Raw genomic sequence first — 227,743 nt, 5'->3', positions numbered from 1 at the left:
CGGTCCCCACAGCAGATAGATCACGCCGAGGAATGCAGCGCAGGACCAGAGATACCAGACCCATTTTCCTGCTGCGGTTTCCGCCAGCGAGGAGACAAGACCGGTCACAATCATCATCACATCCAGCACGATAATAGCGGTCAGAAAGCCGCCCATCTCGCCTGGCTTGCCATGCTCATGAAAGGCCAGCATAACCAGCCCCGCCAGCAGAATCGGCGTGGTCACAGACCAGTCAGCATAACGCGCCATATAGACCGTCGTGCCGCTGTCCAGGGTGAGGTTGCCATAGCCAAACGCCATTGCCAGATACGCCGTAGCGGCAATAAAAGGCACTGATGCATGCATCAGGGTGTGGTGACGGGAGGGAAACGTTTTACTGCCGGTGGCATAAATCGCCAGTGATGCAAGCGCCATCACTGAAAATCCAATGAGAAATGCAGTCTGGTCCATGTTGATTGCTCCTGTACAGCGGCGTCATTATCACGCCCGCTGCGCTGCCATAGAAAATTAAAAGGTAATGTTATATTCCGGGAGAGAATACGCTTAAAGTATATGGCGCTATTTGTATTGTGCCATTATTCAAAACCATGATGGTCTTCAGGAGAAACAACTGGCAAAAAGTTTCGTCCTCAGCGGGACATTATTTGTTTTTAATCAGGCATAAAATGTAATTCTTTATGTAAAGAAGAGTATGCAAAATAGACATTTGCGGTCTAATGAAACAGAAAGTTAATTAATTTATTTTAAAATCAATAAGATAAATAGATGTTGCTGCACCAGCCTGATGTAGTGCACAAAAGGGATTGATGCAGGAAATTTATTTACCTGCATCTCTGATTTTCATTTTCTGCTATCAAAGCAATAACGCTGCTTTAGCGTGCAATAAACCTTTCTGGGAAATCGGGAGAGAGGTGCTTAACGTCGTCGTAACGGCCAAAGAGACGATAGCGGTTTCGGGCAATAAGATTATATATCGCGTTACTTACCGGGTCAGGAAAATAACGCAGCAGCGCAAAGATACGCCAGCGACTGTGAAGGCTTTTCATCACGCGACAGATTGCCTGAGCACGCAGCCAGTGTCCGCTTTCACCGATCAGTACGATCGTCCGGATATCGTCAACCGGCATCCTGACATGGCGCAGTAACGTTTTACCCTCCTCACTTTGCACGGTGGCAAAGCGTACCCGCCGGTCCAGTTGGTGCCGCAGCAGGAATGCCACCCAGCCGTTACAGAGTTTACACATGCCGTCGTAAAGTACTGCCTGTTCACCAGGCCTGAGATAAGGGATTGTCATGATCACGCTCAGAGAGTGAAGCGGCGGCGTCTTCCTGACGCCGCCAGCCTGCATTAATCGAGCAACTTCTCCAGGGAAAGCGGCAGATCGCGAATGCGCTTGCCGGTTGCGTGATAAACAGCATTACTGATAGCCGCAGCCATACCCACAATACCCAGCTCGCCCACGGCTTTTCCGCCCATCAGCGTGGCGTGGTGATCCGGCTCGCCCACGTCGATAGTGATAATCTCCGGTACGTCAGCGTTAACCGCAATCAGATAATCGGCGAGATTATTGTTCACGATGCGGGCGTTACGCGGATCAACCGCCCCGCCTTCCAGCAGCGCCTGACCGAGCCCCATCACCATTCCGCCAATCCACTGGCTGCGCGCCAGTTTCGGATTATAAAGCCGCCCGCTGTCAAAGGCGGACACCATACGCCTGACGCGCACCGTACCGAAATCTTCATCCACGCGCACTTCAACAAACTGCGCGCCCCAGCTGTGTGAAGAAAACTCTTCCGGTGTGGTCATCCGCGACATCGAGTGCACCGCTTTATCCCGCTCTTCTGCGCTTTCGCCCGGCTTAAAGGTGCCGTCCGTTACCGCCAGTGTCTCTTCACCGCTCAGCCGCACCAGATCGCCCAGCGACACCGCACGCTCCGGCTGACCTTTCAGGCACACGCCTCCCGCGCAGAGCGTCAGCTGTTCAGCGTCGGTCTGCGGGAACGGCGCATCTGAAGAAGCGCCTGCCAGCGCGTAGAGCCGGTCACGCAGCGCCACCGCCGTCTTATGCACGGCACCGGTCAGGTTGCCGGCCAGCTGCGAACCGCCCGCCACGCCGGCACGCGGCAGCCGGGTATCACCCAGTTCAACTTTAATGCGGGTAGAGTCAAGACAGAGCACTTCTGCCGCTGTCTGCGCCAGAATGGTGTAGGTTCCGGTGCCGATATCAGCACCTGCACTCTGCACCACCAGCTCACCCTGACTGTTGAGGATCAGGCGCGCCTCAGCCGGGGCTTTGTTTACCGGATAGGTTGCCGTTGCCATGCCCCAGCCAATCAGCTCACGGCCTTCGCGCATTGAGCGCGGTGCCATAGTGCGATCTTTCCAGCCAAACGCTTCAGCCGCCGCGCTGTAAGCCTCTTTCAGACGACGCGTACTCCACGGCAGGTTTTCCTGCGGATCCTGTTCTGCATAGTTGCGCAGGCGCAGCTCCAGCGGATCGATACCCAGCGCGTAGGCCATCTCATCCATCGCCACCTCCAGCCCGAACGCGCTCGGGTTCTCACCGGGTGCACGCATCCAGCCCGGCGTGACAGTATTGATAGCAGCAACGTAATGACGCGAATAGACATTCGGCACATCATAGATACGCCCGGTGACTTTGTTGGTGCCTTCGGCGAACGTGTCAATGAGTGAGGTATCGCTCAAACCTTCATGCAGGATGGCCAGTAGTTTCCCGTCCTGTGCGGCGCCCATCTCTATAGTCTGCTGCGTAGCCGGACGACCGCCAAGTCCGGTAAAGGTCTGCGGACGCGACAGCGCCACTTTCACCGGACGCGTCAGCGCGCGCGAGGCAACGCAGGCCAGCGCTACATGGGTGTAGGGCACGGGTTTAGATCCAAAGCCGCCGCCAACATAGGGTGAAATTACCCTAACCTGCTGCTGTTCGATACCCAGCCACTCGGCTATTTCAGTCTGTGCTCCCATGACCCACTGGCTTGGCTCCCATACCGTGAGCGCATTATCCTGCCATGATGCGATGCAGGCATGCGGTTCCATCGGCATGTTGTATTCACGCGGTGTGGCGTAGCAGCTTTTGATTTTCACTTCTGCCTGCGCCATCGCCTGGTGCGCATCGCCCATTTCAACAGTGGCGCTCTCCTGGCGCTCCGCTGCCGGATCATCCATCCAGACCAGCGGCTTCTCTTCCTCATAGCGCACTTTTACCAGGCTGGCAGCCCAGGTCGCCTGTTCAAACGTTTCTGCCACCACCAGCCCGATGTTCTGGCCGTTATGAATGATTTTGTCATCCTGCAGCGGTGTATAGGTGGACTGCGCCGCGCCGCCGTCAGCAATGGCGGTAGGCTTGTTGATCTTCAGCGGATTCAGATGGGTATAAATCGCGACAACGCCAGGCTGCCGTTCCGCTTCTGCGGTGTCAATATCTGTCATCCGGCCGCTGGCAATAGTGGACTGCACCACCACGCCATACAGCATATTCTCAGGCTGATATTCCGCTGCATAGCGGGCGGCGCCGGTGACTTTCACCACGCCATCGCCCCGATCGCGTCCGGCACCGAGTGCCTGATAGTTTTGTTCCTGCTTATCCATAAAATGTCCCCGGTTACGCCTTGCCGCCAGCCTGAAGTAGTGCACGTGCAATCACGCGCGGTGTCAGCACTTTTTTATGCTGATTCTGCGGCAGGGTTTTCGCATCCTGCACAATACGCTCTGCGGCACGACGCAGCGTTTGTTCATCAAATAGCTGTCCGCGCAGCGCCCCTTCCACCTGCTGTGCCCGCCAGGGCTTCGTCGCCACGCCGCCCACGGCAATGCGCACGTCGCGGATCCGGTCACCCTCCAGCTCAATGCCAACGGCGGCGCTGGCAGCCGCAAATTCATACGAGCTGCGATCGCGCACCTTCAGGTAATGCGAATGTTTCAGCGCGGCGGTAAGCGGCAGTTCCACCGCGATGATCATTTCATCGCTGGCGAGATCGTGCTCCAGATGGGGCGTATCACCGGGCAGGAGATAGAACTGGTCAATCGGAATGCGACGCTCGCGCTGCGCAGCATTGCGCACGATGACCACGGCATCAAAAGCGGTCAGTGCAACAGCCAGGTCGCCCGGATAAACCGCAATACAGCTGTCACTGGTACCCAGAATAGCGTGGTTGCCGTTGATGCCCTCGAGCGCGGCACAGCCCGATCCCGGATTGCGCTTGTTACAGGCGCTGAACGTATGCGGATCGCGGAAATAAACGCAGCGGGTACGCTGCAGCAGATTGCCGCCAATCGTAGCCATGTTCCGCAGCTGCGGCGACGCCGCCTGCCACAGACTGTGATAAATCGCCGGCGCATCACGCTGACACTCTGCATGATGCTCCAGTTCGCTCATGCGCGTCAGCGCGCCGATACGCAGGCTGTCATGGCTGAACGCAATTTCACGCATCTCCTGCAGGCCGCTGATATCCACCAGCGCGGCCGGCTGCTCAACGTCGCATTTCATTAAATCTATCTGCGTGGTGCCACCCGCCAGAAACCGGCTGCTGGCATCCTTCTTCTGCTGCAGCGCCTGTTCCGGGCTGCTCGCCGCAAGGTAGTCAAACGGATTCATCGCGCCTCCGAACTGAGATCGGCGGCGGCCTGCTGAATGGCGTCGACGATATTAGGGTAAGCTCCGCAGCGACAAAGATTACCGCTCATATATTCACGGATCTCATCGGCAGAACCGGCATGCCCCTCCGCAATGCAGGCGGCGGCAGACATGATCTGTCCCGGCGTGCAGTAGCCGCACTGGAAAGCATCATGTTCCAGAAAACGCGCCTGAACCGGATGAAGCGTGCCATCAGGACGCGCCAGTCCCTCAATAGTAGTGACCTGCTGTCCGTTAGCCTGAACGGCCAGCGTCAGGCAGCTCAGAACCCGCTTGCCATTAATATGAACGGTGCAGGCGCCACACTGGCCCTGGTCACAGCCCTTTTTTGTACCGGTCAGCGTCAGGTGTTCACGCAGCGCGTCCAGCAGCGTCACGCGCGGGTCTACGCTGAGTTCAATGGGCTGCCCATTGACCTCGAGATGCAGTTGTATGTTTTCTGACATAGCTCATTTCCAATAGTGAAAGAATCGATCGGGATGCGCGTTTAAGATGTCGTAGTAGAGTGCGCACCCGCTAAGTCTAGACGCTGAGGGCATTTCGGAAGGCGTTGTCAAAAAAAAGAACAAACTTTGTGGGGGATTACCGTAAAAAAGCCATAGCGCAACGGGCTATGGCTTCCGGAACGGGATTAACGGCGCGCTGCGAGACCGTTTTTGTGGCGCACAATGTCCGCCATAATTGATAGCGCGATTTCAGCCGGTGTTTTGCTGCCAATATCCAGCCCGACCGGCGCGTGAATGCGCGCCAGCTGCTCAGACGTCAGCCCGGCTATCTCCGCCAGACGCGATAGCCGCCGGCTGCTGTTGCGCTTCGATCCCATCGCGCCGAGATAAAATGCCGGCAGCAGCACGGCCTCCATCATCGTCAGGTCATCAATGCGCGGATCGTGGGTCAGGGACAGGATTGCCGTTGCATTGTGGCACCCTTCCCGTTCCAGATAGCGGGCCGGAAAACAGCGTATGATCCGCACGCCTGTCTGTAAGTCCGCGCCCATATTTTCCAGCACCTCATCGCGATGCTCGCAGACCAGCGTCTCAAACCCCAGCGCCTGCGCAAAGTTGGCGCAGTAAACGCCTACGCTGGAGAGACCGGCGATAATCAGACGCGGCGGCGCAGAGAGCGTCAGCGTAACCCGGTCGCCTGCGATCTGCGCGGCAGTCTGCTGCGTATAGGGCAGCGTCTCCACGCCGGCGCAGGCGTGCGGTAGCTGCAGCGTTTTACTGATGGCTTCGGCCCGTACCAGCGCATCGTGCATCTGACGCAGATAGTGAATGGATGCCGCGCCCTGCGGCAGCTTTTCTACCAGAATATCCAGCACGCCGCCGCACGGCAGTGCCCGATCGGGCGTCAGCCCGCCGTCACCGTAGCGCACCACGGCACTCGCCTCTCTGAAGGCGTTTTCCGCAATTCGCTGGCGGAAATCCTCCTCCACACAGCCGCCGGAGAGCGAACCGCAAAAATGCCCGTCGGCGCGGATCGCCATCATGGCGCCCGGCGGCCGCGGTGAAGAACCAAAAGTGCTCAGTACGGTACAAAGCCATACCGGATGTGCTTCTGCCCAGTGCTGCGCGGTTTCGAGAACCTGCACATCAAGGTGATACATGAATTGCTCCGTTGTAATGTCCCTTTTTTACTGGCAGGGATCTGAATCTCCCTATGAGTAAATGTCACATTTGGCGTTTCGTCTAATCGGCCCGGAATTTTCCCGCCCGTAACATTTACCGTCCCGGTTCGCTGCGTCACAATAGCGGGATCGTAAACGCAACCCTCACAGGAGTGATATGAAACCTCTGTTTGTCTACGGCACGCTGCAGCCCGGGCACGATAATGCTCATATTCTGGAGCAGATAGGTGGCGAGTGGCTGGCCGGCAGCGTTAATGGCACCTATTACGCGCGCGGCTGGGGCGCGGCCGCTGACTTTCCTGGCGTGGTGCTGTGCCAGGATGGCGCGCGCGTACCCGGCTATCTGTTTTTCTCGCCCCATCTCGACGTGCACTGGCCAATGCTCGATGCATTTGAAGAGGGCTATGATCGCGTGCCGGTCGCTGTGACCACCGATCGGGGTGAGCAGATCACCGCCTGGGTCTATCAGCTGCAGCCTGCAACAGAGTAGCTATCCTTATCCCGTCAGCTGATGAGGAGAAACCATGATTACGCTCTGTACTGCCTGCGGCACCTCTTATGCCGCGCCGGCCCCCCGGCACTGCCCCATCTGCGAAGATGAACGCCAGTTTATTCCGCCAGGCGGACAGCGGTGGATAACGCAGACTGATTTGCGCGCCGCGCACACCAACCGGTGGCAGCAGCATCTGCCCGGCCTGCTTTCACTGCAGAGTCTGCCGGCATTTGGCATCAATCAGCGCGCCTTTCTGCTTTGCACTCCGCACGGCAATATTCTCTGGGACTGCATCGCCCATCTGGATGACGCCACGGAAACGCTGATCCGCGCGCTGGGAGGATTGCAGGCGATAGCCATCTCTCATCCCCACTACTACACCACTATGCAGGACTGGGCCGCCGCATTCAGCGCACCGATCTGGCTGCACGCCAGCGACAAAGCGTGGATTATGCGCGACAGCCCGTGGATCCGTTTATGGCAGGAGGAGGAGCATGCCCTGCTGCCAGGCATCACGCTGCTGCGTCTTGGCGGCCATTTTGCCGGTGGCACGGTGCTGCACTGGCAGCGTGATTCGGGGGTAATGCTGAGTGGCGATATTTTGCAGGTAACGCCAGGCGCGGATGCCGTCTCGTTTATGTGGAGCTATCCCAACATGCTGCCGCTCTCCGCACAGGCGGTGCGCAACATGATGCAGCCGTTACGGGATCGCAGTTTCACGCAGCTCTACGGCGCTTTTGACGGACGCGAAATTCTGCAGGATGCCGATGCGATCGTGGCGCGCTCTGCGCAGCGCTATCTCAGCTGCCTGAAGTAGAGCATAAGTTATGCTGTAAAAGCATAAGCGCCCTGCCCAATATGGATGTACAGACGTCTGGACGTATATTATAGTCCGGGGCTGACAAGAATAAGGATGCTGCAAACATGAAAAAACGTTTACTGACCGCGCTGCTGGCCGCTTCTGTGACGCTGCTGAGCGCCTGCGATAACAATAACGACGAAAAAATCAAAGTTGCGATTAACAGTGGGCCGGATGAACAGCTCTGGCAGACAGTGAAGCAGGTCGCGCATGACAAATATAAGCTGGACGTTGAGGTGATTGCGTTTAACGATTACGTGCAGCCCAACGAAGCTCTTTACAATAAAGATGTGGATGCAAATGCCTTCCAGAGCCTGCCCTACCTTGAGATGCAGTCAAAAGAGCGCGGGTATAAATTTGCCGTCATCACCAATACCTTTGTGTTTCCGATTGCCGGCTATTCCCGCAAAATCAAAAGTTTGAATGAACTGCCGGATGGCGCGACGATCACCCTGTCAAATGAAGCCACCACGCTGGGTCGCAGCCTGCTGCTGCTGCAGGCGCAGGGGCTGATCACGGTTAAACCTGAAGCGGGTCTGCTGCCCACCACGCTGGATATCACCGCCAATCCGAAAAAGCTGAAGTTTGTTGAGGTGGATACACCGCAGCTGGCGCGTACGCTGGACGATCCGCAGGTTTATCTTTCGATTATTAATAATAATTTTGCGGCGCTGGTGAACCTCTCCGCGTCACGCGACGGCATGTTTATGGAAGGTAAAGCATCACCTTACGTGAATGCCATCGTGGCACGTGAAGATAATAAAGAGAGCGCGAACGTGCAAAAGCTGAAAGAGGCATTCCGCTCGCAGCCGGTGCTGGACAAAGCCAACGAGATCTACAAAGGCGATATTATCAAAGGCTGGTAAGCGTCCTGCACGCTCCGGACAGTGACCGGGTGTGCCGGAGGTGCAGCGGCATGCGCAATTACCCGGTCCATCCGTTATGTCTGCAGCGGCAACCTGTTCGGGTTACCGCTGCAGATTTTCCGGATTTAAGCATAAAAATGTATTACCGGCGTTGTGCATCATTTCACATTTATCCGCAATCATCTCTGCCGCATAAATTGATACCAATGACTTACAGCCGTTCCAGGCTTTAATTGAGTGCAGAAATTAAACTGCAGCTGAAACAGCGTGCTGGCCGGTTAACAATATCAACAGCAGGGTTATCGCGCTTAATTATCAACCTCTCTGTTTTTTTATTTGGCTAAATATTTACGATTGTAACTTTCGTTATCCGATTCACAACTGCTGTAAAACCCGCTAAGTTTGACTTAAGTGTGGCCATTCCTGACTTCTCTTGTCACAACCACGCACCCTTATTTTACATTTAAAACTATCCCAGACTGTGAGTTCTCATCCACTTAACACGGTGATCGCGTTGTGTCGCCGGGTACACTTTTACCGGAGGATGTATGCGATTCACCCTGAATCCCATTGCGTTAGGGATCGTGGCTGTACAGACCGCGCTCTCTGTTCCACTTGCCAGCCAGGCCGTTACGCTCACTCCTTACAATCCCCGCAACAACGATCAACAAACCGGCGCGCTGATTGTTAACAGCGGCAGTCAGACCCTGACCGGTAATCAGGCGTTTGAAGCAGGCACTGATGGCGCAACAAATACCACGCTCGGGCAGGTAAACATTGTCTCCGGTGCAGCGTTTATCGATCGGGCGAGACTGGATACCGGCCCGCAAAACGTTGCCATTACCGTGCCGGATCTCACCACCGGCGGCAATACGACCTTTCAGGTGTTTGATTCAGCCAGCCTTGTAGCACAGACGCCCGTTAGCAGCAGTACCGTGGTGCCGGATCTGCAAAACGTGAATAACAATCAATATATCAACGCGCGCGTAGCGGATGTGACCGGCAGCGGCAGCGTGCTGGATGTCAGCATCGGGCAACTCACTGCCAGCAGCAGTGCCAGTACCAATGCCTGGACCATGGCGGCAAAAAGCACCACGCTGTTTCAGGCGAGTAATGGCGGGGTCATTAACTGGAACAGCAACAACCGTGTCGCATTCACCGGTTCAGCGGCAGAGGTCGGCGGTGGTGGCGCAACTGACAGTCTGAGCGTGCAAAACCTCGCCACTTACACTGGCAGCTTCAGCGTACAAACGCTGGATGGCAAAACCACCTCTTTTAGCGTAACCAATGCCAGCCAGCTGCAGCGCTACAACACCTGGCTGGTGAGTCAGCTGCAGAGTGGCAACCTCGCCACCGCCCGTTACCTTAGCGAATTTAACAAAGCCGTTACCCTCACCGATGAGGAAATAGTTTACAGCGTCAGCGCCACGCCGCCGGATGAGGTCACGCAGCCCCTGGGTAACCGTGTCGTGATCAACGCTGAGGGTATTGGCTCACAAATTACTATTGCCGCAGACAAAACGCTGGAGGCGACCGGCGCGAACGGCGGTGCCGTGCGGGTTGCGTCCGGTGCCAGCGCCACCGTGGATGGCAAACTGGCCAGCCGGGGTACGGCGCTCGCGCTGGACGATGCCAGCGCGACTAACAGCAGCAGCGGAGTCATCAACGGCGGCTTTCTTAACCGGATCGACGGCACCGGCGTGGGCGCGGCCAGCAGCAACGCGACGGCGGTCACGGTGCAAAACAACGGCAACTTTATCAATAATGGCGTGCTGAACCTCGGCACCACCGGCAGCAATCTGACCAGTGGCGTGGCAGGTATCCGGCTGGATGCCAGCGCGCAGGCGAGTAACAGCGGGAATATTAACGTTGGCGTTAATGGTTCCGCCGCACGCGGCACCACCTCTGGCGTTCTGCTCACAGCCGATAGCAGCCGCTTTACCAACACCAGTGCGGGCACCCTTTACATCGGACGCGGCCCGCAAAACAGCCTGAGCGATAACGTAGCGGAAACCGCGATGAATCAGAGCGGTCTGACCAGCGGTATTGCCGTGCTGGCGAACGGCAGCGCGATCAGTGAAGGCCGCATCGTGCTCGGTTCACGCGTGCAGAATGCGGCCGGCATGTCAGTCAGCGGCGCGAACAACGCCACGCTCATCAACAGCGGCACCATTGATATTAACGGCAGCGCGGCGCGCGTGCCGCGCGAAAACACCGGCATGCTGGTCAGCAACAGCAGCGGCACGCTGGAGAATCGTGGCACCATCAATCTCAACGGGGTTAACGGCACCGGCCTTAAAGTACTGGCTGGCAATGGCAGTACGGCGGCGGCAAGCTCTGCCGGCACAATCAATGTGGCGGGCGGTGCCGATCCCGCCAGCGGCACACGCAATTTTGGCGTATGGGCAGAGGGACAGGGTAGCGGCACAGTACTGGCCAGCGTGGATGGTCGCATCAATCTGACAGGCAACGGGGCGATAGGCGTACACGCACGCGGTAATGCCACCATTAATGTTACGCAGGATGCGATCCCGGTATTCAGCACCGGCAGCCAGCAAATCGGCTTCTTTGCCTATGGTCCGAATGCGCTGATCAACGTAGCGGATAATAATGCTTTTGACGTCACCACCCGTAATTCCACCCTGTTTCGTATCGAACAGGGCGCCGGTTTTGATGGTTCAGATACCACGCTCACTGCTTCCGGCGCGGGAAGCGTGGCGATCAACGGCACCGGCGCTGATGGCACCACGGTTAACACCCGCAATGCCACGCTGAACGTCAGCGGTAGCGGTGCGGCTGGCGTAAACATCGAAGGCGGTGCCCTGGGCAATATCGATGCCGCAACCACCATCAATCTCATCGGCAGCAATGCTATCGGGGCGATCGCCGACGGACAAAAACATACGCTGACCGGTGCCAGCAGCCGCGCTCCGGTTGCCGGCACCCGGCTGATTTCAGCGGCAGAGCTGGATTCAGCGCAGGACACTATTACAGGCTATCTGGCGCGTAATCGCGCCCGGCTCACCAACAGTGGCAATATCACGTTCAGCGGCGCCAGCACCACAGGGATACGCGTGGAGAGCGGTGCCAGCGGCAGCAACAGCGGCAATATCAGTATCAGCGAAGGCGGCAGCGGCATTGTGGTCAACAGCGTGGGCAGCCCCTTTGCCACCACCGTCAGCAACAGCGGTAACATTGAGGTAAATGGCGGCAGCATCCGTAACCGTACGCGCGGCGTAACGGCCAGTGGCGCACAGGCTGTCGCAAATCTTGACGCCGGCACGCTTACTCTTAATGGTATTGGTGCAATGGGTGCCGAAGCGCTCAGCGGTGCGCAGGTTAATATCGCTGCGGGATCAACGCCGGTTTTCAATAACAGCAATCAGATCGCTTACCGCGCAGCGGGTAGCGGCTCCCGTATCAGTTCGGCAAGTCGTACGCTGGACATCACGACTGCGGGCTCCACCGGCTACCGCATTGACGACGGTGCTGCGCTCGGTTTCAGCGCCGCCAGTACGCTCACCGCCAGTGCGGCAAACGCCACCGGCGTCATTGTTTCCGGTAATGGCAGCAGCCTGAACAGCACTAACGCCAGTTTTACCGCCAGCGGCACGGGCAGCACGGCGGTTCGCGTTGAAGGGGGTGCGGCAGCCACGCTGGACAGCAGCAGCACGCTTAACCTGAGCGGTAATAATGCCGTCGGCATCCTGGTGAACACGATGCGCAGCGACCTCAGTAATGCGCTGGATGGCAGCGCTGCCGCGACCCGGGTAACCAGCAACGCCAGCATCCGTGGGGCCGGCAGCGGCGCTACCGGCGTCGACATTACCAACGGCGCGACCCTGATCAACAACGGTGCGCTTAGTCTGACCGGAAATAACAGCATCGGCATCCGCTCCCGTGCCGGCAGTACGTTAACCAATAACGGTGTGGTAACAGTGACCAGCGGCACCGGTCTGGATGTTTCCGGCCGCGGCAGCACGCTGGCGCAGGGCGGCGTCATCAATGTTGAAAACGGCGTGGCTGGCGTACGTATCAGCGAGGGCGCCCGGCTGGCGCTGAACGGTCGCACTACAGCGATTACCGCGCGCGGCACTGCACACGGGATTTTACTTGACCAGGGCGCCGCGGCACTCAGTGCCGCAGATGCCAGCATCAATGTCTCCGGCAGCGGCAACGGCATTGAGAACCGTGCAGAACTCAGCAATGTCAGCCTCAGCAACCTGACGCTTAACGTCGGCAACGGCAGCGGCATTCGCACCGGTGTGGCATTCGATCCCGCCTCCACCGTTACGGCAAACGTCAGGGGTAGCGGCAACGGCCTTAACATTGCTAACGCCGACGGCAGCACTACGCGCGGCGATCTGACGCTGGGTCCAGGCTACGTGTTTAACGTCAGCGGCGCAGGCGGTAGCGGTATTCGTGCCAATACCACGGGTGATATTTTCACCGCTGCCAGCGTAAACATTGATGATCCCGCTGGCGGATCGGCGCTGATCTCCGGTACGGCCGGCACCATTGTGAATACCGGGACGCTCCGCTCTGCCAGCCTGCGCGCGCCGGTAGTGGATCTCCGCGGGGGGAAAACGGTGTTTGAAAACGTCGGCACCATTATTACCGACACGCCACAAACTCAGGCAGTTGCCGGCAGCAACGCCGACGACGTCATCTTGCTGACAGAAGGCGACGTGCGCGGCGATATCAATCCCGGCGGCGGGTCCGACACGTTTCGCTGGAGCGGCGGCAGGCTTAACGGCAGTCTGACGATGGGCAATGGTAACAACAACCTGGCGGACATCAGCGGCGTCAGTCTCAGCACCACTTACCATCTCACCAGCGGCAGCGGAAGCGGTAACAGCCTGACATTCAGCCAGATTGACGGGCGTGGCGGTAGCTTTAGCGCCGACGATCGCCGCAAAGGGGTAAACCTTGGCACGGGCTGGAGCACGATCAACTTTGCAGATACGCGCTGGACGCTGACCGATAATCTGCAGCTGGCGCGCAGCACAATTAATATTGATAAGGCGTCCACCTTATATGCGGGTAACAATGTACACCCGCTGCTGGCAGGCGGTACGGCAGGGTCGCTGGTGGTTAATAACAGCGGCACGCTGGATCTTACTAACGGCGCTGGTTCACCGGGTAATACGCTGGCGATCAACGGATCGCTGGCGTCTGCGGGGGGTCAGGCGAACCTGATCACCCGACTGAACCGGGGTGGTGCGCTGAGTAACCAGTTTACCGATCGCATCAGCGTAACCGGCAATGCCAGCGGCACCACGCTGCTGAATGTACAGCCGGATGCTGCCAGCAGCGGTACGCTGACCGATCTTAATCGCAACGGTGGCGTAGAGGGCAATGAAGGTATTTCGCTGGCGCAGGTGGGCGGTAACGCGGCTGCCGGCAGTTTTGCACTGGCGGACGGCTATCTTGGGGCCGGGCCGTGGCAGTATCGGTTGTATACTTTCGCGCCGGGCAGCAGCGATCCGGCGCAACGCCTGGTCAGCGGCAGCGGGAATAACTACTGGGATTATCGCCTGGCAAACTATCTTGTGTGCGAGAACAGCAGCAGCTGCCAGCCTGCGCTGATTACCGATGCTTTTGGCAGCGAGCAAGCTTATAACGCACGTCCGGCCGTGGTACCACAGGTGCCTGCTTATGTATCGGCGCCCACCGGCCTCGCCTATTACACCACCGGCATTATCGATGACCTGCATAAACGTCTGGGTGAGCTGCGCCACGGACAGCAGCGCGCTGACGGCAATGGCGGCGAGATGTTTCTGCGCTATATCGGCTCAAACCTGAAATACCAGAGCGATCGCAGCTTCCGTGATTATGGTTATGATTTTGATCTCAATTACAGTGCGGTGCAGCTGGGTGGCAATGTGCTGCGGCTTGATGGCGCAAGCGACTCCCTGCGCGGCGGCGTGGCATATACGCGTGGCAATACGCGTCTGCGCCCCAAAGCGGCAGATGGCTATAGCAGCACCACTTTTGACAGTGATAGCCTGGCGCTCTACAGCACCTGGCAGCGTGATAACGGCTTCTATCTGGATGGCGTGCTGTCATTTGACTGGCACCGCGGTGAAACCGATATCGCGCGGCAAAAACAGGTGGCGAAGCTGAAAGGACGCGGCTGGACTGCCTCACTGGAGAGCGGCTATCCGTTTACGCTGGGTGACGGCTATCAGCTGGAACCGCAGGCGCAGCTGCTGTATATGCAGCTTAACATGAATGACTTCACCGATAAGGATGGCAGCAAGGTTCGCTACGGTGATTATGACCAGACGATTGGCCGGCTGGGTGCGCGTCTCAATCGCACCTGGAGTGATGACAATCATCGCCAGTATACGCCTTATCTGCGCGCAAATTATTACAAAGGCTGGGGCGGCGCAGCCACTACCTCGGTCGCTGCTGCAGATAATCCGGCGCTGGGGGCCACGTTTACCAGCGGGCATGTTGGCCAGATGTGGGAAGCGGGTGCAGGCGGCACGGTAACGCTGCACAACGACGTTTCGCTCTATGCTGAAGCCGATTACCGTAAAGCGATCGAGGGTAACGGCGCTAAAGGATGGCGCTACAACGCTGGCGTGCGCTGGGAGTTCTGAACCAGCCCTATATACGGGACGCCGGACAGTCCGTCCCGTGTAAGCACGCTCCGGCACCTGTTGTAATAAAAGAGATGACGTGCTCCGCCAGCGCTTCAGGCTGACGCAGTCTGAAGCCTGTTTTTCTGGCTGATAAACGCGCAGCGGTATAAAAATCGCGTAAAAATTTGCGCTCACGGCGTAAAAATGGTGTGTGAATAGTCGCCACCCTCTCCCTGCCTGTGCAGAAAACCGCTATCTTCGCCGGTATTACTCCGGCGCTGAAGAGATATAGCGCCCTTCTGTTAACCTGAGCAGGAACCCCATGAAACACCCGCACAAAGCCTCGCTGCCTGCCGGCATGCTGGCCGCTGCCGGTATCGTCTTTGGTGATATCGGCACCAGCCCGCTTTATACCCTGAAAGAGTGTCTGTCGATTCTGCCCGACGGCAGTGTCTCACCGGCTGCCGTCATGGGCTTTTTATCGCTGATCTTCTGGGCGCTGACGTTGATCGTTACGCTGAAGTATGTCTGTTTCGTTATGCGCGCGGATGATGACGGAGAGGGGGGCATCCTGACGCTGATGGCGCTGGCCCGACGCGGCGTCAGCAGCAAAGCGGGACACGTTGTCATACTGGCGGGCCTGATTGGCGGCGCGTTCTTTTATGGCGACGGCGTGATCACCCCGGCGATTTCGGTGCTTTCCGCCATTGAGGGCATAGAGGTCATCTCACCGGCGCTGAAACCGTTTATTGTACCGCTGGCGCTGGTTATTCTGACGCTGCTGTTTGTCATTCAGCGTCAGGGCACCGACAAGGTCAGCCGCATATTCGGGCCGGTGATGTTTATCTGGTTTGCCGCCATTGCGCTGCTCGGGGTGCGCGGCATTTTGCTTCATCCGCAGGTGCTCCAGGCGCTGAGCCCGCACTATGCGCTCGGTTTTCTGCTCAGCCACCCTGCGCTGGCGCTGGCGGCGCTTGGCATGGTAGTGCTGGCCGTCACCGGTGCCGAGGCGCTCTATGCTGACATGGGGCATCTGGGTAAAACCCCTATCCGCCTCGCCTGGCTGGTTGTCGCCATGCCCGCGCTGGTAATCAACTATTTTGGTCAGGGCGCACTGGTCATTGCGGATAGCACCGCGCTCAGCAATCCCTTTTATCTGCTGGCACCGGCGTGGGGGCAAATCCCGCTGATCGTGCTCTCTACGCTGGCAACGGTTATCGCCGCGCAGGCAGTTATCTCGGGTGTCTATACGCTGACGCATCAGGCGATACGGCAGGGTTTTCTGCCGCCGATGCGCATTATCTTCACGTCGCATACCGAGTCAGGTCAGATCTACATTCCGGTAGTGAACTGGCTGCTGTTTACCGCAGTGATGCTGATAGTAATAACCTTCCGTGAGTCGTCGGCGCTCTCCTCTGCTTATGGCATTGTCGTAACCGGAACGATGGTGATCACCGCCGGACTGGCAGGTGTGGTGGCGCGGCGCAACTGGCACTGGCCGCTGCCGCTGGCCGGGCTGTTCTTACTCATCATGCTGAGTATTGATGTGCCGCTGTTTATCGCCAACCTGATGAAGCTGCTCTCCGGCGGCTGGATCCCGGCGCTGCTGGCGCTGACCATGATGGCGCTGATGCTGACCTGGAGCAGCGAACGCAACCGGCTGATCCGGCGCCTCGACAGCAGTCAGGCCAGCCTGCTGGCGCTGGTCAGCTCGCTGGAAAAAAGCCCGCCCAGCCGCGTGGAGGGTACCGCCGTGTTTCTGGCGCGTAAAGAGTTTGAGATCCCGCAGGCGCTGCTGCATAACCTTAAGCATAACCGCGTGCTGCACCGGCGCGTTGTGCTGCTGCATATCCGCACTATCGATACGCCGCGCGTGCATAATCAGCAGCGTATTACGCTGACGCCGCTCTCTGCTTCCTTCTGGCAGGTGACTGCGGCCTATGGCTGGCGTGAAACGCCGTCGATGACAGAGATCCTGCATCTGTGCGGACTGGAGGGTTTTGGCTGCTCGGTTAATGAAGCGTCGTTTTTCACCTCCCACGATACGCTGGTGATGAAGCAGCGTCATGGTCTGGCGCGCCTGCGCGGCGGTATCTTTCACTTTTGCCAGCGTAACGCGCTGCGGGCGCATGAACAGTTTCATATTCCGCCAAACCGCGTCATTGAGCTGGGTGGACAGCGCGAGTTTTAACCCGTGAACGCATTAGCATGCGGCGTAAACCTGTAAGCAGATGCAACCAGGTTACTGCTGAAGTGACAAAGTTGTGGCAGAACTTTTCTTAACAAGATATTAGCAATTAAAGCTAAACCAGACGGCGCGGCAGGGTGTTTAGTCACCTTGTCGCCCGCGCTTTTTTAAACCGGGCAGAAAAATGCATAACGGATCCCCATCGTGCAATTATCTCAGGAGCAGGCTTATGAAAGCGTTAATCAATGATGTTATCTCAATCTTCACTCCGCAGGATGTCCAGCCGGTACTGGTTCGTGCCGATCTGACACCCCAGCAGATCGCTTCACTGCGCCCTACCAGCGTGACCAGCGTAAGCTGGGCAACCTCAATGGATGAGTTAACCGATGCGGTGGTCAAAAAGACGCTGGCAGCAGGCGCAGCGGGATATCACATCAGCGATGTGGAATCGCATGAACCGGCACATGACGGGCATCCGGTACTGGCAGCGAAAGCAACGCTCTATCATATCGGTGATGACATTGCGCTGAATGGCTAACGCTGACGTCTCTGCGCCTGCTGAATAACTGGCGGGCGCCTGACGCAAATTACCCGCAGTTTTATTTGCTTTACGTTCACCCTGTGGTTATAAAGAATAACCGCGCAACAGAAGCGGTTATCCTGCTGATATTTACCCTACTCTTCCCGCCTTATTTGCTGCTTATTTAGCCTGAATATTGTTATGTAACTTAATTAACCGGTGTAAATACTTAAATAACTAAAAACAGGTTAATCTTTCCGTAACAATATTTTAATTTGCCATCCGAATTTTTAACGTTCATCTGCACTGAATATAGAACAGGACTGGCATGAATCAGACCAAAAAAATTGTGTCCGCGCTTTCGCTGACCGCACTGCTTGTTTCTTCAGCGGTTCACGCTGAAAATGCACCAGAAAAAACCGACGTGCTGCTGATTGGCGGCGGGATCATGAGTGCCTCTCTGGGCACCTGGCTGCAGGAGCTGCAACCGGGCTGGAAACAGCTGATGGTTGAGCGTCTTGACGGCGTGGCGATGGAATCGTCCAATGGCTGGAACAATGCCGGTACCGGTCACTCTGCTAACATGGAGCTGAACTACACGCCAGAGCGTGCAGACGGTTCAATCGACGTTAGCAAAGCGCTGGAAATCAATGAGTCATTCATGATCACCCGCCAGTTCCTGACCAGCCAGGTTGAGCGCGGTGTGCTGCACGACCCGCGTTCCTTCATCAATTCTACGCCACATATGAGCTTCGTCTGGGGTGATAAAAACGTTGAGTATCTGACTAAACGCTATGCGGCGCTGCAGAAAACTACCCTGTTCCAGGGCATGAAATTCTCAACCGATCACAAGCAGATTGAGCAGTGGGCACCGCTGGTGATGGAAGGCCGCGATCCGGCGCAGAAAGTTGCTGCGACCTGGACGCCGGTCGGTACTGACGTCAACTACGGTGAAATTACCCGTCAGCTGATCGGCAGCCTGAAAAAAGATCAGAACTTCACGCTGGAGACCTCGTCTGAAGTCACCGACTTCAAACGTAACGGTGATAACTCCTGGCACGTCACGATTAAAGATGTGAAGAGCGGTAAAGATCGCAGCGTTGATGCGAAATATGTCTTTATCGGTGCCGGCGGCGCGGCCATCAAGCTGCTGCAGAAAACCGGCATTCCGGAAGCGGACAACTACGGCGGCTTCCCGGTAGGCGGCTCATTCCTGATGACCGAAAACCCGGCGATCACCAGCCGTCACCTGCAGAAAGTGTATGGTCAGGCTTCCGTGGGCGCACCGCCGATGTCGGTTCCGCATATCGATGCGCGTAACCTCGACGGTAAAAAAGTGGTGCTGTTCGGGCCGTTCGCGACCTTCTCAACCAAGTACCTGAAAAATGGTTCGCTGTTTGATCTGCTGAGCGCAACCACCACCAGCAACGTTATGCCGATGACGCACGTGGGTATCGATAACTTTGACCTGGTGAAATATCTGATTGGTCAGGTCATGCTGACGGATGATGATCGCTTTGCCGCGCTGAAAGAGTACTATCCGAACGCGCACAAAGAGGACTGGAAACTGATTCAGGCGGGTCAGCGCGTACAGATCATCAAGAAAGATGCGGATAAAGGCGGCGTGCTGAAACTCGGTACAGAAATTGTTACCGATCAGCAGAAAACCGTTGCGGCCCTGCTGGGTGCGTCACCGGGTGCGTCAACCGCTGCGCCTATCACCCTGAACGTGATGAAATCGCTGTTCCCGCAGCAGTTTGCTTCACCGGAGTGGCAGGAAAAAATCCGTTCTATCGTTCCGAGCTTTGGCCAGAAGCTGAATGGTAATACCGCGCTGACGCAGCAGGTATGGGATAACACCGCTTCTGTACTGCAGCTGACCAAACCACCGGTCATTACTATGAGCGAGCCGCAGGCCGCGCCGATGCAGGCGAAGCCGCGTGAAGAATCTGCTAAACAGGATATGGCGCTGTAATCGCGGGCAGCCCTGAACCTGCAAGCCGGACACTGTCCGGCTTTTTTTATGCCGGTAACCCGTCAGCAGAGCGCGCAAAATAGCTGTTCAGCAGCCGCCAGAGATAGTGTGCAGCAGGCGTCATGCGGTGATCGGCGCTGTGCAGCAGCTGACACTGGCTGTCGCGCGCGATGCGATGATCAAGCGGCACTGCAACCAGCCGATCGTGATCGAGAATACTTTTCAGCGTTTGCGGCGTCATAAACGCCACGCCCTGCCCGGCCAGCGCCAGTGAAATTGCGCTGGTAAACAGGTTACAGCTGCAGGCAGGCGTAAAAATCAGTCCTTCACTCCTGAACATGGCATTGAGGTAGCGCTGCAATCCAAACTGTTCATCCATACCAATAAGACGATGCGCGGCCAGCTGTGACAATGTCACCTTCTCCAGGGTGGCCAGGGGATGCGAGGGCGGGACGACCGCGCAGATAGGGCCGCGCCTGAAGCTGTTACAGCGCAGTCCGGGCGGACCTGAGGGGCCAAAACTGACCGCCATATCCACCTCCCCTTTGGCCAGCAGCGTCAGCGTGGTTTGCATATCTCCCGACTGAATATTGACGAACACCGCCGGATAAGCCTGCGAAAACTCGGCTATAACATGGCGGATCACTTCATCCGCCATTCCCTGGCCCACGCGCAGCGTGACGCTGCCACCGCGCATATGACGCATATCCTGCAGCTGCCGCTCCAGCTGCCGGCGGCGCTGGCTGGTCAGCGCATAATCCTCTGCCAGCAGTTTACCGGCGTCGGTCAGAACGACATTTCTGCCACGTCGTTCCAGCAGCGGCAGCTGCAGTGCGCGCTCAAGCTGCGCCAGCTGGCGGCTAATCGCAGAAGCGTTTACCCCCAGTGCGTCTGCAGCGCGGCGAATACCGCCATGCATCCCGACCTCATATAAGTAGCTTATCGATTTTTCCGGATAGCTGGATAACGTCATACTTTGCGCTTATCTGTTGACCTGAGAGCAACAATAATAGCCAGCGCGGCTTATTTTTCTACCGTGTTTTTTCTGCGCATACTGCCAGTGCAAACCCGACAGACAGGAAAAATATAAAATGAAAGCGATCGCCCTTTATCTGGAACAGCACGCCGCAGACATTCTGGCGGATATTAAAAAACTGGTAGCGGCTGAATCACCCTCTGACGATAAGTCTGCCGTCGACGCCTGCGGTGAGGTGCTGCAGCAGCTGTTTCAGCAGCGTCTCAACGTACGGGCTGAAATAACACCGCAGCAGCACTACGGCAATCACCTGAAATTTTCGCTGGGCGGACAAACGCCGCAGAGCACCATTATTGGTCATTTCGATACCGTCTGGGATAGAGGTGAACTTACGCTGCGTGAAGAAGCGGGACGCTTATACGGTCCCGGCATTCTTGATATGAAAGCGGGACTGGTACAGGCGATTTGGGCGGTACGCGCGCTGCAGCAGCTTAACCTGCCCGGCTGGCAGCAGGTGGTGTTTCTCTGCAACAGTGATGAAGAGCTGGGCAGCCCCAGCTCACAGCAGTGGATTGAAACGCATGCGCAGGGCTCCGCGCAGGTCTTTGTTGTGGAGCCCGCAGTGGCCGGCAGCGGCGCGCTGAAGGTTGCCCGCAAAGGCACCGGCCGCTATGACCTTACGCTGACCGGCCTGGCCGCGCACGCCGGCAATAATCCGGAAGAAGGCGCCAGCGCGGTTCAGGAGATGGCGCAGCAGATCCTGGCGCTGCACGCGCTTAACGCGCCTGACCGTGGCACTACGGTCAACGTCGGCGTTGCCAGCGGCGGCAGCCGGGCGAACGTTGTGGCGGATCGCGCCCGTCTTGAAGTGGATACGCGCGTCACCTCAGAAGAGGAAGCGGCGCGCCTGCATGCGGCGATCATGCAGCTACAGTCGCACGATCCGCGTGTGACCCTGCACATCAGCGGTGAACAAAGCCGTCCGCCTATGCGCCAGAGCGCGGCATCACGCGCCTTGTTTACCCGCGCGGTGCACATTGGTCATCAGCTGGGACTGACGCTGGAGGGTGCCTCCGTTGGCGGCGGCAGCGACGGCAACTTTACCGCGGCGCTCGGGCTGCCCACGCTGGATGGACTGGGGGCCACCGGTGCCGGGATCCATGCACGTCATGAGCATATTATTGTCGCGGAGGTGGTGCAGCGTACCGCGCTGCTGGCTGGCCTGCTGAGCGGAGAGACGCCATGACACAGATACCGCTGGAAAAACCGGACACCGCTGTGCGCCAGCGGGAGGGCCTCAGCCCCTACCTGCTGCTGTTCATTATTCTGGTGCTGGCCGCCGTGTCGACCTGGCTTATCCCGGCAGGCGTCTACGATTATGAAACGCGTGACGGCATTAAGTTTGCCGTCAAAGAGAGTCTGCATGCGGTGCCGCAGAGTGGCGTGCTGCCGCTGGAGATCTTTATGGCGATTGCCGCAGGCATGGTCAAACAGGCACCGATTATCTTTCTGATCCTGTTTACCGGCGGCGTACTGGCGGTGATTGAGAAAACCGGTGCGATAGCCACCGCTCTGCAGGCGCTGTCGCGCAGCAGCACGCTGAGCGATACGCGCATCATCATTATTTTCGCCGCGATTTTCTACCTGCTGGGCACCACCGGCGTGGTTGTTAATGCGGTGGTCGCCTTTGTGCCAATCGGACTGCTGGTGGGGCGTTCACTCGGACTCTCCCCTATGCTTGGGGCCTCACTGGTCTACCTGACCTGCGCCGCTGGCTACAATGTTGCCATTTTAAATCCGGCCACCACCGGGCTGACACAGCATCTGGCGCAGCTGCCGCTGTTCTCCGGCATGCTGCTGCGCGCCCTGACCTGCCTGCTGTTTGTGGTCAGCGCCGCGCTTTACCTGATCCACGCGGTGCGCCGGGCGCGTAAAAACGGTGAGTACCGGCCAGCGATGCGTGCCGAAGCAGAGAGTAGTGCACCGGTGACCGGGCGCCATAAGCTGATTCTGGCGACAACAGCGCTGGCGCTGCTGCTCTTTATTGCCGGTACGGTGCGCTATCACTGGGGCACCCGTGAGATGTCAGCGATGTTTATTCTGCTGACCATAGTGGTCGGGCTGCTGGGCCGCCTGTCCGGATCGGACATTGCCAATACCTTTCTGGCAGGCTGCGCCACGCTGGTTAAAGGGGCGTTTATCGTGGGTATGGCAGCCGCTATTTCGCTGGTGCTGCAGCAGGGTAATGTACTCGACCCCATTGTCGGGTTTCTTTCCGGCCTGCTGGAGCCGGTGCCCGCCTGGCTGGCCACCATTGGCATGTTTATCAGCGCAGCGCTGATCCACTTTGGTATCTCATCCGGTTCAGGGGAGTCTGCGCTTTTGATCCCGATTTTCTCACCGCTGGGCGATAACCTTGGCCTGACGCGTCAGGTAATGGTGCAGTCGGTGCTGCTGGGTGAAGGGATCGTTAACTGTATGAGCCCGACCTCCGGCGTGCTGATGGCGGTTCTGGCTACAGCTGGCGTCTCTTTCGGTCAGTGGCTGCGCTTTGTTGCCCCGGTCATCGCCATCTGGTTTGTGATCTGTGTAGTGATGCTGCTGATTGGTGTGGCTATCGACTGGGGTCCCTTCTGACCGTGCCCTGCTCAGGCAGCGCCCGCTTTATTCAGGGGCTGCCTCTTTCTTTCCCGGAGATGATCTGTTTATCGACTGCAGTACTATTTTTAACGGGTTCGTATTGTTCTGGATCAATATTTTTATTCTTATAAAACGTTGAATGTAAAAAAATTATAATCACTTCATAAAATACTACCCCGCTAACTAAATAATTACAGCAACGCTAAAAATAGCTATCAAGCTTCCGTTAGCCGTGACGATAGTAAATTGACGGCAGAGCATGAAGTCCGCACGGCTCTGGCCAGCATTTCAATATCTCACTAAAGGTGAATGTTATGGGCCTTGCTCACTCCCTCTCAAATATTAAAATCGGAAAGAAACTGGGAGCCGGTTTTATTATTGTGATTGCCGCCTCACTGGCAATAACTGTTATAGCATTTGATTGTTTTCGCAGTATTAAAGATAACTCAGCCCGGCGTACAGTCACGGTTGAGATGGTGAATACGCTCAGCAAAGCGCGGCTGAATCGCACCCTGTATCAGTACACAAAAGATGAGCAGTTTGCCGTGCGGAACGTTGAAGCGCTGAAAGAACTCGCTTCACTTTACCAGCGTCTGGGTACGTTCAGCTGGGACGCAGAGGGTCTGCAGAAAGTGAATCAGCTGGGCGAACTAATGCGCAGCTATCGGGACCAGCGCGAAAAATTTGTCGCTGCCGCCAAAGAGACCACCGGCACCTTCAGTGCAATTACGCCCGCCACGCTGATCAAGCTGGCGCATCAGCTGGAATCGCTGAACCGCGGCCTGACGCCAGAGACCGCGCCGCCGGTTATGCAGCTCACCGCCACGCTCTACGATACCGCGAATATTGAAGAGAACTTCCTGAAAAATCCGGGTGAAACCAGCAGAGATGCCATCACGGATAAATTTATTACCATCACCACCCTTACCGAGCTGCTCGGGAGTTTTAATCAGGGAGATATCACGACCGCAACCCAGGCTGTGCTGGCCACCATTAATCAGCAGCGCCCCGCCCTGATACCGTATATGAACGCCTTCAGCACCGAAAAAAGCGAATCCACGAGCCTGACAGCAGCGGCGGAACGACTGAACGCAGGCGTGGCTGAGATGTTCAGTTATCAGTCGCAGCTTTCTGCCTCGTTTATTAAAGGCGCCGAGTGGCGTATCGCTATTGCTGCCCTGATCTGTGTGGTGCTGAGCCTGCTGATTGCCTGGCGCATTACGCGCAACATTACCCACCCGCTGCGTGAAACGCTCAGCGCGGCACAGCGTATTGCCGCCGGCGATCTGACCATCTCACTGAATACCACCCGGGGTGACGAACTGGGCCAGCTGATGCAGGCGGTCGACACCATGAACCATAGCCTGCAGACCATTATTGCTAACGTGCGCAGTGGCGTCAGCAGCGTGGCGCGCGCCTCCGCAGAGATTGCTGCCGGAAATACCGATCTCTCGTCCCGTACCGAACAGCAGAGTGCCGCCGTGGTGCAGACTGCCGCGAGTATGGAACAGCTGACCTCAACCGTGAAGCAGAATGCTGAAAACGCCCATCACGCCAGCCAGCTGGCGACCGACGCTTCCGGCAATGCGGGCCGCGGCGGCGAGATTATCCGTGACGTGATCACCACCATGAGCGGCATCAGCCAGAGCTCCGGTAAAATTGGTGAAATCATCAATGTCATTAACAGCATCTCGTTCCAGACCAATATCCTGGCGCTGAACGCGGCGGTTGAGGCGGCGCGGGCCGGAGAACAGGGACGCGGCTTTGCGGTGGTGGCGGGCGAGGTCAGGAATCTGGCGCAGCGCAGCTCCGTGGCGGCAAAAGAGATTGAGACGCTGATCCGTGAATCACTGGATCGCGTTAACGACGGCTCCGCGCTGGTGGATCGCGCCGGCACCACAATGAACGATATTGTGCAGTCGGTGACGCAGGTCCGCGACATTATGGGTGAGATTGCGGCCGCGTCTGACGAACAAAACCGGGGCATTTCGCAGATTGCGCAGGCGATGTCGGAAATGGATACCACTACTCAGCAGAATGCTGCTCTGGTTGAAGAGTCCTCGGCCGCCGCGAGTTCGCTGGAATCTCAGGCGATTGAACTGGAGAAAACCGTGGCTATCTTCCGTTTGTCAGCAGAACAGGAAAATGCGGCGCGGGTTGCACCGAAGCCTGCCCTCGCACCATCAATGGTTAAACCCAAACCTGTCGCCACGGCCGACGCCAGCTGGGAAAGCTTTTAATCGGCTCTGCGCAGACAAAAGCCCGTAAGCGGATGAAAAGCTTACGGGCTTTATTTTTGGCCTGCGTCAGCCGGAACGCCGGCAGAATGTGATTAGATCAGAAATCGTAACCCACGGTCGCCACAATTGAGCGCTCGGCGCCCCAGTAGCAGTAGCCTGTACCGTAACAGGCGGAGACATATTCGCGATCGGTAAGGTTATTGGCATTGACCTGGACATAAGCGCCTTTCAGCTGACTGTTCCAGGCACCGAGATCGGCGCGTACCGAGGCGTCAAACAGGGTAACCGAAGGCAGCCGGCGGGTGTTTTCATTGTCAGCCCACTGCTTGCCGATATAGCGCACGCCGGCACCCACGCTCAGGCCGTAGTCAAACTGATATTTACTCCAGAGCGAAGCCATAGCGTTGGGGGTAACATACGGCGTATGGCCATCATTACCATCCACTGAATCTTTATACCGCACGTGGCTGAGCGTGTAGTTGGCGATGGTGCTGAGGCGCGGCGTCAGCTGAGTGTGCGCTTCCAGCTCCAGCCCCTGCGAATGCACCTTACCGGCAGGAACAAAGTAAGATCCCTGCACGATACGGTTGCCGACATCTTTCTGCGTAAGATCGTATACCGCAGCGGTGTAGAGATCGGATGTACCCGGCGGCTGGTATTTCACGCCCGCTTCATACTGCTCAGCGGTAGTGGGTTTCAGCAGGTTGCCGTTCTGGCCCGAGAGCGACTGCGGCGTAATAGCCTGGCTGTAACTCACATAAGGTGAGATGCCGTTATCGAAGGCATAAAGCAGTGCTGCACGCCCGCCCACGTGGTCATCCTGACGCCGGTTTTTGGTTGCCTGATCGTAGTTCTCGGTCTGCGACACAATGCGATCGTAGCGACCCGACAGATCAAGATGCCACTTATCCCAGAGCATCTCATCCTGCAGATAAACGCCGGTCTGATAGTAGTAGCGCTGCGAGCGCTCGAAGGTGTACACGTCGTTGGCGCCCACGGAGGCGCCGGTCCGCGCATTCAGCTGGCTGGCGTTACCGCTTGCATCATGCAGATCGTTTTTATACTGGTGATACTCCGCGCCCAGCACCACTTTATGCTCTACCGCGCCGGTGGCAAAATCCGCCTCCAGCTGATTATCAATGGCGTACGCTTTCAGCGATGAACGCGAACCGGAGTAGTAGCGGTTCAGCAGATCCGAATTATTCCCTGTCCAGCCGATTTGATACACCTGATCGAGATCGACGTTTGAGTGAGAGTAGCTGGCATTAGAGCGGAACGCCCAGGTGTCATTAAAGCGGTGCGCAAATTCGGCGCTGTAGATCTGCTCGCGGCGCTTGAACTGGTCGAGTGAACTCTGCCCGTCGTAGAAACCGTTGCTTAGCTTATAGCCGTTGTGTTCGGTGATGCTGCCCTCACCCGGCACCGCGCTGTGGTAGCCGCCTGAGGGATCTTTCTGCAGATACGCGCGCAGCAGCAGCGAAGTATCTTCCGACGGCTGCCAGAGCAGCGAGGGTGAAATCGCATATTTCTCTTCCCGCGTGTGATCGTACTGCGTATCGCTGTTGCGGGTAATACCGGTAAGGCGGAACGCCAGCTGATCGTTCAGCGCATCGGTGTAGTCAAACGCGGCTGAGCTGGTATTGTTGTTACCCGCCGAGAGACGGAAATGCCCTTCCTGCCGGAACTGCGGACGTTTTGACGTCTCCATCACCAGCCCGCCCGGCACCGTCTGACCATACAGGGCAGAAGAAGGGCCTTTAATCACATCAATGCGCTCAAGGAACCAGGGATCAACCTGCAGCACGTTATAGCTGCCGGGATCGCTCATCAGCCGCAGGCCATCCAGAAAAACATTATCAACATCGCCACCGTGGAAGCCGCGCAGCGAAACGGTGTCGTAACGCGACGCCGCACCGGCGAAGTTTGTAAAGGCACCCGCGGTGTAATTCAGCGCCTGATTAACGTTCATCGCGCCCTGATCTTCCATCTGCTGACGCGTAACCACTGATACTGCCTGCCCGGTGGTAACCAGCGGGCGATCGGTTTTAGTCGCGCCCTGGCTGGTTTTTGCCGTATAGCCTGAGGTGGGAGTGGTGGCCGTTTCAGCCGGCTGAGCGGTGACAACCAGGGTTTCAGCCGCATAAAGCAGCGGTGATGCAGTTAACGCGACGGAGCAAAGCAGTACAGAACGCTTCAGAGTAAAAGGCACTCGCATGGTTAATTCCCTTAAAAACACGCAGTTCTCTCCGGTACAGCCGGAGAGCCGATGGACGCCAGAGGCAATGGTAATGCTAATATTAATGAGAATTATTATCTTTTTGACGGGAACATTTCAAGATGTGTATGCGGTAAAATTTCTGCCTGAAACCAGCTGAAAAGTGAGGAATGGCTGGAAAGCGAGCCGCAGCTCGCGTCAGAGGTGAGGCTCAGGCCTGCTGCAGAGTCAGCTGCCGCCGCCGGTTTTCACGCAGGAATGCGCGGATCAGCCCCAGCCAGAGCAATCCGCAGATCAGATTAATCAGGCTAAAACCGGTACTGTAAAAACTGAAATAGGCGTATTTTGCGGCTTCAATGCCGAGTGCGAAAATCAGAATGGTCACCATGCCCACCATCGCTGCCACGCTGCCCTTGCCCGCCTGACTGGAAAACAGCGTCATACGATAAAGTCCGGCATTAACCAGCCCGGTGCCAAAGCCATACAGGCTCAGGCCAGCGGTCAGCCATAAATAGCTGTGCCGATCGGCCATGGTCGCTACGGCCGCCAGCGCCAGACCGGCGACCACCGGCCAGGCTCCCAGCTGCAGCGGTCGCTGGATCGGCAGCCGGCTGCTGAGGCGACCCAGCGTAACATTCCCCGCGATCATCGCCAGAAACACCGGCAGCTGCAGCAGCGCATAATCCATACGGCTGAGACCGGCATCATGCATCAGAATAACCGGCGACAGCGCTACCCAGGCGAGACAGGGAATAGTCACCAGGCCGATTGCCAGTGAACCGCGCATAACCTGGCGATCGCGCAGCAGCTGATAGTAGCCTCTGCCCAGCGCGCTGAGTGAAATCGAGCGGGTACGATCGCCTGCGGTTTCCGGCATGGTGCGCCACAAACCCAGCAGGGCCAGCGCCGTCACCCCGCCGAACAGCCAGAACAGGGTACGCCAGTCGCTGACGGTCAGAAAAGCGGCGCCGGCCAGCGGTCCCGCCAGGGGGGCCAGCAGAGCGACGTTTGCCATCAGCGCCATGATCTTTATGCTCAGCGCTTCACTGAACGCTTCCTGAATAGCGGCATAGCCTACCGAGCCGATGAAACAGAGACTGACCCCCTGCAGAAAACGCAGCAGCACAAACTGCTCAATGCTCTGAACCCAGTGGGTGGCAATGCAGGTCAGCATAAAAAAGGCTACGCCGCTGAGCAATACCGGACGCCGTCCGATACGATCGGAAAGCGGCCCCAGCAGCCACTGCAGCATCATGCCGCCGATAAGGTAGGCGGTCAGTGAGGCGGAGACCCATTCAGGCCCGGCTCCAAACTCTTCTGTGACCAGCAGCATACCGGGCTGGATCATGTCATGCGCGATATAGGTAGCGAATTCAAACAGTACCAGTGAGAGCGGAAAAATTATGCGGCGGCGCGTAAGCTGCGACACCGGTTCATACAGGGCCATTACCGATCCTTATCCGTTTCAAAATACTAAAAAACGCGGTCGCCGGCGCGACCGCGTCACTTATGTCAGTCAGTGAGCGCTCTGTCAGCGCCAGCGGGCAATCGGATTATCCAGCGTACCGGCAAACTTCAGATTTTCAGCCGGGTCGGTGAGGTTGATCATCTGCTGATTATTTGCCAGCTGCAGCCGGTTAAGGCAGGAGCGGGTAAACGCCGGGGTAAACATATCAAAACGTGCAAATTTAGCCGCCAGCTCCGGATGCGCCTGCTGATACTCTTTCACGCACTGCGCCACCGCCTGCCAGAACTGATCCTGCGACAGCGTGCCGGAATCGTGCAGAATGGCGCTGATAAAACGGAAAATGCAGTCAAAGACGTCAGTAAAAATCGACAGCAACTTGAGATCGTCCGGCACATCCACCGCCAGCCGGGTGACCTTTTCCGGCAGCTGCGCGTCCGGGTTCATGACGGCGATCTCTTCGCCAATGTCTTTCATATAGGCGCTGACCGGCACATTGTTTTCCAGCAGCATGATCAGGTTTTCGCCGTGTGGCATAAAGGCTAAATCGTACTGGTAGAAGCAGTGCAGCAGCGGACTGAGATAGCAGTCCAGGTATCGCGCCACCCACTCTTTTGCCGGCAGACCGGAGTCTGCAATCAGCGCCGGCAGCAGCGCCTGCTGGTGGTGATCGACGTGCAGAAAAGCGGCCATGGTCATCAGGCGCTGCCCCGGCTGCAGGCTGGCCGCCGGATTATCACGCCACAGGGCAGCAAACATCTTCTTATAAGCAGAATCACCGCTGATGGCCTGCTCGTAGTAGCGATTATGGTAGCCCACCGCCGCAACCTCCCGCAGAATGCGGAAATCGCAGCGCTGCAGCCACGCGTCGCCGCTGACCAGCTGTTCCAGCCATTCATTAATGGCGGGCGTGGTAGCCATATAATAGGGGGACAGGCCGCGCATAAAGCCCATGTTAAGTACCGACAGCGCGGTTTTGACGTAGCGCTTTGCGGGCTGACTGCGGTTAAAGAAGGTGCGAATCGATTGCTGCGCCTGATAGCGATCGTCGCCCTCGCCGAGCCAGACAATATCCTGATGAGCAATATCGGCCGCGAACACCGTCAGCAGTTTGTTTTGCCACTGCCACGGATGCACCGGCATCAGGATATACTCATCCGCATTCAGCCCGCGCGCGCTGAGCTGCTCTGTAAACCGGGCCAGGGTCTCTGCACCCAGCTCATCACGCATCAGCTGCTCGTAACTCAGCGTGCTCAGACTGGAAAAATGGGCGTTGCGCTGATGCACTGCCACCCAGATAAGCTGTACCGGGGCGGCAGCCTCTGGCGCAAAAGCGAGATAATCGCGGGCGTCGAAACCGATACGGCCATTATTGGCGACAAAACAGGGATGCCCCTCGGTCATTGCCGCTTCTGTGGTCTGAAAATCAGCGTGCACCAGGGCCTGCGCATCCGGGTTCTGCTTCTGCAGCTTATAGACGCTGCTGCTGAGCGTGCTGCTGATCTCTTCCATATAGGTCGCCAGCAGCGCCTGCGGAATGCCGATTTGCTGATTAAACTCCACGATAAACTGCAGCGCATCCAGCGTCAGCGGACGACCATTTTCCTGCTTCTGCAGTGACGCGGCGTCAATATTCCAGTGGTCCAGCGCCAGACGTTCTGCGCGGAACTGATAAGTTGCTTCGCCGCCCGGTACGGCCAGCGTATAGCAGCCGTCGCCGTTTTCAGCGGGCGTAACCAGCTTTTCGTGGGCAAACTCGCTGATCGCTTTGCGGATCAGCATCCGGTTTGCCTGTGCCCAGTTATCACCGGTAAGGTGGGATCCTGTCAGCAGCGCAGAGGGTGTGTTCATGGTCAAAATATCCTGCTCAAGAGCCTGTTGATAATCTTCGCGCTGGCAAAAGGCCAGCCAGGCGGTTTTATGTCCGAGATCGAGTGTGTGCTGATAGTGAAAGCCGGCCCGTTTGTTCAGCCGGTGAATTTTCTCATTGCGTACGTCAGGCTCCACCACCACGCGTCCGACCTGCGGCAGACTAAACAGGTAATCCATCGCGACGGTAAAGACCTGCCAGCTGAACTGCCGGATCGGCGTGCTGGCGGGCGCAATCAGAATATGCATCCCGTAATCATCGGGCGCGGCCGGATAAAACCGTCCGATTTCATCCTCGCTGGCGCGATAACACTCCATCAGAAACACCGGCGTTCCTTCGCAGCAGCCAATCAGGGCGGCATGCGGGTGAGTTGCGATCAACCCGTTATAAAAAGCAGCAACCTGTTCCGGCGTGTCATTCTGCATGCCCCAGAAGCGGGCGTAATCGCGCGTTACCCAGCTGTGGATCAGGACGGCATCGGCGGCCTGCATCGGGCGCAGGCTGAAGGTACCCGCCGGTCGCTGAACGCTGTAAATTATTTCTGTGCTCATGTCAGCGCTCCGTCTGTGCCGGGAAAGTCTGAAACGCGATCTGCTGCTCTACCGGATAGACTTCGCGTCCGGTAATTTCGCGCAAAATAACCGAGTTGCGGTAGCAGGCCATGCCGAGGTCCGGTGTCACAAACCCGTGCGTATGCAGCTCTGCGTTTTGTACAAAAATCTGGTTGTGATGATCGATGCTGTAATTACGCTGCACATCGTAACGACCCTGCTCGTCCCAGCGTAGCCGCTGACTGATGCCTTCAATAAACATCGGCGGCCGGTAGTGATAGCCGGTCGCCATCACCAGCCCTTCGGTACGGCGGGTGAAGGCGCACTCCTGCTCCTGCTGCCAGAGCGAAAGTTCAAACTCTCCTGCCGGCAGCCAGCGCAGATCGGTCAGCGCTGAGTGAGTAAAGAGATTGACGTTAAGCGGGCCATCGAGCTGTTTGACGTACATCAGATCATAGATATCGTTAATCAGGCTGCTGTTGATGCCTTTATAGAGATTTTTATGATTTGCATTGAGCCGGTCGCGCTTTGCCGGCGGCAGCGCATGGAAATAGTCGACCCACTCCGGCGACGTCATCTCCAGTGTCAGCTTGGTGTACTCCAGCGGATAGAAGCGCGGCGCCCGGGTGATCCAGTTCAGCTGATAATTAAACCGATCGATATCGCTGAGCAGGTCATAGTAAATTTCAGCCGCGCTTTGACCGCTGCCCAGCACGGTGATGGAGCGTTTCTGCTGCAGCTCTGCTTTATTTTTCAGGTAGTCGCTGGAGTGCGTAATACGCTGACGATGCGGCTGAGTGCACTCCGGCAGCCAGGCCACCGGGCCGGTGCCGAGGATCAGATGACGCGTCAGCCACTCTTCGGTTGCGCCGCTCTGACGATTCACCGCCTGTACGCGGTAAACCGCCTGCTCAGCATCGTAACTCACATACTCAACGTGACGATTCCAGCGCAGGTTACTGAGACGTTCACAGGCCCACTGGCAATACTGGTTATACTCTTTACGCATCAGGAAAAAGTCTTCCCGGATGTAAAATGAGTAGAGCTTTCCTCTCTCTTTCATATAGTTCAGCAAACTATAAGGGCTGGTAGGATCCGCCAGCGTCACCAGATCGGCCATAAACGGCGTCTGCAGGTGGGCGCTCTCCAGCATCATGCCGGTATGCCAGTCAAAGCCCGCATTCTGATCGAGAAATACGCCGTTGAGTCCCTCTACCGGTTCGCTAAGACAGGCCAGTCCGAGGTTGAACGGGCCAATTCCGATGCCTATAAAATCGTAAACGGTGTTATTCATAACAAAGCTCTCACTGATTAACCGCATGGAGCGCGGTCGTGCGCAGCTGCTCGCGCCCGTAATGCGCAATCAGGTTAATAACCTCTTCCAGATCTGCAGCGGTGGTCGCAGGATTTAATAAGGTGAACTTCAGATACTGGCGGCCATCGACTTTGGTGCCTGCCACAATGGCGTTGCCGGAACGGAACAGCGCTTTGCGGATCGCGGCGTTGATATCGTCGAGCTGCGGGCCGCTGAGCGACTGGCGCGGCACAAAGCGAAATATTTGCGTGGTGAGTTCAGGCGCGTGCAGCACTTCTATTGCCGGATGTTCGCGCAGAAGCTGATGCGCGAGCTGTGCAAGGTCAATCAGCGTATCAAAGGCTTCACCCAGTGCGGCCGGGCCCATGACGCGCAGCGTCAGCCACATCTTCAGCGCATCAAAGCGACGCGTGGTCTGAATACTTTTATTAACCAGGTTTGGCGTCCCTTCCTGCTGCGCGCTCAGCGGATTGAGATAGTCAGCATGGTGCGTAACATGCTTCAGATGATCTTTATTACGCACAAAGAATGCCCCACAGCTCACCGTCTGAAAGAACGATTTGTGGTAGTCAACGGTGACTGAATCTGCCTGTTCAATACCGCGCAGACGCTGGCGATGCTGTTCTGAAACCAGCAGACCGCAGCCATAAGCGGCATCAACGTGCATCCACAGTCCATTGCGCTGACACAGCGCGGCGATATCTTTTAGCGGATCGATGCTGCCAAAATCGGTCGTACCGCTGGTCGCCACCACTGCAATCGGGATCAGCCCCTCTTCACGGCAGCGCTGAATTTCCTGTTCCAGCAGATCGGCATCCATACGATAATCTGCGTCATGGTCAACCGGCACAACGGCATCGTAGCCCAGACCGAGGATCGCCATCGATTTCTGAATACTGAAATGGCTTAATTTGGAGGTAAATACGCGCCACTTTCCGGCGGTCTCAGGCAGGCCACGATATTTAATCAGATGCCCCGGATGATGCGTTTCGCACCAGCTGTCGCGGGCCAGCAGCATCGCCATCAAATTAGACTGTGTCCCGCCACTGGTAAAAATACCGTCAGCGGTAGCGGGCAGGCCAATACGTCCCAGCGTCCAGTCGATAACTTTTTGCTCAATCAGCGTGCCGCCAGCGCTCTGATCCCAGGTATCAACCGAGCTGTTCACTGCGGCCATTACCTGCTCTGCCATCAGTGACGGCAGGACAACCGGGCAATTCAGGTGCGCAACATATTTAGGATGATGAAACCAGACTGCATCGCGCAGATAAAGCTGAGCCAGCTCGGCCAGTGCAGCTTCGTTATTGCCCAGCGGCGAATCAAGATCCACACTGCGGAACTCGTTTGCCAGCTCGTGCGGCAGAATACCGCTGAACGGCTTTTCAACGCCCTGCACCGTATGAGTCAGGAGCTTAAGCACCTCCTGCGTCTGTCCGGCCCATGCATCAAGCTGACGATCGTTAAAAAGCCAGCTCTCCGGCGCGCCAGACTGCGGCTCAGAGGTAATGTTTGGTAATGATTGCGCAGATGAATGTGTAAACATAATCCTTTCCCGTTACTAAAATTCTTGAGTACCTGCTGATCAGTCAGTCAACAGGTGTCATAGGCTCTGCTGCTCCAGCGAAAATATAAAAAATATAAAGCATTAAAATCAGTCACATATGTCTTGCATCGACCTGTAACGACAGACTTCTATTCCTCTGCCTTAAAATTTGAATGAGATTATAAATAATAATTATTATCATTCAATAGCCTATTTTCAGTTAGTTTTACATCAGCGTTGCTGAAGATTGCATTTGTGATCTTCATCACAAATCATGATGATGCGTTAAGAGAAGAGCGAATGAAGCGTGGGTTTTAACCCGTTCCGGCTATGTCCGGACAGCGAAAACCAGTGCGGGCAGTGCTGAACGAGGTATTAAACGAGGTATTGAAGGCAATGTAATATAAGTGTTGCTAAACCGGATCAGGTGTGGCTTAATAGCGTCATCGGTTTGGAATACAGACCTTATGAAGCAGTTTTAGTAAAGCAGTCCTCAGTTCAAGTGTTATCCACAGATACCCCTTCTTCATGAGCCTCCTCCTAAGTGCCCAATAAGTAACGCTCTGATACAGGCCACCATCGCCATAGTTTATGGCTCATCAATTAAGGAAGTATCTATGTCTAACAAAATGACTGGTTTAGTAAAATGGTTCAACGCAGATAAAGGTTTCGGCTTTATCACTCCTGAAGATGGCAGCAAAGATGTATTCGTACACTTCTCTGCAATCCAGAGTGATAACTTCAAAACCCTGGACGAAGGCCAGAAGGTCTCTTTCACCATCGAGAATGGTGCTAAAGGTCCAGCTGCTGCTAACGTTACCGCACTGTAAGTTGCGCTGACGATCGGCAGCGCTTACGATAGCGATGAAGACAGTAGTCTGAGCAGTTAAATGCTGCTGATAAAAAAACCCGCCGCGTGCGGGTTTTTTTGTGCCCGTAACCGGGTGAAAAAAGAGCCCGACACCCGGCTGGGCGTATCGGGTTGGCATAAGCGCCAGTGAAATTCGCGACTTAGAAAAGTACGCGGATCCAGTATAACACAGCTTATCTGCCGCCTCGTTTTACTTACCTGTAACTGTATATGGCAGCCCGCTGCTACTTTTTCTTACTGATAAGCGATTTCAGATCGGCGAACGGATTATAGGTCGCTGCACCTACCTCATCCTGCGCATCTTCTCCAGCCACTACCCGCGTACCGTACTGATCGGCTTCGGTATATTTTGAGTGTTCATGGTCGTGACAGTAAAGGCAAAGCAGCTCCCAGTTACTGCCATCTTCCGGATTATTGGTGTGATCGTGATCGATATGGTGAACCGTCAACTCGCGCAAATTTGAGTAGACGAACTCCCGGGCGCAGCGCCCACATACCCACGGATAGATTTTAAGCGCTTTTTCACGGTAGCCGCTCTCCAGCCGTGAGTAATTTTTCGGAATAACTGCCATTAGCCTGTGCCTGTACGTAACGTGATTATTTCAACGATCAGCAGGCTAGCCCGATTGTCATTTGATAGCAAGCAGCAGGTTATCCGGTTGGGTCAGCTTAAATCATGCAGCGCTTTATCAACGGGCGGCCCCAGCCAGAAATCACTGAACGTCACCTCAAGCCCTCCCCGCTCCGGGGTACAGGCCATGATCCCTGCAAAACGCGAGGGTGCCGCAGGCCAGTGGCATAGACGCAGCAGCGGCCAGACATTGCCATCTGCTGAGTATTGAATGCGCAGCGCCTCATTGCGCAGCGTGACGCGCAGCCAGAAATTACGGGCATCGCCCGGAAAGAGACCGGTTGACCAGTCGGAAAATTGCCGTGTTACGACACAGCCGATAGCGGGACGCTCATCATTAAACTCAATGCCCGCTTTTACCCACTGCTGCTCATTTTCGCCTATAAAGATGCCTGCCTGATCGTAAAGCGTTGTGAAATCTGCCTCCACCCTCACCTGCAGCGTGAAATCCTCTGTGACGTCAAACCCAAAGGCGTGACCGCTATGGCGCTCAAAACCATACCAGGTGCGCTGCCAGAAATCGGTGCGGGCGGCAGTCGTCAGCTGTAATCTGTTTTGACTGAATAAACACGCCTGCGGTGGATTAAGCCAGCGTCCGTTTGCCGCTTCCTGTAACGTCATCGCGTTCATTATCGATACCTGCCACGTTATAAAGAGAATGGTTGTATAGCATCAGTCAGGCTGCCCTGGCCAGACGCCGCATGCCACTCTGTGACCAGCTCCCGGATCACATCTGCCGCCGGTAGTTCACGTGCCAGAGGCGCCCCTTCCCCCGCCCAGTAGGCACCAAATCCGGTTTCACCCTGCGCAAGCGCGGCCTTAGCCAGCGCTTTACTCATTGAATAGGCCAGCGGATAAGCAGGGATCTCTGTCCGGGGAATAGCGTGTGCGATCTTGCAGAATGTGTTGCGCAGACAGCGCGCCTCACGACCGGAAATCGCCGCAGTCATGGTGGTGCCCGTCACAGCCGCATCCTGGAGCGCCTGACGCCAGGCTGGCGTGGTAGCGGATTCAGGGCAGAGAAGAAAAGCGGTGCCGGATTGCACGCCGCTGGCCCCCAGGGCCAGCATCGCGCTGATTGCCGCACCGTTCATGATCCCGCCTGCTGCAATCACCGGCAACGCAACCCGCGCGTTTATTGCCTGTATCAGCGTCAGCGTAGAGAGCTGATGATCGTCTCCCTCCGCGGCAAAACTGCCGCGATGACCCCCGGCTTCATAACCCTGCGCCACAATCATATCGATCCCCTGCTGCGCTATCTCTTCCGCTTCCGCCACGCTGGTAGCCGTTGCCAGCGTAACAATCCGGCATGCTTTCAGCCGGCGCAGGGTATCCGCCGGCGGTAAACCAAAGTGAAAACTCACTACGGCCGGACGCGTTTCTTCAATCACCTGCAGCATCGCTTCATGGCCGCAGAAAGTGGGATAGATCTCCTCCAGGTGTACAGGCGCCTGCGCGCCCAGGGCAGCAAAACGATCGGCGAAACGTGCTATCCATGCCTGTTCGACCGCTTCATGGCGTATAGCGGGCGAATGGCAGAACAGATTGACGTTAAAAGGCTGGCGGGTAAGCGCCTGGGTCTGACGTATCAGACGCGCGGCCTCTTCCGGAGAGGAGGCGCCCAGACCCAGCGAACCAAGCGCACCGGCATTGCTGACTGCAGCCGCCAGTTCCGGTGTCGAAACGCCTGCCATAGGAGCCTGAATAATCGGATAGCGCAGAGGGAGTTTTTTACACAGCGGTGTCGTCATCACAAAGCTCTCCGTTGGTGGCAGCCAGTCTGGCTTATCCATTTTGTACAGCACAGGTAACCTATATTTAAATTACCCCTTTAACAAGAAGCCTGGCGTTTTTTGCGGCAGCGCTGGAGCACCTGACAGAGCGGCATACTCACTCTCCTCAGGCGTCTGCCGGTAAAATTACCTCAATGCATTTTAATTAGAATTTTTACTCATTTTTTGTTTTTTGCCGTCGATAACATAGATTCAGCATCACCTTAATTGCCAGCACCAGGAACCTGAACTGATTAAAAATGCCCCCTGACTGATGCCCGTTTTCGCTTAACGGCTGCCGGTGCTCAGGACAACATGGAAAGTGAGGGGAAAACATACAGCGCGACACACGCTCTTTGCTGGATGAAATTACGCGACCCTTTTTGAAGCAGTCGCGCTACTTAACTGCACACTATCTGACAGAGGTCATCTATGTTTGGGGTGAACACTTCACGCCTGACGCTGCCGTTCAGTCACAGCGCTGGCGTTCATCGTGATATCAATGCTATCAGACAGCATGTTGCCTGGATTGAATTTACGCCGGACGGTGAAATTGTTGATGCTAACGCGTTATTTCTGACACTGACGGGTTATCAGCTGCAGGAGATCCAGGGCCAGCATCATCGTCTCTTCTGTTCACCGGTTTACAGCCAGACAGCAAGCTATCGCCGTTTCTGGCAGACGCTGGCGCAGGGAGAGTCGATCACCGGCATTTTTGAGCGCTTTAATCGTCAGCAGCAGCGCTTTTATCTGAGCGCCACCTACTTTCCGGTCAGCGATGATAAAGGCCGGGTGTATAAAGTGATCAAAGTCGCCAGTGATATCACCGCGCGCCATCAGGAACTGGAACACAAAGAGGCGATCATCACTGCACTTGATCGCTCCATGGCGGTGATTGAGTTTACGCCTGAAGGTGAAATTCTCAGCGCCAACGCCAATTTTCTGCAGCATATGGGGTATGGCAGCGAAGAGATTATCGGCCAGCATCACCGCCTCTTCTGCTATGACGATTTTTATCATCTTCATCCCGATTTCTGGCAAAAAATTGCCCGCGGGCAACATTTTGTCGGCCGTTTTGAGCGTAAAACCGCCAGCGGTGAGCGCATCTGGCTGGAGGCGAGTTATAACCCGGTCGTGGATGCGGATGGCCGGGTCTACAAAGTGATCAAAATCGCTTCTGACATCACTGCGCGCGTGGAAGCAGCTAAGCGGGTAGCGGATATCGCCCTGACCACATCAGGCGAAACCTCACAGATCACCGACAATGCCAACGACGTGCTGGATGAAACGGTGCGCAATTCAGGTCTGGTGGCTCAGCGGGTTAATGCAGCAACCGAAATTGGCATGCAGCTTAATGCGTCTGCCAGAAACATTGGCGAGGTGGTTAACAGCATTAATCTTATCGCATCGCAAACGAATATTCTGGCGCTGAATGCTGCTATTGAGTCAGCGCGTGCAGGTGAAGCAGGCCGCGGCTTCAGCGTCGTTGCTGCTGAAGTGCGGCGGCTGGCCGCTTCCACTGCCAGCGCTACCCGGCAAATCACCGACGTTGTGCAACAGAACAGCTTGCTGATAAAAGAGATGTATCAGCAGCTGGATGAAGTGCGGGAATTTGTGATGGCGGAACAGGAGAAAATCGGCATGCTGTCACGCAGTCTGCGCGAGATTAACAGCGGCGTTCACGAATTTGTTAACGTTATTCACCGCCTTGATGTCTGAAACGGGCGGGAGGCTGTCGCTTCCCGCTCACTGTCAAACGTCGCTGCCCGTGGCCGGTGTGGCCGGCAGCCGTTTTTTCTGCAGCGCGCGGCGCAGCGCCGGCTCTGCGTACCGGGTGATCAGGTAAGCTACGCCCGACAGCACAATAACCATAACCGGCGGCAATATCATCATGACAGTGTCACTTTTAATAATGTGATTCACCTTAATCAGCATCGCTATCATCAAATTTTCATGGATCAGATAGAGGGCATAACTGATGAAACCTGTAGCGGTAAACAGTCGCAGTGACAGGACATGCTGGATCCGCGTCATTCTGAAGCTGGCAATAAAAAACAGCAGCACTGCTACCAGCGGTATCAGCGCAACTGCCCCGCTGTTCTTAACGTAGTAGCTAAAATTAATCAGCAGCGCGAGCGCAACCAGCAGATAGTGGTAGCGTCTGTCGCGCCCGTGCAAGCGTTCATAGACCAGGCAACCCACCATAAACCAGGCGTAATGAATAAATCCCAGTTTGGAGATAATGTCCACCAGCAGCGGATAACCGAGTGACTTAACCACTGAAGCAGCAGAGAGTAACAGCATCGGCAAAATCAGCGCCGGCAGACAAAATTTACGTCCCGCAGTGAAATAGACAGCGCCGATAATCAGATAAAACAGCGCTTCAACGTAGAGCGACCAGAATGAGCCCGCCATAGAGTGAAACGAAATGCCGGTTAACTGCGTCAGCGTCTCAGGATTAATAAACAGTAGCCCCGGCAGCAGGTTTTTCGCATAGGGGGTCATAAGCGACCATTCCGGAAAAAATCCTCCGGCTATATAGAGCAGCAGGCTGGCAATTAACATCGCCGGAAATAGCCGCAGCCAGCGCTTTTGCAGAAAGCTAATATAGCTCTCTGATTTATCAAGCGTCATAAAAATAACAAAGCCCGAGATCATAAAAAAGAGCTGCACACCAGCCCAGCCAAAAGAAAATAGCGGCAGATGCTGAGTAGCGGCGACATAAGGCAGCAGTTCTGGCCAGCGCGCCCAGGCGTGATAGGCGATAACCATCAGAATAGCTAAACCGCGCATCCCGTCGAGGTGAGTAATACGAGCCTGCATGATGTTCTCAGTAAAAGTAAGAGGTAGACATAAGTCAAATTATCACTTACGCAGATTTACAATCAATAAGGCTTATTCCTATTAAGATTAAAATTATCTTAATTAAAAAGAAAAGCGTTATAAAAATTTATGGCCACACATTTCAGTCATTTTGCTCCCCCGCCATGTCTGCGGAGCTGACTATACTTGTGCTGAAGAACCGGAACGCACGTTTATTCAGGGCCGGTTATTAACTATGCCCCGTCAGATTCAGTTTTACAGCCTGCATATTTTTCGCACTGGCTCTCAGGCAGGGTTATCACGGCGTAAAATCGCGCTTATGCATCAGGTTTTACTGACCTGTGCCGATAACCTGAACATACTTTTGTAATGTCATTTTACTCAGCGTATTAAGCCTATGATAGCGAAGACCTCTTTTGTCGACTCCCCCTCACGTGGGCAAATGCGTGGACTGATCCGTCAGCCAATGATGATGATGGTATTACTGATCCTGCTGGCCTTTACCGGTGCGTTTATCAGCCTGATGTTTATCGCCAGCGATTTAAATCAGCAATCGGATCGCCAGCAATCTTTGCTGCTGGATAAGGCGCTTCAGACGAGACAAGCGGTGATGCAGTTTCACCTCTCTGATAATGCCGGATGGGGTGAGGCATACCAGAACCTGCACCGCACGCTGAACCGCCGCTGGGCATGGGATAATCAGAATCTTGGCGCGTCGCTGTTTGATACCTTCGCCTATGAGGGGGTATTTGTGATCTCGCCGCAGGATGAAACGCGCTACAGTGTGATCCGTGGCCGGCCGGAAGCGCGCTCACTTGCCCTCTGGCTGGGCACCGATCCGCTGCGCCGCATTAAAGCACAGCTGCAGGCGAGCGCGGGCAATGCGATCAGTGACTACGTGCTGGCGGACGCGCAGCTTACGCTGTATAGCGCGGCATGGATTACGCCAGGTGGCGACCGCAGCGTAACAACGCTGCCTGGCCCGCCCTCGCTAATGGTTTTCACAGATCGCCTGACGCCACAGAAGTTGCTTAAGCTGGGTCAGGAGTATGGCATTCACAACCTTCATCTGGACGCATCACCTGCTGCCCGGCCTGCCTCTCCGCACCTGCTGATCGCTGTGGGTGATAAGCAGGTTGCGCTGATCTGGCGCAGCGCGAATCCCGGCGGTGCGCTGCTGACAGAATTACTGCCTCTGCTGGTGCTGATTATGCTGCTCTCGCTGTTTACCGCACTGATGCTGATGCGCAGCGCGCTGCGCAAAGCGCAGCTTAATGATGAAAGCACCTGGTTACTGGGACAGAGCCAGCTCGCCCTGAGCGCCAGCGAACGGCGCTTTCGCGACATCGCAGAAACCACTACGGACTGGATCTGGGAAATGGACAGTCAGCTGCGCCTGGTCTGGATTTCAGGACGTTTTCCGGTAGTAACCGGCTTCAGCAGCCAGGAGTGGATACAGCGGACGCTGGCGGATTTTCTGCTTGATTACGAGAAATATCGCAGCCGCCTGATGCTGTTTCAGCAGTCCGGCGGCCAGCTAACCCTGACCGGTTGCCGCTATCGCTCTGCGCAGGGACACATGCGCTACTGCAACCTGACGCTGAAAGAGGTGATGCTGACTCAGGGCGTCAGCGGTTTTCGCGGCAGCGCTACGGACATCACGCTGGAGTATGAGGCGCAGGCGCGGGCGCACTACCTCTCCCATTTTGATGAGCTGACCGGGCTGGCTAATCGGGTGCAGATGCAAGAATTCCTGACGGGAAAACTCAGTCTGCCATCCGATCCGCAACATCGCCTGGCGATTATCATGATCGATCTGGATAAGTTTAAACCGGTCAATGATATCTATGGTCACACTGCAGGCGACAAGGTTCTGCATGAAGTATCGGGCCGTATCCGCGCCTGCCTCGGCAGTCACGGACTGGTGGCGCGCCTGGGGGGCGATGAGTTTGTGGCAATCCTGCCTGAAATGAACAGCCGCGATCGTATTGTCGCGCTGTGTCAGCAGCTGATAGCGCGTATCAATGACGCGTTTGAGGTCTGTGACAACACGCTGCACATCGGGGCCAGTCTGGGCATTGCACTGGCGCCGCAGGATGCCGATAACGCCAGCGATCTGCTGCGTTATGCCGATATTGCTCTGTATAAGGCGAAAAATAGCGGACGCAATCAGTGGGTCTTTTTTGATCGCGATATGGAAGAAAAAATTGTGCAGCGCCGCGAGCTGGAGCATGAACTGCGCGATGCGATAAACAGTGAACAGCTGGCACTGGTTTACCAGGCACGTTATGCGCTGGCAGCCGGAGAGGTCACAGCAGTAGAAGCGCTGGTACGCTGGCAGCATCCGCGACTGGGTCTGCTGATGCCCGATCAGTTCATCCCGCTGGCGGAAGAGACCGGCCTGATCAGCGCGCTAAGCGATTGGGTGCTGCTGCGCGCCTGCAGCGATATTGTTCAGTTTGAGCCAGCGCTATCCGTATCAGTCAATATCTCAGCGACGGAACTCCAGAATGATGCGCTGCCGTCACGTATTGCGCAGGTGCTTCAGCTCAGCGGCCTGCCCAATCACCGGCTGGAGATAGAAGTCACAGAGAACGCACTGCTGAGCGATCCTGAAAAAACGCTGGCGACCATGCAGGCAGTTAAAGCTCTCGGCGTAAAATTTCTGATTGACGATTTTGGCACCGGTTACGCTTCGCTCTGTTATCTGCGCGCGTTTCCGTTTGATGGCCTTAAGATCGACAAATCGTTTATTTTCCCCCTGGGTGAGTCACCGCAGGCGCGTCAGGTCGTGGAGAATATGATTGGGCTGGGCAGAGCCTATTCGCTGTCAGTTACGGCTGAAGGGGTGGAAACCCCCGGACATATGGCGCAGCTGCAGGCGCTTGCCTGCGACGCGGTACAGGGTTACTACATTGGACGTCCGGGTCCGCTGGCACAAATTGTGATGACGGTGCCGGACGATAACCCGATGCGAAAAAATGCGGCGGTCCCTCGCCAGCGACATTCATAGTGGCTTGTGCGCAGTCTCTTTCGCTTTCCACAGGGCAAGCAGCGTGATCAGCAGCGCCAGGGACACATAAAGAGATACCCACAGAGTGCTACCCGACTCACGGTATAGCGAAGTGATAATCAGCGGCGCAAAGCCGCCGCCGATGATACCGGCCAGCGTGTAGGCGAGTGAGGAGCCGGCATAGCGCACATGACCGGGAAACTGCTCGGTCACAAAAGCTGCCTGCGGACCGTACATAATCGCATGGATCAGTAGCCCGACTATCACCGCCAGTACAATCAGCACCGGCTGAGAGCTGTCGAGCAGGACAAAAAAGACAAAGCTCCAGATCACGCCCAGCACTGCACCGCCAATATAGACCGGACGGCGGCCCAGACGATCGGATAAGGCGCCGAACATCGGTACCGTAATCGCATTGCCGATGGCACCAAGCATGGTGGCCAGCAGCGCTAACGGACGCGGCAGCTGCAGCACCGTGGTCACGTAGGTCAGCGTAAAGACCACCACCAGCGCATAGAGCACATCAGAGCCGATACGTGAACCACCGGCAATCAGCAGCGCACGTCGATGATGGGTAAACACCTCTTTAAGCGGGGCCTGAGTGGTTTTATCAGCCTGTTTCATTGCCCTGAAAGTCGGTGTCTCATCAACACCACGGCGCAGCCACAGCCCAAACATAACCAGCAGCAGGCTCAGCAAAAACGGTATGCGCCAGCCCCATTCCTGAAAGGCCTCGCCGCTCAGTGACAGGGTCACAAGCGTGATAAACCCGGTGCCAATCAGCGTGCCGCACGACGGCCCTACCTGCGCAAATGAGGCGTTACGCCCGCGCTTGGTGGCTTCACCGTGTTCCATCGAGAGCAGTACTGCGCCAGCCCATTCGCCGCCGAGTGCAATGCCCTGAATAAACCGCAGCGCGACCAGCAGCACCGGACTCCAGATCCCCCAGCTGGCGTAGCCGGGCAGCATCCCCATCAGAGCCGTCGTGACGCCCATAATCACCAGCGTCGTAACCAGCACCGCTTTACGCCCGGCCACGTCGCCAAGATGCCCAAAGATAAAGCCGCCTACCGGACGGGACACATAGCCAACGGCATACGTTGAGAACGCCAGAATGGTGCCGACCAGCGGATCGAAGCTGGGGAAAAAGACATGGTTAAACACCAGCGCCGCCATGATGTTGTAAACGGTAAAGTCGTACCATTCCAGCGCCGTACCGATGGAACTGGCAGCGGCCAGCCGCCGGGTTTTACTTGCGCCTGTAGCGGCAGAGTGCGTGACGTCAGGCTGTGATACCTGTGGCAGAGTGGAGTCGTTATTACTCATAGGAGATCTCCTGTCGGGTAAGCTGCCAGCTCAGCGCGTAGCGCTCGGCATCAGCATGAAATGCCTGGGCGGCCCGATCGGCCAGCGCGATGCAGGCGGTTTCATCAGCACAGTGCAGCAGCAGCATGGACTGCATCGGACGATGGGCATGGGTTTCGCGCGGCAACGGCGTGCTGAGTGACACATCCGGCGTCAGCAGGCAGGAGGAGATATAGCCCGGTACCTGCTGCAGATGCTGCTGCCACGCCTGCAGCGCCGCGCCGTCAGGACCTGCAGGCAGGGTCAACATGGCAAGGTGCGCGCCCTGACCCCGGCCATGCCGGTGCGTCACGGCGCAAACCCGCCGCATCGGATCAATCATCCGGTTAAGATTTGCGACTGACCATTCCGTCTGGCGCGTAAAGGCGGCGTGATAAGCGGCGCTGGTAAAAGTCTCCTGGGAGGCGGTTTCATAAAGGCCCAGATAGCGGCGCGCAGCGGCTACGGCACGATAGCGCGTGCCGCTGAGAAAGCCTTCAATGGCGACACGCTCTTCAACGTGTTCATGGTCATACCATTGGTTAAAATCAGCCTCATCTTCGGGTGCTACATTGGTGGCGACAAACAGCATACCGTGGGGATTACTCATGGGATAAACTCCGTTGCAGGGCAGATTCGGCAGCAGCGGCCCAGCTAAGCAGCGCTGCATCCTGGTTATGAACTGAGGCGATCGTCAGGCCGACAGGCGCATCGCCGGGCGTATGACAGGGCAGTGAAATGGCGCAGCCATCCAGCATGTTGATCACGCTGGTGTTGCGCAGCATCAGCAGATTGACTTCGCGGTAGCGCTCTTCATCCTCCAGTTCGGTAATGGTGGGGGCGATCAGCGGCACAGTGGGCATCAGCAGCGCGTCAAAAGGCAACAGGGCCGCGCTGACCTGCTGCTGCCACGCCCGGCGCTGCTGATAGAGCTGCGCGGCGTCCTGCTGTGTCAGCGCGCTGCCGCGCCGGATCCGCACCAACACCTGCGCATCGTACGCTGCCGGATAGCTCTCCACCCACGCCTGGTGCCATTGCCAGGCTTCATACGCGGTGATACCGCCGCGCGCGTTGAGGGTATCCAGCTCGTCCAGCAGAGGCATCGGCTGCTCTGTCAGCGTCGCACCCGCTTCGCGCAGTATTTTGAGCGCGCGCTGCCAGGCTACGCTGACGCTCTCATCCAGGCCGTCGAGCACGCGGGTTTGGGGGATCAGGAACCGGGCGTCAGCCAGACTGCGCGGCTCAGGCGTCAGCGGCGCGTCGGCAATAACGCTATCCAGCAGCCAGCAGCTCCGGACGTCATGAGCAATCGTGCCGATACTGTCGAGCGACGGTGCCAGCGGCAGCGTGCCCTGCTGATCGATACGGCTGGCGCTGGGCTTAAAGCCGGTCAGACCACAGAGTGCGGCCGGAATACGTACCGAGCCGCCGGTATCCGTGCCTGCGGAGCCGGCTGACATACCATCAGTAACGGCCACTGCCGCACCGGACGATGAGCCACCCGGAATGCGTTTTTCCTGCCGCCGCCACGGGTTGGCAGGCGTGCCGTAATGCGGATTAATACCCAGACCGGAAAACGCAAATTCCGTCATATTGGTTTTCCCTACGATCACGGCGCCCGCCTGCAGCAGACGCTGCACAACAGTGGCGTCTGCCGCCGCCGGAGAAAAACCGGGCAGCCGTGATCCGGCCAGCGTGGGCATACCTGCGACGTCAAACAGATCTTTAATACTGACCGGCACACCATCGAGCGGTGAGCGTGCTGCACCGCGCGCCCGGCGCGCATCGGCAGCGATCGCCTGCTGCTGCGCCTGTTCTGCCCACACCTGTGTAAACGCGCGCGTGCCCTCGCCCTGTTCCGCCTGAATTGCCGCCAGCGCCTGTGCTGTCAGCGCCACCGATGTGGTTTCGCCGGCCTGCAGCTGCTGGCTTGCCTGCCATAAGGTTGTCATAAGGCGCGTCTCCATCAGGCAATAACCGGCAGAGTGGACAGCGAATAGCTGTGTTCCAGCGTGCGATTCAGCACCGGGTCATGCAGCGCCATGCGAAACGCTGCAGCGGGACGAATTCCCCCGATTGCCGACAGCGTGCCGCAGGAGAGCGCAAATCCCTCCTCTTCACTCGCCTTACCGGAGAACCGCGTCATCAGCTCCTGCGGAGAGAGCAGTGCATCAAGCGTGCCGCACTGGTAAGTGACCCAGTCGCCGTTTTCCTTTATCCAGGCACGCAGCTCCAGCTGGTCCCAGTGTGCGGCAACCTCTGCCATGCGCCATGCCTGCTGCGCAACCGGTTTAACGCATACCTGTTTTGAAAGCGCCACGCTGAAGGTTTCCAGATGGCGATCGGTGTGGTCAGAGATAAGCGAAACCCAGCACTCCCCCTTGTGAAAAAAGACAAACGGCTCAGCTTCTCCTGACGTCTGCTCTCCCACCACATCCACGTTTGCCTGCTGGCTCAGCAGCGTCGGTGTAGCGCGATAGAACAGCGGCACTGCACCAGGAGCGGGCACACCCAGCGCCTCCAGTTCACGGATATGGTGCAATACGGCCTCACGATCGCGGCCGGCCCAGCCCGCGATAACCAGTCGGCTGATGGTAACGTCCAGCGCCAGAGGCGGGTTATCCTGCGTGGTGAAACGTAGCTGCATGGTTTTTCTCCTGGCTTGAAATGCCTGTGAAATTTCACTGTGATTTCAAAGTAGCCAATTTCATGCCAGGTTTTTGTGTAATATGTCTCAGTACCCAAAAAAGGATGTGCGTAATGAGTGACGTAATGGCTGAAAATGTGAACCCGCAGGCGGAGGGAAAAACGCTTTCACTGAATGAGCGAGCCTATCTGGCATTTAAACATCGCCTGATCACGCTGCGTTATAAACCCGGCGACTATCTGAATACGGCCCAGGTGATGGAAGATCTGCAGATGGGGCGCACGCCGGTCAACCAGGCGGTGCACCGGCTGGCTACAGAGGGTTTGCTGCAGATCATTCCCCGTAAAGGCGTCATGGTTTCGCCGCTCTCTATTGATGATGCACTTGAACTGATTGAAGTCAGGCTGGTAAATGAAGCGTTATGCGTCAGGCTGGCTGTGGCACGTATCAGTGACGCGCAGATTGCCGCCCTGCGACAGCTTAATCAGCAAATCGCACATGCCGGTGCGGCGCATGAAAGAGAGACGATGATGCTGCTGGATCGGGAATTTCATCAGGGACTGGCGGAGATCGCCGGAAACCGGCGTCTCACCGATATTCTGAGCATTATTCATGCCCAGGCACAGCGCTTCTGGGCCACCACGCTCTCCAGCGTCCGGCACATGGAAGAGGTGATCGCCGAGCATGAAGCGATTATTTCTGCGCTGGAACAGGGTGATGTACAACAGGCGGAAGCGGCTACGCGGGTGCATATTCTCTCCTTCCGGCAGGCGCTGCTTAATCACTGATCATCGCGGGAAAACCAGGGGCCTGCAGCCAGAGATTCGCGCCGGATAAGCGTGCCGGTGTACGGCGCACCGGGCCTCAGATCGCCGCCGTCAAGCATGGCAACCAGACGGGCAATGGTTTCATGGATCATCTCTGTCACCGGCATTTTTACGCTCGACAACGACGGAATGGTATACGGCGCGAGTGGAATATCATCAAACCCCACCACCGCCACTTGCTGCGGCACGGCAATTCCCTGAGCGGCCAGCGCCCTGAGCGCGCCGATTGCCATTTCATCATTGCCTGCCACCACTGCGCTGAAGCGGATCTGCTGCGCTACCAGCTGCTCAATAGCCCTGACGCCCTGTTCCGCCTGCCAGCGCCCTTCCACCACCCGTGCGGGATCAAACGCAATGCCATGCTTCGCCAGCGCCGCCTGATAACCCGCCAGGCGCTCGCGTCCGGTAGGCGAATCCAGCGATCCGGTAATAAACGCGATCTCGCGATGCCCCAGCAGGATAAGTTGCTCAACTGCTGCCGCGCTGGTGGCGTGCTGATCGGCAAAGATGCAGTAGCTGGTGTGCTGACGCAGGCGACGGTTGATCACCAGAATCGGATGGCGGTGCTGAGCGATGATGCTGTCCATCTCTTCAATGGAAAGAAAGCGTGGATAAATAATGACGCCATCGCAGCGCAGATCGAGCAGAAATTCAATGGCTGCCCGCTCTTCTGCCGCACTGTGTTTGCCGTCGACCAGCAACAGCTGGCGTCCCTGCTGCTCGAGCATGCGTGCTGAATGCTGCATCATCTCGGTAAAATAGCTGCCGCTGTAGAGGGTATTGGTAATGACCAGACCAATTGTCTGGCTGGAGCGCGTCGCCAGATTGCGCGCCAGCAGATTAGGCCGGAAGCCGGTTTCGGCAATGGCTGCATACACTTTTTCCCGCGTATCCTGGCTGACGTAGCCGTTGCCTGACAAGACGCGTGACACTGTCGCTTTTGATACACCCGCGCGTTTTGCTACTTCAGTAATGGTGGTCATAATCTGCCTGTTTAGGGTCTCCTGCTCTGAGTTTATCTAAGTATCAGGAAACGCATAGAAATTATGTTTTGCCCCGCCCGAAGGCATCTGATCTGCGTCACAATTGAGAACATTAAATTTTAAATACCTTGCCCGAACACATTACACGCCTCATGATTTTGTGAAACCGGTTTCTCATGAATAAAAAACAGGCAGCCTGCTGCCGGACACTCTTACCCTGAAAACTGAGACAGACATCATGGCGAATAAGTACGCTGATGCCGCCCGTTCTATTGTCGCTGCGCTTGGCGGTCTGGAGAACATTACGGCAGTGACCCACTGTATGACGCGACTGCGTTTTGTTGTGAGCGCACGTGAGAAGATCAATGACGCAGAGCTAAAAGCGATCCCGGGCGTCATGGGCGTGGTCTACACCGATACCCAGTGTCAGGTGATCATTGGCAATGACGTGAACCTCGCTTATCAGGCTGTGCAGCAGCTCGGCACGCCAGATGCTTCTGCCACGGCAGCCGCGCCGGCCCGTAAAATCACGCTGCGCCGTATCGGGGCCGGTATTCTTGATGCGCTGGTGGGCACCATGTCACCGCTGATCCCGGCTATCATCGGTGGCTCGATGGTTAAGCTGCTGGCGATGATGCTGGAGATGGGCGGCGTGCTGGAAAAAGGCAGCTCCACGCTGATTATTCTCAACGTCATTGGCGACGGCGCTTTCTTTTTCCTGCCGGTGATGGTCGCTGCATCAGCCGCTCTTAAATTCAGAACCAATATGTCGCTGGCGATCGCTATTGCCGGTGTGCTGGTGCACCCCAACTTCATCGATCTGATGGCGAAAGCCGCGCAGGGTCAGGCAGTGGAGTTCGCGTTTATTCCGGTAACCGCGGTGAAATATACTTATACGGTGATCCCCGCACTGGTGATGACCTGGCTCCTCTCCTGGATCGAACGCGGGGTTGATCGCATTACCCCTGCCGTCACCAAAAACTTTCTCAAGCCGATGCTGATTGTGCTGCTGGCCGCACCGGTAGCGATTCTGCTTGTCGGACCGCTGGGGATCTGGATTGGCAGCGGTATCTCTGCTCTGGTCTATACCATTCATGGCTATCTGGGCTGGCTTTCGGTCGCCATTATGGGTGCGCTATGGCCGCTGCTGGTAATGACCGGTATGCACCGCGTCTTTACTCCCACCATTATTCAGACCATCGCTGAAACCGGCAAAGAGGGCATGGTGATGCCGTCAGAGATCGGTGCCAACCTCTCGCTCGGCGGTGCGTCGCTGGCGGTCGCGTTTAAAACCAAAAATCCGGAGCTGCGACAGACCGCTTTTGCCGCCGCGGCTTCTGCAATTGTGGCCGGTATTTCCGAGCCAGCGCTGTACGGTGTGGCCGTACGGCTGCGCCGCCCGCTGATCGCCAGCCTGATCAGCGGCTTTATCTGCGGTGCAGTGGCCGGCATCGGCGGACTCGCCAGCCACTCTATGGCTTCACCGGGCCTGTTTACCAGCGTTCAGTTTTTTGATCCTGCTAATCCCATGAGCATTGTCTGGGTTGGCGGCGTCATGGTGCTGTCTGTAGTGGTTTCATTTGTGCTGACGCTGCTGCTCGGCTTTGAGGATATTCCTGTTGCCGCACCAGCAGAGAAGCCGCAGCCGGCAACCGGAAACGTTGCCATCCCTACCCGTTAATGATTGAGGTTTTTATGTCTGACACGCCATTTCCGTCCGGTTTTTTGTGGGGCGGTGCGTTAGCCGCCAACCAGTCTGAAGGAAGTTATCTGGCCGGTGGTAAAGGGCTGACCACGGTGGATATGATCCCGCATGGCGCTAACCGTATGGCGGTCAAGCTGGGGCTGGAAAAGCGATTTACGCTGCGCGAAGATGAATTCTATCCCAGCCACGACGCTATCGATTTCTATCATTGCTATAAAGAAGATATCGCGCTGATGGCAGAAATGGGCTTTACCGTCTTTCGCACGTCCATCGCCTGGAGCCGGCTATTTCCCGACGGTGACGAACTGACGCCGAATGCAGACGGCATCGCTTTTTATCGTCAGGTCTTTACCGAATGCCGCAAATACGGCATTGAGCCACTGGTTACGCTCTGTCATTTTGATGTGCCGATGCATCTGGTCATTGAATATGGCTCATGGCGCAATCGCAAAATGATCGATTTCTTTGCCCGGTACGCGCGTGCCTGCTTTGACGCGTTTGATGGTCTGGTAAAATACTGGCTGACGTTCAATGAAATTAATATCCTGCTGCACAGTCCCTTTTCAGGCGCAGGTCTGGTGTTTGAGCCTGGTGAAAATCATGAGCAGGTGAAATATCAGGCGGCGCACCATGAACTGGTGGCCAGCGCGCTGGTCACAAAGATCGCCCATGAGGTTAATCCGCAGAACCAGGTGGGCTGCATGCTGGCGGGCGGTAACTTCTATCCATGGTCGTGCAAGCCAGAGGATGTCTGGGCCGCCCTGCAGAAAGATCGTGAAAACCTGTTCTTTATTGATGTTCAGGCGCGCGGAGCCTATCCGGCCTACAGCGCACGGCTGTTCCGCGAAAAAGGGGTTACCCTTGAAATAACGGATGAAGATGCAGCCATTCTGCGTCACACGGTGGATTTTATTTCCTTCAGCTATTACGCCTCCCGCTGCGCCTCGGCAGAGATGAATGAGCAGAACAGCAGCGCCGCCAACGTTGTCAAATCGCTGAACAACCCGCACGTCGCGCGCAGCGCCTGGGGCTGGGGAATTGATCCGCTGGGCCTGCGCATCACCATGAATATGATGTATGACCGCTATCAGAAGCCGCTGTTTCTGGTGGAGAATGGCCTCGGCGCACGCGATGAGCTTACCGCCGCCGGTGAGATCCATGATGACTACCGCATCAGCTATCTGCAGCAGCATATTGAAGCTATGGCAGAGGCGATCGCCGACGGTATACCGGTTATGGGCTATACCACCTGGGGCTGTATCGATCTGGTCGCCGCTTCTACGGGTGAAATGAGTAAACGTTACGGCCTGGTCTACGTTGACCGGGACGACATGGGCAACGGCACCCTGCAGCGCACGCGTAAAAAATCATTCTGGTGGTATAAAAAAGTCATCGCCAGTAACGGACGCGATCTTGGTTTTGAGTAAAATTTTGCCGCTTCTGTAGCGACTGCAACGGGCCGCAGATGCGTATTGGTGCGGAAGAATGGTACTATCCCGGCTTTACCGACCCGGAACAGTGCCATGCAGATAAAAGGATTTCCTGCTCCCTATTCAAAAGGATCCTGCCTTTGGCTCTGCTGCGCACTGCCTGCGCTGCTGGTGCTGCTTAGCGGGCGGATGGCATACGCCGCCGATCATGCTGCTGACAATCGCGCTAACCGCATTGTCAGCGGCATCCTCAGTTTTACCCGCTGGCCACCGCCGGTGCAGGTTCCGCAGCTCTGTATCCTGACCTCCGCCCGCCATCTTACGCTTTCATCAGCCGACGCACCGCCTGCCACGCCGTTCAGCGTCGTGCGCGCTGACAGCACCGGCAGACTCTCCGCGCTGCATTGTGATGCAGTTTATTTCGGTACGGAAACCCCGGCTCAGCAGCACGCGGCTCTGGCAGCAATGCCTGATAAAGCAGTGCTTAGCATGGCGGAAAATAACCCTGACTGCGCAACCGGCGCCACTTTCTGTATGATTTTTGGTGAGGAACGTACCCGTTTTTCGGTGAATCTCGATTCACTGGCACGCAGCGGCGTCAAAGTCAGTCCCGATGTGCTGATGCTGTCGCGTAAAGAGAACCAATAAGATGAAATTTTTACTGAGAAAACGTCAGGGTTCATCACTGCGCGGTCGCCTGCGCCGCATCAGCACCATAAATGCAGCGGTGATCCTGCTGCTGTGCTGGCTGCTGATGACCTCGACCTCTCTCTACTTTATTAAACGTTATGAAAACCGCAATCTGGCGCTGACGGCCACCACGCTGAGCACCAGTCTTACTGCGGCAACGGTGTTTGAAGACAGCTATGATGCGCACAGTAAGATTGCCATGCTGGGTGATGAAGGGATGTTTGCGTCGGCGCAGCTGGTTACCGCCAGCCATACTGTACTGGTTGACTGGGTCAACCGCCGCGAGCACAGCGGCTTCTATGAAAAACAGCTGCGGCAGTGGATCTACGCCAGTCCGGTCACCGTGGATATACAGCACGCGGGTACCCGGGCCGGCAGCCTGTCGCTGGCCGGAACGGTGAATGGCGCCAGCGAGTTTATCCACTACTCCATCCTGATCCTGACCTGCGGCATGCTATGCGTGCTGGTGATCTCTTTTATGCTGAGCGAGTTTCTCCATCGCGGCATTCTGCTCTCCATGCGCACTATCACGCGCGCCATTCACTATGTGATCCGCACCGGTGATTTTACCCAGCGCGTGCCGCCTGAGCCAATCAATGAGTTTCAGCTGCTCTCCAGCGATCTGAACGCGCTGCTGAGTGAGATGCAGACGCTGAAAGCATCGCTGCTGCGTGATAACCGTTCGCTGGCAGAAAAAGCGCTGACGGATCCGCTTACGGGTCTGGCGAACCGTTCTGCTTTTGTGGCGCGGCTGGCGCAATTGCTCGATCGTCCGTTAACGCCGCCGCGCTTTGCGCTGCTGTTTCTGGATGGTGACCGCTTTAAATGCATTAACGACAGCTGGGGACACGCTGCCGGGGATGAAGTGCTGAAAGCCACCGCTGAACGCCTGGCTGGCCTGGTCTCAGAGGGCGATCTGGTCGCACGCATGGGGGGCGATGAGTTCGCAATGGTCCTGACCAGCCGCACCACCCCTGCCCGGCTGCAGGAACTTCAGGATGCCATACAGCACGCGGTGCGCCAGCCTATCGCGCTCAGCGAAGACCGCACTATTACCACCTCGGTCACCATCGGCTATGCCTGGGCGCAGTCTGGCGACAGCGTGGCCTCACTGCTGGAGAGGGCAGATTTGCATATGTATAAAAACAAAAAACTGAATAAGGATCGGCTGTGAAAATCTATGGTTGCCTGATGGCGCTGATACTCACCTGCGCGGGCTGCCAGTCCGGCGGGTTTACCCGTGCCCAGGTTGCGGCGCTGCAGCAGGAGGGGTTCAGTCAGAACAGCGAAGGCTGGGGGCTGGGGTTACCCAACCGTATTCTGTTTGGCATTAATGAGTCAGAACTTACCGCAGCCAGTAAACAGCGCATCGCCTCCACGGCCGGCACGCTGGCAGCCACCGGTATTACGCATCTGCGCATTGATGGTCATACCGATAACTACGGTGAAGCGGGTTATAATCAGCAGCTTTCACTCAGGCGGGCTGATGCTGTCGCACAGCAGTGGGCCGCCAGCAGCGGCGTCCCGCGCGAGAACATTGTGACGCGCGGGCTGGGCATGCGGGTACCGGTTGCCAGCAACAGTACCTCGCAGGGACGGGCGCAGAACCGCCGCGTCGCTATTGTGATCACGGCGCCGTAGCGTGGCCGCCGCGCTCCAGCGCATAGAAATAGAGCCGGTCGCGGGCAAGGTTTTTCATTTTGACTTCGCACATGATATCGAACTGGTCAAACGAGAGCACCCAGTCATTTAGCGTCTGATTGAAGAAGTAATCAGAATGCGCACGCAGCTTCATTTTAGAAGCCGCCAGCGCGTTCTGATCGGGGAAACCGTGATCGGGGATCAACCCTTCCTGCGCAATTGAGTAGTGCAGCACCGGGCGGACGCCGCGCCAGGAGTCGATGATGTGTGCGATCCGGCTATCATCAGGCTTGATAAAGGCATTCTCTTTTACCCAGTGGTGGTGAATATCCAGTACCACCGCACAAAGCTCCCGCGCCTGCAGCACATCATCCAGCGCGCAGGAAACCTCATCATTCTCCACCGTCAGCATATTACGCGCCTCAGGGCTGAGCCGCATAAACGCGTCTCGAAAGCCGGCAAAGCCATTTTTGCCATTCATATGAATATTGATTTTGAAATCCTGAAAATGCTGGCCATAGCCCATCAGGACGGCGCACATGGCGTGATATTCGACATCCTCAATTGCGCGTTCCACTACGCCCTCATTATCCGACGCCAGCACCGTATATTGCCCGGGGTGAAACGAGAGACGGACATTGCTGGCCCGCGCCAGTTCGCCGCAGCGGGCAAACAGCGGTGCCAGTTCCGACATCGCCTCGCGATAAATCGGCGTCGCCTGCGGTACGGTATAGAGCGGCAGCACATCGCTGCCGATACGCATCATGCGCAGCGCATCGGGCAGCGTGGCCAGCTGCCCGATCATCGCGTAAAGGTTGGTGAGATTGGTGCGGGCCAGCCCAATCAGCAGCGTAGCGGCGGCCTCACCCTCCATGCCCAGAAAGCGGGTGCGGGTGGTGCTTTTGAATGGGAAAGGCTGCTTCGCCTCATGATCGAAATACTTACACGCAAAACCCAGTTTCATAAAATTCCCCTTAACAGCAGCTAGTGAGTCTAGCTCTCTGACAGGAATGCGCGAGGCAGACGAGAAAGAAAACGGGCAGCCGCGTTGTCGCTGCTGCCCGTGGAGTTACATCTCAGGGAAGGTCAGATTACTGCCCGGTGCTTCACGATGCAGATGGATAAAGTTCAGGTGACGCTCATAGTGATCGAGAATATCGATAATCACCTGCTCCTTGTTGTAGTCCATCAAATCGTTGCCCTGACTTCCTTCCAGTAAAAAGGTCTCCAGCCGGTAGTAGTGCGATTTACCGCTGCGGGCGCGGTAGGTAAAGCCGGGAATTGAATATTGCTGTGGCCAGACCTGATACATAAAGCTCTGCTCTTCACCCAGATCAACGCGCAGTTCAAGGTGCCCCAGCGCCTGCCCCTCTTCAGCCGGCATTTTCTCCAGCATTACGTGCGCCCCGCGCAGCTCCAGCTCTTTCGCCACATCTTCCATCGCCGGATAGATAACCGTTTCCATCATCCGCTGCGTATAGCGCGTACCCGGATAGTTCATCAGGCGTGACAGCCGCTTCTTCCAGCTCAGGCGATCGCTGCTTGAGGGAATATAAGGCGCGGTTTCACGCACGGCACTTGCCCGGCGATGATCTTCCACCTTCAGCGATTTCCACAGGCCGGCCATCACAAAGAAGATCACAAAGCTAAACGGCAGCCCCATGATGACCGTGGTGTTCTGCAGTGCAGAAATTCCGTTAGTCATCAGCATGCCCATGGTCAGCACCCCAATCGCAATTGACCAGAAGATGCGCAGCCAGTTAGGCGCATCGCTGTTGATATCCTTGAGCTTTGAAGTGAAATTGCCCAGTACCAGTGAACCGGAATCTGCTGAGGTAACGTAGAACAGCATCCCGGTAATGGTGGCAACGGACGCGCTGAGTTTAAACGCCGGATATTGCGCCAGCAGACTGTAGAAACCGCGTTCGGCATGCGCCATCACTTCCTGCGCAAAGCCGGCATCGCCGTGAATGATTTCATACAGCGAGGCGTTACCGAATACAGAGAGCCACAGCAGCGTAAACGTAAAGGGAATGATCAGCGTGCCGAGCACAAACTGGCGAATGGTGCGGCCGCGTGAGATACGCGCCAGGAACAGGCCAACAAACGGCGACCAGGCGACCCACCATGCCCAGAAAAACAGCGTCCAGCTGTTCATCCACTGGGTCGGACGATCGAACGCAAAGGTATTCAGCGTCATCCCCATAAAGCGGTTGATATAGTCGCCAACGTTCAGCACCAGCGCGTTCAGCAGGAAGTCTGTCTTGCCCATAAACAGCACAAACAGGATCAGGCCGAGCGCCAGCGCCACGTTGAGCTCAGACAGGATCCGGATGCCCTTATCAACGCCCGATGTCACGGAGATAGTCGCAATGATCACTGACAGGACAATCAGCGCCATCTGCGCGGTCAGTCCTTCAGGAACGTCAAACAGCACCTTAAGGCCGTAATTCAGCTGCACCACGCCGATACCCAGCGTTGTGGCGATACCAAATATGGTGCCAATGACCGCAGCGATATCCACGGTATGCCCAATCGGCCCATTGATGCGTTTACCAAAAATCGGATAGAGCGCAGAGCGAATCGTGAGCGGCAGGTTATAGCGGTAGCTGAAGTAGCCGAGCGCAATCCCCATCAATGCGTACATTGACCAGCCGGTCAGCCCGTAGTGAAACAGCGTCCAGACCATCGCCTGACGCGCAGCCTCCATGGTTTGTCCGGCGCCCTCCGGCGGCTGCATATATTGTGATACCGGCTCCGCAACAGAGAAAAACATTAAGTCGATGCCAATACCGGCGGCAAACAGCATCGCCGACCAGCTTAGCAGGCTGAACTCCGGTTTAGACTGCTCCGGCCCGAGCTTAATTGCGCCATAGCGCGAGCAGGCCATATAGACCACAAAGACGATATAGAGCGTGGCAGCCAGCATGTAATACCAGCCAAACGTGGTTGAGACCCAGTTTACCGCTGTCTGGATCCAGGCGGCCGCAAGGTCGCTGTAGAGAATGGTGACAAGTGAAAATGTCAGAATCAGTCCGGCTGAGGTGAAGAACACCACGGGATTAATTCTGTCTTTTTCACTGGCAGGTGGATTAATCATCGATAACCTCTGGTTAATTTCCTGTAATTACTCAAAAATTTTATACGATCAGTGTGGCTGACCTTGTAGTTGTACTCCCTGCTTTTCCTCCATTAGTTGAGAACGGTGATAAATCGCTATCAGCGTAGCGTACCGTCTGGCTTTGTAACAAACGAAGCACACCATCCTAACAACTTTCTTTTTTATATTGAACGTGCAATCAAAAAAAGTTTTAATAGGGACTCAATTTGAGGTGGAGCGGTAGTGATGCCAAAGGTAGGAATGCAGCCGATACGTCGCCGGCAGCTGATTGATGCGACGCTGGATACCATTAATGACGTAGGCATAAACTACGCCACCATTGCGCAGATCGCCCGACGGGCTGGCGTCTCCACCGGCATCATCAGTCATTATTTCAAAGACAAAAATGGCCTGCTGGAAGCCACCATGCGCGATGTTACGCGTCAGCTGCGCGAAGCGGTTGCCATGCGGCTTAAGCCGCTGGCAGACGCCAGCACTGAAGCACGCCTGCTGGCCATTGTGGAAGGTAACTTTGATGATACCCAGCTCCATAGCGCTGCCATGAAAGCGTGGCTCGACTTCTGGGCAAGCAGCATGCATCAGCCGCAGCTGGGCCGGTTAGAGCGGGTCAGCAGTCGTCGTCTGTTCTCCAGCCTGGCCGCCGAATTTCGCCACGAAATGCCACGTGAGCAGGCCCGCCTGGCAGCTTACGGTCTGGCTTCTATGATTGATGGCTTGTGGCTGCGTGCCGCATTAAGCGGCAAGCCTTTTGATTTAGCCATTGCCAGAACGCTTACCACCCAATTCATTCGTCAGCAACTGGCTGGCTCACCGAATCACTGAGGAAGGAGAACCCATGTCCCGATTCACCGAACAGCACCTTTACATTGATGGCAAATTTGTCCCTTCAGCAGCGGGCAATACCTTCCAGAGTATCAACCCTGCGAATGGGGACGTGCTGGCAGATATCCATGAAGCTGAGCGCGCGGATGTTGATCGCGCCGTCGAAGCGGCAAAAAAAGGCCAGAAAATCTGGGCTGCGATGACGGCGATGGAGCGTTCACGCATTTTACGGCGTGCGGTGGAGATCCTGCGCGAACGTAACGATGAACTGGCTGAGCTGGAAACGCTGGACACCGGTAAACCTTTCAGCGAAACCCAGGCGGTGGATATTGTCACCGGTGCAGATGTGCTGGAGTACTATGCCGGTCTGATCCCTTCACTGGAGGGTCAGCAGATCCCGCTGCGCGACACCTCTTTTGTCTATACCCGCCGCGAACCGCTGGGCGTGGTGGCCGGGATCGGCGCATGGAATTACCCCATCCAGATCGCGCTGTGGAAATCGGCGCCGGCGCTGGCAGCAGGCAACGCCATGATTTTTAAACCCAGCGAAGTTACCCCGCTAACCGCGCTGAAGCTGGCTGAGATTTACACTGCTGCCGGCGTGCCGGATGGTGTTTTCAGCGTCCTGAACGGGCGTGGCGCGGTGACCGGCCAGCTGCTGACCGACCATCCTGGTATCGATAAAGTCTCTTTCACCGGCGGCGTAGCCAGCGGTAAGAAAGTGATGGCAAACGCCGCTGGCTCGACGCTGAAAGATGTCACGATGGAGCTGGGCGGAAAATCTCCGCTGATCATTTTTGAGGATGCCGATCTCGATCTCGCCGCCGACATCGCCATGATGGCGAATTTTTACAGCTCCGGTCAGGTCTGCACCAACGGCACCCGCGTCTTTATTCCTGCTGCAGTAAAAGCGGAATTTGAGGCCAGAATCAGCGAGCGGGTTGCGCGTATCAAAGCAGGCGATCTCACCGATCCGGCCACGAACTTTGGCCCGCTGGTGAGCTTTGCCCATCGTGACAACGTGATGCGCTATATCGAATCGGGCATCAGCGAAGGAGCCACGCTGCTGTGCGGCGGTAAGCGCATGAGCGGCGCTGATTTTGACAAAGGTGCATGGGTTGAGCCAACCGTCTTTACCGACTGCCGCGACGAGATGACTATCGTGCAGGAAGAAATTTTCGGTCCGGTCATGTCCATTCTTACCTATGAGAGCGAAGAAGAGGTCGTGCGCCGTGCGAATGCCACCGAATATGGTCTGGCTGCGGGCGTGGTCACGCAGGACCTTAATCGTGCACACCGCGTTATTCACCAGATTGAAGCCGGTATTTGCTGGATTAATACCTGGGGCGAATCCGCAGCTGAAATGCCGGTTGGCGGCTACAAGCACTCCGGGATCGGGCGTGAGAACGGCGTGATGACGCTGCAGAATTATACACAGGTTAAATCGGTGCAGATCGAAATGACCCGTTTTCAGTCAGTATTTTAATTAGGCTTACCTGAGGAGCGACTAATGGAATTTGATTACGTCATTATCGGAGCCGGATCCGCAGGAAACGTACTGGCTACCCGTCTGACCGAAGACAGCAATGTCAATGTACTGCTGCTGGAAGCGGGCGGTCCCGATTACCGCTTTGACTTCCGTACCCAGATGCCCGCGGCCCTGGCTTACCCGCTGCAGGGCAAGCGCTACAACTGGGCATATGAGACCGAGCCGGAACCCTATATGAATAACCGCCGCATGGAGTGCGGGCGCGGTAAAGGACTGGGCGGCTCTTCGCTGATCAACGGCATGTGCTATATCCGCGGCAACGCGATGGATCTCGACAACTGGGCCAAAGCGCCCGGTCTGGAGCAGTGGAGCTATCTTGACTGCCTGCCCTACTATCGCAAGTCAGAAACGCGCGATATTGGCGCAAATGACTATCACGGCGGCGAAGGTCCGGTCAGCATCACTACCTGTAAGCCGGACAACAACGTCCTGTTTGCGGCGATGATTGAAGCAGGCGTACAGGCGGGTTATCCGCGTACCGACGATCTGAACGGTTATCAGCAGGAAGGCTTTGGCCCGATGGACCGCTTTGTTACGCCAAAGGGCCGTCGTTCCAGCACGGCGCGCGGCTACCTTGATACTGCGAAAAAGCGTCCGAACCTGAAGATCATTACCCATGCGACCACCGATCGCATTCTGTTTGACGGCACGCGCGCGACCGGCGTCGAGTACCTTGAAGGCGGCAGCAATGCGCCGAAAACGGTCTATGCACGGCGTGAGGTACTGCTGTGCGCTGGCGCCATCGCCTCGCCGCAGATCCTCCAGCGTTCAGGTGTGGGTCCGGCAGAGCTGCTGCAGCAGTTTGATATTCCGGTCGTGCACGACCTGCCTGGCGTGGGTGAGAATCTGCAGGATCACCTGGAAATGTATCTGCAGTATGAGTGCAAAGAGCCGGTTTCGCTCTACCCGGCGCTGAAGTGGTGGAACCAGCCGAAAATTGGCGCCGAATGGCTGTTTAACGGTACCGGCGTGGGAGCCAGCAACCAGTTTGAAGGCGGCGGCTTTATTCGCAGCCGGGAAGAGTTTGACTGGCCTAACATTCAGTATCACTTCCTGCCGGTTGCCATTAACTACAACGGCTCTAACGCGGTTGAAGCGCACGGATTCCAGTGCCATGTTGGCTCTATGCGCTCGCCAAGCCGGGGTCACGTGCGGATTAAATCACGCGATCCACGCCGTCATCCGGCCATTCTGTTCAATTACATGTCACATGAACAGGACTGGCAGGAGTTTCGCGATGCGATCCGCATTACGCGTCAAATCATTAACCAGCCGGCGCTGGATAACTATCGCGGTCGCGAAATCAGTCCGGGTATCGACTGCCAGACCGATGAGCAGCTGGATGAGTTTGTGCGTAACCACGGTGAAACGGCTTACCACCCTTGCGGCACCTGTAAAATGGGCAGCGATGAGATGGCCGTGGTCGATGGTGAGGGCCGCGTGCATGGCCTGCAGGGTCTGCGCGTGGTCGATGCTTCTATCATGCCGCTGATCATCACCGGGAACCTGAATGCGACAACCATTATGATTGGCGAGAAGATTGCAGATAACATTCGCGGTCGCGATCCGCTGCCACGCAGCACCGCCGACTACTATGTTGCCGGCGAGCGCCCGGTGCGCGGTGAGCCTGTGCGGGCATAATCTCCTGTCTTTCTGCAGGGCAGCGTAAAGCTGCCCTGCCTCATGTGCTCCTCACACCGTTGTAAAACAAGCCTGATATGACTGCCTGATTGAACGGCCTGCACTATAGCTTAACAAGGTAGTTGATCAACTAAGAGTATGTTGTAATTATAGAGGCGCATCAGCCTCACTCTCTGCGCCCGTTGCCGTCAGAAAACGCTGCAGGATGGCGTTATTACGCTGCCCCTGTCGGGTCACAATCGCGATTTCGCTGCTGAAGCACAGCCGGGCAGGCGCAATCGCACGCATCTGCTCCAGCTCACACCAGCGTGCTGCATAGTGATCGGGCAGAAAGCCGATATAGCGTCCGGTCAGGATCAGAAAAGCAATCCCTTCCCGGTCAGAGGCCGTGGCCGTGCAGTTAAGTGACTGATGCAGCGCAGCGGCTTCCGCACTCAGACGGTAACCCGGTGCTATCGCCTCATGGCGAGCCAGCACCGACAGATCCGTTTCATGCGCCTGGCTGAAAAGCGGATGCGTGCTGCTGCAGTAAAGGCAGGAGATCTCTTCATAGAGCGGGGTATAAGCCAGGCCCGACACCGGCGCGGTATAGGGTAGCGCGCCCACGTGCAGGCGACCGTCGAGCAGGCCCTGTTCAATATCAGCGGCCGTGAGCATACTGATATTAATGCGGACGTCGGCCCCCTGTTCGCGTAATGCTTCCAGCGCCTGAGTAATCTGCATTCGCGGCTGCGTCACCAGATTATTGATAATGCCGATGTTCAGCTCGCCGCGCAGCTGCTTATGCATCTGGTTGATCTGCTGGCGGAAGTCCTCGACGGCTACCATCAGGCTGGCGCTGAGACGCAGGATTTCACGGCCCTCATCCGTCAGGGCAAATCCCGCCCTTCCGCGCTGACAGAGCCGCATCCCGAGACGCTTTTCCAGATCGCTCATATGCAGGCTGATTGCCGAGCGGGTAATGCCCAGCCTGCTTTCGGCGGCCGTAAAGCTGCCGCATTCGCTGACGGTTTTAAACAGCCGCAGCAGGCGCAGATCGAAATCAGTAACCTGCGCCAGCGTTTTAGGTTTCATTCAGGTGAGTTTTCCGCTGACTAAACTTAAGTTAATTAGCATTTAACTTAACCGATGCCTGATTGCAAACTCTGGCTATACACTCTGGAGAAACTGCTATGTCTGAACGTATTGATACCGCATCCCTGAACCTGCAGTCGCACTGGATGCCCTCCAGCGCCAACCGTAATTTCCAGCGCGACCCGCGCTTTATCGTGGCCGCGGAAGGGCGCTGGCTGACCGATGATAAAGGGCGGCGCATTTATGACAGTTTGTCAGGGCTGTGGACCTGCGGCGCAGGCCATACGCGCAGTGAGATCCAGCAGGCGGTCAGCCGGCAGCTCGGGGTACTGGATTACTCCCCCGGTTTTCAGTATGGCCATCCGCTCTCATTTCAGCTGGCAGAACGTATTGCGCAGCACATGCCGGGCGATCTCAATCATATCTTTTTTACCGGTTCCGGATCTGAAGCCGCAGACACCGCGGTTAAAATGGCGCGCGGCTACTGGCGGGCCAAAGGTCAGCCGGCCAAAACGAAACTGATTGGCCGCGCCCGCGGTTATCACGGGGTGAATATTGCCGGTACCAGCCTCGGCGGCATTGGCGGTAACCGCAAAATGTTTGGGCAGTTTATGGATGTGGATCACCTGCCGCATACGCTGCAAAGCGATCTCGCCTTTACGCCGGGCCAGGCTGAAACCGGCGGCGAGGCGCTGGCGAATGAGATGCTGAAGCTGATTGAGCTGCACGATGCGTCAAACATCGCCGCGCTGATTGTTGAGCCGCTTTCCGGCTCCGCCGGCGCCATTATTCCGCCGCGGGGCTATCTGCAGCGCCTGCGTGAGATCTGTACGCAGCACAATATCCTGCTGATTTTTGATGAAGTGATCACCGGCTTTGGCCGCATGGGACGCTGGACCGGCGCAGAGTATTTTGGTGTGACGCCGGATCTGCTCAACTTTGCCAAGCAGATCACCAACGGGGCCATTCCGCTGGGAGGCGTGGCGGCCAGCAGCGAGATCTACCACACCTATATGTCACAGCCGCTGCCAGAGCATGCGGTGGAGTTTGCACACGGCTATACCTACTCGGCGCATCCGGTCGCCTGCGCAGCGGCCATCGCGACGCTGGACCTGCTGGAAAAGGAGTCGCTGATCGCGCAGTCGGCTGAGCTGGCTCCGCTATTTGAACAGCAGCTGCACGCGCTGCGCGGCTGTCCGCACGTGGCAGACATTCGCAACTGCGGGCTGGTTGGCGCGATTCAGCTGGCCCCCCGCGAGGGCGATGCCACACTGCGGCCTTTTGAGGCGGGTATGCTGTTATGGAAGGCGGGATTCTATGTCCGCTTTGGCGGCGATACGCTGCAGTTTGGTCCGATGTTTGCTGCTCAGCCTGACGAACTCGACAGGCTGTTTAATGCGGTAAGTGATGCACTGCATCGTGTGGCTTAAGCGGTTACGTCAGCGCTTTCGCCTGCCGCAGCCGGTAATAGAGCAGCGACAGTAATATCAGCAGGCAGCCGAGCATCTGCCGTGCTGACATCGCCTCGCCATACCAGAGCGCCGCCGCCAGTACCGTCAGCAGCGGCTCTAAAATCATGATCAGTGCGGCATTCGCGGCGCTGGTCATGCTCTGTCCTTTCAGCTGCAGCCAGAAGCGCAGGCTGGTTGCCAGCAGCGCGCTGGCCGCCAGCCAGCTCCATGATGCCAGCGTAACCTCCTGCGGCCAGCTTTCAGTGAACAGCGACAGTACGCCTGCCACTGCGCCCGTGCAGGCGAGCTGTACCGTAGCCAGCGGACAGACGGGAACCGTAGCGGCAAAGCGGGTAGTGAAACAGAAGTAGACCGCCTGAATCAGCGCGGCGCCCAGAAACAGCAGCTGACTCAGTTCAAAATGCAGATCCTGCCTGAGCGTCAGCAGAGCCAGTCCCGCTATGCCCGCCGGCAGAGAGAGCCAGAACGCGCGTGCCGGGCGACTGCGCAGTATGAGCCAGGCGAAAAGCGGCACAAACAGCATGGAGAGGCTCATGATAAACGCCCCCTCACCCAGCGAACGCGTGGTGGCAACGGCATAGATCCACAGCAGCATATAAGCAGACTGCAGCAGACCACTCATCAGAACCGGCCTGATATTCCGCAGCGTATGGTGCAGTTCGGCGGCGCGGCAGAGCAGCAGCAGTATCGCGCTGGCAGAGAGAAAGCGCAGCGCGACAAATGCCAGTGCGGGAATACCGGCTATCGCCTCACGCGAGCAAATCCAGCCAAACGCCGCAATGAGCGTAGTACTCACCAGCAGGGCATCAGCCTGACGTTGTTTGGTTATCATTTATCTCTCCGCAGCGTGCGTGGTCACTATCAGCTCTGGGCGCTTACCAGCCGGACGGCAAAACCAAAGAACAGCATACCGGTCAGCATGTTGGCAAATTTAACCAGCCGCGTGCGGCTGCGCAAAAAGCGGACCATTACCGCGCCCGCCACCAGCAGCACGGAATAGTAGCTGAAGCTGATCAGCTGGATCAGCGCACCCAGCGTGGCGAATGCCGGTGCGGTATGCGTGACTTTCGGGTCGATAAACTGAATAAAGAAAGAGACGTAAAACAGGATAGCTTTAGGGTTAGTCACCCCCAGCAGTACCGCACGCAGAAAGTAGTTTTCCGCTTTGACCGGTTCAGCAGGCTGCGTGTCCGCGCGCTGGCGCAGCGCGCCCATAATAATTTTGATACCCAGATAGAGTAAAAACATCGCCCCCAGATAACGCACCATCATAAAAATATGCGGGCTGGTGCGTATCAGCGTGGCCACCCCCGCCCAGGCGAGAAAGATCAGGATCAGATCGCCTGCCATGACACCCGCAATCGCTTTAGAAGCCGCTTTGATGCCGCGCCCCATGCCGGTGCGTAAAACATACAGACTGTTCGGGCCAGGTAACAGAATAATCACCAGCGCACCTGCCAGAAATGTCCATAAATCAATAATGCCTAAATCTTGCAACATCAGTGCCATAGCTCCATTCGCCGCGCGTTATTTACACGACGTAATCATAGTATTTATACAGGGTTTACCAGACGACAACGCGCAGCTGCCGCGCGCTATGGTAGCAGGTATTCCATACAAATCGCACGCCTGCAGCGCGCTGTTTCACGGTTTGAAGAAGAGAGCAGACGTTAATAGCGGAAACGGAGGGTAACGTGTCGGGTAAACCGGCCGGGGCGTCCCTGCCCCGGTTTTTACACTTTGCTTTCAGGCAGTACGGTTAACCGCGGCTGATACTTTCGGTGAAACAGCGGATACGCAATGCTGGTGACAACCAGACTGATAATCCACGAGATATCCACACCGGGGATCAGTTTTGCATACGGACCGGAAAAAAACGCATTTTCAATAAAGGGGATCTGTACCAGAATGCCGGCAAAATAGACCAGCAGTGCCTGCAGATTAAGCCGCCCGTAGCGTCCTCCGTCGGCCTGAAATATAGCGTCCACATCGTAGTGCTGTTTGTTGACGTAGTAGAAATCGAGCAGGTTAATCACAATCCACGGGATCAGTACGGCAATCAGCGCCAGGATAAGGTTGATGAAAAAAGCCACAAAGTTCTGCGACGCCGCCAGGGCAATCAAAATGCTGCCTGTCAGCACCAGGGCCGACACCACCAGCCGTACTGCCGCCCCCGGCGTCCAGTGCGGACGAAAGGTTTGCACAGCCGTTATCAGCGATAGCACCGCACCATACAAATTCATCGAGTTATGGCAGATGATATTTACCAGAAACAGGATCATCAGCAGCGGTCCCAGCCAGCCGGTGGCGTGACGTACTGCTACCATGGCGTCATCCGCAGGAGCAATACTCACGGCCATCATGCCAAAGACAAATGCCAGAATCGTCCCGCCACAGGCGCCGAGATAAGTGGCCCAGAAAGGGCGGGCGATACCCACATCTGCAGGTAAATAGCGCGAATAATCTGAGGTGTACGGTGAAAAGCTGATTTGCCACACGGCCCCAATGCAAAAGGTGCCGAACCAGCCTGCTGCACTCATCGAGCCGCGCTGCCAGAAATCTGCCGGTAGCGGCTGCGATAACATCAGCGTCAGTCCAAGCAGCAGGGCTGCTCCCATAATCCATGCGCCAACTTTATTAATCCGGTGGATAAAGCGGTAGCCTATCACGCCGATCGCTGTTGCCAGCACGGCACCTAAAATCGTTGCGCTGGCTACCGGCAGTACCGGAATAACATTGTTAATTACCCGGCCAGAAAGCGAAATGTTGGAAATAAAAAAGCCAAGATAGATAACGGTAGTGAAGCTGATCACCAGCAGCGAGCCATAGCGCCCGAACTGCGCGCGACTCTGCACCATCTGCGGAATGCCGGTTTTAGGTCCCTGCGCTGAGGTCAGCGCAAGAAAAATGCCACCAAACAGATGACCGGCGACAATCGCAGAGAGCGCTGAAATCACATTGAGATGAAACGTTTCGGTTGCGATCGCCCCGCTGACCACTGCCAGCGGAGCAATATTGGTGCAGAACCAGAGCGTGAACAGGCTGTGCGGCTTGCCGTGTCGCTCAGACACCGGCACATAATCCACCGACTTGTTCTCGATAAACTGCCCCTGACGTGATGATTTTTCCACCTTACCCTCCGGTTGAGATGCAGAATTATTATGTGTTGCAGATACATCACTGGCGTTTAAATGCCATAGCCATCCCGACGATGTGCGTCTCGTCTTCTCTCAGGAGAAACTGCTGGCGGTAAGACGCCTGATACTTAACGATCCGGCGGGCAATGGTGTGGATGGCCAGCGCCGGAAGGGGAATTAACGCATGATAAAAGGATCGTCGATGGGTTCATCGCTGGTACGCAGCCAGACGGTTTTGGTTGTGGTGTACTCCAGCGCTGCGTCAACGCCGCCTTCGCGCCCAAAACCTGACTTGCCGTAGCCACCGAAGGGGGCCAGCGGTGAGACAACCCGATAGGTGTTCAGCCAGACCACGCCGCTGCGCAGCTGGCGTGTAATACGGTGTGCCCGCGTCAGATTTTGCGTAAAGACGCCTGCAGCAAGGCCATATTCAGTGCCGTTTGCCAGCCGCAGCGCCTCCGCCTCACCGCTAAAGGTCAGCACTGAGAGCACCGGACCAAACAGCTCCTGCACGACACTCTCTGCTTCCGGCACGCTGCTGCAATCAAGGATTGTAGGCGGATAATAAAAACCGGGCTGGCTGACCGGCTCATGCCCGATAATCAGCTGTGCGCCCTGCTCCAGCGAACGACTGACAACCTGCTCGATATTCTGTTTCTGACGCAGTGTGCAGAGCGGGCCAAACTGAGTATCGGTCTGCTGCGGGCAGCCAATGACAATGTCGCGCACTTTACTCACCAGCTTGTCAATAAACGCCTCTTTAATACTGGCCTCTACCAGAAGACGCGAGCCCGCGACGCAGCTCTGACCCGACGCTGAGAAGATCGCCGCCACCTGAGCGTTAGCCGCACTCTCCAGATCGGCATCGGCAAAAACGATGAACGGGGACTTGCCCCCCAGCTCCAGTGAGGTGCTGGCGAGATTCTCCGCGCTGCCGCGAATAATATGGCGCGCCGTTTCTGCTCCGCCGGTAAAGGCGATATGATCGATCAGCGGATGCGCAGTGAGCCGTGCCCCGCACTGCTCAGCAAATCCGGTGATAACGTTAATCACGCCGGGCGGAAAGCCCGCTTCATCAATCAGCTCTGCCAGCGCCAGAAGAGGAGCCGGTGCCACCTCTGCTGCCTTCACCACCAGCGTACAGCCAGCGGCAATCGCCGGGCCGATTTTAACCGCAGAGAGAAATAGCTGACTGTTCCAGGGAATGATTGCCGCGACCACACCCACCGGTTCGCGTCTGACCCACGTTTCCATATCGGGCTTGTCGATACTGAGCGTAGCCCCCTCCATTTTGTCAGCCAGCCCCGCGTAATAGCGGTAATACTCTGCGACGTAGGCAATCTGCGCCTGCGTTTCACGAATAATTTTGCCGGTATCCAGCGTTTCAATACGCGCCAGCCGCGCCGCATCCCGCTCAATCAGATCGGCCAGCCGCAGCAGCAGTTTACCGCGCGCGCTGGCGGTAAGAGCGCGCCACGCCTCTGACGTAAACGCGCGGGCAGCCGCCTCCACCGCGTGGTCAGTCTCCTGCTGCTCTGCGCCGGCGATCGTGGCCCAGGGTTCTGCTGTCGCCGGATTAAGGGATGTGAACGAGGCAGCGCCGGTTACAAACTGCCCGTCAATGTAGAGTTTAAACGCGTCCATCTCTCTCTCCGCTTAGTGGAATTCCGGAACGACCTGTTCAATAAAGCGCATCAGTGAGGCCTTTTTGCGTTCAAAGGTCATACCGCTGTCGAGCCACAGCGCATATTCGTCATAGCCCAGTGCTTCATAGTTTTTCAGCCGTGCGATCACTTCGTCCGCCGTACCGATAGCCAGGTTCTGGCGCATTTTTTCTGCGCTGTAATACGTGTTAGCGGCCATCTCTTCCTCACTCAGTGGGGCAATAAGCCCCTGCGTCACCGGTCGCTCGTTTTTAAACCAGGCGCCGAAATAGTGGTAGAAGCGGTTCAGCTCCTCTGCTGCCTGCTGTGCATCCGCCTCATCCGCCGCCACGAAACCGTGCTGCAGCAGCATAATTTTTAGCGGTTGCTCCGGAGCGTATTCCCGGCACGCCTCTTTAAACGTGGTGATCAGCCGGACAATCTCCTCGTCCCCCTGATGCAGCGGCGTGCACTGCACGTTACAACCCTGTTTAACGGCAAACTCATGGCTGTTGGGATCGCGGGCAGCAACCCAGATGGGAGGATGCGGCTGCTGTTTGGGTAACGGCGATGATGTGGTGGAAGGAAACTGCCAGAACTCGCCCTGATGAGTATAATCACCGCGCCAGAGCGCTTTTACTGCCGGGACCAGTTCCCGCATGCGCTGGCCGGCCCCCCAGGCATCAAGCCCTGGCAGCAGACGCTCATACTCATACGCATAGGCCCCGCGCGCAATACCCAGCTCCAGCCGTCCGTTAGTGATGATGTCGGTCATTGCCGCCTCACCGGCAAGGCGAATCGGATGGGTAAACGGCGCAATAATGGTGCCGGTGCCGAGGCGCACATGCTGTGTGCGGTGCGCAATATCCACCAGATTAATAAAAGGATTGGGGGCAATGGTAAAATTCATACCATGGTGTTCACCGGTCCAGATGGCGTGCAGACCACCGCGATCGGCGATTTCGCACAGCGTCATCATCTCTTCGTAGAGCTTATCCTGTGCATCATCAGCTGAGACGCGCTCCATATGCAGAAACAGAGAAAGCTTCATACCACCTCCTGATGGGCTGGCGTAACGAACTGGCGCACAGAGCCTTGCGCTTCATCACCGTAATAAAGGCCATAATTGCCCGCCGCGTATTCACGCATATAGCGCCCCAGCAGCGCCTGCAGCGCACTGTCTGCGACCGGCATGGTGGCCAGGTCCTGCAGATCCCGCCACTCTCCCTGATCCACAACGGGCAGCGTACTGCCCGTGGGCTGCGCACATAAGAAGACAATATGCTGCTGCTTTTTCTGCCTGTCTTCCCACATGGAATAGATAAAACCCGGACTGGCGGCAATCTGCAGCGTACTGAACACCTGCGTCAGCGTTTCATCAACACTGCGACCGCGCATGGTTTGTGCCGGCAGACTGTACCCTTCTGACTGCCGGACCAGCAGCACCTGACCAGCAGATTCGATAAGCGCACTCACCACGACATCCGGCCCGCTAATCAGCGACTCCGCCTGCTGGTAAGGTGTGAAATAGGCGCCGCGATAGTAGCCCAGACCCGCGGTGCCGCTGGAAGCGAATTGCAGCACATTACCGATCAGGATCGCGTGGTCGCCCGCGTCAATCACCTGATGCAGCGAACACTCAAACCAGGCCGAACTCTCATCAATCAGGGGTGTACCCTGCTCTCCGCGTCGCCAGCTGACGCGCGCAAAGCGATCGGCAATCTTCTGCGCAAACACGTTCGACGTCTCTTTCTGCTGTTCTGCCAGAATATTGACGGCAAAATGGCGGCACTGCGTAAAGTGCTCAAAGTTAGCCGACCGTTTGTCGATGCTCACCAGCAGCAGCGCCGGGTCCAGTGATACCGAGGAAAAAGAGTTAGCGGTAAAACCAATTGGCTCACCATTCGCATCGTGGGTCGTGACCACGGTTACGCCCGTCATAAAGGCACCAAAGGCGTCGCGCAATTGTCTGCGTTTATCTGCGTCCATAAGTTACTCCTGAATAGGCTCTTGTGACGTGACGTGGGCTGCAACCGGCTCGAGGAAAGAGAGCATCTCCCGTGTTACCCGTTCAGCATCGGTCAGATTCAACATGTGTCTGGCGTTATCGATAACGACCGCCTCACCGTAAAGCGCGGCGCTGGCCATCTGTCGGGTCATGTCCGGGCTGGAGTTGGCGTCCAGTTCCCCCGTCATTACCAGCACCGGACAGCGCATCTCTGCCCAGCGATCGGCATACAGCGAGTCGCCCTCAGCGAAAGCCTGATAGGCACGCGCATAGCCTGCCGGGCTGACCTGCTGCAGCCACTCACCGACTTTGTGTCGCAGCGGCTGCTCCTGAGGGGTAGCGCTGAACCAGCGCTCCAGTGGCGCATCCAGCTGTACGTTGCCGCTTGCCAGCTCGTGAGCGCGCTGCAGTACCGCCGCCCGGGCAGCAGCTGAGCGCCTGAATACGCCGCTCATCACGATTGCCCGGCTGACATAGTGCGGATAATCAATTGCCAGTCCGGCGGTAATCAGAGCGCCCATTGAGTGCCCGGCAACAGCGAAGCGTTGTTCTGGCTGGGTGGCGAGAAAGGCCGCCAGCCAGTCGACATAATCGGTCAGCGTCGCATGATGCCCGAAGCCTGTGCTCTCGCCATGTCCGGGCATATCCACTGCGATCACCCGGAAATGGCGGCTCAGTACCGCTATCTGGGGAAACCAGGCTTCAGCATTCATGCCCACACCGTGAATCAGTACCAGGGGGGTGCCTGTTCCCGCTTCGAGATAGCTGACCTGTGATAACGCCTCAGACAGCCGCTGGATTTTTCTGATCATGGCCAAGCTCTTTAAGATCAAGATAACGGTTACCGATACGGTGGTGCGGCCGTCCGCCCAGCGCAGCGCCCAGCGCAATCACGATCTCGTCACTGAATGGCGCATCGTTAATATTGAACTGCATGGTCAGGTAGTGTTCGCGCGAGCCCTCATCTTCTGTTCCCATCATCGGAACCAGAATCGGCGTGTTGGCCGGGCCGCGCGTATTATTGAATGCCAGATAGGTTTTGCCCTGCACTGCAGAACGGTAGTGATTACCAAAATGCAGCGTATGGATCAGCGCTGAGGCGTGCTCCAGCTCGCCGTTCAGTCCGGTAACGGCACATTTGCCATAGGCGACCACGCGATCGCCGCCTCCCGCCTCTTTAACGATGAGTCCGGTCAGCAATTCGCCCAATACCGGCGCCATCTCACGGATTTCCGGTGCCAGATCTTCAACAAAACCTCTGCCAGCCCACGGATTTTTGACCACGGCTGCAGCGGCAATCATCACCAGCGGCGTGCCTGCCGCTTTGCCGCCGTCGGTATACAGCGTTTCAGTTGTGACGATGGTTTTACGAATGTCCGGATGCATGTAATCCCCTTTCAAGTTAACGGTTTGTTAATTACTACTGGTGAAAGGGGTATAACATCGGCGCTTTTGGGATGTCAAAAGTTGGTATACCATCATACAGTCATACATTAATTAGCTGCTTTTTCCGCTTCAGCGTGCGCCAGCTGCGGTTCCGGCCATCTTTTGACTCTCTGTTCAGGTGCATCGCGTCGGATAACAATACTGCTGCCGGAGTGTGACTGGCCTCAAATAACTGATGCAGGCCTGTACGACAGGATAAATTTATGTTGCTGATAAGTAGGGGGTTTCAGGAAAAGGCGTGATGAGAACCGAAAAGCGTCAGCGATCGGTGATAAAAATGTGAGCAATGACAAATTACTGGCGCGACCGCATCAGGATAAACCGCAGCACCGTTTATCACTTTGTTGCTTCAGGCCCTGTTGCCCGTACTACCTGCAACGTTGCGTTCATTGCCATAACAGTGCTAATAGTAAAAAAGAGCGCGCGCAGGGCTGCGCGCAACGATTCTTAACGCAGGACAATAGGGAAGATCATGATTGCGATTCACTCCTTAAGGATTGAAAACACGCCGGTGACTCTCAGGGAACTGGCGCTGGTGAAAGTAAGACAGGCAATCATCTCGGGCTATTTTAAAGCGGGCGATCGTCTGGTTGAACGCTCACTGTGTGATGAGCTGGGTGTCAGTCGTACCGTGGTGCGGGAAGTGATCCGTTATCTGGAAGCGGAAGGCCTGATTGAAAATCTGCCCAAAAAAGGGCCTATCGTGGCGCGGCTCACCTGGGAGGTTGCGCAGCAGATCTACAGCATACGGCAGCTGCTTGAATCTGCAGCCGCAGAGGATTGCGCCCGTACAGCCACAGCGGAAGACAAGCAGGCGCTGCACACGCGGCTGATGCGGATTGCCAGCGCTTCTGAACATCATGACGATATTGAACGGGTTGAAGCGTCGCAGGCGTTTTACGAAACGCTGTTTTCGATTGCAGAGCATCATATCGCCTGGGAAATTGTGCAGCGGCTCAATAGCCGCATCAGCCGTCTGCGCGCCCTGACGCTGCGTAGTCCTGAGCGTCAGGTAGCCGGATTTGAACGTATGTCGCGTATTTACGCTGCGGTTGAAGCCAGCAATCCGCAGCAGGCCAGAGAAGCGGTGATTCAGCATCTGACGGAAGCGGCGCAGCTGGCGAAAACAATTCTGACGACGGAGGAGTAGCGATGACTGCTTACTGGATAGCTCACGTTACGGTGCATGATGCTGAGCGCTATCAGCGTTACCGGGATCTCGCACCGGCAGCTTTTGATAAATATCAGGCGACCTTTCTTGCACGCAGTGAGCACGCGCTGACGCTGGAAGGTAAAACCTATGCCCGCCATGTATTAATCGCGTTTCCCGATTATCAGACGGCCGTTGAGTGTTACCATTCGCCAGAATATCAGCAGGCGCGGGCAGCGCGGGCTGACATTGCTGAAGCGATGATCGTTATTACTCAGGGCGCAGACTAAACCAGGAACGCTACCGTAATCTTTAAATTATTTATCTGTTCAGCAAAATTAACTCATCGAACAAAATTCGTACGCCTGCGTAATCGTTGCTACTATAGTGACGCTAAACAGCAATGCGTTGCTGACGAGAAAGTTTACCGGTTATCGTTCGCCTGCCCGCCTCGCGGGCTTTTTTTTGCCTGCCGTTCAGCCTTTATCTGCCAGGCGCGGACGTTCCGGGCGAAATCCCAGTCCGATAAGGCGTCCAAACAGATGCCGCAGAAACGGGTAGCGGCTGATGAACTGTGGCACTTTGGATGGCGCGCTGCGCGTGCGTTTTTTACTGCTCATCTTGATCTGCAGAAACTGCGTGGCGACCGTGGGAAACTGACGCCGCCGCTGGACTTTCTGCAGCGTTTTAAGGTTTACCTCACCTTTCAGCAGCGCGGGCGTCAGCAGATTAGCGGTGGCCACTGCATCCTGAATCGCCAGATTGACCCCTACGCCCCCGATAGGCGACATTGCATGCGCTGCATCACCGATACAGAGGACGCCTGGCCGGCACCAGCTATCGAGACGATCGATTCGAATCGACAGCAGGTGAAACATCTCCCAGCCGGTCAGCGCCTGCATACGCGCTTCACTGAACGGTGCAACCTCAGCAAGCTGTGTAATAAACGCTGCGATATCGGTCTCTTTCAGTCGCTCAAACTCGCCTTTTTCGATGGTATAGCCACACTGCCAGTAGTCACCGCGATCGATCACGATAAAATTCTGTTTCGGCCCTTTATGACCCATTCCGAGCGCCGGATCGTCGGGCTGTTTAGCGAGTGAAAACCACAGCACATCACGCGGCGCGCCAAAATTCTGGCTGGTTAATCCCGCTTTAGCACGAACCTGCGAATGACGGCCATCTGCCCCGACCACAAGCGGCGCACGAATAGTGTGACCCTGTAACGTCGTCAGGCCAGTAATCCGATCTCCCTCTCTGATGAAGTCAGCAAAGCCGGTATCGTGCAGCAGGGTAAAATTATCAAAGGCACGGGCTTTACGGGCCAGAAAATCGAGAAAATCCCACTGCGGCATAAAAGCGATAAAACGGCAGCGCACCGGCAGGCGGGAAAAGTCCGCCATAGTGATCTCTTCGCCGCCAACTTCCGCCTGCAGTTTCTCAGCGCGCTGATGCGGCAGCGTTAACAGCTCATCCAGTAATCCAAGCTGGTACATGATCTCCAGCGTGGAAGGATGGATCGTGTCGCCACGAAAATCACGCAGAAAATCCGCATGTTTTTCAATAACAATAACGTTTACGCCGGCGCGCGCCAGCAGGTATCCCAGCATCAATCCTGCCGGGCCACCGCCTGCAATACAGCAGTCAGCATAGAGAGATTTATCGTTTTGCATTCTGTCAGTTCCGCATCAATTCACTGAGAATAATTATCATTTATATAGCATATTATTACCGCAGGACGATAATCAGAGGTGCTTTAACACGTTTTTAGCAATCGCAGCGCTGCAATATTCTGTAAACATTAAAATAGCGTGTTTCATATAGTTTCCTTGCGGACGCCGCAGCTTATTCCAGGCTTAAGAGATAATTTTTTACACGAGATAAGCAGCCATGAAAGAGCAGAACCGGGATGTCGGCATTAAACCTTATGGAGGCTCAGCGGGCGGCTGGGGAGCACTGAAAGCGGTAGCAGATGCGATCCGGCATCAGATGGCGGTAAAACAGGATGTTATCGCCTTATTCAAGGTCAACCAGCCTGAAGGGTTTGATTGTCCGGGCTGCGCCTGGCCCGATCCACGTCACGCCTCCTCATTTGAATTTTGTGAGAACGGTGCCAAAGCTGTTTCCTGGGAAGCGACCAGTAAACGCACTACGCCTGCCTTTTTCGCCGCGCATACCGTCAGCGAGCTCTGGGAGCGCAGCGCTTTTGAACTGGAAGGTGAAGGACGCCTGACCCATCCCATGAAATATGATGCAGCCAGCGACACTTATCAGCCTATTGAATGGGACACGGCGCTGCAGGAGATTGGCGCGCTGCTGCGCGGTTATGACGATCCTGATAGCGTTGAATTTTACACCTCCGGCCGCGCTTCAAATGAAGCGGCCTTTCTCTGGCAGCTGTTTGCCCGTGAATATGGCACAAACAACTTTCCCGACTGCTCAAATATGTGCCACGAACCCACCAGCGTAGGCCTGCCAGAGTCGATTGGCGTTGGCAAAGGTACAGTAGAGCTGGAGGATTTTGAACACGCCGATCTGGTGCTCTGCATTGGACACAACCCTGGCACCAACCATCCGCGTATGCTGGGAACACTGCGGGAAGTGTCAAAACGCGGCGCGAAGATTGTTGCCATCAATCCATTGCGCGAGCGCGGGCTGGAACGCTTTACCTCACCGCAAAGTCCGATTGAAATGCTCTCAATGGGGTCCACGCAGCTGGCTTCAACCTACTACAAGGTGCGCGTTGGCGGTGATGCAGCCATGCTTAAAGGCGTGATGAAAACGCTGCTGGCTATGCACGATAAGGCGCTGGCGGCCGGCGAACCGCCGGTTCTGGATGAAACCTTTATCAGTGAACATACTGAAGGTTTTGCGGCGCTGAAAGCCGATCTGGACGACACCAGCTGGGATCATATTCTGAAAGTTTCTGGGATGGATATCGCTGAGATCCAGAACATTGCCCACCTCTACGCCGCCGCAGAAAACACCATTATCTGCTACGGGATGGGTATTACGCAGCATCAGTACGGCACGCAGAATGTGCAGCAGATTGCGAATCTGCTGCTGCTGCGCGGCAATATCGGCCGCCGCGGCGCGGGCATTTGTCCGCTGCGCGGGCACTCAAATGTTCAGGGCGATCGCACGGTTGGCATCACAGAGATCCCCTCACAGACCCTGCTGGACAGTCTGCAGAAGGTCTTTGGCTTCACGCCCCCGCAGCAGCACGGGCACGGTGCGGTGGCGGCGATTCAGGCGATTCGCGACGGGCGCTCAAAAGCGCTGCTGTGCCTGGGCGGTAACCTCGCCGAAGCCATCTCCGATCCGCAAATCACCTTTGAGGCGATGCGCAAGCTCGATCTGGTGGTTCATATGGCGACGAAGCTCAACCGCTCTCACCTGCTGATGGCTAAGCACAGCTACCTGCTGCCGGTGCTGGGACGTACGGAAAGGGATCGCCAGGCTTCGGGCGATCAGAGCGTGACCGTGGAAGATTCTATGTCAATGGTTCACGCCTCGCGCGGCACGCTGGAGCCTGCATCCCCGCATCTTAAATCGGAACCGGCGCTGGTTGCCGGACTGGCCAAAGCGACGCTGCCGGCCTCCCGCGTAAACTGGGACAAAATGGTCAGCGACTACAGCAACATTCGTGATGCCATTGAAGCCGTGTTTCCCGCTTTTGAAAACTTTAATCAGCGCGTTATGCAGCCGGGTGGTTTCCGTCTGCATAATGCGGCGTCTGAACGTGTCTGGCTGACGCCGTCGAAACGCGCGCAGTTTAAAGTGATGCAGGGGATCAATGAGGATCCGCGCTCGCTGAAGTGTCACGATCTGGTGCTGACTACGCTGCGCAGTCATGATCAATACAACACCACGCTATACGGGCTAAACGATCGGTATCGGGGCATTACCGGGCGGCGCGATGTGCTGTTTATTTCCGCTGATGAAGCGGAGAGCCGGCAGCTGCGCTCCGGGGATACGGTCGATATGACCGCGCTCGATCCGCAGGGTAACCGCACCCATCGCCGTATGAAGAACCTGACAATCGTGATTTATGACATGGCCCCCGGATCGGTAGCCGCTTACTATCCGGAAGCGAATATTATGGTGCCACTCGACAGCCACGATACGCAAAGCGGTATTCCCGCCTATAAAAGTATCCCGGTGGTGATTGAGCCTTCCGTTGCCACACAGGCTGACAGCAGCGGCGTGCTGCGTTAAGGCTATGGCCCCGGATACGCACTATCACGCTATCCGGGGCCGCAACTCAGTGGCGTATAGCACAGCCGCATTGCGACATTTCGCCGGGAATATATTTCCCCTGATGGGAGTGCCGCACTTCCAGTTCACCCTGCTGCCAGCCACTGTTGTTGTCAGCGCCCTGCTCCAGTAACCGGTTTAACGTTTCTGTCACCCGCAAATCACTGCGCGGGACCCAGCGGGTAAGATGCCAGGTGGACATCGCCGCTTCAGCCACGTTACCGTATCCCGTTACCGCAACGTGTGCGCCCTGACCAAAATCACGCACAGCCTGCAGCGCGCCAAACGCCAGCTCATCGTTGCTGCACACCAGCGCGTTGATACGTTCGGCGGCACGGGTTTTCTTCAGATACGCCATCATCGATTGATACGCCTCTTCGCGCCGCTCACGGCCGGCTGTCAGCAAAAGCTGCACCTCTTTTTCCTGCGTCTGCAGGCCGGCATTGACGCCTGCCAGCTGACGAGCTATCTCCGGCGTTTCACCGGCATGCATAAAGCCCGTCCGCTGATGCCCCTGAGAAAGCAGTAGCAGCGCGAGCGCTTCGCCTGCGCTGTAGCGATCGCTGGCCAGCGTCTGTGCATCCGCATGAAGCTGCGCAACCGCAGGCAATATCTCTGCTGCCAGGCTCTGTTCATCGTCACAGACAGAAGAGAGAAACAGCAGATGCGTGACCGGCAACGCCGCGGCATTCTGCAGCGCCTGCTGCAGTTCACTGCGTGATTGCACATGAATCAGGATGCTGACCAGGCCACGTTTGGTGAGCTGAGCGCTGAATGCGCTGAGCTGACAGGCGGTTGCCGCATTTTCAGGTGTGCGGCAAACCAGCGCAACCAGTGAAGAAGAAACTGACATCGAAGAGGCTCCTGCCAGTCCTGACTGGCGTGATGAAGGTAATAGTCTCTATTCCACGTTACCCGAATAATTCATTATCGCCAATGACCGGCTGTACGCCCTGATGGATACTCATGCGCCGGACGAAGGTTCAGCCACCGTACAGGATAACGTGAGCCGCTGATGAACGATGTCCTTAAAATCAATTTGCGCCGGCAAATGGTACACTGTTGCCACTTATATTCTGTTTGCGGGATGTTTATGCACGTGACTATTGATCAGGCCGATCGGCCTTTTATCCACCGGCTGCTGGGCAGCGAGCCTGAAAGCATCGCAGCCAGCTCCGCTGACGCGCAGCGACTGCAGCAGGCTCTGGTTATTGCTCGTCAGCAGAAAAACCATGAAGCCGATCTCGACTGGAAACGTAACGCGCTCTACCTGGTGCTGTTTCTGTTTTTGTATGGCGTCCTCGGCGCATCGTTAACGCTTGATCTCACCGGTCTGGCGCAGGATTCGGTGCATAAAAGTATCGCTTATGCCCTGCAGGCGGTGCCGGTGCTGATCGCTTTCTCGGGCCTGTTTATCTCGCTGCTGTTTCTGTTTGTGACGCGCGGCAGCGCGCGTCGTCTGCGCAGCTGGGACCAGGGCATCTGGATACTTGAGAAATACACAGGCTGTAACCTCAGTATGCAAATCAACGAAATGGGCGCGCGCGCGACAAATTATTCACAATCCGCTATCAGCGTGGCGCTGGCGCTGTTTATCTGTGTGACCTGGGTGGTGATGTATAACTTCTTTACCTTTACCACCAGTGGCGTCATTGGCAGCGTGATTTCTCTGTTTATCACCACCATGACTTACGTCATGCTCGATATTCAGCTGCTGAAGTCAGGCAAGTCGATCGCCATTGATGAACCTTTAATTCCGTCGGACGACGAGAAAACGTCATAAGCCGGGCAGGTCAGATGCGCGGGTAAGGTGCACCCGCCCGCGCACGCCATACGTCCCGTCAATCCTTAACTATACTCAGCATGGAATTTTTATGATGTTGTGTAAGGAGTGACAATGAAGATTTGGCCTCTGGTTGCCGTCACCGCGCTTTCATTAACGCTGGTGGCCTGCAAATCGCCCACCCCGCCAAAAGGTGTCAAGCCGGTCTACGGTTTTGATGCAGAGCGCTACCTGGGTAAGTGGTATGAAATTGCCCGTCTCGATCACCGTTTTGAACGCGGTAAAGATCACGTCACCGCCACGTATAAAAAGCGCAGTGATGGCGGCCTGGTTGTGATCAATCGCGGCTACGATCCGGTGAAGAAAAGCTGGAGTGAAAGCGAGGGTAAAGCTTATTTCACCGGACGCACTGACGTCGCGGCCCTGAAGGTCTCGTTCTTTGGGCCTTTCTATGGCGGTTACAACGTTATCGCGCTGGATGATGATTATCAGTATGCGCTGGTCAGCGGCCCGAATCGGGGCTACTTGTGGATCCTGTCGCGTCAGCCGCAGATCCCGGAACAGGTTAAGCGTGATTACGTTAAGCTTGCCAGGGAGCTGGGGTTTGCTACCGATAAACTCATCTGGGTCGATCAATCCTGATAACCCCTTTTCACCGCGGGGTGGTTTGCGGTTACCGCAGGTTTACGGTAACCTTGGCGCCCCTTTTTGCCCGCGAGACGTAACCTGACATGCATTCAAATGATCCTCTGCACGGCGTAACGCTGGAAATGATAGTGACTGCACTGGTGGAGCGTTACGGCTGGGCAGAACTGGCTAAACAGATCAATATCAACTGCTTTAAAAGCGATCCCAGTATCAAGTCGAGCCTTAAATTTTTGCGGCGTACTCCCTGGGCACGTGCAGAAGTTGAAGCGCTCTATCGGGATATGTTGTCGGAACAGCCTGAGAAAGATTGCGCTGATGCCGGATTTAATCCGTGGACGCAGGGCAATAAACAGGATCATTAAGCATTATCAGGCAGGGCTCAATACCACCCTGCCGTGAATCTGTTACTGCGTATGTTTATCCGCTTCTTTCTCTTTTTTATTCGCCATGTGGTGACCTACTGCACATCCTGCTGCTGCACCGGCTACGCCGTGATGCTTAAGATGCCCTGCCACACCCCCTACCGCTGCCCCTTTCAGACAGCCTTTAGCCTGAACCTGCGCGGTGGCTGACAACAACACCCCTGCAGTGAATAAAGCAAATGCTATTTTACGCATATTCGTATCCCCGAAAATAAATGCAGATTGCATTCATGCTGAATATAGTAATGAAATTCCGGAATATCGAATTAGAGGCCTGAGATGGGTATTATTAATGTGTAACCAGAAATAAGTTACTAAAGGTTAAAATTAGCGAAAAGACGTGTCGCTGTTCTTATTCGATATTATTAAAAGTATCATCAAATAAAAAGATAATGGCCAGGTAGATAATGCAGAGAAGTGCAGTGATTTATATGCAGGGTCTGGCAGAAGCGACGGTGCAGGGTCACCTGGTTTATCCACATTCCGCGTGAAAAGAGCAGGCGCAAACCTGTGGATAACCTTCTGCAGCCCGCATGGCAGGTACGCCGCCAGCAACTGTTCATTTTTTGAGCAATTAAAGCAGCAAAGCCGCCCGCAGGCGGCCTTAACACTCATCACGCTGAATTATTTGTAGAGTTCAGCCGTCATATGCACACGGTTATTCGTATTGGCTTCAGTAATTTTATACTGTGCGCCCTGCTCCTGAGCCTGCGCTGCTATTTTAGCTTCTGCACCGTCCAGCGTACCGGAAGTGACAGAGATGCTCTGTGCAAAGCTTGCACCTGATACCAGCGTCAGGGCAGTTACGGCAGCAATTGAGAAAGCTTTCATGGTTTTCATACTTTTTTCCTTAATGTCTGTTTTAAGGCACACGCCTTCGATAAGAGATATAGTAACAAATGAAACTATACATATATTGATAATAAATGCGTTTATTGTGATCATGCTAATCAAAATTCGCAGCCTGTCACACAGTTTATTTCACTGAGATTGACGTGTGAAATCTAACTGGCTTAACGCTTCGGATGCGGACTCTGTTGCAATGAAGAGAGAATAAGCGTATTGACGCTAGTTTAAAAGCTAAGCATTTTGCCGTTTTTGTTCATATTTTTTGAATAAAATTCAGGCATAAAAAAACCGCCTGAAGGCGGTTTTCTCTGAGGAGGCTGGCGTTTCAGCGCTGGTTATCTCTGCTTCACAAAGGCTGATTATCTTCAGACTTTATTCTTATAGTTGAAACTGATCTGTGAGCTTTGTTCGCGCGGCAACCGGCGCGCCTGCAGATAAACAGATTTCCAGTAAGGATTATTGAGTGACGAACGCATCACGCCCTGACTGACTGACGCATGCAGGAACTGCCGGTCAGTGTCATAAAAGCCTACGTGCAGCTCATGCCTGATGCGGAAAAACACCAGATCGCCTGGCTGCAGATGGGCCTGATCCACCGGCTTGCCCATCGCAATAAGTTCTCGTGTTGTCACGCGTTCCATCGGAATGTTAAAGCGGTCTTTCAGCGTACGCCAGACAAAGCCTGAGCAGTCAACGCCGGAGAGTTGCGTGCCTCCCCACTGGTATTTTGTCCCCTGCCAGGAGTGCATTTGATCGTGCAGTGCAGCAATAACCGGGATCAGATCGGGCTGTTTATCACCAGAAAGCGCAACTTCAGCACTGTCAGGCGGAGGCGCTTCATGATGTTTTTTCGCACATCCAGCCAGTGTAAACAGCAGCAGAGTAGTGATAAGAGTACGGCTTGCGGTGATAGTCATGGGTTGTCATTTCGCCCGGCTTATTGGTGAAAGATTTATACCGTAAAAAAGCAGTACAGTTAAACCCGCAGCGGGAAAATCCTCACTCTCTCCCCGTTATTTACCTTAATTTACAAAAAGGTAACATCATGTTTATACGTAGAAAAACAGGATAAAAAGCGATTTTGACAGGTGCCGTGGGTCGCGCGTACTGAACGAGCTAATTTTAGCTGCTGTTTCAGGAAAGAGGAGCAGGGAAAAGAAAAATTTCAGGCAGTCATAAGAAGGGATAAAGAAGATGTCCCGGTTAACTCTGATAGCCAGCCGGGACCTGATGATTACTCTTCAGCAGCAATAGCAGTCAGCGACTCAATTTGCTGCCAGAAATTCTCGGACAGGGACCGCACCAGCGGAACGGGTTCGCTGACGGCCTGTTCTATGGCGACAAGAAGTTGCTGTGTATCACTGTTGTTGTTTTTTAGAAGTGTTGTCATAACGCAATAACCTGATGAAATGTATCAGCGGGTTATTGTAAGGATCTGGTACTAAAAATAAATAAACGGACCGCACAAATCTGCCGCTGATTTGAGGCTTTTGTGCGTTTTGCGCATAACTTCACAGGATGAAAACAGACCAGGTACATCAGTTTTACAGATTCAAAACAGAGCGGTAAAAAATAGCGTTTACACGTAACGTCTGCCGCTCGCCTGGGGCGGCGGCAGAACCAGAGCGCTTACTGCGGGATAATGTTTTCCGCTTTAAGACGATCAAACAGCTGAATGAAAGAGTCAACGGACGAACGATAACCGGTAAAACCGGCTTTGCGGCTTTTGCTCATGTCTGTAAACACCTCCATCGGACGACCAAGATCGGCATCGGTATGCCACCATGACGCCAGCTTACTGATATCCGCTTCCCGCAGCTGATAACGCGCGGCGATCTCCTGCCAGATTTCAGCCGCCTCCTGCATTCTCTCTTCCAGCGGCGACGTCTGAGCCGGTAATTCTGCAGGCTCAATCCCAAAATAAGCTGCCAGCTGCGGCCACATCCAGTTCCAGCGGAAAACGTCGCCGTTAACTGCATTGAAGTCCTGATTCGCTGCGCCTTCTGCTGTAGCCGCCCAGACCAGCTGTTCAGCCAGCAAACCGGCATCCGTCACATCCACCAGGCCATTCCACTGCTCAGGCGAGCCGGGGAAGACAAACGGCCAGCCTTTTTCACGACACAGGGTGGCATAGACGGCCAGCGTCTGACCCATATTCATCGCATTACCGAGTGCAAAGCCAACGATGGTGTGCGGACGGTGCACGCTCCAGCGATAGTCATATTTTTCGGCACCGGCAAACAGCTCATCCTCCTGCGCATAGTAGAAGTTATCCACCGGCTGACGACCCTGCTCTTCACGAAACGGCGTAACCGGCACGGCACCTTTACCGTAGGCTTCAAAAGGCCCCAGATAGTGCTTAAGGCCGGTGACCAGCGCCACGTGGGCACCCTGCAGCCGTTCGCCCAGCGCCTCAATGACGTTGCGTACCATGCCGCCATTAACGCGGATATTCTCTTTTTCATTTTCCTGACGTGCCCAGACGCTGAAAAACAGCGCATCGGGTTTTTCCTGCGCCAGCGCATCGCGTACTGCATCGCTGTCAGTAAGATCGGCTGTTAGGCTACGACAACCGTCCGGTACGGCACCGCGTCCGCGTGACAACCCGGTAACGTCCCAGCCCTCTTTCTGCAGCTGTTCTGCCAGTGCACGTCCGATAACGCCGCTGATCCCTACGATGAGTGCGTTTTTTTTCATCATGATTCTCCCGTTAGTTTATTAATATTCAGCCTAATAGAGAAATCAGTTCTTATCTCTGGTAAAAATTCACTTCATTTCTGAATTGAGTTCATGAATAGATGCACGATCACCGCCTGAAAGATATCGTTCCCTTTGTTGCCAGCGTGGAATGCGGCAGCTTTGCTGCGGCAGCGCAGCGGCTGCATCTGACCGGTTCAGCGATCAGTAAAAGTGTGACCCGGCTTGAAACGCGTCTCGGTTCGCGGCTGCTGGAGCGCACCACGCGCAGTCTGAAATTAACCGATGCCGGCAGCGCCTACTATCAGACCTGTCTGCGGGTGATGGAGGAGCTGGCCGAAGCGGAATCGGTTCTGGCCGCGCAGCGGACAATCCCATCCGGACGCCTGCGACTGGCCCTGCCCAGCACCTATGGGCGGCTGGCGGTGATGCCGCTGCTGATCGCTTTTTGCCAGCAGCATGCGGAGGTAGAGCTAAACCTGACGTTTTCCGATCGTTTTATCGATCTGTTTGAGGAAGGGATCGATCTGGCCGTACGCATTGGCGGTTCGCCGGATCTCCCTGCGTCGCTGGGCTATCGTCATCTCGGGCGCGAACGGATGGTATTTTGCGCGGCACCTGACTATCTGGCACGCCACGGCTACCCCGCAACGGAAAGCGAGCTGCTGCTGCATCCGGCGGTGATGTATGAACGGGTTGATGGCACGACGAAACCCTGGCTGCTGACCACGGCAGAAGGACACGCTTACTGGCGTAATGTATCGCACCGCATGGCGCTGGGCGATGTTGACGCACAGGTGCAGGCCGTCTGCGCCGGACTCGGCGTGGCGCAGATGCCCTCCTGGCTGATTGCCGGGCCACTGCAGCGTGGCGAGCTCGAAATCATTCTGCCGCAGCAGCAGCCAGACGGCTTTGCGCTTTCACTGATCTGGCCGCGCCGCAAGCAGCTGTTACCGAAAGTTGATGCGCTGCTGACGGCGCTTGAACAGTTACCTATCCGTTAGCCACTCAGCGTGCATCCGAATGTGCAGTGGTCACAAATTTGATATCAGTGGGCGTGGCAATTTTTACCGCCTCGCCTTTCGCCTCCAGCTCGCCACTCTCTTCATCGAAAGAAAACAGCGAAATAGCGTTAGTGAAGACATTGGTCACGTACAGATAGCGACCGGTGGCGTCGAAAGATATCGCCCGGGGTTCAATGCCGCCTGCCGGGTAACGTACGGGCGCTTCCGGTTTGCCGTCACGACCAATCCGGAATACCAGCAGATGGTTGTGCGAACCGCGGTTGGACACAATCAGAAATTTGCCCTGCGGGCTAAGCATGATTGCGCCGCCGCTTCTCTGATCCGCCGTAGCGTTATCAGGTGCTATGTCCGTACTCGCGATGCGTTCCGGTTTCTCTCCCGTAAACCGCCAGGTTTCGATCACAGCCGCCATTTCTGCAATGACCCAGGCGTAGTGACCATCGGCTGAAAATACCATATGGCGCGGCCCGGCACCGGGTGAAAAGGTCATGTCGCGTGCCGGATCCGGCTGCAGCGGCGTGGCTGAATGCGCATCGTAGCGATAAGCATAAAGCGTGTCGCCTCCCAGATCAGCGGCATAAAGCGTTTTTCCATCCGGCGTAAACGTGACTGAGTGAGCATGTCCGCTCTCCTGACGCTCATCCACCACGCCGCTGCCTTCAGCAAACGGAAAGTGCTGCACCGGCGCACCCAGCGACCCATCCTGGTTCACCGGTAGTACGGCAATGCCCGCACCGCCTTTATCACCCGAATAGTTGGCGACCAGCAGATAGCGGCCATCGGGGCTGAGCGTGGCGTGTGTTGGCTCATCACCGTGGCTGGTTATCGTGTTGATCACTTTCACGGTGCCATCAGCCGCAACCGACAGTGCGGTTACGCTGCCCGACTTCTCTTCGTTAGTGGTATACAGGAAGCGCCCGTCGGCAGACTTCACCAGCCATGACGGACTCTTCATCTTTACCACGTCCAGCGGGGTAAGCGTTCCGTCACTGTTCATCTTCAGCCGGTACAGGCCTTCGCTCGGCTGTGCCGGTTTTTCAGCGGCTGGTGCATCAGGCACGCTGGTCCAGGTGCCCACCAGAGCAATTTGATTTTCGCTGTTTTGTGCCATTACATTTCCCCCAAAAGTAAAAAGAGCCAGTGACAGTGCTACTGAAAGGCGCGTCAATGCACCAGGCGTAGCGGATTTCAACGGTATAAGCATCGTTATGGTTATCCTGCAGTCCAGAGGTGTGATACAGCGTAGTCAGGAAACGGGCAATCTGGCAACGATCCTGCAAGCCGTCTATAGGAGTTAGTCAACAATCTGATTCTGCGATTAACACTGCCTGCCAGAGATGATTTAATAGCTTTTTCTCTGCCTGGGACGGATCTATGTTGCCGTTTTCAAATGGATTTTTGCTTAGCCTCTCCTTATGCCTCGATATTGGTCTTGCTAATATCGCCATGCTGACCCTGGCGATGCAGCGCGGTTTTCTGCAGGGTTTCTGGCTGGGTGTCGGCACCTGCATTGGCGATTTGATCTATGCCCTGCTGGCGCTGGCGGGCATGGCTATGGTGCTGCAATTTGCGCCTGTGCGCTGGGCATTATGGATTGGCGGTGGCCTGTTATTAATCTGGTTTGCCGGGCGTATGCTTTACGCTGCGCTGATAAAGTCTGTTGCCATGCCGGCAGCTGAAGCCGCGCCCCCTCAGCCGCCGTCACGGGAATTCCGGCGCGGAGTGGTACTGGCGATGTCATCGCCAACCGCCATTCTCTGGTTTGCCAGCGTTGGCGGCGCGCTGATTGCGCGTATGGGTAACCAAGGTGCAGGCGCCACGGCGGAATTCCTGAGCGGCTTCTTTATTGCAGGTTTACTCTGGAGCGGTGTGATCTGCCTGACAGGCGCGCTGGGCGGCAAAATGCTGGGTGGGAAGCTGCTGAGGCTCTCTTATCTCGCCTCAGCGCTGATTTTCTGCTATTTCGCGGTGTACGTTATCTGGTCAGGCTATCAGGAATTTATCCTGATGTGAGCAGGCCTGCCCCTTTACACGCCGGCAATCTGCCTGAGTTCGGTTTCCGCACCGGGCGCCACTGCCAGCACCTGCGCGCCTTTCAGCAGGCGGTCGCCTTCGGTATTGAACGGGTGATACCAGCCCCCCGCCTCTTTCACCAGGCAATACCCCGCCAGACAATCCCAGGCGTGCATATAGGGTTCAAAATAGCCTACCACCCGCCCTGCGGCGACCCATGCCAGCATCAGAGCGCCTGAGCCAATACGAATAAAGTTGCCGCCCGCCGCCAGCAGCGACGCAAGCAGCCTGCCAACCTCTTCCGGACTGACGTGGCTGTTGGCACCAAAACCGGTGACATGGTTTTGCAGGGTGCGCGCGGGATCAACCTGCAGTAACGTGCCATTCAGGGTTGCGCCTGCGCCGAGAGAGGCGGCATAACACTCCTCGTAAACCGGCGCATAAATAACGCCAACCACCGGTATTCCCTCATGCAGCACGGCCACTGATACGCACCAGTTAGGCATCCCGTTAAGAAACGGGCTGGTGCCATCGATAGGATCCACCACCCAGGTATAACCAGATGAGCCGGGCTGCAGGCCATACTCTTCTCCCAGGAAACCATCCTGCGGAAACCGGTGGCGGATCTGGTCGGCTATCAGCTGCTCAACTTCACGATCGGCACGGGACACCACATCCTGCAGATCATATTTTGTTTCCACCACCAGCGATTCACGCTGCCGGAACCATGCCAGCGCACTTTCACCCCCCGCCCGCGCAACCTGTTCAGCCAGCTCCCGTCGCGCCTGTAGCGCACTGCTTGATGTCTCACTCATGACGCTTCCTCTTATCAGCCGGCAATCAGAGCCAGCCCCTGTGGTTTGAAATCGACGCCTACCCGTGCAGCCAGCGGCAGCTGCTGCTCCATCTGTGCATCGACGATAAACAAGGCGCCCAGCTCAGTACTCACTTCATATTCAATATGGTCCCCCAGCCAGGTGCAGTGCGTGACTTCACCCGCCAGCGCGCCGGTGCCGTGCGAGCTGAGCGTAATAAACTGCGGGCGAACGGAGAGGCGGGCAGTACCGGCACGTACGCCATTATCCGGCACGCGATAGCGCTGGTTTCCCAGCCGGATCAGTGCTTCACTGCCCGCTACCTGCTCAACTTCACACGGCAGGATATTGGCCTCCCCCATAAAATCGGCAATAAATTCTGAGGCCGGACAGCGGTAGAGCGTTTCCGGGGCGCCCTGCTGGGCAATGTCACCCTCTTTCATGACAATGATTTTATCGGACACCGCCAGCGCCTCTTCCTGATCGTGCGTGACATAAACCGCTGTAAAGCCAAGCCGTTGCTGTAAATCGCGGATATCGGTTCGCACCCGGCGACGCAGCCGTTCATCCAGGTTAGAAAGCGGTTCATCCAGCAGCAGTACCTGTGGCTCCAGTACCAGTGCGCGCGCCACCGCAATGCGCTGCTGCTGGCCGCCCGACAGCTCTGAAGGCAGACGCTGTCCCTGACTCTCCAGTCCCACCAGCTTCAGACCCTCACGCGCGCGATCCTGCGCCTCACGCTTCGCCATCCCGGACGACTGCAGCCCGTACATGATATTGTCCAGCGCACTCATATGGGGGAACAGCGCGTAACTTTGAAACACCATTGCAACGTCACGTTCATTGGCGGGGAGACGGGTAACATCTTTTCCGCCAATCAGGATCCGCCCGGAGGTAGGATGCTCCAGCCCCGCGAGCAGGCGCAGCGTGGTGGTTTTACCACAGCCGGAGGGGCCCAGCAGCGTCACCAGTGTACCCGGCTCTACGGTGAGCGAGAGATCCGGCAGCGCGTTAAAGCCGGCAAAGCGCTTAGTGACGTGTTCAAATACAACGGAACCTGCTTTGATGGCACTCATACAGCACTCTCCTGCGTTAAGGATGGGGTAATAGGTGGCGCGGCGACATCCACCGGGCGCGCTGCACGGCGCAGCCGGCGCTCACCCACCAGCCACTGGAACAGGCCGATAATCAGCAGCATGACAAAGATCAGTACGGTGGAGTACGCAATAGCCACGCCATACTCCCCGTTTTCCACCAGGCCCACGATGTAAGACGTCGCCATGTTGTACTGCGCGCTGACGAGGAAAATCACTGCACTGATGGAGGTGATAGCGCGCACGAAGGCGTAGACCAGCGCGGCGCTGATCGCCGGTTTCAGCAGCGGCAGGACCACTTTGCGCAGCGTGCGGAAGCTGCTGGCACCCAGCGTCAGTGATGCTTCATCCAGGCTTTTGTCGAGCTGGCTCATGGCGGCAATGCCGCCGCGCACGCCCACCGGCATATTACGGAAGACAAAACAGGCGATCAGGATCATGGCCGTACCGGTGATCTCCAGCGGCGGCAGGTTATAAGCCATGACATAGCTTACGCCGATAACCGTACCGGGAATGGCAAAGCTCAGCATGAGCAGAAACTCAAACGTCTGCCGGCCGGCGAACTTCTGGCGGACAATCAGCCAGGCGGTCAGCAGCCCGACGATAGCGGTGAGCGGCGCGGCGATCAGCGCAATTTCCAGCGTGGTCCAGAAGGAGTTCCACGCCACCCCGCTCCACAGCAGATGGCCATCGCTGATGCTGACGCGGAAAGCACGCACATAGTGCTCAACCGTCAGCGCACTGTTCAGGCCCCACGACTGCACGAAGCCTCCGACCAGAATCATGCCGTAGACCACCAGAGTAAAGAGGCCCCACGGGATCACCAGCCCATAGACGCCGCCGCGCAGCAGCGACGGCAGCTGGCTGTGCTGACCGCCATCCCCTTTGCCGGTCACGGTGGCAAAGTTTTTACCGCCCAGCCACAAACGCTGCAGCACAAAGGCCGCCAGCGTGAAGCAGAGCAGGATCATCGCCAGCACCGCCGCCCGGCTCGGATCGTTCTGCGCCCCCACGACCGAAAAGAAAATTTCTGTCGAGAGCACGCCGTGGCTGCCGCCCAGCACCATCGGGTTGCCGAAATCGGCCATGCTCTCGATAAAGCTGATCAGAAAGGCGTTTGCCAGGCCTGGCGCCATCAGCGGCAGCGAAACGCGGCTGAAGGTGCGCCAGCGATCGGCACGCAGCGTCTGCGACGCCTCTTCCAGCGAGGGGCTGACGCCTTCGGCCACGCCAATCAGCACCAGAAAGGCGATCGGCGTAAAGGAGAGCACCTGCGCGATCCAGATCCCGGTCAGGCCGTAGAGCCAGCGCCCTGGCTCTATGCCAAACAGCGCGGCCAGATGTTCCGTTACCACACCCGAACGACCAAACAGCAGGATCAGCGCCAGTCCGATCACAAACGGCGGCGTGATGATCGGCAGAATGGTCAGCATACGCAGCGCTTTTTTACAGGGCAGCGGGGTACGCGTGGCGGCGAGCGCAAAAGCGAGGCCCAGCAGCGTGGAGCCGGTCGCCGTCATCAGCGCCAGCCAGAGCGTGCGCCAGGCTGTCCCGCAGCTGCCGCCTGCCAGACAGGAGAGGCTCCAGATCGAGGGATCCTGCAGGTTAGCTAACAGGCCATCGGGTTGAAAGCTGCCGTCAACGTCCTGTACGGAGACCACAAACATACTCAGCACCGGATAAAGCACAAATACGCTGACCAGCGCGGTGATCAGCACCAGCGCCGCCACGACAAACGCATCCCCTCTCAGCACGCCGCGCTCCGCCAGCGCAAAGGCGAAAAGCAGCAGAAAGGTGGTCAGCAGTAGAATTGCGCCTGCTCCCATTGCAGGCTGCCCCTGTTCCAGCGTACCAAACTGATTCTCCAGCCACAGCCAGCTCCAGCCGCTGTAGCCAATGGCATGGCCCTCAATCACCAGAAACAGTACGCCCAGTGCGCTGAAAAGCAGCAGCAGCGCGCTGCGCTGTCTGCCCGGCAGCAGGCCGCTCAAACCGCACAGCAGCCAGAGTGCCAGCGCTCCCCCCAGCCACGGATGTGCCCCGAGCTGCCACAGCGCCGGCGCGCTGGCCTCATCGCGCCAGAGCGACAGGATCCAGCCGGTATCAAAAAAACCCGCTTCCAGGCTGTACCAGGGCAGCAGCGTCAGCGCTACGGCACCCAATAGCAGTGCGCCTGTCAGACGACGATTATGTGCATTCATATAACACCTCGAACGGGAGGGATCGGGCTGATGCAATCGGCACCAGCCCGGGATGTCTGTCTGCAGACGTGGATTTACTGCGCGCCAGAGCCGATCTCTTTATCCCAGCGACCAAGCAGCGCTTTACGTTTGGCCGTATCGCCATAGGTTTTGAAGTCATAATCGATCAGTTTGATGTTCTCAAAACGTGGCGCATATTCTGAGATTTCCGCTTTACGGTTAGAGGGCAGCTGGAATGATTTCGCCTCTTTCATATGCGACTGCGCTTCCGCGCTGAGCGCCCAGTCATACCAGACTTTGGCATTCGCCAGATTGCGGGCGCCTTTCACAATTGACATCGAGCCAATTTCGTAGCCGGTGCCTTCACACGGCGCGACGGTTTTTATCGGGAATCCATCAACCTGCATGGCGACTGCATCGTGCATAAACACAATGCCGACCGTCGCTTCACCTCGCGCTGCGGCTTTCACCGGTGCCGAACCCGACTTGGTATATTGTGAGATATTGGCATTAAGCTTTTTCAGATAATCAAAGGCCTTATCCTCACCCATGATCTGCACCAGCGTGGCCAGCGTGTTGTATGCCGTGCCGGATGAATTCGGGTTGGCGATCTGAATTTCGCCTTTAAACGCCGGATCAAGCAGGTCGGCCCAGCAGGTGGGTTCTTTCAGTTTTTTCTCTGCCAGCAATTTCGTGTTGTATCCCCAGCCCAGCGCACCCGCATAAATCCCCACGGTGCGATAACCGGCATTTTCCGCCTGTTTCTGCGCCCACGGCTGCTGCTGATCGAGCAGCTTTGATTTGTAGACCTGCGTCAGCCCTTCTGCCGCCGCCTGCATATGCGGATCGCCGGTGCCGGCCCACCAGATATCGGTACGCGGGTTACGTGCTTCGCTGCGCAGCCGGGCATAAGCCTCTCCGGCTGACAGCCGCACCATGCTGACTTTGATATCGGGATGACTCTGGCTGAAAATACGCGTCATCTGCTCGCATACCACGACGTCTGCTGAACAGATCATATTCAGGTTGCCCGCTGCTGAGGCGGTAAGCGGCAGGCCGGCCGCTGAGAGTGAAAGCGCAACGGCCAGGGGAATAATTCGCATAGTTGTCTCCTGTCGGGAAGAGGTGTGCTGATTCATTGTTATTTGCACGTGTGTGCAAATTAGTAACGGACAGAAAATAAGCTGTCAAACGCTGTAAGCTGCAATTGACTGCCTGTGTCACAAAATTGCAACATTTGAGTTCAGAGATAATTTGCACACCTTTGCAATTTGCGGCAGACTCCATTAAGCGACGGGAGTTGAGGAAGTGATCATGCAAAACGATAAAGCGGTTGTCAGCGCGCAGGATGTGGCAGCGCGGGCAGGTGTCTCACGGTCGGCGGTATCGCGTGCTTTTACCCCGGGTGCCAGCGTCTCTGCAGCAACGCGGGCCCGGGTGATGAAAGCCGCGGAGGAACTGGGCTATCACGTGAATCATCTGGCTCGCGGTCTGGTGCGTAACCGCAGCGGCATTGTCTGTCTGATCGTCTCAGAGATCGCCACGCCTTATCGCGCTACGCTGGTGAGATGGCTGACGCAGTTTCTGCAGGAGGCGGGCAAAGTGGCGATGGTGATCAACACCGATCGCTCCGACAACAGCGTGTCGGCAGCGCTGCTGCAGGCGATTAATTTTCGCGCCGACGCATCCATTATCCTTTCAGGCATGCCGGATCGTGCCATCACTGCCCAGTGCTACCGGCACGGACAGCGCATCATTCTGATTAACCGCGATGAAGCGCTGCCAGGCTCGCTCAGCATTCATCTGGACGCGCAAAGTGCTGCTGAAACCGCCGTTATGGCCTTTCAGCGCGCGGGCTGCCGCCACCTTGCATTCGCTAACTCACTGGCGGGCACGCCCAGCCTGCAGAAACGTGAAGCGGCGTTTCTGGCCGTTGCGGAGGCCGCTGGCCTGCACGTTACCGTAGAGAGGTTTGGTACTACTTCTTACGAAAGCGGACAGATTCTGGCGCATCGTCTGCTGACGCGCGCGCAGCGGCCCGATGCAATATTCTGCGTGACCGATCTTATCGCCTGCGGTGTGATGGATGAAGCGCGTCACCGTTTCCGGCTGCGGGTGCCGGACGATCTCTGCCTGTTCGGTTATGACAACATCGCGCAGGCGGGCTGGGCATCCTATAACCTGACGACCTTTGCACAGCCGGTAGAAAAGTTTGCCCGTGACGCCGTGGCCTGGCTTAGCGCCACGGAATCGGGCGAGAACGACGCATCCGGCGCTGATGAACAGCCGCCTGCGTCGCGTCTTTATCAGGCAGAAGTGATCTGGCGAGGCTCGGTGCGCGGCGGATGATATCGTGTCAGGCGCGCCGGTCACTCATGCAGCACCAGCCCTTTAATCGCTTTATCCACCGCTTTTTTCGGACCATACAGCGCAAGGCCAACCAGATTCATCTCTTCCGCATTTTCTGCCAGAAACACCTCGCGGTTAGCCGCGTCGTTTCCGGTAGAAAACATCGCTTCCACGTAGGGTATCAGCGTCAGTTCACGCTCCAGCCCCTGGCGATGCGCACGCTGCAGACCAGAGAGATTGCCGGAAAACACGCGCATCGGTTGTCCGGCGATCCGGCCATAGTGACGCCCCTGCGCATCGATATAGGGTTCTCCCAGCATCTCAGGCGCGCCTGCAGCCAGGCCGGTCGCGATAAACGCCACCACGTTCAGACGCTGCCAGGTGGCTAAATCATCGCGTACGATCAGGGCAATTTTGGTATCAGACATAGAACACAGCTCTCTTTCAGACGGAAAAGGCTATCATTCCTGACGTGGCGGGGCGCCGTATAGAAGATTTGTGCACGCGCGCTGATACGTTGCCGGCGTCATATGCCAGGCGCGCCGGAACCAGCGGCCGAGATGGCTCTGATCGGCAAACCCGGTCCGGGCGGCAACCTCCACCGGCGCGATGCCCTGCGCCAGCAGCGCACGCGCTGCACGCAGCCGCAGGCGCACCAGATAAGCGTGCGGCGACTGACCAAATGCCTGCCGAAACTGGCGCGTCAGGCGAAAACGATCGAGCCCGGCAAGACGCGAGAGTTCGTCGAGTCCGATATCCTGTGCCATAAAGTCATGCAGATAATCACGCAGCAGCAGCATCTGACGCTGTGCCGCCGTCTCAGGCCGGTCCGGGCGCACTTCAAGATGCCGGGACAGAAGGTTCATCAGCTGATCCAGCGTCTGATCGCGTGCCAGACGCCCTTCGCGCTGGTGAAGGGCATACCACGCCTCTTCCGTGGCGCGGGCAAGCTGCACGTCATCGGTCAGCGTATGCCGGAATGCACCGCCCATCCGGGCAATATCACCCTGCCCGCGCTGCTGCATCATGTCAGCCACCCACGGCTGTGGCAGATAAAGCATGACATAAGTAAAACCCGCAGCCTCCGGCGCGTGGCCATCATGCACTGCGCCCGGCTCAATAAGTATGACGCGGCCGGGCGTACTGGTATGCAAGGCACGGCGGCAGTTAAAGCGCTGCAGGCCCTGCCGGGTTACCCCGACCAGCAGCTCATCGTGATCGTGTGCATCGTAAGCGTGACCGCTAAAATGGGCATTGATACTCTCAATGCCGGTTTCCTGGTCGCGCCGCAGCTCAACCCAATCTTTACTGTCTGACATAGTCTGGTCCATTCCTGCAGCGCCTGAGATCATCTGACAACAGCGTGCGGATAAAATCAGGCGGCCGCAAGCGCAGTGAGCCACGCTATCAGCGCCCGGGCGTCGGGCTGCTGCAGCGTACGCTGCGGCCAGACAAGGTAGTAAGGTTTGCTGAGCGGCAGGCTGTAGCTGTCTGCGATAACCAGATCGCCCCGGGCCAGCTCAGCGGCAATCAGGCGTCGTTGTCCCAGCAGCAGCCCGGCGCCAGCCACCGCAGCATCTATCGCCAGCGAAGTCAGGTTAAAGGTAAAAGCGGGCTGCGGCGCGGGTTCGCCAGTGCCGCGCGCCTGCAGCCAGCTTCGCCAGTCCGGCAGAAAGCGCCCCTCATTACCCCAGTCGAGATGGATCAGCGGTGCCTGGTTAAATAACCGATCGCGCGGGTAGCGCTGCAGCAGTGCCGGGCTGGCTACCGGCAGCACTTCATCATGAAACAGGCGCTGTTTCTCCAGCTGCGGATAGCGATCCTCGCCGAACACGATGGCGAAATCAGCCGGCGTGGCGCTGAAATCGACCTGCGCATGGGTGCCATGCAGGCAGAGATCGCTCGCAGGGCAGCGCTCCCGCCAGTGATTCAGCTGCGGCATCAGCCACTTTGATGCCAGCGCCGGCAGCGCGTAGAGAGTCAGCGCGGGTCGGATGGCGGCCTGAAGCAGGTTGAGTTGGCCCATGCGCAGGATATCAAACGCTTCTGAGACGTAGCGCAGATAGGCTCTGCCACTTTCTGTCAGCATGACACCGCTTTGCGTACGCACAAACAGGGCGTGTCCCAGCAGCGCCTCCAGCTGGCGGATCTGCTGGCTGATCGCCGCCGGCGTCAGCGCCAGATGCGCGGCTGCTTTTGCAAGACTGCCCAGCTCCGCAGCAGCTTTGAACGCGAGAATAAGGTTGATTTTTGGCAGACGCGAAGCACTGACGGACATTAACGTTTCCTTAGCAGGGCAGTAATGATTTATCGCTACGCATTCCCGCCGCAGCATCGTAGAGTTTTCAGCATACTGTTGCTACCGGGAACCGCACTATGTCTGAATTAATACGTTTTGACCTGCATCCGCTGGCGGACGCTGACTGGCGCGCGCAGTGTCGCGCACAGCTGGAACAACACGGCGCACTGGTACTGCGGCAGTTTCTGCAGCCGGCAGCGCTGCAGGCCATCATTACAGAAGGTAACGCACAGCGCCATCTTGCCTGGCATACGCGCAGCAACCATAACGTCTATCTGCTGAAAACAGACGAGACATTAAGCGCAGATCATCCCCGTAACCGCGATGTTATCAGCACCAAAGGCTGTATTACTGATGAGGCGATCGCTCACGACTCACCGCTGCGTCAGCTGTACAACGACACGCTGTTTAAGCAGTTTCTCTGTGAAGTGCTGAACGAGAGCGCCCTCTATCCTTATGCCGATCCGCTCTCGTCAATCAACCTGCACTATGCCGCACAGGGGCAGGAGCTGGGCTGGCATTTCGACAACTCCTCCTTTGCCATTACTCTGCTGCTGCAGAAGCCGCAGGCGGGCGGTCTGTTTCAGTACGTGCGCGATCTGCGCGATGCTGACGCAGGCGAGATGAACTACGACGGCGTTGCCGCGGTGCTGGATCAAACCCACACACCTGATGCGCTGGCGATTGACGCGGGCGATCTGGTGCTGTTTCGCGGACGCAATTCGCTTCATCGCGTGACGCCGACCGAAGGTGATATCACCCGCATGCTGGCGGTACTGGCGTATAATACGCAGCCGGGGATCGCGCTGTCAGAGACCGCCCGCCTGACGTTTTATGGTCGTCTGTGACAGCAGCGCCTGCCAGCCGCGCCGGAAAATTTGCTGCGTACGGAAGGCCGTCAGCGCGCGCCAGTCGCTATCCTGTGGCCAGAACCCCTCAACCAGCTGCTGTTTGAGGGCCTGCCCGGCCGCGCTTTGCACATCACCCTGTAAGTGCAGCCAGTGATCGTCCCGCACCCGCCGGTGCATCTCTTCACCCGCATAAGTGCCACACTCGACGACCAGCGGCAGTATGACCCCGTCCGGCAGCTGATCCAGCAAAAACTGCGACACGTAACCGGTCGCGGTTGCCGTCACGCCGGTGTCGCTCTCCTGCCCGCTGCCGGTGCCGATTAGCGTCAGCCATTCACCATACAGTTCGCGTCCCCAGGCATGCGCAGGAACCCGCTGCTGCGCAATGCCCAGCAGCATCGGATGTCCCCAGGCCCCGGCGCCGGTATGCAGATCAAAGCTCAGGATCTGTTCTGCCTGCCGCAGATGGCCGTCCACAATCTTCTGCAGCGTCTGCTGCGACCAGGTGGCGTGCTGTCCGCCATAGAAGAGGCCATCGGCGTGCTGATACTGTCCGGCCTCTACCACCCGCTTGATCGCCGGCCAGCCGTCGCGCTGCAGCGCGGCAGCCAGCAGCCGATCCGCTTCTGCCCGTTCACCGTGATAGAACGCGTGATAGCGTGCATAGTCAGCGTTATCCGGCCCCGGCGCGCTGAACGTAATGAAATTGCGGTTCAGGTCGATATTGTCTTCATTCACGCGCCGCAGATGCGCTGCTCCCCACGGGTTCAACAGGTGTACCAGCATCACGGCACACTCTGCCGGTAAGCGGGCAGCATCGAGGCTGTTCAGCCACTCAATCTGATTATCTGACCCGTAATACCCCTCTACGCCATGCGTGCCGGAGATAACCAGCATGACGCGCGGGGCGTGCGGATTGCCGATGACGGCAAGATCGGTAAACAGTGCCTCACCGGCCGGACCGGTTAACGGATGTTGCCAGGTGTGCACCACGCCCTTTTTCTGCTCAACGGCAGCAAGAAACCGGGCGCGTTGTGCACGGTAATCGGTCAGGTTATGCATAATCCTCCAGCGGACAGATAGCGGGTTTACTGATATCGGTCAGGGATAGACTTTATATTTGAAATATTTCTGCGCCAGGCGGTCATATGTGCCGTTACGGTGCAGCTCTGCCAGAGCCGTGTTAATCAGCTTACGATTCACCTCGTCATCTTTACGCAGCCCGATCCCCACGCCATTCCCCAGCACCGCTTTATCCGTCAGGGTCACTTTATTCACATATTTTTTCCCTTCTGCGGTATTCAGAAAGCCCTGATCGGCAGATACCGCATTGGCCAGCGTACCATCCAGTCGCCCGGCAACCAGATCGGGGTAAATTTCCATCTGGTTAGGATAGGAAACCACGCTGACGCCTTTGGGTGCCCAGTAAGTCTGTGCGTAGGTTTCCTGAATAGTCCCCTGCGCCACGCCGATGTTTTTACCGCGCAGCGTGGCGATGTCATCCGTCAGCGCGCTGTCAGCCGGTGTGATGAGCGCGCTGGGCGTAACATAGAGCATATCGCTGAACGCAACCTGCTCGCGTCGTTTCTCCGTCATCGACATCGCCGATAAAATCGCGTCAAACTTCTTCGCCTGCAGCGCCGGAATAGAGCCATCAAAGCCAATCTGTACCCATTTGCAGGTCACTTTGGCCTGGGCACAAATGGCGTTACCGAGATCGATGTCAAACCCCTGCAGCGATCCATCGCTGGCTTTGGATTCAAAAGGTGGAAAAGTAGGATCGACGCCAAAGCGCAGCGTCTGTTGCGCTGCGGCTGACTGAATAGCGCAATATGAGAGCAGCAGAGCCAGTGAAATTCGCTTGTACATAATTCTCTCCGGAAGGCTGAAAGCACAGAGACCAGTCATATCATGAGCCGCCGGGTTCGGCCATAGCCGCAGACCAGATTTGCAGAGCAAATTCTTATAATAGTTAGAGGGTTAGAGAAAATTACGACGGACGTCAGATTATCTTAAGGTGGGTTATGATGGTTTCGGTCTGAAAACGGGCACGCAGCGTCTGCTCCGCACCCGGTAAAAACATTATCAGAAACCGCTTAGCACAAGCTTACCGCGCGCGCGTCCGCTTTCGATCAGCGCATGCGCTTTACGCAGGCTGGCAGCATTAATGGTGCCGAGGTGTTCACCGGCGGTGGTCTTCAGCGTGCCCTCATCAATCAGCTGGCTGATACGCTGCAGAATCTCATGCTGCCGCTGCATATCCGGCGTTTCAAACAGCGAACGCGTAAACATCAGTTCCCAGTGTAATGAGATCGCCTTGCGCTTAAGCGGCATGGCATCCAGCGTCTCCGGATCGTCAATCAGCGCCAGCTTGCCCTGCGGCGCCAGCACTTCAATCAGCTGCGTATAGTAGCTGTCAGTGTGCGTCAGCGACGCAACATACTTCACCGTGTCGATGCCGAGTGCGCGCAGTTGCTCCGCCAGCGGCTGGTGATGATTGATGACATGATGTGCGCCCTGCTGCTGCACCCACGCTTCGGTTTCCGGACGTGATGCCGTGCCGATAATCGTCAGACCGGTGAGCTTGCGTGCCAGCTGAGTAAGGATAGAACCGACGCCTCCGCCTGCGCCCACGATCAGCAGCGCCGCGTTCTCATCCGCCTGCACCTCAAGGCGATCAAACAGCAGCTCCCACGCGGTCAGTGACGTCAGCGGCAGCGCAGCCGCATCGGCATCGCTCAGCGAGCGCGGTTTATGGCCGGCAATGCGCTCATCCACCAGACCATACTCTGCGTAGCTGCCGGCCCGACTGATATCGCCGGCATAAAAGACTTCATCACCCGGCCGGAACAGCGTAACCGCTTCACCCACTGCTTCTACCACGCCAACGGCATCCCAGCCCAGAATACGCGGCTGCTCAGTGGCGGCACCTTTACGTACTTTGGTATCGACCGGATTCACCGCGATGGCATTGATTTTGACCAGCAGATCACGGGCGCCGGGCCGGGGTTTGTCAACCTCAGCGTCATACAGCGCATTTTCATCCGAAATGGGTAAGCCGTTCTGATTATAAACAATGGCTTTCATGCCTTATCTCCATGGTGATTGACAGGTTTTTTGTGTACCCATCAAGCATAGCGGGCAATAGCACCCGGAAAAATCAACGTTGCAGGGGAAGACTTTCACTCGTAGAGTGAAAATCCAGTTCATCAGGTAAAAACGCTATGGTTCGCCTCGAAGATATTACGCTGTTTGTCCGATCGGCTGCGCTGGGCAGCTTCTCCCGTGCCGCGCGCGAAGCAAACCTGCTGCCGGGTCAGGTCAGCGCAGCTATTCAGCGGCTGGAGCGCGATCTCGATCGCCGCCTGTTTGCGCGCTCAACGCGCAGTCTGCGATTGACCGCCGAGGGTGAACGCTATCTGCCTTTTGCACAGGAGATGCTGGCGCTGATGCAGGCAGGTGCAGAGAGTCTGCAGCGTCATGACGACGAACTGCGCGGTGAACTGAAAATTGCGATGCCATCTGATATCGGGCGGCATATTCTTCTGCCCTTGCTGACCCGTTTCTGCCGTCAGCATACCGGATTACAGCTGCGCCTTTCACTCTCCGACCAGGTCAGTAACGTCTTCCGCGATCCGGTAGATATTGCTATCCGCTACGGCAAATTAGAGGAGAGCAGCTACGTTGCGCTGCCGCTGGCTGAAAATAACCGCCGGGTACTGGTCGCGTCACCCGATTATCTCAACGAACATGGCCGGCCGGCCGCGCTGACCGACCTGACCCGCCACCACTGTCTGCCGTTTATGATGGGAGGCCACGTGTATGACAAATGGAGCTTCCCGCAGGGCGATGGCACGCAGCTCATCACGGTAAAAAGCCGCCTTCTGTGCGATGACGCTGAAGTCGCACGCCGCTGGGCGCTGGCGGGGATGGGTATCGCCTATAAATCCTGGCTGGATGTGGCTGAAGATGTGCGCCTGGGGAGGCTGGAGTGGATTCTGCCTGAAGTAACGGGCGAGCCGACCCCGCTGCACCTGATCTGTCCGCACCGCCGGCAGTTCTCGCCGGCGATCCGCGCTCTTCATCATTACTTACGTCAGCATCTGCAAAACAGCATCGCGATGCCGGGTAAAAATTAACAATCAGCCTGGTTTTTAACCGCAGGGCTCTGCTTATTAGCGCCAGCACTTCTGATAATCGGGTTCGGATTGCTCTCTATTCTCTGCTGCATGTATGCCGCAAATTGCATCCTGACAGCCTTTTCCGGGTGTGTAACCCGGGCACCCCTCCGGTTTAGCCTGGCCTGGCATGGTATTCTTATTCTGAATAGGTAATAGTAAGTGACAGTACATATTTGTCAGGCCAACTATTCAGGATGGGTAATGTCTTATTCCAGATCCCGGTCGCGCAGGCCGCTTACGCACATTGTGTTTTTTATTGTCGTCATCAATGTCATTGATGTCATTCATGCGCTGCTGAGCTGATGTCAGACGGCCACCTGAATAGTGCAGAGTGTCGCGTGATGGAGCGGTGCTGCAGCACCGCACTTTCTCAGGAGTTATCGGGAGGCGTACTGCTTTCGCTGAACTGCGGACGCTGACGGGTCACCGAATAAACCACATGTTTCGGGTTAGTCGCATCCGTGGTGATATCAACCCCGGGAATAGTGACTTTGCCAAAACCAAACAGCGTCTGGACGTAGCCGCCAATTTCATGCTTGCCTGCCGCAACGCGGATCTCTTTATTCTCACCTTTTTTCAGCATACCTGCGTCCTGACCGTCAACGGTGACATACACTGCCGATCCGTCATCAGTGCGCGTAACCAGGTGCGAAACGTTAATCACCGTGGGGCCGCTGGCAAAGGGCGTGTCGGTGTTGCTGTTCTCAATCGGCGCGGCAGCACTTACTTCTGCTGGCGTGCTGCTGGCAGCCTCACCGGAATGATGACGGGCGCAGCCGGTAAGCAGCAAGGCAGCGGCTAAAGAAGCCAGTGTAAAACGTGAAAACATTGTGACGAACACCCCTTAACAAAATGAGAAGCGTTTAGTTTAGCGTGGCTTCTCATGTGATAACAGTCACAGGATTCCAGTATTTTCCGAAAAACTGCCTGCCTCCGGGATGTTGTTTGCCGCCAGGATAGCCAGATCTGTATAGCCCCGCTCCGCCAGCTCGCTGGCCGCCTGCGCAGCGCGCAGGCCGCTGGCGCAAACCAGCACAATGCGCCGTCCGGCGGGGGGCTGCCAGGCAGACAGGTCTGCCGGTAAAATGCGTTCAGCCTGGCTGGCCACGCTGGCGGGCGCTTCATCCCGGCTGCGTAGTTCGACGACACAATCTGCCGGAGTAAGCAGCGAGCGATCGATAAAGGGCACGCCCGGTACAGCAGGTTCCTGCGCTTCATCAAAGCGAAACGCACGAAAGTGCCAGTTCACAAAATCGCAGTTAACCATCAATCCCAGCGGGGACGGCTGCAGCTCAAGCAGTACCGTCAGGGCCATCTGCGCCTGCATGGCACCCAGCACGGCCACAGCCGGTCCCATCACGCCTGCCGTGCTACAGCTGGCGGCCGTACGCGGCAGCCGGGGAAACAGCGCCCGGTAGCTGGGAGCACCAGCGCAAAATCCGCCCGCATAGCCCTGCCGGCCCAGCACTGAAGCGCTGATAAACGGCGTACCGGCCGCATAGCAGGCGTCTGAAAGTTGCCAGGTCACGGCAAAATTATCGGCCGCGTCGATGACCAGCGTGCAGCCAGCGATAGCCTGCGCGATGTTACTTGCCGTCAGCGCCTGCGCGCAGGTTTCGATATTGACCTCCGGATTACGCTGCGCCAGCGCCTGACGCGCACTGAGCACTTTTGACTGCCCGATATCCTGCTGCGTAAACAGCGTCTGGCGATGCAGATTATGCAACGCCACTTCATCGGCATCATAAATACGCAGCGTTCCCACACCTGCTCCCGCCAGCTGCGGCAGAAGCGTTGCGCTCAGCCCCCCCGCGCCTGCTATCAGCACGCGCGCCTGCATCAGTTTACGCTGTCCTGACTCACCAATTTCCGGCAACATCATTTGTCGCTGATAGCGTTCCATCCTGTTCTCCTCAGCTCAGCGTGGCCAGACCAAATATCGGCGTTGACGCCATCGCCATATCGCGCTTTTCCATCAGCCCCGCCTCACAGGCGCTGCGCCCCGCAGCAATCGCCTGGCTGAACGCCGCTGCCATGCGGATGGGATCGCCCGCTTTCGCGACGGCAGTGTTAAGCAGGATGCCATCAAAGCCCAGCTCCATCGCCTGCGCCGCCTGTGAAGGCGCACCGATGCCGGCATCGATAATCAGCGGTGTATCCGGGAACCACGCCCGCATGGCGCGCAGCCCGTCAATGTTACGCAGCCCCTGCCCGGAGCCAATCGGCGCCCCCCAGGGCATTAATAACTCACAGCCGGCAGCCAGCAGTTTCTCGCCAACAATCAGATCTTCTGTGGTATAGGGAAACACGCTGAAGCCTTCGGCGCACAGGATGCGTGCGGCTTCCACCAGCGCAAACGGATCGGGCTGCAGCGTATCAGCGTGCCCGATCACCTCAAGTTTGATCCAGGCAGTATTAAACAGTTCGCGCGCCATATGCGCCGTGGTGACCGCTTCTTTCACCGTGTGGCAGCCTGCAGTATTTGGCAGTACGCGGACGTTCAGGCTGGTCAGCAGTTCGCGAAACGCGGCACCCGCACTGCCTTCCCGCCGCAAGCTTACGGTGATAATTTCACTGCCTGCCGCCGCTATGGCCTGCTGCAGAATGGCCGGTGACGGATACCCGGCGGTCCCGAGCAGAAAGCGCGATGTGCCTGCAAAATCATAAAACATGCCTTACCCTCCCTGCATCGGCGACAACACTTCCAGCTGGCAGCCCGCCGCCAGCGACTGGTGCGGATAAGCGCTTCTGGGCACGAAGTTGCCATTCAGCGCCGTCGCCACACAGCTGGCATCAATCTGCTGCTCCTGCAGCAGTTCGCTCACTGTCTGCGCCTGCGTTTCAATGGTCTGTCCGTTAAGCTGGATTTGCATAAGGGGTCTCCTGAGTCAGTTGTTGCATCAGCTGCTCTGCCAGCATCGGCGCCAGCAGAAAGCCGTGGCGATACATGCCGTTAAGATAATGAATACCGTTTTGATAACGAATTTCGGGCAGGTTGTCCGGCCAGGCGGGCCGCAGGCCACTGGCGCTCTCAATGATGCGCGCTTCAGCCAGCGCCGGATGTATCGTCCACGCGGCGCTCAGCAGCTCCATCATGGCGCGGGCGCTGATCGCGCTGTCATCATCGCTCTCGATCATGGTGGCTCCCAGCATGAAACAGCCGTTGCGCCGCGGGACCAGATAGCAGGGAAAGCGCGGATGCAGCAGGCGAAGCGGTCGCGAAAAATGCAGTTCCTGACTCTGTAAAATAATCATTTCACCGCGCACCGCCCGTAATGATGGCAACGCAGCGCGGGCATGAATGCCGCGACAATCGATAATCTGGCCCGAAGGCGCAGCGTGATGGAACGTTGTACCCTGAGCTTCAAGGTTCTGACGCAGTTCGGTGAGTGCCAGCCGGGGATCAAGGTGTGCTTCGCCCGCAAACAGCAGCCCCCGTGCGAAACGATCTTCCAGCGCCGGCTCTACCTCTGCCGGATTGACCCACTGATGCGCGTGGGTGAGGCGCGCAAAACGGTTCAGTTCCTGACTGTCGCGTGGCGGAGCCAGCACCAGCGTACCCTGATGTTCAACGCCGCTGACGCGCTGCTGCCACCAGCGGGCGGCATGCTGGCCGAGCGAAATAACGTCGGCGGGCGCGCTTTCTGCTTCACACCAGGGTGCCAGCATGCCGCCGGCATACCACGAGGCAGGCGGACGCTGCGCGTCATCGATGACTTCAACGGATTCACCACGCTCCGCCAGCAGAGTGGCCACGCATAGTCCGCTGACGCCTGCGCCTAACACGCTCCAGCGGCTCATTGTCCGGTTTCCGGATAAAAAAGAAGGGTCACATCGGCCTCTCAGTGTTGACTGAGACCCGTAGATACAGGAAGGGAGATAGGGAGGTACAGCCGTTTGCTGCAACATCCAGGACGGCACCGGTCGGGCGCCCTCAGTCTTCCTACGCCAGTATCAACTGGGTCAGGTTCAAAGGGTCGCTGAACCGCGCGGTTGCGCTATCAGCCTCTCAGTCTCTGTGGCGAGACTCCCCCGACATCTTTAGTTTTATTCAAGCCGCATCACGCCGTCAAGGAGCGCCTGCCCGTACGCTCTGCATACGCTTATATTTTGTACTGAAAAGGAAGGCTCTTCTGAGTTCTTAAAATGACTAAAAATCAGAATATTACAATCTTTTCATGCTGTTTTTTCAGCGAAAGGATAGGTTTAGCTGATGGCTGAATAGATTGATATAGCAAAGTGCCGCAATACTTATGTGTCCGCAAGGATCAGAATATACAGTAAGCGTTCATTTTACATGTTGCTGTTTGTTTGAGCTGCATCGTTTAGATGTAATTTTTTTTCATCCTTTCGTGAAGCTTTTTTAACGTAAGTGTATTCAGCCAGCAGAGTATCAGTAATCATGCTGAGCAAATCAGGGTTTTCCTGCACACAGCGCCGAAAATCTGTCGGTGTGCAGTTGAGGTATTTTCGAAACAGTCGTGCCACCCCCTGCTGGCCTGGGAAGCCGTAATCATAGCAAATATGCGTGATTTTCAAATTTGACGTAGCCAGCACGCAGGCAATGCTGAGAATACGTGACAAACGAATGTATTCAGACAGCGTGTAACCTGTTACCTCGCGAAAAAGGCGCTGGAAATGCCAGTGCGTATAGCCACTTTGTTTTGTTACGTCTGCAGCATGAATGCCTCGCTGGACGTTTTCGTTAATCCATTGAGTCATTTCAGCTACCACAGAGAGACGAACATTAACTCTTTCCGGTTTCATTAAAGACCCTCATATTTAACTGTTAACTAATATATAAAATTATATTTGATATTTACTTTCCGGAAAGCCCTCAGAATATACGCAAGAAGCTTGTGTCATTGTTTGAATGTTTGCAAAGTCGAGCTTGCACACCGACAAAGTGTAAATCAAAAAAAAGAAAAACCACTCCTTAATATCAGAATTTGAAACATTCCTACATAATATATTTACAATAACGCTCACATTTCAGGCTGAAAAAAATCCATGCTTTTTAAGAAGCGCTCGCTTATGCATGAGGCTATTATAGAATGAGAGAGTGATAACAGACGCATTATTCAACAAAAGTCATAGCAACAACGAAAGCAGTAACATCTATGCCCTGAAGGTAATACAGCAAAAAATGACAGGCTTTAAAGACCAAAAAGAATATGCTAGATTTTCTGTCATCTCAGCTCTTGCCAGAACGGGAGAAATTGTATCCGTATTTAAGAACTGCTGTATGAATTGAAAGATTTATAAAAGCGCCTGATGATTTATGTGAATACTGTGACTGCTATTCCTGACGTTAAGCTGAACAAAAAAAAGCCATATTAATCATTACTTGTACACCTCCCTGTAGAAAATGAATTTTGTTAAATCGCCCTAAAGGCCACGATATTAAGTCAGATTTATGCAGAATCCCGGGTTAATTTAGCATCGAATGGAGTAATAAAGATGGTAACAATACAACAGCGTAACAGCGTGATGATCATTCAAGGCAGTAGCCATGCATAATATTCTAAACCGCTTTTCCTACGACGATTTAAAAGTTGTTCTGGCAGTAGGCGAGCATGGTAACTTATCACGCGCCTCTGATGCTCTTGACATGAATCACTCCACCTTATTCAGGCGCCTGGGTGCAATTGAAAATGTTCTGGGTCTGTCACTTTTCCTGCGGCGTCGCTCTCAGTATGTGCCCACAGCGGCAGGCGCGGAGCTCATTTTACTGGCTCACCGTGTTGAAGATGATGTTAACCATGTGCTCCGTAGCATCACAGAAGAAGTCCGCGGACTTTCTGGTGAAATTCGCATTACAACATCCGATGCGTTGCTCTACGATTACCTGGTTCCATTAATCGCTTCATTTACGGCTAAGAATCCAAAAATTTCATTTGCTGTATCAATTGGTAATGAATCAGCCAATCTTTCCGAGGGGCAGGCTGATATCGCTTTTCGCGCTACGTATAACGTGCCGGAGCATCTATCAGGCCGAAAAATAGGTTCAGCAACCTGGGCTGTTTATGGCAACCGCAAGGCCTGGGAAGGCAGACAAATCGATTATGAGCAACTCTGCAAGCTGGAGTGGTCCTCGTTCAGCCATAGCTTATCAAAGCTAAAAGCATTTATGTGGATTGATGCAAACATACCGAAAGAGAAAATTCGCTTTCGTGGCAATTCAGTTTTAAGCGTTGCAGCTGCTGTGTCTGGTGGAATTGGTATCGGGCTTTTACCGTGTATGCATGGCGATGAGAACGATAATCTTGTTCGAATAACGCCTGTATTTGCCGAAATAAAAGAAGATTTATGGTTTCTTGCGCATCCTGATGTCAGGAAATCGGCAAAAGTTCGTGAATTCATGAATCACTGCATCCAGCATTTAACAGACGAGCGAGAAAACATATTTGGTATAATTCCTTAGTCCATGATGATCAGCTTCTCAAATCAATTGCGTTAATACGTCAGCCCTACCAGACCAGGCGGGCAAATAAAAACCCTCATCATTTTCGGGCCTGCTCCAGGGTCAGGCTCTGTTTCTCCTGAAAGTCTACCGAGAGAATTCAAGCCTGTAAAAATACCAACTTCTTCTTCCAGGACAGAGAGTTTATCTTTTAATTTACAGACAATGCGCTTCTAAATTGCATACCTGAATATGTGATAAACCCTCAACATTCGCAACTTTTGTTTATGCAAAGTCAGCTTTCCAAATACGCACGGACGCAATGGAAATTATTTTTTATAGTTCCTGTCGCCGCTAAAAACGATACGTTTAATCAAAATTAATCGAGGATTAAAAGCATGACCATTAAAGCTGTCGCAGCCGAAGGTAAAAATCTGTTAAACCCGCACAACCACGGTTTGATACTGTTGGACCATCAGGCACAAATGGCATTTAATACTAAAAATATCGGCATCGGTGATTTGCGTGCAAATGTTGCTATTCTGGCTGAAACCGCTAAAGGCTTTAAAATACCGACTCTGATTTCTACCATTTCTCGCAGTGATTTTGCGGGTCCGGTTTTCCCTGAAATTTCCTCGGTATTCCCTGAATCAGAAAAACCATACATTAACCGCACCACCTCAAATGCATGGGAGGATCAAAACTTTATTGATGGCGTGAACGAGCTCCACCGTGATCGTCTGGTGTTTGCGGGTCTGTGGACCTCTGTTTGCCTGAACGGACCTGTTCAGAGCGCGTTAGAGCAAGGTTTCGAGGTTTACATCATTACCGATGCAAGCGGTGATATGACCGAAGAAGCGCATCAAATGGCAATCCAGCGTATGATTCAATCCGGCGCTCGTCCTATCACTGCTGTTAACTACCTGCTCGAACTACAGCGCGATTGGGAACGCAAAGAAACTTACGGCCTGACCAGTGAGATCAGCCAGAAACATGCTGGCGCGTTCGGTATCGGTATTCAGTATGCTTATGACATGGTTCACGGCCAAAAGTAAGTTTTAAAAATCTTCAATGCTTATGCTAATCATGTTGTCCATTAAGCAGTAAAGATTCCCCCGCTTAGGCGGGGTTTCCATCAATTTCTCCTTCTATCTCACGCCCGGCCAAATTTTTTGGCCTCCTTTCTCACGAATCGTTTAAAAGAAGCGTAACAATACGTCTGATGGCAACGTACTGCAGTGGATCGCACCACCAGGCTATGTTATACACACTCATGTTAATGAAAATGATGAAAATTTACGGATAATTATCCGCCTACTCTACTTTGGCCAATGACGGAAGACTTATGGAACAGATTAAAATCGCCTTTATCAAGGCTGGCTGGCATAAAGATATTGTGAACAATGCGCTGGCGGGTTTTGTCAGTGAATTCAATGAGCAGGGCGTCGACAGCGTGCTTAAAACCTATGATGTGCCCGGCGCTTTTGAGATGCCGCTGCTGGCAAAGCGCCTGGCCGAAACCGGACGTTTTGACGCTATCGTTTGTGCAGCACTGGTTGTAGATGGCGGAATTTATCGTCACGATTTTGTTGCGCAGGCGGTGGTTGATGGCCTGATGAGCGTGCAGCTCAGTACCAACGTACCGGTATTTTCCGTTTCACTGACGCCACATAATTTTCAGCCGGTCAATGAACTGGAATCTTTTTATACCGAACATTTTATTAAGAAGGGAAAAGAAGCTGCGCGAGCCGTGCTGGCTATTCATCAGCTTAATATTGATTAAGGCTGATAAAGCATTACGTTTGTTCCGCCTGTTTAATAATGGCGTGCAATGCAGAAATAAGCTTATTTACAGGACGCGCAATAATATCATCATGCGCGTCCTGTCATATTTACTGTTTAACGACTTGCTTCATGGCCAATCAATCCGCCAATAGCCGCCCCGCCCAGCGTACCGAAGGTACTGCCACCGGTCAGCACGGCACCGCCCAGTGCGCCGACGCCAGCGCCAATTGCGGTATTTTTACCACGGTGTGACATGCCGCTGCATGCGGTAACAGAAAAAGCCAGCACCAGCACGGCAACAATATTAAAGCTGCGTTTTAAAGTCATCAAAATCCTCATTACCATTTAAAAAATGGAATGCAATCAGGTTAACGTTGTTTGTTATTTGATCGCCCTTTGCCGAAAGATAGCATGGGTCTCAGGATGCAAATTTAAAGCGTGACTAAAATTAAAGAAAGGTAAAAATTCTTATTTTAGCGTGGCCCTGTACGGGTTCAGAATTGAGCGCTGAGAAAACAGTCAAACGTGAGGAAATAATGGAGAACAGTTCTGAATAAAGGGTAGCCCGCTGCGGCACGCTACCCTTTTTTACTATTAACGCTGAGGATGATTGACTTCAAGCGGGCGCAGATCGAACACCAGCACCTCTGCATCATTACCCTGCGCAAAGGTCAGCGCCGTTTCATTACGTACCCGCGCGCCGTCGCCTGCGTTGAAGCTCACACCATTAACGTTGATACTGCCGCGCGCCACGTGAATATAGGCGTAGCGATTGGCTGCCAGCGTCAGCGTTTGCTGCTCATCACCCGTGAACAAACCGGCATAGATGCGCATGTCCTGACGCACCTGCAGCGAACCGGCGTCACCCTGCGGAGAGACAATCAGGCGCAGTTTGCCGCGTTTTTCCTCTTCCGCCACCGAAACCTGCTGATAGCCGGGCGGGGTGTTACGCTCTGCCGGAACAATCCAGATCTGCAGAAAATGCACGTTGTCATTTTTCGAGTGGTTAAACTCGCTGTGCGTCACGCCGCTGCCGGCGCTCATCAGCTGCACGTCACCCGGTACGATAACGGAACCGGTGCCCATTGAATCTTTGTGCTCCAGGGCGCCTTCCAGTACATAAGAGATGATCTCCATATTGTTGTGCGGGTGAGCACCAAAGCCGCGCCCGGGCGCAACGCGGTCATCGTTGATCACCAGCAGGTCGGAGAAACCCACCTGCTGCGGGTCGCGGTAACCGGCAAACGAAAACGTATGACGGGAATGCAGCCAGCCGTGATCGCCGGTGCCGCGCTGATGTGAGAGGCGTTGTTCAATCATGATCTGCTCCTGAATAAGTAAGGAAAAGCGATTTTGCTTCCTGATGTGATTCAGTATACGTAAACTGATTTGCTCAACAATGTGCTGAAATGACAATCACTGTCACGATTTAGTGGACATTATGCAGATAGACGATCTCCGGATTTACGTTGCTGTTATCAATACCGGCAACTTCAGTGCAGCAGCTGAACAGCTGATGCTTTCCAAGCAGTATGTCAGCCGGCGCATGGCGGCGCTGGAAGCGGCGCTGGGCACCCGCCTGCTTAACCGCAATACCCGCAAGCTTTCGGTGACAGAAAATGGTCTGCTGTTTGCGCGTCATGCTCAGCGCATACTGGATGATGTGCAGGAGGCAGAACTGGCGGTATCCGGTCGTCATCAGGCTTTGCAGGGCAGCTTTCGCCTGAGCGTGCCGATGTCATTCGGCATCACGCATCTGTCCCCTTATATTGCCGAATTTCTCACGCTGCATCCGGGGCTGCAATTTCAGGTCGAGCTGGCCGACCGCTATGTGGATATGGTGGGAGAAGGATTTGATATGGCCATTCGTATTGGCACCCTGCCCGACTCCAGCCTGATTGCACGCCGGCTGGGAGAGTTCCGGCGGGTGATCTGCGGCAGTCCCGCCTATATTCAGGGCGCCGGTGCGCCGGAGACGCCTTCGGAGCTGTCGCAGCACCGCTGCCTGCGCTACGGCCGCGAAAGTCAGCAGGGTTGGGAGCTGTTCAGAGACGGGCAGCGCAGCGTCATTGCAGTGCAGGGGCCCATGGTCAGCAACAATGGTGAAATGCTGCGCGACGCGGCAATTGCCGGGCTTGGGCTGATCCTGCTGCCGGAATTCATTGTGGCGCCGGCGCTGGCCAGCGGTGAATTAATTCGCGTGCTGGATGCGTGGCAGCCCGCCTCACTGCATCTTAATGCGCTCTATCCGCAGCATCGCCAGCGCAGCGAGATCCACCGGCAGTTTATTGCGTTTTTGCAGCAAAAAATGGCGGCTCAGTGAGCCAGCGCCAGCAGCGCTGCGCCCAGCATGCCTCCCTGATGGGCATGCCGGCCGGGGATCACCAGCGGCTGCGGCGTACGTCGCAGTACCCGCTGCTGTACCGCCTCGTTAAGGGCGGCTATCAGCGGTTCAGTGGAGGCGAGTCCGCCCCCCACGGCGACGCAGCTGGCTCCGGTGATATTAACGGTATAGGCCAGCGGTTCACTCACGAGCTGGAGCCACGCCTGTAGCGTCTGCTGCGCCTGTTTTTCGTCTGCCTGCCAGCGCGAAACGATCGCTTTGCTGCTGAGCGCTTCATCATGCAGTACGCGATGCAGGGTTTCCAGACCGCGCGCGCCGCCATAGGTATCAAGACAGCCGACCTGACCGCACGGGCACGGCTGCCGCGGTATGGCGACCGTTTTGCCGTCAATATCAACTTCACGCAGAGTGATCGGGCCATGTCCCCATTCACCGGTTAAGCCATTCTGTCCGGTGATCAACCGGCCATCAGCGACCAGCCCGCCGCCCACGCCTGAGCCCAGAATAGCGCCCAGCACCACTTTATGCCCCTGTCCGGCCCCGGCCAGCGCCTCCGCAACGGCAAAGCAGTCAGCATCGTTATGGACCGTGACCGGACGCTGCAGATGTACGGCAAGTTCCTGCGCCATGTGCCGCCCGTGAAAAGCGGGTATGTTACTGGCAAACATTTCGCCACTCAGCGGCGCTACGATCCCGGCGGTGGACACCGCGACCGGGGAGTGCGCGCTGAAATGAGCCTGATGTCTGGCGATCGTGTCGCTGACGGTGGCGCAAAACGTTTCCCATGACCGGGCGGGCATCGGCTGCTGATCGAGCAGCTGAATTTGCTCAGGCTGTGTCATCACGCCGAGTTTGATAAATGAACCGCCAAGATCGAGGCAGATTACCGGTAAGGAAGAGCTGGTCATTGCAGAGTCCGCTGAGTCAGCAAAAAGGTGCTGGCAATGTAAATAAAATAACGCCGACAGGAAACGGGCCGGACAGGTTTTTTCGCATCGGCGCAATCTAAGGCTAAAGCGTGCGCAGCAGCCGCGCAGGATTACCGGCGTAAACGCCTTTTTCAGTAATATCGCGTGTGACCACGCTACCGGCGCCGATCACCGCGCCGCTGCAGATGGTGACCGCCAGAATAGTGGCACCACTCCCTACAGAGACGTCATCCCCCAGCACAATACGACCCCAGCTGGCGCGATCGGCGTCGGGTTTGCCCTCGCGAAACATATCATTGGCGAACATGACGCCATGACCAATAAAGCAGCGCGCGCCGATCGTGACATATTCACAAATAAAACTGTGCGACTGCACCCGCGTGCCGTGTCCGACGGTAGTATGCGCCTGTATTTCGGTGAACGGGCCGACAAATACCTCATCGTCCAGCCTGCATCCATAAAGATTAACCGGCTCAACCACCGTCACATTCTGTCCGGCGCGCACATTCACCACGCCAGCCTGACGCATCATCATACTCATTTCATTAATACCTGAAATTGCGGATTAAACTCATCAAACAGCGGCAGCGCCGCGGCACCCAGCGCGGCGGTATCACTGCCGCTCATTCCGGTACGTATGCGCGTGCCGGTCAGGTAGCGCCCGCGCACAGACTGATAGAGCGGCGGCAGGCGCGCAACAATCTTTTCCAGCAGGGCTGCAGGGATCATACCGCCAATAATCACGCTCTCCGCGTCAAAGATGCACTCCAGCATATTGATGGCCTGACGCAGCGGCGTCAGCGCAGTAGCGATCCACGCGTCAAATGTGTCCGCCGGCACCGCCAGCAAATCATCCGGCAGCGCGGTCATGGGATCAAGCCCGCAGAATTCATAAGCCGCCTGCAGCGAGACATAGCGCTCCAGACACCCCTGATTGCCGCAGTAGCAGGCGCGCCCGCCTGGATCCACCACCATATGGCCCACTTCGCCGGCGTTGTGTGCATCACCGCTACACACGTGACCATCAACAATAATGCCCGCGCCCAGCCCGGTACCAATGTAGAGATAGATAAACGAGTTAAGATGACGCGCCACGCCGTGAAAGCGTTCACCAATTGCCGCCACCGTGGCATCATTTTCCAGCGTTACCGGCAGCTGGCTGAGCGCTGCCAGCTCGCCTGCAATATCCACATCTTCCCAGCCGTGCAGCGTGGTAGGCCCCAGTGAAGAGAGCCCCTCAACGCCAAAGGGCCCTGGCATCACCACACCGATACCCAGCACTTTGCGCCAGCGGTTACCCAGCTGTGATTTAATCTCGTCCAGCACCGTGGCAATGCGCGCTAACGTGGCAGCTGGCTCCGGCTTTTGCACCATAATGAGACGGCGAAAATGGGTCTCGCCGGTTAAATCCACCAGCACAATCAGCAACGTCTGGTGATCAAGATGAATACCGATTGAGAACGCGCTGGCCGGATTAAGGGTTACCGGAATAGCAGGCTGCCCGCGTCCCTGACGTCGCGGTCCGTGGCTTATCAGCAATTCCGCCTGTTCAAGTTCAGCGACGATATTTGACACCGTCTGCGCGGTCAGCGCCGTGAGCCGCGCCAGTTCAGCACGTGTCAGCTCACCGTGCAGGCGAATGGCCTCAATGATTACGCGTCGGTTATGCGCCCGTGCGTGTTCGAGGTTAGTCCCTGATGTTCTCATCGTGCTGTTTTCCTTTTGGCGCCTGGCCGCTCTGCCACCGCCACAATATCTATGATCGCTGGCACATTTTACAACCTGTTTACCTGACAGCGGCGGGAAAACGTGCAAAGTAGAAGCAGGACCCGCAGCAGATCGTTTCTGGCACATCGCTTGCTTACCTTTCTGTGGCATGGCAACTGACGCACTCATTTTGCGCGCGTTATTAAATCAATCAAATTGATTTAATTAATCTCTCATAGCTTTCAGGCGGACATATCATGAAAAAATCGGTTCACGGTTGTTTGGCACTGTTTCTGCTCGCCAGCGCTGCCAGCGCCACGGCGGCGACCTCACTCAATGCGCTGTTTATGACTCAGGCGGCCTATAGCGAGAGCGATATTCGCGCCATGACGCAGGCGTTTGAAAAAGCGCATCCGGACGTAAAGGTCAACCTTGAGTTTGTGCCGTATGAAGCGTTGCACGACAAGATTGTCGCGGCGCGTGGCGCAGGCGGGAACGGCTACGACGTGGTGCTGTTTGATGCGATCTGGCCGGCGGAATTCACAAAATTTAACCTGCTGCAGGATGTCAGCAGCCGTATCAGCGCCGAAGACAAAGCGCAGATTTTCCCCGGCGCGCTGAAAACCGTGGTGTTCAACGGCAAAACACTCGGTATGCCGTGGATTCTGGATACCAAATACCTTTACTACAACAAAGCGATGCTGGAGAAAGCGGGTATTCGCGACCTGCCGCAAACCTGGCAGCAGGTAATGGATGACGCGCGCATTATTAAAGAGAAAAAGATCGTGAACTATCCGCTGGTGTGGAGCTGGTCTCAGGCGGAAGCGCTGGTATGCGACTACACCACCCTGGTCTCCGGCTTTGGCGGGCAGTTCTATCAGAACGGTAAGCTTAGCTTCTCCAGCCCCGCTTCACTGCAGGCGGTAAAACTGATGAAAAGCTCGCTTGATGACGGACTGACTAACCCCGCTTCACGTGAGTATCTGGAAGAAGATGTGCGCAAAGCGTTCTCTAACGGCGACGCTGCGTTCGCGCTGAACTGGACTTATATGTACAACATGGCCAACGATGCAAAACAGAGCAACGTTGCGGGTCAGGTCGGCATTATGCCTGCGCCCGGCGATGCACCGGGCAAAGCGGGCGCGGTTAATGGCTCAATGGGCCTCGGTATCGCCAGCGGCAGCACCCATACCGATCAGGCGTGGCAGTATATCCGTTACATGACGTCCCAGCCGGTGCAGAACAATTATGCGCGCCTGAGCCTGCCTATCTGGAAAAGCTCTTATCAGGATGCGGCGGTGATGAAAGATCAGGAGAGCCTGATTAAAGCCGCGAACACCTCACTGAGCGTCATGCTGTCACGTCCGGAAACCGCGGACTATTCGCGGCTGTCCAGCACGCTGCAGCAGCAGCTGCAGCAGGTGCTGACCGGCGGCGCGACCCCGGAAGCGGCCATGCAGGCGGTCGATAAAAGTGCTGCGCGGCTGCGCTAAGGAGCAGGCATGCTGAGTTTGCGTCAACGCGAGCGACGGCAGGCATGGGTGCTGCTGGCACCCATGCTGGTGGTCATGCTGCTGCTTACCGCCTGGCCACTGATGCGTACGATCTGGCTGAGTTTTACCGACGCAGCCCTGATCGGCAGCGGCGATGCGCCCGGCTGGACAGGACTGGAGAACTACCTGTACGCCTTAAGCGATCCCGATTTTCGGCTTTCACTGTGGCGCACGCTCTATTTTACGCTGGTGTCGGTTGCTTTCGAAGGCGTCATTGGCGTGCTGGTGGCGCTGCTGCTTAATCAGCGGTTTGCCGGCCGCAACGTGCTGCGTGTGCTGGTGATCCTGCCGTGGGCGCTGCCGACTATCGTGAATGCGATGATGTGGCGGCTGAATTTTAATCCGGACTACGGCAGCGTGAACGCGCTGCTGACGCAGCTGGGGATCCTGGATGGCTATCGCAGCTGGCTGGGTTCGCCCGACTCAGCGCTTAACGCTGTGATGTTTGCTGATGTATGGAAAAACTATCCGCTGGTCACGCTACTGGTGCTGGCAGCGCTGCAGTCGATTCCGGACGATCTCTTTGAGGCAGCGCGTCTGGATGGCGCCTCTGCCTGGCGACGGTTTCGCGCCATCACTTTTCCGGCCATTGTCGGGGCGCTCAGCGTGGCGCTGGTGCTGCGCACGATTGATGCATTCAAAATATTCGACATCATCTATGTCATGACCCGTGGCGGGCCGGTAGATAGCACCAAAACGCTCAGTTTCTACGTCTATCAGGAGTCCTTCAGCTATCTGCGCGCCGGCAGCGGAGCGGCTTACGCCATCCTGATGACGCTTTTATGTGCGGTGCTGATCGCGCTCTATATGCTGCTGCTATGGCGGCAGCGGCGCCGGGGGTCTGCGCATGAAGCATAAGGTGATGTCTGTTGCTAAATACGTGGCGGCGGCTGCCGTAGCGCTGTCGGTTCTGGCCCCGATGGGCTGGCTGTTTCTGATGAGCGTCAGCGCCACCAGCGACCTGACGCGCGTGCCGCTGGAGTGGATACCGCGCCAGTGGGATTTCAGCCGCTATGGCCGGCTTTTGTCACTGGCCCCGGGTGAACCGGGAACCCTGTTTCTGCACGCGCTGGGTAATAGCCTGCTGGTTGCCACGGGCGGAACTCTGGTCTGTCTGCTGCTGGCGATCCCTGCCGCTTTTAGCTTTTCCCGCTACCCCGGACGCGACGGCTGGCTGTTTGCGGCGCTGGCGATCTACATGGTGCCGCCGGTCGCTTTTGTACTGCCGCTCTACTTTCTGCTGCAGCAGCTGGATCTGCTGAACACCCGCCCGGGTCTGATGATTGTTTACTGCTCGCTGATCCTGCCGTTTCTGACCTGGATGCTCAAAAACCAGTTCGACACCCTGCCGCGTGATATTGAACAGGCTGCCCGGCTCGATGGTCTGCGGGTGTGGCAGGTGCTGCTGCGGATCACACTGCCGCTGGCAAAACCGGTTCTGGGCGCAGCGGCGCTGTTTGGCTGGCTGCTGGCGTGGGATGAGTTTTTCTACGCCCTGCTCTTCACCAGCAATATTACGGCGCAAACGCTGCCGGTGACCATTGCCGGCTTTACTGCCGGACGCGCAACCGATGATGGCCTGATTGCCGCGGTTGGCATTCTGGCTTCGGTTCCCCCTCTGTTAATTGCTGTCTGGCTGCAGAAAACGCTGGTAAGCGGGCTGGCCAGCGGCGGGAGTAAAGGATGACAACTGACTGCAACGCGACGCTCTACGTCGTCGGGAACGTTAACGCCGATTTAATTATGGGCACACTGGATAGCTGGCCGCAGCGCGGGACCGAAGTCCTGCTTCCTCAGAGTGAACTGCGTCCGGGCGGATCAGCGGGCAACTGTGCGCTGGCGCTGGAGGCGATGCAGGTCCGCCATCGCGCTGTCGCCAATCAGGGTGATGATGGCCTCAGCGCCTGGCTGGCGGGCTATTTTCCTCACAGCGCGGCGCACTGGACACGCTACGCCTGCGAAACCTCCATTACCGTTGGCATTACGCACAGCGATCACGAGCGCTCATTTCTGAGCAATTTTGGTCACGTGGCACAACTCAGCGCGGATGACGTACTGGATCAAATTCCGCTGCGTGCCGCACCGGGAGATATTGTTCTGCTGTGCGGTACCTTTCTCTGCCTGGCACTCAGTTCGCACTATGCCGCACTGCTGGAAGAACTGCAGCGGCGCGGCTTTATAACCGCCGTTGACACTGGCTGGCCTCCGCAGGGCTGGAGTACAGAAGTACGGCAGCAGGTTGCCCGGTGGCTGCCTTCCTGCGACTGGCTGCTGCTGAATGAAGCCGAAACGCAGGGTCTTGGCGCGGCGGTGACGCTGCCGGAGAGCGCCCGGCAGCTGGCGGGTGCGCTGAGCGGACGTGGCGGTTGTGTGGTGAAACGCGGTGCCGCAGGTGCCGCCTGCTGGCAGGGAGCACACTGGCTGGAACAGCCTGCCGCTGCCGTCACCGTCATGGATACCATAGGCGCCGGTGACAGTTTCAACGCCGGCTTTCTCACCGCGTTGTTGCATCATCAGCCGCTAAGCCGCGCGCTGCAATGGGGTATTGCCGTGGCATCACAGGCGATCAGCACCCAGCCACGCCGCTATCCCGGCTGGCAGCAGCTGCCATTTTCTGCAGAGGAGAAGTAATTTATGGCCAGTATTGAGCTCGTCAGCGTCGCCAGACGTTACGGCAAACAAACGGTACTGCACCCGCTGAATCTGAGCATACCCGATGGCAGCTTTACCGTGCTGGTTGGCCCGTCCGGCTGCGGTAAATCCACGCTGCTGAGGCTGCTGGCCGGACTGGATAGTTTGTCAGAGGGATCCATTCTGATGAACAACACGCCGATTGGCGATCGCGATCCGGCCGATCGCGACATGGCAATGGTGTTTCAGAGCTACGCGCTCTATCCGCACCTTACCGTGGCTGAAAACCTCGCTTTTCATATGCAGGTTAAAAAGGTGAAACGCGAGGAGCAGCAGAATAAAATTGCACGCGTTGCCGCCATTCTGGGTATCGATAAACTGCTGCAGCGCTACCCGCGAGCCCTTTCCGGCGGGCAGCGTCAGCGCGTGGCGATGGGCCGGGCAATGGTGCGAAATCCGCAGGTTTTCCTGTTTGATGAACCGCTTTCTAATCTTGATGCTCAGCTGCGCATGGAGCTGCGGGCTGAAATCAAAGCGCTGCACCAGCGGTTTAAAACCACCATGATTTACGTCACACACGATCAGGTTGAGGCGATGACGCTGGCTGACCAGATTGTGGTGATGCGTGAAGGTCAGATTATCCAGCAGGGTGCCCCGCTCAGCATTTACGATCGTCCGGCGGATCTGTTTGTGGCCCGCTTTATCGGATCGCCACCGATGAATCTGTTGCCGGCACGTCTGGTGACGCGGGAGGGCGTGCCGGGCATCGAATGTGAAGATCTCTGGCAGCCGCTTCCTCCGCGCTGGCACCATGCGGCACCGCAAGGGGCAGCGCTGACGATTGGCATCCGCCCTCACGATCTGATCCCTGCAACGCAGGGCAGTCTGGCGCAGGTTGCCGTTACGGAGATCACCGGAGAATCCACGCTGCTGCATCTGACATGGCATGGACACACGCTGCACATGCAGGTATCAGGACGTCACGCAGCCGGCAGCGGCGATCCGCTGACTATTGCGCTGCGCATGGAAAAAATCCATCTGTTCGATGCGCAGAGCGGCCAGCGTCTGCAGGAAGCGCCGCCCTCACCGTGAACGTTATCCCTCTGCGGGTGTTGTTGCCGCGTTGTCGTGCTGCATTAAGGCGATCGCCACCAGCAGCAGCATGGAGAGCAGCTCAGCCCCCAGCGTACCGCTGATGGCACTCAGCCAGGATCCGGCCTGGCTGAAATGGCTGAACACGCCGCCCAGCAGCATCGGTCCCAGCCCCATCGCCGACTGCTGCACGGTCGACAACATGGCGCTGCCGGCACCCGCCTGATGATGCGGAATATCGCGCATGCCAATACGGTAGAAAGTACTGACGATAAAAGACTGACCAAACCCGATGAGCGCCGTGGCAGGCGCCAGCGCAAGAATACCCGCCTGCGGCCACCGGAGCTGCAAGGTTGCCATCAGTGCCAGCAGGCCGGTGATCTGAATGGCACAGCCAGCCAGCAGCATGGTGCGCGTGCCAAAACGCGTGACCAGTGCGGTCGAACGCATAGCACCGATAAAATAGGCTACCCCCAGCGCTATGAAAGCGTTACCGGAGTCAAAGGCGCTGAAGCCAAGCCCGGACTGCAGCGTCAGAGCCATGACAAACATAAACCCGCTCCAGCAGGAGAAAAAAATAACGGCAAGCGTAAGGCTGAAACGCACAGCGGGCAAACGCAGCAGCGACGGGGGCAACAGCGGTAAACGACCTGCCGCTTCAGCACGCAGGGCCAGCGCCAGTTCAGCACCGGTCCCAGCGCCAGGCTCAGCATCAGCGCGCCGGTAGCCGCCCCCAGCAGCAGCGCACCGCTGATATCAACCGGTATGCGGCTGGCGTTACGGGTTTCCGGAATAAACCGGCGTGCCGCGATCAGTACGCCCAGGCAGATCGGCAGGTTGATCAGAAACACGCCGCGCCAGCCATATCCACCGGGGTCAGCTTTGATGAGAAAGCCGCCCAATACCTGACCAATCACAAACGCCAGCCCGCCCATCCCGCCATAGAGACCGATTGCCCGCGCATGCTCCCTGCCCTGTAACGTGACATGCAGCGTTGCCAGGATCTGCGGAACGATAAATGCCGCGCCCACCCCCTGCAGCGCGCGGGCAAACATCAGCATCCCGGTCCCGCCCGCCATACCGCACAACAGGGAAGCGAGGCCAAAGATCCCGACGCCGCTGATAAAAACCCTGCGCCGGCCATAGTTGTCCCCGAGCCGCCCTCCCATCGCGAGACAAACGGCAAAAGCGATGCCATAGACAGCAACAATCAGCGCCAGCTCTGTTGGCGTCGCCTGCAGGCTATGCGCCATCGCATCCAGCGCGACGTTAACGATAGAAAAGTCGATCATGGGCAGTAACAGCCCGGCCAGCAGTACCATCAGCCCTGCCTGACGGAGTTGCGGACTGTGCATCAGTTTCACCTTGTTTTCGTGTTCATTGCGGCATAGCATCTGCTGAAAAATAACCGGGTACCAGTTTTTGATTATCATGGTATTAAAACCACCCGTCTTGCCGGAGAGATCCCGCTGATGTTCATGCAACCTGCTGTAAACCTTTCTGAAAAAGATGTTCATACTAATCGCAAACTGCTGGGCGCCTTTTTGCGTTCCCGACGGGAAAACCTGGATCCTGTCAGGCTGGGGCTGCCGCGTATGCGTCAGCGGCGCACGCCCGGACTGCGCCGGGAAGAAGTCGCCCAGCTGGCTGATGTGGGTGTCACGTGGTACACCTGGCTGGAACAGGGCCGTGATATCAAAGCGTCGCTGAAAACGCTGACGGCGATTGCATCAGCACTTCAGTGCAACGACGTTGAAACGCAGCATCTTTTCTCACTCGCCGGGCATAAACTGCCTGCCCCTCAGGTTGCCGCCTGCTGCAAACTTGCTGAGCATAATCAGCAGATGCTGGATGCAATTCAGCTGCCGGCCATTATTGAGACGCCACGTTTTGACATCATTGGCTATAACGACTCATGGTGTGCGCTGATGGGCATCGATCTGGCGAACGTTGACGCTGAGGATCGCAACTGCATCTGGCTGGCGTTTAACCACCCTGGCTGGCGCGGCATGATACGCGACTGGGATGAGGTCATGCCGCAAATGGTAGCGATGTTTCGCGGTCAGATGGGAGAGCACATTGGCGATCCGCACTGGGAGAGTTTTCTTACCCGTCTGATTAACAGTTCTGATGAATTTGCACAGACCTGGCAGCGTTATGAACTGGGAAAAGTTGAGAATCGGGTCAAGCGCTTCTGGCGGGCAGAAACAGGAGAATTTACGCTGCGTCAGAATAACTGGTGGTCCGCGTCACGCAATGGCGACCGCTTGCTAGTTTACGTACCGGCCGACGAAACAAGCGCAGAAGCACTGCAAAAACTCATAGCCGGATATCCGGCGCTGCGCTCCACAAACGCGTTAATCTGACTATGCTTACTCCATGATAAATAATCAGGAGAAAGCATGAAATTTCTTTATTTCGTTGCGCTTATTGCGGCGGCGGGTTATTTGCTGGCATTTCTGCCTAAATTGCGTACCCGGCGTGAACCCGTTGCTTACTGGGGCTGCTGGGCATGGCTGGGTCTGAATGCGGTTTACTGGTCAGTCTATGCTGTACGCCACTATTTCCTGCACTGAAAATATTATTATTCAGGAGTAATTTATGTCTGAAATTGATCGCGACCAGATGCCATATCTGCTCTATTTTGCCCGCCAGCGTTTGTTACTGGAAAATATTGATGCCAAAGTGGTTGATATTGGCAGCGCAGAAATTGTAGGTAACCATTTTCGCTGGAAACTGGATGGCAAGGACGCTCAGGGTGAAACCGCAAAAGAGGTGGATGAGCTGCTGGAAGAGGTTGAGCGGCACCTGAGCTTTCTGTTTGTGGATGGTCAGTTCACCAGTCTGCCAGACGTCAGTGAAGATTACGGCGACAGGCTGGATAACATGCCGTTTGTTGAAGTTTCGCTTTCTGAACTGAGCGACCGTGATGAAGGCAGCGTCCGCTGAAGTGCTGCCCTGCAGGCTGCCACGCGGCAGCCTGCGTGACATTATGCGGTGGCAGTAGTGGATTTCATTCCTGGCACCAGAATAATTTTGCGGCAATCCTCTTTGCGTTTATCAAAAATCTCATAGCCCTCTGCAGCGGCTTCCAGCGGCATATGATGCGTAACGATCTCTTCCGGCGTTAATAATCCCTGTTCAATCAGCGACAGCAGTCGTGGCAAATAAGCATGCACGTGCGTTTGGCCCATTTTGAACGTCAGTCCTTTATCAAACGCATCGCCAAACAGGAAACCATGGATAAATCCGGCATAGACGCCCGGTACGCTGACCACCCCACCACGACGCACAGCTGCGATACACTGTCGTAGCGCTTTGCCGCTGCTGCCTTCAAGCTTCAGATTACTGAGCACGGTTTCGGTCAGGCTACCTTTGGCTTCAAAACCTACCGCATCGATCACTGCATCCACGCCGCGGTTCCCTTTGGTATGGTCAATGATCCAGGCTGCGGGATCGTCAATCTCATCAAAATTTATCGGCGTGACGCCGTAGCGCTGACGGGCAAACTCCAGACGATACGCGTTGTGATCAATCATGAAAATATCTTCGGCACCCATCAGTCTCGCACAGGCGGCACTGAGCAGACCGACCGGACCGGCACCGAAAATAGCCACGCTGGAGCCTTTATCCAGTCCGGCGTTCTGCACTGCCTGCCAGGCGGTCGGAAGAATATCAGACAGGAAAAGCACTTTGTCATCCGGCAGCGCCAGCGGCACTTTAAACGGGCCGGTATTGGCTTTCGGCACGCGGACATATTCTGCCTGTCCGCCAGGTATTCCGCCGTAAAGATGACTGAATCCAAACAGGGCGGCAGGCGGCGTAATATTTTTTTTGTTGAGTATCGCACCGCGACCGGGGTTAGTGGTTTCACAGGCAGCATACTGGTGTAAATGGCAGAAAAAGCAGTCACCGCAGGCCACGACAAACGGCACTACCACACGATCGCCTACGGCCACATTGGTCACGGCGCTGCCAGCTTCCACCACTTCCCCCATAAATTCATGACCAAATATATCGCCATGTTCGGTTTTTGGGATCTTGCCGCGATAGAGATGTAAATCAGATCCGCAAATAGCCGTTGCGGTGACGCGCAGAATAATATCATCCGGCGCCTGCAATATTGGATCGGGAACCGTTTCAACGCGTACTTTATGCGGGCCATGATAGGTTAACGCTTTCATTCTTAACTCCTCAGTAATAAGCGCAGCAAGTGCCTGACATTATTTAAGGCGAATCGGTTGAGCATGGCATTGATCGCTGATTAGGCAAGCGTATCGGCACTTCTTGCCGCGCCATGCAACCGGCTTCAGCCGCGCTGGAACGTGATACACAGTAATGGATAAATAACCCGATCGGTTAAAAAAAACACTGGATATAACCACAGTAAGTTGTATACTTATCCAGCAGTCCTGAAGACTGAATGACGTTTTAAGAGGTGATATGAATGATGATCTCAACGGAAATTCTTGCTGCTCAAACCGCGTCCCTGCTGATGAGCAGCCGTGACCTTGCCAGGCTGACTGGCATCACGCACGGCGAAGTGAAGCGCCTGATTAAAAGCCTGGAAACCGCACAGCGTCTTTCCCAGCCTGTTACGGTCGGTCTTTACGAGCATGAAGGTGAGAGCCGTCAGGAGTTTCTGCTCAATAAACGTGACTCGTTGCTCGCCGTGGCACGGCTTTCGCCCGGCTTTACCGCTGACCTGCTCGATCGCTGGCAGGAAAAGGAAAAGATCGCTCAGCTGCCTGACTTTACGAATCCGGCTGAAGCCGCCCGAGCCTGGGCAGAGCAATTTGAACAGCGGCGGCGGGCAGAGCAGCAGCTGGCGCTCTCTGCGCCCAAAGCGGAATTTTTTGACCGGTTTACTGAAGTCGATGAGGCACTGGGCTTTCGTCAGCTCTGTAAAATGCTGAAGGTCAAAGAGACGGACTTCCGGCAGTTTCTGCTTGAACGCAATATTATGTACCGGGAGAAAAATACGCTGGCACCACAAAAACATCATGTGCAGGCGGGCTACTTTGCTTTCCGCACCGGCACCGGAGAAAACCAGCACGCTTTCTCACAAGCCCGCTTTACCGCTAAAGGCGTGAAATGGGTTGCCAGCCTCTGGGCAGGCCATCTGGCTTCTCATCCTGCGGGCGTCGCAGCCTGATACAGCAGGGCCGATAAAGAGATATCGGCTCTGCCTGTTTCTCAATGCTGATGCCGCTGGCGCTGCAGCTGATGACGAAACTGCCTGACTTCCTGCGGTGACCAGCACCGGCGGGAAAGCGGCAGCTCTTCATCGATTGCCGGGGGGAGCGGCACTTTCTCCAGCGTGCCGCGGTTACAGATTGCGCGAATCAGCACATCGGGGGGAACCTCCAGATAACGCGCCATATCCGATAAACGCATCAGTGATTTGCTCATTGCTGCCTCCGGTTATTTCCTGATTCCCTCTATCTTCCGGCAACGCTGCATTCTGAAATTTGATCAGGATCGGTAAGTTCGTTTTTTTAGTTCAAAAAATAACCACACCCACACATCAGCACGGGCTTACGCGCTGCGGTTTCTGAAACGGCTGGCAGCAATCTATCCCGATTCACAGAGTCTGCTGCCATACCCGCCAGCCGGAACGGTAAATTAATATAAATAATTGGTTTCTGAGACTTAACGAGTCGTCACTGCTGGCATTCTTTCCCTGCGCAGTCTACGGTTAATAAAAAAAGCGCCACGTTTATTAACCATGGATAGCCGCTATGACCGCCCATGCCGAAATTGCAGCAAATCAGGAAAACGATCTTCGCCAGCTTTGCCATGCTCTGCAGGAGAATCTTGAACTGCTGTTACCAGCGGGTCAGCCCTCCGATCGCGTGCGGGCTGCGATGCGTGCCGGTACGCTGGCCAGCGGTAAACGCATCCGCCCCTTGCTGCTGTTGCTGGCTGCGCGTGACATGGGCTATGACCTGACAAAGCGCGGTATCCTTGATCTCGCCTGTGCGGTTGAGATGGTTCATGCGGCCTCACTGATACTGGATGATATCCCCTGTATGGACGATGCGCTGATGCGGCGTGGTCGTCCAACGGTGCATCGCGAATTTGGCGAAAATGTGGCTATCCTGGCGGCAGTCGCCCTGCTTAGTCGCGCTTATGAAGTGATTGCGCTCGCGCCGGATTTGCCGGCCCAGCATAAAACAGATGCCATTGCTGAACTTTCTGCGGCCGTGGGCCTGCAGGGGCTGGTTCAGGGACAGTTTCAGGATCTGCATGATGGTGGCCAGAGCCGCAGTCCGGAAGCGATTGCCATGACCAACGAGCTTAAAACCAGCGTGCTGTTTCGCGCCGCGCTGCAGATGGCAGCTATTGTGACCGATGCTGCACCCGTCATGCGTCAGAAACTCGGCGACTTTGCACAGGATCTGGGTCAGGCTTTTCAGCTGCTGGATGACCTTGCCGATGGCTGTAAACATACCGGAAAGGATATTCATAAAGATCAGGGTAAATCGACGCTGGTCCAGATGCTGGGTGCTGACAGCGCAGAGCGCCGTTTGCGTGAGCATCTGCGCAGCGCTGATGAACACCTTGCCTGCGCCTGCCATCGCGGCGTTGCAACCCGTCAATATATGCATGCCCTGTTTAACCAGCAGCTGGCAATGTTCAACTAACGCGGATCACTTATGGGGCATTTTGCCGTTATTGCGCCGCCACTCTATAGCCATTTCCACGCGCTGCAGTCACTGGCACAGACCCTTATCAGCCGCGGGCATCGCATTACCTTTATACAGCAGGCCGACGCACGTACGTTGCTGACGGATGAGCGCATCGCCTTCTATCCGGTGGGTGAGCGAACCCATCCGGCCGGATCTCTGGCTTCGGCTCTGCAGCGGCTGGCTGCACCGGGCGGCTTTTCTCTGTTCCGCGTAATCAATGATATGGCCGGCACCACCGATATGCTGTGTCGCGAATTACCGGCTATTTTGAGAAAGCTGCAGGTGGATGGTGTCATTGCCGATCAAATGGAGGCGGCCGGCGGGCTGGTGGCTGAGGCGTCAGGCCTGCCGTTTATTTCCGTTGCCTGCGCGCTGCCGGTGAACCGCGAAGCGGGTATCCCGCTGGCAGTGATGTCATTTCGCTATGGTCAGGATGAGAAAGCACTAAAGCGTTTTGCTGCCAGCAGCCGCATGTATGACCGGATCATGCGCCGTCATCGCCAGGTTATCGCCTACCATGCGCGCGCGTTCGGTTTGTCACCGCGTTCAGGCCTGCAGGATTGTCTCTCATCGCTGGCGCAGATCAGTCAGCTGGTACCCGCCTTTGATTTTCCGCGCCAGCAGCTGCCCGCCTGCTATCACGCCGTTGGACCGCTGCGTCAGCAGAGTATCACTACTCATCTGCCGCCACCGTGGCCGGCGCTGCGCCAGCCGGTGGTCTACGCGTCGCTGGGAACGCTTCAGGGACGCCGCTTCCGGCTGTTTCTGCGGCTGGCGCGCGCCTGCCGTAATCTCGGGTTATCGCTGGTCGTTGCTCATTGTGGCGGGCTGACAGCGCCTCAGGTACGTAAGCTGGAGCTGGCCGGCGCCGCATGGGTAACCGATTTTCTCGATCAGCACGCTGCGCTGCAGCATGCCCAGGTTTTTGTTACCCACGCCGGGCTGAATAGCGCGCTGGAAGCGCTGGCTCAGGGCATTCCGATGCTGGCGCTGCCCATTGCGTTTGACCAGCCCGGAGTAGCATCGCGCATCGAATGGCATGGCGTAGGGCGTCGCGCCTCACGGTTCAGCCGCACTCATCAGCTGGAGACCCACTTGCAACTGCTGTTGTCCGATTCTCATTACCGCCTGCGCATGTCAGCGATACAGGCGCAGATGCAGCGTGCCGGCGGTTGTCAGCGCGCGGCCGATATCGCTGAACAGGCGCTGTGCCAGCAACAAATTGTGCTGGCGGAGGCGACCTGATGTCAGAGAAGTGTGCAGACCTTATTCTGGTAGGGGCCGGGCTGGCAAACGGGCTGATCGCCCTGCGGCTGATGCAGCTGCAGCCGGCACCTGACATTCTGCTACTGGAGAGCGCCACTCAGCCGGCGGGCAATCACACCTGGTCATTTCACCGTGACGATGTCAGCGACGCGCAGTTTGCCTGGCTTGCGCCGCTGCTGTCCGCACGCTGGCCTGGTTATCAGGTCCGCTTTCCGGCGCTGCGGCGTAATCTGCACGGAGAGTATTGCTCCATCGCTTCACAGGATTTTGCCCGCCATCTGCGCGATACGCTGGGAGATCGGTTGCGTACCGCCTCGCCCGTGCGCGACGTTGCGCCACAGCGCGTAACGCTGGAAAACGGCGACGTACTGCATGCCCGGGCCGTGATTGACGGACGCGGCCTGCAGCCTACGCCGCATCTGCGTCTTGGTTATCAGTCATTTGTTGGTCAGGAGTGGCATCTGGCACGTCCGCACGGTCTGCAACAGCCGGTTCTGATGGATGCCACGGTGGATCAGCACAGCGGCTATCGCTTTGTCTATACGCTGCCGCTCAGCGCTGAACGTCTGCTGATTGAAGATACCCACTATATCAATCACGCCACGCTTGATAGCGTACAGGCGCGACAAAACATCCTGCACTACGCAGAGCAGCAGGGCTGGCAGCTGAGTCGTTTACTGCGTGAAGAACAGGGTTCCCTGCCCATTACGCTTGATGGCGATATCGGACGTTTCTGGCAGCAGCAGCAGGGTCAGCCCTGCAGCGGGCTGCGCGCCGGATTATTCCATGCGACCACGGGTTATTCACTGCCCTCTGCCGTTGCGCTGGCGGATGAAATTGCTGCTGCCCTGCCCTGTGAGGCAGAACAGCTCAGCCAGCGTATTGAACAGTTTGCCCGGCGTCAGTGGCGCGAGCAGCATTTTTTTCGCCTGCTTAATCGTATGCTGTTTCTGGCCGGACGACCGGAAAAACGCTGGCAGGTTATGCAACGCTTTTACCGGCTTGATGCCGGTCTTATCAGCCGTTTTTACGCCGGAGAACTCTTTCTCAGGGATAAAGCACGTATTTTATGCGGCAAACCACCGGTGCCGGTGGGAGAAGCGCTGCGTGCACTGTTGATGACTCCTTCGCTAACAGGGAAGAAAGAATGAAACGTACTTATGTGATTGGCGCAGGCTTTGGCGGCCTGGCTCTGGCTATTCGTCTGCAGGCGGCCGGTATTCCGACTACGCTGCTGGAGCAGCGCGATAAACCCGGCGGGCGTGCTTACGTCTGGCAGGATGAGGGCTTTACCTTTGATGCCGGTCCGACAGTCATCACCGATCCCAGCGCGGTTGAAGCGCTTTTTACGCTGGCCGGAAAAAAACTCAGCGACTACGTTGAGCTGATGCCGGTGACGCCTTTTTATCGTCTCTGCTGGGAAGATGGCAAGGTGCTTGATTATGACAATAATCAGACTCTGCTCGAACAGCAGATTGCCGCGTTTAATCCGCAGGATGTCGAAGGCTATCGCCGGTTTCTTGCCTATTCACAGGCGGTGTTTAAAGAGGGTTATCTCAAGCTGGGTACGGTGCCGTTCCTGAATTTCCGCGATATGCTGCGCGCCGGCCCTCAGCTGGGTCGTCTGCAGGCGTGGCGCAGCGTGTACGATATGGTAGCGAAATTTATTCAGGACGATCATCTGCGTCAGGCGTTTTCGTTCCATTCTTTACTGGTGGGCGGTAATCCGTTTGCAACATCCTCTATCTACACTCTGATTCATGCGCTGGAACGTGAATGGGGCGTCTGGTTTCCGCGTGGCGGGACCGGCGCGCTGGTCGACGGTATGGCGCGGCTGTTTCGCGACCTCGGGGGTGAACTGCTGCTCAACGCCGAAGTCAGCCAGCTGGAAACGCAGGGTAACCGCATCAGCGGCGTGCAGTTAAAGGATGGCCGTCGCTTTGACGCCACCGCAGTGGCCTCCAATGCTGACGTTGTGCATACCTATGACCGGCTGCTGCAGCACCATGCAACTGCCCGTAAGCGCGCCGCCACGCTGAAGCGCAAGCGCATGAGTAACTCGCTGTTTGTACTCTATTTTGGTCTCAATCAGCCGCACGCTCAGCTGGCGCACCACACGGTCTGCTTCGGCCCGCGTTATCGCGAACTGATTAATGAGATATTTAACAGCAATCAGCTGGCGGACGATTTTTCGCTCTACCTGCATGCACCCTGCACCACCGATCCGTCGCTGGCACCGGCAGGCTGCGGCAGCTTTTATGTGCTGGCGCCGGTTCCGCACCTCGGCACTGCCGCAATTGACTGGCAGCAGGAAGGGCCGCGCTTCCGCGACCGTATTTTTGCTTATCTTGAGGAGCACTACATGCCAGGCCTGCGCGATCAGATAGTGACACAGCGTATGTTCACGCCGGAAGATTTCCGCGACACGCTGCATGCACATCAGGGTTCAGCGTTTTCGCTGGAGCCGATCCTTACCCAGAGCGCCTGGTTCCGGCCGCATAACCGCGATGCCGACATCAGTAACCTCTATCTGGTCGGTGCGGGTACGCATCCCGGCGCTGGCGTGCCCGGTGTGATCGGTTCAGCAAAAGCCACCGCGCAGCTGATGGTGGAGGATCTTGCCGGATGAATCAGCCTCCCCTGATTGAGCAGGTCACGCAGACGATGGCCGCAGGCTCGAAAAGTTTTGCCACGGCAGCAAAGCTTTTCGATCCGGCTACGCGACGCAGCACGCTGATGCTCTACGCCTGGTGCCGTCACTGTGATGACGTGATTGACGGACAAACATTGGGCGAAGGTGGCACGCAACATCAGGTGGCAGATGCACAACTGCGCATGCAGCATCTGCAGATTGAAACCCGCCGCGCATACAGCGGTGCGCATATGGATGAACTCGCTTTTCGTGCGTTTCAGGAAGTGGCGCTGACGCATGAGCTTCCGCCCCAGCTGGCATTTGATCATCTGGAAGGGTTCGCTATGGACGCGCGCGAAGAGCACTACATCACGTTTGAAGACACGCTGCGTTACTGCTATCACGTAGCGGGCGTCGTGGGTCTGATGATGGCGCGCGTGATGGGCGTACGCGATGAAAACGTACTCGATCACGCCTGCGATCTCGGGCTGGCGTTTCAGCTGACCAATATTGCTCGTGATATTGTTGAAGATGCCCAAAACGGGCGCTGTTATCTGCCGGAAAGCTGGCTTACGGAAGCCGGGTTACGTGCCGATCAGCTGGCCGACCCACACTATCGTGCGGCGATAGCGCCGCTGGCTGCACGCCTGGTAGCAGCAGCGGAGCCTTACTACCATTCAGCCCGCAGCGGGCTGCCCGATCTGCCGCTGCGCTCGGCATGGGCTATCGCTACGGCTCACGGGGTGTATCGCGAAATCGGGGTAAAAGTGCAGGATGCAGGTATACGCGCCTGGGATGCCCGGCAGCGCACCAGCAAAGGAGAAAAGCTGGCGCTGCTGCTTAAAGGCGCGGGGATTGCGCTTACTTCTCGCGTGGCGCGTCCGCAGCCGCGTCCTGCTGGTCTGTGGCAGCGGCCGCGTTAGGTTTGCGGCCGTGACGTTCGCGCAGCGTGGCCTGCAGCTTATGCAGCGGCGGCGCATAGAGAAAGCCAAATGAGACACATCCCTCACGCCCGCGCACCGCATGGTGCATCCGGTGCGCCATATACAAACGCTTCAGATAACCTTTACGCGGAATATAGCGAAACGGCCAGCGCTGATGCACCAGCCCGTCATGCACCATAAAATAGAGCGCGCCGTAGGTGGTCATACCGGCACCGATCCACTGCAGGGGCCACATGCCCTGCACGCCATAGTAGATTAGCCCGACCGAGAGCACGGCAAACACGACGGCGTAAAGGTCATTGAGTTCAAACCGGCTGGTATGCGGTTCATGATGAGAGAGATGCCAGCCCCATCCCCAGCCGTGCATAATATATTTGTGCGAAAGCGCCGCCACTGCTTCCATCAGTGCAACGGTTGCCAGCAGAATAAGCGTGTTCCATAACCAGAGCATGGTGCGTCCATTTTAAAAGGTCAAAGAGTAAAGGTGGACTGCGATACAGGATGCCGCAAGTCAGCATAGGTGAAATAAGCGCGGGGGTCACGCTTATCCCGGCCACAGACGACTCAGTTAGCATGGCGGGATTGCGGTTCACTCAGCGGGGTCTTCGCCAGCGTACGCGCCAGCAGTGATGAGTAAAGCGGCTTGCCGCCAAAAAACTGTGCTGCCAGCGTGGCACCCAGACAGGTGATGATCATCGGCAGGATCAGCTGATAGTTATTTGTCATCTCCAGCACCAGCACAATCCCTGTCAGGGGCGCGCGTACCGATGCGGCAAACAGTGCGCCCATACCTGCCACTGCAAAAGTTACCGCTTCCAGATGCCACGCCGGAAACCAGGCTATACAGATCTGGCCGAAACAGGTGCCCAGCAGCGTCCCCAGCGTCAGCATGGGCGCGAAAATTCCGCCCGGTGCCCCGGAGGCAAAACAGCAAAGGGTCACCAGCGTGCGCAGAATAAAAAGTCCGAACAGCATAAACGCGCTATATTCGCCACCAGAGAACGCCGGGATCAGTGTTATTCCTCCACCCGCCGCCTGCGGCAGCACCATACTCAATACACCACAAAGTCCGGCCAGCACGCTACCCCATGCTACCCATACCATTGTGCGCCCCCGATGCAGACGCTGAAATCGATCCTGCGCTGCGAAGATCAGGCGGTTAAACGCGACGCCGACAGCGCCAAACAGAACCCCCAGCAGCAGATAGAGCCACAGCGTGTCAGTGGGCGCATCTCTGAGCTGGCCGATATCAATAATCGCGCCATTGTCCTCGCAGAGCCGGTAGACAATGCTCGCCATAATGACGCCAACAAATACCGCTTTGATTGAAACCAGACTGTAGCGAAACTGCGGACGCATCTCTTCAATGATAAACAGAATTCCCGCCAGCGGTGCGTTGAAGGCCGCTGAAAGACCGGCTGCTGCGCCGGTTGCCAGCAGCGTATGCCGCGATTCAGCACTGCGCAGGCGAAAAAGATCGCTGCACATACCGCCAATATTTCCGCCCAGCTGCACCGTGGGCCCTTCACGGCCCAGCACCATTCCTGATCCCAGCGCACCCATGCCGCCAAAAAATTTTACCGGCAGTACCCGCCACCAGCGCACCGGGCGCAGCTCTTCCAGCGCACCTTCAATTTCCGGAATGCCCGATCCGCCCGCCTCAGGCGCAAAGCGGCGTACCAGAAAATAGCCCACGCCCCCCATAATAGCGGAGGCGGCAAAAGCATAGATTAGCCCGGTCAGTAAACCGGTATGCTGCGCAGAGAGCGTGCTGATACGCAGCTGCAGCATCAGATTGACCGCCCGGTTAAATGCCACCCCTGCGAATCCGGTCAGCGTGCCAACCAGAGCCGCCAGCAGCAGCAGTCTCACCGGCGTGGTGTCCCGGCGCAGCAGCGCTTGCAGTCGCATAAACCGGCCAGGACGACGCGTATTCTCTTCAGCGCCAGAAGGTGTAACAGACATCAGTTTCCCCTTGTCAGAAATCCATGTGCATCGTCTCTGCGCGCTGCACCGATTCAGCATAGCCAAAAGCGGACAGCCCGTAACCTGGTCATTCGCAACAGAATTTTACGCTGGGGTTAAATGACCCCGGCCTGAGACAGTGCTGCTATCACGCACAACAGAATGTGTCACAGAATTGCGGCTGGCGGATTGACGCGGCGCCTGCAAATCACCATCATCCTGGCCATCGCCCTTGTGGCCAGATTCATTACTATCGGAGCGGGATGTGTCAGAACTCAGTAACGCATTGCTTGAAGAGATTATCAGCGAGGTCCGGCCGCTGACGCAGCAGGGAAAGGTGGCGGATTATATTCCGGCGCTGGCGGACGTGGAGCCTGACCAGCTGGGGATCGCAATCTGTACCCCGTCCGGCGAGTGCTATCAGGCAGGTGATGCCGCTACGCGCTTTTCAGTGCAATCCATCTCTAAGGTGCTGTCGCTGACGGTGGCCCTGACGCTGTATGAAGACGCTGAAATCTGGCAGCGCGTGGGTAAAGAGCCATCCGGACAGGCGTTTAATTCGCTGGTCCAGCTGGAGCTGGAACAGGGCAAACCGCGTAACCCCTTTATTAACGCCGGCGCGCTGGTGATGTGCGATTTGCTGGAGAGCCGCCTGACGGCTCCGCGCCAGCGCATGCTGGAATTTGTCCGTGGACTGGCGCAGCAGGAGGATATTCTGTATGACCGCGGCGTTGCGCGCTCTGAGTATGAGCACTCCGCCCGGAACGCTGCCATTGCCTGGCTGATGAAATCGTTTGGCAATTTTAATAACGATGTCAGCAAGGTGATGGAGACCTATTTTCACTACTGTTCGCTGGCCATGAGCTGCAACGAACTGGCGCGTACATTTCTCTATCTGGCCAACCAGGGACGCACACAGGATAATCGCCGGGCGGTGATCTCGCCGCGTCAGGCGCGTCAGGTGAATGCGCTGATGATGACCAGCGGCATGTATGATGGCGCCGGCGAATTTGCCTGGCGGGTGGGCATGCCGGCCAAATCCGGCGTGGGCGGCGGCATTATTGCGGTGATCCCGGGGGAGATGAGCATTGCCGTCTGGTCTCCGGCGCTGGATCGCTCAGGCAATTCACTGGCCGGCACCGCGCTGCTGGAGAAGCTGAGCGACCGCCTGGGCCGCTCGGTATTCTGACCCTTAGCTCACCTGATTACGCGGTTTATCCTGCGCAAACGCCTCCAGGTTGGCTTCAATACCGCGCAGCAGATTCGCCACGCCCTGCCGGGTTGCCCAGGCGATATGCGGCGTCAGCAGCAGCCGGGCAGGCCGGGTTGCAGCAGCGGATGCGTAGCGGGTGGCGGCTCGCTGCTCAGCACGTCCAGCGCCGCGCCGCCGAGGGTTCCCTGACGCAGCGCGGCCGCCAGATCCTCCTCTTCAATCAGTCCGCCGCGCGCGGTGTTGATCAGTAACGCTCCCGGTTTCATCGCGGCCAGCGTCTGCCGGTTGATCATCTGCTGCGTCTGCGGCGTCAGCGGGCAGTGCAGCGTCAGTACGTCGCTGCGCGCCAGCACCTCATCAAAGGCGGTATAGCCGGCGCGGACGGCTGCCGCCCCCGGCCGTTCAGCATAGAGCACCGTCATACCCAGCGCCTGCGCCATCTCACCCGCTGCGCTGCCAATATCGCCTTTGCCGACCACGCCCAGTACCGCACCCTGAATATCCTGCAGCGGCTCGCGATGGATACAAAAGTGCGGCGAGGCGGGCCACGCGTCGCGGCTGCTGATGGCGTAATCCATCAGATGTCGCCGCAGCGCGAACAGCGCAGCGATTACCCCCTCCGCCACGCTGCGGGTGGAGTAGCCGGGTACATTGCTGACCACAATGCCCTGCGCCCGGCAGGCGTCAAGGTCGATACAGTCATAGCCGGTAGCCGTGACGCAGATATAGCGCAGTTCAGGCAGCTGCCGCAGCGTGTCGGCGCGCAGCGGGACTTTATTTGTCATGGCTATCGTCGCCCCCTGCAGGGCTGACACAATATCCGCAGGCGCGGTTTGCCCGCGCCAGATCCAGTCACTGCACCAGGCAGGCTGTGCCGGGCGTTCGGGCAGCGTATCACCATCCAGCATCACTATTTTCATTTGCGCTCCGCTTTGTTGTTTCTGCACTGTTCTCATCAGGTTGCGTTAAGGTTAACAAAAACAGCGCCCGGGGTGAGCTTTTTCAAAAAATGCGAATTTTTTCTCTGCAGGGTGGCGTTTGTTTAACGCGGCAGCAGCAATCGCGGTACAATTCCGCCTCTTCTCTGACGTGACCTGCTATCTGTTATGACGGTTTTACCTGCACTTCACCAGCGCCTTACTGCCTGCCTCGCCATTCTGGCGGTGCTGCTGCTGTTTGTTGCGCCGGTGGTGTCGAAAAGCCTGATTCAGCAGCCGCACGTTTCGCAGCCTGCCCCGGCCATGATGGAGATGGATCATCATCAGATGATGGAGCACGCCATGCCGGGCATGATGCATCATAACGCGGAAGACGGTGAGTTTGCCTGCGGCTACTGCGATCTGCTGGTGCATGTGCCGCTCATGATCTGGGTATTTATTCCCTTTATCTGGCTGATGTTGCTTCACTCCCGTGCGCCGCCGCTCCCGCGGCTTGCCGCGCCAGTAGTGCGCACGCTGGCGGCCATTCCCCGTCCGCGCGGACCGCCTTGCCTGCTTCTTAACTGAATCTGCTTTAACGTGGTGCGGACGCAGCCTGCTGCCCGTCGCCCCGGTTATTTATCTTCAGAAGGAAGACGCTTTTGTCTGCTATTAATTCTGCAGCACCGCGCGGTGCGGTGCTTAATCTGCTTCGCCGTCTGCATTTTTATATCGGCCTGTTCGTAGCGCCGTTTATCTTTATTGCGGCGCTGAGCGGCACGCTTTATGTGCTGACGCCCCAGCTGGAACAGCTGGTCTATCACGATGCGCTGACGGTAAAGCCCGAAGGTGAACCACAGCCGCTGTCGGCTCAGATTGGCGCAGCACGCGCCAGGGCTGGCGCGCAGGCGCCTGTTTATGCGGTGCGACCGGCACCGGGTGCAGAGGATACCACCCGCGTGCAGTTCAGCGATCCGACGCTGGGCGCCTCCACCTCGCACGCGCTGTTTATCGATCCCTATACCCTGCAGATAAAGGGAGATATGCCGGTTTATGGCACCAGCGGCATACTGCCACTGCGCACCACGCTCGATCTGCTGCACAGCAGCCTGCTGCTGGGCGATGCAGGACGCAACTACAGCGAACTGGCGGCAAGCTGGCTCTGGGTAGCCGCGCTGGGCGGCGTGGTGCTGTGGCTGGCGACCCGGCCAAAGCGCCGGCTCAAACCGGCACGCAGCGGTTTCGCTTTCAGCCGCCACTGGCACGCCACTCTGGGATTGGTGTTGCTGCTCGGCCTGCTGTTCTTCTCTGCGACCGGCCTCACCTGGTCACAGTGGGCAGGTGCGAACATAGATAAAATGCGCAGCGAGCTGAACTGGCTGACGCCCCAGGTCAGAACGGTACTCGATCCGGATGCACCGGTCGCCCCCGCCGATCCGCACGCCGATCATCACAGTATGTCAGTGACCGATATGGCCGCGATGCGCAAGCCTGGTATGACGGCGATGAAACCGGTGCCTGCCAATATGCCCGATGCTGACTGGGACCAGGTGCTGAAGGCCGCGCGTGAGAACGGAATTGATGCAGCGAAAGTGGAGCTGCGCCAGCCGAAAAACAGCGGCAGCGCCTGGACCGTCACGGAAATCGATCGCCACTGGCCAACGCAGGTGGATGCGGTATCGGTAGATCCGCACAGTTTTGCGATTGTGGACCGCGCAGAATTTGCCCGCTTTCCGCTGGTGGCAAAACTGACCCGCTGGGGTGTGGATGCCCATATGGGCGTACTGTTCGGCCTGCCTAATCAGCTGCTGCTGGCTCTCTTTGGACTCGGCCTCTGCACCATGATAGTGCTGGGCTACCGTATGTGGTGGCTGCGCCGCCCCGCTTCTGCTGCCGCCAGTCCGCTTGAAACGCTGACGGCAAGCTGGCTGGCGCTGCCGCTGACGGCGCGTCTGCTGTGCCTGCTGCTGGCGCTGGCGCTGGGGTATGCGCTGCCGGTAATGGGTGTCAGTCTGCTGCTGTTTTTAGCCATCGACTATCTGCGCTGGCGCAGGCAGCAGCGCACGCCAATGACTGAAGCGGAGATCCTCGCAGCTCAGCAGTCGCCGCTGGGTATTATTCGCGCCCGCTTTACGGTCAAACGCAAAGAGATGCGCTATTTTCTGCGCGGCCTGTTCATCCTGGCGCTGATTGTCGGTACGGTAATGAGTAATGCGATTATCGGTGGCGTGATCGACCAGTATGGTATTCCGTTCAGCCACTGGTCGCTGACCATGTATCTGACCCAGGGCTTTATGATTACGCTCTACACGCTGGTATTTACCGGGCTGATGTCAATTCCCCTCTGGTATTTCTTCCTCGGCGAGCAGGACGATTCAGCAAACAAAGGGTAAAAAAAAGAGGTGGCTAAGCCACCTCTTTTCACCTCTGCATCAGAAGTCAGCTTTCAGCACAACGCGGTAGTTTGCTTTACCGGCACGCACATGTTCCAGCGCATCATTGATTTTTGACATCGGGAACTCTTCTACGTGCGGCGCGATATCGGCACGTGCGGCAAGACGCATCAGCGTACGCAGCTGGCCCGGTGAGCCGGTAGAGGAGCCGGTTACGGCGCGATCGCCCATGATCAGGGTAAATGCCGGTACCGGGAACGGTTTCATCACCGCACCCACGGTATGGAACTTACCGTGCGGGGCCAGCGCCTGGAAATAGGGCTGCCAGTCGAGATCGACCGCAACCGTACTGATAATCAAATCAAACTGGCCAGCCAGCGCCTTCAGCGCTTTTGGATCGCGGCTGTTCACTACACGATCGGCGCCCATCGCTTTGACAGATTCAGTTTTGCTGGCGTTAGAACTGAACGCGGTCACCTCTGCACCCATAGCACGCAGCAGTTTGATGGCCATATGACCCAGACCGCCAATACCGATCACGCCAACGCGGCTGTTAACGTTGATATTGTGCATCAGCAGCGGCTTGAATACGGTAATACCACCGCAGAGCAGCGGGCCGGCTGACGTGATATCAATTGATTCCGGTAGCGGGATCACCCACTGCCAGTCTGCACGCAGATGGCTGGCAAAGCCGCCCTTATTCATAATGGTAGGGACAGAGCCTTTTTCGCAGTTTACCTGCTCGCCGTTGATACAGGCGTCGCAGTGCTGACAGCTTTTCGCCGTCCAGCCGATGCCCACGCGCTGACCCACTTTCAGCCCTTTGTTTTGCGCTGCATCGCCCAGCTCGCTGATGCGGCCAATCACCTCATGTCCGGCAATAACCGGGAACGAGGAGATGCCCCACTCGTTATCAATCATGGAGAGATCGGAGTGGCAGACGCCACAGTAGTCAACTTCAACCATCACCTCTTCCGCGTTCAGCGGACCTGCTTCATATTCGTGCGGCACCAGCGCTTCGCCCGCTTTCATGGCGGCATAGCTTTTGATTTTCATTACAGTCCTCTGTTTTTTGGTTGCGACCCGGGAAGTTTAGCAGAGGCGCCGTGATGATTGAGGCGAGCAACCAGGCAACCAGGCAGATCGAAAACGCTGCGGGGCGCAAAAAGCATTAAGGGTTAAAGCGAACCGGGTGTGCAGCAGGAGTTTTACGCCTCTGTCCGCTTTCCACCCGGCTCAGGCTTAATATTCCGGCTCCTCACCCGGCAGAGATTCAGAGAGCGACTGCCCCTCCGCCCCGGCATAAAAAATGATCAGCTCAGTCGCCTGCTCAGCGGTATAGCCGCGATGCGCACTGTTAACTGTCTCATTCAGCGCTTCACCCGCATTGACATGCTGGCGCTGGCCGCTCTCTTTATCTTCAATGATCAGCTGGCCGGAGAGCACGTAAGCCGTGTTAGGCATGGGATGCGTATGCCACGGCAGTTCACTGTGGGCCGGCAGCGACATGCGCATCACTGTAATCTGTGGCTTGCCCGACGGATAACCGTCGTAAGCCTGACCGTTCCAGGCTGCGCCGCTCTGTGACACCAGTTCGTGGCTGATTTCGCTGTTTTTTGGGGTCGTCATCTTTTCTCCTCTTATTCTGTACTGTACCGGAGTGTAGAACATTGCTGCGCTTACAGACGTGTGCGCTGCACTTTGCTCAGTGTTCAAGCTGTTCCCGGCATGCGCTGAAGAGTTCGATAAGATGATCGGCCACCGCGCGTACGCGGCCTGACGTTGCCAGATCGGCGTGCATCACCAGCCACAGGGGCTGATCGGCACTGCTGTCACGCTGCAGGCAGTGTAAACCGCTGGCTCTGGCCATAAAATGCGGTAACACGCCCACGCCCAGCCCGGCCGCAACGGCTGCGACCTGTGCGGCAAGCGTATTGGCCTCCAGCCGGCAGGGCCTGCCGCGCAGTATCCGCTTCAGCCAGCGAGCGGCCGGCAGATGCTGATGCGATTCAGACCAGCCGATGCAGGGTGCCTCATTGAGCGTAAAAGGCGCTGAAGCCTGCAGTAAAGCCGGTGCCGTATACAAACCGAACCCCAGGGTGCCCAGCCGCCTGATAGTCAGGTTGCCCGCCTCAGGGCGAACCAGACGGATCGCCAGATCGGCCTCTCTGCGGTGCAGATTGACCGACTGTACTCCGCTCAGAACCTCCAGCCGGAGCGCCGGGTGCGTCTGCAGCAGAGACGGAAGTGAAGGTAGTATAAAATGGGTCGCCAGATTGTCCGACGTTGCCAGCCGTACCAGCCCGGCAACCGAACCCTGCAGCTGCGCTTTTTCCGTCACTGCCCGTCCTGCGTCTTCCAGCGCCTCCGCCCGTTCCAGCAGCGCTTCACCATCATCCGTCAGCCGGTATCCGCTCTGATGCCGGCTAAACAGCGGCAGCCCCAGCGACTGCTCCAGCCGATCCAGCTTTCTGGAGACGGTAGCGATGCCTGTGTCCAGCGTGCTGGCAGCGCCGCTCAGCGTTCCGGCGCGGGCAATTGCCAGAAAGATCCTGATGTCATCCCAGTAAAATTCACTTTTCATAGTTTCCATTTATGGAAAATAGCATTCCATTCTGCGCACTGTTTTCCCGGTTTCGATCAGATGATACTGCGCATCCCCGGGAAGTTAAACAGGTTAAGAATTCCGGAATCTGAACACAAGGAGACTGCACCATGAATGATACCGCTATCGCTCCGCACGCTGTGCCGGCGCGTCACTGGGTTGCTATTGCCGCGCTCGGCCTCAGTGCCTTTACCATTGTTACCAGCGAGCTGGCTCCGGTAGGCATGCTGAATGCCCTGGCAACAGATTTGCATCAGCCTGCTGCCAGTACCGGACTGGTTGTTACCGCCTATGGCTGGGTCGCTGCGCTGGCTGCACTCTGCGCCGGTATGATGCCGGCACGTACTCCGCGTAAGGCGTTACTGGTGGGTTTAATGGTGATTCTGGCCGGTTCCTGTCTGATGGCGATGCACGCTTACACTCTGTCCGCCCTGATGACCGCCCGTATTACCGGTGCGCTGGCCCATGGCGTGTTCTGGGCGCTGATTGGCACCGTCGCCGCACAGCTGGTTCCGGCCAGCAGACTGGGACTGGCGACGTCAGTCATTTTTGGCGGCGTATCAGCCGCCAGCGTACTCGGCGTGCCGCTTGCCAGCTTTATGGCTGCTGCTGCCGGCTGGCGCAGTGCGTTTAATGCCATTGCGCTGCTCGCACTGGCCGCCGCCGTGGTTCTCTGGCGCACGCTTCCGGTTCTGACGCCGCCTGTTCCATTGAAACTGAATGCCTATCTGGCGATTTTTCGTCATCGGACGCTGCTGACGCTGTTTGGCGCCACGGCCGCTGTCATTACCGCACACTTTGCCGCGTTTACCTATATCGACCCGCTGCTGACGTTAAAACAGGGCATTGCCCCTGCTGCGGTTTCCGCCCTGCTGCTGGTTGCCGGCATCGCTGGCGTAGCAGGCAATATCATTGCCGGAAAACTGATTGACCGCTATCTCAGGGGCCTTATTCTTTCAGCGCTGCTGCTGAGCGCGACGGCGCTGGGCGCGCTGAGTATTGCCGCTTTGCCACACGGCCTGACCGCGCTGCTGCTGGCACTCTGGAGCGCCGGGATCGCCGTGATATTCGTCGGGCTGCAGACCTGGCTGCTGCGCAGTGCCGGTCCTGCTGCACAGCCTGCTTCCGCGCTCTATGTTGCGATATTCAACGCGGCAATCGGCAGCGGTGCGCTGGCCGGTGGTCATCTGGCAGACGTTATCGGCCTGCAGGAAATGGTGTTACTGGCAGCCACTATGATGATTATCAGCAGCCTGTTTATACTGTGGCTGCGAAGTCCGCGTTAACCCCCTGCCCGGCATGCGCAGGTCACCGCTTTTCTTCACTGGAGACCGCCGCCGCAATGTAATCAATAAACGCCCTGACTTTGGCGCTCAGGGCTGAACGTTCGCTGACGCAGGCATAGAGGGTCATCGGCAGCGACCGGATCGTTTGCTTATCATCAGCAAACAGCGGTATCAGCTGGCCGCTGGCGATCAGCGGCCGGGCAATAAAGCTTGCCAGTCGTGCAATTCCGCCGCCGCTGACGGCAATCCGGGCAATAATATCAATATCATCACTGATAAACCGCGGGTTAAGCCGGGCGGTGATGATCTCTCCGCCGGCGCTAAAGCTCCAGGGAAGAAAGCGGCCGTCCGTGGGATAGCGGAATACCAGACAGGCGTGCTGGCTCAGCTCCTCTATCCGTTGCGGAATGCCTGCGCGGGAGAGGTAAGCGGGTGCCGCACAGAAAATAAACGGCAGGGAGGCAATTTTGCGTGCCACCAGCTGATCGTTCAGCTGCGCCTCAATGCGCAGGCTGACGTCAATGTTTTCCAGCCGGTGATCGACATCACGATCGGTGCTGATCAGTTCGATATCGATACCAGAGAACCTTTCATTGAAAGCCGGCATAAGAGGGGCAACCACGTAGCGGCCAAACGCAGCGGTGGTGGCGATGCGCAGCGGACCCTGCGGTTCGGTTTCCACTACAGCAGCCTGCGCAGCAAGGTCGATATCATACGGAATATGACGAACTTTTGCGTAATAGCGCTTGCCGCTTTCCGTCAGGACCATACTGCGGGTTGTCCGCGAAAGCAGGCGCACACCAAGGTGCGTTTCGAGCCGGGCCAGGCTCTGACTGACGGCTGCAGCACTCATTCCTCTGTTGCGGGCAGCGGCGGCAATGGTGCCGTTTTCCACTATGCGAACAAAATTGTCGATTAACCCCAGCATATCCATTAACGGCCCGCTCTTTTCGTAACTTTTGCTTAGCAATGATTAAAGCACAGCTGCTCTGTTTTTGTCCGGCACGGGCCCGTAAGGTAGCCGCTGTTTCTTAACTTATCGCTCAGGAGAGATTTTATGATTAAAGCTATTGCGTCGGCTGGCGTGCGCTTACGACTGCCCCATCGCGTGACTCCCTATATATTTTCTCTGTATATGGCGACGATTATGGCATTCCTGATGAGCCTCGTTATTACGCTGGCAGAGTCAGGTGCAGGCCCGCACTATATGACAAATGTGATGAATGCTTACCGGGTGGCAATGCCTGCTGCATTCATTTGTATTCTGCTTGTGCGTCCGGTGGTTATCCGGCTGGTGGCGTTAACCGTTCACGGCCATTAAGATCCTGCACAGCCGGCCGCGTGCTTATCGCGGCTTTTTCCGGCGCTTTTCGGCATACATGACGCTGTCGCTCTCGCTGATCATTTCCTCGAGCGAGGCATATCTGCCTGCCTCACTGCCGATCATGCCAAAGGAGTAATTGATGTTATAAGGTTTAGCCGCCTGCTGATTCCACACCGCTAACGTGTCGCGCAGCCGGCACAGGTAAGCTTTGGCATCGCTTTGATGAGCCAGCAATACAGCGAACTCATCTCCGCCAAGACGACCAGCAATGTCATCCGGACCGAGCTGCTGATAGAGCAGTGCCGCGAAGGTTTTCAGGACCTTATCGCCTTCCGCATGCCCCCATATATCGTTGATAGGTTTGAATTTGTCGAGGTCAAAATAGAGGATGGCAAAATCGTGATTCTGCTGCTGTAATAGCTGAAACCGCTTTTCTCCCATTGCATAAAATCCCCGACGGTTAGGAATATCCGTCAGGCTGTCCACCATTGCAATGTGCGTGACCTGGAATTCATCTTCGACAATCGCCGCCACATCTTTCATCGCAGCAATGTCATCACCGGTAAAGCTGCGCGGCTCACTATTAACCAGACACAACGTACCGGCAACGGCGCCGTCGGGCAGCCGCACCGGGTAGCCGGCATAAAAACGGATAAAGGGCGTGCCGGTAACCAGCGGGTTGTCACAAAACCGCGCATCTTCGCGCGCGTCTGTGATAATCAGCGGTTCATCCAGCATAATGGCATGCGCACATAATGAGATATCGCGCTTCATCTCACGGCCGTTGATCCCCTGACAGGCCAGCGTCCATTGACGATCGCGATCGATAAGATTGATCAGCGCGATCGGTACCTGAAACAGCCGGCGGGAAATGCGGGTCAGCCGTTCAAAGCGCTCATCGTCCTGCGTATCCAGCAGGCCAAGCTTGTGGAGCGACTTCAGCCGCGCGGCTTCATTTTCCGGCATTCCCGGCAGTTTCATATCAACCTCTTATCGTTTCGCGTTATCGTCCAGTACCCCCTGGTCTGCCGTGGATCCGACATTAACCGGTACGGCGTCTGCACTCACCGTACCCGGGCACCCTCAGGGTTAAGCTTACAGCGGCTACCGCAACGGCATAGCCTGCTTACGCTTATCTGCAATCAGACACCCTATTCTGACAGAAGAGGGAAAGAGATGCCCGGCGATCAATTTTAGTTTTGTATTCTGCCGAGACGCATGGCGATCGGCCAGACTATTTTTCTGCGCCTGTCAGGGCTACCCCATAGTGAAGTCAGCTCATTTTCAAACTGCGTAATAAGGTGCGCCTCACCTTTTTGTCTGGCCTGCCGTACAGCAGACCAGGTGGATATGTATCCCAGCAACGCCTGCAATTCCCACTCTGCTTCGATACTGAAAGGCGCAGTATTCAGCTCTTCAAACGGAAAAGGCAGATCGCGGTAACCTGCATCAACCAGCTGCCGCTCAGGAGGCCAGAAGCGGCCAATCTCTTCATAGTAGAATTGCCTGAACCGCTCTCCGGCCTGGCCTTCTATGTTCAGCACGCCGTAACTTATCAGAGCAATGACTGCCTGCGGCCTGGCCACACGGCGAACTTCACGATAAAAATCGTCTAACCGGAACCAGTGGGCGGCCTGCGCAACCGTAATCAGACTATAACCGCTGAAGTCTGCCGGCAGGCTTTCAGCGGCAGAGTGAAGGTAAGTAATGCCGGGTGTATGAGAAGCGTTGCACAGCTGATCTTCGCTGGGATCAACGCCGGTCACCGAGCTGAAATATGCAGAAAGAAGCTGAGTTAGCTGCCCGGTACCGCAACCTACGTCCAGTGCTTTCTGGTTATCCGGCGCCAGTTCTGCAAGATAGCCTGCTAACTCAGGGGGATATTCCGGGCGATATTGTGCATAATTCCGCCCACCTTCTGAAAACCAGTTTGTGCCGGCAGTGTCATCGCGCATCGTCTTTTTCCTCACATTGTTGTAACTCAGCCGTCGCTTCGCTTATCCGTGCTTCAGCGCTACGGTCGCTAAGCGCACTTATCGTTTTTTTAAGCGTCTCCATGAGCGGTGTTCCTGTTTCCGCTTCAAGTTTTGAGACTGCTAAAAAAATAGCCTGCCAGTGACATTCAAGCCTGCTCAGTACGGTATGCCCGTGCGCCGTCAGCTGCAGCGCATTTTTTCTGCCGTCAGTCAGGGGCTTCCGTTCAATAATGCCATCCTGCTCCATCAGGGCCACTGTCTGGCTGACTGCGCCCTGGGTCAGAAACGTGGTGGACTTTATATCGCTGACCGTCGTTGCCCCTGCAGCAATAGCCCGCATAACCGGTGTGTAGCGGGAGCGATAGTTAACGGGCAGCGCCGGATACGTTTTTTCAGAGCCGTTATCAATAAGCTCAGAGAGATGCCTCAGCATTTCGCCCAGACCATGGATATAAACCACATTCACCTCCTGAAATGCATTAGCGCTAATGCATTTTTATCGCATCTGCCGGCCCCGGTCAATCCGGCACAAAGCATGGAGATAGCGGAATCGTGAATACTTGCTAACTTGTGGTGCAGTGTTGAAAGCGTTTACGCTTGCTCCTGCAGTACAGCAAACAATGTAGCGTTTAAGGTAACGTCGTTTCGCTTAAACGGGTTTTAAGGGATAGCACTCTGTCCAGTTGTAGTTGGTTTTTACCAGCGTCAGTTCCCCGGCCACATTCCCGAACGTGGCGGCCTGATGCCTAAAGAAAAACGCACGCACATAATCCGGTAAGAAAGCCGCTCCATAGCGCAGAAGCGTGCTGTGCCAGAAGGGAGCCGGCAGCGCTCTGCCCGCATGCCGTATCAGTAGTTCATTTTTCCACTGAGAGCCCAGCACGTTTGCACAGAACTGCTCGCGCAGCGCCAGCGCAGGAGGTGCCGGGATCCCCGCCAGCAAAAGCTGATCGGGTAACGCGACCAGCCGGAGATGGGTAATAACTAATTTTTCCGCTGCAAATTCGCGCCAGATAGCCATCAACTGATCCACTTTCGCGGGTAATGGCTCATCTGCGTGATAGAGCGGCAGAGTCAGAGGTAAAAACGTAAAATGCAAACCACAGGCGGGCAGCGTGTCGGCAAGCCTGTCACCTTTGGTCAGTTGAGATAGTTGTTCAATAAGCCGCGAAATACCTGAGGTCACGGAGGGCCGTATGCCAGTTGCAAGAGCGAGTCTGGTCGGATCGTAGTAGTTTTCCTCTCTGATTTTTCCGATGCCTGCATTTTCCGCCCACAGTGCAGCGGTGTTATCGTTTACCGCGTGATACCTGTTTTGCAGACTTAATCCGTTCATGGCAACCCTTCAGGCATTAATTTAAGCACTGGCTTGTAGTCACATATTTAGCAGAGATTAATGACCCGGACCTGCTAATGAGCACCAGCCAGCTTCCGTTCATAAACAGAGTCATGCTTCAGAGAAACGAAGAGTCTATAAAACCACTCAGCTCCGCAGCATTTATGTTTGCCAGCGCTGAAGCTTTCAGATGCGGGGATGCTGCAAGATACCTGGAAATCAGCCTGAAACCTGCGGTATAGCCCAGCCACTTTGGCAACCCGCTGGTTCCGTAAAACCAGGCATTATGATCGTAATCAGCGCGATGCCAGCTGTCGTGCAGTTGCAGAGCATAAGAACGGACAATATCTGATTCGAGGCGTTCCCAGGGTTCAGGTTGGCCGCCCAAAAGTTCAAGAGAAAAATGCCCGGCAAGTCCCTCAGAAACGACAGCCTCCCCTAACGTTGAGCCGTATCCGGGCCCTGCCCATCTTGCAGCATGGTGCAGTTCATGAGCAAACATTCGCTCAAGCGACTGCGCGTCATTTTGACAGAATGCCGGACTCTCAGGATCGACCGTTAAATAAACAACGCCCGGTTCAGGACAAAAACCCGTATGCCCTTTTTCAGGGATAACAAACTTTCCGGCTTTAACCACCACATCCAGCGGAGGAACCGGCATCAGCTCCCGGGCTTTTTCATAAGTATCGATCAGAGTGGCCTGAAGCCATTCACGGTGAGCGGTAAGTTTTTGCTGAGCATTCAGAATATGGAGAGTTATGTCAGGCATATCAGCATTATCCAAAAGCAACCGTTGATCTCCGCATAGTAGCAAACCTATCGCGAGTGTGATGGTGCACGGTTGCAGATCACTCTGCTTATGATGTAAAGCTGCCTCTTACACGTTGACGGTTGATCAGAGAGTGGCAGAGGGTTTCGTGTAAAACTGGTTATCGCCGGGATGAAAACAGAGTTTTTTGTGGACACGACCTGCCGTGCAGCATCAGAACAGTGCTGATTGCGGATGCGCACACCACAATGGATAACAGCGGCTTGTCAGCCAAAGACATTATCAGCCATCACAATGTTACGCTGGCTGGCCCGTTTGTAACGCTATCCGCAGCCGCCCGCAGAGCGGCTGAACGCAGGACTCTTCACTTATACAGCAGCCTGATTTACCGGCTAACGTCCGCTATGAGCGAGTAACGGATCTTAAAACGGCTGTTAAGAATTTAAGGCAGGCAAGCAGTATGCAAGCCAGCCCACTGTTCGCCGTCAAAATCTGATAAAGGCTTAATACACCTCTAACATAAGTAAAACTTCATATTTTCAATTATCTGTTTTGCCAGAACAGCATGGTCCATTTCCCAGCGTGCCGGGCTGAAGAGTTCTGCTGACCACACGCCGTCAAAACCGGTGGCTTTGACCGCATTACTCCATGCATGAATATCAATATCCCCTTCGCCCGGCATATAAGCGCGCAACACTGTTTCATTCCACTCTTCACCCGGGTACGGCTTACGACCATCACAAAAGTGAACGCCGTAGATAAGGGCAGGATCAAGCTGTTTAATATCTTCCGGCGTAGTATGCCCGGTCGCAAAGAGATGCCAGAAATCGATGACTAAACCGATGTTAGGGGCGTTTATACGCTGAATCACCTCCAGTGCCTGACTGAGCGTGTTAAATCGGGTATGTGCGATAACCTCAATTTGATAGCGCACACCATATTGCTGACCAATACTGGCAATCTCAGAAATATTGTCGGTAATAATGTCGAGAATCTGCCCCTCGGGCAGATGATCAATGCCATGCTGCGCCAGTATCTGAATCGTCGGGCAGGCCAAATCAGCCGCAATCTGCGTCAGTCGCCTGGCTTCAGCCAGCATTTTCTGCTTTTCTGCCCCCTGATGGCGTTCAATATTTATCAGTGCATTAAGGCACAGAGTCTGCAATCCATGCCCCTGCACCAACTTGTTAAGTTCAGCAGTAGTGCCGCCGTGATCAAGATAACGCAGCAATTTGTCATGTAAAAATTCCAGACCATCATAGCCCGCTTCTGCAGCTATACGCGCTTCAGTAACGACATTGCAGTAATGTGTTGAAATGCCGTGCAGGGCCTTAAGCATAAGGATCCTCCGGATCAGGATGTTATATAGTGATAAAGGTCAGGAAACATAAAAATCACATACTGTTACGCAATACACCGAGCGCATGGCTCTTTGCGTGAAAAAAGTAAAACCGGATGGCAATTCGCAATGGAGTAGTGGCACGGCAATGATGCCGCACAGCATCCATGCGACTTAACTTTTTATCTGCCCGGTTATCCAGAATTTCTTATAACGAGCCGGCGGGATGCCGACAAGATTATGAAAGATTCGATGGAAATTGTTTACATTATCGTAGCCCACCGCACTTGCTACATCTATCACACCCAAATCGGTACTTAATAATAGGTTCTGGGCCTCACCAATACGGCGACGGGTCTGGTATTGTTTTGGAGAGTAACCCGAATAGGCTTTAAACACATGCGCCAGATAAAACTGATTCATATTCATTGCCGCAGTAATTGAATTCAGGGAGATATCTTCTTTATAATGGTTATCGATATAATCCTTCACACGCTGCCCTAATAACACGCTGGCTGTTTCTTGTTGCGGCTTACTTTCTATCCAGATATTTCTGCATATTAATAATAAAACGTTGAGTAAGCTATCGCCAATTTCTGTGCTGTACAGCCGTTTACTACTGACGTGCGACCACATTTGTTCAAACAGCTGGCAAATTTCATAGTAATAATTTCCGCTCGGCATGACCGCGGTTTGTGCACGTGGCGTAAGGACGTTGAGTGGCAAACCATCGACTTTTAGCTGTTCAACGCCACAGCTAAATATCAGTAAGTCATCTGTTGCTTCCGGACATTCATCATGAAGCACGCTGGCATTGAACAGCAATATATCGCCGGGTTTAACAACATAGTTACGGCCGTCAATATTATAAATACCTTTTCCTGCGCGGATAAACATTAACTCAAAGCGTTCATCATGCTTATGCATTACGCGAGGGATCGCTTCCTCTTTGCCTTCGGCCTTGCAAATGAAGCTCAAACGCGGTCGCAAGCCACTATCTAAGCCGCGTACGGAAGAATGCTCGTTAAGGCTGAAAGTGATCATAGTGTCTCCCTGTCGTGATGCCGCTATTCTGACATGACTTTAGGCAGTGGCAATCATCAACTTTGCTTTTTCTTCATGTCCAACCCACTGATATGTAAAGCCTCAAGAAAATTTCTTTATCTTTAACTCTCTGTAATTGTCATAAACACCCGGGGTACGAAAACAAATATGATCATCATCACATTCTTTTGAAAGAGGCCCGATGTGCTCATTCTGAGAAAGGAAGACAATAACTAACCCCATCTGACAGACATATTCTCTTTAAACGACCAATTATCATCAAAATGACTATTTTTTTATTTAGCAGCATGTAATAGCGGTGCCCGTTTAAGACGAATTTTTAAATCCTCTTCATTCTTGCTATGTCAACGCACTTATTGAGCGACGTGATGATTATCACTACTTTCCATGAATTTGATCGAATATTCTTGATCGCCAGCACGCTGACAAATAGTGCACTACGGAGTGTCTGGCTTTTGGTTTTCACTTTGATATAACGTTTCTGTAACGATTAAGGAGTACAGCAGCGCTTTCGCCCTGATATTAAGAAACCACACTGGCCTGGTCCTTGAGTTAAATGCTCTATTTCTGATTTTAAAAAACATAGCTTTATTCTGACTATAAACGGCTTGCATCGGTATTACCTTACAACCAGATGGAAAAACTATGTATAACAAAACTACCCTGCAGAATCCTAAGCGCATGCGTTTGATTACTCTTGTATCAACAATTGGTGGCTTATGCTTTGGTTATGACACCGGCGTTATTTCCGGCGCTCTGATATTCATGAAATATGATATGAATCTGACACCGGCTCAGGAAGGTTTTATTACTTCATTCCTGCTGTTTGGTGCCGCGTTAGGCTCGTTATTTGGCGGATATTTATCAGACAAGCAGGGGCGTCGTAAAAATTTGCTCTGGGTGGCAGCAATCTTCATGTTTGGCGCATTAGGTACGGCATTTGCCTGGGATGTGCCATCAATGATTGTGGCGCGCTTTATCCTGGGTTTAGCTGTGGGCTGTGCTTCTGTAACCGTACCCATTTATATTTCTGAACTGGCCCGCGCGGATCAGCGCGAGCGGTTAGTCACCGTCAACGAATTAATGATTGTTACCGGTCAGTTCCTTGCTTACTCCGTTAATGCGACGCTTGTGAATGCCTATCCCGAGTTGCAGCACAACTGGCGCATTATGTTAGCCATTCCAGCATTGCCTGGCGCGCTACTGTGGATTGGTATGCTTATGATGCCGGAATCACCGCGTTTCTTTATTCGCCGCGGTGAAACCGAAAAGGCCATAAAAGTATTGAAATCGCTCCGCCTGCCGGAAGAAGTTGACCGTGAAGTGAAAGATATCCAGCAAATCGTCAAAGCCGACCAGATGAAATTAAACCTGTTTGAAGAATTGAAAAAACGTTGGGTGATTCAACTGGTGTTAACGGGCTTAATGATCGTGCTGGCAACGCGCGTTACCGGGGTCAACACCATCATGTACTACGCGCCAACAGTATTGAAAGCTACTGGTCTGGGCGATGCGGCGGCTGTAACTGGTGCAGTAGCCAATGGCATTATTTCAGTACTGGCTACCCTGCTTGGCATGGCGTTAATTGGCAAACACTCACGCCGAAAAATGTTTTTTACCGGACAGGCCGGCGTCACTCTGAGCCTGCTACTGATTGGTTTAGCGTTTAAATTTTTGTTCCATACTGAAGTTGTTAACGGTGCAGAAATTCTGCACGCGAATTTTGCCAGCGCACCTTATGTGATACTTGGCTTAATGCTGGTTTTCCTGGTGTTTATGCAAGGCTGGATAGCGCCGGTATTTTGGCTGATGCTGGCAGAAATCTATCCTCTCAGAATGCGCGGTATTGGTATGGGCTTTGCGGTATTCGGTTTGTGGATATTCGATTTTATGATCCAGTCTATTTTTCCTTTCTTACTGAGCCATTACGGAGGCGGCTTGACCTTTGGCTTCTTCGGGGCAACCAACATCATTATGCTTATCTTGCTGGTGAAATATCTGCCGGAAACACGCGGTCTGACATTAGAGCAGATTGAAAAGAAATTTCGTTTTTAACGCTGTAGTTACTGAGGGTAAATAAATGACTGTCAAAATTGGCTTGATTGGTCTGGGTATGATTGGCCAGGACCACTTAAAACGTTTTAAAAATGTTATTACTGGTGCGCAGGTTACGGCTGTTTGCGATATAAACCACACGGCAGCTGATGTAGCTGCAAGAGAATTTAACGCTACAGCGTTTTATGATGCTGAAGAGATGATTAATTCAGATCTGGTCGATGCAGTATTTATTTGCTCAATAGGCCCGGTTCATAAAACGCAAATACTTGCGGCATTTAATGCTGGCAAACCGGTATTTTGCGAAAAGCCATTAACCCCAACTGCTGACGAATCAGCAGCAATCATTGATGCTGAAGTCAGGGCCGGTAAGCGTCTGCTTCAGCTTGGCTTTATGCGTCGTTTCGATCCAGGCTATCAGGCGCTGAAAAAGACAATTGATGACGGTAAAGCCGGCGATATTCTGCTTATCCATTGCGCACACAGAAACCCCTCTGTGCCTGAAAGCTATACGCTGGAAATGGCGGTGAATGATTCAGCCACTCACGAAATCGATATTATCCGCTATTTGCTTAATGAGAATATTACTTCGGTGCGGGTGGATAAACCCCGTAAGAAAACCCAGCGCGCGCTGCCGCATTTACAGGATCCTTTAATCATAATTTTTGAGACTGAATCAGGTGTGCGCATTGATGATGAGCTGTTTGTGAACTGCCATTACGGCTATGACATCCGCTGTGAGGTGATTGGCGAAAACGCGATTGTCGCGCTTACTGAACAGCAGCTGATCAGCACGCGTTCGCTGAACGGCAACGCACAGCATATCGCACAATCCTGCATGGAGCGTTTCGCTACGGCATACGATCGGGAAGTGCAGCATTTTGTCGATAACGTGCGTAAAGGGCGCGAAATGAGCGGCCCCTCCTCATGGGATGGTTACGTAGTAGCGCTGGTTTGTGATGCCGGTTTAGCATCGCTGAAAGATGGCCTGAAACACGATGTCATTATTCCGCCGCAGCCAGCGCTTTACCGTTAATTAATGCACTTTTGCGCCATCGGTGAGGAATGATTCATGCTGAGTTTAACTGAAGACGCGCTGCATTTGCAGTGCCGCGCAACGAATAAAAATGAGGCTATACATATTGCCGCCAGTGCTCTGGAAAAAGCAGGTTATGTTAAACCCGGCTTTGAACAAGGAATGCTGTCGCGAGAAAAAAGTGTCTCAACCTATATTGGAGCAGGTATTGCGCTTCCCCATTGCGCAAAGGAAAACCTTGATTTGGTCATCCAATCTGGCTTTCAGGTATTTCAATTTCCTGATGGCGTAAGCTGGGGAAAAGGAAAAGTTGTTTTTATTGTTGTCGCCGTGGCTGCAACTAAAAATGAACATATCCAGATTCTGGCAGATATTGCAGATTTATTAGGTGATGAAGTAAAAACCACCTTATTAGCAAATGCCAGAACTAAATCCGGTTTTATTGATCAGTTTGAAAGAGCATAACTCACGTGAAACATTGGGGATAAAAGAATGGAATTAGCATTATGTACTGACGTTCTGGCGGATTTACCTTTCCCGGCCATGCTGGATAAAGTGAAAAGTTATGGCATTCGTGGTGTTGAAATGACCGCAGGTGGCTGGTCATCCTGTCCACATGTCAACACCACAGAATTATTAAGTTCACCTGAAAAGCTTGAGCAATTTAAGCAGGAACTGGCTGAGCGGGAGATGCGTATTGTGGCGCTGAACTGTTCTGGCAACCCGTTAGCGCCAGGTGAACTGGGTGAAACCCATAGCAAAAGTAGCTACAGGGCGGTTGAGTTAGCAGGCAAACTGGGTGTTAAAAAGATTGTGATGATGAGCGGTTTACCTGGAGGCGGGCCAGACGATCGCGTACCGAACTGGATTACTTCAACTGTTTCATGGCCGGATTACATGCCGGGGGTAATCGACTATCAATGGAACGATGTCGCGATTCCATGGTGGAAAAAATTTGTACAGCACGCTAAGCACCATGGCGTAGAGCAAATTGCTATCGAAGAATTTCCGAGTCAGCTGGTTTATAACCCGTCTACCCTGCTGCGCCTGCGTCACGCGGTAGATAATATCATTGGCATTAACCTGGACCCCTCCCATCTGATAGCTATGGGTGCCGATCCTATTGCGGCAGCCCGTAAGCTGGAAGGCGCAGTATTTCATGTTCATGGTAAAGATGCGCGCATTGAACGAGGCCTTGCCGATATTGATGGACTGATGGAGTATCAGCCGGTCACCCATACTAAAACCCGTACATGGAATTATGTCGCCGTAGGTTGCGGGCAGGATCTCAAATGGTGGAAAGAGTTCTTTTCAGTATTGCGTATGACTGGCTATGACGGTGATGTTTCACTCGAGATGGAAGATCTTACGATGAGTGTTGAAGCCGGTCTGCAAACGTCAATTGATGCATTACTCGCTACACTGAGTCGCTAGAAGCGTAGTGCCTGTCATAAAAGGCAGGCACATGCCCGTAGCCATACAGTCTCGAACTGCATATAAACAGAACTCATATCTGTTTTGTCCGCTTTCAGTGCCTGGCTATCAGGCGAGAACACACAATCCGCTTTAAGTGAATAGCGGACTTTCTTGATGTTCGTAACTTTTTGGCATGTATGGAGTAGTATATAGGGAGATACTACGGGAGTATTTTAATGAAGGTAGAACTAAAGAGCGCTACCGGAGAAAGCCAGCCTTTGGAAGTGGCATCTCTGGTTATCACGCTGAGTAATGGTGAAACAATAGAAATCAGTGAAGAAAAACAAGGCCGACCTGCACATCTGGCTGAAGGCATAACTATATGGGGGGGCCGTATCCCCCAGGAAAACGCCAGCCTTGAAGAACTGAAGGCGTCAACCCGAATGCTGGGAATTTACCCCCTGGCTGCTAATACTCTGCATCTTTTTCCCTTAAAAAAATAATCTGGTTATGTTATAAGAACCTGCGCTGGATGATTACAAAGGATGATTAGTATTGAAAGGTCCGCTTCTGGCACAAAGCGTAAAGGAAAATGCCCGCCGCATGTGCCCCCTGATTAAAGTGCAACGACGTAATTAATAAGAGTGTGGAAGAAGCCTTACGCTGCAGAGTGGGCAGGAAAAATCATTTTACTTTAGGCACCTTCTGGGCGAAATGCGGCTGGTGATAAAATATTTTTGAAATGTACGGCTTAGTCATAACGAAAGGGGTTAATCTGTAGCCGTGTTTAAAACAGCGCCTGCACTTTACGGTAAGCAGCGGGTGGCATTCCGTAATGACGGCTGAATGCACGGGTAAATGATTGTTGCGATTCATATCCGTATTTTATCGCAATGTCTGAGATAGAGTTACTATTCGTAATAATATCTAATCTGGCTGATTCCATCTGAGCTTTCCTGATGTATAAACCCAGGGTTATACCGGTGTGCTTTTTAAAAATACGCTGAAGATACCAGAGTGAAAACCCTGATTTACTGGCAACTTCCTGCAGAAGTAACCTCTGCGTTATATTGCTCTTAATCCATACCATAAGTTCATCAAAAAAGAGTGAATCTGCCATGATTTAACCTGTTAATTAATTGAATTAAGGTCTGCATCTGCGAAGCACGCATGAAACAGCCGGAGTTATACTCCGGCTGTTTCATTAGAATGAATATGAAAAACCGCCCCAAAACGTCACAAGTGAATCCTCAGCGATCATTGGACTGTGTTTCACTTCGTCAGGCAGAAACGTGTAGCGTGCGCCTCCATACACATCCCAGTTAGCTGTCAGATTATAATTCAGACTGAGTTCAGCAAAAGGCGTCCAGCTGTCGCCTGGCGAGTACTCTTTTAGCCCACTCCGGGCTGATTCACCGGAACTGATACCAAAGTAGTAACGATTAAACTTACGGTCGTTCCAGTTAACGCCCAGTGCAGGCTCAATGCTGAATGCGCCTGACTGTAACGGATAACTCCAGGTGCTGCTCCAGTGCAGACCGTTACTGGTACCCAGCGCGTCTGTCGATAAAGCCGTTTCTAATTTACCCAGATCGTCAGACTGGTGCGAATAACTTAGTCCTGTCATGAGTGTGCTGCGGCGATCTTTCAGCTGACGCATCTGCCATGAATGACTGTCGCCAGCCCTGAAAGAGAGGGGCAAATAATAAGCCAGCACTGCGATTCTGTCGGACGGTGTGTGTAATAGATCATATCCCGTGCTCAGGCCGTGAAACCAGAACCGATCTGCTTCGTAATCTACGTTTGGAAAGAGCAGGTTATTTTTATTTTCATTTACCTGTTGGTAAAGCTTTGATGACCAGCTTGCCGTTAATCCCAGGGATAAATCATTAGCCTGAGCTGCCTGCAGGAAAGAGCCTGTCAGGAGCACTATTGCCACCCCTGATTTAATTGCGTTCTTCATATGCTACCTTGCCAAAAGAAAAAATTTCTGTTTTATTCTGAGCATGTTATATAAAATATATTTATCAGAACCATTCCGGTTACTGATATATGTCCAGCTGACTTTTAAGAAATGCTGCTGTGTGCGTCTGATATTCTTTTTCGCCAAAGTTCTCCATTCTGAGGTTATAAATACCATCCAGTCCACATGAGTAAGCGATACAGTCCCAGGCAACGGTTTCTGTCGGTCTTTTAACTGTAAACTCACCCTTTTTAATACCGGTTTCCAGCAGATAGACCAGCGCAGTATGCCACTGATTTAAAGCCGTACGGAAAGCGCTTCTCATCACGTCATCCTGGTAAGAAATCACTTCAGCCTCTTTCCAGAGTTTGCTGTAATGACGCGCCTCTTCCAGATTTTCAGTAAACAGGCACCAACTAATCATTTTTAGCGCACTGGCATCCTCCTGCACGCCTGACTTATTCATTAACGCCAGAGACTGGGTCACCGTTAGCAAAAAAGCCTCAGATTTTAGTTCTGACGCTGACGAAAAATGGCGATGAATCTGTCCTACAGCAATCTGTGCTTCCTGCGCAATTCTGCGCACTGTCATCGCTGTTAGCCCCTCAGAAAAAGCAATACTCACGGCTGTTTCCAGGATCATCTGATGTCTTTCATCGTGACTGAGATACGACATATCTGCTTTCCTTATTTTCATTCAGATGTGGACAAGTGTTCATCTTCACTATAAGTTTATCCTGAACGCTTGTCCATCTTTTTACTGTTCGGGTAAACAACAGTATGCGAACTAAATGGAATATACTGGTTGTCGTTATATTCATGTATTTACCGGTATCAATTGATGCAACTATTTTATATGTGGCTGCACCGCTTCTGAGCGTCCAGCTTCAGGCAACCCATAACCAGCTATTGTGGATACTGGATATTTATCCACTCTTCATGGCCGCGTTACTGCTCCCTATGGGCGCACTGGGAGACAGGATTGGTTATAGAAATCTGGCTTTTTATGGTAGCTCGCTGTTTGGTTTAGGATCTCTGGCAGCAGCGTTTGCCACCTCACCTTCGTTACTCATCGCTGCGCGCGCGCTGCTGGCCATGGGTGCGTCAATGATATTACCGGCGACGCTGGCTGCCCTCCGGCACAATTTTCCTGAAGAAAAAGACAGAAATCTTGCTCTGGGCATCTGGACCGCTATCGGTACGGGCGGTGCGCTGGCGGGGCCGCTGGTTGGAGGCGCTCTGCTGACCCACTTCTACTGGGGCTCAGTTTTTCTTATTAACGTACCTGTCGTAGTCATCGTCCTCATTCTGATCAGGCGAAGAGTTAGGGATGATAAGTCCTGTAGTCAGCCACCGGTTAATCTTAGCCAGGCTCTGTTGCTGATGAGCGCCATTCTGATGTTCATTTATTCTGCCAAGAGTCTGATAAAGCCAGAAGACCAGGGTGTATTACCGCTTTATCTCTTACTCGTCAGCCTTGTGTTACTTACCGGATTTATCGCCCTTCAGGTTTTTTCAGCTGAGCCTTTACTGGACAGAGGGCTGATTACGCAGCGCAATATCATTGCCGGCGTCATTCTTGCCATGACTTCCATGATCACCCTGGTCGGCTTCGAGCTGGTTATTTCTCAGGAGCTGCAGTTCGTGCACCGTTTCACGCCACTTGAGGCCGGAATGTACATGCTGCCGCTGATGCTGGCAGCCAGCGTAGCCGGGCCGCTTGCTGCGCCTTTGATTACCCGCTTCGGTATCAGACCCGTCGCAATTACCGGGTTAGCCGGGTCCGCGATGAGTCTTTATGCACTTTCCGGCATCGATTTTGTCAGCCAGCCTCACAAGGTTTGGGCATGGATGGTGTTACTCGGCGTGGGCGATACCTTAGCTCTGATGGCTTCCTCCTCAGCGATCATGACCGCTGCGCCAGCCAGCAAGGCGGCATCGGCCGGCTCGATTGAGGGTATGTCTTATGAACTGGGCACCGGTCTCGGCATTACTTTGTTTGGCTCGATGCTGGCTGCTGTGTACTCCACAAATATTCACCTGCCGGAAGGACTGCCGGACGCCGTATCTTCTTCCGCAGCGTCATCCTTTAGTGAGGCCGTTGAAGCCTCACGTCTGCTGGATAACTCAAGCCGGGAGCAGCTGCTTTCAGCCGCTTCGTCTGCGTTTATGCATTCTCACTCCATCACGCTGGAAGCGGCCTCAATCATGCTGGGGCTGCTGATGCTGCTGACCTTCGTGATTTTTAAACCGGAAAGTGCTCTTCGTCACGATTGAACGCTCACCGGCAAATTATTCGTTCACCCCTATTGGATATTTATTATGAAATTCAGGATGCTGGTATTAACCACTGCTCTCTGCCTCGGCGGCATTACCGGCTGCGACTCATCGGAGCAGGCCGATATGAATGCGTCTCCGGCTAAGCCAAACGTTGTTACACAAACGCTTAAGACGCAGGAAATTTATATATCACAGACCTTTCCGGCTCGAGTCTTAGCCGTCAGGACGGCACAAATTCGCCCTCAGGTGGGGGGAATTATACAAAAGCGACTGTTTACGCAGGGCTCTGAAATTCAGCAGGGACAACCTCTGTTCCAAATCGACCCCGCGCCTTTTGAAGCGGATGTCGAAATGGCTCGTGCTGCGGTTGCTAAAGCGAAAGCCACTTACCAGCAGATGAGTCAGCGTGCGTACCGTTTCTCCCGGTTGCAGCAAAGCGCAGCCATTAGCCAGCAGGATTTTGATGATGCGAAAGCCAGCAGCGCACAGGCTGCCGCCGATTTAGCAGAGGCAACAGCCTCACTTAATCGTAAGACACTGGATCTCAACTATGCCACCGTCCGTGCGCCCATCAGCGGCCGTATTGATCAGGAGCTGGTGACGGAGGGCGCTCTGGTCAGCCCGGGTGATTCGCAGGCTATGGCTACCATTCAGCAGCTGGCAAACGTCTATGTTGACGCACGGGTTCCGGCTCAGGCGCTTCGCGCTTTGATGAGTCAAGGTCAGCAGGAGGCTGCGCCTGTTGTCACCCTGCTTGATGATGCCGGTCAACCTTATGAACTGGCGGCAAAGCTTCTGTTCTCTGGTATCAGCGTCAGCGATGAAACCGGGGATGTTGTCCTGCGAGCTGAAGCTGAAAATCCACAGCGCACGTTACTGCCCGGCATGTTCGTCAAACTCCGTATTACCCGGCTGATTAATAAAGCAGGCATGGCCGTGCCCGAGCAGGCGCTTAACCGTAATAAAGACCAAACCACCGTGTGGATCATTGACAGTGCCAATAAAGCGCAGCGCATGGAAATCCAGACCGGTGAGCAGACTGCTGAAGGCGTGACGGTTACGCACGGCCTTAAGGCCGGTGAAAAAATTGTCGTTGAAGGGCAGGACAAGCTTCAGGAAGGGGCTGAAGTCTCTGTCCAGCCGGAAAATACAGCCAGTTAGTTCAGCACTGTTCATTAAACACGGGAATATCTGATGTCTCAGTTTTTTATCCGCAGACCCATCTTTGCGTGGGTTATAGCGCTTTTTATTATCCTTCTGGGTGTCATTGCGATCCCGCAGCTTCCGGTCGCACAATATCCTTCTGTGGCTCCGCCCAGCGTATCCATTACGGTTACCTATCCGGGCGCCACGCCAGAGACTATGAACGAATCGGTCATTTCACTGATCGAACGTGAGCTCTCGGGCGTTGACGACCTGCTTTACTACGAGTCAACCAGCGATACATCCGGTGTGGCGACGATTACCGTGACGTTTAAACCCGGCACGGATATCCGGCTGGCACAGGTCGATGTCCAGAACCAGATTAAAGTGGTTGAGCCGCGTCTGCCGCAGGCCGTACGCCAGAATGGCCTGAACGTTGAGGCCGCTTCGTCCGGCTTTCTGATGATGGTCGGCCTGAACTCGCCGAACGGTAAGTTTACCGAGGCTGACCTGAGCGATTACTTTGCGCGAAAGGTAACGGATGAACTCCGTCGTATTGACGGCGTAGGTAAACTTCAGGCGTTTGGTTCAGAAAAAGCCATGCGTATATGGGTCGATCCGGCCAGGATGATTTCCTACCGGCTGTCAGTCAGCGATATTACCACCGCCATCACCGAGCAGAATGCGCAGGTCTCGCCGGGCAAGCTGGGTGATTCACCGGCATTACCCCAGCAGCTCACGGCCTACCCGCTGGACGTTGATGGACAGCTTGGCACACCAGAGGCATTTCGACAGATTGTGCTACGGGCAAATGCGGATGGTTCGCGGGTAACGCTGGGTGACGTAGCCAAAGTCGAACTGGGTCTTCAGTCCTACGGCTTTGCCATTCGTGAAAACGGGCATAGTTCTACTGCCGCCGCCATCCAGCTTTCGCCAGGCGCAAATGCGGTGCGCACCTCGGAAGCTGTAAAGGCGCGTATGCAGGAGCTGGCAAAATCGTTCCCGGAAGGGATGACTTACTCCATTCCCTTTGACACCTCGCCGTTTGTTAAAATTTCTATCGAAAAGGTGGTACACACGTTCATAGAGGCAATGGTACTGGTGTTCCTGGTCATGTACCTCTTCCTGCAGAACGTTCGGTATACCTTTATTCCGGCTATCGTTGCGCCGGTGGCACTACTCGGCACCTTCACCATCATGATGCTGGCCGGGTTCTCTATCAACGTGCTGACCATGTATGGCATGGTGCTGGCTATCGGCATCATCGTGGATGACGCCATTGTTGTGGTGGAAAACGTTGAACGCCTGATGGCAGAAGAGGGGCTATCTCCCAGAGACGCAACGGTAAAAGCCATGAAGGAAATCACCGGCGCAGTGGTGGGGATTACGCTGGTGCTTACGGCTGTTTTCCTTCCAATGGGACTGGCTTCAGGTTCGGTTGGCGTTATCTATCGTCAGTTTACTCTGTCGATGGCCGTGTCGATCCTGTTCTCTGCGTTTCTGGCTTTAACGTTGACCCCAGCGTTATGCGCCACTCTGCTCAAACCGGTTACGGCAGATTCACATAAAAAGAACCCTTTTTTCAGCTGGTTCAACCGCACGTTTGATCGGATGACCGGGCGTTATGAAAATGGTGTGACGCGCGTAGTGCGCAAAACCGGGCGAATGTCGCTGATCTATGTGGTGCTGTGTGGCGTGCTCTGGCTGGGCTTTAAATATTTACCTTCGTCGTTTCTGCCTGATGAGGATCAGGGATACTTTATTACGTCAATTCAGCTACCTGCAGATGCCACGATGGCGCGCACGGAGCAGGTGGTTAAGAAGTATGAAAGCATGGTACTGGAACGCCCCGGCATTGAACGCAACGTATCCATTCTGGGTTTCAGCTTCTCCGGTTCCGGCACCAACTCTGCCATGGCCTTTACCACGCTGAAAGACTGGGATAAACGCAATGGTGCCACGGCGCAGGATGAGGTGAATAACGTCCAGAATGCCCTGGGCACGATCCCGGAAGCCACCATCACCAGCCTGATGCCGCCGGCCATTTCGGAGTTGAGTACGTCTTCCGGCTTTACGCTGCGCCTGGAAGATCGCTCAGGGCACGGCTATCCGGAACTGGTTAACGCGCTGAATACGCTTCTGGAAAAAGCCGGACAGAGCAAAGTGCTGTATGGCGTTTATATGGATGGCCTCCCGGATGGTATGGGCGTCAGCCTGAAGATTGACCGTCCGAAAGCCGAGGCGATGGGCGTATCATTCAGCGAAATCAATCAGACTTTATCAGGCGCACTGGGTTCAAGTTACGTCAACGACTTCCCCAATAATGGTCGTATACAGCAGGTCATTGTGCAGGCTGAGGCGTCGTCACGTATGCAGCTGAATGACATCCTTAAGCTGAACGTGCGCAATAAAAATGGCGGTATGGTGCAGCTTTCGGAGTTTGTTCGTCCCCTCTGGCAACAGTCGCCGGTTCAGCTTATCCGTTATCAGGGCTATCCGGCATTCCGCGTTACCGGCTGGCCAAACTGGGGTTATTCAAGCGGGGATGCGATGGCTGAAATGGAAAAAATCGCCTCCACGCTGCCTGCCGGATTTGCTATTGAATGGACCGGTCAGTCACTGCAGGAACAGCAGTCAGCTTCAGAAGCGCCGATGCTGATGATCCTTTCCATGCTGGTTATTTTCCTGGTACTTGCCGCGCTTTATGAAAGCTGGTCAATACCGGTCTCGGTCATGCTGGTTGTTCCACTGGGGCTGTTAGGTGCCCTGATTGCTGTCTACATGCGCGGAATGGCGAATGACGCCTTCTTTAAGGTGGGCATGATAACCATCATCGGGCTTTCGGCTAAAAACGCCATTCTGATCGTTGAGTTTGCGCGCCAGCTTCAACATGAGGGTGAAGGTCTGATTAGCGCAACGGTGAAGGCAGCCAGGATGCGTCTGAGGCCGATCATGATGACGTCACTGGCGTTTACACTGGGCGTAGTACCACTGATGCTGGCAAGCGGGGCAAGCGCAACCACACAGCAGGCGATTGGCACGGGTGTGTTTGGCGGTATGGTAACGGGTACGCTGCTGGCAATTTTCTTTGTCCCGGTGTTTTTCGTTGCGGTATTGAGTCTGCACGAAAGATTGCTCAAAAAGCATCGGGCCTGACAGAGCGGTTTTTCGTAATGGCGCTGCTGACAGGCATCAGCAGCGTTAGCACGACTATTTTTCAGCATGGAGAAGTTAGCCTGGTTACGTGACATGCGCCTCATTTCTGCCAGGCTTATACCTTACGTCAGCATTAAGGACAGATATAACAACTGGAGGGAAAATGACTATTCGCGGTATTGAGCATATTGGAATTACTGTTGCAGATATTGAACAGGCAAAACAATTTTTCATTGATGCACTTGGCGCTTCCGTTCTTTATCAGTTAGTGCCTCCAGAAGAAGCAGAGAAAAATATAGACGGCAAAACTATGCAGCCATTAAATGGTTTTCCCGGTGAGTTTAATCTGACCGGTCTGGCCATGTTACGTCTCGCTAATGGATGTAACGTGGAACTGTTTCAGACGCAACCGGTGGCAAAGGATCATCAGGCTAATCCATCCCAGCCCGGCATCAACCATTTTTCTCTCTACGTTGACGACATTCACCAGACCGGTGAAAAATTACGTGCGCATGGCGCAAAAATGTTTGATGGCCCCTCAGACTGTTTTGCTCAGGAGCAGGGTAAAGGCAATCAGACATGGTTTTGCATGACGCCATTTGGTCTTCTCATTGAGCTTATTTCTCTTCCGGATGCCCTGAGTTATGATCCTTCCGCGACCGCTACGCGATGGATCCCCGCCTCGACATCATCATCTGAATAAAGAAAGCCTATTGCACAGAGCATTGTTCAGCAGAGGCTGTTGTTAATGCTCTGTAGCACGCTTTTATAGTGATCGGTGTCGCTTAGGCAGGTTTCAGGAATGGGTATTAAAACAGAGCAGGCCGCTGACCAGCAGAGTAAATGCCTGGATGGCTTTTGGTAATGCCTGTTGCGGATTGCCGCTTGCGGCCACCCATTGTGCGGCATTCAGTGCTGCGCCATTTAACAGCCAGGCGGCGGCATCCACATCTACCGGTTTGATTAATCCACGTTCGATCAGATCTGACATGCTCTCACGAGTGGCGTTGAGGCAGTTATTCTGACTCGGCCATTTTGCAGGATCGCCAAGAAAAGCGGGACCATCAAGCAGAACAATGCGCCGGACTTCTTCATCCAGCGCCATTCTGATATAGGCTACCCCTTCAGCGAGGAGCGTTTGCTGATCGTTTTCGGCGTCTGCCGCTTCGCGTTTAGCGCGTTGCGCCATTTCAGAATCGATCTGCGCAACTACCGCAGCCAGTAACCCTTTTTTATCCCCAAAATTATGATAAAGCGCTCCGCGCGTCAGACCGACACTGGCAGTCAGATCGTCCATTGATGCAGCGGCAAACCCTTTTTCAGCAAACGCTTTGCGTGCAGCTGAAATCAACTTCTTCCGGTTTTCTTCCATCGTTTCTGTGCGGCGTTTAGTAACCATATGCTCTTCCTGCAGCTAACGCTGCGTATGCCATTTGACATACACGGCGTATGTGTGATTAATTTTACATACGCCGCGTATATTAATCCTTTTGTTTATGCCGCGCATCCCCTGACGCTAATCCCTGCAAAGGAATCACTATGACCCAGCCAACACCTGTTTTTCCTGCTCATCGTCACGCTCTTTATGAGCAGCATGGCTATTCTGCAGCAATCCGTTCTGGCGATTTATTATTTGTTTCCGGACAGGTGGGCAGCCGCGACGACGGCACCCCGGAGCCAGACTTTGCAACCCAGGTACAGCGCGCTTTTGAGAATCTCAAAGCCACGCTTGCTGCGGCAGGATGTACGTTTAAAGATTTGATTGATGTGACTACCTTTCATACCGACCCGGAGAACCAGTTTTCAACCATCATGCAGGTGAAACAAACTATTTTCCCGGCGCCTCCCTACCCTAACTGGACCGCCGTGGGCGTTAACTGGCTGGCGGGATTTGATTTTGAGATAAAGGTTATTGCCCGCATTCCTGAATCTCAGGCATAAAAACGTTGACGAGGTAGAACGATCGTTCTACCTTAGAGCCATGAACAAAACAACAGGCAATACCCGGGCAAAAATCCTCACGAGTGCTGAGCAGCTTATTTATCAGAACGGTATTCATGCTATGGGCATGGACCTTCTGGTGAAGACCTCAGGCGTCGCCAGAAAAAGTATTTATCGCCACTTCACCAGTAAAGAAGAGGTGGCATCAGCCGCGCTGAGCGCACGCGATGAGCAGTGGATGGCGTGGTTCAGAACCGCTTCTGATCAAGACAAAACGCCGCAGGATCGCATTCTGAATATGTTTACCGTGCTGAAAAGCTGGTTTGAGTCAGACGGTTTCCGCGGCTGCGCGTTTATTAACACCGCCGGTGAGACAGGCAATCCTGACGACGCAGTGCGCCAGATAGCGAAAATCCACAAACAGAAATTACTGGATTACGTACTTGAGCTCAGCAAACAGATGAATGTTGTGCATCCCGACGCGCTGGCGAGGCAGTTGCTGATTCTGATAGAGGGCGCCATTACCGCATCCTATGTCATGGGGAGCGGGAGCGCTGCCGACGACGCACGCGACGTGGCAAAAATTTTACTGGATCAGGTTTCTTAAAACTTTTTTCTCAGCACCCTGTTTTTACTCATCAACCGGAATTTACAGGAGTTTTACTATGTCTGATGCACATCTGCGCCCGCCGCTTCCCCCTTTTACCCGCGAAACGGCAATGGAAAAAGTGCGCCTGGCCGAAGATGGCTGGAACACCCGCGATGCCGCCAAAGTCGCACTGGCTTACTCAACGGACACGCAATGGCGCAACCGCACCGAATTTGCCCATATCCGTGAAGAAGCCGAAGCGTTTCTGGCCCGTAAATGGAAAAAAGAGCTTGAGTACCGCCTTATTAAGGAACTCTGGGCGTTTGATGGCAACCGCATTGCCGTTCGCTACGCGTATGAATGGCGCGATGATTCCGGTAACTGGTTCCGCTCTTACGGCAATGAAAACTGGGAGTTTGAGGGCGATGGCCTGATGAAACGTCGCTTTGCCTGTATCAACGATATGCCTATCAAAGAGAGCGAACGCAAATTTTTCTGGCCGCTGGGACGGCGTCCGGACGATCATCCGGGGCTGACTGCGCTGGGGTTGTAACGGCGGCCGGGCAGCTCGCGTGGCTGCCCTGCCCGTCAATTGTCGTGTCATTCGACCCGACTGACGACGTCACCGTCCCCTGCCAGGAGAGGATCCCTGCTGCTGCATGCGTTTATCAGCGCCTGGCTTTAGCGAGGTAGTGCTGCATTTCAGCGGCGGGGACCATGCCTCCGCCGGTTGCCCAGACAAGATGCGTGGCCTGCTGCAGCTGCTGCGGGGTGATCCCCCGCTGCGCCAGATAATCCGGGCTTGCCGCGACGCGCTGGGGTCCGGACATGCCCGCCAGCGCGGAGGGTTCAAGCTGAATGCCTTCCGTTTCATCCAGCATGACAAGCAGGTCATACAGAGTCCGATCGCTGATCGTACAGCAGCCGTCGATCAGCTGCTCCATCGCCCGCCCTACGAAGCCGGAAGCGCGCCCTACCGCCAGCCCATCCGCAGCGGTTTGATTATCAATGCCGATATCCTGTACCGCAATGCGATCGTGCAGACCGGTACTCATTCCCAGCAGCATACAGGGTGAATGCGTAGGTTCCGCAAAGAAGCAGTGGACGTTATCGCCAAAAGCCAGCTTCAGGCCAAAAGCGACGCCTCCCGGTCCGCCCCCCACGCCGCAGGGCAGATACACGAAAAGCGGATGGGACGCATCGACAGTAATGCCTTTTTCTTCCAGCTGTGCTGGCAGACGCAGCCCGGCCACGGCATAGCCCAGAAACAGCGTGCGTGAATTTTCATCATCAATGAAAAAGCAGGCGGGATCGGACTCAGCCGCTTTGCGGCCCTGCTTTACGGCAACGCCGTAATCCTGCTCATATTCAATCACGTCTGCCCCGTGCCCGCGCAGCATCTCTTTCTTCCACTGACGCGCATCCGCCGACATATGTACGGTAACGTGAAACCCGAGCCGGGCGCTCATTATGCCGATCGAAAGGCCCAGGTTGCCCGTTGAACCTGCGGCTATTTTATGCTGGCTGAAAAACTGACGATGCGCCGGCGAAAGCAGCAGGCTGTAGTCATCGTCTGGCGTGATGAGGCCCGCCTCCAGCGCCAGCTTCTCCGCATGTGCGAGAACTTCATAAATGCCGCCGCGCGCTTTGATTGACCCTGAAATGGGCAGGTGGCTATCTTTTTTCAGCCAGAGTCTGCCCGGCAGCGGCGCACTCTGTTCCAGCCGCGCCTGCATCGCGGGTACAGGCACCATATCTGACTCAATAATCCCGCCACTCCCGGCCGTTTCCGGAAAGGCAGCGGCGAGCAGCGGAGCGAACCGACGCAGACGAGCTTCGGCATCTTCAGCGTCTTTGCGCGTCAGTCCCGTATGCAGAAGTCCCCTTTCTGCCGTCGTCACCTTGTCGTTAAACCAGAGGGTTTCACGTAGCGCGATCAGATCGCTTACCACCGGCACAGACCGGAGTTTTTCAGTTAAATCAGTCATGGTCACTCTCAATCAGCATTGCGCATAAAAAGGAAATAGAGTGCTATTTAAATGCACCCGTTTGCAGGGTGACAAACGATAGTTCTTCAACTTAACATGAGCTCAGCTAACCCAAAATATAATCGCGCATTACGTGCTTTATCTGCCATGCACACACCGGTTTAACAAATTAGTCACTCTATCAACCTGTTAACTGACAAGGGTAAAAAATTGTCCTCTGCAATGCGTGAAATAAAGGGTGGCCAGCTGGGACGTCTTTTCACCTTTGAAGCGGCTGCCCGCCACGGCTCGTTTGCCGAAGCAGCGGCTGCACTGTCGCTGACGCCCAGTGCAGTCAGCCACCGTATCAGCCAGCTGGAAAAAGAACTCGGCATCGCCCTGTTCATTCGTTTACACCGCAGGGTACTGCTGACCGAAGAAGGTGAGCGCATTTTCAATGCAATGAGTACGTCACTCGACTATCTCAACCGGGAAATTCAGGGCATCAGGAATCAGGGTTTCAGCGGAAGACTTACGGTATACAGTCGCCCGTCGTTTGCGCACGCCTGGCTTGCACCGGCGGTGGCGTCCTTTCTGGAACACCATCCTGCTATCGATCTTGTGATCAATACCGGAAACGAACCGGTTGATCTGCATAAGATGGGTGCTGACCTGGCCATCTGTTTTGATGCTGACGTGCCGGACAGGTTTCATCTCGATCCGCTGATGGATGAACATATTATTCCGGTATGCAGCCCGCGCTACGCTGAACAATTCAGGCTGGCAGACTGCCCGGAGAATCTGCGGGCCTGTCGCCTGCTGCACGATCGTCAGGCGTGGGGGGTGGATTCCGGAGCAAATGAATGGCTGTTGTGGGCAGCGCACTTTAACGTGGATATCACGGCAGCACGCCGCGCCGAATTTGATCAGGCAGAGCTTGCGGTTGCGGCAGCGATAAACCATGCCGGCATCGCGATGGGACGTAAGACGCTGCTGAAACAGCGTATCGCCTCTGGCGAACTGATAACCCCTTTCCCCCGGCTGGCGCTGCTGTGCAAAGAACGGTATTACATCGCTACCCGCGCCGACAGACGCTGGCCAAAGACCGAAACCTTTATCCGCTGGCTGCAGGAAACCGTAGCGAAAGAGAGATAACTGCGCTCATAGCATTGTCGCCCTGGTCAACCTACCTGATGCGCAGTGATACAGCCTGCCCGGAGGCGGGTATTATCAAAGGCTCAGTTCTGGCAGTTGATCGGGCACTGACGCCGCGGCACGGTCAGATTATTGTGGCGGAATATGAGGGTGAACTGGTGCTGCACAGATTGCTGCTGAAACCCGTTCCGGCGCTGCAGTCGCTGGAGATGCCCGGGGCTGTCGTTCTGCTCGATGAGAACCAGCCGCTGCCGGTGTGGGGCGTGGTGGCTTATGCACTCAATGATATCGCGGGCCAGGGTTTCACCGGACCTGCAGGAGAATAGCGATGTTTGCGCTTGCTGATGCCAACAATTTTTACGCCTCCTGTGAAACCATTTTCAGGCCAGGTACGATAATCCGCACTAAGTAAGCTGTTTAAGCGCTGTGGCCTCTCGTGGTGCTCTCAGACCTGCTGCCATACTGCCATTCTCTATTACAGCTCATGACGAGCATGTCCTGCGCTGACTGCTGCTGATCCCGTCTCCAGCGCTGCAGTAGCAGTCTGGCAACGGCGAGCTTGTACTCTGATGGCAGATTTCGACCTTTCTTTCTGTGGCATAGTGACCTGTGCCTTACCGATTTGACCGGGCTGGGTTGCAACCATACGCTGCAGGAATAAAAGCCCGCATGCGGCGGGCTTCGGTTACTGCATTTGTATCCGTTTGGGCTCCGCTGCGCCTACCAGCGATGCCAGCGGTATATTAAACATTTCATGCAGGTTACGGATCATCGGAAGCGTCAGCGCACGCTTATTGTTCAGTACTTCATAAACCCGGTTTGGGCGTCCAATCGCAGGCACCAGGTCTTTCGCCGTCAGCCCCATCTGCTCCATGCGGAACTTAATCGCCTCTACTGGATCGGGTACTTCTATCGGATAGTGTTCCTGCTCGTACTTTTCAATAAGCAGGATCATTACTTCCAGAAAATCTCCGGCTGCGCTTCCTGGCTCCGGCTCATTGTCAAACAGCGGGGATACAGCGGCCAGAGCTGCCTCGTAATCTGCTTCGTTATGAATCGGTTTGATTTTGTAAGTCATCACATATCCACCGTATCTGCGTCTATTTTATCGTATTCAGCGTGCGTTCCAACAAACTTGATGTAGACCGCCTGAAACCTGTAAGCCACTGCAACAATCAGTCGATAATCATTGCCTTTGATATTAAATACCACCCGATTGTTACTCAGAAAATCTGCGGACCTGTATTTGTCCTTGATGTCCTGTGGCGTTTTCCACTGTGCCTTTTTGACTTCATCTACCCATGCTTTCAGGGGTTGCTCCGCCTGATTATGCGTCTCCCGGAATTGTTTGAGAGAGGCGATTGATATAATCCGCACTGGCTTTCCCTATAGTCCCAAATTGGGACCAGAATAACAATCCCAAAATGGGACGTCAACGGTTAAGACATATTTCTATTTTTAAATGTACTGTATGCATAAACAGTGATTGCTAAGAGAGTTTTTCTCTATTCGTGCTGGCAGACGCTAACAACTTTACACATCCTGCGAAACCGTATTCCGGCCCGATTTGCGTGGGAAACCTATCGCTGTGGTCTCAAACAATAATGGCTGCGTGATTGCCCGTTCAGCTGAAGCAAAGCGCATGGGTATAAAAATGGCGGCTCCCTGGTTTAAGCATGAACGCTATTTTCGCGATAACGGCGTACACGTTTTTAGTTCTAACTATGAACTCTATGGCGTTATGTGGAATACAGTTTCAACTGCTTAATTAATAATCGTCTCAGAGCACACGTGCTTTAGGAATGTCTGACCAGCGCGTGGTCCAGGCAGGGCTAAGCATTTCACGCTTCATTTTCCACTCAGTGTTAATTCCCTGTCCGGCAAACCACACATTTCCCAGTCCTGACTGATTAATGCCGTCCAGTACCTTCATCAGCTGTGCGCTTTTAGCCCGTGGCCGATTATCGTCAAACAGATTTAGCTGGCTTACGCCGTTCGGCGTAAAGTTATCAAGCATGATGCCTGCTTTCATGTATCTGCGCCCCTCAAGCCAGATACAATCGAGCGACCGCATCGCAGACTCAATGATGTCCCGCGTATCCTGTGTTGGTAGTGTCAGCTTCTCTCCGGCGCTGTTTCCGTAAAACACCTCACCGCTGGCGTGTGGCGACGTCCGGATAAACACGCCGATGTTGCGGCAGTACTGACGTTCCCCTCGCAGCTTTTCCGCTGCGCGTGCAGCGTACTGACACAGCGCCTGCTGCATGGCTGTTTTTGTTGTAATGCGCTCCCCGAAGCTGCGACTGCAGACTATCTGCTGTTTTGCCGGCGGCAGTTCTTCCAGCGGAATACATGACTCACCGTTCAGCTCGCGTACGGTGCGTTCCAGTACCACGGAAAAGTTATCGCGAATGAACTTTGGACGCGCGCGTGACAGCTGCAGGGCGGTTTCGATGCCCATCAGGCTGAGTCGCTTACCGATACGCCGTCCCACACCCCATATTTCCTCAACGGGCTGGTTAGCTAGCAGAGTTTCGGTACGTTTCAGATTACCCGGCGTCAGCGCCAGCACGCCGCGAAACTGCTTCCACTCCTTACTCGCCCACTGGGCCGATTTTGCCAGCGTTTTAGTGGGCCCCATGCCGACACCGACGGTAAGACCCGTTGTGGTAAATACATGCGCGCGCAGGCGACGACCAAAAGCTTCGAAGTCCTCACAGCCGTTAATACCGGTAATATCCAGGAACATTTCATCAATGCTGTACTGCTCGACGCGTGGCGTTATCTCCTCAAGCGCGGTCATTACTCTCTGGCTCAGGCTGTGATACAGCGCATAGTTTGAGCTGAACACGTGTATCTTTTCCGGATAGTCCTGCGTTTTTATCTGGAACCACGGTGCACCCATTTTTATACCCAGAGCTTTTGCGCCAGCAGAGCGCGCAATAACGCAGCCATCGTTGTTACTGAGCACGACTACCGGCCTGCCACGCAGGTCCGGGCGGAAAAGCGTCTCACAGCTGGCATAGAAAGAGTTGACGTCAGCCAGTCCGAACATGGGCATAATTATCTCCGACGGGCCCGGGTACTGTTAAAGAACCAGGTGACAACGCCGAGCAGCTGCAGCTCTTCCGGATAGATGGCGGCGTAAGCAGGGTTCATGGGCAGCAGTGCCACCCTCGGGAGCAGCTGCAGGCGCTTAACTGTGAACTCACCGCCAACCTCGGCAATGACGATGTCGCCGTGCGTGGGTGGCTCCGCGCGATCGACCACCATAACATCACCGTCATAAAGCCCCAGCTCCTGCATGCTGTTGCCACTGGCCCGTACGAAGAATGTGGACGCCCGTCTGCGAATACAAAGCTCATTCAGGTCCAGCTCTTTCTCTACATAATCCTGAGCAGGGGAGGGAAAGCCAGCTGAGCAGGGATCTGCGTACAGCGGCACCTTTACCGTTGGGGTAAAAATCGGCGGCCATAACAGCGTCAGGCCCTGAGCGTAACTGACCGCTTTCATAACGCGGCGTCCCGGACGTGCTGCTGTGTACGGATTAGGGAAAAAAATGTAAAGCGCATAAAAATCCTCCTTTAAATTATACTGGTTATATGAACAGTATTATTGAGCCTGGAATTTCTGGCAAGAGGAAGCGAAACGGTTATGGCTAAAGCTGTTGTCAGAGTGCTGGAATTTTACCGAAATGCTGAGCCATGGCCTTTTTATATGCTCTGCCACTGCAGCCGGATCAACAGGGTATAAAAGGCTTTCTTTTTGAGCGCAGCACTTTTATGGCGGGAAGAGGCTTGACCATTCCGTCCGCTTTAAATTATATTTCCATTATTCTGGAAATGTAGATTTGGTGATGATGTGGACATACAAAATGCTGCGGCTGCTCTCAGGGAACTGGGACACGTGACGCGACTGGGAATTTACCGTGAACTGGTGAAAGTCGGGCCTGAAGGACTGCCTGTGGGTGACATCCAGAAAAGACTGGCTATTCCGGCCTCCACGCTAAGTCATCACCTTTCTGCGCTGATGTCAGCTGGCCTCATAAGCCAGGAACGGCAGAGCCGTACCCTGTTCTGCAGGCCCTGCTATGCGCAGCTTGAGCAGCTGATGGCCTTTCTGACGGAAGAGTGCTGCGCCGCTGGCTGCTGCTGCAGCCTGTCGGCTACGATTACTCATAAAGAGACTCTATTGTGAATAACTTCAATGATGCCCTGAACAATATCGATCCGACGCACCTGGATGCACCGCTGACGGAAGAAAAATTAAAAGTCGAAGAGGTGGCGCATCCGCCCCGCATACTGATGCTCTACGGCTCGCTGCGGGAGCGCTCTTACAGCCGACTCACCACGGAAGAGGCCGCCCGGCTGCTGACGGCCATGGGCGCGGAGGTGAAGATATTCAATCCGTCTGGCCTGCCGCTGCCGGATGATGCACCTGAGACGCATCCGAAGGTCGCAGAGCTGCGCGAGCTGGTACTCTGGTCAGAAGGGATGGTCTGGTGCTCCCCTGAGCGTCACGGTGCCATGACCGGCATCATGAAGACGCAGATTGACTGGATTCCGCTGACGTCCGGGGCGGTCCGGCCCTCGCAGGGGAAAACCCTTGCGGTAATGCAGGTCAGCGGCGGCTCACAGTCGTTCAACGCCGTAAATCAGATGCGTATTCTCGGGCGCTGGATGCGGATGATCACTATCCCGAACCAGTCATCCGTGGCAAAAGCTTGGGCCGAGTTTGATGAGGCCGGCCGCATGAAGCCTTCTCCGTATTATGACCGCATAGTGGACGTCATGGAGGAACTGATGAAGTTCACTCTGCTGACGCGCGGTCGCAGTGGTTATCTCACCGACCGCTACAGCGAAAGGAAAGAGAGTGCCGCGCAGCTCTCTGAGCGTGTAAACCAGCGCAGCATATAAAAAAGCCGGCATCTGCCGGCTTTTTCAAATTTGCTATGCCCGCAGCCTGGTGAAACATCAGTGGCTGACGCGGTTTCCGTGCTCATCAATGACGGCTTCGCCGTCCTCTTTGGTAAACGCTCCCTTCTGCGGGTCCGGCAGTATGTCCAGAACCATTTCTGAGGGGCGACACAGCTTCGTTCCGAGCGGCGTAACCACAACCGGTCGATTAATGAGGATCGGATGAGCCAGCATGGCATCGAGCAGTTCGTTATCGCTGAACCGGTCCTCTGCCAGGCCGAGCTGCTCGTAAGGTTCGGTATTTTTACGCAGCAGGGCGCGCACGCTGATCTCCATATCCGCAATAAGCTTTTTCAGCTCATCACGCGCCGGCGGAGTTTCCAGATACAGAATCACCGTGGGCTCGGTGCCGCTGTTGCGGATAAGTGCCAGGGTATTGCGGGACGTCCCGCAGGCCGGATTGTGGTAAATGGTAATGTCAGTCATAAGCGGTACTCCGTAAAGGCGCTGCACAGGCGCAGCGCCGGGGTTTAGGTTAAACAGACAGGCGCAGGGCCAGTGCGGCCAGCGTCACAAACAGCACCGGCAGGGTCATCACGATGCCCACACGGAAGTAGTAGCCCCAGCTGACGGTAATGTTTTTCTGTGCCAGGACGTGCAGCCACAGCAGGGTAGCAAGGCTGCCGATGGGGGTGATTTTCGGACCGAGGTCGCAGCCGATGATGTTGGCGTAAATCATCGCCTCCTTCACCACGCCCTGCGCGGTGCTGCCGTCAATGGAGAGCGCGCCAACCAGCACGGTAGGCATGTTGTTCATGACTGATGAAAGCGCCGCCGTCAGAAAGCCGGTGCCGAGCGTTGCGCCCCAGACGCCATGCTCTGCAAACCGGTTTAGGGCGGCAGAAAGGTAATCAGTCAGCCCGGCATTGCGTAGTCCGTATACCACCAGGTACATGCCCAGCGAGAAGATAACGATCTGCCAGGGCGCACCTTTCAGTACCTTTCCGGTATCAATCACATTGCCTTTCCGGGCTACCAGCCAGAGAATAAACGCCGCCACCGCGGCCACAAGGCTGACCGGTACGCCGAGTGGTTCGAGGGCAAAGAAGCCGATCAGCAGCAGGATGAGAACAATCCAGCCGGTTTTAAAGGTACGCGCATCGCGAATGGCCTCACGCGGCGCCTTCAGCTTCGCCAGGTCGTAAGTGGCCGGGATGTCCCTGCGGAAAAACAGGTGCAGCATCACCAGCGTGGCGGCCACGGACGCGATATTCACCGGCACCATCACCGAGGCATACTCGCTGAAACCCAGTTTAAAGAAGTCTGCCGTGACAATGTTCACCAGGTTCGACACGATGAGCGGCAGGCTGGAGGTATCAGCGATGAAGCCTGCCGCCATCACAAACGCCAGCGTGGCGCCCGGGCTGAAGCCCAGCGCCAGCAGCATGGCGATAACGATCGGCGTCAGAATAAGCGCTGCCCCGTCATTGGCGAACAGGGCGGCTACCGCCGCACCCAGCAGAACGATATACGTGAACAGCAACCGGCCCCTGCCGCCGCCCCAGCGTGAAACGTGCAGCGCGGCCCACTCAAAAAAGCCGGACTCATCAAGCAGCAGGCTGATAATGATGACCGCAATAAACGTGGCCGTGGCGTTCCAGACAATCTGCCAGACCACAGGAATGTCCCCGATGTTTACCACGCCGGTCAGCAGCGCCAGTGCGGCGCCGATAACGGCACTCCAGCCAATGCTGAGCCCTTTCGGCTGCCAGATCACCAGTATCAGGGTCAGGATAAAAATCGCACCCGCCAGAAACATACTCTCTCCTTCTTAATTATACCTGCCCGTTAAAGCGGGCTGCTAAGTGTACCCTGTAAATATATTCGTTTAATCGAATGTGTTTAGATAAAATTTTTACATGCAGACAGCTTTGCCGTTGGTGGTTGCGTTATCACGCTCAGCCTGCTGACTGAGATGAAGAATTTCATCCCGCTGACACAGATATGCCTGCTCAATGACCGCTGCTGCCCACGCAGGCATGTGTGGCGATAACCGGTAATGGATCCACTTGCCGTCGCGCCTGTCGATAAGCAGTCCACTCTCTCTGAGCAGGGCCAGGTGCCGCGATATTTTTGGCTGTGTTTCTTTCAGGATAGATACAAGCTCGCAGACGCAGAGCTCCCCTTTTTCGCGCAACAACAGCACTAGGCTGAGCCGGGTTTCGTCAGAAAGATTCTTAAAAAGTTGCAGGGGCAAAAGTGACGGCATAATTTCTCCTTCGTGGCGGACAGCAACAAGTCTCGTCTTCTGCAGACGAAAGGTCAATTTTATATTGATAAATTCATATATGTTGTGACGTGATTACAGGCTTTTCTGTACAGCTTAATGAGGGAATAGCGGTTAAACGATGTCACACAGATTTTAACGGCAGCACACTTTCAGCTGCCTTAATAGACGGGCAAGACGAAGTCACATCACAAAAAAGCCTGTTTCTTTAGTGAACAGTTCTACTTACAGCAGAAAGCAGCATCAGTAAGAGTGGCTTCCGGCCAGATGACCTGCAGTGATAACCGGCACGATATCCTCAGACTCTTCTGTCTGCTCCAGTTCGCGCAGAATTCCGCAGTCCCGTGTTGCCCGGTTGGCATTGCAGTGGCTTTGGAGCTCAAAAAGTTGTTTTTCCAGCATATTCAGTTCACGAATACGGGCCTGAACGTGGTTCAGATGTTCATTTATCAGGGCATTAACCGTACCGCAGTCTGCGTCAGGCTGGCTGCGCGCCTGCAGCAACACCCGGATTTCTTCATGGGTCATATCGAGCGCCCGGCAGCGCCGGATAAACATAAGCCTTTCGAGATGTGCGCTGTCGTAATGGCGGTAGTTATTAGTCTGGTCCCGCAATGCGGCCTGCAAAAGCCCCTCTCGCTCATAATAACGTACCGTCTCTACAGGACATCCCGCCTGGCGGGCCAGTTCACCAATTTTCATATCACACCTCTTCTGAGCTTGACCCTGTAGTTACATCAGGGTCTTTAATGCCAGTATACGTTATGAACGGGATAAAAAAATGAGTGACTGCTGCAGTAATAAAAAATGTGGATCAGCCGCAACCGTAGAGGAGGCGTCTGTTAAAAATACCGCAACTGCCCCGACTGAGGCTTCCGAGAAGATGCCACCAAAAACGACTGAGACCACACCGGCTTGTTGCAGCACCGGGAGCTGCTGCTCAACGGACGGCCTGAGCCAGGTGTCCGAACTGGTTGCAGAGCATCCCCGCAACGATGACGTTCAGACGCGTCTGCGCATCATGCAGATGGACTGCCCGACGGAGGAGGCGCTCCTCCGAAAAAAACTGGCAAAATTATCTTCCGTCAGCAATCTCGAATTCAATCTTATACAGAGGGTGCTTACCGTGACCCATACGCCGCAGGCGCTGGAACCGGTTCTGCAGGCGGTGCGCTCGCTGGGTTTTGACCCGGAACCGATTGATAAAGCAATGCAGCCTGAAGGCAACTGTTGTACAGGCCGTGAGGCGGAAAGTACCGGCGGTTCCTGCTGCGCACCTGCCCCTGTCACATTCGGTGAGCTGCAGACGCAGCAGTTGACCGCTGACGGGGTGCGTACCAGTATCAGGATCATGCAGATGGACTGCCCTGTTGAAGAGGGCATGATTCGTAAAAAGCTGGATGGCATGTCAGCCGTCAAGGAACTGGATTTCAATCTTATGCAGCGCGTACTGACGGTGGTTCACGCACCGGATGCGCTGGAGCCAGTTCTGGCCGCCATTCGTTCGCTGGGCTTTGAACCTGAACTTCCTGACAGTAATGGCCGGCACGTGGTCACTGAGGAAAAGAAAAAACCCTGGTGGCCGCTCGCGCTTGCCGGTGTGGCGGCAAGCGCCGCCGAAGCCATGCATTGGGCGGGCATGCCGGAATGGCTGGAAGCGGCTCTTGCTCTTGCTGCCGTTGCGGCCTGTGGCCTGTCCACGTACAAAAAAGGCTGGATTGCTCTTCGCAACGGCAACCTGAACATCAACGCCCTGATGAGTATTGCCGTCACCGGGGCGCTGGCGCTCGGACAGTGGCCTGAAGCCGCCATGGTAATGGTCCTGTTCACGATTGCGGAACTGATTGAAGCAAAGTCTCTTGATCGCGCCCGCAATGCCATCGGCTCTCTGATGAAACTGACGCCTGAAACGGCCACAATTCAGCAGCCGGACGGCTCCTGGAAAGAAACTGAGGCCGTGTCTGTATCCCTTAACAGCGTGGTCAGGGTAAAACCGGGCGAGCGTATCGCCCTCGACGGCACGGTGGTTCGGGGAAGGACCGCCATTAATCAGGCACCTATTACCGGCGAAAGCCTGCCGGTGGATAAAGGGGAAGGCGACCCGGTCTTCGCCGGGACGGTCAACGGATCCGGTGGCTTTGAGTACCGGGTAACGGCGGCTGCCGGAAATACCACGCTTGCGCGTATCATTCATGCCGTGGAGGAAGCGCAGGGGGCAAAAGCCCCTACGCAGCGCTTTGTTGATCGCTTTGCGCAAATTTATACCCCTGTGGTGTTTGCTATTGCCGTCGCAGTTGCCGTTCTCCCGCCGCTGATTGCAGGTGAAAGCTGGCAGGCGTGGATATACAAGGCGCTGGTGATGCTGGTTATCGCCTGCCCCTGTGCGCTGGTCATTTCCACGCCAGTGACCCTTGTCAGCGGCCTGACGGCAGCAGCCCGCCGGGGGATATTGATCAAGGGCGGCGTTTATCTTGAAGAGGGTCGAAAGCTGAAGTGGCTGGCGCTCGACAAGACCGGCACCCTGACGCACGGTAAGCCGGTACAGACGGATGCGATTATCTATACCGGGGTGGCAGAAGACGAGGGGCGCAGGCTGGCTGTGAGCCTGGCAGGTTACTCCGATCATCCGGTTTCGCAGGCTGTATCGGCGGCATCAGATAGCATTCAGCGTTATGAAGTGGAAAACTTTGAGGCTCTGCCAGGCCGCGGCGTGCGTGGCGTCATCAACGGTCAAACCTACAGTCTGGGCAATCTGAGGCTGGCTGAAGAAACGGTGCGCTGCCCGGAAGCGGTCAGGGCTGCACTAACGGAACTGGAGACCGGGGGTAAAACGGTCATCATGCTCTGTGACACTCATCAGGTGCTTGGGCTGTTTGCGGTGGCTGATACGGTGAAGGAAAGCAGCCGCGAGGCGATAAGTCAGTTGCATAGTCTGGGTGTCAAAACGCTCATGCTGACCGGAGACAATGCGCACACTGCGCAGGCCATTGCCGGTCAGGTTGGTATCGATGAGGCGCGGGGGGATCAGCTGCCGGAAGATAAACTGCGTGCTGTAGAAACGTTTACGGCGCAGGGCACGACCGGCATGGTAGGCGACGGCATCAATGATGCACCGGCGCTGGCCCGCGCCGATATCGGCTTTGCCATGGGCGCAATGGGCACGGATACCGCCATCGAGACTGCCGATGTGGCCCTCATGGATGACGATTTGCGTAAAATCCCGGCTTTTGTCCGACTCTCCCGCCAGACGTATAACGTTCTGGTTCAGAATATCGTTATGGCTATTGGGATCAAGGCAGTGTTTCTGGCCCTGACCATTGCAGGTATGGGCACCATGTGGATGGCGGTATTCGCGGATGTGGGTGCAAGCCTGCTTGTCGTGGCAAATGGTCTGCGCCTGTTACGTAATAAGCAGCGGTTGCTGCCTATCAGATTATGATGGGCAGTGTCAGGAGAAGCCGTTGGCTTATATCTTCTGCGTTTTGTTGCCAATGCCGGCTCTGGAAAACTGAGTGACAGCATCACTGACACAGCACTTTTCATAATAGACGTAGTGCAGTTTCGATACCCATCCTGATATAAAGGCTCTCTCCGACAGAGGGCCTTAGAATGTCATGATACGTCTGTTTTATGCCTGCGCAGCCAGATTAATTTGTAGGCAGCAGGAATAATGAACAGTGAAAGAAGCGGAGCTGTTATCATCCCTCCAATCATGGGGGCCGCAATCCGACTCATGACTTCTGAGCCTGCTCCGGTTCCCCACAGAATGGGTAGCAGGCCCGCAATGATCACCGCTACAGTCATGGCTTTTGGCCGGACACGTAATACTGCTCCATGATAAAGAGCTTCATCAAGGCCTTCAGGTGTGAACGTCTCCCGGTGGGACAATTCCGGGTGTGCTTCAATGGCATGACGCAGATACATCAGCATGACCACACCAAATTCTGCCGCCACCCCGGCCAGGGCGATAAACCCGGTTCCGGTCGCCACAGACATGTGGAAGCCCTGCCAGTAGAGGAACCATATTCCCCCGACCAGCGCGAACGGCAGACTCATCAGGATCAGCAAGGCCTCATCCACACGACGGAATGCCAGATACAACAGGATGAAAATGATCACCACCGTCATCGGAACCATCAGTTTCAGTTTCTTGTTGGCATGCTCCAGTAATTCAAACTGACCGGAGAATGACACGCTGGTCCCCGGTCTCAGTTTCACTTTTTCGCTGATAGCCGTCCTGATATCGTTGACCACCGACACCATGTCCCTGCCGCGGGCATCAACATAAATCCAGCTGGCCGGTCGCGCGTTTTCCGTTTTCAGCATGGTAGGTCCGGATACAACGTTAATATCGGCAACGTCACCCAGCGTGATCTGCTGTTTCATGGGTGTCAGGATGGGCATTTCCCTCAGAGCTTGTGGACTGCTCCGGTAATCCTGCGGGTAACGGATATTAATCGGATACCGGGCCACGCCCTCAACCGTTTCCCCCACCGTCGCGCCGCCGATGGCTGAGGAGACAAACAGCTGGACATCACCCACCGTCATCCCGTAGCGGGAGGCTTTTTCACGGTTAATATCGATGTCAATGTAGCGCCCGCCCTCCAGTCGCTCGGCCAGAGCCGATATCACGCCCGGCACGGTTTTGGCTACCGCCTCAATGCTCTGCGCCGTTGCATCGATATCGGACAGAACAGTACCTGACACCTTGATACCTATCGGACTTTTTATCCCGGTTGAGAGCATATCAATACGGTTACGGATGGGGGGCACCCAGAGGTTAGCCAGACCGGGTAAACGGACCGTTTTATCGAGTTCGTCAATAATCTTGTCAATCGTCATGCCGGGCCGCCACTGATCCTCTGGTTTAAGCTGGATCGTGGTTTCCATCATTTCGAGCGGCGCGGAATCCGTCGCGGTCTCGGCCTTCCCGGTCTTGCCAAAAACAGAAGCTACTTCAGGTACGGTTTTAATGAGCTTATCCGTGGTCTGTAAGAGCGCAGCGGCCGCTGCCGGCGACACGCCCGGCAATGTTGAGGGCATATACAACAGGTCGCCCTCATTTATCTTCGGCAGAAACTCGCCGCCTACCTGACTCAGGGGCCAGATAACCGTGAAGATGGATAAGGTCGCAACCAGCAGGGTTATTTTTGGCCAGTGAAGTACCCGCAGCAACAAAGGATGATACGCTTTGATCAGCAGCCGGTTCAGGGGATTGCTGGTCTCGGCAGGAATTTTCCCGCGGATCCAGAATCCCATCAGAATCGGAATGACGATGATGGCCAGCGCGGCCGCGCCCGCCATGGAGTAGGTTTTCGTAAAGGCCAGCGGACCAAACAGACGACCTTCCTGTCCTTCCAGGGTAAAAATAGGAATAAAGGACAGGGTAATGATCAACAGACTGATAAACAGCGCGGGTCCCACTTCAACGGAGGCATCGGTGATAACCTTCCAGCGGGTTGCGTTATCAATCTGCTCACCCGGATGCTGATGATCCCACTCTTCCAGCCATTTATGCGCATTTTCAATCATCACGATGGCGGCATCCACCATCGCCCCTACGGCAATGGCGATCCCTCCCAGCGACATTATATTGGCGTTCAGCCCCTGGAAATGCATGACAATAAAGGCGATACACAGACCAAGAGGCAGAGAAATAATCGCCACCAGGGCCGAACGAACATGCCACAGGAACAGGGCGCAGACGATGGCCACCACGATAAACTCTTCCAGGAGTTTGTAGCTGAGGTTGTCAATGGCCCGGTCAATTAACTGGCTGCGATCGTAGGTAGTCACAATCTCAACGCCTTCAGGCAAACTTGCCTTCAGGGTCTCCAGTTTATCTTTCACTGCCGTGATAACGTCGCGCGCATTTTTACCCGACCGCAGGATCACGACGCCGCCGGCGACTTCTCCCTGACCGTTAAGTTCTGCTATACCACGCCGCATTTCAGGCCCGGTCTGCACGCGGGCCACGTCCCGCAGATAAATCGGTACACCGTTTTCTCCGGTTTTCAGGACGATGTTATTGAAATCGTCTATGGACTGGAGGTAACCGCTGGCCCGGACCATGTACTCCGCTTCGGCGATTTCAACGGATGAGCCACCGGCTTCCTGATTAGATGACTCAAGGGCCTGTTTTACTTCTGGCAGGCTGATGCCGTACTGGGCCAGTTTCTCCGGGTTAACCTGGATTTGGTACTGCTTGACCACGCCGCCTACTGATGCAACTTCCGCGACGTTAGGGATAGTTTTCAGTTCAAATTTCAGGAACCAGTCCTGCAGAGAGCGCAGTTCGGAAAGGTCGTGTTTTCCGCTGTGATCAACCAGAGCATATTCAAATATCCAGCCCACACCTGTGGCATCAGGCCCGATTTCCGAGCTTACACCGGAAGGCAGTTTTCCCTGAACCTGATTAAGGTATTCGAGCACACGCGAGCGGGCCCAGTACAGATCGGTCCCGTCCTCAAAAATGACATACACGTAGGAATCGCCGAACTGGGAAAAACCGCGCACGGTCTTGGCACCGGGTACCGACAGCATGGTGGTCGTGAGCGGATATGTAACCTGGTTTTCAACAATCTGCGGAGCCTGACCAGGATAGCTGGTCTTGATAATTACCTGTACATCGGACAGATCGGGTAGCGCATCCACAGGGGTGTTGATGATAGTCCAGGTGCCCCAGACACTAAGAAACAGAGCGGCCATCATAACGAGGAAACGGTTGGCAACCGATCGCCGTATAATCCATTCAATCATCATCGTCTCCTCAATGACCGGAATGTGTATTTGCAGACGGAGCGGACATTGGCGACATTGTGCCGTCCGTTGTTTCCGGATGACGCATACGTTCCAGTGCGCCCGTAATGTTGGCTTCGGAGTCAATCAGGAACATGCCGCTGACTACCACCATATCGCCTTCATTGAGGCCGGTGCCGATACCGGACTGTTGCTGAGATTCGTGGAGAACGTGGACCCTTTTTGGCACAAACCGACCTTCTGCATCGACAGTGATCACGCGCTGTTCTTTACCGGTGTCAATAACGGCCTGCGACGGGATCAGCAACATTTCCTGGCTCCGGGTATTCAGTTTCAGATAGGCATTCATGCCCGGTTTAAGACGTTCGTCCTTGTTTGATACCTGCAGACGTACCTGCAGGGTCCGGGTGGTTTGATCGACGCTGGGAAGAATGTTCCATTTTTCTACATGGAACAATTTATCCGGATAGGCCGGTACTGAAATTTCAAATTGAGAGGTGTCTTTCAGGAGATAGGCGATGGATTCGGGTACTGCCGCACTGATCCAGACCGGATCCATCCCCTGAATCTGTGCCACCACTTTATCTTTTGAGATATTCATACCAGTGCGCAGGTCAAACGCCGTAATGACACCATCTATCGGTGCCTTAATGGTAAACCGGGTCTGAATACTCCGGGTTGACCGCAGTTTCTGGATATCCTTTTCCGGCATTCCGGCCAGACGAAGTCGTTCAAGCACACCTTTAATTTGCGTTGGTGTCCCTCCGGTGCCAGATAACAGTAGAAACTCACTTTGTGCTTCCACCCATTCCGGAATGGTAATATCGATAAGCGGTGTACCTTCCTTCACATGATCGCCAATCGTCAGGGGATACACTTTTTCGACGAAACCGTCAGAGCGCGCCTGCACAATGACAAACTGATACTCGTTGTAAATAACATTGGCCGGTATTGTCTGAGAATAATTCAGCATTCCGCGTGTGACTTTTTGCGTTTTTAATCCCAGGTTCTGAACCAGCGTTGGATGAATACGGATCCCATCGCTGATTTTCTCGCCGCTTTCATCTGCATATTTTGGCACCAGGTCCATGTCCATAAAGGGTGATTTTCCGGGTTTATCAAATTTCGTATCCGGTTTCATCGGGTCATACCAGAAAAGTATCTTTCGCTCCGGTGTCTTTAGTTCCGTTTGTACTGTTTTTTGTTCCGGGTTTACATACTGCAAGGCAGTAACCGATATCAGCCCCCCTGCTATCAGGCTGCTGATAATTATTGCAGCATATTTTATCTTTAAAGAAGCCATACAATTTCTCGCTGAAAAATCAAAACACCTGGCATATGCGCCTGATCATTAATTCACAGAAATATCTTTATAAGTGTTCAGGCCCACTGGATATATTCGCTCCGGGCTGTCAGTCAGGATTGGGTAACGTTAATGCTTTTGAGTAAGGCGATATTGCCCTGCTGAATAAACGAGAAATCAACGTGGTTACCGGTTTTCAGGGCATTAATGGTGTCGTCTACATTCACAAAGGTGAAGCGCATGGTCATTGCAGGCCAGCCCACCGCAGGGATAGCTCCGTGCGAAATGGTAATTTTTTTACTTTTTATATCAATGACTTTAACGACACCGTTGCCATAAATAATTTGCTGTGTCGAAGCATCACTGGCAGCATTCATATCACCATGGTGATGTGTTTCAGCATGAAGACCGGCAGAAATCATGACAGAGAAGGTGCCCAATAAAACGGCTTTAAGTGAATTACGCATTTTTTATTTCCTGATTAATGAATTAAATTTACTCTACCCAACCGCCACCCAGTGCGGTGAACAGATTGATTTCGTTAACCTGATGGGAATATGTAAGATCGAGAATGGTTTGCTGTGTCGTGAACAGGGAGCGTTCTGCATCCAGCACTTCAATGTAGCTGACAGCACCACTTGAATATAATCCTCTGGCACGCTGGAGGGTTATCTGCAGTGAATTGAGATAACGCTGCTGTGCCTCAAGTTGCTGGCTAAGGCTGTCCCGCAGCGCAAGCGTATCGGATACATCCTTAAAGGCGGACTGAATTTTTTGTTCGTAGTTAACCATCGACTGTTGCTGGCGAATTTCAGCCAGTTTCAGATTGGCTTTGTTCCTGCCGGCATTAAAAACAGGAATTTCAATTTTGGGAATAAAATTCCACATTCCGCTTCCTGACGTAAAGAGGCTGGACAGCTCTGTACTGCTTGCGGAAAGACTACTGGTCAGGCTAATGGATGGGAAAAAGGCCGCTCGCGCTGCGCCAATATTGGCATCAGCCGCTTTGAGCTGGTATTCCGCTTCCATGATATCCGGGCGCTGCAGCAAAATTTGTGACGACAGGTTTGGTGGCAGTTTTACTGGTGCGATCTCACCACCTTTCATCGTTTTTTCTGACGGAAGTGCGTGGTAGGTTCCCAGCAGCAGTTGCAGGGCATTGTTTGCCTGCGCCAGATCGCCTTCTCGTTTGGCTATCTCAGCGCGGGTACTTTCGATTTGTCCCCTGGCCTGTTCAAGCGCCAGAACGTTCGCACTCCCGGTCACCAGCTGTTGTTCAACGAAAGCATAAGACTGTTGATAATTTTTCAGCGTTTCTCGCGCAATACGGAGTTGTTCGGACGCCAGTTGCTGGCTGAAATAGCTCTGTGAAACGTTCGATACCAGCAGGATGTGTACGGCACGACGGGCTTCTTCGCTGGCAAAATAGTTCTGGCGGTCAGCTTCACTCATGTTCTTAAGCTTGCCGAAAAAATCGAGCTCATAGCTGAGCTCCAGACCCGCGTCGTACTCCTGTGCGGTCGGCTTGTCACCTTTCAGACTACCGCGGTAGGTGATCCCGGATGAGGCATTCAACTGGGGATTACGATCTGCATCCGTGACGTTGAACTGGGCCCGGGCCTCTTCAACCTTCAGGGCGGCCATTCTCAAATCACGGTTGTTTGTCAGGGCTTCACCGATCAGCAGGGTAACATGGGGATCGACAAAAAAATTACGCCAGCCCGTATCCTGATAGCCATTTACCGCTGGCGTCAGGCTGTTGCGTGACAGAGAAAACTGCTGTGGTACTGGCGCTGCCGGCCGCTGATACTCAGGTGCCAGTGAAACGCAGCCTGTCAGTATAAAAATCATGCTGATGCTTAATAGTTTTAATTTGAACATAACGCTTCTCTTCCAGGCAGGCCTGGTAAATGGTTCAAATGAAGTCCAGAGTATTGATAGGGGGATTTTACAGAATGCTCTCTGTTTGCCAGGTGACTGAATAATGACAATGCTGTCATTTTTAACGTAAGTCGTTGATTACATGCTTAGGCTAAATAGAATGAATGGCATGAGTAGTCAGCTAGGGGAGCAAGATGAAAATACTGATCGTTGAAGATGAAGTAAAAACTGGAGAGTACCTCAGTAAAGGGCTTACTGAGGCGGGATTTTTAGTTGATCTCGCTGATAATGGTCTGACCGGATATCATCTCGCCATAACAGCCGAATATGATTTACTGATTCTGGATATCATGCTCCCGGATGTAAACGGCTGGGATATTATTCGTATGCTTCGTGCCGCAGGTAAAGGTATGCCTGTTTTGCTGCTTACGGCTCTCGGCACCATTGAGCACCGGGTTAAAGGACTTGAGCTGGGCGCGGACGATTACCTGATCAAACCATTTGCGTTTGCTGAGCTTCTTGCCCGGGTCAGGACACTTTTACGACGGGGTAACACAGTCATCACGGAAAGCCAGTTTAAGGTGGCTGATCTGATGGTAGACCTCGTTTCAAGGAAGGTTAGCCGCGCAGGGAAACGTATTTTGCTGACGAGTAAGGAGTTCTCCCTGCTGGAATTCTTCATTCGTCATCAGGGAGAGGTGCTGCCCCGTTCGCTGATTGCATCGCAGGTCTGGGATATGAACTTTGACAGCGATACTAATGCTATAGATGTGGCAGTAAAACGCCTCAGGGCAAAGGTAGACAACGATTATGAGCCTAAGCTGATCCAGACGGTCCGCGGCGTGGGATATATCCTGGAGGTTCCGGATGCGTTTTAATTTCTCAGGGCGCCCTTACTCTCTCGCACTGAGACTGACCTTCTTTATCAGCCTGTCCACCATAATTGCGTTTTTTGCTTTTACCTGGTTTATGCTGCATTCCGTTGAAAAACACTTTGCAGAGCAGGATGTCCGGGATCTGAAACAAATCAGTCTCACGATGAACAGAATACTGCAGACACCTGTAGCTCCGGACCAAAAAAAAATAAGTAAAATCAAAGAATCCATCTCAGATTACCGCAACGTCGCTGTTCTTATTTTGACTGATGGGGGCGACGTGTTGTTCAGCTCACCACAAGGGGCGACGTTACGCTCTGCGGTCAATGCATCAAACTTTACCGCGCATAGTCGGGCCAGGGAAATATTCCTCTGGACAGTGAAAGAGCCAGCTTTACTTATGCGCAACGGCTCTGACATGAAAATGCAGACTTACAGAATCGTTGCATCTTCAGGCAAAGCAACGCTTAACGGAAAACCACAGACGTATCAGATGATAATTGGGCTCTCGATTGATTTTCATCTTCATTACCTGGAAGCACTAAAAAAGAATTTAATTGCCATTGCCTTCGTAATCAGCCTGTTGATTATTTGCATTATCCGCATAGCGGTTCGCCAGGGACATCTTCCTCTCCGCAACGTCAGCAAGGCCATTAAAAATATTACCTCGGAGAACCTGGATGTGAGACTGGAACCGTCCAAAGTTCCCATCGAGCTGGAGCAACTGGTGATATCGTTTAACCATATGATTGAAAAGATTGAGGATGTATTTACGCGACAGGCAAATTTCTCTGCTGATATCGCCCATGAAATCAGAACGCCCATAACCAATCTGGTTACACAGACTGAAATCGCGCTAAGTCAGCACAGAACGCAGAAAGAGCTGGAAGATGTGTTGTATTCCAGCCTGGAAGAGTATAACAGAATGACAAAAATGGTCAGCGACATGCTTTTTCTGGCACAGGCTGATAATAATCAGTTGATCCCCGAACGGATAATGTTTGATCTCCGCACAGAAGTGGTCAAGGTGTTTGATTTTTTCGAAGCCTGGGCAGAAGAACTCAATGTTTCTCTGCAGTTAAACGGGTCGTGCTGCCTTATTAAAGGAGACCCACTTATGTACCGAAGGGCATTAAATAATCTTCTGTCTAACGCTCTGCGTTATACGCAGTTAGGGAAGACAGTGACTGTAACCATTGCGGGGAATGAGAATAGTGTTCAGCTTATAGTTGAAAATCCAGGGAAACCGATACCTGCAGAACACCTGCCACGTTTGTTTGATCGGTTTTATCGCGTCGATCCATCGCGGCAAAGAAAGGGAGAAGGCAGTGGGATTGGTCTGGCGATTGTAAAGTCAATCGTAAACGCTCATCACGGGAAACTGTGGGTCGAATCAGATACGGTTTCGACACGATTCATATTGCTATTACCCAGAATGGCTGCATAGTGTCCCGAATTTCTCCAGTTTTTTCGATGAATAATAAATATATTACAGAGATGTCATTAAGTTGTCATGCCTTCAACAGAATTAAGCAGGTAGAATCGTCCTCAATAAGCAGGCAGAACAGTCTTTATGGATCAATATCAGCGGAATACAGGCACTGAGTTACGTATATTATCTTTTTTAAGATGAAATCAGTCTGGCTTGTGAGTTCTTTAGTTGATGACATCATTGACAGTCCGTTATTTATTTCATTGTCAATGGGGACCTTATTATGAAAATTTTAATCTTCGCTTCCTTTGTCGGTCTTAGCTTAATTCCTTCAGCCTGGGCGGATGTAAACATTAACATTCATGAGCATGTTAATAATGCCCAGGCGGCAGCGCACCAATAACCGTCTTCATTCGTTCCTGAATCTGTCAGGGGGGAAGTATCACAAATGAAGAGTATGGATCAGCAAGAACAGGCCCTTATTGTTCATAATTCCATGAAAAATGGTGCTTCTGATGCCCATCAGAAAATGGCGAAGAACCATCAGAAGATGTCTGATGAGATGGCCGGCATGAAATCAAGTACCGCGCCATCTTTTGCAGAAATGGATGAACATGAAAGGGCCGCCGTTGTCCACGAAAATATGAGTAACGGCCAGTCAGAAGCACACCAGTCAATGGCTGCAATACATCGCGGCATGAAGTAAAACTGACGGAAGCGGGTTGCTATATCAGTCCTTAATATTTTATTCAGATGCAGAAATTCGTACCTTACAGATACGAACCATTTATTCAAATCAGCCCCTGTTCGGGGCTTTTTTGCAACACTTATAAACGAACAGCATCTTTTTATGATATTTAATTTTATTTTTTATTTTCCTGATGCAATTGAAGACTTTATCGATTCGAACTAATGCTGAGGAATTCTGTCGAAGCCATTTCAACCATGTTAGTATTTTTACATGACGCAATGTGTTATTTCTAAATAAATGGCTTGCTTAATTCTGCTTGTTTTTTCGAGTGCTGCCAAAGCACGTTAATCAATTTCTTTGTCAATTTTTTAAATACTTACGGGCGAAGCAATAATGCGCTTTCCTGAACGGTTTAGAGTTTTTCATTATGCATGACAGCGGCGTATACGACATTAAACGTAAAAAAATGACCTTCAAAATTTATTGGTTCTGATGACATTCTGTAAGCGGCTGTATTTTCATTTCGATGCTTTCTATCGTTTCAGCATGAGGCCGTTCAGGCATAACCTGAAGATAAATCGCAGATTGCAGTGCAGGTTCAGGGCGGTTAGCTGGCAGACAACACTTGAACCGGGTAAAAAAGGTAAATACAGTTACACCTTACTGCTCGTTGAGTAAACCGGGGTCTGCGGTAAAAAGAATGTTTAAAATATAAAAATGTAGCCCGCCACAGTCAGCGGGCCGGCTGAAATCAGCCTGAAAGAAGATTTACCGGAAATACATTAATGATGAGGGTAATACACAACACATCCCGGATGCAGTGGCAAAGAAGAATAGAAAACTCCGGGCGAATTTTCTGTCTACATACTATCCGTTATTTCTCTTCCAGCATCATTTTACGGTGCATATCGATAATGCTCTGATGCGCAGCTGAGTTTGCATTATCCATGCTCTCATGCGCAAGAATGGCACGTTCATGCTCATTCATCAAAGAGACAGAAACACGGTTATCAGTGTTATCTGGTGCTGTTTCAGGATGCTGCTGTGCCCATGCGGACGAAGCGGAAATCAGGATCATAAGAGGGATAAGCATTACTTTTTTCATGGTGGCAGTCCTTAACGTTGAATGTAAAAGAAGAATAAACAATTACCAGCCGGGTTTACCTGTGGCCTTAGTGATGTTCATCGTACAGAAGAAAAAACGTTACGGCGAAAAATGACAGAAATGTAATTTATAAACAGTGCGTTCCAACATTACACAATTGTAATCACACAAAGTCTGTAGCTGTGGTAGCTTTCCGGTAACAAAAAATTTTTCATCCTGAACGGTAAGCACGGCTTGTGCTTCCGATGCGGAGAGAGCCATTCTCCCGGGATAACAGGAAATTGCCGGAGTTCAGTCATGCAGCTTAAAAGTTCACGACGTAATTTCATTAAAGGGATCACTGCCACTGGCATTGTGGGCGGACTGGGCCTGCGAACATTCGATGCATTCTCGGCGGTAAGCCTGATGCAGTCCCGCACACTTACCGGCACAGACTTTGATCTGTTTATTGGCGAGACGCCGCTTAATATCACCGGTAAAACCCGGTATGCAAAAACCATTAATGCCGGCCTGCCAGGCCCTCTGTTGCGCTGGAAAGAAGGCGATACCGTTACATTAAGAGTTAAAAATCGCCTTTCTGAACCGACATCAATTCACTGGCATGGCATTCTTCTGCCAGCGAATATGGATGGCGTACCGGGACTGAGTTTTCATGGTATTGAGCCGGACGATACCTATGTTTACTCCTTTAAGCTAAAGCAGAACGGTACATACTGGTATCACAGCCATTCCGGCCTGCAGGAGCAGGACGGTGTTTATGGCCCGATTATTATTGATGCTGCTGAACCAGAACCGTTTGTCTGGGACAGCGAACACATAGTCATGCTTACCGACTGGTCTGATGAAAAAGCATCAGACATTCTCGCTAAACTGAAAAAGCAGTCCGATTATTACAACTTTGCGAAACCTACCGTTTCTGACTTTTTCCGTGACGCCAGGGAAAAAGGTCTCGGCAGTACCTTGTCCGATCGGAAAATGTGGGCAGAAATGAAGATGAATCCGACGGATCTGGCAGACGTCAGTGGTGCCACATATACCTATCTCATGAACGGACAGGGGCCTGGAAAAAACTGGACAGGGCTGTTCCGTAAAGGCGAGAAGGTACGCCTGCGTTTCATTAACGGTTCCGCCATGACCTACTTTGATGTGCGCATTCCAGGGCTGAAAATGACGGTCGTGGCGGCTGATGGTCAGTATGTCAAGCCTGTTGCTGTTGACGAGTTTCGCATCGCTGTGGCCGAAACTTACGATGTAATCGTGGAGCCGGCTGAAGATGCCTACACTATTTTCGCGCAGTCTATGGACAGAAGCGGCTACGCTCGCGGCACGCTGGCTGTCCGTAAAGGGCTTTATGCTCCGGTACCAGATCCGGATCCACGCCCCTGGCTAACTATGGACGATATGGGGATGGGCGGGATGGATCACGGCAGCATGGGCGATATGGATCACAGCCAGATGCAGAGCATGAATAACGACACCATGACAGGCATGGATGGTAATGCTATGCAGGCTATGGATGGCTCAGCTGTATCCGGAGCAGCAGAAAGTATGCCGGAAATGGACCATAGCGCCATGGCCGGGATGGATCACGGCAGTATGAGTGGCATGGGGGACATGCAGAAACATCCTGCATCTGAAACAGACAATCCACTGGTTGATATGCAGGCCATGATGCCGGCGCCTAAATTAAGTGACCCGGGCATTGGTTTACGTAATAACGGCAGAAAAGTCCTTACGTATGCCGATCTGAAAAGCACATTCGAAGATCCGGACGGGCGTGAGCCGTCGCGTACCATCGAGCTACATCTCACCGGACATATGGAAAAATTCGCCTGGTCATTCAACGGTATTAAATTCTCCGATTCAGAACCGGTTACGCTGCGATATGGAGAACGCGTGCGTGTGGTGCTGGTTAACGACACGATGATGACGCACCCCATTCACCTGCATGGTATGTGGAGCGATCTGGAGGATGAGGACGGTAATTTCCTGGTACGCAAACACACTATCGATATGCCTCCGGGCACCCGCCGAAGCTATCGGGTGACTGCCGATGCACTCGGGCGGTGGGCTTATCACTGTCATCTTCTTTTCCATATGGAAACCGGCATGTTTCGTGAAGTCCGGGTTACAGAGTGAGGTAGCGATAATGTCAGTTTCAGGATGGAATGATATGACAAAGTATTTTTCACGTTCCGCTGCAGGATTGCTGGCCTGCACTGCGTTTGCCGGAGCGATAGTGATGCCCGCGTTTGCAGCACCTACGGGATCATCTGACAATATACAACAGCATGATATGTCAGGCATGGACCATTCTGCTATGCAGGGAATGGATCATGCGTCAATGGAAGGAATGATGCATGGGGCATCCGGTATGGAGGGTATGGAATCCATGCAGCCCGCGGCGCCAGCAGAAAGCCGTACACTCATTCCGCCGGTTACGGAGGCGGACCGTAAGGCAGCATTCCCGGACGTACATGGGCATAAGGTTCATGACAACAGCATAAATTACTTTGTGCTTGCCGATCAGCTGGAATGGCAAAAAAACAACAATCCGGGTGGCTTCAGCTGGGATGTAAGCGGCTGGGCTGGCGGGGATATCAATCGACTCTGGTTACGTAGCGAAGGTGAAACCACCCGAGGTAAAGCCGAATCCGCAGAAGTTCAGGCTTTATGGGGACATGCTCTGACACCCTGGTGGGACGTGGTTGCCGGTGCCCGGCAGGATTTCAGGCCCGGAAAACCGCAAACCTGGCTGGCTGCTGGTTTTCAGGGCATGGCGTTGTACAACTTTGAAAGCGAGCTGACTGCGTTTGCCGGCGAGCAGGGACGGACTGCGCTCAGGCTGGAAGCCGAATACGATGTGTTGCTGACCAATCGCCTGATCCTGCAGCCTTCCTTTGAGGCAAATATTTACGGGAAAGATGATGAAGCACGGGAAACCGGTAAAGGCCTTTCCAGTACCGAACTTGCTCTTCGCCTTCGCTATGAAGTGAAAAGAGAATTTGCACCTTACGTGGGAATTTCGTGGAGCCAGTTCTATGGCAATACTGCTGATATGGCTGCCCGTGAAGGTGAAAAAGATAATGAAGTGCGCTTCCTCCTCGGGGCTCGCATGTGGTTCTGATGCAGTTAATTCAAACAAAACAGGTATTATTATGAAACATTCATCTGCCAAATATTTCTTTGCTTTAGTTGCTTCTGTCGCGACTTTCGCTGCACAGGCGCATCCGGAACTTGCGTCTGCTGTCCCTGCTGATAAGTCTCAGATAACGGCACCGTCTAAACTGGAACTGCATTTCACCGAAAATCTGGTAACGAAATTTTCCGGCGCACGTCTTGTAATGACCGCCATGCCGGGCATGTCTTCTCATGCGCCAATGCCCGTTGCGGCGAAAGTCTCAGCGGGCAGCGATCCGAAAACGATGGTTATCACACCGGCAAAAACTCTGCCTGCAGGAACCTATAAAGTGGAGTGGCGGGCGGTATCTTCTGATACTCATCCCCGCACCGGCAACTACAGTTTTAGCGTGAAGTAATACCATGAACGATCAGACTTTTATTATCATCCGTTTTTTTCTTTACCTTGATCTTATGCTTCTTTTTGGCCTGCCTTTATTCGAAATTTATGGGGTAAAGGGAGTATTGAAGAAATCGGTATCGTTATTCAGTGTCTGGTCGTTCTTTTTTACGCTTATCTCTGCTGGCATGGTTTTGTCCCTTGCAAATATGCTGCTTGTCGCTCAGGCCATGAGTGGCGTCAGTGATCCCGGCGAACTGACTCTGCATATTATGGAGATGGTTGTCGGGGAAACTGCTGTGGGCATGAGCTGGGTTATCCGCTTCGCTGCGCTGGTCATGGCGTTTATCGGACTTGGCCTCCGGCTCAGGCATGTAGGGCTGTCACGTTATGTGCTTACCCTGTCCGGCGGTATAGCACTTGCTACACTGGCATGGGGCGGACATGCAGCAATGAATGACGGCATCAGCTACTATCTTCATCTTCTGAGCGATATTATTCATCTGACTGCGGCCGGGGCCTGGATCGGTGCACTGGCGGCTTTTACTCTGCTCTTATGCATCAAAAAGGCTGAAAAGGCTGTCTATGCCAGCCAGCTGGCCGCAGCGCTGTCGGGTTTTGCCCGGGCCGGCACGATCATTGTGCTGAGCATTGTCATCACCGCCGTGGTTAACTTCGTATTTATGGTTGAAAAGCCTCTGAGTACCCTGCCGGGCAGTGACTATGGTCTGCTGCTGCTGATAAAAACTGCTCTGTTTTTTCTGATGCTGCTGCTGGCCGCCGCCAATCGCTTCCGGCTTACACCGCGACTGGAAACGGCCCTGCGTCAGGGCCAATATAAGATGGGTATTTACCTGATGCGTAAAAGCATTATCACGGAATTTACTGTTTCGGTACTGATACTGGCAACCGTCGCCTGGCTGGGCACGCTGTCGCCGGGTACCGGTATGGAATAACGACTAACCGTAGCCTGCAGGAAAGCTGCCCATGACCACTATGCTGATCGTTGAGGATGAACTGAAAACCGGTACCTACCTGAGACAGGGGCTTCTGGAAGCGGGATATGATGTAACCCTTGTAAACGACGGGCGTCAGGGACTGGAGCATATCCTGCGACAGCATTATGATCTCATTATTCTGGATGTAATGCTGCCCTCAATGGACGGCTGGGATATTCTTCAGCAGATGCGTATGGCCCGGCACGAAGAGCCCGTGCTGTTTCTGACTGCCCGGGATAACGTCAGTGAAAAGATTAAAGGTCTCGATCTTGGCGCGGATGACTATCTGCTCAAACCCTTTGATTTTGCCGAGCTACTGGCGCGTATCCGCACCCTGCTCAGACGCAACCGTACGCAAACGTCCGGTACGCACCGCATTGCTGATTTGGTTATGGATGTCACCCGCCGGAGTGTGAGCCGTTCCGGCAAAAAGATACATTTGTCTGCTAAAGAATTTGTGCTGCTTGAGCTGCTGTTACAGCGGACCGGAGAGGTGCTGCCAAGGAGCCTGCTTTCATCTCTGGTCTGGAATATCAATTTTGAAAGCGATACCAATGTGATTGATGTGGCCGTCAGACGACTTCGCAGTAAGGTGGATGATGACTTTACACCAAAGCTTATTCACACGGTACGGGGTATCGGATATGTGCTGGAGATACGGGAAGAGTGAAGCGTAACTGGTCTCTGACATCACGACTGAGCATAATTTTTGCCGGCGTGATGATGTCCGTCTGGCTTCTTTCGAGTGTGCTGCTTGTAGCCGCCCTCAGCAGTTATTTTCGTCATCAGGATGCCACATTGCTGACCGGAAAGCTTGAGCTTGCCACAGAGCTTCTTGAGGGTGAGGTGCACGCCGGAAAGCTCGACAGCGCATCGCTTGCACGAAAGCTTTCGGATGCCATGGTTGGTCACAGCGGACTTTATCTTTCCGTTAAAACAACTGATAACCAGATGCTGGCCGACTATTCATCTCCCGGTTTTTTGGTGCCTTATGAGCGGTTTAGCGGCGAAGCTACCCGTCCGGGTATTATGCAGACGGTGGAGGAAGACAGCAGGCGTTATAACGTTATGGTCAGAAAAATTAATGCGAAGAGCGCAGGTAAACTAAACGATGTACTGATTACGGCAGCCTATGATACCAGCCTTCATGATGAGTTTATCGGTCAGCTTAAAAGATGGCTGGTCTGGTTTAATGTCGCTCTGATATTTATCTCCGTTTTTCTGGGATGGCTCGTCACCCGGATGGGACTCAGGCCTCTGAATGAAATAAACCGGCTTGCCTCGGCGATTACGATTAACAGCCTGAGCAAACGTCTCCCTGGCCATAATCTGCCAGCCGAACTGAAGGTAACAGTAGCTGAATTTAACAGCATGCTTGAACGGCTGGAAGATTCATTTAGTCGTCTGTCTGAGTTCTCTTCGGATATCGCGCATGAACTGCGTACCCCTGTCAGTAATCTAATGATGCAGACTCAGGTTGCGCTGTCACGTGAACGTGATGCCGAAAGTTACCGTGAGGTGCTTTTTTCAAATCTGGAAGAGCTGAGCCGGCTCGCCAGAATGAGCAGTGATATGCTTTTCCTGGCTAAATCTGAAAACGGGCTGATGCCTCTGGAGAAACAGGACGTTTCGTTAAACGCAGAGCTGGAAGAGCTCCTCGATTTTTTTGAACCGCTTGCCGGTGACAGCGGCAAAACGCTTTCTCTGCAGGGGGAGGCAGTTGTCAGAGGCGATCGCCTGATGCTGCGTCGTGCAATGAGTAATCTGATAACTAACGCCATAAAATATTCATTACCCGGATCAGCCATTAATGTGCTGGCTGAACACCACGCCGGCAGGGTTTTTATACATGTCTCTAACCCCACAGAAAATATCAACCGGGATAGTCTGAACCGGCTTTTTGACCGCTTTTACCGGGGCGACGCTTCCCGTCAGCATAATACGGACGGTGCCGGGCTGGGGTTGTCCATCACCCGTTCTGTTTTACTGGCTCATGAGGGCGATCTGCAGGTTTCCATGAACAATAATGTAATTACGTTCACGGCCATGATACCGGCTCCCCGGGAGGTGTCTTAACGTTTTACCAGCAGGTCGGCAATTTTCATGGTCTTGTACTGCCTTAGTATCAGTAATAGGTTTCCCGGCACATTAAAGGATATCGGGAAAATCTGAAGTCTGAATCCAATACATGAAGGAGTGACGTTATGAAAAAAACGCATTTTGTTTTTGCTTCACTGATTTTTGTTCTGCCGGCTGCCGTTATAGCTCAGCAGCCGGACTCAAAGATGTCCCAGGATATGAATATGTCTCCGGCTTCAAAAGAGTACATGTCTGGTATGCAAAAGATGCACAGCGGCATGATGAATGCCATGAAGGAGCAGGACGCTGACAGAGCGTTTGCCTCGGGCATGATTGAGCACCACAAAGGGGCTATTGCCATGGCCGAAACGGAACTGAAATACGGGAAAGATCCGGAAATGAAGAAGATGGCAGAGGACATTATCAAAGCGCAAAAAGGTGAAATTGAGCATATGGAAACGTGGCTGAAAAAATAATCCTCTTCCGCTTTGGGGTCTGTTAACGTAAAGCAGGTTTCTGGCGGAGGACCTCTGGGAATCTTTCATGAGAAAGTAATATAACCTGTCTGAACCTTCGCCCCGGGTCCAGCATTCATTTTTCAGGCGAAATGGTTCTCCGGGGCGAAACAGGGTGCTTTACTGTTTTTTCAATGCATAATCCAGTTTTTCCATATCGTTAACGACAATTTCTTGCTCGTCAGCTGTCAGCGGAACTTCCTCCAGATAACGCTTCACTGAAGCCTTACTTTCCAGCAACAGGCCTCTGGCGCTTTCTTTAGGAAGGTTAAAATCGCACCCGATACAGGCCATACGGTGAGGGCAACTGCTCCAGAATGGGTTCGTACAGAAAGAATCCCCTAAATCGTAATAGGTTGCCGGTCCGGTCAGGCTGACAGCTTCCAGATCATGATCGATTAGCACGCTCATCATATGCGCCACCCGGTCCGCCTTCACAAAAGACACAGCCAGCTGGGTAGGACGTATACGAATATAATGCATGGTGGACTGAGGCGTAGAATGACCTGACCACTGCATCAGCTCATACAAAGACATGCCCTGCGGAACACTGGCCAGGGCTGTAACTGCTGAAGCGCGCCCCCGATGGCTGGTAATTGGGCCCCGGCTGTCTTCCACAGGCACACCCGCTCTGGCACAGAGAACCGGGATGACAGTCCGGTTTATGACATCCCTGCCGACAGGTTTGCCCCGAAACTGAAACAGGAAGCGGACTTTTTCACCGGTACGCTCATCCGTAAGAGCTGCCTGTTCCTGTGGACGTTCGCTGAGCCAGATATCAACGTACTTTTTCACGACGGCAGAGATAGGTTTTACAAAGGCTTTAGACGTTTTTCCTGCCGGTACGCTGAGGTAGCAAAGCGTTCCTGCCAAAATGATGTTACCATCCTCCTGCCTGATATCATCCGCCTGCAGAGTGATGCAGCCAGCAGTAAGACGCATTAACTCGTTCTGGCGCAGCCCGGCATGTGTCCAGATAACGGCCATCGCCTGCAGCATGGACAGAGGATAGTGAATGTCACTCAGGAGATCTTCATGGCGCAGATTGAGGCTTGCCCAGATCAGCTTCAGCCAGACCGGATCATCAATGACGCGGGGATTTACACTCTGACGGAACAGTGGAGTGCCAGGCGTAGAGAGATGTCGTGCCGGACTGAATTTCAGTCGCCCCCAGCCCCAGTTTTCATAATCGATCATGAAACGGCGAACCGCATACACAAATCCGCTACGGGAATTCGGCAGCAAGGGCTCACCTATCCGGGCAGATTGCCGGGCACCTCCTCCGGTGCCCAGTGACAGCTCGCCCACCTTCATTCGTCCAACTGCCGCAATAAAGCTGGCACAGGTTTCCATTGTCCAGTCGGCCGGTTCGTGAATATCCGGATATTGCCGGGCAAGCCACAGCCCACAGCGGAGAATAAAACTGTACTGGTTCTCCCGTGATCGGGGGCGAAGCACTGACGTATCCCTCCATTTCCGGCACCACCTGACCCAGTCTGCCGCGATACCTTGCGTGGATTTTTCATGCCATTCTTTATAATTCCGCATACGCACAGAATTTTTTATGATGCCCATTGCGGCAAGTGCGTGTGAAACCCTGCCAGCTGTTTTTGCTATTCCCCGGTCGTGATAATTCTGCGCCCGCCACAGCAGATCGATCGTAAAGCTTTCAAGTTGAGGATTGTTATTCATCAGCATCAGTACGCCGAGTATGGCTGACAGAGCATTTTTCTGGTTCTGACTTTTATACCCAAGAGAAACCAGAACTTCAGTCAGACGGCTGAGCTCCTGACTAAAAATGTTCTGTCCAAAAATGGCTCGGGCATACAGCGATGGCGCGCCCTGATGCGGCAAACTGAACGGAGAAGAAAATGGGCCAAGATGAAAGGCAAAAGCGGCAAGCAGCGGCCTGCCTGATTCATTCTGCTGTAACAGAGAAATCCATTTTTCCTGCGGCCACTGCCAGCAGGGTTTCCCTGTCCGGTGTGTTTCTGCCAGAACTGAAAGAATTATGATTCTAATCAGCCTGTCACTGGTTCCACTGCGAGTGGCAATATCCTGCAAAGGCATCAGTAACAATGACAAAGAACCCGGCTGGTTGAGAGCGTCTGATCTGCGATAGCCTGTACTTAGCGCTGCCCGTTCTTCATCAGTGAGCACATCATTCAGCTGATAATTTGTACGTTCAAAGGGGCTGTAAGTACAAATGATTACTTCTTCTTTCATCAGCGAATCTCCGTCTGAAAAATAAGGCCGACAACTTTTCGATCAATTTCAGCTACTGCAGCGGCCATCCGGCCAGCTAAATCAGAACCTGAAAGATGGATGTAAATCTGGGTAGTACGCGGATCGCGGTGTCCTGCGTATGTGGCTAGTTCATGGAGTTTCCATCCAGAGCGTGCCAGGTGCGTCAGGCGAAGATGGCGGAAGGTATGTGTGGTGATTTGTGGAAGGCCTGCATCAAGAGCCCATTTCCGGACAGTTTTACTCCAGTTCCAGAAAGACAGGGGGGCACCGTGGTTACGATCAGAAGACGAGCGAAACAATGCACCTCCACGGTAACCCGCGAGCCGTAACTGCCGGAAATGATTTGCCAGCACCTGTGTTACGGCGGGACTGTAGCAGACTATCCTTTCCCGCCTGTTTTTCGTCGTTTCGGCGCGGACACGAATCAGACGATGAGCAGGGTCGATATCCTCAAGCGCCAGGGCTGTCACCTCTGCACGGCGGAGTGCACCAAAATAGGCAAGCGCGAGCATCAGCCGATCACGCAGGGAGGCAGTTGAAACATGTTTAAGAAATCTCAGCCATTGCTCATCATCAGGAATAACGGGCAGACGTGTGATACGGGGAACCAGACCACGTCCCGTATAAGCACTCCCCGGCAAACCCGCACGGGGTAATGGATTGAGACTGCATATATCCTGATAAACCAGAAAGTCATACCAGAGACGGATCGCAGAAAGGCGCAGCTGGAGCGTGGCGCTGGCCGCGGGAAAAGGCATGCCGGGTAACTGAGGGCGGATGTAGACGGCCAGGTCTTCAAACCGGGCCTTTTCAGGTTCAATGCTGTTATGGCTGCAGAACGCAAAATAATGGCTGAGGGCACTGCGGTAGGCGGAGAGTGTGGCCTGAGCCCGGCCCAGGTCGGACAGCAGTTTTAGCCAGCGCTCCGCCAGTACCAGAACGTCCTCATTTGGTGGAATCATCATGGTGTTTACCTCTGATAGCAGCATTGCTGCTCAAAGATTAGCCAGTCGATGTTGCATTCCAATTAACTTACTATATGTCGGCGCGGATAATGGCAATACTTGACGAGATGGCTGCAGGGCAGGAGGTGTACTCTATCGATGAAAGCTTTCTCGATGTCACCGGCATCAGCAGTTATATGCCGCTGGAACGCTTCGGTCAGCAGATGCGCGAGCGCGTTCGCCGGGAAACCGGCCTGACCATTGGTGTAGGTTTTGGCCCGACCAAAACGCTGGCCAGGCTTGCGAATCAGGCAGCAAAGCAGTGGACGAAAACACACGGCGTGGTCGATCTCTCGGAGACCCGGCGCCAGCAAAAATTGCTGCAGCTGACGCCTATTGGCGATATCTGGGGTATTGGCTGGCGCATCGCCCAGCGTCTGGAAGAGATGGGGCTCCCGCTGCCGGCATCTCACCGTCTCTGTGACGACCGGGCGCTATGGCGATGAACCCAGATACTCGGCTACGGCACCCGTCAGCTGGCAATATCCGACGGCGGACACGCGTGACATTGTAGCCTTTGCGCTGCAGGGGCTGGACGCCATCAACCGTTCAGGCAAGGGGAAAATCGGTTTTGCCAGTCAGACCACAGAAAACCAGGCGTGGCAGATGAAACGTAACATGCTGCCGCCTCGTTACACTACGCGCCTGGCTGATATCCCTGTCATCAAATAATGAGCTTTAGCCTTTCGGACATAATCTGCTGGCGTTATTTAGCGCCGGCATAGTCCTGACTGCCCGTCTTATCGCTCACTATTTACCATCCTGCTTAATTTTTGCTTAAGCATACTCCGTTAATCTGGGCGCTCTGTCAGCCCATGCCGGGCTTTTCCGGAGCACTTTCATGCAAAATAATAACACACAGCCTCTCGCTTTAAGCAAAGTACCCACAGTCACCGCAACGTTCTGGTTAGTGAAAATTCTTACCACAACGCTTGGTGAAACCGGGGGTGATGCAGTCACAATGTCGATGAATCTGGGCTATTTCACCGGCACCCTGATTTTTGCCCTGATTTTTCTTGTTGCCGTCGTTGTTCAGATAAAACACAGCAGCTTCAATAAGTGGATCTACTGGATCACTGTGGTGGCAACCACCACAATGGGAACCACGCTGGCCGATTTTGCCGATCGCTCACTCGGGATAGGCTATCCGGGCGGAACGCTGCTGCTGAGCACGCTGTTAATACTCACGCTGTTTCTCTGGCGCGTGACCTGCGGTACCGTTGCGGTAAGCTCAGTCAATACCAGCGTGACGGAGATTTTTTACTGGGTGACAATTATGTTTTCGCAAACCCTGGGTACGGCACTCGGCGACTGGACGGCAGACACGGAGGGACTGGGTTATGAGGGCAGCATGATGTTGTTTGCCGGCGCACTTGCTGTTGTCTGGGCTGGCAGCCGCTTTACGACCTTCTCACGCACCGCACTTTTCTGGACCGCCTTTATTCTTACCCGGCCGCTGGGTGCAGTTGTCGGTGATTTCCTCGATAAGCCGCTAGCGGCGGGCGGGATGGCGCTGAGTCGCTATAGTGCGTCCCTGACCCTGACGCTACTTATCGTGACGCTGCTCTGGCTATTACCACAGCGACCAGCCATCCACTCAGCCCCGGCGCATTAACAGCGTACTTTATTCAGGCGCGAGGTTTGTCAGCGGCGTGATGCGGTATGCACAGCGTCGCGCCTGCTGCAGAATATGTTCAACGCGCTCTACTTTCGCCTCCAGTACCTCACTGAACAGCATCAGTTCAGCGCGGCAAAACCCCTGGCAGGCGGTGGCAGCGGCACAGATGGGACAGTGGTTCTCAATCAGCAGGAGCGTGCCGTCGGCCTGCTCCTCATACTCCGCCATATAGCCCTCCAGCGACCGCAGGGCTGCCAGGCGCGCAACCCGCTCCCGCAAGCTGGCAGCATCCTGTAGCTCACGCAGGTAGGCGGCGCGGCTGCTCTGTTCGCGCAAATCTATCAGGCGATCAATCGCCTGTTCACCAAAAGCGTGCCGCACCGTATCCAGCAGCTGCACTGTCAGCGTTGCATGCGCATCCGGAAAGCGACCGTGTCCCGCCTGCGTCAGCATCCAGAACTGTCCCGGACGCCCTACCCCTTTGCTCCGCGAGAAAGACTCTACCAGTCCTGATGACGCAAGTTTGCTGAGTTGCTGACGAGCCGCTTCAGCCGTCATGTCCAGCAGGTCTCCCGCCTCAGCAGACTGCAGCGGCCCGCGCGTTTTCAGCAGGTAAAGCAAACGTTCTGGTGTTGCCTGTGCGCTTTCACCCGTATTTAACAAGCGATTGCTTGACAAAATATTTTACCCTCTTTAATAATCCAAGCGTTGTCTTGTTTTATTAATGTAATGGATCCCGCTGCGCTCAGCAACGGGGCATATGACGCAACGCATGCCGGGAGGCTTATATGTCGTCAGGACAGGAAGGAAGCTGGAGTGAATTACTGGGAGGCAAAAACCTGTTTTTTGCTATTGCGCTTTCAGGCGGCGTTGCACTGCACGCCATTAATGTTTACATCGCCACTACGGTGCTTCCCTCCGTCATCAGGGAGATAGGCGGACTCCACCTCTATGCATGGAACACAACGCTGTTTGTCGTCGCCTCAATACTGGGCTCAGCGCTGACCGCGCGTCTGCTGGCGGTGACGGGCGCGCGACAGGCCTATCTGCTGGCGGCGCTGCTGTTTATCGCGGGTAGTCTGGTCTGCGCACTGGCGCCCGCTATGCCGGTAATGCTGGCAGGTCGGGCGCTACAGGGGCTGGGCGGTGGTTTTCTGTTCGCGCTCTGCTATGCCATGATCTATGCCGTTTTTGAGGAAAAGCTCTGGCCGCGCGCGATGGCGCTGATCTCCGGCATGTGGGGCGTGGCGACGCTTCTGGGCCCGGCGGCCGGAGGAATATTTGCTGAAATGGACGCCTGGCGCATGGCGTTTGGCATACTGTTCCCCGTCACGCTGAGTTATATGCTGCTGGTGTGGTTGATTTTCCCTGCTCATAATCGTACCGATACTTCCCACACCGGAAAGCTCCCCTGGATGCAGCTGCTGTTACTGGTTGCGGCCGTTATGACCGTGAGCGCAGCGAGCATGTCCTCTGACATTGCGGTGAATATAGCCGGGATATCTGCAGCGGTTGTTCTGCTGCTGCTGTTAATTCGCCAGGAGTTTATCAGTGAAACCCGCCTGTTACCGCGTAATGCGCTGCGTCTGAATTCGCCTCTGCTGGCGCTCTACATCACGATGGCTCTGCTCATTATCGGCATGACCAGCGAAACCTTTGTGCCCTATTTTCTTCAAATCCTGCATGGGCAGACGCCGCTGATCTCGGGCTATGTGGCGGCGCTGATGGCCGCAGGCTGGACGGTATCGGAGATCTGGAGCTCCGGCTGGCAGACGCGGGGCATTAAGCGCGCAATTGCCGCAGGGCCGGCGCTGGTTCTGGCGGGCATGGTGCTGCTGGCTATTGTGACTCCGCGCTCAGCCAGCAGCGACGGACAGATACTTGTGCTGATCGGGACAGGACTGGCGCTGATTGGTTTTGGTATCGGGCTGGGCTGGCCCCATCTACTGACGCGCATCCTGCAGGTGGCTCCCGCAGACGATCAGGACGCTGCCGCAACGTCTATCACCACGGTTCAGCTGTTTGCTACCGCACTGGGCTCCGCCATAGCCGGTATGCTTGCCAACGCCGGTGGCCTGTCCGCGCCGGGGGGGATCGCTGGCGCCTCCTCTGCGGCCTGGCTGCTTTTTGCTGTCATGGCAGGTGCCCCGATGCTCTCTCTGCTGAGCGCTAAAAAGGTCATCGCCGGATTTAAGCAGCAGAAAGTCAGCTAAAACCGGAACGCCTCTGTTGAGCTGTCAGAGGCGCTCTGGCTTGCGCAAAGCGTTGTGTGGGGATCCAGAGAACTCACCGGCTGGCCGGACGACGTAACAGACAGGATCAGTTCTGCTGTAGTGCGCGCTGTTCGCTCTCGTTCATCGCGCGGTGCAGGGTATCAAGCAGCGGTTCAATATCCAGCGGCTTGGTAAAAACGTCAAATACACCCTCCTGAAACGTACTGCGGCAGGTATCAAGGGTGCCATATCCGGTCATAAGAATGACCGGCAGCAGAGGATGACGGGCGCGCTGTGCTGTCAGCCACTCCAGCCCACTGATGCCGGATAGCCGGACATCCACCAGCAAACAGCCGCGCAGCGGCAGCGGTTCTGCAGTGGCCGCGGCATCAAACGCAGCCAGCTCGCCGAAATCGGCCACCTCATAATCCACAGTTTTCAGCAGAAATCCCAGCGACTCCCTTACTGACAAATCATCATCCACTAACCACACTTTCGCGCTCATTCCATTACTCCGCTGCCGGAAAAATTAACGTTATCTCTGCGCCATATGTGGCGCTGTTTACCCGTTGCCGCCGGGCGCTCGTGCGCAAAACCAGGGTTGCTATCAGCGCTTGCCCGGCCCGGAACTGTCCGGAAGAAAGCAACAAAATGACGTACAGGCTTCAGTCGGGCTGTCAGCAGGAAAGCCCTGTTGTTATCGTTCAGTCCTGTCCGCGCACGCTGTGCGATGCTGATGTCCGCTCTGCTCCGAACAAACATCTGGTACTGATTTATGAGCAGTCGCCACCCCTGCATGCGCGTATTTTCAGAAAAGTTCGCTGCCTGCCGCAGCGGATCCCGCTGTTCAGCTCGATGCCATAAACGTGATATCCGGCCTGCTGCACAGGATACGTCTGTCAGGCCTGCTACTCTCCTGCAAACCATCGGCATAGTGTGAACAGAATCAACAATAGTCAGCAAAAATAATCGCTTATCTTTCACAGGCAATGCATCTGCGGCATAGTGCTTTGTTAAGACACTGAATTATTCAGCGTTTACCGGGTGTGATCTTTCCACAATCGTTTTCAGAACACTATCAGCAGTAGTCTGGATAGCGCAGCCTGCAGTACCACTCTAAACTCATGCCGCAGGCGGAATAACGTATAAAGAGGTGTAACGATGCTCCATAAGAAATTGCATTTTGCCCTGCTTTTTGCCGGGATCTGTTTTTCCGGCAGCATAATGGCATCTGCCACTGACGTAGCAGAAAACGTTAATCAGCGACTCAGCTGGATGAAAGATGTTGCCGGTTATAAAGCTGTCAGGCATTTGCCCATAGAGGATTTACAGCAGGAGGCGAACGTGCTGGCGAAGTCCGTAGCGGAAGCGGAAAAGCTGGGGCTGGATGGCCATTCTGTCAGACCCTTTATTCAGGCACAGATGGATGCGGCGAAAGCGATTCAGTACCGTTATCGCGCAGACTGGCTGACAGCGCCTGAAGCCGGATGGCAGCCTCAGCCACTTGATGTCATCAGGACACGGCTGAGCCAGCTCAACACAACGATTCTGAGGGATATTAATGAAAATCTGCAGCATAAAAAGTTGCCCGATCGTGACACCTTTATACAGACGGTAAAGCAGCCTAATCTCAGTGAGAAAGAGGTGCTGCGCCTGTGGCAGACGCTGAACGAAATAAAACGCCAGTAAGCCGCTGCCCGTGACGGGTCAGCATTATGGGCAAGGTGTTGAAAGCCTTCAATGCTGTCAGATCAGAAAAGCTCACCGGACCCTGCTGACTGCAGCCGGAATGCCTGTTTCATTATGCGCGCCTCTTCTGCCGGGCTACGGCCAAACAGGCGCTTAAATTCGCGGCTGAACTGTGAATCACTCTCGTAGCCTGTGCGTGCCGCCGCTCCGGCAGCCGTCATGTTCTGCTGGATCAGCATCAGTCGGGCGCGATGTAAGCGCAGGGATTTAAGATATTGAATAGGTGAAGTGTGCGTAACGGTTTTGAAATGCAGGTGAAAGCGCGGCACGCTCATCCCCGCCTCCCGGGCAAGTTGCGTGACGTTTATGGGCTGCTGCCAGTTGTCATGAAGTTGCTGCAGGGCGCGGGCAATGCGGCCAAAATGGCCCTGATAAGCCAGCGCCGCGCGTACAGCAGCACCCTGCTGCCCCATCAGGATACGAAAGCAGATCTCTTCCACACGGCCCGGCCCCAGTATCCGGGCTTCGAGTGGATCCCGTAATACCTGAAGCAGCGCCAGCGTGCTCTGTAACAGTGCGCTATCCAGCGGCGTAGAGATAATCGCGGCGGCTGCCTTTTCTTCACCCGCGGGCTTTTCCGGCACCTGCGCAATGAGTTTCGCCAGGACATTTACGTCAAAACGAATAGCCAGACCCAGTAGCGGTTCAGCAGACGTTGCTTCCGTTTCCGCTGAGAAAGGCAAAGGCACCGATAACACCAGATAGTGTTGGGCATCATAGCGATAGACGTTATCCGCCAGAAAGGCACGCTTGGCTCCCTGACAAATAATGATGATGCCCGGTTCATAGAGCACCGGTGTGCGGGCCCACTGCTGATTAGCGCGCATAAATAACACGCTATCCAGCAGAGAGGTTGTATATCCCTCCTGTCGCGCCAGCTGGTTCAGCAAGGTGCAAATTTGCTGCTGCACGTCATTCATCACACGTTCTCCCGGATAGTTAAGACTCAGCATCGTCATGAGACGCAGCGCCCGCCCCTCACGCGAGAGGATTGGGCAAAGATGCGCCGTGAATAGGTCTGTTGACGGTTGCGGTATTTTCCAACAATAGCAGGGCGACTTTACATGAGGAAAAAAAGATGACTGATGCAAAAGCGAAAGTAATTATCCTGACCGGTGCGAGCAGCGGGATTGGGGAAGCCATCGCCCGCTACCTGGCCAGACAGGGTCACAGGCTGATCCTGGGGGCTCGTCGGGCTACACGGCTGGCATCGTTGTGTGATGAGCTGCAGCAGCAGGGTGCCCGGATAGAGTACCTGACCACAGATGTGACACAGCGTGCGGACACTCAGGCATTAGCGCGTCTGGCCCTGGAAAAATATGGGCGGATCGATGTCATGATCAACAATGCAGGCGTAATGCCACTCTCTCCCATGCGTTCCCTGAAAGTTGAGGAGTGGGACCAGATGCTGGATGTCAATGTACGCGGCGTGCTGTACGGCATTGCTGCGGTTCTGCCGGCTATGGAACAGCAGCAGGCAGGGCATATTATCAATATCGCCTCCATTGGTGCGCTTACGGTATCACCCACCGCGGCGGTTTACTGCGCCACGAAATTTGCGGTGCGCGCGGTGTCTGAAGGGCTGCGGCAGGAGTCACCCGCTCTGCGCGTCACCGTTATTAATCCGGGCGTCGTGGAGTCTGAGCTGGCTGACAGCATCACTGATGAAGTGGCACAGGAAGCGATGCGCAGCTTTCGGGCTATTGCCCTTAAACCGGAATCGATAGCGCAGGCGGTCGGTTGGGCGATCGACCAGCCTGGCGAAGTTGATGTCAGTGAAATCACGCTGCGCCCTACTGCCAGCCCGTTTTAAGCCATAAAAATCCTGGCGATTTCAGGCTGAAATTTCAGGTATCCGCGCGCGGGCGCCGTTACAGCCAGCCCGCGCGTTTCAGTCGCCACCACATAATACAGCAGATAAGCAGCGTTGATCCCAGCGCAACCGGATAACCAAAATGACTGTGCAGCTCCGGCATATCGGAGAAGTTCATGCCATACATACTGAACACTATGGTCGGCACAATCAAAATGGCACCCCAGCCAGCCAGCTTTTTATTCACTTCACTCTGCTGTACAGAAACCAGCGCCAGATTGACCTGCATAGCACTGGCCAGCGTTTCGCGCATATCTTCTGCATCAATCATGACGTGATGCGCATGATCCTGCACATCGCGCAGGTAGGCTCGCAGATTCTTTGGAATAATATCTTCATGAAAGCGAACCAGCTGCGGGCAGATTTCAGTGACCGGCATCGCGGCATTGCGCAGCGCCAGCAGCTGACGTCGCAGATGATAAACCTGCTCCAGCGCGTGGTTATCAAAGCGCGTGGAGAACATGTTATCTTCGAGATTACCGATGCGCTCGCTGAGCGTTTGCGTAATTTTACTGTAGTTGTCCACGATAAAATCGAGAATACAGTAGAGCGCATAGCCTGGCCCCTGGCACAGCATGGCATGATTCTTTTCCGCTTTTTCCCGGATAGCAGCATATCCTTCGCGCGAACCGTGGCGTACAGTGATGAGAAAATTTTTGCCCAGGAAGAAGTGCGTCTCGCCAAATGTGATGTGCTGCTGCGCCTGCATATACGCTGTCTTAACCACAATGAATACGGATTTGCCATACTGTTCAATCTTGGGACGCTGATGCGCCAGCAGAGCATCCTCAATCGCCAGCTCGTGCAGTCCGAACTCTTCCTGCAGTTTTTGCATGAATGCAGGTTCGGGCTGATACAGCCCAAGCCAGACGAACGATTTATCTTCTTTCAGGATATCGCTGATCTCTGCAACATTGACATGCTCTTCCCGCTCGCCATGACGGTACACCACGCAGTTGACGATCTCATCGGCGTGATTGCTGTTTTGCTCCTGGTTTTCCATCTTTGCCTCAATCCTGCTCTGGCTTACTCTGCCGCTCTGTGACAAGGGTTCGGGAGCGACGCTTTATAGTGTTAAGGTAGCAAAAGTCGTGAAGAGCGGATATTGCCAGCCAGAGAAATCGTTACGATACGCCCAGATAGCGCAGTAATCCTGTCATTACTGCAGCACCGACTATGACCAGAATCAGCGGCGCACGTCGCCACGCCAGAAAAACGGCAAACAGTACGCCTGCTACCCGGGCGATACCGGCAAAATGTGTTCCTTCAAACAGGGCAGTTGTTACCGCCACCGCCAGCAGCAGCACCGTGGCAGCATCTGACAGCATATTGCGCGTTTTTTCTGACATCGGCAGCCGGCTGCCCAGGCGGTATCCGGCAAAACGAATAGCGTACGTTCCGACGGCCAGCAGTACGATACCCGCAATGACCAGACTATTGTCCATCTTTACGCTCCCGCCAGCTCAGCAGCCCAAGCAGTGAAAACAGCACCGGCATTCCTGCCGGCACAAAAGGCGTGACCGCCACCGAGAGCGCTGTCCCCGCCAGCGCCGGAATGCGTGTTCGCCGCTTGCGCAGCGCCGGAAAAATCAGCGCAATCAAAATTGCCGGGAAAACGGCATCCAGTCCGATTGCGGAAACATCAGGAATAAAGCGGCCAATCAAGGCGCCGCCGATAACGGTGAGCGGCCAGACTGCAAAAATACCCAGCCCGCACAGCCAGTAGGCCACCCGGCGCTGCTGTAACGCTGGTTGAGAGATACCAAATACCACGCTTTCATCGTTCATGATGTGGCAGCCAAGCAGGCTGCGGGCTCCCTGACCCACCAGATCTTTTACCGCAATACCAAACGGCAGATGACGCGCATTGACCAGCAGCCCTGCCGCTGCGGCAGTGAGCGGGCTTCCTCCACCGGCCACAATGCCGATAAACAGAAACTCTGATGCCCCCGCCAGCACCAGGGTTGAGAGCGCTATCGGCACCCACAGCGGAAAGCCCTGCGCAGCCGCCAGTGAGCCATAGGAAAGGCCGACAATACCGTCAGCCAGACAGACCAGAACAATCGCTTTTATTACGCCGCGATCAAGCACGTTAATCCCTGCACGCATCACATATTGATCTCATATCGAACAATAAAGACAGTATAATGAACGCGCAGGAGATGTTTTACAAGATGAACAAACGTTCGATAAAACGAACAGGAGCCGCTGTGACACCACCGATTGATATTATTGCCGCCGGGCTGATCCGCGAGCGGCAGCGTGCCGGACTTTCACTGACCGAAGTGGCTCGCCGCGCAGGGGTGGCAAAATCAACGCTCTCTCAGCTGGAGGCGGGCAACGGCAATCCCAGCATTGAAACCCTCTGGGCGCTCTGTGTGGCGTTAAATATTCCCTTTGCTCGCCTGCTGGAGCCAGAGGTGCAACGCCTGCAGGTTATTCGTAAGGGTGAAGGGATGATTGTCTCTGCTGAACTGGCTGATTACCAGGCGGCCCTGCTGGCCAGCTGCCCGCCTGGCGGGCGACGCGATCTCTATCTGGTGACCAGTCAGCCAGGCGCGCCACGCGCTTCAAAGCCGCATCCGCCGGGTTCGGTTGAACACGTTATTATTGCCCGCGGACGTGCCCGCGTAGGGCCCAGCGATGCGCCGGTAGAGCTGAATCCGGGCGATTACATCTGCTATCCCGCTGATGAACCCCACGTGTTTGAAGCTCTGGAAGCTGACACCATGGCGGTGCAACTTTCCGAGCAGAACTGATTCTCACCTGAGCCTGACTAACTGTGTGAGCAACGTTCACTGTAATCAGTAAAGCGCGCCCGCAACAGGCGCGCTTAAAGGCGATTACCGGTTAACCAGTTTTGCCGGCAGAGCCAGCACCAGCAGACAGCTTAGCAATAAACAGGCAGCAAACAGCCACAACGCCCCGTCGCTGCTGCCGGTCATATCCAGCGCAATCCCCATAACGGAATTACTGACCAGGCCCGCGATATTGGCAATGGAGCAGGCGAGCGCAAAACCAGCGGCGGCGGCAGTACCGGTCAGGAAAGTCGCAGGCAGGCTGAAAAAAACCGGCACGGCACCAATGATCATCGCCTGTGCAATAGAAAACAGCAGCACCGTCACAGCCACATTGCTGCTCCAGAACGGGCTGCAGGCCATTGCGGCTGCACCGATGATAAAAGGGACAATGATATGCCAGCGGCGTTCACGCAGCCGATCTGAGCTGGCACCAATCAGCAGCATGCCAGCCAGTGCGGCCAGACTTGGTATCGCCGTGAGATACCCAATCGTGGTGAGATCGGTTGAGCCTGCTTTTTTCAGCAGCGTGGGTAACCAGAAGCCCATGGCGTAAGCGCTGAGCAGTATGGAAAAATCAATCCCGCCCAGCATCACCACCCGCAGATTAAGCAGGCCATCCCGTAACCGGTGTTTCGCTTCAGCCGCTTCGCCCGCATCATTGCGGAGCTCATCAGCAATGACCTGCTTTTCATGCGTGCTCAGCCAGGATGCCTGCACCGGGCCATCCGGCAGCATGCGCAGCGTCATCAGCCCCAGTAAGATGCTCGGCAGGCCCTCCAGCAGAAACAGCCACTGCCAGCCATGCAGCCCGTGCAGTGTGTCGAAGTGCGTCATGATCCAGCCAGAAAGCGGCCCGCCAATGATGCTGGAAAGTGGCAGTCCCAGCATAAACAGCGCAATAATGCGGCCACGCCGCCATGAGGGAAACCAGCGGGTCAGATAAAACAGCACGCCCGGCAGAAACCCTGCTTCTGCCACCCCCAGTAAAAAGCGGATCGTATAGAACTGGCCCGGCGTTTTCACCAGCAGGGTTAACGCGGAGAGCACTCCCCAGCTGATCATGATCCGCGCGATCCAGATCCGGGCGCCGGTGCGTTGCAGGAACAGGTTGCTCGGCACTTCAAACAGAATGTAACCCACAAAAAACAGCCCCGCCCCCAGGCCAAATGCTGTTTCGCTTAGCGTTAAGTCGCTTGCCATCTGCAGTTTGGCAAAGCCAATATTGATGCGATCAAGATAAGCTGCCAGATAACACAGGCAGAGAAAGGGGATCAGTTTTAACGTTATTTTTCGATAGATAGCGGCACTCTCCCGCCGCGACTGAATTACTGAAGGATCGGATACTGCGCTCATCACTCTCTCCGCATATCATGACTCTGAACAGGAACTGTCAACCGGGTTTATGTTACCCGATCGCATAAATATGACCGCGCGAGAGTAGCGGTAATTATCACCCTGCGCCACTATTTCCTGTGGGGGGCGAACGGAGTACCGGTAACGGGGAGATCGGCATCGCGGACAACGCCAGCGTGCGCCGGCAAACGTAACAGGCGGGCGGGATCAAGCAGCGAGCGGGCGCCGCTGTCCCCTTTTAACTGACCCATTGCCGGGCCATATTCTGCTGCAAAGCCGACCGGATGGCCGGGCTTGTCCTGCCAGCAAAGACGGACCTGGCAGGCGCCTTCAGAGAGCGCGCTGGCGATACGCTGATGATCGTCTGCAGTGACCCAGCCCATATCGCCAGGCTGGATCAGCCAGCCAGACCAGTGCGGAGTGGCGTGAACGGCAGCAGCAATAGTCTCACCGCTGCCTGCACTGCTGACACACAGCACCGGTATCGCCTGCGCCGCAGCCAGCGCCTGTATTGCGGTATATTCAGGTCGTGTTACCAGCAGAAGCGGCAGGCCGCTGCGCTGCGCTGCACGCAGCGTCATACTGAGCAGAGGATGAAGTGCACCGGTGTTGTCAGGACAGATGGCAAGCAGCTTGTTGCCCTTTCCTCCCGCCTGCTGAAAACGAGTTCCCCGCCCTGCTGCAAGGATAATAATGCCCGGACTCTTCATATTAGTGGCTGCCCGAAAATCGTGAGGCGCACAGTATTGCGCGCCTCAGGGCAGTTAGCGACGGCTTTTCCATACTGTCTGGATATTGCAGAACTCATGCACGCCAAAACTGGAAAGCTCACGGCCATAGCCACTCTTTTTTACGCCGCCAATTGCGACGCGCGGATCGGATGCGCCGTTACCGTTGATAAACACTGCTCCCGTTTCCAGGCGTTCTGCCAGCCAGCCGGTCACTGTTTCATTGCGGCTCCAGACCGTGGCACTCAGGCCAAAATCGCTGTTGTTAGCCAGGGCAAGCGCGTGTTCAGCATTACGTGCCGTGGTAATTGCCGCTACCGGGCCAAAAATTTCCTGCTGAAAAGCTGTCATCTCCGGCGTGACGTCAGCCAGAATGGTAGGGGCATAGTAATTCCCTTCACCATCAATTTTATGGCCACCCTGTACCAGGCGGGCGCCCTCTTTAAGCGTTTGCTGCACCTGTGCATCCAGCTCATCGCGCAGATCGTAACGTGCCATCGGACCGATAAAGGTCTGCTCATCAAGCGGATCGCCTATCTTCAGCGCGGCTACAGCCTGGCTGAAGCGTGCTTCAAACTCAGCCGCGATACTCTCTTCGATAATAAAGCGCTTCGCTGCCATGCAGACCTGTCCGGTATTCTGATAACGGCCGATAACGGCTGAAGCGACGGCAGCGTCAAGATCGGCGTCGGCCAGTACAATGAAGGGATCGGCCCCTCCCAGCTCCAGCACTGTTTTCTTAAGTACTGCGCCGGCCTGTGCTGCGATAGCGGCGCCTGCGCGTACGCTCCCGGTGACTGCAACGGCGGCAACGCGCGGATCGTTTATCGCCGCAGAAACGCCTTCATTGTCCGTATTAATAACGGTGAAAGCACCGTGCGGCAGCTCTGTTGCCTCAAACAGTTCAGCCATCAGATAAGCTGACCCCATTACGCTCGGTGCATGTTTTAACAGATAAGTATTGCCGGCAAGAAGCATGCTGACAGCGCCACGAAGAACCTGCCAGTAAGGAAAATTCCACGGCATAACAGCCAGTATGACGCCCAGGGGTCTGAATGACTGCCACGCCTGCTCACCTTCTACCGGAGCCGGTTTGTCGGCAATCATGGCCGGACCATTTTCAGCATACCAGTCACATAAGCTGGCACATTTCAGCACTTCTGCCCGTGCCTGAGCGATCGGTTTTCCCATCTCCTGTGTGGCCATGGTTGCCAGCTCATCCTGACGCTGACGCAGCTGTTCACCCAACTGGCGCAGTACCTTTACACGCTGTTCAATCGGTGTATTACGCCACAGCTCAGCAGCCTTAGCACTCTGTGCAAGGGAGTGATCAAGTTCCCCGGGGGTCTGAAGCGGATATGTTGCGAGAATGGCACCCGTTGCAGGATTGCGTGAAATCACATGGTCAGTCATCAGAATTCCTCAGTACATTGCTGTTGATTATGTGTATCACGATACGCCCGATTACTATTGATATAAAATGAATAATATTGAGCAAGTTATTCTTTTATTGAAAGCAACTGCACAGAGACGATGTATTGCCGGATCCTGAGTTATCCACTTATACATAAACCAGATCCTAATAAGAGATCATAAAGAGATCAAAGATAGATCCTAAGAGATCCCCGATCGCCGCAGGCCGCGCCACACAAGGCTTCAAAGGGTGACGCTGTTCACTATAATCAGTAAAGCATTCACTGTAATCAGTGCTATATTCACTATACTCTGTGGAATGTTCACTATAATCAGTGCTAATGTTCACTGTAGTCAGAAAACGATCCCTTTCATCCACAAAATGAAGATCTCATGCCATGGCAGACAACGAGAGTAAAAACAAGGCGTTACTGGAACCTTTTCTGTCGGTGACAAAAAACAGCGGTGAAGTTATCCAGCTTCATCCTAACAAGAATAATACGGTTCAGCCTGTGGCACTGATGCGTCTGGGATTGTTTGTTCCTACTCTTAAATCCACTGCTCGTGGCAAATCAGGGGCTATGGCGTCTACTGATGCGACAAAAGAGCTGAAAAACCTGTCACTGGTGAAAGCCGAAGGATATGAAAAGATCACTATAACCGGCGCGAGGCTGGATATGGACAACGATTTTAAAACCTGGGCAGGTATTATTCAGTCTTTCTCACGCTATCCGACGAAAGGCGACACGGTTACGCTGCCTTTTATCGATTTTGTTAAGATGTGTGGTATTCCGTCAGCTAACTCTTCTGCAGCTTTGCGCAGGCGCCTGGATGCCTCTTTACGGCGCATTGCAACCAATACGCTCTCCTTTGAAGGCAACGGCAAGGCTTATCACACGCACCTTGTGCAATCTGCCTATTACGATCGGGAAAAGGATCTGGTTCGTATTCAGGCCGATCCGAAGCTGTTTGAGTTATATAACTTTGATCACAAAGTTCTGCTTCAGCTGCGGGCCATTTCGCGTCTGAAACGTAAAGAGTCTGCGCAGGCGCTTTATACCTATCTGGAAAGCCTTCCTGTTAATCCGGCGCCTATTTCGCTGGCGCGACTGCGTATGCGTCTTAATCTGGGTTCAAAGACCACCACGCAGAACCATGTGGTGCGTCGTGCCATGGAGCAGCTGAAAGAGATAGGCTATCTTGATTACTCTGAGGTTAAGCGCGGACGTTCGGTGTTTTTCATCATCCACAGCAGGACGCCCAAGCTGGATGGTATCGGAAATCTGGAGAGCATCGATGTGCTGGACGAGATAGATTTTGATGAATAGTGGTGGCATTCACTGTAATCAGTAAAACGTCTTCCCGCTGCTGCGCTGCGCCCGCCGTGCAGCGCTAATCAGTGTCTCAACTCTGCATTGTCCTCGCCTGTTCACTGTAGTCAGTAACGTTCACTATAAGCAGTAGATTTATGTTGATCTGGCTAAACAGCCGGTTACGTTTTGCGTTTGCTGCGGGCTATATTGATAGTAAGTACTAACATACATCATTGGGCAGCGTCTTTCGATCGCGGCTGCTGATTACAGTGAATGTCTAACCATACCCCCTGCCCTGCCCGCACCAGTGAAAAGAGTGCAATGCTGCTGTTCACTGTAATCAGTACGAGAGCAAGAACGGCTACGGTATCCAAACATAACAGGGCATAAAGCCCGGTATACTGCTGTCACGCAGGTCGCCCGGGGCGGATTCTGGCCAGTCTCCTGATTACAGTGAATGCTGATAGCAGAAGGATAGTGTGCCGTTACTGATTACAGTGAATAGTCACTCCTTTATGGCAAAACTGGCCGCCCGGCTACTGACTACAGTGAATGTGCTGACGGTATGCGGTTAAAGTGTCTCTGGTTTTACCGGAAGCGGCATCGCGTTCTCCCGATTACAGTGAACGTTTTTGCCTGAAGGATTAACTCGTCGGGATCGGCTGACTACAGTGAATGCTGAAGAAAAGGCTCTTCTCTTCCTGCAGTCAGCTACTGATTATAGTGAACATGCCGGATTATTCAGGCTCACTACGCTGACGCACAACGCTCTCCTCTCTTGCATACGGTATGCGAGGCAAACCGTTATCGGCTCTTTTACTGATTACAGTGAACGCCAGCATCGCCATTTACTGATTACAGTGAATGTTCAGGCGTGTGCTTCCCGCCCGGACTGGCTGCAGCCCTGCTTTTACTGATTACAGTGAACGCTATTGCCCGTACGGATAGCGGTTACTGATCACAGTGAATGCTATGAGCAACTCACTCTGTACCTATAATTGAGCAATCTGGTTTACAGGATAAGTAATTGCCTTATGTGCAGGATTTAAGTATAAAGTCATAAATCCTACATGTGTGGAGCAGGTATGGCTAATGATGAGAAGCAGATTCTGAAGGTTGCTCAACGTTCAGAACGAATGCTGATGAGTCTCACCGAACAGATTCAGGCGCAAAAAGAAGAACTCAAAGAAAACACGTTTTATCAGGTCTATGCGAAAGCCGCACTGGCCAAACTGCCTAAGCTGACGCGCGCCAGCGTTGATTACGCGGTCAATGAGATGGAAGAAAACGGCTATGTGTTTGATAAACGCGCTGCCGGCAGTTCCACCAAATACGCAATGTCGATTGAAAATATTGTCGATATCTACCATCACCGGGGCGTGCCTAAATATCGCGATCGTTACGCTGAAGCGTATACCCTCTTCGTAGGCAATCTGAAAGGCGGCGTCTCTAAAACGGTTTCAACCGTCTCCCTGGCGCATGCGTTGCGGGCCCATCCGCACCTGCTGTTTGAAGATTTACGCATTCTGGTCATCGATCTCGATCCGCAATCCTCTGCCACCATGTTTTTGAATCATGAACGTTCTGTTGGACTGGTTGAGGCTACCGCCGCGCAGGCGATGCTACAGAATGTCAGCGGAAAAGAGCTGAAAAGCGATTTTATCGTGCCTTCTATCATCCCGGGCGTAGATGTGCTGCCGGCCTCCATTGATGATGCGTTTATTGCTTCACGCTGGGAGGAGCTCTGTCACGAGCATCTGCCTGGTCAGAACGTGCACGCCGTGCTGTATCAAAACGTTGTAGCGAAGCTGAAAAAAGATTATGACTTTATTTTTATCGACAGTGGTCCGCATCTGGATGCCTTTCTCAAAAATGCGATTGCTGCCTCTGATTTGCTGATGACGCCCGTTCCCCCGGCACAGGTCGATTTTCATTCAACGCTCAAATATCTCACCCGACTGCCTGAGCTGGTCGGGATTATTGAAGCCTCAGGGGCTGAGTGCCGGCTGCAGGGCAATATTGGTTTTATGTCAAAGCTCTCCAATAAAGCCGATCATAAGATGTGCCACAGCCTGGCTAAAGAGATTTTCGGCGGTGATATGCTGGATGCCGCCCTGCCGCGGCTTGATGGGTTTGAGCGCTGTGGTGAGTCGTTTGATACGGTCATTTCAGCGAATCCTTCTACCTATGTAGGCAGCAGTGAGGCCCTGAAAAACGCCCGTTCAGCTGCGGAGGATTTTGCCAAAGCCGTATTTGACCGTATTGAATTTATTCGTTTGAACTGAGGTTAAGATGAGCGCAAAACGCATTACTATTGGCCGTACTTTCAGCCAGTCACCTCTGCAAAATGAAGATAAGGCTGCAGAACATACGCAAACGTTTGTGCTGAATACCGGCAAGCGTGCGTTGTTCTCACTTCAGCACGTTTCTGCCCGCGATGTGGAAACAAAGACATTTGTTGTGCAGGAGACGAATGGGCGTGACCAGTCGGGCCTGACGCCAGAATCTCTGCGTGACATTATTCGTACAATTAAACTGCAGCAGTTTTTTCCCGCTATTGGGGTAAAGCGCGGTGACCGTATCGAGGTGCTTGATGGATCGCGCCGTCGTGCAGCCGCACTTTTATGCAAAACGGGCCTGAGCATACTGGTGACTGATGAAGATATCTCTGCCGAAGAGGCGCGTCGTCTGGCTCAGGATATTCAGACCGCGCGTGAGCACAATCTGCGCGAAGTCGGCCTGCGTCTGCTTGCGTTAAAGCAGAGTGGTCTGTCGCAAAAAGAGATTGCTGAACAACAGGGGCTGTCACAAGCGAAAGTGACACGCGCTTTACAGGCAGCGAGCGTGCCAGCTGAACTGATTATGCTGTTTCCTAACCATGCTGAACTCGCCTATCCGGACTATAAGCTGCTGCTTCAGGCGTATGAAAAGCTGCAGGAGAAACAACAGAGCATAACAACGCTGGTTGAGACGATCAGTGCAGATATTGATGACGTTGCCTTTGAAGAGGGACTGGCTGAGGATGAAGTCAAGAATGCGATTCTACGTCTGGTGCGCAATGGCAGTAACGCCCTGCTTGAGGCGCCTGGAAAAGAGAAAATCGTCACGACGCCGCTCTGGAACTTTGCCGATAAAGATCGGTATGCCCGGAAAAAATCCAAAGGGCGAACCTTCAGTTATGAATTCAGTCGCCAGCCTAAAGAGCTCCAGGATGAACTGGACAAGGTGATCAGCAGCACGCTTGCTAAATACCTGGAGCAGTAACCATGCCGCCTGCGGGCGGCTTTTAACGTTCGCCACTGCAATTTCATGTCTAAGTCATTGTCCCGTCTGGAGTTATGCTAATAATTTCAGCCTGAAATCGCCACTGTTTCAGGTTATACGATAGTAAACTCTGCCAGCGCGCATTGCGGATTTACAGATTTATGAACCCTTCTCATCAATCAACGTCCTGATTCATTCTTCTGATCTCCCCTTTATGCGCAAGAAGGCAAACAGAGATACCGGAAGATGACGCATTCCGTTACAACCGCAGCCATACGTAACCTGCCTGAGCCTTCAGAGTTATGATAAATTAGATGATAATAATTACTATTCAGTAAAGAAGGGAGTTCAAATGAAAGTTCTGTGCGGCATGGTGTTGACTCTGGGTGTAGCAGTATCAGCGTCAGCCACCACCTATCCATTGACCATCACCGATTTGGATGGACAGCAACATACGTTTTCTAAAGAGCCCCGGCATATTATTTTACAGGATGGGCGTGATGTACTGACGCTTGCCCTGCTCGATCGTGACAATCCTTTTGAACGCGTTGTGGCCTGGAATAACCTGCCTAAAAAGCAGGACACGCAAACCTGGCAAATGCTGAAGGCACGCTGGCCGCAGGCGGAAAAAATTGTTGATATGGGATTCAACGATCAGGGACAGGTTAATCTTGAAAGCGTGCTGGCACAGCACCCTGATGTCATGATTGCACAGTTACGTGCAAAACCGGCGTTGATTCAGTCTGGCGTGATCAGGACGCTCGAAAACCTGCATATACCGGTTGTGTTTGTTGACTATGAACTCCATCCGGCACAGAACACGGCCAAAAGCGTCTCACTGCTTGGAGAGATCCTCAATCGTGAAGATGAAGCCCGTGACTATACAACCTTCTATCAGCAAAAAATGTCGGCCATCACAAACACTGTAAAAAGCGTTGAAACAAAACCGACCGTGTTTATTGAGCCCATTGCCGGTAACAGTGACAACTGCTGTTTTACGCACAGTCATAATGGCTGGGGCGGCCTGATTGAAGCAGTAGGGGGCAAAAACATTGGCTCTGCACTTTTACCGGGTAATTCAGGATTTGTCTCGCTGGAAAAAATCATCGCGATGAAGCCAGACGTCTATATCATGACTGGCTCAAAGCGGCCGAACAATAATGTCCTGCCGTTTGGCTACGATGTTAAGCCTCAGGACGTTACCGCGACCTTCCAGACGCTGACGCACCGTACCGGCGTGGCACAGATTGAACCGGTTAAGCAGGACCGGGTTTATGGCATCTATCACCATTTCTACAATCACCCCTGGAATATCATCGGCATGGAAATTCTGGCGAAGGATCTCTATCCACAACAGTTTGCAGCGCTTAATCCGGTAGCCGATTACCATCAGCTGGTTAAGACCTTTACGCATCTGCCTGATGATGCAATTACGCTAAGCTATCCTGATAATCACTGATTCAGTCCGGCGGCCGTAACGCGCCGCCGGCATCCTTTTCTGCCTGTCTCGCACTGCTGCATCACTCGTCTCATTCACTGTAATCAGTAAAGGGTGAAGGTACTCCACTTTGACCAGCGAGAAATCTCTGAAAGCAGTGAACATCGTCACTATTAACATTCTCATTAATCCATGTCGCGAGTAAGCTTATACTTTATGACAGGCCGGACGCGCTGACGACAGATTCAATACGGGAGAGAATAATGGCAGTTAAGATGATTGCAGTAGATATGGATGGCACCTTCCTTGATGACAACAAGCACTATAATCAGCAGCGTTTTGCCCGCCAGTATGCACTGCTTAAAGAGAAAGGGATCCGCTTTGTTGTGGCCAGCGGCAATCAGTATTATCAGCTGCAGCACTATTTTCCTGACATCAAGGATGAGATCGCTTTCGTCGCGGAAAACGGGGCCTGGGTTTCAGACTGCAATGAAGAGCTGTTTTGCGGAGAGCTGGCGCCTGAGCGGGTAGAGCAGATCCTCACTATTCTGGCAAAAGAGCCTGATATCAGCGTCGTGGTCTGCGGTCGTAACAGCGCCTATGTGCATACTTCGATGCCTGAACATATCGTCAATAAGCTCAGCAATCATTATCGCCGGCTGGAAAAGCGCGACGATCTGAGCAGCATCGATGACACCATATTTAAATTCTCACTGAATCTGGAGCATGAAGGTGTTGAGGCGCTGATGACGCGTTTGCATCACGAGCTGAGTGCAATTGAGAACATCATGCATCCGGTCTCCAGCGGATTTGGCTTTATTGATCTGATCATTCCGGGCTGTCATAAAGCGCATGGCATTGCAATGCTGCAGCAAAAGTGGGGCATTGATGATTGTGAAGTGCTGGCGATAGGCGACAGTGCAAACGATATAGAGATGTTGCGGCAGGCCTGCTACAGCTTTGCCATGGATAACGCCGCCCCGTCGGTTTCGGCAGTCGCACGTTATCGTACGCAGAATAATAATGAAGAGGGCGCGCTTAACGTCATTGCGCGCCTGCTGGCCCGGGAAGCGCCGTTTAACTAACTCTGTCAGACAGAGTCGCCGGCAGCGACTCTGTTACTCCTCTGACTCTGCGTTAAGCCGTGCTGCGTGCAGATTGGCTTCCATACTGTCCAGCGCGGCCTGGTTCTCAAGCCCCCACGCGTACATCTCCTCTACCGGTCGGGCAAAGGTCATTCCCAGCGGGGTAAGCCGGTAGTCGACTTTAGCTGGCGTAACCGCATATTCCCGTCGTTCAACCAGCCCGCGCTGTTCCAGCGCCTTTAGCGTCTGAAACAGCATTTTTTTCGATATGCCCTGCAGACTGCGCTGCAATTCGCCGGTTCTGGCACAGTGATCCGGCCAGTGATAAAGCGCATGCAGCACCATTGTGCTCCATTTGACAGAGAACAGTTCCAGCAGTCTGCGCGGGGGTGAATCCGCATAAAAGACCAGTTTACCCTCTTCCCAGGCTGGCATTACCTGACTCCTTATAAGGTCACCGTTTGGTGCCTACTGTTAATTTTTTTTCGCATTCACTATAGTCTGCCGCCTCTTAACTTATTAAGCCATCTTTGCCGGAGGCACAATGAAAATCAATGCACTGGTTGCGCATAATGCAACCGCTCCCCTGACATCTGACAATGTTGCTCTGCGTCCGTTACAACACCAGGATGTGAAAATCGAGGTGCTTTATTGCGGCGTTTGCCATTCTGATTTGCATATGGCGCGCAATGAATGGGGCGTCAGCCAGTATCCGCTGGTACCGGGCCATGAGATCGTTGGCCGGGTAATAGAGACCGGCAATGACGTCAGCAAATTCAGACCCGGCGATATGGTTGGCGTTGGCGTAATGGTCGATTCCTGCCGGACCTGTCATTTCTGCCAGCAGCATGAAGAGCAATACTGCGAAGCAGGTTTTACTGCGACCTATAACGGAACCGACAAATATACCGGCGGTACCACATGGGGAGGGTATGCTGAAAACGTAATTGTCGATCAACACTTCGTGGTCGCTGTTCCGCAAAACCTGTCACCAGCAGGCGTTGCACCGCTCCTTTGCGCTGGTGTTACGGTCTGGTCGCCATTGCGCCACTTTAACGTCAAAGCAGGAGACCGCGTGGGCGTGGTCGGGCTGGGCGGACTTGGACACATGGCGGTTAAGCTGGCCTGTGCAATGGGAGCAGATGTCACCCTGTTTACTACCTCTGCAGCCAAGCGCGACGACGCACTGCGTCTGGGGGCCAGTCGGGTAGTGGTATCACGGGATGCGGAGGAGATGGCGGCCTGTCAGACTTCACTGGATATCATTATCAATTGCGTGGCAGCGCCACACGATCTTAATCCTTATCTCGCCACGCTGAAAACCAATGGACGCATGGTGCTGGTAGGCATTCCGGATCGGCCTCATACCTCACCTGATATAACGCCAATGGTTTTCCGCAGGCTGAGCATCACTGGCTCTTCGATAGGTAGCGTACAGGAAACGCAGGAAATGCTCGATTTTTGCGGTCAGCATAATATCGTGGCGGATATTGAGATCATTACAGGACGCGACATAGAACAGGCATTTGCGCGTATGCTGCGCGGCGATGTGCATTATCGTTTCGTCATTGATATGCAGGCGACTCAGTGGTAAGTCTATGATTAACGGCGATTTCAGCCTGAAATCGCCAACAGGTACTGTTCAGATAGCGTGGTAACCGCGCCATCTGAAAAAAAGAGCTTTCTTAAGCCAGGCTGTACTGGCGGCCTGAACACTGCAATGTTTATCGCACGTATACAGATTTGCCATATTTATGCCTCTGATAATTATCACTATTTTTTTGATAAAATAGTGATACTAAAATACGCAGCAAGGTACAGGCGTAATTACATAAGCGCAGTAACTTCAATCGACAAAGTCCCAGCGTCAAAATAATTGGCTGCCTGCGCTTATTTCCCGATAAACTGCGGTTCCTGTTGATCAGACTTTTCTTAGAATGAACTATTATACCCCTGATGATGATCATCTGAAAAAACGGTCGAGACGTTTTGTCCGGCGCATGTTTTTTATGCGGCAGCTCGGCACTGTGCTCTGTTTTTTCCCTGTTCTTTCTGTGCTGCTCGATATGCAGCGTGAGCTGTTTTACAGCGGTTTGCTGTTCATTAATGCGTTTGCCTGGCCATGGCTCGCCTGCCAGCGTGCATTGCGCGCTGAAGACCCGACCAGTGCTGAACGTAGCAATCTTACGCTAGACGCCGCTTTTGGCGGGATCTGGGTGGCGCTGATGTCGCTCAGTCCGGTGCCTTCCGTCATTATCATGGCAGTGCTGGCTTCCGATCGCTATGCGGCGGGCGGCAGCACGTTGCTGATATCAGCCGTTAAAGCATTTATCGTTTCTTTTTTACCGGTATGGATACTTGATGGCGCACGGGCAGAGAGTGCATTTACCATGCAAACAGTGTGGCTGACGCTGCCGCTGGCCAGCTGCTATATGCTGGCGCTGAGTATTGCCTCCTATAATCTCACCTGGCAACTGCGCAAGCGTAATCGTGAACTGGAGCGCGTGGCCCTGATGGATCCGGGCCTGCAGATCCCTAACCGACGGCTGTTTGAGCGACGTCTGGAGAGTGAGTTTTTAAGTACGCGGCGTGGTGACAGTAACGGCTATCTGCTGCTGCTGGATCTGGATCATTTCAAGGCCGTTAATGACACATGGGGACATGAAGCAGGCGATTTTCTGCTGGCTGAGATCTCGGCTCTGCTGCGTAATTATGTTGGTATTCAGGATATTCCTGCGCGCCTGGGCGGTGATGAACTTAGCGTTATCGTTCACCATGCCAGTGATGACACCGTAGTGGCTCTGGCGATGCGACTCCGTGAAAAAATCGCGCAGGTGGTTTTACCGGCCGCTCCCGATTATCACTGCACGGTGAGCATCGGTATCGCTCCGGCAAGCAGTGCTGATTCTCTGCGCGACTGGCTACGCCATGCGGATGAAGCGCTTTATCAGGTCAAGCGGGCAGGGCGTAACAACGTCCTGCTCTGGAGCTGAGTCACAACATCCTCAGCCAGCTAACGTAGCTGGCTATCTTTACTGCCCCGGCGATTATACCCGCTACTGCTGGCCTCTTTCTTATCCAGTTCAGACTGACACTGAATACAGTAGCGTACGCCGGGCAGTGCCGCGCGACGCGCTTCGGGTATGGGTTCTCCGCACTCATCGCAGAAGCGGGCACTTTCACCCTGCTTCAGATGACTTCGTGCCCGGGCAATAGCATCATCTACCGTTGCATCAATCTGTTTCTGGACTGCGCCATCTTCGGACCAGCCACCAGCCATAAAGTCCCCCTTATCATCGCTGAACATTAACTATAGTCAGCAGCAATGCGCACGTCACACTTTGCGTGCGGTTGCACTCATACCTCATTGCTGCTTCCTCAAACGAAATACCCGCCATTCGCGCAGGTAACGATAAGATGCATCAAATATGCAATTTTTCTTTATTAAATATAGAGTTATGTCGTTTCTTATTTTAAATACGTTGAAGTATGAATTTATATCTTTAATAAAAGTGTACAAAGGGGTGTTCGTTGTACAAATATATTCAGTCATGTTGCTGGCTAATAAAAAAGCCATTTCCAAATCAGCCAGGAAATATAGGGTGTTTGTTTTGTTAATAAAGCGAAGCGGTAAAGAAATTCCATCGATCAACTTTTAATCGAAAATTTTTCTCCGGATGAAAAATAACTCTCCTGACAGGTCGATTCTTTCGCTTAAGCGAAGCGTAAACGATGTCAGGAGAGTGTCATTTATAGGATTAAATGAAGTGCAGGGGGTATCAGATGCTGTATAAGTTTACTTACGACGACTAATTTTTCCTCCTTTTCTGCCCGCTTCAATAGCCCGTTCAGGATTGTTTCTGAAGTTGCCGCCGCTGACCTGACCGCCCTTACGGCCTGCCTCAGCAGCACGTTCTTTGTTAGCAGCAAAGTTACCTGCACCACCGCGGCGTGGTTTGGTTTTTTCAGCTTCTTCCGGGTTATTGCTGGAATCCTGCATTTTTTCCTCTCTGTTCATGCTGACTTGTGGCAAAAATAAATGTAGCGCTGTTTTTACCATATTCAAGCCAGAATTTATCCTGACTTTTAATTTACGACGGGTCGTTTGTTTAAGTAAGAATCGATTTTAAACGATCCTGTTATCTTAATCTTACGCAGGAGAATAGTTAGCATTTTACTCCGATAAAGGAAAGCGTTCTTTGCGTCCTGAAAAGGTTTGATGAAAAGTTGTGACAATTAGCCATGCACAGCATGACATCGCGCAATAAAAGAGTGCAGGCGTACTATTACGCTTCGTTTATTTTTTTCAGTCCTGGTATGAATGGGCAGAACAGAAATAAGGACTGAAAATGTCGGGTTATCGCAGGTGATTTTACCCGGGCAGGGGAGGCCTGGCTGCTGGCCGGGTCAGCAGCAGGCTATTCAGAGATCGATGATCAGGCTGGCGGTATGACTGCGGGAGCAGCAGAGGGCGACACACTGGGCAGACGACGCTTTTTCGTTGTCAGACTGAACCGTGTCGCGATGGTCTGGCTGACCTTCAATAACGGGTGTCAGACAGGCGCCGCACATGCCCATTTCACACGACAGTGCAACTTCCACGCCCTGCTCAGTCAGCACGGCTGCAATTGACCGATCTGGCGGAACCAGCCAGCTTCTGCCCGAGCGCGCCAGCGTTATCGTGAACGCTGCGCCCCGCCCGGTAACCTGCTGTGGTGCAGCAGCTTTAAATGCCTCTGTATGAATCGCTCCGGAGGGCCAGCCACAGGCTTCAGCCTGAAGCCGCAGATGTGACATGAAAGGCAGCGGACCACACAGATAGATATGTGCGTCGGGCTGATAATGTGCGACACCGGCAGGCAGATGATTGCGTGCGCTGACTCCCTCACTGCTGTACCAGAAATGACAAACGCCATGCGCAAATTTCTGGCTCAGCGTTGCTGCAAGCGCCTCATCGCCCCGCTGTCTGAGATAATAGTGCAGTTCAAAAGCGATGCCTGTTGCTTCCAGCGCCTGCGCCATCGCTGAGAGGGGGGTGATGCCGATGCCTGCGGCCAGCAAGATGACTTTCTTTGCTGCAACCAGCGGGAAAAGATTACGTGGTGCAGAAATAGCAAGCTGCATACCCGGGCGGAGCGTTTCATGTACATAGCGCGAACCTCCCCGTGAATCTGCGTCAAGTGCTACACAAATTTCATAGCAGTCGCGTCTGTTTTCCGGTCCGGTCAGTGAATATTGCCGGATTATTCCCGACGGCAGGTGCACATCGATGTGCGCCCCTGCCTGCCATGCGGGCAGCAATTGCCCATCTGCCGTCATTAGCCTGACGCCAAGATTGCGGCGGCCCTGACGCCAGATGCCGTCCGTGATCACAGTAATCAGTTTGTTCATCGCAGACCCTCAGACCAGAAAAAATTCACCAAATCCCATGCGCTTCAGACCACGCCGGTACGCGACCGAGCTGCGATCGGCCGGAATATGCGCCTCGAGCGTAAGATCCAGCGGCAGGCGTTCAGGGCGCTGGGTCTCCACCATCAGCCGATCCTCTTCAAACACGCGCAGGTTAAAGGCGTGCACCTCTTCCGGAGGAATATGCAGATCAAAGTTGCGTGCTATAGGCGCAAACATGCGCGTCTGACGGGCTGAAACCGGAGAAGCCGCATTCATGATCACCAGGCGGGCATCGTCTGGGAAAAAAATCGTTAATGTGGCCGTAAAGGGCAGATGCATCTCAAAGCGCCGCAGCCATTCAAAGCCAGCGGGCGCCTGGCAGGGGCTGTCGGCAGCGAAATTGCTCACGGAGCTCCAGTAATCGACGCTAAAGCCGTAGTCGGTTTCAACCGGATTATAAGCGGGCACCAGCTGGTTGGCCGGATCGGCAAACGTATCCGTATGTACCCAGGCAAAGTGCGCGACGTCCAGAAAGCCTTCTACCTGCCGGCCAGCAAATCCTGCGACGTCGAACCCGGGACAGTTGATTTGCTGGAATCCGCTCTCATCCCAGTGCGGCATCGTCGGCAGTGCTGCAGGCTGTTCACTGTCAGGTGCAAGACAAACCCAGATCAAGCCAAAACGTTCTGCAACGGCATACGAGGTAAGGTGCAGTTTGGCAGGTACCGGCTGGTCCGGACTCGACGGAATGCGGTTACACCGGCCATTTTCCCCAAAGCGCAGGCCGTGATAAGGACAGATAATGCCCTCTTCATCGTGAAAACCCAGCGTCAGCGGTACGCCACGATGTGGACAGATATCACGGGCGGCTACAATGTTTCCTTTGATCCGGTACAGCACCAGCTGTTCATCCAGCAGCGTCGCTTTTACCGGGGCGCTGCTGATATCACCACTGCGCGCAACAGGATGCCAGTGGCGCGCCAGGCGCAGCCAGTCTTCAGGGTCAAAAGTGCAGTGGGCAGGCGGTGTCGGGCCGGGCATAGTCATCTCCTGATAATCAGTTCACAGACCGTGATAAACGTACTCTTTTTCAGGACATTGTTATTACGCTTCTGTGTTACGATCCATCGCTAAGATTACAGTCTGCTGTTGCAAAAAAGTGTACAGGTACACGATGAGCCCATTTTCCCGTTTTGCACTCTATTTTACTGAGGTCGTCCGCAGCGGCAGTCTGCGTAAGGCGGCAGAAAAGCTGCACGTGTCGGCGTCTGCGATCAACCGGCAAATTTTACAGGCAGAAGCCTCCTTTAATACGCCGCTGTTTGAGCGTCTGCCGGAAGGGCTGCGCATGACCACTGCCGGCGAATTGCTCTACAGCGATCTCACTCGCTGGCAGCGTGAATTTCGCGTTACGCGCCAGCGGTTCGATGAAATTCAGGGGCTAAAACGCGGCACTGTTACCCTGGGAATGGTGCAGTCTCTGACCCGGGGCCGGATAGCCGAACGGATAGCG

The 227,743-nt window shown here is 54.7% G+C and carries 209 protein-coding genes, 5 pseudogenes and 1 riboswitch (2 of these 215 cut by a window edge); of the genes and pseudogenes, 102 read left to right on the top strand and 112 right to left on the bottom strand.

The window, feature by feature from the left end; all coding sequences use genetic code 11:
- From SB719_RS05235 to SB719_RS05210, 6 genes are all read right to left on the bottom strand, one after another.
- Window positions 1-450: the 5' portion of a bacteriorhodopsin gene (locus tag SB719_RS05235; RefSeq protein ID WP_065647393.1), read on the bottom strand. 264 nt of this gene lie to the left of the window's left edge; only the first 450 of its 714 coding nucleotides appear in the window; its start codon is at window positions 448-450; the stop codon falls past the left edge of the window.
- Between the two features lie 422 nt (window positions 451-872).
- On the bottom strand, window positions 873-1,295 hold the full coding sequence (locus SB719_RS05230) for a DCC1-like thiol-disulfide oxidoreductase family protein (RefSeq protein ID WP_065647646.1): 423 nt from the start codon (window positions 1,293-1,295) through the stop codon (window positions 873-875).
- A 53-nt stretch (window positions 1,296-1,348) separates the two neighbouring features.
- Complete coding sequence (locus SB719_RS05225) at window positions 1,349-3,610, bottom strand: xanthine dehydrogenase family protein molybdopterin-binding subunit (protein WP_304231581.1); 2,262 nt, start codon at window positions 3,608-3,610, stop codon at window positions 1,349-1,351.
- A 13-nt stretch (window positions 3,611-3,623) separates the two neighbouring features.
- A complete protein-coding gene (locus SB719_RS05220) occupies window positions 3,624-4,616 on the bottom strand; it encodes an FAD binding domain-containing protein (protein ID WP_293005580.1) in 993 nt (330 codons plus the stop codon).
- Window positions 4,613-5,101, bottom strand: coding sequence for a (2Fe-2S)-binding protein (locus tag SB719_RS05215; RefSeq protein ID WP_071668343.1), 489 nt, complete (start codon window positions 5,099-5,101; stop codon window positions 4,613-4,615). Before SB719_RS05215 ends, SB719_RS05220 begins: the two co-directional genes overlap by 4 nt.
- A 185-nt stretch (window positions 5,102-5,286) precedes the next feature.
- A complete protein-coding gene (locus tag SB719_RS05210) occupies window positions 5,287-6,261 on the bottom strand; it encodes an XdhC family protein (RefSeq protein ID WP_065647397.1) in 975 nt (324 codons plus the stop codon).
- Window positions 6,262-6,439: 178 nt separating this feature from the next.
- Here SB719_RS05210 and SB719_RS05205 point away from each other — a divergent pair, with 178 nt between their 5' ends.
- The 7 genes from SB719_RS05205 (at window position 6,440) to mqo (ending at window position 19,773) form a co-directional block, all read left to right on the top strand.
- Complete coding sequence (locus SB719_RS05205; protein ID WP_292968698.1) at window positions 6,440-6,772, top strand: gamma-glutamylcyclotransferase family protein; 333 nt, start codon at window positions 6,440-6,442, stop codon at window positions 6,770-6,772.
- 34 nt (window positions 6,773-6,806) lie between these two features.
- On the top strand, window positions 6,807-7,592 hold the full coding sequence (locus SB719_RS05200; protein ID WP_304231585.1) for an MBL fold metallo-hydrolase: 786 nt from the start codon (window positions 6,807-6,809) through the stop codon (window positions 7,590-7,592).
- Window positions 7,593-7,699: 107 nt separating this feature from the next.
- The gene (locus SB719_RS05195) at window positions 7,700-8,500 is read left to right on the top strand and encodes a MetQ/NlpA family ABC transporter substrate-binding protein (protein ID WP_304231586.1); all 801 of its coding nucleotides are present in this window, start codon (window positions 7,700-7,702) and stop codon (window positions 8,498-8,500) included.
- A gap of 548 nt (window positions 8,501-9,048) precedes the next feature.
- Window positions 9,049-15,108, top strand: a complete 6,060-nt coding sequence (locus SB719_RS05190) for an autotransporter outer membrane beta-barrel domain-containing protein (protein ID WP_412158988.1) — start codon at window positions 9,049-9,051, stop codon at window positions 15,106-15,108.
- A 304-nt stretch (window positions 15,109-15,412) separates the two neighbouring features.
- Window positions 15,413-17,281 (top strand): low affinity potassium transporter Kup, encoded by a 1,869-nt coding sequence (gene kup / locus SB719_RS05185; RefSeq protein ID WP_412158987.1) that lies wholly within the window; start codon window positions 15,413-15,415, stop codon window positions 17,279-17,281.
- Between the two features lie 226 nt (window positions 17,282-17,507).
- Window positions 17,508-17,816 carry a DUF1471 domain-containing protein gene (locus tag SB719_RS05180; protein WP_065647403.1) on the top strand — a complete coding sequence of 103 codons (309 nt, stop codon included), beginning with the start codon at window positions 17,508-17,510 and terminating at the stop codon, window positions 17,814-17,816.
- Window positions 17,817-18,126: 310 nt separating this feature from the next.
- A complete protein-coding gene (gene mqo, locus SB719_RS05175; RefSeq protein WP_412158986.1) occupies window positions 18,127-19,773 on the top strand; it encodes a malate dehydrogenase (quinone) in 1,647 nt (548 codons plus the stop codon).
- A gap of 46 nt (window positions 19,774-19,819) precedes the next feature.
- On the opposite strand, the gene SB719_RS05170 is transcribed toward mqo, so the two are convergent.
- On the bottom strand, window positions 19,820-20,746 hold the full coding sequence (locus SB719_RS05170) for a LysR family transcriptional regulator (RefSeq protein WP_065647405.1): 927 nt from the start codon (window positions 20,744-20,746) through the stop codon (window positions 19,820-19,822).
- A 118-nt stretch (window positions 20,747-20,864) separates the two neighbouring features.
- Between SB719_RS05170 and SB719_RS05165 the strand changes: the two genes are divergently transcribed.
- The 3 genes from SB719_RS05165 (at window position 20,865) to SB719_RS05155 (ending at window position 25,629) form a co-directional block, all read left to right on the top strand.
- Window positions 20,865-21,995, top strand: a complete 1,131-nt coding sequence (locus SB719_RS05165; protein WP_314687465.1) for a M20 family metallopeptidase — start codon at window positions 20,865-20,867, stop codon at window positions 21,993-21,995.
- Window positions 21,992-23,386, top strand: a complete 1,395-nt coding sequence (locus tag SB719_RS05160) for a YfcC family protein (RefSeq protein ID WP_412158985.1) — start codon at window positions 21,992-21,994, stop codon at window positions 23,384-23,386. Before SB719_RS05165 ends, SB719_RS05160 begins: the two co-directional genes overlap by 4 nt.
- Before the next feature lie 317 nt (window positions 23,387-23,703).
- Window positions 23,704-25,629 (top strand): methyl-accepting chemotaxis protein, encoded by a 1,926-nt coding sequence (locus SB719_RS05155; protein WP_292968685.1) that lies wholly within the window; start codon window positions 23,704-23,706, stop codon window positions 25,627-25,629.
- Window positions 25,630-25,726: 97 nt separating this feature from the next.
- On the opposite strand, the gene SB719_RS05150 is transcribed toward SB719_RS05155, so the two are convergent.
- The 5 genes from SB719_RS05150 to SB719_RS05130 form a co-directional block, all read right to left on the bottom strand.
- Window positions 25,727-27,844 carry a TonB-dependent siderophore receptor gene (locus SB719_RS05150; protein ID WP_292968683.1) on the bottom strand — a complete coding sequence of 706 codons (2,118 nt, stop codon included), beginning with the start codon at window positions 27,842-27,844 and terminating at the stop codon, window positions 25,727-25,729.
- Between the two features lie 211 nt (window positions 27,845-28,055).
- Window positions 28,056-29,291, bottom strand: coding sequence for an MFS transporter (locus SB719_RS05145; protein ID WP_292968682.1), 1,236 nt, complete (start codon window positions 29,289-29,291; stop codon window positions 28,056-28,058).
- A gap of 84 nt (window positions 29,292-29,375) precedes the next feature.
- Window positions 29,376-31,730: a GNAT family N-acetyltransferase gene (locus tag SB719_RS05140; RefSeq protein ID WP_304231602.1), complete on the bottom strand. Its 2,355-nt coding sequence runs from the start codon at window positions 31,728-31,730 to the stop codon at window positions 29,376-29,378.
- Window position 31,731: 1 nt separating this feature from the next.
- Window positions 31,732-33,024 (bottom strand): lysine N(6)-hydroxylase/L-ornithine N(5)-oxygenase family protein, encoded by a 1,293-nt coding sequence (locus SB719_RS05135; protein ID WP_065647647.1) that lies wholly within the window; start codon window positions 33,022-33,024, stop codon window positions 31,732-31,734.
- Between the two features lie 10 nt (window positions 33,025-33,034).
- Complete coding sequence (locus tag SB719_RS05130) at window positions 33,035-34,588, bottom strand: pyridoxal phosphate-dependent decarboxylase family protein (protein ID WP_304231605.1); 1,554 nt, start codon at window positions 34,586-34,588, stop codon at window positions 33,035-33,037.
- 617 nt (window positions 34,589-35,205) lie between these two features.
- Between SB719_RS05130 and cspA the strand changes: the two genes are divergently transcribed.
- The gene (cspA, locus tag SB719_RS05125; protein ID WP_065647413.1) at window positions 35,206-35,418 is read left to right on the top strand and encodes an RNA chaperone/antiterminator CspA; all 213 of its coding nucleotides are present in this window, start codon (window positions 35,206-35,208) and stop codon (window positions 35,416-35,418) included.
- Window positions 35,419-35,683: 265 nt separating this feature from the next.
- Here the strand turns inward: cspA and yajD are convergent, their stop codons facing one another.
- The 3 genes from yajD to SB719_RS05110 all read right to left on the bottom strand — a co-directional run bounded on the left by yajD (window position 35,684) and on the right by SB719_RS05110 (window position 37,841).
- On the bottom strand, window positions 35,684-36,031 hold the full coding sequence (gene yajD / locus SB719_RS05120) for an HNH nuclease YajD (RefSeq protein WP_065647414.1): 348 nt from the start codon (window positions 36,029-36,031) through the stop codon (window positions 35,684-35,686).
- 92 nt (window positions 36,032-36,123) lie between these two features.
- Complete coding sequence (locus tag SB719_RS05115) at window positions 36,124-36,720, bottom strand: DUF1349 domain-containing protein (protein WP_065647415.1); 597 nt, start codon at window positions 36,718-36,720, stop codon at window positions 36,124-36,126.
- 17 nt (window positions 36,721-36,737) lie between these two features.
- Window positions 36,738-37,841, bottom strand: coding sequence for an NAD(P)H-dependent flavin oxidoreductase (locus SB719_RS05110; RefSeq protein ID WP_412159030.1), 1,104 nt, complete (start codon window positions 37,839-37,841; stop codon window positions 36,738-36,740).
- Window positions 37,842-38,294: 453 nt separating this feature from the next.
- Here SB719_RS05110 and SB719_RS05105 point away from each other — a divergent pair, with 453 nt between their 5' ends.
- Window positions 38,295-39,581: a methyl-accepting chemotaxis protein gene (locus tag SB719_RS05105; RefSeq protein WP_292968674.1), complete on the top strand. Its 1,287-nt coding sequence runs from the start codon at window positions 38,295-38,297 to the stop codon at window positions 39,579-39,581.
- Between the two features lie 33 nt (window positions 39,582-39,614).
- Here the strand turns inward: SB719_RS05105 and SB719_RS05100 are convergent, their stop codons facing one another.
- A complete protein-coding gene (locus SB719_RS05100; protein WP_412158984.1) occupies window positions 39,615-40,685 on the bottom strand; it encodes an acyltransferase family protein in 1,071 nt (356 codons plus the stop codon).
- 442 nt (window positions 40,686-41,127) lie between these two features.
- Between SB719_RS05100 and SB719_RS05095 the strand changes: the two genes are divergently transcribed.
- Window positions 41,128-43,698 (top strand): EAL domain-containing protein, encoded by a 2,571-nt coding sequence (locus tag SB719_RS05095; RefSeq protein WP_412158983.1) that lies wholly within the window; start codon window positions 41,128-41,130, stop codon window positions 43,696-43,698.
- On the opposite strand, the gene SB719_RS05090 is transcribed toward SB719_RS05095, so the two are convergent.
- The 4 genes from SB719_RS05090 to SB719_RS05075 are packed head-to-tail and all read right to left on the bottom strand — an operon-like array spanning window position 43,693 to window position 47,689.
- The gene (locus tag SB719_RS05090; protein WP_314687482.1) at window positions 43,693-45,024 is read right to left on the bottom strand and encodes an MFS transporter; all 1,332 of its coding nucleotides are present in this window, start codon (window positions 45,022-45,024) and stop codon (window positions 43,693-43,695) included. The genes SB719_RS05095 and SB719_RS05090 overlap by 6 nt on opposite strands.
- On the bottom strand, window positions 45,017-45,652 hold the full coding sequence (locus tag SB719_RS05085) for a DUF4286 family protein (RefSeq protein ID WP_304231616.1): 636 nt from the start codon (window positions 45,650-45,652) through the stop codon (window positions 45,017-45,019). Before SB719_RS05085 ends, SB719_RS05090 begins: the two co-directional genes overlap by 8 nt.
- Window positions 45,645-46,994, bottom strand: a complete 1,350-nt coding sequence (locus SB719_RS05080; protein ID WP_412158982.1) for an amidase — start codon at window positions 46,992-46,994, stop codon at window positions 45,645-45,647. Before SB719_RS05080 ends, SB719_RS05085 begins: the two co-directional genes overlap by 8 nt.
- 14 nt (window positions 46,995-47,008) lie before the next feature.
- Window positions 47,009-47,689, bottom strand: coding sequence for a DUF2848 domain-containing protein (locus SB719_RS05075; protein WP_412158981.1), 681 nt, complete (start codon window positions 47,687-47,689; stop codon window positions 47,009-47,011).
- 113 nt (window positions 47,690-47,802) lie between these two features.
- Between SB719_RS05075 and SB719_RS05070 the strand changes: the two genes are divergently transcribed.
- Complete coding sequence (locus SB719_RS05070; RefSeq protein WP_412158980.1) at window positions 47,803-48,477, top strand: GntR family transcriptional regulator; 675 nt, start codon at window positions 47,803-47,805, stop codon at window positions 48,475-48,477.
- On the opposite strand, the gene SB719_RS05065 is transcribed toward SB719_RS05070, so the two are convergent.
- The gene (locus tag SB719_RS05065) at window positions 48,471-49,499 is read right to left on the bottom strand and encodes a LacI family DNA-binding transcriptional regulator (protein ID WP_065647423.1); all 1,029 of its coding nucleotides are present in this window, start codon (window positions 49,497-49,499) and stop codon (window positions 48,471-48,473) included. The two genes, SB719_RS05070 and SB719_RS05065, sit on opposite strands and share 7 nt — an antisense overlap.
- Window positions 49,500-49,737: 238 nt before the next feature.
- Here SB719_RS05065 and ascF point away from each other — a divergent pair, with 238 nt between their 5' ends.
- The 5 genes from ascF to SB719_RS05040 all read left to right on the top strand — a co-directional run bounded on the left by ascF (window position 49,738) and on the right by SB719_RS05040 (window position 54,965).
- Window positions 49,738-51,180 carry a PTS cellobiose/arbutin/salicin transporter subunit IIBC gene (gene ascF, locus SB719_RS05060; protein ID WP_292968669.1) on the top strand — a complete coding sequence of 481 codons (1,443 nt, stop codon included), beginning with the start codon at window positions 49,738-49,740 and terminating at the stop codon, window positions 51,178-51,180.
- 14 nt (window positions 51,181-51,194) lie between these two features.
- On the top strand, window positions 51,195-52,631 hold the full coding sequence (locus SB719_RS05055; protein WP_412158979.1) for a 6-phospho-beta-glucosidase: 1,437 nt from the start codon (window positions 51,195-51,197) through the stop codon (window positions 52,629-52,631).
- Between the two features lie 96 nt (window positions 52,632-52,727).
- Complete coding sequence (locus tag SB719_RS05050) at window positions 52,728-53,282, top strand: YfiR family protein (protein ID WP_304231626.1); 555 nt, start codon at window positions 52,728-52,730, stop codon at window positions 53,280-53,282.
- 1 nt (window position 53,283) lies between these two features.
- The gene (locus SB719_RS05045; protein ID WP_304231628.1) at window positions 53,284-54,498 is read left to right on the top strand and encodes a diguanylate cyclase domain-containing protein; all 1,215 of its coding nucleotides are present in this window, start codon (window positions 53,284-53,286) and stop codon (window positions 54,496-54,498) included.
- On the top strand, window positions 54,495-54,965 hold the full coding sequence (locus tag SB719_RS05040) for an OmpA family protein (RefSeq protein WP_412158978.1): 471 nt from the start codon (window positions 54,495-54,497) through the stop codon (window positions 54,963-54,965). Before SB719_RS05045 ends, SB719_RS05040 begins: the two co-directional genes overlap by 4 nt.
- On the opposite strand, the gene SB719_RS05035 is transcribed toward SB719_RS05040, so the two are convergent.
- Together SB719_RS05035 and SB719_RS05030 are read right to left on the bottom strand one after the other, a co-directional pair.
- Window positions 54,952-55,929: a UV damage endonuclease UvsE gene (locus SB719_RS05035; RefSeq protein WP_304231630.1), complete on the bottom strand. Its 978-nt coding sequence runs from the start codon at window positions 55,927-55,929 to the stop codon at window positions 54,952-54,954. The two genes, SB719_RS05040 and SB719_RS05035, sit on opposite strands and share 14 nt — an antisense overlap.
- Before the next feature lie 105 nt (window positions 55,930-56,034).
- Window positions 56,035-58,065, bottom strand: coding sequence for a choline transporter (locus SB719_RS05030; RefSeq protein ID WP_065647428.1), 2,031 nt, complete (start codon window positions 58,063-58,065; stop codon window positions 56,035-56,037).
- A 246-nt stretch (window positions 58,066-58,311) separates the two neighbouring features.
- On the opposite strand from SB719_RS05030, the gene betI reads away from it, so the two are divergent.
- Genes betI through betA form a run of 3 tightly spaced genes read left to right on the top strand, consistent with a single transcriptional unit; the run spans window position 58,312 to window position 62,098 of the window.
- The gene (gene betI, locus SB719_RS05025) at window positions 58,312-58,908 is read left to right on the top strand and encodes a transcriptional regulator BetI (RefSeq protein ID WP_412158977.1); all 597 of its coding nucleotides are present in this window, start codon (window positions 58,312-58,314) and stop codon (window positions 58,906-58,908) included.
- A 13-nt stretch (window positions 58,909-58,921) separates the two neighbouring features.
- The gene (gene betB / locus SB719_RS05020; protein WP_304231634.1) at window positions 58,922-60,394 is read left to right on the top strand and encodes a betaine-aldehyde dehydrogenase; all 1,473 of its coding nucleotides are present in this window, start codon (window positions 58,922-58,924) and stop codon (window positions 60,392-60,394) included.
- Between the two features lie 24 nt (window positions 60,395-60,418).
- Window positions 60,419-62,098 carry a choline dehydrogenase gene (betA, locus tag SB719_RS05015; RefSeq protein WP_065647431.1) on the top strand — a complete coding sequence of 560 codons (1,680 nt, stop codon included), beginning with the start codon at window positions 60,419-60,421 and terminating at the stop codon, window positions 62,096-62,098.
- 147 nt (window positions 62,099-62,245) lie between these two features.
- On the opposite strand, the gene SB719_RS05010 is transcribed toward betA, so the two are convergent.
- The gene (locus tag SB719_RS05010; protein WP_065647432.1) at window positions 62,246-63,172 is read right to left on the bottom strand and encodes a LysR family transcriptional regulator; all 927 of its coding nucleotides are present in this window, start codon (window positions 63,170-63,172) and stop codon (window positions 62,246-62,248) included.
- 98 nt (window positions 63,173-63,270) lie between these two features.
- On the opposite strand from SB719_RS05010, the gene SB719_RS05005 reads away from it, so the two are divergent.
- Entirely contained in the window at window positions 63,271-64,602 is a 1,332-nt protein-coding gene (locus tag SB719_RS05005) for an aspartate aminotransferase family protein (RefSeq protein WP_304231638.1), read from the top strand.
- 4 nt (window positions 64,603-64,606) lie between these two features.
- On the opposite strand, the gene SB719_RS05000 is transcribed toward SB719_RS05005, so the two are convergent.
- From SB719_RS05000 to SB719_RS04965, 8 genes are all read right to left on the bottom strand, one after another.
- Window positions 64,607-65,473 (bottom strand): DMT family transporter, encoded by an 867-nt coding sequence (locus SB719_RS05000; RefSeq protein ID WP_412159029.1) that lies wholly within the window; start codon window positions 65,471-65,473, stop codon window positions 64,607-64,609.
- A gap of 32 nt (window positions 65,474-65,505) precedes the next feature.
- Window positions 65,506-66,144, bottom strand: coding sequence for a leucine efflux protein LeuE (leuE, locus tag SB719_RS04995; protein ID WP_065647653.1), 639 nt, complete (start codon window positions 66,142-66,144; stop codon window positions 65,506-65,508).
- Between the two features lie 233 nt (window positions 66,145-66,377).
- On the bottom strand, window positions 66,378-67,775 hold the full coding sequence (locus SB719_RS04990) for a purine-cytosine permease family protein (protein WP_292968659.1): 1,398 nt from the start codon (window positions 67,773-67,775) through the stop codon (window positions 66,378-66,380).
- A gap of 183 nt (window positions 67,776-67,958) precedes the next feature.
- A complete protein-coding gene (locus tag SB719_RS04985; protein WP_412158976.1) occupies window positions 67,959-69,425 on the bottom strand; it encodes an aldehyde dehydrogenase in 1,467 nt (488 codons plus the stop codon).
- A gap of 12 nt (window positions 69,426-69,437) precedes the next feature.
- The gene (locus SB719_RS04980) at window positions 69,438-70,475 is read right to left on the bottom strand and encodes an LLM class flavin-dependent oxidoreductase (protein ID WP_065647436.1); all 1,038 of its coding nucleotides are present in this window, start codon (window positions 70,473-70,475) and stop codon (window positions 69,438-69,440) included.
- Window positions 70,472-71,413, bottom strand: coding sequence for a flavin reductase family protein (locus tag SB719_RS04975; RefSeq protein ID WP_065647437.1), 942 nt, complete (start codon window positions 71,411-71,413; stop codon window positions 70,472-70,474). Before SB719_RS04975 ends, SB719_RS04980 begins: the two co-directional genes overlap by 4 nt.
- A 3-nt stretch (window positions 71,414-71,416) precedes the next feature.
- A complete protein-coding gene (locus tag SB719_RS04970) occupies window positions 71,417-72,244 on the bottom strand; it encodes an alpha/beta fold hydrolase (RefSeq protein ID WP_304231645.1) in 828 nt (275 codons plus the stop codon).
- Window positions 72,216-72,818 (bottom strand): amino acid synthesis family protein, encoded by a 603-nt coding sequence (locus SB719_RS04965; RefSeq protein ID WP_065647439.1) that lies wholly within the window; start codon window positions 72,816-72,818, stop codon window positions 72,216-72,218. The genes SB719_RS04970 and SB719_RS04965 overlap by 29 nt, the downstream gene beginning before the upstream one ends.
- A 595-nt stretch (window positions 72,819-73,413) precedes the next feature.
- Between SB719_RS04965 and SB719_RS04960 the strand changes: the two genes are divergently transcribed.
- A complete protein-coding gene (locus SB719_RS04960) occupies window positions 73,414-74,028 on the top strand; it encodes a GntR family transcriptional regulator (RefSeq protein ID WP_412158975.1) in 615 nt (204 codons plus the stop codon).
- Between the two features lie 2 nt (window positions 74,029-74,030).
- The gene (locus tag SB719_RS04955; protein ID WP_292968654.1) at window positions 74,031-74,318 is read left to right on the top strand and encodes a DUF1330 domain-containing protein; all 288 of its coding nucleotides are present in this window, start codon (window positions 74,031-74,033) and stop codon (window positions 74,316-74,318) included.
- Between the two features lie 186 nt (window positions 74,319-74,504).
- Here SB719_RS04955 and SB719_RS04950 read toward each other — a convergent pair whose 3' ends face one another.
- Window positions 74,505-75,701 carry an FAD-dependent oxidoreductase gene (locus tag SB719_RS04950; RefSeq protein WP_412158974.1) on the bottom strand — a complete coding sequence of 399 codons (1,197 nt, stop codon included), beginning with the start codon at window positions 75,699-75,701 and terminating at the stop codon, window positions 74,505-74,507.
- A 217-nt stretch (window positions 75,702-75,918) separates the two neighbouring features.
- On the opposite strand from SB719_RS04950, the gene SB719_RS04945 reads away from it, so the two are divergent.
- Entirely contained in the window at window positions 75,919-78,246 is a 2,328-nt protein-coding gene (locus tag SB719_RS04945) for an FdhF/YdeP family oxidoreductase (RefSeq protein WP_412158973.1), read from the top strand.
- Window positions 78,247-78,292: 46 nt separating this feature from the next.
- Here the strand turns inward: SB719_RS04945 and SB719_RS04940 are convergent, their stop codons facing one another.
- A complete protein-coding gene (locus SB719_RS04940; RefSeq protein ID WP_412158972.1) occupies window positions 78,293-79,138 on the bottom strand; it encodes a substrate-binding domain-containing protein in 846 nt (281 codons plus the stop codon).
- A gap of 240 nt (window positions 79,139-79,378) precedes the next feature.
- Here SB719_RS04940 and SB719_RS04935 point away from each other — a divergent pair, with 240 nt between their 5' ends.
- The 3 genes from SB719_RS04935 (at window position 79,379) to SB719_RS04925 (ending at window position 81,078) form a co-directional block, all read left to right on the top strand.
- On the top strand, window positions 79,379-80,068 hold the full coding sequence (locus SB719_RS04935) for a hypothetical protein (RefSeq protein WP_412158971.1): 690 nt from the start codon (window positions 79,379-79,381) through the stop codon (window positions 80,066-80,068).
- A 114-nt stretch (window positions 80,069-80,182) separates the two neighbouring features.
- Window positions 80,183-80,710 carry an outer membrane lipoprotein Blc gene (blc, locus tag SB719_RS04930; RefSeq protein ID WP_412158970.1) on the top strand — a complete coding sequence of 176 codons (528 nt, stop codon included), beginning with the start codon at window positions 80,183-80,185 and terminating at the stop codon, window positions 80,708-80,710.
- Window positions 80,711-80,799: 89 nt separating this feature from the next.
- Window positions 80,800-81,078 (top strand): VF530 family DNA-binding protein, encoded by a 279-nt coding sequence (locus SB719_RS04925; RefSeq protein WP_065647447.1) that lies wholly within the window; start codon window positions 80,800-80,802, stop codon window positions 81,076-81,078.
- Between the two features lie 42 nt (window positions 81,079-81,120).
- On the opposite strand, the gene SB719_RS04920 is transcribed toward SB719_RS04925, so the two are convergent.
- The 5 genes from SB719_RS04920 to SB719_RS04900 all read right to left on the bottom strand — a co-directional run bounded on the left by SB719_RS04920 (window position 81,121) and on the right by SB719_RS04900 (window position 84,684).
- Window positions 81,121-81,333: a hypothetical protein gene (locus SB719_RS04920; RefSeq protein ID WP_293005530.1), complete on the bottom strand. Its 213-nt coding sequence runs from the start codon at window positions 81,331-81,333 to the stop codon at window positions 81,121-81,123.
- A gap of 429 nt (window positions 81,334-81,762) precedes the next feature.
- Window positions 81,763-81,978 (bottom strand): YdgH/BhsA/McbA-like domain containing protein, encoded by a 216-nt coding sequence (locus tag SB719_RS04915; RefSeq protein ID WP_065647448.1) that lies wholly within the window; start codon window positions 81,976-81,978, stop codon window positions 81,763-81,765.
- Between the two features lie 374 nt (window positions 81,979-82,352).
- Window positions 82,353-82,904 (bottom strand): C40 family peptidase, encoded by a 552-nt coding sequence (locus SB719_RS04910; RefSeq protein WP_292968645.1) that lies wholly within the window; start codon window positions 82,902-82,904, stop codon window positions 82,353-82,355.
- Window positions 82,905-83,221: 317 nt separating this feature from the next.
- A complete protein-coding gene (locus SB719_RS04905; RefSeq protein ID WP_167350646.1) occupies window positions 83,222-83,377 on the bottom strand; it encodes a hypothetical protein in 156 nt (51 codons plus the stop codon).
- 239 nt (window positions 83,378-83,616) lie between these two features.
- Complete coding sequence (locus SB719_RS04900) at window positions 83,617-84,684, bottom strand: SDR family oxidoreductase (RefSeq protein ID WP_304231753.1); 1,068 nt, start codon at window positions 84,682-84,684, stop codon at window positions 83,617-83,619.
- A gap of 101 nt (window positions 84,685-84,785) precedes the next feature.
- On the opposite strand from SB719_RS04900, the gene SB719_RS04895 reads away from it, so the two are divergent.
- The gene (locus tag SB719_RS04895) at window positions 84,786-85,688 is read left to right on the top strand and encodes a LysR family transcriptional regulator (protein ID WP_412158969.1); all 903 of its coding nucleotides are present in this window, start codon (window positions 84,786-84,788) and stop codon (window positions 85,686-85,688) included.
- 4 nt (window positions 85,689-85,692) lie between these two features.
- Here SB719_RS04895 and SB719_RS04890 read toward each other — a convergent pair whose 3' ends face one another.
- Window positions 85,693-86,820, bottom strand: a complete 1,128-nt coding sequence (locus SB719_RS04890; RefSeq protein ID WP_412158968.1) for a lactonase family protein — start codon at window positions 86,818-86,820, stop codon at window positions 85,693-85,695.
- A gap of 263 nt (window positions 86,821-87,083) precedes the next feature.
- On the opposite strand from SB719_RS04890, the gene SB719_RS04885 reads away from it, so the two are divergent.
- Window positions 87,084-87,722 (top strand): LysE family translocator, encoded by a 639-nt coding sequence (locus SB719_RS04885; protein ID WP_412158967.1) that lies wholly within the window; start codon window positions 87,084-87,086, stop codon window positions 87,720-87,722.
- Window positions 87,723-87,736: 14 nt separating this feature from the next.
- On the opposite strand, the gene SB719_RS04880 is transcribed toward SB719_RS04885, so the two are convergent.
- From SB719_RS04880 to SB719_RS04865, 4 genes are all read right to left on the bottom strand, one after another.
- Entirely contained in the window at window positions 87,737-88,537 is an 801-nt protein-coding gene (locus SB719_RS04880) for an inositol monophosphatase family protein (RefSeq protein WP_065647454.1), read from the bottom strand.
- A 14-nt stretch (window positions 88,538-88,551) separates the two neighbouring features.
- Window positions 88,552-89,613: an ABC transporter ATP-binding protein gene (locus SB719_RS04875; protein ID WP_292968643.1), complete on the bottom strand. Its 1,062-nt coding sequence runs from the start codon at window positions 89,611-89,613 to the stop codon at window positions 88,552-88,554.
- Window positions 89,610-91,832: an ABC transporter permease gene (locus tag SB719_RS04870; RefSeq protein WP_304231666.1), complete on the bottom strand. Its 2,223-nt coding sequence runs from the start codon at window positions 91,830-91,832 to the stop codon at window positions 89,610-89,612. Before SB719_RS04870 ends, SB719_RS04875 begins: the two co-directional genes overlap by 4 nt.
- Window positions 91,833-91,906: 74 nt before the next feature.
- Window positions 91,907-92,935 (bottom strand): ABC transporter substrate-binding protein, encoded by a 1,029-nt coding sequence (locus SB719_RS04865; RefSeq protein ID WP_065647457.1) that lies wholly within the window; start codon window positions 92,933-92,935, stop codon window positions 91,907-91,909.
- A 211-nt stretch (window positions 92,936-93,146) separates the two neighbouring features.
- On the opposite strand from SB719_RS04865, the gene SB719_RS04860 reads away from it, so the two are divergent.
- On the top strand, window positions 93,147-94,181 hold the full coding sequence (locus SB719_RS04860; protein ID WP_065647458.1) for a LacI family DNA-binding transcriptional regulator: 1,035 nt from the start codon (window positions 93,147-93,149) through the stop codon (window positions 94,179-94,181).
- Window positions 94,182-94,201: 20 nt separating this feature from the next.
- Here SB719_RS04860 and SB719_RS04855 read toward each other — a convergent pair whose 3' ends face one another.
- From SB719_RS04855 to SB719_RS04845, 3 genes are read right to left on the bottom strand one after another with little or no spacing between them, the layout of a single operon-like run.
- A complete protein-coding gene (locus SB719_RS04855) occupies window positions 94,202-94,609 on the bottom strand; it encodes a DUF2000 domain-containing protein (protein ID WP_065647459.1) in 408 nt (135 codons plus the stop codon).
- 33 nt (window positions 94,610-94,642) lie between these two features.
- On the bottom strand, window positions 94,643-95,500 hold the full coding sequence (locus SB719_RS04850) for an AraC family transcriptional regulator (protein WP_065647460.1): 858 nt from the start codon (window positions 95,498-95,500) through the stop codon (window positions 94,643-94,645).
- A 56-nt stretch (window positions 95,501-95,556) separates the two neighbouring features.
- On the bottom strand, window positions 95,557-96,459 hold the full coding sequence (locus tag SB719_RS04845) for a LysR substrate-binding domain-containing protein (protein WP_412158966.1): 903 nt from the start codon (window positions 96,457-96,459) through the stop codon (window positions 95,557-95,559).
- 98 nt (window positions 96,460-96,557) lie between these two features.
- On the opposite strand from SB719_RS04845, the gene SB719_RS04840 reads away from it, so the two are divergent.
- On the top strand, window positions 96,558-97,328 hold the full coding sequence (locus tag SB719_RS04840; RefSeq protein WP_065647462.1) for a 2OG-Fe(II) oxygenase family protein: 771 nt from the start codon (window positions 96,558-96,560) through the stop codon (window positions 97,326-97,328).
- Here the strand turns inward: SB719_RS04840 and SB719_RS04835 are convergent.
- The 3 genes from SB719_RS04835 to SB719_RS04825 form a co-directional block, all read right to left on the bottom strand.
- Window positions 97,290-98,393 carry a DUF2817 domain-containing protein gene (locus SB719_RS04835; RefSeq protein WP_412158965.1) on the bottom strand — a complete coding sequence of 368 codons (1,104 nt, stop codon included), beginning with the start codon at window positions 98,391-98,393 and terminating at the stop codon, window positions 97,290-97,292. The genes SB719_RS04840 and SB719_RS04835 overlap by 39 nt on opposite strands.
- Before the next feature lie 39 nt (window positions 98,394-98,432).
- A complete protein-coding gene (locus SB719_RS04830) occupies window positions 98,433-99,200 on the bottom strand; it encodes a transporter substrate-binding domain-containing protein (protein ID WP_065647464.1) in 768 nt (255 codons plus the stop codon).
- Window positions 99,201-99,416: 216 nt separating this feature from the next.
- The gene (locus SB719_RS04825) at window positions 99,417-100,418 is read right to left on the bottom strand and encodes a zinc-binding alcohol dehydrogenase family protein (protein ID WP_314689079.1); all 1,002 of its coding nucleotides are present in this window, start codon (window positions 100,416-100,418) and stop codon (window positions 99,417-99,419) included.
- Window positions 100,419-100,555: 137 nt separating this feature from the next.
- Between SB719_RS04825 and SB719_RS04820 the strand changes: the two genes are divergently transcribed.
- Window positions 100,556-101,470: a LysR family transcriptional regulator gene (locus SB719_RS04820; RefSeq protein WP_065647466.1), complete on the top strand. Its 915-nt coding sequence runs from the start codon at window positions 100,556-100,558 to the stop codon at window positions 101,468-101,470.
- A gap of 412 nt (window positions 101,471-101,882) precedes the next feature.
- On the opposite strand, the gene SB719_RS04815 is transcribed toward SB719_RS04820, so the two are convergent.
- The 6 genes from SB719_RS04815 to SB719_RS04790 all read right to left on the bottom strand — a co-directional run bounded on the left by SB719_RS04815 (window position 101,883) and on the right by SB719_RS04790 (window position 106,279).
- The gene (locus tag SB719_RS04815; RefSeq protein ID WP_065647467.1) at window positions 101,883-102,341 is read right to left on the bottom strand and encodes a hypothetical protein; all 459 of its coding nucleotides are present in this window, start codon (window positions 102,339-102,341) and stop codon (window positions 101,883-101,885) included.
- Between the two features lie 66 nt (window positions 102,342-102,407).
- A complete protein-coding gene (locus SB719_RS04810; protein WP_304231675.1) occupies window positions 102,408-103,415 on the bottom strand; it encodes a HesA/MoeB/ThiF family protein in 1,008 nt (335 codons plus the stop codon).
- Window positions 103,416-103,425: 10 nt separating this feature from the next.
- Complete coding sequence (locus tag SB719_RS04805) at window positions 103,426-104,184, bottom strand: thiazole synthase (protein WP_293005514.1); 759 nt, start codon at window positions 104,182-104,184, stop codon at window positions 103,426-103,428.
- A gap of 3 nt (window positions 104,185-104,187) precedes the next feature.
- Window positions 104,188-104,385, bottom strand: a complete 198-nt coding sequence (gene thiS / locus SB719_RS04800) for a sulfur carrier protein ThiS (protein WP_065647470.1) — start codon at window positions 104,383-104,385, stop codon at window positions 104,188-104,190.
- Window positions 104,369-105,313, bottom strand: coding sequence for an FAD-dependent oxidoreductase (locus tag SB719_RS04795; RefSeq protein ID WP_304231678.1), 945 nt, complete (start codon window positions 105,311-105,313; stop codon window positions 104,369-104,371). The genes thiS and SB719_RS04795 overlap by 17 nt, the downstream gene beginning before the upstream one ends.
- 122 nt (window positions 105,314-105,435) lie before the next feature.
- A riboswitch (TPP riboswitch) is annotated at window positions 105,436-105,556 on the bottom strand.
- A 249-nt stretch (window positions 105,557-105,805) separates the two neighbouring features.
- Entirely contained in the window at window positions 105,806-106,279 is a 474-nt protein-coding gene (locus tag SB719_RS04790; protein WP_304231680.1) for a helix-turn-helix domain-containing protein, read from the bottom strand.
- A 745-nt stretch (window positions 106,280-107,024) separates the two neighbouring features.
- Here SB719_RS04790 and SB719_RS04785 point away from each other — a divergent pair.
- The 3 genes from SB719_RS04785 to SB719_RS04775 all read left to right on the top strand — a co-directional run bounded on the left by SB719_RS04785 (window position 107,025) and on the right by SB719_RS04775 (window position 109,698).
- Window positions 107,025-107,936, top strand: a complete 912-nt coding sequence (locus tag SB719_RS04785) for a LysR family transcriptional regulator (RefSeq protein WP_304231682.1) — start codon at window positions 107,025-107,027, stop codon at window positions 107,934-107,936.
- Window positions 107,937-108,313: 377 nt separating this feature from the next.
- Window positions 108,314-108,970: an isochorismatase family protein gene (locus SB719_RS04780; RefSeq protein ID WP_304231684.1), complete on the top strand. Its 657-nt coding sequence runs from the start codon at window positions 108,314-108,316 to the stop codon at window positions 108,968-108,970.
- A 290-nt stretch (window positions 108,971-109,260) separates the two neighbouring features.
- Entirely contained in the window at window positions 109,261-109,698 is a 438-nt protein-coding gene (locus SB719_RS04775) for a 6,7-dimethyl-8-ribityllumazine synthase (protein WP_065647473.1), read from the top strand.
- A 116-nt stretch (window positions 109,699-109,814) separates the two neighbouring features.
- On the opposite strand, the gene SB719_RS04770 is transcribed toward SB719_RS04775, so the two are convergent.
- Together SB719_RS04770 and SB719_RS04765 are read right to left on the bottom strand one after the other, a co-directional pair.
- Window positions 109,815-110,027 (bottom strand): glycine zipper 2TM domain-containing protein, encoded by a 213-nt coding sequence (locus SB719_RS04770; protein WP_065647474.1) that lies wholly within the window; start codon window positions 110,025-110,027, stop codon window positions 109,815-109,817.
- A gap of 267 nt (window positions 110,028-110,294) precedes the next feature.
- A complete protein-coding gene (locus SB719_RS04765) occupies window positions 110,295-111,020 on the bottom strand; it encodes a pirin family protein (protein WP_412158964.1) in 726 nt (241 codons plus the stop codon).
- Between the two features lie 121 nt (window positions 111,021-111,141).
- Here SB719_RS04765 and SB719_RS04760 point away from each other — a divergent pair, with 121 nt between their 5' ends.
- Window positions 111,142-112,023 (top strand): LysR family transcriptional regulator, encoded by an 882-nt coding sequence (locus tag SB719_RS04760; RefSeq protein WP_065647476.1) that lies wholly within the window; start codon window positions 111,142-111,144, stop codon window positions 112,021-112,023.
- On the opposite strand, the gene SB719_RS04755 is transcribed toward SB719_RS04760, so the two are convergent.
- The 3 genes from SB719_RS04755 to SB719_RS04745 form a co-directional block, all read right to left on the bottom strand.
- A complete protein-coding gene (locus SB719_RS04755; protein WP_292969203.1) occupies window positions 112,017-112,952 on the bottom strand; it encodes an ROK family protein in 936 nt (311 codons plus the stop codon). The genes SB719_RS04760 and SB719_RS04755 overlap by 7 nt on opposite strands.
- A 103-nt stretch (window positions 112,953-113,055) precedes the next feature.
- Entirely contained in the window at window positions 113,056-113,508 is a 453-nt protein-coding gene (locus SB719_RS04750) for an acyltransferase (RefSeq protein WP_292969301.1), read from the bottom strand.
- Window positions 113,509-113,510: 2 nt separating this feature from the next.
- Entirely contained in the window at window positions 113,511-114,680 is a 1,170-nt protein-coding gene (locus SB719_RS04745; protein ID WP_065647478.1) for an ROK family transcriptional regulator, read from the bottom strand.
- 257 nt (window positions 114,681-114,937) lie between these two features.
- Here SB719_RS04745 and SB719_RS04740 point away from each other — a divergent pair, with 257 nt between their 5' ends.
- Genes SB719_RS04740 through SB719_RS04720 form a run of 5 tightly spaced genes read left to right on the top strand, consistent with a single transcriptional unit; the run spans window position 114,938 to window position 119,956 of the window.
- On the top strand, window positions 114,938-116,173 hold the full coding sequence (locus tag SB719_RS04740; RefSeq protein WP_412158963.1) for an extracellular solute-binding protein: 1,236 nt from the start codon (window positions 114,938-114,940) through the stop codon (window positions 116,171-116,173).
- A 9-nt stretch (window positions 116,174-116,182) separates the two neighbouring features.
- On the top strand, window positions 116,183-117,091 hold the full coding sequence (locus tag SB719_RS04735; RefSeq protein ID WP_065647480.1) for a carbohydrate ABC transporter permease: 909 nt from the start codon (window positions 116,183-116,185) through the stop codon (window positions 117,089-117,091).
- Window positions 117,081-117,920, top strand: coding sequence for a carbohydrate ABC transporter permease (locus SB719_RS04730; RefSeq protein WP_292969197.1), 840 nt, complete (start codon window positions 117,081-117,083; stop codon window positions 117,918-117,920). The genes SB719_RS04735 and SB719_RS04730 overlap by 11 nt, the downstream gene beginning before the upstream one ends.
- Complete coding sequence (locus SB719_RS04725) at window positions 117,917-118,864, top strand: carbohydrate kinase family protein (RefSeq protein ID WP_412158962.1); 948 nt, start codon at window positions 117,917-117,919, stop codon at window positions 118,862-118,864. The genes SB719_RS04730 and SB719_RS04725 overlap by 4 nt, the downstream gene beginning before the upstream one ends.
- A 3-nt stretch (window positions 118,865-118,867) precedes the next feature.
- Complete coding sequence (locus tag SB719_RS04720) at window positions 118,868-119,956, top strand: ABC transporter ATP-binding protein (protein WP_304231697.1); 1,089 nt, start codon at window positions 118,868-118,870, stop codon at window positions 119,954-119,956.
- A gap of 3 nt (window positions 119,957-119,959) precedes the next feature.
- On the opposite strand, the pseudogene SB719_RS04715 reads toward SB719_RS04720, so the two are convergent.
- A pseudogene (locus SB719_RS04715) lies at window positions 119,960-121,311 on the bottom strand (MFS transporter).
- Window positions 121,312-121,428: 117 nt separating this feature from the next.
- Between SB719_RS04715 and SB719_RS04710 the strand changes: the two are divergent.
- From SB719_RS04710 to SB719_RS04700, 3 genes are read left to right on the top strand one after another with little or no spacing between them, the layout of a single operon-like run.
- Window positions 121,429-122,322 (top strand): helix-turn-helix transcriptional regulator, encoded by an 894-nt coding sequence (locus SB719_RS04710; RefSeq protein ID WP_412158961.1) that lies wholly within the window; start codon window positions 121,429-121,431, stop codon window positions 122,320-122,322.
- Between the two features lie 36 nt (window positions 122,323-122,358).
- A complete protein-coding gene (locus tag SB719_RS04705) occupies window positions 122,359-122,532 on the top strand; it encodes a hypothetical protein (protein WP_167350647.1) in 174 nt (57 codons plus the stop codon).
- A 25-nt stretch (window positions 122,533-122,557) separates the two neighbouring features.
- Window positions 122,558-122,905 carry a hypothetical protein gene (locus SB719_RS04700; RefSeq protein ID WP_065647485.1) on the top strand — a complete coding sequence of 116 codons (348 nt, stop codon included), beginning with the start codon at window positions 122,558-122,560 and terminating at the stop codon, window positions 122,903-122,905.
- A gap of 41 nt (window positions 122,906-122,946) precedes the next feature.
- Here the strand turns inward: SB719_RS04700 and SB719_RS04695 are convergent, their stop codons facing one another.
- Window positions 122,947-124,140 (bottom strand): zinc-dependent alcohol dehydrogenase, encoded by a 1,194-nt coding sequence (locus SB719_RS04695; RefSeq protein ID WP_065647486.1) that lies wholly within the window; start codon window positions 124,138-124,140, stop codon window positions 122,947-122,949.
- Between the two features lie 263 nt (window positions 124,141-124,403).
- Here SB719_RS04695 and SB719_RS04690 point away from each other — a divergent pair, with 263 nt between their 5' ends.
- Window positions 124,404-125,111, top strand: a complete 708-nt coding sequence (locus SB719_RS04690; protein WP_304231702.1) for a phage antirepressor KilAC domain-containing protein — start codon at window positions 124,404-124,406, stop codon at window positions 125,109-125,111.
- Between the two features lie 41 nt (window positions 125,112-125,152).
- Here the strand turns inward: SB719_RS04690 and SB719_RS04685 are convergent, their stop codons facing one another.
- A complete protein-coding gene (locus SB719_RS04685) occupies window positions 125,153-125,368 on the bottom strand; it encodes a hypothetical protein (protein ID WP_065647488.1) in 216 nt (71 codons plus the stop codon).
- Between the two features lie 329 nt (window positions 125,369-125,697).
- On the opposite strand from SB719_RS04685, the gene SB719_RS04680 reads away from it, so the two are divergent.
- From SB719_RS04680 to crtB, 5 genes are read left to right on the top strand one after another with little or no spacing between them, the layout of a single operon-like run.
- Window positions 125,698-126,603: a polyprenyl synthetase family protein gene (locus SB719_RS04680; RefSeq protein WP_065647489.1), complete on the top strand. Its 906-nt coding sequence runs from the start codon at window positions 125,698-125,700 to the stop codon at window positions 126,601-126,603.
- 12 nt (window positions 126,604-126,615) lie between these two features.
- Window positions 126,616-127,893, top strand: coding sequence for a glycosyltransferase (locus SB719_RS04675; protein WP_304231704.1), 1,278 nt, complete (start codon window positions 126,616-126,618; stop codon window positions 127,891-127,893).
- The gene (gene crtY / locus SB719_RS04670; RefSeq protein WP_065647491.1) at window positions 127,893-129,065 is read left to right on the top strand and encodes a lycopene beta-cyclase CrtY; all 1,173 of its coding nucleotides are present in this window, start codon (window positions 127,893-127,895) and stop codon (window positions 129,063-129,065) included. Before SB719_RS04675 ends, crtY begins: the two co-directional genes overlap by 1 nt.
- Entirely contained in the window at window positions 129,062-130,543 is a 1,482-nt protein-coding gene (locus SB719_RS04665) for a phytoene desaturase (protein ID WP_412158960.1), read from the top strand. The genes crtY and SB719_RS04665 overlap by 4 nt, the downstream gene beginning before the upstream one ends.
- On the top strand, window positions 130,540-131,469 hold the full coding sequence (crtB, locus tag SB719_RS04660; protein WP_304231707.1) for a 15-cis-phytoene synthase CrtB: 930 nt from the start codon (window positions 130,540-130,542) through the stop codon (window positions 131,467-131,469). Before SB719_RS04665 ends, crtB begins: the two co-directional genes overlap by 4 nt.
- On the opposite strand, the gene SB719_RS04655 is transcribed toward crtB, so the two are convergent.
- Both SB719_RS04655 and clcA read right to left on the bottom strand, forming a co-directional pair.
- On the bottom strand, window positions 131,408-131,941 hold the full coding sequence (locus tag SB719_RS04655) for a sterol desaturase family protein (protein ID WP_065647494.1): 534 nt from the start codon (window positions 131,939-131,941) through the stop codon (window positions 131,408-131,410). The two genes, crtB and SB719_RS04655, sit on opposite strands and share 62 nt — an antisense overlap.
- Before the next feature lie 113 nt (window positions 131,942-132,054).
- A complete protein-coding gene (gene clcA, locus SB719_RS04650) occupies window positions 132,055-133,455 on the bottom strand; it encodes a H(+)/Cl(-) exchange transporter ClcA (RefSeq protein ID WP_412158959.1) in 1,401 nt (466 codons plus the stop codon).
- A gap of 265 nt (window positions 133,456-133,720) precedes the next feature.
- Between clcA and glsB the strand changes: the two genes are divergently transcribed.
- Entirely contained in the window at window positions 133,721-134,644 is a 924-nt protein-coding gene (gene glsB, locus SB719_RS04645; RefSeq protein WP_094110772.1) for a glutaminase B, read from the top strand.
- Between the two features lie 3 nt (window positions 134,645-134,647).
- Here the strand turns inward: glsB and SB719_RS04640 are convergent.
- Window positions 134,648-135,588, bottom strand: a pseudogene (locus tag SB719_RS04640) (D-2-hydroxyacid dehydrogenase).
- Between the two features lie 186 nt (window positions 135,589-135,774).
- Between SB719_RS04640 and SB719_RS04635 the strand changes: the two are divergent.
- Both SB719_RS04635 and SB719_RS04630 read left to right on the top strand, forming a co-directional pair.
- Window positions 135,775-136,173: a DUF2946 domain-containing protein gene (locus tag SB719_RS04635; RefSeq protein WP_412158958.1), complete on the top strand. Its 399-nt coding sequence runs from the start codon at window positions 135,775-135,777 to the stop codon at window positions 136,171-136,173.
- A 74-nt stretch (window positions 136,174-136,247) separates the two neighbouring features.
- A complete protein-coding gene (locus SB719_RS04630; RefSeq protein ID WP_412158957.1) occupies window positions 136,248-137,978 on the top strand; it encodes a DUF2534 family protein in 1,731 nt (576 codons plus the stop codon).
- 39 nt (window positions 137,979-138,017) lie between these two features.
- On the opposite strand, the gene ahr is transcribed toward SB719_RS04630, so the two are convergent.
- The 3 genes from ahr to SB719_RS04615 form a co-directional block, all read right to left on the bottom strand.
- Window positions 138,018-139,034 (bottom strand): NADPH-dependent aldehyde reductase Ahr, encoded by a 1,017-nt coding sequence (gene ahr, locus SB719_RS04625; RefSeq protein WP_065647500.1) that lies wholly within the window; start codon window positions 139,032-139,034, stop codon window positions 138,018-138,020.
- Between the two features lie 186 nt (window positions 139,035-139,220).
- Window positions 139,221-139,607: a cupin domain-containing protein gene (locus SB719_RS04620; protein ID WP_412158956.1), complete on the bottom strand. Its 387-nt coding sequence runs from the start codon at window positions 139,605-139,607 to the stop codon at window positions 139,221-139,223.
- A 76-nt stretch (window positions 139,608-139,683) separates the two neighbouring features.
- Window positions 139,684-140,562 (bottom strand): LysR family transcriptional regulator, encoded by an 879-nt coding sequence (locus tag SB719_RS04615; RefSeq protein ID WP_412158955.1) that lies wholly within the window; start codon window positions 140,560-140,562, stop codon window positions 139,684-139,686.
- Between the two features lie 131 nt (window positions 140,563-140,693).
- Here SB719_RS04615 and SB719_RS04610 point away from each other — a divergent pair, with 131 nt between their 5' ends.
- Entirely contained in the window at window positions 140,694-141,869 is a 1,176-nt protein-coding gene (locus SB719_RS04610; RefSeq protein ID WP_412158954.1) for an MFS transporter, read from the top strand.
- Window positions 141,870-141,891: 22 nt separating this feature from the next.
- Here SB719_RS04610 and SB719_RS04605 read toward each other — a convergent pair whose 3' ends face one another.
- Window positions 141,892-142,803 (bottom strand): LysR family transcriptional regulator, encoded by a 912-nt coding sequence (locus SB719_RS04605; protein WP_412158953.1) that lies wholly within the window; start codon window positions 142,801-142,803, stop codon window positions 141,892-141,894.
- A gap of 123 nt (window positions 142,804-142,926) precedes the next feature.
- On the opposite strand from SB719_RS04605, the gene SB719_RS04600 reads away from it, so the two are divergent.
- Window positions 142,927-143,190: a DUF2798 domain-containing protein gene (locus SB719_RS04600; RefSeq protein ID WP_292969151.1), complete on the top strand. Its 264-nt coding sequence runs from the start codon at window positions 142,927-142,929 to the stop codon at window positions 143,188-143,190.
- 24 nt (window positions 143,191-143,214) lie between these two features.
- Here the strand turns inward: SB719_RS04600 and SB719_RS04595 are convergent, their stop codons facing one another.
- The 5 genes from SB719_RS04595 to SB719_RS04575 form a co-directional block, all read right to left on the bottom strand.
- On the bottom strand, window positions 143,215-144,174 hold the full coding sequence (locus SB719_RS04595) for a sensor domain-containing diguanylate cyclase (protein WP_065647504.1): 960 nt from the start codon (window positions 144,172-144,174) through the stop codon (window positions 143,215-143,217).
- 212 nt (window positions 144,175-144,386) lie between these two features.
- On the bottom strand, window positions 144,387-145,148 hold the full coding sequence (locus tag SB719_RS04590) for a class I SAM-dependent methyltransferase (RefSeq protein WP_412158952.1): 762 nt from the start codon (window positions 145,146-145,148) through the stop codon (window positions 144,387-144,389).
- Complete coding sequence (locus SB719_RS04585) at window positions 145,138-145,629, bottom strand: MarR family winged helix-turn-helix transcriptional regulator (protein WP_412158951.1); 492 nt, start codon at window positions 145,627-145,629, stop codon at window positions 145,138-145,140. Before SB719_RS04585 ends, SB719_RS04590 begins: the two co-directional genes overlap by 11 nt.
- 189 nt (window positions 145,630-145,818) lie before the next feature.
- Window positions 145,819-146,505, bottom strand: a complete 687-nt coding sequence (locus SB719_RS04580) for a hypothetical protein (protein ID WP_412158950.1) — start codon at window positions 146,503-146,505, stop codon at window positions 145,819-145,821.
- 118 nt (window positions 146,506-146,623) lie between these two features.
- Entirely contained in the window at window positions 146,624-147,274 is a 651-nt protein-coding gene (locus tag SB719_RS04575) for a DUF2268 domain-containing protein (RefSeq protein ID WP_412159028.1), read from the bottom strand.
- Between the two features lie 153 nt (window positions 147,275-147,427).
- On the opposite strand from SB719_RS04575, the pseudogene SB719_RS04570 reads away from it, so the two are divergent.
- Window positions 147,428-147,690 (top strand): annotated as a pseudogene (locus SB719_RS04570) (hypothetical protein); the annotation flags it as partial.
- A gap of 98 nt (window positions 147,691-147,788) precedes the next feature.
- On the opposite strand, the gene SB719_RS04565 reads toward SB719_RS04570, so the two are convergent.
- Together SB719_RS04565 and SB719_RS04560 are read right to left on the bottom strand one after the other, a co-directional pair.
- A complete protein-coding gene (locus SB719_RS04565; RefSeq protein WP_412158949.1) occupies window positions 147,789-148,613 on the bottom strand; it encodes a sugar phosphate isomerase/epimerase family protein in 825 nt (274 codons plus the stop codon).
- Between the two features lie 174 nt (window positions 148,614-148,787).
- Window positions 148,788-149,657 carry an AraC family transcriptional regulator gene (locus SB719_RS04560; RefSeq protein ID WP_412158948.1) on the bottom strand — a complete coding sequence of 290 codons (870 nt, stop codon included), beginning with the start codon at window positions 149,655-149,657 and terminating at the stop codon, window positions 148,788-148,790.
- 666 nt (window positions 149,658-150,323) lie between these two features.
- Here SB719_RS04560 and SB719_RS04555 point away from each other — a divergent pair.
- From SB719_RS04555 to SB719_RS04535, 5 genes are all read left to right on the top strand, one after another.
- Window positions 150,324-151,733, top strand: a complete 1,410-nt coding sequence (locus SB719_RS04555; protein WP_412158947.1) for a sugar porter family MFS transporter — start codon at window positions 150,324-150,326, stop codon at window positions 151,731-151,733.
- A 25-nt stretch (window positions 151,734-151,758) separates the two neighbouring features.
- Window positions 151,759-152,769 carry a Gfo/Idh/MocA family protein gene (locus tag SB719_RS04550; RefSeq protein ID WP_412158946.1) on the top strand — a complete coding sequence of 337 codons (1,011 nt, stop codon included), beginning with the start codon at window positions 151,759-151,761 and terminating at the stop codon, window positions 152,767-152,769.
- 36 nt (window positions 152,770-152,805) lie between these two features.
- Window positions 152,806-153,234: a PTS sugar transporter subunit IIA gene (locus tag SB719_RS04545; protein WP_412158945.1), complete on the top strand. Its 429-nt coding sequence runs from the start codon at window positions 152,806-152,808 to the stop codon at window positions 153,232-153,234.
- Window positions 153,235-153,261: 27 nt separating this feature from the next.
- Entirely contained in the window at window positions 153,262-154,203 is a 942-nt protein-coding gene (locus SB719_RS04540) for a sugar phosphate isomerase/epimerase family protein (protein WP_412158944.1), read from the top strand.
- Window positions 154,204-154,421: 218 nt separating this feature from the next.
- Window positions 154,422-154,688, top strand: coding sequence for a hypothetical protein (locus SB719_RS04535; RefSeq protein ID WP_065647516.1), 267 nt, complete (start codon window positions 154,422-154,424; stop codon window positions 154,686-154,688).
- Between the two features lie 284 nt (window positions 154,689-154,972).
- On the opposite strand, the gene SB719_RS04530 is transcribed toward SB719_RS04535, so the two are convergent.
- From SB719_RS04530 to SB719_RS04520, 3 genes are all read right to left on the bottom strand, one after another.
- The gene (locus tag SB719_RS04530; protein WP_065647517.1) at window positions 154,973-155,305 is read right to left on the bottom strand and encodes a helix-turn-helix transcriptional regulator; all 333 of its coding nucleotides are present in this window, start codon (window positions 155,303-155,305) and stop codon (window positions 154,973-154,975) included.
- A gap of 84 nt (window positions 155,306-155,389) precedes the next feature.
- Window positions 155,390-156,148: a MipA/OmpV family protein gene (locus SB719_RS04525; RefSeq protein ID WP_065647518.1), complete on the bottom strand. Its 759-nt coding sequence runs from the start codon at window positions 156,146-156,148 to the stop codon at window positions 155,390-155,392.
- A gap of 79 nt (window positions 156,149-156,227) precedes the next feature.
- Window positions 156,228-156,824, bottom strand: a complete 597-nt coding sequence (locus tag SB719_RS04520; protein ID WP_065647519.1) for a TetR family transcriptional regulator — start codon at window positions 156,822-156,824, stop codon at window positions 156,228-156,230.
- A gap of 104 nt (window positions 156,825-156,928) precedes the next feature.
- Here SB719_RS04520 and SB719_RS04515 point away from each other — a divergent pair, with 104 nt between their 5' ends.
- The 4 genes from SB719_RS04515 to SB719_RS04500 all read left to right on the top strand — a co-directional run bounded on the left by SB719_RS04515 (window position 156,929) and on the right by SB719_RS04500 (window position 163,430).
- Complete coding sequence (locus SB719_RS04515) at window positions 156,929-158,425, top strand: MFS transporter (protein WP_412158943.1); 1,497 nt, start codon at window positions 156,929-156,931, stop codon at window positions 158,423-158,425.
- A gap of 45 nt (window positions 158,426-158,470) precedes the next feature.
- On the top strand, window positions 158,471-159,589 hold the full coding sequence (locus tag SB719_RS04510) for an efflux RND transporter periplasmic adaptor subunit (protein WP_065647520.1): 1,119 nt from the start codon (window positions 158,471-158,473) through the stop codon (window positions 159,587-159,589).
- Window positions 159,590-159,622: 33 nt separating this feature from the next.
- Complete coding sequence (locus tag SB719_RS04505; protein WP_412158942.1) at window positions 159,623-162,727, top strand: multidrug efflux RND transporter permease subunit; 3,105 nt, start codon at window positions 159,623-159,625, stop codon at window positions 162,725-162,727.
- 163 nt (window positions 162,728-162,890) lie between these two features.
- Window positions 162,891-163,430, top strand: a complete 540-nt coding sequence (locus SB719_RS04500; RefSeq protein ID WP_065647522.1) for a glyoxalase/bleomycin resistance/extradiol dioxygenase family protein — start codon at window positions 162,891-162,893, stop codon at window positions 163,428-163,430.
- Between the two features lie 93 nt (window positions 163,431-163,523).
- On the opposite strand, the gene SB719_RS04495 is transcribed toward SB719_RS04500, so the two are convergent.
- Window positions 163,524-164,126, bottom strand: a complete 603-nt coding sequence (locus tag SB719_RS04495) for a TetR/AcrR family transcriptional regulator (RefSeq protein WP_065647523.1) — start codon at window positions 164,124-164,126, stop codon at window positions 163,524-163,526.
- Window positions 164,127-164,266: 140 nt separating this feature from the next.
- On the opposite strand from SB719_RS04495, the gene SB719_RS04490 reads away from it, so the two are divergent.
- From SB719_RS04490 to SB719_RS04480, 3 genes are read left to right on the top strand one after another with little or no spacing between them, the layout of a single operon-like run.
- Entirely contained in the window at window positions 164,267-164,668 is a 402-nt protein-coding gene (locus SB719_RS04490; protein ID WP_065647524.1) for a RidA family protein, read from the top strand.
- 40 nt (window positions 164,669-164,708) lie between these two features.
- Window positions 164,709-165,275 carry a TetR/AcrR family transcriptional regulator gene (locus tag SB719_RS04485; RefSeq protein WP_412158941.1) on the top strand — a complete coding sequence of 189 codons (567 nt, stop codon included), beginning with the start codon at window positions 164,709-164,711 and terminating at the stop codon, window positions 165,273-165,275.
- 58 nt (window positions 165,276-165,333) lie between these two features.
- The gene (locus SB719_RS04480) at window positions 165,334-165,810 is read left to right on the top strand and encodes a DUF1348 family protein (protein ID WP_412158940.1); all 477 of its coding nucleotides are present in this window, start codon (window positions 165,334-165,336) and stop codon (window positions 165,808-165,810) included.
- Window positions 165,811-165,925: 115 nt separating this feature from the next.
- Here the strand turns inward: SB719_RS04480 and SB719_RS04475 are convergent, their stop codons facing one another.
- Window positions 165,926-167,245 (bottom strand): D-serine ammonia-lyase, encoded by a 1,320-nt coding sequence (locus SB719_RS04475; RefSeq protein ID WP_412158939.1) that lies wholly within the window; start codon window positions 167,243-167,245, stop codon window positions 165,926-165,928.
- A gap of 222 nt (window positions 167,246-167,467) precedes the next feature.
- Here SB719_RS04475 and dsdC point away from each other — a divergent pair, with 222 nt between their 5' ends.
- Window positions 167,468-168,379 carry a DNA-binding transcriptional regulator DsdC gene (gene dsdC / locus SB719_RS04470; RefSeq protein ID WP_412159027.1) on the top strand — a complete coding sequence of 304 codons (912 nt, stop codon included), beginning with the start codon at window positions 167,468-167,470 and terminating at the stop codon, window positions 168,377-168,379.
- 38 nt (window positions 168,380-168,417) lie between these two features.
- Window positions 168,418-168,705 (top strand): peptidase, encoded by a 288-nt coding sequence (locus tag SB719_RS04465; RefSeq protein ID WP_412158938.1) that lies wholly within the window; start codon window positions 168,418-168,420, stop codon window positions 168,703-168,705.
- 359 nt (window positions 168,706-169,064) lie between these two features.
- Here the strand turns inward: SB719_RS04465 and SB719_RS04460 are convergent, their stop codons facing one another.
- Together SB719_RS04460 and SB719_RS04455 are read right to left on the bottom strand one after the other, a co-directional pair.
- Window positions 169,065-169,457 (bottom strand): helix-turn-helix domain-containing protein, encoded by a 393-nt coding sequence (locus SB719_RS04460; protein ID WP_412159026.1) that lies wholly within the window; start codon window positions 169,455-169,457, stop codon window positions 169,065-169,067.
- Complete coding sequence (locus tag SB719_RS04455) at window positions 169,457-169,756, bottom strand: type II toxin-antitoxin system HigB family toxin (protein WP_304234398.1); 300 nt, start codon at window positions 169,754-169,756, stop codon at window positions 169,457-169,459. The genes SB719_RS04460 and SB719_RS04455 overlap by 1 nt, the downstream gene beginning before the upstream one ends.
- Window positions 169,757-169,890: 134 nt before the next feature.
- Between SB719_RS04455 and SB719_RS04450 the strand changes: the two are divergent.
- Window positions 169,891-170,135 (top strand): annotated as a pseudogene (locus SB719_RS04450) (DNA polymerase V subunit UmuC); the annotation flags it as partial.
- A gap of 24 nt (window positions 170,136-170,159) precedes the next feature.
- Here SB719_RS04450 and umuC read toward each other — a convergent pair.
- Entirely contained in the window at window positions 170,160-171,434 is a 1,275-nt protein-coding gene (gene umuC / locus SB719_RS04445; protein WP_113655732.1) for a translesion error-prone DNA polymerase V subunit UmuC, read from the bottom strand.
- Window positions 171,435-171,442: 8 nt separating this feature from the next.
- On the bottom strand, window positions 171,443-171,892 hold the full coding sequence (gene umuD / locus SB719_RS04440; protein ID WP_075050708.1) for a translesion error-prone DNA polymerase V autoproteolytic subunit: 450 nt from the start codon (window positions 171,890-171,892) through the stop codon (window positions 171,443-171,445).
- Window positions 171,893-172,240: 348 nt separating this feature from the next.
- Here umuD and SB719_RS04435 point away from each other — a divergent pair, with 348 nt between their 5' ends.
- Both SB719_RS04435 and arsH read left to right on the top strand, forming a co-directional pair.
- Entirely contained in the window at window positions 172,241-172,576 is a 336-nt protein-coding gene (locus SB719_RS04435; protein ID WP_075050709.1) for an ArsR/SmtB family transcription factor, read from the top strand.
- 26 nt (window positions 172,577-172,602) lie between these two features.
- A complete protein-coding gene (arsH, locus tag SB719_RS04430) occupies window positions 172,603-173,295 on the top strand; it encodes an arsenical resistance protein ArsH (protein ID WP_162287177.1) in 693 nt (230 codons plus the stop codon).
- 57 nt (window positions 173,296-173,352) lie between these two features.
- Here the strand turns inward: arsH and arsC are convergent, their stop codons facing one another.
- The 4 genes from arsC to cadR form a co-directional block, all read right to left on the bottom strand.
- Window positions 173,353-173,781, bottom strand: coding sequence for a glutaredoxin-dependent arsenate reductase (gene arsC, locus SB719_RS04425; protein ID WP_065647959.1), 429 nt, complete (start codon window positions 173,779-173,781; stop codon window positions 173,353-173,355).
- A gap of 49 nt (window positions 173,782-173,830) precedes the next feature.
- The gene (locus tag SB719_RS04420; RefSeq protein WP_065647960.1) at window positions 173,831-175,114 is read right to left on the bottom strand and encodes an arsenic transporter; all 1,284 of its coding nucleotides are present in this window, start codon (window positions 175,112-175,114) and stop codon (window positions 173,831-173,833) included.
- Between the two features lie 96 nt (window positions 175,115-175,210).
- On the bottom strand, window positions 175,211-175,564 hold the full coding sequence (locus SB719_RS04415) for a metalloregulator ArsR/SmtB family transcription factor (RefSeq protein ID WP_006785991.1): 354 nt from the start codon (window positions 175,562-175,564) through the stop codon (window positions 175,211-175,213).
- A gap of 261 nt (window positions 175,565-175,825) precedes the next feature.
- Window positions 175,826-176,284: a Cd(II)/Pb(II)-responsive transcriptional regulator gene (gene cadR / locus SB719_RS04410; RefSeq protein WP_065647961.1), complete on the bottom strand. Its 459-nt coding sequence runs from the start codon at window positions 176,282-176,284 to the stop codon at window positions 175,826-175,828.
- A 319-nt stretch (window positions 176,285-176,603) separates the two neighbouring features.
- Between cadR and SB719_RS04405 the strand changes: the two genes are divergently transcribed.
- Window positions 176,604-179,021, top strand: a complete 2,418-nt coding sequence (locus tag SB719_RS04405) for a heavy metal translocating P-type ATPase (RefSeq protein WP_370512314.1) — start codon at window positions 176,604-176,606, stop codon at window positions 179,019-179,021.
- 173 nt (window positions 179,022-179,194) lie between these two features.
- Here the strand turns inward: SB719_RS04405 and silA are convergent, their stop codons facing one another.
- The 4 genes from silA to SB719_RS04385 all read right to left on the bottom strand — a co-directional run bounded on the left by silA (window position 179,195) and on the right by SB719_RS04385 (window position 185,525).
- Window positions 179,195-182,341: a Cu(+)/Ag(+) efflux RND transporter permease subunit SilA gene (gene silA / locus SB719_RS04400; protein ID WP_065647963.1), complete on the bottom strand. Its 3,147-nt coding sequence runs from the start codon at window positions 182,339-182,341 to the stop codon at window positions 179,195-179,197.
- A 10-nt stretch (window positions 182,342-182,351) separates the two neighbouring features.
- Window positions 182,352-183,644 carry an efflux RND transporter periplasmic adaptor subunit gene (locus tag SB719_RS04395; protein ID WP_065647964.1) on the bottom strand — a complete coding sequence of 431 codons (1,293 nt, stop codon included), beginning with the start codon at window positions 183,642-183,644 and terminating at the stop codon, window positions 182,352-182,354.
- Window positions 183,645-183,757: 113 nt separating this feature from the next.
- Window positions 183,758-184,111, bottom strand: a complete 354-nt coding sequence (gene cusF, locus SB719_RS04390; protein ID WP_065647965.1) for a cation efflux system protein CusF — start codon at window positions 184,109-184,111, stop codon at window positions 183,758-183,760.
- A 28-nt stretch (window positions 184,112-184,139) separates the two neighbouring features.
- Window positions 184,140-185,525 carry an efflux transporter outer membrane subunit gene (locus SB719_RS04385; RefSeq protein WP_065647966.1) on the bottom strand — a complete coding sequence of 462 codons (1,386 nt, stop codon included), beginning with the start codon at window positions 185,523-185,525 and terminating at the stop codon, window positions 184,140-184,142.
- 194 nt (window positions 185,526-185,719) lie between these two features.
- On the opposite strand from SB719_RS04385, the gene SB719_RS04380 reads away from it, so the two are divergent.
- From SB719_RS04380 to SB719_RS04370, 3 genes and pseudogenes are all read left to right on the top strand, one after another.
- Window positions 185,720-186,403, top strand: a complete 684-nt coding sequence (locus SB719_RS04380; protein ID WP_065647967.1) for a copper/silver response regulator transcription factor — start codon at window positions 185,720-185,722, stop codon at window positions 186,401-186,403.
- Entirely contained in the window at window positions 186,393-187,847 is a 1,455-nt protein-coding gene (locus tag SB719_RS04375; protein WP_065647968.1) for a Cu(+)/Ag(+) sensor histidine kinase, read from the top strand. Before SB719_RS04380 ends, SB719_RS04375 begins: the two co-directional genes overlap by 11 nt.
- 268 nt (window positions 187,848-188,115) lie before the next feature.
- Window positions 188,116-188,538, top strand: a pseudogene (locus SB719_RS04370) (copper-binding protein).
- Between the two features lie 859 nt (window positions 188,539-189,397).
- Here SB719_RS04370 and SB719_RS04365 read toward each other — a convergent pair.
- Window positions 189,398-189,616: a hypothetical protein gene (locus SB719_RS04365; protein ID WP_139074164.1), complete on the bottom strand. Its 219-nt coding sequence runs from the start codon at window positions 189,614-189,616 to the stop codon at window positions 189,398-189,400.
- Between the two features lie 309 nt (window positions 189,617-189,925).
- Here SB719_RS04365 and SB719_RS04360 point away from each other — a divergent pair, with 309 nt between their 5' ends.
- The 7 genes from SB719_RS04360 to SB719_RS04330 all read left to right on the top strand — a co-directional run bounded on the left by SB719_RS04360 (window position 189,926) and on the right by SB719_RS04330 (window position 196,701).
- Window positions 189,926-191,767, top strand: a complete 1,842-nt coding sequence (locus SB719_RS04360) for a copper resistance system multicopper oxidase (RefSeq protein WP_065647970.1) — start codon at window positions 189,926-189,928, stop codon at window positions 191,765-191,767.
- Window positions 191,768-191,870: 103 nt separating this feature from the next.
- Entirely contained in the window at window positions 191,871-192,755 is an 885-nt protein-coding gene (locus SB719_RS04355; RefSeq protein ID WP_113655716.1) for a copper resistance protein B, read from the top strand.
- A gap of 31 nt (window positions 192,756-192,786) precedes the next feature.
- Window positions 192,787-193,167: a copper homeostasis periplasmic binding protein CopC gene (gene copC, locus SB719_RS04350; protein WP_065647972.1), complete on the top strand. Its 381-nt coding sequence runs from the start codon at window positions 192,787-192,789 to the stop codon at window positions 193,165-193,167.
- Between the two features lie 4 nt (window positions 193,168-193,171).
- Window positions 193,172-194,104: a copper homeostasis membrane protein CopD gene (gene copD, locus SB719_RS04345; protein ID WP_065647973.1), complete on the top strand. Its 933-nt coding sequence runs from the start codon at window positions 193,172-193,174 to the stop codon at window positions 194,102-194,104.
- 31 nt (window positions 194,105-194,135) lie between these two features.
- Entirely contained in the window at window positions 194,136-194,816 is a 681-nt protein-coding gene (locus SB719_RS04340; RefSeq protein ID WP_065647974.1) for a heavy metal response regulator transcription factor, read from the top strand.
- Complete coding sequence (locus SB719_RS04335) at window positions 194,813-196,222, top strand: heavy metal sensor histidine kinase (RefSeq protein WP_065647975.1); 1,410 nt, start codon at window positions 194,813-194,815, stop codon at window positions 196,220-196,222. The genes SB719_RS04340 and SB719_RS04335 overlap by 4 nt, the downstream gene beginning before the upstream one ends.
- Window positions 196,223-196,350: 128 nt before the next feature.
- Window positions 196,351-196,701, top strand: a complete 351-nt coding sequence (locus SB719_RS04330; protein WP_065647976.1) for a DUF305 domain-containing protein — start codon at window positions 196,351-196,353, stop codon at window positions 196,699-196,701.
- Window positions 196,702-196,860: 159 nt separating this feature from the next.
- On the opposite strand, the gene SB719_RS04325 is transcribed toward SB719_RS04330, so the two are convergent.
- Both SB719_RS04325 and SB719_RS04320 read right to left on the bottom strand, forming a co-directional pair.
- Window positions 196,861-198,966, bottom strand: a complete 2,106-nt coding sequence (locus SB719_RS04325) for a tyrosine-type recombinase/integrase (protein ID WP_065647977.1) — start codon at window positions 198,964-198,966, stop codon at window positions 196,861-196,863.
- Window positions 198,966-199,952, bottom strand: a complete 987-nt coding sequence (locus SB719_RS04320) for a tyrosine-type recombinase/integrase (protein ID WP_065648044.1) — start codon at window positions 199,950-199,952, stop codon at window positions 198,966-198,968. The genes SB719_RS04325 and SB719_RS04320 overlap by 1 nt, the downstream gene beginning before the upstream one ends.
- Window positions 199,953-200,041: 89 nt before the next feature.
- On the opposite strand from SB719_RS04320, the gene SB719_RS04315 reads away from it, so the two are divergent.
- The 3 genes from SB719_RS04315 (at window position 200,042) to SB719_RS04305 (ending at window position 201,606) form a co-directional block, all read left to right on the top strand.
- Window positions 200,042-200,437 carry a hypothetical protein gene (locus SB719_RS04315; protein WP_412158937.1) on the top strand — a complete coding sequence of 132 codons (396 nt, stop codon included), beginning with the start codon at window positions 200,042-200,044 and terminating at the stop codon, window positions 200,435-200,437.
- Window positions 200,412-200,663 carry a DUF4113 domain-containing protein gene (locus tag SB719_RS04310; RefSeq protein WP_412158936.1) on the top strand — a complete coding sequence of 84 codons (252 nt, stop codon included), beginning with the start codon at window positions 200,412-200,414 and terminating at the stop codon, window positions 200,661-200,663. Before SB719_RS04315 ends, SB719_RS04310 begins: the two co-directional genes overlap by 26 nt.
- 169 nt (window positions 200,664-200,832) lie before the next feature.
- Window positions 200,833-201,606 carry a hypothetical protein gene (locus tag SB719_RS04305; RefSeq protein WP_412158935.1) on the top strand — a complete coding sequence of 258 codons (774 nt, stop codon included), beginning with the start codon at window positions 200,833-200,835 and terminating at the stop codon, window positions 201,604-201,606.
- Window positions 201,607-201,615: 9 nt separating this feature from the next.
- Here SB719_RS04305 and SB719_RS04300 read toward each other — a convergent pair whose 3' ends face one another.
- Window positions 201,616-202,272: a helix-turn-helix transcriptional regulator gene (locus tag SB719_RS04300; protein ID WP_412158934.1), complete on the bottom strand. Its 657-nt coding sequence runs from the start codon at window positions 202,270-202,272 to the stop codon at window positions 201,616-201,618.
- Between the two features lie 125 nt (window positions 202,273-202,397).
- Between SB719_RS04300 and SB719_RS04295 the strand changes: the two genes are divergently transcribed.
- Window positions 202,398-203,822 (top strand): MFS transporter, encoded by a 1,425-nt coding sequence (locus SB719_RS04295; protein WP_412158933.1) that lies wholly within the window; start codon window positions 202,398-202,400, stop codon window positions 203,820-203,822.
- Window positions 203,823-203,928: 106 nt separating this feature from the next.
- On the opposite strand, the gene SB719_RS04290 is transcribed toward SB719_RS04295, so the two are convergent.
- On the bottom strand, window positions 203,929-204,327 hold the full coding sequence (locus SB719_RS04290) for a response regulator transcription factor (protein WP_304234404.1): 399 nt from the start codon (window positions 204,325-204,327) through the stop codon (window positions 203,929-203,931).
- A 146-nt stretch (window positions 204,328-204,473) separates the two neighbouring features.
- Here SB719_RS04290 and SB719_RS04285 point away from each other — a divergent pair, with 146 nt between their 5' ends.
- Together SB719_RS04285 and SB719_RS04280 are read left to right on the top strand one after the other, a co-directional pair.
- Window positions 204,474-204,686 (top strand): hypothetical protein, encoded by a 213-nt coding sequence (locus SB719_RS04285; protein ID WP_412158932.1) that lies wholly within the window; start codon window positions 204,474-204,476, stop codon window positions 204,684-204,686.
- A gap of 297 nt (window positions 204,687-204,983) precedes the next feature.
- On the top strand, window positions 204,984-205,511 hold the full coding sequence (locus tag SB719_RS04280) for a chorismate mutase (RefSeq protein ID WP_314686362.1): 528 nt from the start codon (window positions 204,984-204,986) through the stop codon (window positions 205,509-205,511).
- A gap of 62 nt (window positions 205,512-205,573) precedes the next feature.
- On the opposite strand, the gene SB719_RS04275 is transcribed toward SB719_RS04280, so the two are convergent.
- Window positions 205,574-206,530, bottom strand: coding sequence for an AraC family transcriptional regulator (locus SB719_RS04275; RefSeq protein WP_292968954.1), 957 nt, complete (start codon window positions 206,528-206,530; stop codon window positions 205,574-205,576).
- A gap of 119 nt (window positions 206,531-206,649) precedes the next feature.
- On the opposite strand from SB719_RS04275, the gene SB719_RS04270 reads away from it, so the two are divergent.
- A complete protein-coding gene (locus SB719_RS04270) occupies window positions 206,650-207,384 on the top strand; it encodes an SDR family oxidoreductase (RefSeq protein WP_412158931.1) in 735 nt (244 codons plus the stop codon).
- 58 nt (window positions 207,385-207,442) lie between these two features.
- On the opposite strand, the gene corA is transcribed toward SB719_RS04270, so the two are convergent.
- The 3 genes from corA to SB719_RS04255 form a co-directional block, all read right to left on the bottom strand.
- Window positions 207,443-208,447, bottom strand: coding sequence for a magnesium/cobalt transporter CorA (gene corA / locus SB719_RS04265; protein ID WP_304234411.1), 1,005 nt, complete (start codon window positions 208,445-208,447; stop codon window positions 207,443-207,445).
- 121 nt (window positions 208,448-208,568) lie between these two features.
- Window positions 208,569-208,889, bottom strand: a complete 321-nt coding sequence (locus SB719_RS04260) for an AzlD domain-containing protein (RefSeq protein ID WP_304234412.1) — start codon at window positions 208,887-208,889, stop codon at window positions 208,569-208,571.
- The gene (locus SB719_RS04255; RefSeq protein WP_304234414.1) at window positions 208,879-209,553 is read right to left on the bottom strand and encodes an AzlC family ABC transporter permease; all 675 of its coding nucleotides are present in this window, start codon (window positions 209,551-209,553) and stop codon (window positions 208,879-208,881) included. Before SB719_RS04255 ends, SB719_RS04260 begins: the two co-directional genes overlap by 11 nt.
- Window positions 209,554-209,654: 101 nt before the next feature.
- Here SB719_RS04255 and SB719_RS04250 point away from each other — a divergent pair, with 101 nt between their 5' ends.
- Window positions 209,655-210,203, top strand: coding sequence for a helix-turn-helix domain-containing protein (locus SB719_RS04250; protein ID WP_065647557.1), 549 nt, complete (start codon window positions 209,655-209,657; stop codon window positions 210,201-210,203).
- An 84-nt stretch (window positions 210,204-210,287) separates the two neighbouring features.
- On the opposite strand, the gene SB719_RS04245 is transcribed toward SB719_RS04250, so the two are convergent.
- The 3 genes from SB719_RS04245 to SB719_RS04235 all read right to left on the bottom strand — a co-directional run bounded on the left by SB719_RS04245 (window position 210,288) and on the right by SB719_RS04235 (window position 213,739).
- Window positions 210,288-211,598, bottom strand: coding sequence for an MFS transporter (locus SB719_RS04245; RefSeq protein ID WP_065647558.1), 1,311 nt, complete (start codon window positions 211,596-211,598; stop codon window positions 210,288-210,290).
- Between the two features lie 110 nt (window positions 211,599-211,708).
- On the bottom strand, window positions 211,709-212,308 hold the full coding sequence (locus SB719_RS04240; RefSeq protein WP_412158930.1) for an NTP transferase domain-containing protein: 600 nt from the start codon (window positions 212,306-212,308) through the stop codon (window positions 211,709-211,711).
- 54 nt (window positions 212,309-212,362) lie between these two features.
- The gene (locus tag SB719_RS04235; protein ID WP_412158929.1) at window positions 212,363-213,739 is read right to left on the bottom strand and encodes an aldehyde dehydrogenase family protein; all 1,377 of its coding nucleotides are present in this window, start codon (window positions 213,737-213,739) and stop codon (window positions 212,363-212,365) included.
- Window positions 213,740-214,137: 398 nt separating this feature from the next.
- On the opposite strand from SB719_RS04235, the gene SB719_RS04230 reads away from it, so the two are divergent.
- The 5 genes from SB719_RS04230 to SB719_RS04210 all read left to right on the top strand — a co-directional run bounded on the left by SB719_RS04230 (window position 214,138) and on the right by SB719_RS04210 (window position 220,839).
- The gene (locus tag SB719_RS04230; RefSeq protein ID WP_065647561.1) at window positions 214,138-215,067 is read left to right on the top strand and encodes a RepB family plasmid replication initiator protein; all 930 of its coding nucleotides are present in this window, start codon (window positions 214,138-214,140) and stop codon (window positions 215,065-215,067) included.
- 1,070 nt (window positions 215,068-216,137) lie between these two features.
- The gene (locus SB719_RS04225) at window positions 216,138-217,337 is read left to right on the top strand and encodes an AAA family ATPase (RefSeq protein ID WP_412158928.1); all 1,200 of its coding nucleotides are present in this window, start codon (window positions 216,138-216,140) and stop codon (window positions 217,335-217,337) included.
- Between the two features lie 7 nt (window positions 217,338-217,344).
- On the top strand, window positions 217,345-218,316 hold the full coding sequence (locus SB719_RS04220; protein WP_412158927.1) for a ParB family protein: 972 nt from the start codon (window positions 217,345-217,347) through the stop codon (window positions 218,314-218,316).
- Between the two features lie 352 nt (window positions 218,317-218,668).
- Entirely contained in the window at window positions 218,669-219,775 is a 1,107-nt protein-coding gene (locus SB719_RS04215) for an ABC transporter substrate-binding protein (RefSeq protein WP_304234424.1), read from the top strand.
- Window positions 219,776-220,017: 242 nt separating this feature from the next.
- Window positions 220,018-220,839, top strand: coding sequence for a Cof-type HAD-IIB family hydrolase (locus SB719_RS04210; RefSeq protein WP_293005440.1), 822 nt, complete (start codon window positions 220,018-220,020; stop codon window positions 220,837-220,839).
- A 33-nt stretch (window positions 220,840-220,872) separates the two neighbouring features.
- Here SB719_RS04210 and SB719_RS04205 read toward each other — a convergent pair whose 3' ends face one another.
- Complete coding sequence (locus SB719_RS04205; protein ID WP_293005438.1) at window positions 220,873-221,274, bottom strand: winged helix-turn-helix transcriptional regulator; 402 nt, start codon at window positions 221,272-221,274, stop codon at window positions 220,873-220,875.
- A 109-nt stretch (window positions 221,275-221,383) separates the two neighbouring features.
- On the opposite strand from SB719_RS04205, the gene SB719_RS04200 reads away from it, so the two are divergent.
- Window positions 221,384-222,433 (top strand): NAD(P)-dependent alcohol dehydrogenase, encoded by a 1,050-nt coding sequence (locus tag SB719_RS04200; RefSeq protein ID WP_412158926.1) that lies wholly within the window; start codon window positions 221,384-221,386, stop codon window positions 222,431-222,433.
- Window positions 222,434-222,776: 343 nt separating this feature from the next.
- Window positions 222,777-223,832, top strand: a complete 1,056-nt coding sequence (locus SB719_RS04195) for a diguanylate cyclase (protein ID WP_065647568.1) — start codon at window positions 222,777-222,779, stop codon at window positions 223,830-223,832.
- Between the two features lie 20 nt (window positions 223,833-223,852).
- Here SB719_RS04195 and SB719_RS04190 read toward each other — a convergent pair whose 3' ends face one another.
- From SB719_RS04190 to hpxD, 4 genes are all read right to left on the bottom strand, one after another.
- Window positions 223,853-224,119, bottom strand: coding sequence for a DksA/TraR family C4-type zinc finger protein (locus tag SB719_RS04190; protein ID WP_065647569.1), 267 nt, complete (start codon window positions 224,117-224,119; stop codon window positions 223,853-223,855).
- 516 nt (window positions 224,120-224,635) lie between these two features.
- On the bottom strand, window positions 224,636-224,839 hold the full coding sequence (locus SB719_RS04185) for a general stress protein (protein WP_304234512.1): 204 nt from the start codon (window positions 224,837-224,839) through the stop codon (window positions 224,636-224,638).
- A gap of 422 nt (window positions 224,840-225,261) precedes the next feature.
- On the bottom strand, window positions 225,262-226,230 hold the full coding sequence (locus SB719_RS04180) for a PDR/VanB family oxidoreductase (protein ID WP_304234430.1): 969 nt from the start codon (window positions 226,228-226,230) through the stop codon (window positions 225,262-225,264).
- Window positions 226,231-226,239: 9 nt separating this feature from the next.
- The gene (gene hpxD / locus SB719_RS04175) at window positions 226,240-227,277 is read right to left on the bottom strand and encodes a molybdenum cofactor-independent xanthine hydroxylase subunit HpxD (protein WP_304234432.1); all 1,038 of its coding nucleotides are present in this window, start codon (window positions 227,275-227,277) and stop codon (window positions 226,240-226,242) included.
- 127 nt (window positions 227,278-227,404) lie between these two features.
- Between hpxD and SB719_RS04170 the strand changes: the two genes are divergently transcribed.
- Window positions 227,405-227,743, top strand: the start of a protein-coding gene (locus SB719_RS04170; protein ID WP_304234434.1) for a LysR family transcriptional regulator. 576 nt of this gene lie beyond the right edge of the window; only the first 339 of its 915 coding nucleotides appear in the window; it begins with the start codon at window positions 227,405-227,407; its stop codon lies beyond the right edge, outside the window.

It is taken from the genome of Pantoea sp. SIMBA_079, assembly GCF_046940275.1.
Taxonomy (GTDB): Bacteria; Pseudomonadota; Gammaproteobacteria; order Enterobacterales; family Enterobacteriaceae; genus Pantoea; species Pantoea borealis.
The sequence above is the reverse complement of the archived record's forward strand: the minus strand, read 5'-3'. Positions and strand labels throughout refer to the sequence as shown.

What these genes read in the sequence shown, in the direction of transcription:
- SB719_RS05230 (WP_065647646.1), bottom strand. Translation starts at nt 1,295, where the DNA reads ATGACAATCCCTTATCTCAGGCCTGGTGAACAGGCAGTACTTTACGAC.
- SB719_RS05225 (WP_304231581.1), bottom strand. Translation starts at nt 3,610, where the DNA reads ATGGATAAGCAGGAACAAAACTATCAGGCACTCGGTGCCGGACGCGAT.
- SB719_RS05220 (WP_293005580.1), bottom strand. Translation starts at nt 4,616, where the DNA reads ATGAATCCGTTTGACTACCTTGCGGCGAGCAGCCCGGAACAGGCGCTG.
- SB719_RS05215 (WP_071668343.1), bottom strand. Translation starts at nt 5,101, where the DNA reads ATGTCAGAAAACATACAACTGCATCTCGAGGTCAATGGGCAGCCCATT.
- SB719_RS05210 (WP_065647397.1), bottom strand. Translation starts at nt 6,261, where the DNA reads ATGTATCACCTTGATGTGCAGGTTCTCGAAACCGCGCAGCACTGGGCA.
- SB719_RS05205 (WP_292968698.1), top strand. Translation starts at nt 6,440, where the DNA reads ATGAAACCTCTGTTTGTCTACGGCACGCTGCAGCCCGGGCACGATAAT.
- SB719_RS05200 (WP_304231585.1), top strand. Translation starts at nt 6,807, where the DNA reads ATGATTACGCTCTGTACTGCCTGCGGCACCTCTTATGCCGCGCCGGCC.
- SB719_RS05195 (WP_304231586.1), top strand. Translation starts at nt 7,700, where the DNA reads ATGAAAAAACGTTTACTGACCGCGCTGCTGGCCGCTTCTGTGACGCTG.
- SB719_RS05190 (WP_412158988.1), top strand. Translation starts at nt 9,049, where the DNA reads ATGCGATTCACCCTGAATCCCATTGCGTTAGGGATCGTGGCTGTACAG.
- kup (WP_412158987.1), top strand. Translation starts at nt 15,413, where the DNA reads ATGAAACACCCGCACAAAGCCTCGCTGCCTGCCGGCATGCTGGCCGCT.
- SB719_RS05180 (WP_065647403.1), top strand. Translation starts at nt 17,508, where the DNA reads ATGAAAGCGTTAATCAATGATGTTATCTCAATCTTCACTCCGCAGGAT.
- mqo (WP_412158986.1), top strand. Translation starts at nt 18,127, where the DNA reads ATGAATCAGACCAAAAAAATTGTGTCCGCGCTTTCGCTGACCGCACTG.
- SB719_RS05170 (WP_065647405.1), bottom strand. Translation starts at nt 20,746, where the DNA reads ATGACGTTATCCAGCTATCCGGAAAAATCGATAAGCTACTTATATGAG.
- SB719_RS05165 (WP_314687465.1), top strand. Translation starts at nt 20,865, where the DNA reads ATGAAAGCGATCGCCCTTTATCTGGAACAGCACGCCGCAGACATTCTG.
- SB719_RS05160 (WP_412158985.1), top strand. Translation starts at nt 21,992, where the DNA reads ATGACACAGATACCGCTGGAAAAACCGGACACCGCTGTGCGCCAGCGG.
- SB719_RS05155 (WP_292968685.1), top strand. Translation starts at nt 23,704, where the DNA reads ATGGGCCTTGCTCACTCCCTCTCAAATATTAAAATCGGAAAGAAACTG.
- SB719_RS05150 (WP_292968683.1), bottom strand. Translation starts at nt 27,844, where the DNA reads ATGCGAGTGCCTTTTACTCTGAAGCGTTCTGTACTGCTTTGCTCCGTC.
- SB719_RS05145 (WP_292968682.1), bottom strand. Translation starts at nt 29,291, where the DNA reads ATGGCCCTGTATGAACCGGTGTCGCAGCTTACGCGCCGCCGCATAATT.
- SB719_RS05140 (WP_304231602.1), bottom strand. Translation starts at nt 31,730, where the DNA reads ATGAGCACAGAAATAATTTACAGCGTTCAGCGACCGGCGGGTACCTTC.
- SB719_RS05135 (WP_065647647.1), bottom strand. Translation starts at nt 33,024, where the DNA reads ATGAATAACACCGTTTACGATTTTATAGGCATCGGAATTGGCCCGTTC.
- SB719_RS05130 (WP_304231605.1), bottom strand. Translation starts at nt 34,588, where the DNA reads ATGTTTACACATTCATCTGCGCAATCATTACCAAACATTACCTCTGAG.
- cspA (WP_065647413.1), top strand. Translation starts at nt 35,206, where the DNA reads ATGTCTAACAAAATGACTGGTTTAGTAAAATGGTTCAACGCAGATAAA.
- yajD (WP_065647414.1), bottom strand. Translation starts at nt 36,031, where the DNA reads ATGGCAGTTATTCCGAAAAATTACTCACGGCTGGAGAGCGGCTACCGT.
- SB719_RS05115 (WP_065647415.1), bottom strand. Translation starts at nt 36,720, where the DNA reads ATGAACGCGATGACGTTACAGGAAGCGGCAAACGGACGCTGGCTTAAT.
- SB719_RS05110 (WP_412159030.1), bottom strand. Translation starts at nt 37,841, where the DNA reads ATGACGACACCGCTGTGTAAAAAACTCCCTCTGCGCTATCCGATTATT.
- SB719_RS05105 (WP_292968674.1), top strand. Translation starts at nt 38,295, where the DNA reads ATGTTTGGGGTGAACACTTCACGCCTGACGCTGCCGTTCAGTCACAGC.
- SB719_RS05100 (WP_412158984.1), bottom strand. Translation starts at nt 40,685, where the DNA reads ATGCAGGCTCGTATTACTCACCTCGACGGGATGCGCGGTTTAGCTATT.
- SB719_RS05095 (WP_412158983.1), top strand. Translation starts at nt 41,128, where the DNA reads ATGCGTGGACTGATCCGTCAGCCAATGATGATGATGGTATTACTGATC.
- SB719_RS05090 (WP_314687482.1), bottom strand. Translation starts at nt 45,024, where the DNA reads ATGAGTAATAACGACTCCACTCTGCCACAGGTATCACAGCCTGACGTC.
- SB719_RS05085 (WP_304231616.1), bottom strand. Translation starts at nt 45,652, where the DNA reads ATGAGTAATCCCCACGGTATGCTGTTTGTCGCCACCAATGTAGCACCC.
- SB719_RS05080 (WP_412158982.1), bottom strand. Translation starts at nt 46,994, where the DNA reads ATGACAACCTTATGGCAGGCAAGCCAGCAGCTGCAGGCCGGCGAAACC.
- SB719_RS05075 (WP_412158981.1), bottom strand. Translation starts at nt 47,689, where the DNA reads ATGCAGCTACGTTTCACCACGCAGGATAACCCGCCTCTGGCGCTGGAC.
- SB719_RS05070 (WP_412158980.1), top strand. Translation starts at nt 47,803, where the DNA reads ATGAGTGACGTAATGGCTGAAAATGTGAACCCGCAGGCGGAGGGAAAA.
- SB719_RS05065 (WP_065647423.1), bottom strand. Translation starts at nt 49,499, where the DNA reads ATGACCACCATTACTGAAGTAGCAAAACGCGCGGGTGTATCAAAAGCG.
- ascF (WP_292968669.1), top strand. Translation starts at nt 49,738, where the DNA reads ATGGCGAATAAGTACGCTGATGCCGCCCGTTCTATTGTCGCTGCGCTT.
- SB719_RS05055 (WP_412158979.1), top strand. Translation starts at nt 51,195, where the DNA reads ATGTCTGACACGCCATTTCCGTCCGGTTTTTTGTGGGGCGGTGCGTTA.
- SB719_RS05050 (WP_304231626.1), top strand. Translation starts at nt 52,728, where the DNA reads ATGCAGATAAAAGGATTTCCTGCTCCCTATTCAAAAGGATCCTGCCTT.
- SB719_RS05045 (WP_304231628.1), top strand. Translation starts at nt 53,284, where the DNA reads ATGAAATTTTTACTGAGAAAACGTCAGGGTTCATCACTGCGCGGTCGC.
- SB719_RS05035 (WP_304231630.1), bottom strand. Translation starts at nt 55,929, where the DNA reads ATGAAACTGGGTTTTGCGTGTAAGTATTTCGATCATGAGGCGAAGCAG.
- SB719_RS05030 (WP_065647428.1), bottom strand. Translation starts at nt 58,065, where the DNA reads ATGATTAATCCACCTGCCAGTGAAAAAGACAGAATTAATCCCGTGGTG.
- betI (WP_412158977.1), top strand. Translation starts at nt 58,312, where the DNA reads ATGCCAAAGGTAGGAATGCAGCCGATACGTCGCCGGCAGCTGATTGAT.
- betB (WP_304231634.1), top strand. Translation starts at nt 58,922, where the DNA reads ATGTCCCGATTCACCGAACAGCACCTTTACATTGATGGCAAATTTGTC.
- betA (WP_065647431.1), top strand. Translation starts at nt 60,419, where the DNA reads ATGGAATTTGATTACGTCATTATCGGAGCCGGATCCGCAGGAAACGTA.
- SB719_RS05010 (WP_065647432.1), bottom strand. Translation starts at nt 63,172, where the DNA reads ATGAAACCTAAAACGCTGGCGCAGGTTACTGATTTCGATCTGCGCCTG.
- SB719_RS05005 (WP_304231638.1), top strand. Translation starts at nt 63,271, where the DNA reads ATGTCTGAACGTATTGATACCGCATCCCTGAACCTGCAGTCGCACTGG.
- leuE (WP_065647653.1), bottom strand. Translation starts at nt 66,144, where the DNA reads ATGTTGCAAGATTTAGGCATTATTGATTTATGGACATTTCTGGCAGGT.
- SB719_RS04985 (WP_412158976.1), bottom strand. Translation starts at nt 69,425, where the DNA reads ATGGACGCGTTTAAACTCTACATTGACGGGCAGTTTGTAACCGGCGCT.
- SB719_RS04980 (WP_065647436.1), bottom strand. Translation starts at nt 70,475, where the DNA reads ATGAAGCTTTCTCTGTTTCTGCATATGGAGCGCGTCTCAGCTGATGAT.
- SB719_RS04975 (WP_065647437.1), bottom strand. Translation starts at nt 71,413, where the DNA reads ATGGACGCAGATAAACGCAGACAATTGCGCGACGCCTTTGGTGCCTTT.
- SB719_RS04970 (WP_304231645.1), bottom strand. Translation starts at nt 72,244, where the DNA reads ATGATCAGAAAAATCCAGCGGCTGTCTGAGGCGTTATCACAGGTCAGC.
- SB719_RS04965 (WP_065647439.1), bottom strand. Translation starts at nt 72,818, where the DNA reads ATGCATCCGGACATTCGTAAAACCATCGTCACAACTGAAACGCTGTAT.
- SB719_RS04955 (WP_292968654.1), top strand. Translation starts at nt 74,031, where the DNA reads ATGACTGCTTACTGGATAGCTCACGTTACGGTGCATGATGCTGAGCGC.
- SB719_RS04950 (WP_412158974.1), bottom strand. Translation starts at nt 75,701, where the DNA reads ATGCAAAACGATAAATCTCTCTATGCTGACTGCTGTATTGCAGGCGGT.
- SB719_RS04945 (WP_412158973.1), top strand. Translation starts at nt 75,919, where the DNA reads ATGAAAGAGCAGAACCGGGATGTCGGCATTAAACCTTATGGAGGCTCA.
- SB719_RS04940 (WP_412158972.1), bottom strand. Translation starts at nt 79,138, where the DNA reads ATGTCAGTTTCTTCTTCACTGGTTGCGCTGGTTTGCCGCACACCTGAA.
- SB719_RS04935 (WP_412158971.1), top strand. Translation starts at nt 79,379, where the DNA reads ATGCACGTGACTATTGATCAGGCCGATCGGCCTTTTATCCACCGGCTG.
- blc (WP_412158970.1), top strand. Translation starts at nt 80,183, where the DNA reads ATGAAGATTTGGCCTCTGGTTGCCGTCACCGCGCTTTCATTAACGCTG.
- SB719_RS04925 (WP_065647447.1), top strand. Translation starts at nt 80,800, where the DNA reads ATGCATTCAAATGATCCTCTGCACGGCGTAACGCTGGAAATGATAGTG.
- SB719_RS04920 (WP_293005530.1), bottom strand. Translation starts at nt 81,333, where the DNA reads ATGCGTAAAATAGCATTTGCTTTATTCACTGCAGGGGTGTTGTTGTCA.
- SB719_RS04915 (WP_065647448.1), bottom strand. Translation starts at nt 81,978, where the DNA reads ATGAAAACCATGAAAGCTTTCTCAATTGCTGCCGTAACTGCCCTGACG.
- SB719_RS04910 (WP_292968645.1), bottom strand. Translation starts at nt 82,904, where the DNA reads ATGACTATCACCGCAAGCCGTACTCTTATCACTACTCTGCTGCTGTTT.
- SB719_RS04905 (WP_167350646.1), bottom strand. Translation starts at nt 83,377, where the DNA reads ATGACAACACTTCTAAAAAACAACAACAGTGATACACAGCAACTTCTT.
- SB719_RS04900 (WP_304231753.1), bottom strand. Translation starts at nt 84,684, where the DNA reads ATGAAAAAAAACGCACTCATCGTAGGGATCAGCGGCGTTATCGGACGT.
- SB719_RS04895 (WP_412158969.1), top strand. Translation starts at nt 84,786, where the DNA reads ATGCACGATCACCGCCTGAAAGATATCGTTCCCTTTGTTGCCAGCGTG.
- SB719_RS04890 (WP_412158968.1), bottom strand. Translation starts at nt 86,820, where the DNA reads ATGGCACAAAACAGCGAAAATCAAATTGCTCTGGTGGGCACCTGGACC.
- SB719_RS04885 (WP_412158967.1), top strand. Translation starts at nt 87,084, where the DNA reads ATGTTGCCGTTTTCAAATGGATTTTTGCTTAGCCTCTCCTTATGCCTC.
- SB719_RS04880 (WP_065647454.1), bottom strand. Translation starts at nt 88,537, where the DNA reads ATGAGTGAGACATCAAGCAGTGCGCTACAGGCGCGACGGGAGCTGGCT.
- SB719_RS04875 (WP_292968643.1), bottom strand. Translation starts at nt 89,613, where the DNA reads ATGAGTGCCATCAAAGCAGGTTCCGTTGTATTTGAACACGTCACTAAG.
- SB719_RS04870 (WP_304231666.1), bottom strand. Translation starts at nt 91,832, where the DNA reads ATGAATGCACATAATCGTCGTCTGACAGGCGCACTGCTATTGGGTGCC.
- SB719_RS04865 (WP_065647457.1), bottom strand. Translation starts at nt 92,935, where the DNA reads ATGCGAATTATTCCCCTGGCCGTTGCGCTTTCACTCTCAGCGGCCGGC.
- SB719_RS04860 (WP_065647458.1), top strand. Translation starts at nt 93,147, where the DNA reads ATGCAAAACGATAAAGCGGTTGTCAGCGCGCAGGATGTGGCAGCGCGG.
- SB719_RS04855 (WP_065647459.1), bottom strand. Translation starts at nt 94,609, where the DNA reads ATGTCTGATACCAAAATTGCCCTGATCGTACGCGATGATTTAGCCACC.
- SB719_RS04850 (WP_065647460.1), bottom strand. Translation starts at nt 95,500, where the DNA reads ATGTCAGACAGTAAAGATTGGGTTGAGCTGCGGCGCGACCAGGAAACC.
- SB719_RS04845 (WP_412158966.1), bottom strand. Translation starts at nt 96,459, where the DNA reads ATGTCCGTCAGTGCTTCGCGTCTGCCAAAAATCAACCTTATTCTCGCG.
- SB719_RS04840 (WP_065647462.1), top strand. Translation starts at nt 96,558, where the DNA reads ATGTCTGAATTAATACGTTTTGACCTGCATCCGCTGGCGGACGCTGAC.
- SB719_RS04835 (WP_412158965.1), bottom strand. Translation starts at nt 98,393, where the DNA reads ATGCATAACCTGACCGATTACCGTGCACAACGCGCCCGGTTTCTTGCT.
- SB719_RS04830 (WP_065647464.1), bottom strand. Translation starts at nt 99,200, where the DNA reads ATGTACAAGCGAATTTCACTGGCTCTGCTGCTCTCATATTGCGCTATT.
- SB719_RS04825 (WP_314689079.1), bottom strand. Translation starts at nt 100,418, where the DNA reads ATGAAAGCCATTGTTTATAATCAGAACGGCTTACCCATTTCGGATGAA.
- SB719_RS04820 (WP_065647466.1), top strand. Translation starts at nt 100,556, where the DNA reads ATGGTTCGCCTCGAAGATATTACGCTGTTTGTCCGATCGGCTGCGCTG.
- SB719_RS04815 (WP_065647467.1), bottom strand. Translation starts at nt 102,341, where the DNA reads ATGTTTTCACGTTTTACACTGGCTTCTTTAGCCGCTGCCTTGCTGCTT.
- SB719_RS04810 (WP_304231675.1), bottom strand. Translation starts at nt 103,415, where the DNA reads ATGGAACGCTATCAGCGACAAATGATGTTGCCGGAAATTGGTGAGTCA.
- SB719_RS04805 (WP_293005514.1), bottom strand. Translation starts at nt 104,184, where the DNA reads ATGTTTTATGATTTTGCAGGCACATCGCGCTTTCTGCTCGGGACCGCC.
- thiS (WP_065647470.1), bottom strand. Translation starts at nt 104,385, where the DNA reads ATGCAAATCCAGCTTAACGGACAGACCATTGAAACGCAGGCGCAGACA.
- SB719_RS04795 (WP_304231678.1), bottom strand. Translation starts at nt 105,313, where the DNA reads ATGAGCCGCTGGAGCGTGTTAGGCGCAGGCGTCAGCGGACTATGCGTG.
- SB719_RS04790 (WP_304231680.1), bottom strand. Translation starts at nt 106,279, where the DNA reads ATGAAACCGGAAAGAGTTAATGTTCGTCTCTCTGTGGTAGCTGAAATG.
- SB719_RS04785 (WP_304231682.1), top strand. Translation starts at nt 107,025, where the DNA reads ATGCATAATATTCTAAACCGCTTTTCCTACGACGATTTAAAAGTTGTT.
- SB719_RS04780 (WP_304231684.1), top strand. Translation starts at nt 108,314, where the DNA reads ATGACCATTAAAGCTGTCGCAGCCGAAGGTAAAAATCTGTTAAACCCG.
- SB719_RS04775 (WP_065647473.1), top strand. Translation starts at nt 109,261, where the DNA reads ATGGAACAGATTAAAATCGCCTTTATCAAGGCTGGCTGGCATAAAGAT.
- SB719_RS04770 (WP_065647474.1), bottom strand. Translation starts at nt 110,027, where the DNA reads ATGACTTTAAAACGCAGCTTTAATATTGTTGCCGTGCTGGTGCTGGCT.
- SB719_RS04765 (WP_412158964.1), bottom strand. Translation starts at nt 111,020, where the DNA reads ATGATTGAACAACGCCTCTCACATCAGCGCGGCACCGGCGATCACGGC.
- SB719_RS04760 (WP_065647476.1), top strand. Translation starts at nt 111,142, where the DNA reads ATGCAGATAGACGATCTCCGGATTTACGTTGCTGTTATCAATACCGGC.
- SB719_RS04755 (WP_292969203.1), bottom strand. Translation starts at nt 112,952, where the DNA reads ATGACCAGCTCTTCCTTACCGGTAATCTGCCTCGATCTTGGCGGTTCA.
- SB719_RS04750 (WP_292969301.1), bottom strand. Translation starts at nt 113,508, where the DNA reads ATGATGATGCGTCAGGCTGGCGTGGTGAATGTGCGCGCCGGACAGAAT.
- SB719_RS04745 (WP_065647478.1), bottom strand. Translation starts at nt 114,680, where the DNA reads ATGAGAACATCAGGGACTAACCTCGAACACGCACGGGCGCATAACCGA.
- SB719_RS04740 (WP_412158963.1), top strand. Translation starts at nt 114,938, where the DNA reads ATGAAAAAATCGGTTCACGGTTGTTTGGCACTGTTTCTGCTCGCCAGC.
- SB719_RS04735 (WP_065647480.1), top strand. Translation starts at nt 116,183, where the DNA reads ATGCTGAGTTTGCGTCAACGCGAGCGACGGCAGGCATGGGTGCTGCTG.
- SB719_RS04730 (WP_292969197.1), top strand. Translation starts at nt 117,081, where the DNA reads ATGAAGCATAAGGTGATGTCTGTTGCTAAATACGTGGCGGCGGCTGCC.
- SB719_RS04725 (WP_412158962.1), top strand. Translation starts at nt 117,917, where the DNA reads ATGACAACTGACTGCAACGCGACGCTCTACGTCGTCGGGAACGTTAAC.
- SB719_RS04720 (WP_304231697.1), top strand. Translation starts at nt 118,868, where the DNA reads ATGGCCAGTATTGAGCTCGTCAGCGTCGCCAGACGTTACGGCAAACAA.
- SB719_RS04710 (WP_412158961.1), top strand. Translation starts at nt 121,429, where the DNA reads ATGTTCATGCAACCTGCTGTAAACCTTTCTGAAAAAGATGTTCATACT.
- SB719_RS04705 (WP_167350647.1), top strand. Translation starts at nt 122,359, where the DNA reads ATGAAATTTCTTTATTTCGTTGCGCTTATTGCGGCGGCGGGTTATTTG.
- SB719_RS04700 (WP_065647485.1), top strand. Translation starts at nt 122,558, where the DNA reads ATGTCTGAAATTGATCGCGACCAGATGCCATATCTGCTCTATTTTGCC.
- SB719_RS04695 (WP_065647486.1), bottom strand. Translation starts at nt 124,140, where the DNA reads ATGAAAGCGTTAACCTATCATGGCCCGCATAAAGTACGCGTTGAAACG.
- SB719_RS04690 (WP_304231702.1), top strand. Translation starts at nt 124,404, where the DNA reads ATGATGATCTCAACGGAAATTCTTGCTGCTCAAACCGCGTCCCTGCTG.
- SB719_RS04685 (WP_065647488.1), bottom strand. Translation starts at nt 125,368, where the DNA reads ATGAGCAAATCACTGATGCGTTTATCGGATATGGCGCGTTATCTGGAG.
- SB719_RS04680 (WP_065647489.1), top strand. Translation starts at nt 125,698, where the DNA reads ATGACCGCCCATGCCGAAATTGCAGCAAATCAGGAAAACGATCTTCGC.
- SB719_RS04675 (WP_304231704.1), top strand. Translation starts at nt 126,616, where the DNA reads ATGGGGCATTTTGCCGTTATTGCGCCGCCACTCTATAGCCATTTCCAC.
- crtY (WP_065647491.1), top strand. Translation starts at nt 127,893, where the DNA reads ATGTCAGAGAAGTGTGCAGACCTTATTCTGGTAGGGGCCGGGCTGGCA.
- SB719_RS04665 (WP_412158960.1), top strand. Translation starts at nt 129,062, where the DNA reads ATGAAACGTACTTATGTGATTGGCGCAGGCTTTGGCGGCCTGGCTCTG.
- crtB (WP_304231707.1), top strand. Translation starts at nt 130,540, where the DNA reads ATGAATCAGCCTCCCCTGATTGAGCAGGTCACGCAGACGATGGCCGCA.
- SB719_RS04655 (WP_065647494.1), bottom strand. Translation starts at nt 131,941, where the DNA reads ATGCTCTGGTTATGGAACACGCTTATTCTGCTGGCAACCGTTGCACTG.
- clcA (WP_412158959.1), bottom strand. Translation starts at nt 133,455, where the DNA reads ATGTCTGTTACACCTTCTGGCGCTGAAGAGAATACGCGTCGTCCTGGC.
- SB719_RS04635 (WP_412158958.1), top strand. Translation starts at nt 135,775, where the DNA reads ATGACGGTTTTACCTGCACTTCACCAGCGCCTTACTGCCTGCCTCGCC.
- ahr (WP_065647500.1), bottom strand. Translation starts at nt 139,034, where the DNA reads ATGAAAATCAAAAGCTATGCCGCCATGAAAGCGGGCGAAGCGCTGGTG.
- SB719_RS04620 (WP_412158956.1), bottom strand. Translation starts at nt 139,607, where the DNA reads ATGACGACCCCAAAAAACAGCGAAATCAGCCACGAACTGGTGTCACAG.
- SB719_RS04615 (WP_412158955.1), bottom strand. Translation starts at nt 140,562, where the DNA reads ATGAAAAGTGAATTTTACTGGGATGACATCAGGATCTTTCTGGCAATT.
- SB719_RS04610 (WP_412158954.1), top strand. Translation starts at nt 140,694, where the DNA reads ATGAATGATACCGCTATCGCTCCGCACGCTGTGCCGGCGCGTCACTGG.
- SB719_RS04605 (WP_412158953.1), bottom strand. Translation starts at nt 142,803, where the DNA reads ATGGATATGCTGGGGTTAATCGACAATTTTGTTCGCATAGTGGAAAAC.
- SB719_RS04600 (WP_292969151.1), top strand. Translation starts at nt 142,927, where the DNA reads ATGATTAAAGCTATTGCGTCGGCTGGCGTGCGCTTACGACTGCCCCAT.
- SB719_RS04595 (WP_065647504.1), bottom strand. Translation starts at nt 144,174, where the DNA reads ATGAAACTGCCGGGAATGCCGGAAAATGAAGCCGCGCGGCTGAAGTCG.
- SB719_RS04590 (WP_412158952.1), bottom strand. Translation starts at nt 145,148, where the DNA reads ATGCGCGATGACACTGCCGGCACAAACTGGTTTTCAGAAGGTGGGCGG.
- SB719_RS04580 (WP_412158950.1), bottom strand. Translation starts at nt 146,505, where the DNA reads ATGAACGGATTAAGTCTGCAAAACAGGTATCACGCGGTAAACGATAAC.
- SB719_RS04575 (WP_412159028.1), bottom strand. Translation starts at nt 147,274, where the DNA reads ATGCCTGACATAACTCTCCATATTCTGAATGCTCAGCAAAAACTTACC.
- SB719_RS04565 (WP_412158949.1), bottom strand. Translation starts at nt 148,613, where the DNA reads ATGCTTAAGGCCCTGCACGGCATTTCAACACATTACTGCAATGTCGTT.
- SB719_RS04560 (WP_412158948.1), bottom strand. Translation starts at nt 149,657, where the DNA reads ATGATCACTTTCAGCCTTAACGAGCATTCTTCCGTACGCGGCTTAGAT.
- SB719_RS04555 (WP_412158947.1), top strand. Translation starts at nt 150,324, where the DNA reads ATGTATAACAAAACTACCCTGCAGAATCCTAAGCGCATGCGTTTGATT.
- SB719_RS04550 (WP_412158946.1), top strand. Translation starts at nt 151,759, where the DNA reads ATGACTGTCAAAATTGGCTTGATTGGTCTGGGTATGATTGGCCAGGAC.
- SB719_RS04545 (WP_412158945.1), top strand. Translation starts at nt 152,806, where the DNA reads ATGCTGAGTTTAACTGAAGACGCGCTGCATTTGCAGTGCCGCGCAACG.
- SB719_RS04540 (WP_412158944.1), top strand. Translation starts at nt 153,262, where the DNA reads ATGGAATTAGCATTATGTACTGACGTTCTGGCGGATTTACCTTTCCCG.
- SB719_RS04535 (WP_065647516.1), top strand. Translation starts at nt 154,422, where the DNA reads ATGAAGGTAGAACTAAAGAGCGCTACCGGAGAAAGCCAGCCTTTGGAA.
- SB719_RS04530 (WP_065647517.1), bottom strand. Translation starts at nt 155,305, where the DNA reads ATGGCAGATTCACTCTTTTTTGATGAACTTATGGTATGGATTAAGAGC.
- SB719_RS04525 (WP_065647518.1), bottom strand. Translation starts at nt 156,148, where the DNA reads ATGAAGAACGCAATTAAATCAGGGGTGGCAATAGTGCTCCTGACAGGC.
- SB719_RS04520 (WP_065647519.1), bottom strand. Translation starts at nt 156,824, where the DNA reads ATGTCGTATCTCAGTCACGATGAAAGACATCAGATGATCCTGGAAACA.
- SB719_RS04515 (WP_412158943.1), top strand. Translation starts at nt 156,929, where the DNA reads ATGCGAACTAAATGGAATATACTGGTTGTCGTTATATTCATGTATTTA.
- SB719_RS04510 (WP_065647520.1), top strand. Translation starts at nt 158,471, where the DNA reads ATGAAATTCAGGATGCTGGTATTAACCACTGCTCTCTGCCTCGGCGGC.
- SB719_RS04505 (WP_412158942.1), top strand. Translation starts at nt 159,623, where the DNA reads ATGTCTCAGTTTTTTATCCGCAGACCCATCTTTGCGTGGGTTATAGCG.
- SB719_RS04500 (WP_065647522.1), top strand. Translation starts at nt 162,891, where the DNA reads ATGACTATTCGCGGTATTGAGCATATTGGAATTACTGTTGCAGATATT.
- SB719_RS04495 (WP_065647523.1), bottom strand. Translation starts at nt 164,126, where the DNA reads ATGGTTACTAAACGCCGCACAGAAACGATGGAAGAAAACCGGAAGAAG.
- SB719_RS04490 (WP_065647524.1), top strand. Translation starts at nt 164,267, where the DNA reads ATGACCCAGCCAACACCTGTTTTTCCTGCTCATCGTCACGCTCTTTAT.
- SB719_RS04485 (WP_412158941.1), top strand. Translation starts at nt 164,709, where the DNA reads ATGAACAAAACAACAGGCAATACCCGGGCAAAAATCCTCACGAGTGCT.
- SB719_RS04480 (WP_412158940.1), top strand. Translation starts at nt 165,334, where the DNA reads ATGTCTGATGCACATCTGCGCCCGCCGCTTCCCCCTTTTACCCGCGAA.
- SB719_RS04475 (WP_412158939.1), bottom strand. Translation starts at nt 167,245, where the DNA reads ATGACTGATTTAACTGAAAAACTCCGGTCTGTGCCGGTGGTAAGCGAT.
- dsdC (WP_412159027.1), top strand. Translation starts at nt 167,468, where the DNA reads ATGCGTGAAATAAAGGGTGGCCAGCTGGGACGTCTTTTCACCTTTGAA.
- SB719_RS04465 (WP_412158938.1), top strand. Translation starts at nt 168,418, where the DNA reads ATGCGCAGTGATACAGCCTGCCCGGAGGCGGGTATTATCAAAGGCTCA.
- SB719_RS04460 (WP_412159026.1), bottom strand. Translation starts at nt 169,457, where the DNA reads ATGACTTACAAAATCAAACCGATTCATAACGAAGCAGATTACGAGGCA.
- umuC (WP_113655732.1), bottom strand. Translation starts at nt 171,434, where the DNA reads ATGTTCGGACTGGCTGACGTCAACTCTTTCTATGCCAGCTGTGAGACG.
- umuD (WP_075050708.1), bottom strand. Translation starts at nt 171,892, where the DNA reads ATGAAAGCGGTCAGTTACGCTCAGGGCCTGACGCTGTTATGGCCGCCG.
- arsC (WP_065647959.1), bottom strand. Translation starts at nt 173,781, where the DNA reads ATGACTGACATTACCATTTACCACAATCCGGCCTGCGGGACGTCCCGC.
- SB719_RS04420 (WP_065647960.1), bottom strand. Translation starts at nt 175,114, where the DNA reads ATGTTTCTGGCGGGTGCGATTTTTATCCTGACCCTGATACTGGTGATC.
- SB719_RS04415 (WP_006785991.1), bottom strand. Translation starts at nt 175,564, where the DNA reads ATGCCGTCACTTTTGCCCCTGCAACTTTTTAAGAATCTTTCTGACGAA.
- cadR (WP_065647961.1), bottom strand. Translation starts at nt 176,284, where the DNA reads ATGAAAATTGGTGAACTGGCCCGCCAGGCGGGATGTCCTGTAGAGACG.
- SB719_RS04405 (WP_370512314.1), top strand. Translation starts at nt 176,604, where the DNA reads ATGCAGATGGACTGCCCGACGGAGGAGGCGCTCCTCCGAAAAAAACTG.
- silA (WP_065647963.1), bottom strand. Translation starts at nt 182,341, where the DNA reads ATGATTGAATGGATTATACGGCGATCGGTTGCCAACCGTTTCCTCGTT.
- SB719_RS04395 (WP_065647964.1), bottom strand. Translation starts at nt 183,644, where the DNA reads ATGGCTTCTTTAAAGATAAAATATGCTGCAATAATTATCAGCAGCCTG.
- cusF (WP_065647965.1), bottom strand. Translation starts at nt 184,111, where the DNA reads ATGCGTAATTCACTTAAAGCCGTTTTATTGGGCACCTTCTCTGTCATG.
- SB719_RS04385 (WP_065647966.1), bottom strand. Translation starts at nt 185,525, where the DNA reads ATGTTCAAATTAAAACTATTAAGCATCAGCATGATTTTTATACTGACA.
- SB719_RS04380 (WP_065647967.1), top strand. Translation starts at nt 185,720, where the DNA reads ATGAAAATACTGATCGTTGAAGATGAAGTAAAAACTGGAGAGTACCTC.
- SB719_RS04375 (WP_065647968.1), top strand. Translation starts at nt 186,393, where the DNA reads ATGCGTTTTAATTTCTCAGGGCGCCCTTACTCTCTCGCACTGAGACTG.
- SB719_RS04365 (WP_139074164.1), bottom strand. Translation starts at nt 189,616, where the DNA reads ATGCTTATCCCTCTTATGATCCTGATTTCCGCTTCGTCCGCATGGGCA.
- SB719_RS04360 (WP_065647970.1), top strand. Translation starts at nt 189,926, where the DNA reads ATGCAGCTTAAAAGTTCACGACGTAATTTCATTAAAGGGATCACTGCC.
- SB719_RS04355 (WP_113655716.1), top strand. Translation starts at nt 191,871, where the DNA reads ATGCCCGCGTTTGCAGCACCTACGGGATCATCTGACAATATACAACAG.
- copC (WP_065647972.1), top strand. Translation starts at nt 192,787, where the DNA reads ATGAAACATTCATCTGCCAAATATTTCTTTGCTTTAGTTGCTTCTGTC.
- copD (WP_065647973.1), top strand. Translation starts at nt 193,172, where the DNA reads ATGAACGATCAGACTTTTATTATCATCCGTTTTTTTCTTTACCTTGAT.
- SB719_RS04340 (WP_065647974.1), top strand. Translation starts at nt 194,136, where the DNA reads ATGACCACTATGCTGATCGTTGAGGATGAACTGAAAACCGGTACCTAC.
- SB719_RS04330 (WP_065647976.1), top strand. Translation starts at nt 196,351, where the DNA reads ATGAAAAAAACGCATTTTGTTTTTGCTTCACTGATTTTTGTTCTGCCG.
- SB719_RS04325 (WP_065647977.1), bottom strand. Translation starts at nt 198,966, where the DNA reads ATGAAAGAAGAAGTAATCATTTGTACTTACAGCCCCTTTGAACGTACA.
- SB719_RS04320 (WP_065648044.1), bottom strand. Translation starts at nt 199,952, where the DNA reads ATGATGATTCCACCAAATGAGGACGTTCTGGTACTGGCGGAGCGCTGG.
- SB719_RS04315 (WP_412158937.1), top strand. Translation starts at nt 200,042, where the DNA reads ATGGCAATACTTGACGAGATGGCTGCAGGGCAGGAGGTGTACTCTATC.
- SB719_RS04305 (WP_412158935.1), top strand. Translation starts at nt 200,833, where the DNA reads ATGCAAAATAATAACACACAGCCTCTCGCTTTAAGCAAAGTACCCACA.
- SB719_RS04295 (WP_412158933.1), top strand. Translation starts at nt 202,398, where the DNA reads ATGTCGTCAGGACAGGAAGGAAGCTGGAGTGAATTACTGGGAGGCAAA.
- SB719_RS04290 (WP_304234404.1), bottom strand. Translation starts at nt 204,327, where the DNA reads ATGAGCGCGAAAGTGTGGTTAGTGGATGATGATTTGTCAGTAAGGGAG.
- SB719_RS04285 (WP_412158932.1), top strand. Translation starts at nt 204,474, where the DNA reads ATGACGTACAGGCTTCAGTCGGGCTGTCAGCAGGAAAGCCCTGTTGTT.
- SB719_RS04280 (WP_314686362.1), top strand. Translation starts at nt 204,984, where the DNA reads ATGCTCCATAAGAAATTGCATTTTGCCCTGCTTTTTGCCGGGATCTGT.
- SB719_RS04275 (WP_292968954.1), bottom strand. Translation starts at nt 206,530, where the DNA reads ATGACGATGCTGAGTCTTAACTATCCGGGAGAACGTGTGATGAATGAC.
- SB719_RS04270 (WP_412158931.1), top strand. Translation starts at nt 206,650, where the DNA reads ATGACTGATGCAAAAGCGAAAGTAATTATCCTGACCGGTGCGAGCAGC.
- corA (WP_304234411.1), bottom strand. Translation starts at nt 208,447, where the DNA reads ATGGAAAACCAGGAGCAAAACAGCAATCACGCCGATGAGATCGTCAAC.
- SB719_RS04260 (WP_304234412.1), bottom strand. Translation starts at nt 208,889, where the DNA reads ATGGACAATAGTCTGGTCATTGCGGGTATCGTACTGCTGGCCGTCGGA.
- SB719_RS04255 (WP_304234414.1), bottom strand. Translation starts at nt 209,553, where the DNA reads ATGCGTGCAGGGATTAACGTGCTTGATCGCGGCGTAATAAAAGCGATT.
- SB719_RS04245 (WP_065647558.1), bottom strand. Translation starts at nt 211,598, where the DNA reads ATGAGCGCAGTATCCGATCCTTCAGTAATTCAGTCGCGGCGGGAGAGT.
- SB719_RS04240 (WP_412158930.1), bottom strand. Translation starts at nt 212,308, where the DNA reads ATGAAGAGTCCGGGCATTATTATCCTTGCAGCAGGGCGGGGAACTCGT.
- SB719_RS04235 (WP_412158929.1), bottom strand. Translation starts at nt 213,739, where the DNA reads ATGACTGACCATGTGATTTCACGCAATCCTGCAACGGGTGCCATTCTC.
- SB719_RS04230 (WP_065647561.1), top strand. Translation starts at nt 214,138, where the DNA reads ATGGCAGACAACGAGAGTAAAAACAAGGCGTTACTGGAACCTTTTCTG.
- SB719_RS04225 (WP_412158928.1), top strand. Translation starts at nt 216,138, where the DNA reads ATGGCTAATGATGAGAAGCAGATTCTGAAGGTTGCTCAACGTTCAGAA.
- SB719_RS04220 (WP_412158927.1), top strand. Translation starts at nt 217,345, where the DNA reads ATGAGCGCAAAACGCATTACTATTGGCCGTACTTTCAGCCAGTCACCT.
- SB719_RS04215 (WP_304234424.1), top strand. Translation starts at nt 218,669, where the DNA reads ATGAAAGTTCTGTGCGGCATGGTGTTGACTCTGGGTGTAGCAGTATCA.
- SB719_RS04210 (WP_293005440.1), top strand. Translation starts at nt 220,018, where the DNA reads ATGGCAGTTAAGATGATTGCAGTAGATATGGATGGCACCTTCCTTGAT.
- SB719_RS04205 (WP_293005438.1), bottom strand. Translation starts at nt 221,274, where the DNA reads ATGCCAGCCTGGGAAGAGGGTAAACTGGTCTTTTATGCGGATTCACCC.
- SB719_RS04200 (WP_412158926.1), top strand. Translation starts at nt 221,384, where the DNA reads ATGAAAATCAATGCACTGGTTGCGCATAATGCAACCGCTCCCCTGACA.
- SB719_RS04195 (WP_065647568.1), top strand. Translation starts at nt 222,777, where the DNA reads ATGAACTATTATACCCCTGATGATGATCATCTGAAAAAACGGTCGAGA.
- SB719_RS04190 (WP_065647569.1), bottom strand. Translation starts at nt 224,119, where the DNA reads ATGGCTGGTGGCTGGTCCGAAGATGGCGCAGTCCAGAAACAGATTGAT.
- SB719_RS04185 (WP_304234512.1), bottom strand. Translation starts at nt 224,839, where the DNA reads ATGCAGGATTCCAGCAATAACCCGGAAGAAGCTGAAAAAACCAAACCA.
- SB719_RS04180 (WP_304234430.1), bottom strand. Translation starts at nt 226,230, where the DNA reads ATGAACAAACTGATTACTGTGATCACGGACGGCATCTGGCGTCAGGGC.
- hpxD (WP_304234432.1), bottom strand. Translation starts at nt 227,277, where the DNA reads ATGACTATGCCCGGCCCGACACCGCCTGCCCACTGCACTTTTGACCCT.